Consider the following 206,345-nt stretch of genomic DNA (forward strand, 5'->3'; position numbering starts at 1 on the left):
ACCGAATCGATGCAGGACGGTTCCGATGCCGTGTCCGACTGGCCACTGCTCAACGCCCTGCTCAACACCGCGAGCGGTGCGACCTGGGTCTCGCTGCACCACGGCGGCGGCGTCGGCATGGGCTTCTCCCAGCACTCGGGCATGGTGATCGTCTGCGACGGTACCGATGAAGCGGCCGAGCGTATCGCCCGCGTCCTGCACAACGACCCGGCCACTGGGGTCATGCGTCACGCCGATGCCGGTTATCAGATTGCCATCGACTGTGCCAAGGAACAGGGCCTGAACCTGCCGATGATTACCGGTAAATAAGCTGTTGCAGGAAACCCGTGTGGGAGCCGGCTTGCCGGCGATGCGGCCCGAGCGTCTTGCATCGACTGTTCGATCGCCATCGCCGGCAAGCCGGCTCCTACAAGGGGGGCTGGAGCAAGTTTCACAAACGCTGTGCACCTAACGAAAACAATCCACAGAGGTTGAACAATGTCTGCGTCAAATGATCGTGCAAGCTACAAACCGTTGATCGAAAGGCGTTCGATCGACTACATCCCGGAAGCGGAAAGACACGGTCGTCTACTCAGTCAGTTCACCCTGTGGTTGGGTGCCAACCTGCAAATCACCGCGATTGTCACCGGTGCCTTGGCGGTGGTGCTAGGCGGCGATGTCTATTGGTCGCTGATCGGTCTGCTGCTCGGGCAACTGATCGGCGGTGGGGTGATGGCGCTGCACGCCGCGCAAGGTCCGCAACTGGGCCTGCCGCAGATGATCTCCAGCCGCGTGCAGTTCGGCGTCTATGGCGCGGTGATCCCGCTGGTGCTGGTGTGCCTGATGTATATCGGTTTCTCGGCCAGCGGCTCGTTGCTGGCCGGGCAGGCGGTGGCGCAGCTGCTGCATGTGGAAGACTGGGTCGGCATCGTGCTGTTCGCCGCCAGCATCCTGGTCTGCACCATCTTCGGCTACCGGGTGATCCACGGCATCGGCCGGATCGCCAGCGTGCTGGGAGTGATCGCCTTCGTCTACCTGTTCTACAAACTGTTGGCCGGCAACGATATCTCGGCCTTGCTCGGCAACAAGCATTTCTCCCTGGCGAGTTTCCTGCTGGCAATGTCGCTCTCGGCGTCCTGGCAGATCGCGTTCGGGCCTTATGTGGCGGATTACTCGCGTTATTTGCCACGCCGCACTTCGCCGGTGAAAACCTTTTGGGCCGTGGGCCTGGGTTCGGTGATCGGCGCGCAGGCGTCCATGGTCTTCGGCGTGTTCGCCGCCGCCCTGGCCGGCTCGCAGTTCTCCCACCACGAAGTCTCGTTCATCGTCAGCCTCGGTGGTACCGGGGCGGTCGCGGCGGCGCTGTTCTTTGCCGTGGCCTTCGGCAAGGTGACGGTCACCACCTTGAACGCCTATGGCAGCTTTATGTCGATCGCCACCATCATCAGCGGTTTCCGTGGCAACCGACATATCTCCAGCGGTGTGCGCCTGCTGTATATCTTCATCATGGTCAGCGTGTCCGCGGCCCTGGCGCTGCTGGGCAAGGACTCGTTCCTCAAGGAGTTCTCCTCCTTCATTCTGTTCCTGCTGGCGTTCTTCACACCCTGGAGCGCGATCAACCTGGTGGATTTCTACTGCATCACCAAGGAACGCTATGACATTCCCGCGCTGTCCGATCCGAAGGCCCGCTACGGTGGTTGGAACCTGCTGGGTATCAGCATTTACGTGTTTGGCGTGCTGATCCAGATGCCGTTCATTGCCACCCAGTTCTATACCGGTTCCCTGGTGGCGAGCCTGGGCGATACCGATATCTCCTGGATCATCGGCCTGGTGGTGCCGGCGGCGTTGTACTACGTCGCGGCGAAGAAGTGGCATGGGGCTATTCCCGACCGTCTGATCCTGCCGGTAGAGCCGGGCGTGGAAGCGCTAGCCAAGACCAATGGGCGTGTGCAACCGGTGGCGAACTAGCCAGTGGGAGCGGTGCTGGGTCCGGGCGGTGTCCCGACGAAGCTTTGGGTGGTCTCAAGGGCCTCTTCGCGGCGTCCCGGAAAGTCCTGCTCCACAGGGCCTGCTGGCAGGCCAACCCGGGTCGGTGGTCTCTTGACCGGCGTTAACCCTTTGCAGATTAGGAGCGGCACAGAATGAAAATGACCAAGACCCTGCTGACCACGGCGCTGTCCCTGGGCCTGTGGGTAGCGGCCGGCGCCAGCCAGGCCGCCGGCTGGTGCGAATCCGGCAAACCGGTGAAGTTCGCGGGTCTGAATTGGGAAAGCGGCGCGTTCTTGACCGACGTGCTGCAGTTCGTTCTGGAAAAGGGTTACGACTGCAAGACCGACAGCCTGCCGGGCAACTCCATCACCATGGAAAACGCCCTGAGCAGCAACGATATCCAGGTGTTCGCCGAGGAGTGGGTTGGCCGCAGCGAAGTCTGGAACAAGGCTGAAAAAGCCGGCAAGGTCGTCGGTGTCGGCGCGCCGGTGGTGGGCGCCATCGAAGGCTGGTATGTGCCGCGCTATGTGATCGAAGGCGACGCCAAGCGCAACCTCAAGGCCCTGGCGCCGGACCTGAAGCACATCGCCGGCCTGGGTAAATACGCGGTGTTGTTCAAAGACCCGGAAGAGCCGAGCAAGGGCCGTTTCTACAACTGTCCGGCCGGCTGGACCTGTGAGCTGGAGAACAGCGAAATGCTGAAAAGCTACGGCCTGGAAAGATCCTATACCAACTTTCGCCCTGGCACCGGCCCAGCACTGGACGCCGCCGTGCTGTCGAGCTACAAGCGTGGTGAGCCGATCCTCTTTTACTACTGGTCGCCGACGCCGCTGATGGGTCAGGTCGACCTGGTCAAGCTGGAGGAAAAACCTGGTGTCGACAAGCGCGTGAGCATCAAGGTCGGTCTGTCCAAGGCCTTCCACGAGCAAGCCCCCGAGCTCGTCGCCGTACTGGAAAAGGCTAACCTGCCAATCGATCTGTTGAACCAGAACCTGGGGCGCATGACCAAAGAGCGGATCGAATCGCCGAAACTGGCGAAAATCTTCCTCAAGGAACACCCTGAGGTCTGGCAGGCTTGGGTCAGCGCTGACGCTGCCAAGAAAATCAACGCGGCTCTGTAGGTCGACTACCTCCCGGCTAACCGAGAGGCTGGCCGGGAAGTTCGCCACAACCACTTGATCGAGAGTTTCCAATGTTTCCCGAACGTTTCACATTTTCCATCGCCGACTGGGTCAACAGTTGGGTCGATGCACTGGTGACCCATTACGGTGATGTGTTCCGCCAGATCTCCGACACCCTGCTATGGGCCATCGTCAATCTGGAAGGCCTGCTGCGCCTGGCGCCCTGGTGGCTGATGCTGGCCATTGTCGGCGGTATCGCCTGGCACGCCACTCGCAAGTGGGTGACCGCCCTGGTGATCGTCGGCCTGTTGTTCCTGGTCGGCGCGGTCGGCCTGTGGGACAAGCTGATGCAGACCCTGGCGCTGATGCTGGTGGCGACCCTGATCTCGGTGCTGATCGGGATTCCGCTGGGCATTCTTTCGGCGCGCAGCAATCGCCTGCGTTCGGTGCTGATGCCGTTGCTGGACATCATGCAGACCATGCCCAGCTTCGTGTACCTGATTCCGGTGCTGATGCTGTTCGGCCTGGGCAAGGTCCCGGCGATCTTCGCCACGGTGATCTACGCGGCGCCGCCGCTGATCCGTCTGACCGACCTGGGCATTCGCCAGGTCGACGGCGAGGTGATGGAAGCGATCAACGCCTTTGGCGCCAACCGCTGGCAGCAACTGTTCGGCGTGCAACTGCCGCTGGCCCTGCCGAGCATCATGGCCGGGATCAACCAGACCACCATGATGGCGCTGTCGATGGTGGTGATTGCCTCGATGATCGGTGCCCGTGGCTTGGGCGAAGACGTGCTGGTTGGGATTCAAACCCTCAACGTCGGACGCGGCCTGGAAGCCGGCCTGGCCATCGTGATTCTCGCGGTGGTGATCGACCGCATCACCCAGGCCTATGGTCGGCCACGGCATGAGGTGAGCAAATGAGCGAGGCCAGCGTCAGCAAGATCGAAGTCAAGAACGTCTTCAAGATCTTCGGTTCGCGTGAGAAGGACGCGATGAGCCTGATCCTCCAGGGCAAGACCAAGGATCAGGTGCTGGCCGAGACCGGTTGCGTGATCGGGGTCAACGACCTGTCGCTGAGTGTCGGTACCGGCGAGATCTTCGTGATCATGGGCCTTTCCGGTTCCGGCAAGTCGACCCTGGTGCGGCATTTCAACCGCCTGATCGACCCGACCAGCGGCGCGATCCTGGTGGATGGCGTGGACATCCTCCAGTACGACATGGAGGCGTTGCGCGAGTTTCGTCGGCACAAGATCAGCATGGTGTTCCAGAGCTTTGGCCTGTTGCCCCACAAGAGCGTGCAGGAAAACGTCGCCTACGGTCTCAAGGTCCGTGGCGAAAGCAAGGAAGTCTGCGCCAAGCGCGCCTTGCACTGGATCAATACCGTGGGCCTGAAGGGTTACGAGGACAAGTACCCGCACCAGCTGTCGGGCGGTATGCGCCAGCGTGTTGGGTTGGCCCGGGCCTTGGCGGCGGACACCGACATCATCCTGATGGATGAAGCCTTCAGCGCCCTTGATCCGCTGATCCGCGCCGAGATGCAGGATCAGTTGCTGGAGCTGCAGAAGACGCTGCACAAGACCATCGTGTTTATCACCCATGACCTGGATGAAGCGGTACGGATCGGCAATCGCATCGCGATTCTCAAGGATGGCAAGTTGATCCAGGTCGGCACGCCGAAGGAGATTTTGCATGCGCCGGCGGATGAGTATGTGGATCGGTTTGTTCAGCGGCGTGCCGCGGCGGTGTAGGCGGGTGAGGGTGGTGGTGGCTGGGCTGGCCTCTTCGCGGGCAAGCTCCGCTCCCACACTAGATTTGAGTCGTGCCCGAGTCTTGCGTACGACTGAAAAACCTGTGGGAGCGGAGCTTGCCCGCGAAGAGGCCGGTAATGCTGCATCAATATCCAAGTTGTACTGATGAGGTTGAAGATGTCCCAGGCTGAAAAAATCGTTATCGCCGACGCCCCCTTGCGTTGGCAGGATGTGGTCGCGGTGGCCCGGCATGGCGCCCCGCTTGAACTGTCGCCCGAGGCTTGGGCGCGGATCGACAATGCCCAGGCCATCGTCCAGCGCATCGTCGTCAGCGGCGAGCGTGCCTATGGCGTGAACACCGGTCTCGGCGCGCTGTGCAACGTCTCGCTGTCCGGCGAACAGCTCAGCCAACTGTCGCGCAATACCCTGCTCAGCCATGCCTGCGGTGTCGGCGCGCCGCTGTCCGATGAACAGACCCGGGCCATCCTCTGCGCCGCCATCGTCAACTACAGCCATGGCAAATCCGGCCTGCAGCGCCAGGTGGTCGAAGCCCTGCTGGCGCTGCTCAACCGGGGCATCACCCCGCAAGTGCCGGCCCAGGGCTCGGTGGGTTACCTGACCCATATGGCCCATATCGGCATCGCCTTGCTCGGTGTCGGCCAGGTGAGCTATCGCGGGCAGATCGTCCCGGCGCAACAGGCGCTGGCCGCCGAAGGCCTGCAACCGGTGCAACTGGGGGCCAAGGACGGTCTCTGCCTGGTCAACGGTACGCCGTGCATGACCGGCTTGAGCTGCCTGGCCCTGGCCGACGCGACCCGCCTGGTGCAATGGGCCGATGTGGTCGGGGCCATGAGCTTCGAGGCCCAGCGTGGGCAAATCGCCGCGTTCGACGCGGAAATCATCGCGCTCAAACCGCATCCCGGCATGCAGCAGGTCGGCAACAACCTGCGTGGCTTGCTCGACGGTAGCGAAGTGATTGCCGTCAGCAAAGGCATTCGCACCCAGGACGCCCTGAGCTTGCGTTCGATCCCGCAAGTACACGGCGCCGCCCGCGACCAGTTGGCGCACGCCACCCGGCAGATCGAAATCGAACTCAACGGCTGCACCGACAACCCGCTGTTGCTGGGCACGCCGGACAACTACCGGGTGATGTCCCAGGCCAACCCCCATGGCCAGTCGGTGGCCCTGGCGGCGGACCTGCTGGCAATCGCCATGGCGGAAATCGGCTCGATTGCCGAACGCCGTCTCGACCGCCTGATCAACCCGCATGTCAGCGGCCTGCCGGCCTTCCTGGTGAGCAACCCGGGGGTCAACTCCGGGATGATGATCGTGCAGTACGTCGCCGCGTCCCTCTGTGCGGAAAACCGCCAGTTGGCGCAGCCGGCGGTGCTCGACAACTACGTCACCTCGGGCCTGCAGGAAGACCACCTGAGCCTGGGCACCAATGCCGCGCTGAAATTGCACCGGGCTCTGGAAAACTGCACGCAGATCCTCGCCATCGAGTACCTGCTGGCGGCCCAGGCCTTCGAATTCCTCAAGGAACAGCGCTTCGGTGTCGGCACCGAGCGCGCCTGGAAACTGCTGCGCGAGCGCGTCCCGGCCTACGACCAGGACCGCTGGCTGGCGCCGGACATCGCCAGCGCGGCGAGCCTGCTGAAGGACCCAGTATTGATCCAGTGCAGGTTCCCCGACCTGCACTGATTCCACGAATAACCAGCGTGCCAAGGCGCCATCGGCTCAAAAAGTCGGCGGCGACGGATAACGGAAGCTTCCGGAGCGTCTGGTAGTTAGTAAAAACTCTCAAAAGGAGCATGAATGTGACTGCGTTGAACCTGATTCCCGGCCAACTGAGCCTGGCCCAACTGCGTGCCATCTATCAACAGCCGGTGAAACTGACCCTGGATCACAGTGCCTCGGCACAGATCGAAGCCAGCGTCGCCTGCGTCGAGCAGATCCTCGCCGAGAACCGCACCGCCTACGGCATCAACACCGGTTTCGGCCTGCTGGCCTCGACCCGTATCGCCAGCGAAGACCTGGAAAACCTCCAGCGCTCCCTGGTGCTGTCCCATGCCGCCGGTGTCGGCGCGCCAATCAGCGACGCGCTGGTACGGCTGATCATGGTGCTCAAGGTCAACAGCCTGAGCCGTGGTTTCTCCGGGATTCGCCGCCAGGTGATCGACGCGCTGATCGCCCTGATCAATGCCGAGGTCTACCCGCACATTCCGCTGAAAGGTTCGGTCGGTGCTTCCGGTGACCTCGCGCCGCTGGCCCATATGTCCCTGGTGCTGCTAGGTGAAGGCAAGGCCCGCTACAAGGGCGAATGGCTGGACGCCCACACCGCGCTGAAACAGGCCGGTCTGCAACCGCTGACCCTGGCCGCGAAAGAAGGCCTGGCGCTGCTCAACGGCACCCAGGTGTCCACCGCCTTTGCCCTGCGTGGCCTGTTCGAAGGCGAAGACCTGTTCGCCGGCGCCCTGGTCAGCGGTTCGCTGACCGTCGAAGCGGTACTGGGTTCGCGTTCGCCGTTCGACCCGCGTATCCATGCGGCTCGTGGTCAACATGGCCAGATCGATGCGGCTGCCGCTTATCGCCACCTCTTGGGCGAGCGCAGCGAAGTGTCCGACTCCCACGAGAACTGCGAGAAGGTCCAGGACCCGTACTCCCTGCGTTGCCAGCCACAGGTCATGGGCGCCTGCTTGACCCAGTTCCGCCAGGCCGCCGAAGTGCTGGTGATCGAAGCCAACGCGGTGTCCGACAACCCGCTGGTGTTCGCCGCCGAAGGCGATGTGATCTCGGGCGGCAACTTCCACGCCGAACCGGTGGCCATGGCCGCTGACAACCTGGCCCTGGCGATTGCCGAAATCGGTTCGCTGAGCGAGCGCCGCATCTCCCTGATGATGGACAAGCACATGTCGCAGTTGCCACCGTTCCTGGTGGCCAATGGCGGCGTCAACTCCGGCTTCATGATCGCCCAGGTGACTGCCGCGGCCCTCGCCAGCGAGAACAAGGCCCTGGCGCACCCGCACAGCGTCGACAGCCTGCCGACTTCGGCCAACCAGGAAGACCATGTGTCGATGGCCCCGGCTGCGGGCAAACGTCTGTGGGAAATGGCTGAGAACACTCGTGGGATTTTGGCTGTGGAATGGCTGGCGGCTTGCCAGGGGCTGGATCTGCGCAATGGCCTGAAAACCTCGCCAACCCTGGAAAGCGCACGGGCGACGTTGCGCGAGGAAGTGGCGTATTACGAGAAGGACCGTTTCTTCGCCCCGGATATCGAGGCGGCCACCGAGTTGCTGGCTTCCCGTTGCCTGAATGCACTGGTTCCGGCGAAGTTGCTGCCAAGCCTGTAAGCGTTGCCCGAGACCAGACTGGGGCGTGAAGGACATGTAGGAGCGAGCTTGCTCGCGATGGTGGTTCAGGCACTGCGGGGCATCAGATACCCCGCGTTATCGTTGGCGTCCATCGCGAGCAAGCTCGCTCCTACAGTAGTCGCCACCCGGCAGATGGGTTTTGCCTGCATCTGCCGGGTTGGGTACTCTGCGACCCCTTTTGCGGTCAGGCGGCCGCGAGATACTCGCCAACAGTCTGATTCTCATCGAGTTTTACCGATAAGAATAATTAAGGACGAGCAATGCAACAGCAAGTCAAAGGTTTGAAACGCGGGCTCTCGGCTCGACATATTCGCTTCATGGCCCTGGGGTCCGCTATCGGCACCGGGCTGTTCTACGGTTCCGCCTCGGCCATCCAGATGGCCGGCCCGGCCGTGCTGCTGGCCTACCTGATCGGCGGCGCCGCGGTGTTCATGGTTATGCGCGCCCTCGGCGAAATGGCCGTGCACGATCCGGTGGCCGGTTCCTTCGGCCACTACGCCAGCACCTACATCGGTCCCCGTTCCGGTTTTATCCTCGGTTGGACCTATGCGTTCGAGATGGTCATCGTTGGCCTGGCCGACGTCACCGCCTTCGGCATCTATATGGGCTTCTGGTTTCCCGAGGTCGATCGCTGGGTCTGGGTACTCGGCGTTGTCTTCATCATTGGCGCGCTGAACCTGTGCACCGTGAAGGTCTTCGGCGAAATGGAGTTCTGGCTGTCGCTGCTCAAGGTCGGCGCCATTGTCGCGATGATCCTTGGAGGCTTCGGCATCCTGTTCTTCGGCATCAGCACGGCCACGCCGTCGACAGCCGTCGGCATCAGCAACCTTTGGAGCAACGGCGGCTTTATGCCCAACGGCGCGGCCGGGATGATCGCCTCGTTCGCGGTGGTCATGTTCGCCTTCGGCGGCATCGAGATCATCGGCGTCACCGCCGGTGAAGCCCAGGACCCACAGCGGGTGATCCCCAAGGCGATCAATGCGGTACCGCTACGCATCCTGCTGTTCTACGTGCTGACCCTGTTCGTGCTGATGTCCCTCTACCCGTGGCAGCAGATTGGCAACCAGGGCAGTCCCTTCGTGCAGATCTTCCAGAACCTGGGGATAGGCTCGGCGGCAAGCATTCTCAATATCGTGGTGATTTCGGCGGCGATCTCCGCCATCAACAGCGATATCTTCGGTGCCGGCCGTATGATGTACGGCCTGGCCGAGCAAGGCCATGCACCCCAGGCCTTCGCCAAGCTGTCCCGCGCCGGTGTGCCGTGGATGACCGTGCTGGTCATGGCCGCCGCGCTGCTGCTGGGCGTGCTGCTCAACTACCTGATTCCTGAAGACGTATTTTTGCTGATCGCCTCGATCGCCACCTTCGCCACGGTGTGGGTGTGGATCATGATCCTGGTCACCCAGGTGGCCATGCGCCGTTCCATGAGCCGTGAAGAGGCCGCGCAACTGAAGTTTCCGGTGCCGTTCTGGCCCTATGCGCCGCTGGCGGCGATTGCCTTCATGGTGTTTATCTTCGGCGTGCTGGGCTATTTCCCCGACACCCGGCCGGCGTTGATCGTCGGCGCGGTCTGGATCGGCCTGCTGGTGCTGGCCTACCAGGTCTGGGTCAAGCCGGCGGCGGCCCAGGATGCCCGCGTTCAGCCAGACCCTGCTTTGTCTCATCAATAACCTAACGGAGGCCCCGGATGAAAACGCTTTGGCAGAACTGTCACGTTGCAAGCATGGCGCAAGGCAGCTACTCGATCATCGAGGATGCCGCCATCGTGACCGTGGCGTCGACGATCGAGTGGATCGGCCCACGCGCCGAACTGCCGGCCGCGGATTATCCACAGGTCGAGGATCTGCGCGGGGCCTGGGTGACGCCGGGGCTGATCGATTGCCATACCCACACGGTGTTCGGCGGCAACCGCAGCGGTGAGTTCGAGCAACGCCTGCAAGGCGTGAGTTATGCCGAGATCGCCGCCGCTGGCGGCGGGATTGCCAGCACCGTGCGGGCGACCCGTGCCGCGAGCGAGGACGAACTGTTCGACAGCGCTCGGCAACGCCTGACCTGCCTGCTGCGCGATGGCGTGACCAGCGTCGAGATCAAGTCCGGCTACGGCCTGGACCTGGACAGCGAGCGCAAGATCCTCAAGGTGATTCGCCGCCTCGGCGCCGAATTGCCGGTCAGCGTGCGCAGCACCTGCCTGGCGGCCCATGCCTTGCCGCCGGAATACCTCGGGCGGGCCGACGACTATATCGAGCATATCTGCGCCGAGATGCTCCCGGCCCTGGCCGCCGAAGGTTTGGTCGACGCGGTGGATGCCTTCTGTGAATACCTGGCGTTTTCCCCGGCCCAGGTCGAGCGGGTGTTCAAGGTCGCGCAACAGCTGGGCTTGCCGGTGAAACTACATGCCGAGCAGCTGTCATCGCTGCACGGTTCGAGCCTGGCGGCGCGTTACCAGGCGCTGTCGGCGGACCACCTGGAATTTATGACCGAAGAGGACGCCATCGCCATGGCCGCCGCCGGTACCGTCGCGGTGCTGCTGCCCGGGGCGTTCTACTTTTTGCGCGAAACCCAGCTGCCGCCGATGGATGCCCTGCGCAAGCACGGCGTGAAGATGGCCATTGCCAGCGACCTCAACCCCGGCACCTCGCCAGCGCTGTCCCTGCGGCTGATGCTGAACATGGCCTGCACCCTGTTCCGCATGACCCCGGAAGAAGCCCTGGCCGGTGTCACCCAGCATGCCGCCACGGCGTTGGGCATGGGCGCTACCCACGGTTCGCTGGAGATTGGCAAGGTCGCGGATTTCGTCGCCTGGCAGATCGAGCGGCCGGCGGACCTGGCCTACTGGCTGGGCGGTGACCTGAGCAAGCGCGTGGTGCGCCATGGTGTCGAAGTACTGATCTAGGAGATTGTCCTGTGGATAACGTTCTGAGTTTCAAACAAGGTCGCGTGCCGCTGTTGATCAGCATGCCCCATGCCGGTGTGCAACTGACCCCGGCGGTCAAGGCCGGGTTGATCGCCGAGGCGCAAAGCCTGCCGGATACCGACTGGCACATCCCGCGGCTCTATGATTTCGCTGCCGAACTGGGCGCCAGCACCCTGGCGGCCGGTTACTCGCGGTTTGTCATCGACCTGAACCGGCCGTCCGACGACAAGCCGCTGTATGTCGGTGCCACCACCGGCCTGTACCCGGCCACCCTGTTCGATGGCGTGCCGCTGTTCGTCGAAGGGCAGGTGCCGTCGGCCGCGGAGCGGGCGAACTACCTGGAGCAGATCTGGACACCGTATCACCAGACTCTGCAACAGGAGCTGGCGCGGCTCAAGGCCGAGTTCGGCTATGCCTTGCTGTTCGACGCCCACTCGATCCGCTCGGTGATCCCGCACCTGTTCGACGGCAAGCTGCCGGATTTCAACCTGGGCACCTTCAACGGCGCCAGCTGCAACCCGCAACTGGCGGCGCGGCTGGAGGGCATCTGTGCCGGACATCCGGCCTACAGCCATGTGTTGAACGGACGCTTCAAGGGCGGGCATATCACCCGTCACTATGGCGACCCGGCGCAGAATATCCACGCCGTGCAGCTTGAGCTGGGGCAGTGCACCTATATGGAAGAGTTCGAGCCGTTCAACTACCGCAGCGACCTGGCGGAACCGACGCGGGTAGTGCTCAAGGAACTGCTGCAAGGCCTGCTGGTCTGGGGCCGCGAGCACTACGGTCGCTGAGGCGGGTTGCACCGTTTTCAAGATAATCGAACGAGTCCTGTCACGGCCATGGCTCATCCCGGGAGCACCTCGACGCCCGGGCTGAGGAAGTCGATGTGATAGCCACTGTTGCCGTCCCCCAGGCCCACATGCACGCCGCTGACACCTTCGTTCATCGGCGAGTTGTGGCTGTAGTTGATGTTCGGCCCGATGCTCTCGTTCACGCCGATGGCGAACTCGCTCAGGTACAGGCCCCTGTCACCTGCCGCGCGACTCAGCAGACCGACATATTCCTGCCCGGCAACCTTGAACGAGCGCACCTGGTTGTGTTCGATATGTAGCCAGGCCTGGTGCCTGGCGACACTCTGGGTCAGTTCCAGCACGCGTTCATCGACCCCTGTGGCGAGATGCGTGCGGTTGCTGCCCTGAGACGTCAGCAGGCCGCTGATGTGCAGGATGCCGTTCAGTTGAAAGAGATCGGGACTGTCCGGGCGCATGTGGGCGTAGTGCACTTCGAACAACTCCGAGACGGACAGCACGAACTGTTCGCTGATCTCGTCGCGGGTGGTGACATAAGGGGCCGAGTGGTTTTGCAACCAGACATCGGCCCGCGATCCCTCGCCGGCCAGGTGCAGGTGCGGGTGCTGACTCAAGAGCCTGAGGTGGTCGCGCTGGCGCCTCAGGCACTCGGCGAAGTCGCTGCGCAGGAGCAGCATCAGGCTGTACAGCGCGTTCTCCAGGCCCGGGTCGAAGGCGTGCAGCGGGCAGAGAATACTTTGTTTGCCCCGGGTTTTGGCCGCCCGCTCATAGAATTGCCGGGCGCCCTGGCGGGTGAAGGAAAACACCAGGCTTTGCGCCGGCAGTGGTTCGGTCGAATCGACAGCGGCGGCGTCCAGCCCCAGTTCCGCGAGGGCGCGGATAAACATTTCGTTGTCAGCGAGGATGATGGCCTTCTCCGGGTAGGAAAGCAGGCCCGGCAAATAGTCTTGCTGCATTGGAAACTCCCTTTCACTTTTGCGCGGATACCCCGGCAGAGCGGCTCCTGCCGTTCTACGTGACCTGACTATTGAAGCGTTTATTGGGCCGACTTGAACACTGACCAAATGGATAGGCATCGTCCGACGAGAGGAAAACATCGCCGAGCAGGCCCGCGTGCATCCGCTTTTGACAAGGGCATGCCGATTCGGCGATTCGGGTTTATGATGCCGAACGACAGAATAATATGAAGTCCCCATCAGGGATGACCTCGACCCCTACGGAGCGCGTGATGCAGACTTTGTACCCGCAGATCAAACCCTACGCCCGGCACGATCTGGCCGTGGATGAAACGCATGTGCTGTATGTCGACGAGAGTGGCTCGCCGGAAGGCTTGCCGGTGGTCTTTATTCATGGCGGTCCTGGAGCCGGCTGCGACGCCCAGAGCCGCTGCTATTTCGATCCCAACCTGTATCGCATCATCACCTTCGACCAGCGCGGTTGCGGTCGCTCGACCCCCCACGCAAGCCTGGAAAACAACACCACCTGGGACCTGGTGGCGGACCTTGAGCGGATTCGCCAGCACCTGGAAATCGACAAATGGGTGCTGTTCGGCGGCTCCTGGGGCTCGACGCTGGCCCTGGCCTACGCCCAGACCCATGCGGATCGGGTGCATGGCCTGATCCTGCGGGGGATCTTCCTCGCCCGCCAACAGGAGATCGAGTGGTTCTACCAGGCCGGCGCCAGCCGCCTGTTCCCGGACTACTGGCAGGACTACGTGGCGCCGATCCCGCTGGATGAGCGCGACGACCTGCTCAACGCTTTCCACAAGCGCCTGACCGGCAACGACCAGATCGCCCAGATGCACGCCGCCAAGGCCTGGTCCCTGTGGGAGGGGCGTACCGCGACCCTGCGCCCGAACCCGCTGGTGGTTGACCGTTTCTCCGAGCCGCAGCGCGCGCTGTCGATTGCCCGGATCGAATGCCACTACTTCACCAACGACGCTTTCCTCGAACCCAACCAACTGATCCGCGACATGGGCAAGATCGCCCACCTGCCGGGAGTGATCGTGCACGGTCGCTACGATGTGATCTGCCCGCTGGACAACGCCTGGGAGTTGCACCAGGCCTGGCCCAACAGCGAACTGCAGGTGATTCGGGATGCCGGTCATGCGGCCTCCGAGCCAGGAATCACCGACGCGCTGGTACGCGCTGCCGACCAGATGGCCCGGCGCCTGCTTGACCTGCCTCTCGAAGAAGCATGAAGGGCTTGTTGCAACGCGTCAGCGGCGCGCGGGTAGAAGTGGCTGGAGACGTGGTCGGGGCCATCGACCAGGGTTTGTTGGTGTTGCTGGCGGTGGAGCCCGGCGATACCCAGGCACAGGCCGACAAACTGCTGAAGAAGCTGCTTAACTATCGGGTGTTCAGCGATCCACAGGGCAAGATGAACCTGTCCCTGGCGGACACCGGCGGCGGTTTGCTGCTGGTGTCGCAGTTCACCCTGGCGGCCGATACCCAAAGCGGATTGCGTCCGAGCTTCTCCACGGCGGCACCTCCGGCGCTCGCCGAGGCGCTGTTCGACTATGTAGTGGCACAGGCGCAGCACTTGCATGGGCAGGTGGCGACCGGGCGTTTCGGGGCGGACATGCAGGTGCATCTGGTCAATGATGGCCCTGTGACCTTCCTGTTACAGACCTGAATGCACCAAAAACGACGTATTTGACTGAAAACAGGGGGTTTTCGCGATAAATACTTTGTTTCACCTGATGCGTTGTAACGCGGCCTACTAGATAATCGCGCGCTACGGGGATCGCTGTTCGTTGGTCCAATTTGACTTAGGTAGAGACTTGTCCGTGACCGTTTGGGGAATCATTTTCTCCCACGGGAGTCGGAACAATGCTCGCCAACCTGGCATATAGATAGCTGGCCGTTGGTTTTTGATCTGTTTTCGGCGAGGGTTGCTCGTGATTGTTAGTCCCTGTAATGCTCCAACACTGACTGCCAAAGGTTTGAGAAAAGCACTGGTGGCGGGCTCGGCACTGTTTTGCCTGCTCAGCGCCGGTCAACTCTTTGCGTTCAATCTGGATGATGTGTCGGCCAAGGCCAAGACGCTGGCCGGGCAGAAATACGAAGCTCCGCGCAGCAATCTGCCGAACGAGTTCCGTGACATGAAGTTCGCGGACTACCAGAAAATCCGCTTCCTGACCGACAAGGCTGAATGGGCGGGCGAGAAAACCCCCTTCAAGCTGTCGTTCTACCATCAGGGCATGCACTTCGATACGCCGGTGAAGATCAACGAAATCACCGCGGACGATGTGAAAGAGATCAAGTACGACCCGACCCGTTTCGACTTCGGTGACGTCAAGTTCGATCCGAAAGCCACCGAACAGCTGGGTTATGCCGGCTTCCGGGTGCTTTACCCGATCAACAAGGCTGACAAGCAAGACGAGATCATGACCATGCTCGGCGCGAGTTACTTCCGCGTCGTCGGCAAGGGCCAGACTTATGGCCTGTCGGCGCGTGGCATGGCCATCGACACCGCCTTGCCGTCCGGCGAAGAGTTCCCGCGCTTCACCGAGTTCTGGATCCAGCAGCCCAAGCCGACCGACAAGCACCTGGTGATTTACGCCCTGCTCGACTCGCCACGGGCTACCGGCGCCTACCGCCTGATCCTGCGTCCGGGCACCGACACCATCGTCGACGTGAAGGCGCAGATGTACCTGCGCGACAAGGTCGGCAAGCTCGGCGTGGCACCGCTGACCAGTATGTTCCTGTTCGGCGCCAACCAGCCGTCCAAGGTCCTCAACTACCGTCGCGAGCTGCATGACTCCAGCGGCCTGTCGATCCATGCCGGCAATGGCGAGTGGGTCTGGCGTCCGCTGAACAACCCGAAACACCTGGCGGTGAGCAATTTCTCCGTGGAAAACCCACGGGGCTTCGGCTTGCTCCAGCGTGGCCGTGACTTCAGTCACTACGAAGACCTTGACGACCGCTACGACCAGCGCCCAAGCGCCTGGATCGAGCCCAAGGGCGACTGGGGCAAGGGCACCGTCGACCTGGTGGAGATTCCGACCGCTGACGAAACCAACGACAACATCGTGGCTTTCTGGAACCCGGCGGAACGCGCCGATGCGGGCCAGCCGATGAACTTCGCCTACCGCCTGCACTGGACCACCGACGAAGCGGCCCTGCATTCGCCGGACGGCGCTTGGGTCAAGCAGACCCTGAAGTCCACCGGCGACGTCAAGCAATCCAACCTGATCCGTCAACCGGACGGCAGCGTGGCCTACCTGATCGACTTTGAAGGCCCGTCCCTCAAGGCCTTGCCTGAAGATGCGCCGGTGCGTAGCCAGGTCAGCGTCGGCGACAACGCCGAACTGGTGGAAAACAGCCTGCGCTACAATGCGGAAACCCAGGGCTGGCGCCTGACCCTGCGCCTTAAGGTCAAGGATCCGGGCAAGGCCACCGAGCTGCGCGCGAACCTGGTCAAGGACCTCACCACGGCGGATCCGGTCAAGGTTGCGGTCTCGTCCCAGGTGGTCAAGGCCGATAAGGTCGCGGCCAAGCAGCAGGAGAAAGAGAAAGCCCTGGAAAAGAAAGAGCAGGCTCAAGACAAGAAAGAGCCGGCTCAGGATAAGAAAGAGCCAGCCCCGGACAAGAAAGAGCATGACGCTGCGGCGCCGGCTGCCGAGGCTGCCCCTACCACCCCGGATCCGGTGCCGACTGAGCAAGTCCTGACCGAGACCTGGAGCTACCAGTTGCCTGCCGATGAGTAACCCAAACGTAAAGCCAGAGGCTCTTTTCGAGTACCTGGCGCACTTGCCGCTGAGCAATGAGCAGCGTGCGGAACTGGCGAACTGCGGCTCGTTCGCCGAGTTGCATGAGCGCTTGAGCGAGCAACCGGCGGTTGACCCCGCCGAGGCCGCGCAGGCTTCGGTGGGGCGGCGCCTGATCCTCGATTCGGCGGCCGAGCTGGAAGACGCCGAGATGCTTGCGCTGGATGCCTCCGGGCGCGTGCGCCTCAAGGCCACGCCGCCGATCCGTCGGACCAAGGTGGTCCCGGAGCCGTGGCGCACCAATATTCTGGTGCGCGGCTGGCGGCGTCTGACCGGGCGCAGCAACCCGCCGGCGCCCAAGGACGACAAACGCGACCTGCCCCATGCGCGCTGGCGCACCGTGGGTTCGATTCGCCGCTATATCCTGCTGGTGTTGATGCTCGGCCAGACCATCGTTGCCGGCTGGTATATGAAAGGCATCATGCCTTACCAGGGTTGGGCCTTCGTCGATCTCAACGAAGTGGTGCACCAACCGCTGTTGCAGACCGCCCAGCAAGTACTGCCTTATCTGCTGCAAACCAGCATCCTGGTGCTGTTCGGGATTCTGTTCTGCTGGGTCTCGGCGGGTTTCTGGACTGCCTTGATGGGCTTTCTCGAATTGCTCACCGGGCATGACAAGTACCGTATCTCCGGCGCCAGCGCCGGCAGCGAGCCGATCGCCAAGGACGCGCGTACGGCCATCGTCATGCCGATCTGCAACGAGGACGTGCCACGGGTCTTTGCCGGCCTGCGCGCGACCTTCGAGTCGGTCGCGGCCACCGGTGACCTGGATCGCTTCGATTTCTTCGTCCTGAGTGACAGTAACGACACCGATATCTGCGTCGCCGAGCAACAGGCCTGGCTGGATGTCTGCCGCGAAGCCTCGGGTTTCGGCAAGATCTTCTACCGCCGTCGCCGCCGTCGGGTGAAGCGCAAGAGCGGCAACCTCGACGACTTCTGTCGTCGTTGGGGCGGCGACTACAAGTACATGGTGGTGCTCGACGCCGACAGCGTCATGAGCGGCGAATGCCTGACCAGCCTGGTACGGCTGATGGAAGCCACGCCGGACGCCGGGATCATCCAGACCGCGCCACGGGCGTCGGGTATGGACACCCTGTATGCGCGCATGCAGCAGTTCGCAACCCGCGTCTACGGTCCGCTGTTCACCGCCGGCCTGCACTTCTGGCAGTTGGGCGAGTCGCACTACTGGGGCCATAACGCGATCATCCGCATGAAGCCGTTTATCGAGCACTGCGCCCTGGCGCCGTTGCCCGGTAAAGGGGCCTTCGCCGGTGCGATTCTCTCCCACGACTTCGTCGAAGCCGCGCTGATGCGTCGTGCCGGCTGGGGCGTGTGGATCGCCTACGACCTGCCGGGCAGCTACGAAGAACTGCCGCCGAACCTGCTTGACGAGCTCAAGCGCGACCGGCGCTGGTGCCACGGCAACCTGATGAACTTCCGCCTGTTCCTGGTCAAGGGCATGCACCCGGTGCACCGCGCGGTGTTCCTCACCGGCGTGATGTCTTACCTGTCGGCGCCGCTGTGGTTTTTCTTCCTGGTGCTGTCGACGGCCCTGTTGGCGGTCAACACGCTGATGGAGCCGCAGTACTTCATGGAGCCACGCCAGCTCTATCCGCTGTGGCCGCAATGGCATCCGGACAAGGCGGTGGCGTTGTTCTCCACCACCATCGTGCTGCTGTTCCTGCCCAAGCTGCTGAGCATCATTCTGATCTGGGCCAAGGGCGCGAAAGAGTTCGGCGGCAAGTTCAAGGTTACCCTGTCGATGCTGCTGGAGATGTTGTTCTCCATGCTGCTGGCGCCGGTGCGGATGATTTTCCACACCCGTTTCGTCCTGGCCGCGTTCCTCGGCTGGGCGGCGACCTGGAACTCTCCGCAGCGTGACGACGACTCCACGCCATGGAGCGAAGCGGTGCGCCGCCATGGCCCGCAAACCCTGCTGGGTGCGCTCTGGGCGCTGCTGGTGGTCTGGCTCAACCCGAGCTTCCTCTGGTGGCTGATTCCGATTGTCGGTTCGCTGATGCTGTCGATCCCGGTTTCGGTGATCTCCAGCCGGGTCAAGCTGGGCTTGCGTTCCAGGGATGAGAGCCTGTTTCTCATTCCCGAGGAATACAATCCGCCGCAGGCGTTGTTGGCAACGGATGAGTACACCCACGAAAACCGTTGGCATGCGCTCAATGACGGCTTTGTCCGGGCGGTGGTCGATCCACGGCAGAATGCCCTGGCCTGCGCCCTGGCGACTGCCCGTCATGGTCAGGCCGAGCCGATCGAATGGCTGCGGGTCGAGCGTGTGCGGCATGCGCTGAAGGTCGGTCCGGCCGGTCTGGACAATCAGTCGCGACTGCACCTGCTGAGCGATCCAGTGGCCCTGACCCGCTTGCATGAGCAGGTCTGGAACGAAGGCCATGCCGAGTGGCTGGGCGCTTGGCGCCAGTCGATCAAGGCTGATCCCCATGCCCCGTTGCTGCCTCTGCAACCCACCACAACGGCGGCCCAGCCCGCCTGATGTCCGAGGGGTCGCGGGGTGATAAACACCGCCGCCCCTTTGTCATTTGGTAACAAAAGACCCGTCTCCCCTCAGTGTTGCCCCGCACCTGAGTACGTTAGGATCGCCCCGCAAAATCGTGCCCGCCAGACCCTGGTGCCCGCGCTCTCGCGCGGGCGTTGCGGGGGGCGATGGCACGACCGGAAAAGCCGCCCTGGGGAGTTTCATGATGAAAAGGTTTCTGTCGATACTGCTGCTGGGCATCGCAGTGCTCACTCACACCTGCGCACTGCAAGCGGGCGCCATTGACGATGCGCTCAAGCGCGGCAGCCTGAAAGTGGGGACCAATCCCACGTATATCCCCTTCGAAATGACGAGCAAACGCGGCGAAATCATCGGTTTCGAGATTGATCTGCTGCGTGAAATGAGCCAGGCGCTGGGGGTCAAGCTGGAGCTGGTGTCCAGCCCTTACGCCGAGTTGCTCCCCGGTCTGCTGGCGAACAAGTTCGACCTGATCGCCAGCGGCATGACCCTGACCCAGGAGCGCAACCTGCGGCTGAACTTCAGCGATGCCTTTATCGTGGTCGGGCAGACTCTGCTGATTCCCCTGGCGCTGGGCGGCAAGGTGCAGAGTTTCGAGGACCTCAACCAAGCCGGCTATCGCATCGCCGCCAAGGCCGGGACCACGGGGGAAATCGTTGCGAAAAAGATGATGGGTGCAGCGCAACTGAGCACTTATGCCAATGAGGAGGACGGTGTGCAGGCCGTGCTCGAAGGTAAGGCCGACGCCTTTGTCCACGACGCGCCCTACAATCTGGTGGCGGTGAACAAGCTGGGCAACGGCAAGCTGTTGTGCCTGGATCAGCCGTTCACCTACGAACCGCTGGCCTTCGGGGTGAAGAAGGGCGACCACGATAGCCTCAACTGGATCAACCACTTTCTCCACCAGATCGCCGAAGATGGCACCTACGATCGCATCCACGACCAGTGGTTCAAGACGAGCGACTGGTTGGCCGAGATCGATTGAAACGCTACCCCCCTGTAGGAGCCGGCTTGCCGGCGATGAGGCCAGTGAACCTAGCGTTGAATGTGAGGACGTCATCGCCGGCAAGCCGGCTCCTACAGGGGGAATCGCTCAGACCTTGAAGCGTTCCACCAGACGCTGCAACTGAGCCCCCAGTTGGCTCAGTTGCAGGCTGGCGGCGGCGGTCTCGTCGCAGGCATTCGCGGTCTGCCGCGACATATCCCGCACATGCAGCACGCTGCGGCTGATCTGCTCGGCGACGACGCTCTGTTCTTCGCCAGCGGCGGCAATCTGTTCGTTCATTCCGAGGATCCGCGACACGCTGCGGCTGATGGCTTCCAACTTACCGCCGCTGTGGCGGCTCGACTCGACGCTGTGGCGAGTCAGCTTGCGGCTGTTGTCGAGCATGCCCGCGACCTCCTCGGTGCCGCCTTGCAGGGCCTCGATCAGGTCCTTGATCTCCTGGGCCGCGTCCTGGGTGCGTTGCGCCAGGCAGCGCACCTCATCGGCGACCACGGCGAAGCCGCTGCCGGCCTCGCCGGCCCTGGCCGCCTCGATGGCGGCATTCAGGGCCAGCAGGTTGGTTTGCTGGGACACCGACTTGATCACGTCGAGCACGCTGCCGATCCGTTCGCTTTCACGCTGGAGCCCGTCCATGGCCTGGGAGCAGCGCTGCATTTGCTGCTCGAGCTGTTCGATCTGGCCGATGGCATCGGCCACGGCGGTGTCGCCTTCGCGGGCCTGCTGGTCGGCTTGGGTGGCCGCCTGGGAGGCGTTTTCGGCGTGACGGGCGACTTCGAGCACGCTGGCGCTCATCTGTTTCATGGCGGCGGCCACTTGCTCGGCGGCGGCGTACTGGCTGCTGACGCTGGCGTCGGTCTGCTCGGTACTGGTCGACAGGTGTTCGGCGGCGCTGGCCACGCGCGAGGCGCTGGCACCGATGCCCCGGATCAGCTCCCGCAGGCCCAGGGTCATGCCGCGCATGGCCTGTTGCAACTGGCCGAGCTCGTCCTGGCGATCCACCGCGACATCGCGGCTCAGGTCGCCCGCGGCGATATGGCGGGCCAGCTTCAGGCTGCGTGAGAGCGGGATCAGCAACTGGCGACTGAGGACCCAGGCGGCCAGGGTGGCGATCAGCCAGGCCAGCAGGGCTATTTTCGCCAGCAGCCATTTCGCCGCCTGGGCCTGGCGATCACGGGCCTGGGTCTGGCTGCGGCTGAGTTCCTCGTTGCCGGCCAGCAGCCGGTTGCCCAGACCCTCCATGACATTATGGGCGGCTTCGGCAAGCAGTTGCGCGTCCTTGAAACCTTGCAGGGCCTCGCGGTAGTGGCGCAGCTCCAGGAGCATGCGCTTATGGTCGTCGGCCAGCGGCGCCGTCAGGGGGGGCACCTGGGTCTCAAGCTGTCCAAGCCGGTCGATGGCCTTCAATGCCTGCTCCGAATAGGCTTGCAGCGAATCGAACAGATAGGCGGGTGTCTGCACGCTAGCGTGGGTGTCGTTGAGCCGTTGACGGAGTTCTTCGACCCGCTTGAGCGGTGCCTGCCACTGCTGCTCATGGGGGTTTTTGCTCGCTTCGCGCAGTTGATGGGCGGCGAAGCGGGCCACTGCCTGTGTCGCCTGTATCAGGCCGGCGCTCATCCGCTTGTGGGCGCGGTCGCGGTCGCGAAGGCTTTCACCGAGATCGTCGAGGGTGGTCTGGAACGTTTGGGTCGCCTGCTGCTGGTCGGCGAGGATCTGTTGCTCGCCCGGGTCCGTCAGGCGCGGCAGGAGTGTCTCCAGCAGTTTCTCGATGCTTGCCAGTTGGCGGGTTATCCGGGTGCGACTCTGCGGATCGCTCAGCACCCGGAAGGCGATGCGATCGGCGCGCATGTCGCTGGTGAGGCGGCTGAGCCGGGCAATGTTCGAGAGCGTTTGCGAGCGTTCTATGCTGGTGCTCAGGGCGTGCCAGCCGGTGAGGGTGACTGCCAGGGTCAAGAGCAGTACGAGGCCAAAGCCCAGGGCCAGTTTGAAGCGGATACTGCGGTCGCGCAGTGCGCGGGTCAGCCAACGGAACATGGTGAATCTCCTTGCCAAACGGATGAGTCCATGGCCCTCACGCACAGGTGCATGGGGCATGTTCTGTCATCGGCTTGGACGCGGGAGATGCGACCTGAATGGGCTGTAGGGGGATTCCTTGAAAATTGAAGGTTTTTTCTGTCGGTCGGTCAGTTAAGGCCGAGCGCGGTCTTGTAGGAGCGAGCTTGCTCGCGATGGACGTTAACGATAACGCGGGGAACCTGATGCCCAGCGGTGCGCCGACCACCATTGCGAGCAAGCTCGCTCCTACAAGGATATTGCGGTGGCGATCAGAACAGGCGGGAGAGCAGGGCGGTCACGGCGGTCTCGACCCGCAGGATCCGCTCGCCAAGCTGCACCGGTTGTAGCCCGGCCTTGCCCAGCAGGTCGATCTCATAGGGAATCCAGCCGCCTTCCGGGCCAATGGCCAGGGTCACCGGCTCATCCAGGCCACGAGGGCAGGGTGGATAGTCGCCGGGGTGGCCGACCAGGCCGAGGGTGCCGGCGCTGATGGCCGGCAGGCGGTCTTCGACGAAGGGCTTGAAGCGCTTCTCGATGACGATCTCTGGCAGCACGGTGTCGCGGGTCTGCTCCAGGCCGAGGATCAGTTGTTCGCGAATCGCTCCGGCCTCGAGAAACGGCGTCTGCCAGAAACTCTTTTCCACCCGGTAGCTGTTTACCAGCACCACCTTGGGCACACCCAGGGTGGCGACGGTCTGGAACACCCGGCGAAGCATTTTTGGGCGCGGCAGGGCCAGGATCAGGGTCAGCGGCAGTTTCGCCGGTGGCGCTCGATCCAGGCTGACCCGCAGTTCGGCTTCCGTGGCGTCCAGGCGCAGCACCTCGGCGCTGCCCATCAGGCCGCCGATACGCCCGACCCGCAAGCTATCGCCCACCGCCAGGCGATGGACTTCCTGCATATGGGTCAGGCGTCGGTCGCGCAGCACCACGAGGTCGGCCGCGATAAAGTCGGCCTCCTCCAGGAGCAGCAGGTTCACGTCAGCGGGGCTGGCGGCTGGGCGTCGTCACTGTCGGCGGACTCTTCGTCGCTGCGTTTGCGGACCAGGCCGCCGAACAGGATGCCGATCTCGAACAGCAGCCACATCGGCACCGCCAGCAGGGTCTGCGAGAACACATCCGGCGGGGTCAGGATCATGCCGACCACGAAGCAGCCGATGACCACGTAGGGACGGATCTTCTTCAGGTACTTGACGTCGACCACGCCGATCCACACCAGCAGCACCACGGCCACGGGAATCTCGAAGGCCACGCCGAAGGCGAAGAACAGCGTCATCACGAAGTCGAGGTAGCTGGTGATATCGGTCATCATTTCCACGCCGGCCGGGGTAGCGGCGGCGAAGAATTTGAAGATCAGCGGGAACACCAGAAAATAGGCGAAGGCCATGCCGGTGTAGAACAGCAGGATGCTCGACACCAGCAGTGGCACGGCGATGCGTTTTTCATGTTTGTACAGGCCCGGGGCGATAAACCCCCAGATCTGGTGCAGGATCACCGGGATGGCCAGGAACAGCGAGACCATCATGGTCAGCTTGAGCGGCGTCAGGAACGGCGACGACACATCGGTGGCGATCATCGTCGCACCCGCTGGCAGGTAATGGCGCAGCGGGATGGAGACGAAGGTGTAGATCTGCTGGGTAAAGGCGAACAGCCCGGCGAAGATCAGGAAGATCGCCGCGACACAACGCAGCAGGCGGGTGCGCAACTCGGTGAGGTGCGAAACCAGCGGCATGTGCTGGTCGTTTTCCGGAATATCGCTCATGGGGCTCGCGGCGGCAATGTAGGGTCATGAGGCGCAGGCGTGCCGGTCGGCGTCGCGCTTGCGGGTTCTGTCGGGTGCGGCGCGGGCTCCGTGGCCGCGAGTAGCGCGCCCGGCTCGGCGGCGCTCACCGGCGTCAGCGGGACTTGCGCCGACATCGGTGGGGCGGCATGGATCGTCTGCTCCACCACCGGCTCGGCCGGCGTGCTCGTGGCGATCGGCGAGAGGATTTTGCGCGCCTCCTGCTCCAGCGAGAGGATGTGCTCGTTGTGCAGTTGCCGACGGATCTCGTCGGCACCGATCTCGCGTTCCACTTCCTGCTTGATCGCGTTGAAGCTGCGCTTCAACCGTCCGACCCACAGGCCTGCCGTGCGCGCAGCATGGGGCAGGCGCTCGGGGCCGAGCACCAGCAGGGCCACCAGGCCCACGAGCAGCAGTTCACTGAAGCTGATACCGAACATTAGTCAGTGCTCACGAGTGGTTGCGGGGCTCTTCGACTTTCTGCGCCTGCACGTCGATGGTGTGCGGCGTGTTCTGCTGGGCAGTGGCCTGCGGCTGCACTGGCTGGGCCGGTTGCACGACGGGCGGGGCTACAGGAGGGGTTCCTGGCTCGGCGGGTTTTTCTTCGTCGTTCATGGCCTTGCGAAAGCCCTTGATCGTTTCGCCGACGTCGGTGCCGAGGTTTTTCAGTTTCTTGGTGCCGAACACCAGCACGACGACAACCAGGATGACGATCCAGTGTTTCCAGTCAAAAATGCCCATGATGCTGCTCCTCTCGAAAGTTGTTAGGCGGACGGACGCGAGGCTTTCTCGACGTGTCCGGACAGGCCGAAGCGACGATCCAGTTCGTCCAGCACGGCCTGCGGATGCTGCCCCAGTTGGGCGAGCATGACCAGACTGTGGAACCACAAATCGGCGGTTTCGTAGATCACGTCGCTGCAGTCGCCACTGATCGCGGCATCCTTTGCAGCAATAATAGTCTCGACCGACTCCTCGCCGACTTTTTCCAGAATCTTGTTCAAGCCCTTGTGATACAGGCTGGCGACGTAGGAGCTGTCGGCGGCGGCGCCCTTGCGTTCTTCCAGCACCTGGGCCAGACGGGTCAGGGTGTCAGTCATGTTCAGTGTCCTGCCGAGTAGATGCTGTGCGGGTCCTTGAGGACCGGGTCGACAATCTTCCAGCCGCCGTTTTCATACACGCGGTAGAAGCAACTGTGGCGGCCGGTATGGCAGGCGATATCGCCGACCTGCTCGACCATCAGGATAATCACGTCGGCATCGCAGTCCAGGCGCATTTCGTGCAGATGCTGCACATGGCCCGACTCTTCGCCCTTGCGCCACAGCTTGCCACGGGAGCGTGACCAGTAAATGGCGCGGTTCTCGCTGGCGGTCAGTTGCAGCGCCTCGCGGTTCATCCAGGCCATCATCAGTATGCGCCCGGTCTTGTGATCCTGGGCAATGGCCGGTACCAGGCCGTCGCTGTCCCATTTGATCTCGTCCAGCCAGTCTTTCATCTTCGACTCCGACAACCGGACACCACCCGCGTGGTTGTGTCTCGGCGAATGAACAGTGTGCCAGCCCACGGCCCGACTGGCTATCGGCGCACGATCAGATACAAACCGATGGCGAACATGATCCCCGCCGGCCATTGGCCCAGCTCGTGCAGTGGCCCGCCGGCGGCGAGTACCGCGCCGCCGCTTAGGTGCAGGCTGCCGAGCAGGCGCAGGAGCCAGTCGTCCTTGCGGCGCTTTTCTTTCGGTTCCGGACTGGCGGTGTGGGGCTGGGCCAGGCGTTCGAGCAGATCGCGGGTCATGCTGGCCAGGTGCGGCAACTGCTCGATCTGGCCGTGCAGGTTGCCGAGCAGGGTTTTCGGGCTGACACGCTCGCGCATCCAGCGTTCGAGGAACGGCTGGGCGGTGCTCCACAGGTCGAGGTCCGGGTACAGCTGGCGACCCAGGCCTTCGATGTTGAGCAGGGTTTTCTGCAGCAGCACCAATTGTGGCTGGACTTCCATATTGAAGCGCCGCGCGGTCTGGAACAGGCGCATCAGCACTTGGCCGAAGGAGATGTCCTTGAGCGGTTTTTCGAAGATCGGTTCGCAGACGGTACGGATCGCCGCCTCGAACTCGTTGAGCTTGGTGTGCGCCGGTACCCAGCCCGAATCGATGTGCAACTGGGCAACCCGGCGGTAGTCACGCTTGAAGAAGGCGAACAGGTTGCGGGCCAGGTAATCCTGGTCTTCCGGGGTCAGGCTGCCGACGATGCCGCAGTCGATGGCGATGTACTTCGGGCTCCACGGGTTCACGGTGCTGACGAAGATGTTGCCGGGGTGCATGTCGGCGTGGAAGAAGCTGTCGCGGAACACCTGGGTGAAGAAGATCTCCACGCCGCGCTCGGCAAGCAGCTTCATGTCGGTGCGCTGGTCGGCCAGGGTCGCCAGGTCGGTGACCTGGATACCGTAGATGCGCTCCATCACCAGCACTTTCGGCCGGCACCAGTCCCAGTAGACCTGGGGCACGTACATCATCTCCGAGCCTTCGAAGTTGCGCCGCAGCTGGCTGGCGTTGGCCGCCTCGCGCAGCAGGTCGAGTTCGTCGTAGATGGTTTTTTCGTAGTCGCTGACCACGTCGACCGGGTGCAGCAGGCGGGCATCGGCCGAGACTCGCTCGGCGGCCCGGGCGAGCAGGAACAGCCAGGCCAGGTCCTGGGCGATGATCGGCTTGAGGCCGGGGCGGATGACCTTCACCACCACTTCTTCACCGCTCTTGAGCTGGGCGGCGTGGACCTGCGCCACCGAGGCCGAGGCCAGGGGCTCGATATCGAAGCGGCTGAAGACCTCGCCGATCTTCTTGCCCAACTGCGATTCGATCAGCTTGACCGCGGTCTGCGAGTCGAACGGCGGCACGCGGTCCTGCAACAGCATCAACTCGTCGGCGATGTCCTCGGGCAGCAGGTCGCGGCGGGTCGAGAGGATCTGGCCGAACTTGATGAAGATCGGTCCCAGGTCCTGCAAGGCCAGGCGCAGGCGCGCGCTGCGGCTCAGCTCCAGGGTCTTGCGCGGGAACCAGCGCCAGGGCAGGGCAAAGCGCAACGCCAGGAGGAACCAGGGCAGGGGCAATTCGAACAGCAGGTCATCGAGACGGTAACGGATCACGACGCGCTGGATGCGCAACAGACGGCGGACGGCAAGCAGCTTCATGCGTTATCGCTGGATTGGAGGGATCGGGAAAGGCGCTCGACACGCGCCTCGAGGCGTTCCAGGTCGAGTTTGACCCGGTCCAGTTCGGTGAAGCGTGCTTCGGCCTCGTGGGTGCCGACCAAGGCCCGGGACTCTTCACTGAGGTATTCGGCGAGGTTCCGTTGCAGGCTGACAAAGCCCTGCCGGTACAGGCCGGCGCGGCTGCGCAGGTGGCCGCTGAGCAGGGGCGTGGCGATCGGCCCGAGCCAGCGCGAGAGTTCGTACTCCCAGTCCAGCTCCAGGTCCTGAAGCACGGCGGCGAGCTCCAGGAGCACGGCGCTGTCGCCTTCCAGCTGCACCTCGGGGCCGTGGAGCACGGCGCTCTTGTCGCGGCTCAGGGCCAGGTTCAGCAGACTGGTGGCTGGGGCGCGGAGGCTGCAGTCGGCCTCGGCCGCCCAGTTGGCGGCCAGCAGCAGGCCTGCGTCGCTGGGCAGGATGAACAGCTTCAGGGCCGGGCTGGCGCAGTCGACTTCGATGACCTTGCCGGTCAGCTGGCCCAGGCGGCTCAAGGCCGTGCTGTCGAGGCGCAGCACGCGGTTGAGACCGTGCTCGACGCCGGCGAGAAGGCCGCTGAGGATCATCAGGGTTTGATGCCGCGATGCAGGGCGACGATGCCCGCGGTCATGTTGTGGTAGGTCACGCGGTCGAAACCGGCTTCCACCATCATCGATTTCAGGGTTTCCTGATTCGGGTGCATGCGGATCGATTCGGCCAGGTAGCGATAGCTTTCCGAGTCGTTGGTGATCAGCTTGCCGGCCAACGGCATGAAGGCGAACGAGTAGGCGTCGTAGACCTTGGACATCAGCGCGTTGGTTGGCTTGGAGAACTCCAGCACCAGCAGCCGGCCGCCGGGCTTGAGCACCCGCAGCATGGAGCGCAGGGCATCTTCCTTGTGGGTGACGTTGCGCAGGCCGAAGGCAATGGTCACGCAGTCGAAATGGTTGTCCGGGAACGGCAGCTTTTCCGCGTCGGCCTGGACGAACTCGACGTTGCCGGCCACGCCCAGGTCCAGCAGGCGATCACGGCCGACCTTGAGCATGGAGGCGTTGATGTCGGCCAACACCACCTGGCCGGTAGGGCCCACCAGGTGCGAGAACTTGCGCGCGAGATCGCCGGTGCCGCCAGCGATATCGAGCACCCGGTTGCCCGTGCGCACGCCGGACAGCTCGATGGTGAAGCGCTTCCAGAGGCGATGCATGCCACCGGACAGCACGTCGTTCATCAGGTCGTACTTGGCGGCCACGGAGTGGAACACCTCGGCGACCTTTTCCGCCTTTTGGCTTTCCGGTACGTTCTTGAAGCCGAAGTGCGTGGTGGGTTCGGCATCGCTGCCTTTGCGCTGATCAGTCATGTCGCTGTCACCAGAAGAGAATGCGGGCATTCTAATCCCGGTGGCCGGCTTTGTCTTGGCAAGGGTGCATGTAAGATAGGTAACCACCGGGACGTTTTGACGCATTCAGGGTCAGGATTCACCGGGCAAGTCCCGATAGAGCAGGAGTCATTCGATGGCCCGTATTAGTGTTGAACGCGCCCACGGCCTGGGCAAGGTCGGTGCACGCGAGAAGGCCGACCAGTTGGCGCAGAAGCTGGCCGGGCAGTACGGCCTGGAGCCGCAGTGGTCCGGCGATACCCTGAACCTCAAGCGTTCCGGGGTCAAAGGCGCAGTGCATGTGAGCGAAGCAACGATCCGCATCGAGGTCGAGCTGGGCCTGCTGATGTCGGCCATGAGCGGCACCATCAAGGCCGAAATCGAAAAGGCCCTGGACAAGGTGCTGGTCTGAACACGGGCACCGTTCCGACACCGAGCCGGCCTTTAGGGTGCCCATTCTAATTTTTGTCATTACTTTGTGCATAAGCCCCCATTCCGGTGGGCAGATCCTCCAACCCTTCTTCACGTGTGAGGTGCACCATGGCCAAAGTAAGTCTGAAGAAAAAATCCGACAGTCAGCCAACCGCCCTGGCGGAAGTGAAAGTGTATGCCCGCAAGATCTGGCTGGCGGGTCTGGGTGCTTATGCCAAGGTCGGTCGCGAAGGCAGCGAGTACTTCAAGGAACTCGTGGCAACCGGTCAAGACGTTGAAAAAGAAGGTAAAAAACTGATTGGCGTGCAACGTGACGCGGCCAACAGCCAGATCGATAACGTGAAGAGCGAAGTCACCAGCCTCAAGGGTAAGGTGGAAGTGCAACTGGACAAGGTCGAGAAGGCCTTCGACCACCGGGTCGCCAGTGCCTTGAATCGCATCGGGATTCCGTCTAAACATGATGTGGAGACACTCTCTGCTAAGCTCGATGAGCTGACGGCATTGCTCGAACGTGTCGCGCGTAAACATTAAGGAGAACGGGATGGCTGGCAAAAAGAATACCGAGAAAGAAAGCAGCTCGTGGATCGGGAAGGTTGAGGAGTACTCCCGCAAAATCTGGCTTGCTGGTTTAGGCGTGTACTCGAAGATTGATACCGACGGCAGCAAACTCTTCGAGACCCTGGTGAAAGACGGCGAGAAGGCCGAGAAACTCACCAAGACCGCGGTCGACAAGAAAGTCGATGCGGCCAAGGACTCCGCCAGTTCGGCCAAGTCGCGCATCGCTGGGGTCAAGGACCGTGCGCTGGGCAAGTGGGACGAGTTGGAAGGGGCTTTCGACAAGCGCCTGAACAGTGCCATTTCGCGCCTGGGCGTACCCAGCCGCAATGAAGTGAAGGCGCTGCACAGCAAGGTCGATACCTTGACCAAGCAGATCGAGAAGCTCACCGGTGAGTCGGTGCCTCGGGCTTCGACGAAAACGGCAGCGGCCAAACCGGCGGCGAAAGCGGCAGCCAAGCCCTTGGTGAAAGCGGCGGCTAAACCGGCTGCCAAGCCTGCGGCGAAAACTGCGGCAGCCAAGCCGGCAGCGAAAGCCGTCGCCAAGCCTGCAGCCAAACCGGCAGCAGCGGCCAAGCCGGCTGTGAAGCCAGCCGCCAAGCCTGTGGCCGCCAAACCCGCCGCGAAACCTGCGGCGAAACCGGCAGTGGCGAAAAAGCCCGCTGCCGCGAAGCCGGCTCCTGCTGCGGCTCCGGTATCGGCAGCCAACTCGGCTGCTCCGGCACCGGTATCCGCTCCAGCGGCTACGCCAACAGCACCGACTTCACCTTCTCAAGCCTGAGTCGTCGCGCGCTGAATGAAAACGCCCGGCCTGTGAAGGTCGGGCGTTTTTGTGGGGGGCAGGAAAAGGTGTGTTGCCTGTTACACCGTATTCGCGGGCAAGCTCCGCTCCCACAGGTTGGGTGCCGTACACAAAAGTTCGGCTCGACGCGGGCATTGTGGGAGCGGGGTTTGTCGGATCGCCGCAGCGCCGCGAAGAGGCCGGCCCTGGCGCCACAGAGCCAGCCGTTAATCGTGATCTTGCAGATATTGCAGCGCCATCTGCTCCGTCACCAACCGCGCCGGGGCCATCAGGTGCGGGGCCACCAGCATCATGATCTGGTACACCACCAGCCGTACCTCACCCTCGCGCCCAAGAATCCGCTGGTAATCCAGGGAAAACAGCAGCGTCAGGGTGATCTGCTCCACCAACTGCCCCAGGGCCTGGGTCTCACTCAGCAGCAGGCCTTGTGCTTTCAGGCGCGCCAGCAATGACGCCAAGGTCCGTTTGAGGGCGTTGAGTAGGTGGCGGATGCCCTTGGCCAGCTTGGGCAAGCGTCCGGACAGATTGGACAGGTCCTGGAACAGGAAGCGGTAATGGGCCAGCCGCTCGACGATCAGGTGCAGGAAGAACCAGTAGTCCTCGGGCGCCAGTCGGGCGTCGGCCGGTGGATTGAGCAAGGGCGCCAGTTCGCCCTGGAAACGCTCGAACAAGCCCAGCACCAGTGGCTCCTTGCCGTGGAAGTGGTAGTAGAGGTTGCCCGGGCTGATCCCCATTTCATTGGCCACTTCCATGGTCGAAACGTTGGGTTCGCCTTTCTGGTTGAACAGTTGCAGGGCGCATTCAAGGATTCGGTCGCGGGTTTTCATCCAGTCTTCTTAGGTCGTTCCGAGCGTTCGCCACGGCTGTGCGGCAGCCGTGGCCGGTAGTCATCAGCGCACCCGCACATAGGTGCCGGGTGCCGCTTCCATGGGTGGGTAATTGGCGTTGCCCAGGGTCATCTGGGTTTCATGCTGGGCTCCCGAGCGTTCCTGGATCCAGGTCAGCCACTGGATCCACCAACTGCCTTCGACCCGCTTGCCGTCGTAGTACCAGGCCCGCGGATCACTGCTCAGCTTGGGGTTGTTGATGTAGTTGGCCTTGGGGTTGCTCGGCGGGTTGAGGATGCTCTGGATATGGCCGCTGTTGGACAGCACGAACCGACGATCGCCCCCCAGCAGCAAGGTCGAGCGATACACCGCATCCCAGGGTGTGATGTGGTCGTTGATGCCGCCGACACTGAAGCTGTCGACCGTGACTTTTTGCAGGTCGATGGGCGTACCGCAGACCTCCAGGCCGCCTGGATGGCTCAGCGGGTTGTGCTTGAAGAAGTCCAGCAGGTCGCCATGAAAGGCCGCGGGCAAGCGGGTGTTGTCGTTGTTCCAGTAGAGAATGTCGAACGGCGGCGGCTCCTTGCCCAGCAGGTAGTTGTTGACCCAGTAGTTCCAGATCAGGTCGTTGGGCCGCATCCAGGCGAAGACCCGCGCCAGGTCGCGGCCATCGAGCACGCCTTGCTGGTAGGAGCGACGCTTGGCCGCTTCCAGGGTCTGTTCGTCGGCGAACAGGGTGGCCGGGCTGTCCAACTGGCTGTCGAGCAGGCTGACCAGGTAGGTGGCGCTGGACACCCGGCGGATCTGCCGCTTGGCCTGCAGGTGGCCTTGCAGGGCGGCAATGGTCAGGCCGCCGGCGCAGGCGCCCATCAGGTTGACCTCGCGGCTGGTGGTGATCGCCCGGCAGATGTTCATGGCTTCTTCCAGCGCTTCGACATAGCTGGACAGGCCCCATTCGCGGTGACGCACATCCGGGTTGCGCCAACTGACGACAAACACCTGCAGGCCGTTCTTGAGGGCGTACTGCACGAAGCTGTTGGCAGGGCTCAGGTCGAAGATGTAGTACTTGTTGATCTGTGGTGGCACGATCAACAGCGGCTTGGCGTACTGTTTTTCGCTCATGGGCTTGTACTGGATCAGCTCCAGCAGCTCATTGCGAAACACCACCGCGCCAGGGGTGGTGGCCACGGTCTTGCCGACTTCGAACGAATGCTTGGTGACCTGACTGGGCAGCCCGTTGTTGTGCAGCAAGTCGTCCACCAGATGGCTGATGCCACGCACAATGCTGTTGCCGCCGGAGTTGAACACTTCCTTGACCGCCAACGGGTTGAGCAGGGTATTGGACGGCGCCAGGGCATCGTTGAGCAGGGCGAAGACAAAGTGCGCCCGGGCGCGGTCGTCGTCGCTCATCCGGCTGTCGTCGATCCAGTGTTTTACCTGTTTCTGCCAGGCCAGATAGGCTTGCAGGCTGCGGCGGTAGAACGGGTTGAGGCTCCAGGCCGGGTCGGCGAAGCGCGGGTCCTGCGGGTTGGGCTTGTACAGCGTGTCGCCGAGCAGCACCTTGCCCAGTTGTCCGCCCAGGGCCAGGGCGTGCCGGGCGGTATGGATCGGATTGCGCAGGCTGTGGGCGGCCACGCTGCGCAGGGTGGAAAACAGATCCCGGCCGCGCAGACCGGTAATCGCACTCTGTGCATTGATGAACGCGGCGGGGGTGGGCATCGAGCCCGTCGCTGGTTTGTCTCGCATGAGTCAACACTCCTTCGTCATCAGGCTATCAACCAACACAGGGGGGTGCGACAGACGGGGTTGTCGGTCGCGGACCTTGCGCGCCACACGGACGTCCTGCCCGCGCGCGCTTACTGCCAGGGAAACGACTCCTAGGTACTCTTGAAAGGCGCCGGGTGCGGGTGCATCACCGCCCGCTGGCGTTCTTCCTGGAGGAACTTCATGATGATCGGCGCCACGGCCTCGGCCCGAGTGATCAGAAATAAATGACCGTCGTCGATTATGTGTAGCTGGGCATTGGGGATTCGCCAAGCCAGCAGACGCATATTGATCAGTGGAATCAGCGGATCGTCGTCGCCGGCCAGCACCAGGGTCGGCTGGCGGATCTTGTGCAGCCAGTGGATGCTGGTCCAGCCCAGGCCCGCGAACAGTTGCCAGTAGTAGCCGAGCTTGCCGGCCGAGCGAACCTTGGCGGCGTGTTCGGCGGCCAGGTGCGGATCGCGGCGAAAGGCCCCGCCATAGATCGTCGGGGCAATGCGGATAACATGGGAAGGCTGGATATAGCGCCGTGGACTGGCCATGTTCCACAGCACCCTGGGTTTGCCCGGAACCATCACCGTACCGGCGGCGGTGGCCGCGAGGATCAGCTTCTTGCAGCGCTCCGGGTAGTCGTGGGCGAATTGTTGTGCCAGGGCGCCACCCCAGGATACGCCCACCGCGTTGACCTGGCCGTAATCCAGGTAATCGAGCATGCGCGTGGTGAGCTTGGCCAGGCCCGGAAAACGATAAGGCCTTTTGGGCGTCGACGAGCCGCCGACGCCGGGGACGTCGAAGGCGATGACCTCCAGGTCCGGGTCCAGGGCCTGGACGAACGGAAACACCAGCTCCAGGTTGGCGCCGATGCCGTTGAAGATCAGCAAGGGCGTCATATGAGGCTTGCCGGGGCGAACCGCGGTGCGGATGGTCTGGCCATCCAGATCGATGGTTCGGAAGATGAACGGTTGCGGCATGCTCGAAGCCCTGTGGTTAAAACCTGTTTTCCTGATCTAACGTGGTCCCTGTCGGTTCAGGGGGGTCCTGATAGTGAAACTGAATGCGGCCCCTGCAGGCGCCGGGTTGTCATGATACCGAGGCTGAGCGCGGTCTTTGTAGGAGCCAGCTTGCCGGCGATGAGGCCCTTGAGCCGTGCAGCGATCTTCCGGACGCCATCGCCGACAAGTCGGCTCCTACAAGGTATTGCGGTGCTCTTGAGTCCCTAGCGCTCGTGCACGTAGGTGCCCGGTGCCGCCTCGCCTGCCGGGTAGGCCTTGTTGCCCAGACTGGTCGGTGATTTCTTCAGTTTGCCCGAGCGTTCGGTCTGCCACGCCTGCCAGTGCAGCCACCATGAGTCGGTGTGCTTGGTGGAGTTTTCCTGCCAGTCGTCGGCCTTGGCCGGCATCTCGGTGCTGGTCATGTAGCGCGATTTTGGATTGCCCGGCGGGTTCAGGATGCTCTGGATATGGCCGCTGCTGGACAGCACGAACTCGACCTTGCCGCCGAACAGTTGCGCCGACTTGTAGCAGGATTTCCAGGGCGTGATGTGATCGTTGGTGCCCGCCAGGGCAAAGATGTCGGCGTCGACTTTTTTCAGGTCGATCGGCGTGCCGCACACTTCCAGGGCATCGGCGCGTATCAGTGGATTGTTCTTGAACATCTCGATCAGGTCGCCGTGGAAGGCGGCCGGCAGGCGCGTGGTGTCGTTGTTCCAGAACAGGATGTCGAACACCGGCGGCTCGTTGCCCAGCAGGTAGTTGTTGACCCAGTAGTTCCAGATCAGGTCGTTGGGGCGCATCCAGGCGAACACCTTGGCCATGTCGCTGCCTTCCAGCACGCCGGCCTGGTAGGAGTGGCGCTTGGCCGCTTCGAGGGTCTGTTCGTCGACGAACAGCGCGACCTGGGTGTCGAGGGTGGTGTCGAGCACGCTGACCAGCAGGGTCAGGGCGTTGACCTTCTTCTCGCCGAGGGCGGCGTAGTGGCCGAGCAGGGCGGTGCAGGTGATGCCGCCGGAGCAGGCACCGAGCATGTTCACGTCCTTGCTGCCGGTGATGGCGGTGACCACGTCAACGGCTTCCTTCAGCGCCTCGATATAGGTCGACAGGCCCCACTCGCGCTGCGCCTTGGTCGGGTTACGCCAGCTGACGATAAAGGTCTGCACGTGGCTGCGCAGGCAGAAGCGCGCCAGGCTCTTGTCGGGGCTTAAGTCAAACACATAGAACTTGTTGATCTGCGGCGGCACCACCAGCAGCGGCCGCTCATGCACCTGCTCGGTGACGGGGCTGTACTGGATCAGCTCCAGCACATCGTTGCGAAACACCACCGCGCCTTCGGTGGTGCCCAGGCTCTTGCCGACCTCGAAGGCGCCCATGTTCACCTGGCTGGGCATGCCGCCGTTGTGCACCAGGTCCTTGGCCATGTTCGACAGACCGTCCAGCAGGCTCTTGCCGCCGGTCTCGAAGAAGCGCTTGACCGCCGCCGGGTTGGCGGCGGTGTTGGTCGGGGCCATGGCCTCGGTCATCAGGTTGATGACGAAGTGGCCGCGGCTGATGTCCTGTGGCGACAGCGAGCTCTCGCCGATCCAGGCATGGAGCTCCTTGCGCCAGGCCAGGTAGGTTTGCAGGTAACGCCGGTACAACGGATTCTGGCTCCAGGCCGGATCGTTGAAACGCCGGTCATCGCTTTCCGGCTGCAGGCCAGACGTGCCCAGCAGAACGTTCTTCAATTCGACGCCGAAATGCGCGACGTGCTTGACGCTGTGGATGGGTTGTTTGATGGCTTGGGTCAATACCATTCGTGCAGAAGTAAGAAGATCCTTTCTACGCAAGCCGACGACGGGGTTCAGGCCCAGGGTGTTTTCCGAGGCTTGCCGCTGCAGGTCATCGTTGTTCTTGTTACTCATCTACGACGCTCCATTGTCCTGAGACGAGTACCGGGTACAGCTGTGCAAATGGCACAGCGAATGCCAAGTACTACTGCTCGGGTGACCGTTGATTGCACTTCGTTAAATGCACGGAACTTGCCAGCTCCATTGGTTACCCGAGTTTGATTTTTTTCGCAAGCGGGCCAGTCAATAGCCACGCCGTGGGGGATTGAATCAGATGTGATTAGAAAATGCCCCCCAAAACGACCGGAGGTCCGGGCTAGAGCATCAGCTTGACGATGGACTCGGACGGGTCGCGGGATTTTCCGGCGGCTTTGAGTTCGGCAAGATAATCGGCCCACAAGTCATCCTGGCGACGAGCGAGCTCGTAGAGGTAGTCCCAGGTGAACAGTCCGCTGTCATGACCGTCGTCGAAGGTCAATTTCAGTGCATATTGGCCGGCGGGTTCGAGCTTGCTCAAACCGACGTTGAGCTTGCCGAACTGGAGGATGGGTTTACCGTGGCCCTGGACCTCGGCGGAAGGCGAGTGCACCCGCAGGAATTCGGCGGGCAGGTGGTACTCCTCGTCCTGGCCGTATTTGAGGGTCAGGGTTTTCGAGGCTTTGTGCAGGTTGATGGCGGTGGGGAGTCTGGTGGTCATGGGGCTGCCCGGCAATCGATCAGTGTAGGAGCGAGCTTGCTCGCGATGGTCGCCAACGATAACGCGGGGTATCTGATACCCCGCGGTGCCCGTGCCACCATCGCGAGCAAGCTCGCTCCTACAGGAGGGGTCTGCTTACAGGATATACCGCGACAAGTCTTCGTTCTTCGCCAATTCGCCCAAGTGGCTGTTGACGTAGTCGGCGTCGATGCGGATCGGCTCCTCGTTGTGGGCGCTGGCCAGGTCGCCGGCGCTGAACGAGACTTCCTCGAGCAGGCGCTCCAGCAGCGTGTGCAGGCGACGGGCACCGATGTTCTCGGTCTTCTCGTTGACCTGCCAGGCGATTTCCGCCAGGCGCTTGATGCCGTCCGGCAGGAACTCGATGGTCAGGCCTTCGGTTTTCAGCAGCTCGCGGTACTGCTCGGTCAGCGAGGCGTGCGGTTCGCTGAGGATGCGCTCGAAGTCTTCCGGGGTCAGCGCCTTGAGTTCGACACGGATCGGCAGACGGCCTTGCAGCTCGGGCACCAGGTCGCTCGGCTTGCTCAGGTGGAACGCGCCGGAAGCGATGAACAGGATATGGTCGGTCTTGACCATGCCCAGCTTGGTGTTCACCGTGCAGCCTTCGATCAGCGGCAGCAGGTCGCGCTGTACGCCTTCACGGGAGACATCGGCACCGCCGACGTTGCCGCGCCTGGCGACCTTGTCGATTTCGTCGATGAAGACGATACCGTGCTGCTCCACCGCCTCCAGGGCCTTGGCCTTCAACTCTTCGTCGTTGACCAGGCGCCCGGCTTCCTCGTCACGGACCAGCTTGAGCGCGTCCTTGACCTTGAGCTTGCGGCTCTTGCGCTTGCCCTTGCCCATGTTGGCGAACAGGTTCTGCAGCTGGTTGGTCATCTCTTCCATGCCCGGCGGCGTGGCGATCTCGACGCCGAACGACTCGGCCACTTCGACTTCGATCTCTTTGTCATCCAGCTGGCCTTCACGCAGGCGCTTGCGGAACAGCTGGCGGGTGTTGGAGTCCTGGGCTGGAGCTGCGTCTTCGTTGAAGCCCATGCGTGCCGGTGGCAGCAGGGCGTCGAGGATGCGTTCCTCGGCGGCGTCTTCGGCGCGATGGCGGACCTTGGCCAGCTCCTGCTCGCGCAACAGCTTGATCGCGGCGTCCGCCAGGTCACGGATGATCGATTCAACGTCGCGGCCGACATAGCCGACTTCGGTGAACTTGGTTGCTTCGACCTTGATGAACGGTGCGTTGGCCAGCTTGGCCAGGCGCCGGGCAATTTCGGTCTTGCCGACGCCGGTCGGGCCGATCATCAGGATGTTCTTGGGCGTCACTTCAACGCGCAGTTCTTCGGGGAGCTGCATCCGCCGCCAGCGGTTACGCAGCGCAATGGCGACGGCGCGTTTGGCATCGTCCTGGCCAATGATATGGCGATTGAGTTCGTGGACGATTTCGCGGGGGGTCATGGACATAATATGTGGGTCCTCAAGCGGGAACGGGCAGCCGGGCAGGCTGATTATTCCGCGAGGTCCTGCTCCTCGATGGTGACGTTATGATTGGTGAAGACGCAGATGTCAGCGGCGATACCCAGGGCGGCTTCGACGATTTCCCGGGCCGACAGGTCGGTTTTCTTCAGTAGTGCGCTGGCCGCGGCCTGGGCGTAGCCACCACCGGAGCCCATGGCGATCAGGCCGTTTTCCGGTTCGACGACGTCGCCGTTGCCGGTAATGATCAGTGAAGCATCTTTGTTGGCGACCGCCAGCATGGCTTCCAGGCGACTCAGGGAGCGGTCGGTACGCCACTCCTTGGCCAACTCGACAGCGGCGCGGACCAAATGACCTTGATGTTTTTCAAGCTGGCCTTCGAAACGCTCGAACAGGGTGAAAGCGTCGGCGGTGGCGCCAGCGAAACCGGCGAGGACTTCACCGTGGTAGAGGCGACGGACTTTTTTCGCGTTGCCCTTCATGACGGTGTTGCCGAGGGAAACCTGGCCGTCGCCGCCCATGACGACTTTGCCGTGGCGACGAACTGAAACGATGGTGGTCAAGGGAGAATCTCCACGCAGCGGGGCGAAAATGCCTGATGGAAACTCATATGGGGGTGGTGGTGGGTTTTTCAACCGTGGGCGGGATGAGGGGATGAGTGGTGTAGGCGGGCGAGGTTTGTTTTGTCTGAACGATTGCTATCGCCGGCAAGCCGGCTCCTACAGATTTGCGTCGTATACAGATATTGTGCACGACACCAACCTGTAGGAGCCGGCTTGCCGGCGATAGGGGCCGTGAGGCCGCTGAAAGCTCCACGGACAACCATCGCCCCGCCTGTCAGCGGCTCTGGCGTTGTTGCAGCAGCAGGTTGTTGAAGCCGCTGCCGGCTAGTTGTTTCTGCGCCTTGGTCAGTTGTTCGCGGTTGCTGAACGGTCCGACCAGGACCCGATACCAGGTCTCGTCCTTCACGGTCCCGGATTCCACGGAAACCGATTGCCCCAACAGGATGACCTGCGCGCGGACCTTGTCCGCGTCGGTTTCCTTGCGGAACGAGCCGGCCTGCAGGAAGAACTGCGTGACTGCCGCCGGCTTGGCCACGGCCACGGGCGGCGGCGGTGGCGGGGTCATACCGGACAGCGCGGCCTGGGCCCGCGCGGTATCGATCTTCGCCGCTTCGGCCGGGGTCACCGGGGTGGTCGGGGTCGGCACGGTCTGTGGTGTCGGCAGGGTTTTCTCCGGCACGGCTTCCGGTGGCACGATGACCTCGGATTCCGGCAGCAGGGTGTAGAAGTCGTACTTGGGCTTCACCGGCTGGGTCGGGCTCGGCGGAGTCTTGTTGGCTTCGGCGATCTTGCTGGCCTTCAACTGTTCCTGCTTGACCCGCTTGATGTCATCGCCCTTGCCCGGCTCCAGCTTCATCAGGAACACGATGAACGCGCCCACGCCGAGGCCGATTGCCAGCCACAACCAGCCGGGGATCGGTTTTTTCGCAGGAGCTTGGTAACGGCTGGCGCCACGTTTGGGTGCGGGGGTTTTCTTGGCAGCCAACTTACATACGCTCCAGGGTTTCCAGACCCAGCAGTTCCAGGCCTTGCTTGAGGGTGCGGCCGGTCAGCGCGGCGAGGCGCAGGCGGCTCTGTTTCTGTGCGGCGGTTTCGGCGGACAGGATCGGGCAATTCTCGTAGAAGCTGGAGAACAGGCCGGCGACATCGTACAGGTAGGTGCACAGCACATGTGGCGTGCCTTTCTCGGCGACGCTGCCGAGCACTTCGCCGAACTGCGCCAGTTTGGCGGCCAGTTCCTGTTCGTGGGGGGCTTCAAGGACGATCTGTCCTTCCACCTGGGTGAAGTCCTTGCCCAGTTTGCGGAACACACCGGCCACGCGGGTGTAGGCGTATAGCAGGTAGGGCGCGGTGTTGCCTTCGAAGTTGAGCATCAGCTCGAAGTTGAAGCTGTAGTCGCTGCTGCGGTGCTTGGACAGGTCGGCGTACTTGACCGCGCCGATGCCCACCACCCGGGCGATAGTGCGCAGTTCGTCTTCGGCCAGCGCCGGGTTCTTTTCCTTCACCAACAGATAGGCGCGGTCCATGGCCTCGGTCAGCAGGTCGATCAGCTTCACGGTGCCGCCGTCGCGGGTCTTGAACGGGCGGCCGTCGGCACCGTTCATGGTGCCGAAGCCCATGTGCTCCATTTCCATCGGGTGACCGACGAAACCGGCCTTGCGCGCCACCGCGAACACCTGCTGGAAATGCAGGGCCTGGCGCTGGTCGACGAAGTACAGGGCGCGATCGGCTTTCAGCACGTTGCTGCGGTAGCGCACGGCGGCCAGGTCGGTGGTGGCATAGAGATAACCGCCATCGGCCTTGACGATGATCACCGGCAGCGGCTCGCCGTCGGCATTCTTGAACTCGTCGAGGAACACGCACTGGGCGCCGTTGCTTTCGACCAGCATGCCCTTGGCCCTGAGGTCGTTGACCACGTTGATCAGGTCGTCGTTGTAGGCGCTTTCGCCCATCACGTCGGCCATGGTCAGTTTGACGTTCAGCAGCTCGTAGGTGCTTTGGCAGTGGGACAGGGAGATGTCGGTAAAGCTTCTCCAGGCCTTGATGCACGCCTCGTCGCCGGCTTGCAGGTCAACTACCAGCTTGCGGGCACGATCGGCAAACGCCGGGTCTTCGTCAAAGCGTTTCTTGGCCGCCCGGTAGAAGTCCTCGAGGTCCGACAGTGCGCTTTTGAGCATGTCCGGATTATCTTCGAGCATGGCCATCAGCATGCCGAACTGGGTACCCCAGTCGCCGACGTGGTTCTGCCGGATCACGTTGTCGCCGAGGAACTCGAGGACGCGCGCCACGCCGTCGCCGATGATGGTCGAGCGCAGGTGGCCGACGTGCATTTCCTTGGCCAGGTTGGGCGCCGACAGGTCGACCACCACGCGCTGCGCCGGGCCGGCCTTGCGCACGCCGACATGGGCGTCGGCCAGGGCGGCGTCGAGGCGCGCGGCCAGGGCCTGGGTGTTCTGGAAGAAGTTGATGAAGCCGGGGCCGGCGATCTCGGCCTTGCTCACGCTGTCGGCGGCGGGCAGGGCGGCGATGATTTTTTCCGCCAGGTCACGCGGCTTGAGGCCAGCTGGTTTGGCCAACATCATCGCGATATTGCTGGCGAAGTCGCCGTGGGTCTTGTCCCGGGTGTTTTCCACCTGGATCGCCGGCGTCAGCCCTTCAGGCAACACACCTTCGGCGACGAGTTGGGTGATGGCTTGTTGGATCAGCTGGCGAATGGTGTCTTTCATGGTCTTCTCTTTCGACCGCAAGCGCGGCGGCGCTTCGATGCGCAGGTGGAAAAACTGGGCATTATCCGTTGCCGGGGCGAGCTTGCCAACCGGTTATGGACTTGTGGTGCCTGGGTTGACCTCTTCGCGGGCAAGCTCCGCTCCCACAGGTTCTCGGTTGTACGCAAGGTTGCGGTATGGCTCGGACATTATGGGACTGATGCCACAAGTCCTGAGTCGTTTACAGTATTTGCATACAACTCGGACCTGTGGGAGCGGAGCTTGCCCGCGAAGAGGCCGCCAGGGTCAATACAAATCCACCGGATCGACATCCAACGACCAGCGTACCTGCCGCCCGCTGGGCATCTGCTCCAGGACCAGCAGCCAACTGCTCAACAATCGGTGCAGCGCGGCCCGGCCATTGGCCTGCAACAACAACTGCGCCCGATAACGCCCGGCCCGCCGTTCCATGGGCGCTGGCACCGGCCCCAGCAGCTCGATGCCGCCCAGGTTCATCTCGGCGAGCAAACGCTCCGCCTCGCTGCAGGCCTCATCGAGAAACCCCTCGGCCTGTCCCGGCTTGTGGGCTTCGGCCCGCAGCAGCGCCAGGTGCGCGAAGGGTGGTAATCCAGCAGCCCGGCGCTCGCTCAGGGCCTGCTCGGCAAAGGCGAAATAGCCCTGCTCGGTCAGTTGAATCAACAGCGGATGGTCCGCCAGGTGCGTCTGGATAATCACCTTGCCCGGCTCCTCTGCCCGCCCGGCCCGGCCCGCCACCTGGACGATCAACTGGGCCATGCGCTCGCTGGCGCGGAAGTCTCCGGAAAACAGGCCGCCGTCAGCATCGAGGATAGAGACCAGGGTCACCCGGGGGAAGTGATGGCCTTTGGCAAGCATCTGCGTACCCACCAGGATGCACGGCAGGCCTTTCTGGATGGTGGCGAACAGCTGGTTCATCGCGTCCTTGCGCGAGGTGCTGTCGCGGTCGACTCGCAGCACCGGGTAGTCGGGGAACAGGATGCCCAGGCGCTCCTCGGCGCGCTCGGTCCCGGCGCCCACCGGGCGCAGGTCGACCTTGCCGCACTGCGGGCAATTGCGCGGTACGCGTTCGACATAGCCGCAGTGATGGCAGCGCAGTTCGCCAGAACGCTGGTGCACGGTCATCCGTGCATCGCAGCGCGAGCATTCGGACATCCAGCCGCAGTCGTGGCACAACAGCGTCGGCGCGAAGCCGCGACGGTTGAGGAACACCAGCACTTGCTGACCGGCGGCGAGGGTCTGGCCGATGGCTTGCTGCATGGGACCGGAAATGCCGCTGTCCAGTGGCCGACTTTTCACATCCAGGCGCAGGAAGCGCGGTTGCTTGGCGCCGCCGGCGCGTTCGTTCAGGCGCAACAGGGCGTAGCGACCGGTGTAGGCGTTGTGCAGGCTTTCCAGGGACGGCGTGGCCGACCCCAACACGATCGGGATGTTTTCCTGGCGGGCCCGCACCAGCGCCAGGTCGCGGGCGTGATAACGCAGGCCTTCCTGCTGTTTATAGGAGCCGTCGTGCTCTTCGTCGATGATGATCAGCCCGGGGTTTTTCATCGGGGTGAACAGCGCCGAACGGGTGCCGATAATGATGTCGGCCTCGCCGTCGCGGGCGGCGAGCCAGGCGTCCAGGCGCTCGCGGTCATTCACCGCCGAGTGCAGCAGGGCGATGCGGGCGTTGAAGCGTTGTTCGAAACGCGCCAGGGTCTGCGGTCCCAGGTTGATTTCCGGGATCAGCACCAGCGCCTGCTTGCCAGCTTCCAGGGTCTCGCGGATCAGTTGCAGATAGACCTCGGTCTTGCCGCTGCCGGTGACCCCGGCCAGCAGGAATGCGTGAAAACTGTCGAGCCCGGCACGGATCGCTTCGCAGGCGGCGCGTTGTTCGCTGTTGAGCGGCAGTTCCGGTTGCGCCAGCCAGTGTTCGTGGCGCTCGCTGGGGGCGTGACGGCGAACTTCCACCTGCACCAGGTCCTTGGCCAGCAGCAGGTCGAGGCTGTCCTTGCTCAGCATCAGTTTGCTCAGCAGTTGATGGGCCACGCCGTGAGGGTGCTGGGCCAGGGTCGCCAGGGCGTCGCGTTGGCGCGGGGCCCTGACGATGCGTGGGTCGTCGAGGCGGGCGCCGGGGACAATCGACCAGAACCGTTCCTGGCGCGCCTCGGCCGGCTCGCCCTGGCGCAGCAGCACCGGCAGCGCCCAGCTCAGGGTGTCGCCGAGGCTGTGCTGATAATACTGGGCGGTCCACAGGCACAGCTTGAACAGCGCCGGCGGCAGCGGCACCGTGGCGTCGAGCAGGGCCGTGGCGCGCCTGAGCTTGTCCGCCGGGACTTCGCTGTGCTCGGCGATCTCCACCAGGATGCCGATCATCTCCCGGCGGCCGAACGGTACTCGCAGGCGCATGCCGGGCTGCAACGCGCCGCGCGGCACGCCTTCCGGTGCCCGATAATCGAACAGGCGACGCAGTGGCGACGGCAGGGCAAGGCGCAGGATGGCGTCGGGCACGCGGTTCTCTCAGGGCGGGTTTCATGGAGGGCGCGAGCCTAGCAGACGGCTCGGGAAGTGTCTTCCCGACGGAGGGCATGCTGGCCACTTGCGTCAGAGAAAAGCTCTGGTATGATCGCCGGCTAAATTACGTGCGGTGTTCAACAATCGTGTTGAGCGGCGGCACGCCAGCCTGAGGAAGTCCCCATGAAAGCCGATATCCATCCAGTATACGTAGACATCGACGTTACCTGCAGCTGCGGTAACAAGTTCGTGACCCGTTCGACCCATGGCAAAGCACTGCCAATCGACGTGTGCAACGAATGCCACCCGTTCTACACCGGTAAGCAGAAGACCCTGGACACCGGCGGCCGCGTACAGAAGTTCGCCGACCGTTTCGGCATGTTCGGCGCTGTCAAAAAGGCCTGAGGCTGATCGCTCTGGGGAAAACCGCTGGTTTTTCCCGGTCGATAAAAAAGGCGTCCCGCGTGGACGCCTTTTTTGTGGGCGTCGTTTTTATCCGCGGCTGCCGCATAAAAACTGTAGACATTTTTTTGCTTGATTGTACACAGTCGCACCTTGTATTTCCTGGCTTTTGGGCCAAAGTCGTAGGGGCAGGCGCTTGACAGCAGTGACTGGTCAGTCTTGTGAGGACTTGGCGACACGAGTATCCTCGGCGGTCCGTCTGTCCCACAGTAAAAAGCGGAATGCCCACATGTCAGATTTGAAAACTGCCGCTCTCGAATATCATGCCAAGCCCCGTCCGGGGAAGCTGAGCGTCGAGCTCACCAAAGCCACCGCCACTGCCCGTGACCTGTCGCTGGCCTATAGCCCAGGCGTAGCCGAACCAGTACGCGAAATCGCCCGCGATCCTGAGCTGGCCTACAAGTACACCGGCAAGGGCAACCTGGTTGCAGTCATTTCCGATGGCACCGCGATTCTCGGTCTGGGTAACCTCGGCCCATTGGCCTCCAAGCCTGTCATGGAAGGCAAGGGCGTGCTGTTCAAGCGCTTCGCCGGTATCGACGTGTTCGACATCGAAGTCGACTCGGAAAGCCCGCAGGCCTTTATCGACACCGTCAAGCGTATCTCCATCACCTTCGGTGGCATCAACCTGGAAGACATCAAGGCACCTGAGTGCTTTGAGATCGAACGTGCTCTGATCGAGCAGTGCGATATTCCGGTGTTCCACGATGACCAGCACGGCACCGCGATCGTCACCGCGGCCGGCATGATCAATGCCCTGGAAATCGCCGGCAAGACCCTGCCGGAAGCCAAGATCGTCTGCCTGGGTGCCGGCGCTGCCGCGATCTCCTGCATGAAGTTGCTGGTAAGCATGGGCGCGAAGATCGAAAACATCTTCATGGTTGACCGTACTGGCGTGATCCACGCTGGCCGTGACGACCTGAACCAGTACAAGGCGGTGTTCGCCCACGCGACCGAGAAACGCACCCTGGCTGACGCGCTGCAAGGCGCTGACGTGTTCGTCGGCCTGTCCGGTCCGAACCTGCTGGACGCTGCGGGCCTGCTGGCCATGGCGCCCAACCCGATCGTGTTCGCCTGTTCGAACCCGGATCCGGAAATTGCCCCGGAGCTGGCTCACGCCACCCGTAACGACGTGATCATGGCCACCGGTCGTTCGGACTACCCGAACCAGGTCAACAACGTTCTGGGTTTCCCGTTCATCTTCCGTGGTGCCCTGGACGTTCGCGCCAAGCGCATCAACGAAGAGATGAAAGTGGCTGCCGCCAACGCCCTGCGCGAACTGGCCAAGCTGCCGGTGCCACAGGAAGTGTGCGACGCCTACGGCGGTATCAAGCTGGAGTTCGGTCGTGAGTACATCATTCCGAAACCAATGGATGCCCGTCTGATCACCCTGATCTCCGATGCCGTGGCCAAGGCCGCGATCGAGACCGGCGTGGCGACCCTGCCGTATCCGAAGCACTACCCGCTGAAAAGCGTGGATGACGTGTTCAACGGCTAAGCCGTTGTAGCGTCAAACAAAAAGCCCCGGCTCGGATGAGTCGGGGCTTTTTTGTGGGTGCCATTTGGGCGGTGCAGGTCATTCAGGCTGGGCGCGATCTCCTGTAGGAGCCGGCTTGCTGGCGATGGCGTCCGTTTGGGCGGTGCAGGTTATTCAGGCTGGGCGCGATCTCCTGTAGGAGCTGGCTTGCCGGCGATAGCGTCCGCATGAACGGCGCAGAGCAAGGGCCTCATCGCTGGCAAGCCAGCTCCTACAGGGGGCGGTGGTGCCCGATCAGAACAGGTCGATCGGCGCCGCCTCATCCGCTGGCAGCGGGCTGCCCGGGACGCTGCCGCCATTGCCGATTTCGTTGACCGATGGCGGCGTGTCTTCGCTCTTGAACAGTTCGAAGTAGGCGTTCGGCGTGCCCGGGGTTGCCGCGCGACCGCTGACTGGGTCCACCCGCAGGCTGAGGATGCCTTCCGGCTCCGCCTGGGTGTGAAGCGGCTTGCCCTTGAGGGCGGCACCCATGTAGTCCATCCAGATCGGCAGCGCCACGGTGCCGCCGAATTCGCGACGACCGAGGCTTTCAGGTTGGTCGAAACCGGTCCAGACGGTGGTGATGTAGTCGGCGTTGTAGCCGGTGAACCAGGCGTCCTTGGATTCGTTGGTGGTGCCGGTCTTGCCTGCCAGGTCGCCACGGCCCAGAGCCAGGGCGCGACGCCCGGTGCCGAGCTTGATCACGTCCTCGAGCATGCTGTTGAGGATAAAGGTGGTGCGCCCATCGATGATCCGTTCGGCCACCGCCGGTGCCTGGGCGGCCGGTGTCGGGGCTTCACTGGTGCTGTTGACGGTGAAGGACGGCTGGCTTGGCGCCGCAATGCCGCTGCTGGCCGCCGCGCCCGTCGGTACGCTCGGTGGGTTGGCGACGAACAGGGTGTCGCCATTGCGGCTTTCGATCTTGTCGATCAGGTATGGGGTGATCTTGTAGCCGCCGTTGGCGAAGGTGCTCCAGCCCGTGGCAATTTCCATTGGCGTGAGGGTCGCGGTGCCCAGGGCCAGGGACAGGTTGCGCGGCAGGTCCTGTTTGTTGAAACCGAACTTGGTGATGTAGTCGATGGTCTTGTCGACGCCCAGGCTTTGCAGCAGGCGAATCGAGACCAGGTTGCGCGACTTGTACAGTGCCTCGCGCATGCGGATCGGGCCAAGGAAGGTATTGGTGTCGTTTTTCGGTCGCCAGACCTTGTCCAGGTATTCGTCGACGAACACGATCGGCGCATCGTTCACCAGACTGGCCGGGGTGTAACCGTTATCCAGGGCGGCGCTGTAGATGAACGGCTTGAAGCTCGAACCCGGCTGGCGCTTGGCCTGGGTGGCACGGTTGTAGTTGCTCTGTTCGAAAGCGAAGCCGCCGACCAGGGAGCGAATCGCACCATTTTGCGGGTCAAGCGAGACCAGCGCGCTCTGGGCGGCCGGTACCTGGCTGAATTTCAGGCTGTTGTCGGCCTGGCGCTGGACGCGGATCAGATCGCCGACCTGGGCCACGTCGGCCGGTTGCTTGGGCACGGCGCCGAGGCTGTTGGTATTGAGGTACGGGCGAGCCCATTTCATGCTGTCCCAGTTGACGATTTCCGGACCGTTGCGGGTCAGTACGTGCAAGCTGGTCTTGTCCACCTGGGTGACGATGGCCGGATCGAGGCCGCTGATGGTGCGCTGCTTGCCCAGTTCGGCGATCCAGGCGTCGCGGGTCTTGCCCGGCAGGCGTGATTCCGGCCCGCGGTAGCCGTGGCGCTGGTCGTAGGCGATCAAGCCTTCCTCGACCGAGTGGTTGGCCAGTTCCTGCAGGTTGCTCGGTACGGTGGTGGTGACGCGGAAACCTTCGGTGTAGGCTTCGCTGCCATAACGACCGACCATTTCCGCGCGGGCCATTTCGGCGATGTACGGCGCGTTTACTTCTGGCGTCGGCACGTGATAGCTGGCGTTGATCGGCTCGACGATGGCGGCCTGGTAGGCGGCCTCATCGATTTTACCCAATTTGTACATGCGGCCGAGGATCCAGTCGCGGCGCTCTTTGGCGCGCACCGGGTTGGCCAGCGGGTTGAAACGCGACGGGGCCTTCGGCAAGCCGGCGATCATGGCCATCTGGGCCAGGGTGATGTCGCGGATCGACTTGCCGTAATAAACCTGAGAGGCCGCTTCGATACCGTAGGCGCGGTTGCCCAGGTAGATCTTGTTCACGTACAGCTCGAGGATCTCGTCCTTGGTCAGCTGGCGCTCGATTTGCAGGGCAAGAAGAATTTCGTTGGTCTTGCGCGAGAAGCTACGCTCGCTGGACAGGAAGAAGTTCTTCGCCACCTGCATGGTGATGGTGCTGCCGCCGGACTGGATATGCCCGCTCTTGACCAGCTGGGTCGCGGCGCGCATCAGGCTGCTGGGGTCGACGCCATAGTGGTTGGCGAAGTTGTCATCCTCGGCGCTGAGCAGGGCGTTGATGAAGTTTGGTGGGATATCGGCGAAATGCAGCGGCGAACGGCGCATCTCGCCGAATTCGGCGATCAGCTTGCCATCGCTGGTATAGACCCTGAGCGGAATCTGCAATTGTATGCTGCGCAAAGTCTCGACGGACGGCAGGCCCGGACTAAGATAAAGAAAAGCGCCGCTCAGGACGAGCAACAGCCCGCAGAACACGGCGACGAAAGACCACCCGAAAAACTTCAGCAGACGAATCAAGGCTTGTGGATTTCCAGATAAAAGAATGAGTTAGGCGTCAGGCTAAATTCACAGCAAGCGCTGGTTCGGCGATTCGGAAAAAAACGCTGGGCATTATAAGCATTTTTGGGCGTGAGCGTCATTTGCGCTTATGTCAAGACTGCTATTAAATGCCACTGATCATAAAGGGTCCGTAAGTCGCGGATAGTAAAAGGGAATCGGTAGTGCTTGGACTCTTTGGCAAAAAAGCGCATTCGCTCCTGGGGATCGACATCAGTTCCACCTCGGTAAAACTCCTCGAATTGAGCCGCTCAGGCAATCGATATCGAGTCGAGTCCTACGCCGTGGAACCGTTGCCGGCCAATGCCGTGGTGGAAAAAAACATCGCCGAGCTCGAAGGCGTCGGGCAGGCCCTTGCGCGGGTGCTGCTCAAGGCCAAGACCAATGTGCGCGGCGTGGCCGTCGCGGTGGCCGGCTCCGCGGTGATCACCAAGACCATCGAGATGGACGCCGGGCTTTCCGATGACGAAATGGAAAACCAGCTGAAAATCGAGGCCGACCAGTACATTCCCTATCCCCTGGAAGAAGTGGCCATCGACTTCGAGGTCCAGGGCTATTCGGCGCGCAATCCCGAGCGTGTCGAGGTATTGCTTGCCGCCTGTCGGAAAGAAAACGTCGAGGTCCGCGAGGCGGCCCTGGCCCTGGCCGGGCTCGAAGCCCAGGTGGTCGATGTCGAGGCCTACGCCCTGGAACGTTCCTTCGGCCTGCTCGCCGCGCAACTGGCCAGCGACCACGAGAAGCTGACGGTGGCGGTGGTGGATATCGGCGCGACCATGACCACCCTTAGCGTCCTGCATAACGGCCGGATCATCTACACCCGCGAACAGTTGTTCGGCGGCCGCCAGCTCACCGAAGAAATCCAGCGCCGCTACGGCCTGTCCAACGAAGAGGCGGGGCTGGCGAAGAAACAGGGCGGCCTGCCCGACGACTACGTCGCCGAGGTGCTGCAACCGTTCAAGGATGCCGTGGTCCAGCAGGTGTCTCGCTCCCTGCAGTTCTTCTTTGCCTCCGGGCAGTACAACGATGTCGACTACATCCTGCTCGCCGGTGGCACGGCGTCCATTGCCGGGCTCGATCACTTGATCCAGCAGCGGCTCGGCACGCCCACCCTGGTGGCCAACCCCTTCGCCGACATGGCCTTGAGCAGCAAGGTCAACGCCGGGGCCCTGGCCAGTGATGCGCCGGCCCTGATGATCGCCTGCGGTCTGGCCTTGAGGAGTTTCGACTGATATGGCGCGCATCAATCTTCTGCCCTGGCGCGAGCAACTGCGCGAAGAGCGACGCAAACGCTTCCTGACCGCCCTGGTCGGCGTGCTGGTGGCGGCGGTCGGCGTGGTTTTGCTGACCGACCAGTACTTCAGCGGCGCCGTTGACCGGCAGGTCGCGCGCAATGCCTACATGAACAAGGAAATCGCCCAGCTCGACGGGCGGATCAAGCAGATCAGCGAACTCAAGGCCCGTCGCCAGCAACTGATCGAGCGCATGAAAATCATCCAGGACCTGCAGGGCAACCGGTCCATCAGTGGGCGGATCTTCGATCAACTGGTGCGGACCCTGCCGGACGGCGTGTATTTCACAAACGTGAAGATGACGGACAAGATCATCGCGATCACTGGCGCAGCCGAGTCCAACAACCGGGTTTCAGACCTGATGCGCAATCTCGATGCCTCCGATTGGCTCACGGGGCCCACGCTGACCGAGGTCAAGGCGACCACCGCCGGTGCGGTGGACCAGGCCAATACGTTCCAGATGAGCGTGCGCCAGACCCAGCCAAAATCTGAGGGGGTGGCCAAATGAATGTCTCCGCCTGGGTGGAAAGCCTGCGCAAGATCGACCTTGCCGACCTGGACATGCAGAACATCGGCTCCTGGCCGGTGGTGGTCAAGGTGGCGAGCGGCCTACTGACGGCGATCCTGGTATTGGCCCTGGGGTACAACTTCTACATCAAGGACCTGATCGATCAACTGGACCAGCAACGCGCGACGGAAGTGACCCTCAAGGAGCAGTTCGCCACCAAGGCGCACCTGGCCGCGAACCTGGAGGCCTATACCCGGCAGATGCAGGATATGGAGGAGTCGTTCGGCGCCTTGCTCAAGCAGTTGCCGAGTGACACCGAGGTGCCGGGGCTGCTGGAAGACATCACCCGCACCGGGCTGGGCAGCGGACTGGAGTTCGAGGAGATCAAGCTCTTGCCGGAAGTCACCCAGCAGTTCTATATCGAGCTGCCGATCCAGATTACCGTGACCGGCGCCTATCACGACCTGGCCACCTTTGTCAGCGGTGTGGCTGCGCTGCCACGGATCGTGACTCTGCATGATTTCGAGATCAAGCCGATCGTGGCTACGCCGGTCGGTAGCAACAAGCTGCGCATGAGCATCCTGGCCAAGACCTATCGCTACAACGACAAGGGGCTGCAGAAATGAGCCGCTTGCAAGCGATCTGTGTGGCCATGTTGGCGCTGATGCTGGTTGGCTGTGGCCGCGGCAACGATTTCAGCGACCTGGATGCGTACATGAAAGAGGTGCGGGCGCGTCCGGCGGGCAATATCGAGCCGACGCCGAAGTTTCGCGCCTTCGAGATGTTCACCTACAGCGCCGCCGCGCTGCGCAGCCCGTTCCAGCCGCCGATGAAGATCGACTTGACCCATCGTGAGAAAGGCTCTCACGAGGTCAAGCCTGATCCGAACCGGACCAAGCAGTTCCTCGAGGGCTTCAACATCGAGCAGTTCGAGATGGTCGGTACGTTATCCAATGCCAGTGGCACCTTTGCTTTGTTACGTGGGGCGGGTGGTGTCCATCGATTGAAAGTGGGCGATTACCTGGGACGCAACGATGGCCGTATCGTGGCCATCACCGACGCTCAGGTCGAGGTGATAGAGCTCGTTCCGGACGGCGAAGGCGCCTGGCTGGAACGACCGCGCACCATCCCTTTGAAAGAGCACTCATAGTGGAATTCGATATGAACAGGATTATTTCATCCCTCGGCATTTCGCTATGGATAGCGCTGGTGTCGCCGATGGTGTTGGCGGCCAACCTGAAAACCCTGGATGTGGCGGCGTTGCCCGGCGATCGGGTCGAGCTGAAGCTGGGCTTCGACAGCCCGCCCGCCGCCCCCCACGGCTACACCACCGACCAGCCGGCGCGTATCGCCCTGGACTTGACCGGTGTCTCCAGCCAGTTGGCCAACAAGACTCGCGACCTGGGCGTGGGCAACGCCCACAGCGTGACCGTGGTCGAGGCCAAGGATCGCACGCGGCTGATTATCAGCCTGACCAAACTGGTGCCGTACAGCACGCGTATCGAGGGCAGCAATCTGTTCGTGGTGGTCGGCCTGGGTGCAGGGGCAGCCGGCACGGCCCAGGCCAGCGCGCCAAGGCCCGCGGCGGCGGTGCCGGTTCCCGCGCGAGCGACGCCCAAGCCCTATGTGGCGGCGGGGCGGGCGATCCGCAATGTCGACTTCCAGCGCGGCGAGCAGGGTGAGGGCAACGTGGTCATCGAGCTGTCCGATCCGTCCATCAGCCCGGATATCCAGGAGCGTGGTGGCAAGATCAGCGTGGACTTCGCCAAGACCCAGTTGCCCGATCCGCTGCGGGTGCGCCTGGATGTGAAGGATTTCGCCACGCCGGTGCAGTTCGTCAACGCCAGTGTCGTCGCCGACAAGGCGAGCATTTCCATCGAGCCCAGCGGTGCCTTCGATTACTCGACCTACCAGACCGACAACAAGCTGACCATCAGCGTACGCCCGCTTACCGTCGACGACCTGCAGCGGCGTAATGCCGAGCGCTTCGTCTACAGCGGCGATAAGCTCTCGCTGAACTTCCAGGACATCGATGTGCGTTCGGTGCTGCAACTGATCGCCGACTTCACCAACCTCAACCTGGTGGCCAGTGACACGGTGCAGGGCGGGATCACCCTGCGCCTGCAGAATGTGCCTTGGGACCAGGCGTTGGACCTGGTGCTGAAAACCAAGGGCCTGGACAAGCGCAAGATCGGCAACGTGCTGCTGGTGGCCCCGGCGGACGAGATCGCCGCTCGCGAGCGCCAGGAACTGGAGTCGCAGAAACAGATCGCCGAGCTGGCGCCATTGCGCCGTGAGTTGTTGCAGGTCAACTACGCGAAAGCGGCGGATATCGCCAAGCTGTTCCAGTCGGTGACCAGTGCCGAGTCCAAGGCCGACGAGCGTGGCTCGATCACCGTGGATGACCGCACCAACAACATCATTGCCTACCAGACCCAGGACCGCCTCGACGAATTGCGGCGCATCGTCGCCCAACTGGATATTCCGGTACGCCAGGTGATGATCGAAGCGCGGATTGTTGAAGCCAACGTCGGTTACGACAAACAGCTCGGCGCTCGCTGGGGTGGCAATATCAGCGGCGGCAACTGGAGCGGCTCGGGCGGTTCGAAGACCCTGTCCAGTCTGACTGGTCAAAGCGCCAGCAAACCGTTCGTCGATCTGGGGGCGACCTCAGCCACGTCCGGCATCGGCATCGGCTTCGTGACCAACAACACGACCCTGGACCTGGAACTCAGTGCGATGGAAAAAACCGGCAACGGCGAGGTGGTGTCGCAGCCCAAGGTGGTCACTTCCGACAAGGAAACCGCGAAGATCCTCAAGGGCACCGAGATTCCTTACCAGGAATCCAGCTCCAGCGGCGCGACTTCGGTGTCCTTCAAGGAGGCTTCGCTGTCCCTGGAAGTGACCCCGCAGATCACCCCGGACAACCGGATCATCATGGAGGTGAAGGTGACCAAGGATGAGCCGGACTACCAGAACGTGCTGAACAACGTTCCGCCGATCAAGAAAAACCAGGTCAACGCCAAGGTCCTGGTCAACGACGGCGAGACCGTGGTGATCGGCGGCGTATTTTCCAATACGCAAAGCAAAACCGAAGAGAAGGTGCCATTTCTCGGCGATGTGCCGTATGTTGGCCGCCTCTTCCGTCGAGACATTGTCTCGGAAGCAAAATCCGAGCTGCTGGTATTCCTGACTCCGCGTATCATGAATAACCAGGCGATTGCTGTGAGTCGTTGATTCTGTGCGAAATTTGATTCTTGTAGGGCCTATGGGGGCTGGAAAGAGCACCATAGGCCGGTTGCTGGCCAAAGAGCTGCGCCTGCCTTTCAAAGATTCCGACAAGGAAATTGAACTGCGTACCGGTGCGAATATTCCGTGGATCTTCGACAAGGAAGGCGAACCCGGCTTTCGCGACCGCGAGCAGGCGATGATTGCCGAGTTGTGCGCGGCCGACGGTGTGGTGTTGGCCACCGGCGGTGGTGCGGTCATGCGCGACGAAAACCGCCAGGCCCTGCACGCCGGTGGTCGGGTGGTCTACCTGCACGCTTCGGTGGAGCAGCAGGTCGGACGCACGGCCCGTGACCGCAACCGGCCATTGCTGCGCACCGCCGACCCGGCCAAGACCTTGCGCGACCTGTTGGCGATCCGTGATCCGCTGTATCGGGAAATCGCCGACCTGGTGGTGGAAACCGATGAGCGGCCGCCACGCATGGTGGTCCTGGACATCCTTGAACGCTTGCAGCAGCTGCCTCCCCGTTAAAGCGCGGGAGGAAATGCGCTATCCTCGACAACCGCCATGCTCGGTGTCGGTCATGGCTTAGAGCCATCGGGCCGCGTCCACACCAGACGCCGCCGACAATCGTTAATCCTGAGACTGGACGCCCGCGTCCATCTTCACTGTGGGGACACATGCAGACACTTAAGGTCGATCTTGGCGAGCGTAGCTACCCGATTCACATTGGCGAAGGGCTGCTGGACCAGCCCGGGCTGCTGACGCCGCACATTGCCGGTCGGCAGGTTGCGATCATCTCCAATGAAACCGTCGCTCCGCTCTACCTCGAGCGCCTGACCCGCAGTCTGTCGGCTTATTCCGTGGTTTCGGTGGTGTTGCCCGACGGCGAGGCCTTCAAGACCTGGGAAACCCTGCAGTTGATCTTCGACGGTCTGCTGACGGCCCGTCATGACCGCCGCACCACGGTGATCGCCCTGGGCGGCGGGGTGATCGGCGACATGGCTGGCTTCGCCGCGGCCTGCTACCAGCGCGGCGTGGACTTTATCCAGGTACCCACCACCTTGCTGTCCCAGGTCGATTCGTCGGTGGGCGGCAAGACCGGTATCAACCATCCGCTGGGCAAGAATATGGTCGGTGCCTTCTATCAGCCCAATGTGGTGCTGATCGATACCACGACCCTGAATACCCTGCCGCCGCGCGAGCTGTCGGCGGGCCTGGCGGAAGTGATCAAGTACGGCCTGATCTGCGACGAACCGTTCCTGACCTGGTTGGAAGAGCACGTCGACCAACTGCGCGCCCTGGACCAGAGTGCCCTGACCGTCGCCATCGAGCGTTCCTGCGCGGCCAAGGCCGCGGTGGTCGGTGCCGACGAGCGCGAGTCCGGCATACGCGCCACGCTCAACCTCGGGCACACCTTCGGCCACGCCATCGAGACGCACATGGGCTATGGTGTCTGGCTGCACGGCGAAGCCGTGGCGGCGGGCACCGTAATGGCACTGGAAATGTCCATGCGCCTGGGCTGGATCAGTGCCCAGGAGCGTGATCGCGGTATTCGTCTGTTTCTGCGTGCCGGCTTGCCGGTCATTCCGCCGGAGGAGATGACCGAGGCCGATTTTCTCGAACACATGGCAGTTGACAAGAAAGTGATCGACGGTCGCCTGCGCCTGGTGCTGTTGCGCCGAATGGGCGAAGCCGTGGTAACCGACGATTATCCGAAAGAAGTTCTACAGGCCACGCTGGGGGCGGACTACCGCACTCTGGCTCAGCTTAAAGGTTGATAGGATTCCGATGACCAGTTTGCATGCCGACGAGGCTTTCCTCGGCCATTACCAGTTAAGTCACGACCCTTTCGCTCCCCGGGTGCCTGGCTTCAAATTTTTCCCCGCCCAGCGCAAGCCAGTGCTCGGGCAATTGCATCACCTGGCCCGTTATAGCCAACTGCTGCTGGTGGTTACCGGCCCGCAAGGCAGTGGCAAGACGCTGTTGCGCCAAGCGCTGGTGGCGAGCACCAACAAGCAGTCGGTGCAAAGCGTGGTGGTCTCCGCGCGCGGTGCCGGCGATGCGGCGGGTGTGCTGCGGCAGATCGCCCAGGCGCTGAATGTCGCCCAGGCCGATATCCGCGAGATCCTCAACCAGGTGGTGCAACTGGCCCTGACCGGTCAGGAGGTCTACCTGCTGGTGGACGATGCCGAGTCGCTCGACGACTCCGCCATCGAGGCCCTGCTGGCCCTGGCGACCGGCGCGCCGGAGGGGCGACCGCATGTGTTCCTGTTCGGCGAATCGTCGCTGATCGCGGCGCTGGAGCAGCACGGCGCGGAGGAAGAACGCTTCCACGTGATCGAATTGCAGCCCTACACCGAAGAAGAAACACGTGAATACCTGGCCCAGCGTCTTGATGGCGCGGGCCAGGGAATCGAACTTTTTTCCGCTGAGCAGATCACTGAGATTCACGAAAGCGCCGAAGGTTGGCCTGGCAACATCAATCAGGTCGCCCGTGACGCCATGATCGAAGCGATGATCGCCAGCCGCTCCGCGGTGAAGCGTCCAAGTATGGGGTTCAAGATGCCTAAGAAGCAGGTATTGGCGTTGTCCGCCGTGGTGGTGGTTGCCGTCGCGGCGGCCTGGATGATTCCGGGTCGCAACAAGGCGCCGGCCAGCGCCGGCACAACCGCCAGCGAGCAGGCGCAACTGCCACTGGGACAGGTGCCCAAACCGAACGCCGCGGGTAATCCGACGGTGGAATTCGCCGGCAATTCGCAGCCGATGCCGCTACCGTTGGTCGGCCAGTCGCAGCCGGTGATGCGCGGTCCACTGGCCGAAGCGGCGGGTGGCAGTATTGAAGGCGATGATGGCATTGCGCCGCCAGTTGATGGCGGTCCGGCCAAGCCGCCGACCGTCACCACTATCGCGCCGCCTGTCGGCGTGCCAGCGGGCCCGACGCCGACTCCGGTGGCCAAGCCGGTACCGGCCCAGGTCGCCACCGCCAAACCGGCCCAGACCCCGGTTCCGGTGCCCAAGCCGGTCGCCAAGGCGCCAGAGAAAGCCGTTGAGAAACCGGCCGTGGTGGCCAAGGCCGCCGCGACGGGCCACAGCTGGTACACCGGCCAGGCGCCGGGCAACTATGTGGTCCAGATCCTCGGCACCAGCTCCGAGACCACCGCGCAGAATTTCGTCAAGGAGCAGGGCGGCGAGTACCGTTATTTCAAGAAAGTGCTTAACGGCAAGCCGCTTTACGTGATCACCTACGGCAGCTTCGGCAGCCGCGATGCGGCCGTCAGCGCCATCAAGGCCTTGCCAGCGAAGGTTCAGGCTGGTAAACCTTGGCCTCGTACTGTCGCCAGCGTCCAACAGGACCTGGCCACAACTCGCTGAAGAATCGGCGGCCTTATCCAGGCCGCCTTCCCGGCACCTCAAAATTTCCGCAAGCGCATGCTGCTTCCAAAGCCGCGTGCCTTGTGGTGTCTGCGTCACAGTGGTTTTGAGTCGTTACGGTCAAAATTCAAAAATGTTTTGACTAGCACGAGATATCGCTTTAAACCTTTCATAAATGCGACATGAATTTTCGACGATTCGTCGTTAAGTTTGTGGGCGTGAATGTCGGTGTGTACAATGACCTCCCTTTTGCCCCTGCAAAGCCGGCGTACGTTCGGCGTGGATGGTAAGTGGTTGAATTGAAAAGAAATTTGCCTCGATAAAGAGGCAGCCTGGTGAGAAAGTGTCTATGAAAGCAGGTCTGTACCAACCAGATGAATTCAAGGATAACTGTGGTTTCGGCCTGATTGCCCATATGCAGGGCGAGCCCAGTCATCACCTGTTGCAGACGGCCATTGAGGCCCTGACCTGCATGACCCATCGCGGTGGGATCAACGCCGACGGCAAGACCGGTGACGGTTGCGGCCTTCTGATCCAGAAGCCGGACCAGTTCCTGCGCGCTGTCGCCAAAGCGACATTCGGTAGCGATTTGCCCAAGCAATATGCGGTGGGCATGGTGTTCTTCAACCAGGACCCGGTCAAAGCCGAAGCCGCCCGCGAACACATGAATCGCGAAATCCTCGCGGCCGGCCTGCAACTGGTGGGCTGGCGCAAGGTGCCGATCGATACCAGCGTCCTCGGCCGCCTGGCCCTGGAGCGCCTGCCGCAGATCGAGCAAGTCTTCATCGGCGGCGAAGGCCTGAGTGACCAGGCGTTCGCCATCAAGTTGTTCAGTTCTCGTCGTCGCTCGTCGGTGGCCAATGCCGCCGACACCGATCACTACATCTGCAGCTTTTCCCACAAGACCATCATTTACAAAGGCCTGATGATGCCGGCGGACCTCACCGCCTTCTATCCGGACCTTAGCGACCCGAGCCTGAAAACCGCGATCTGCGTGTTCCACCAGCGCTTTTCCACCAACACCCTGCCGAAATGGCCGTTGGCGCAACCGTTCCGCTTCCTGGCGCACAACGGCGAGATCAACACCATCACCGGCAACCGCAACTGGGCCCAGGCCCGGCGCACCAAATTCGCCAACGACCTGATCCCCGATCTCGACGAGTTGGGCCCGCTGGTCAACCGCGTCGGTTCCGACTCCTCGAGCATGGACAACATGCTCGAGCTGATGGTGACCGGCGGCATCGACCTGTTCCGTGGCGTGCGCATGCTGATTCCGCCGGCGTGGCAGAACGTCGACACCATGGACGCCGACCTGCGCGCGTTCTATGAATTCAACTCCATGCACATGGAACCGTGGGACGGCCCGGCGGGCGTGGTGATGACCGAAGGTCGTCACGCGGTCTGCCTGCTCGACCGCAACGGCCTGCGTCCGGCCCGTTGGGTAACCACCAAGAACGGCTATATCACCCTGGCGTCGGAAATCGGCGTGTGGAACTACCAGCCGGAAGACGTGATCGCCAAAGGCCGTGTCGGCCCTGGGCAGATCTTTGCCGTGGACACCGAAACCGGCCAGATCCTCGACACCGATGCCATCGATAACCGCCTGAAGTCGCGTCACCCGTACAAGCAGTGGCTGCGCAAGAACGCCTTGCGCATCCAGGCGACCATGGAAGACAACGACCACGGTTCGGCGTTCTACAACGTCGAGCAGCTCAAGCAATACATGAAGATGTACCAGGTCACGTTCGAAGAGCGCGACCAGGTGCTGCGTCCGTTGGGCGAGCAGGGCTACGAGGCGGTCGGCTCGATGGGCGACGACACGCCGATGGCCGTGCTGTCCCAGCGCGTGCGCACGCCGTACGACTATTTCCGCCAGCAGTTCGCCCAGGTGACCAACCCGCCGATCGACCCGCTGCGTGAAGCCATCGTCATGTCGCTGGAGATCTGCCTCGGTGCCGAGCGCAACATCTTCGAAGAGTCGCCGGAGCACGCCTCGCGGGTGATCCTCAGCTCGCCGGTGATCTCCCCGGCCAAGTGGCGCTCGCTGATGAACCTGGAGCGTCCGGGCTTCGGTCGCCAGGTCATCGACCTGAACTACGACGAGAGCATCGGGCTGGAAGCGGCGGTGCGCAACATCGCCGACCAGGCTGAAGAAGCGGTACGCGCCGGTCGGACCCAGATCGTCCTCAGCGACCGCCATATCGCCCCGGGCAAGCTGCCGGTGCATGCGTCCCTGGCGACCGGTGCGGTGCACCATCGCCTGACCGAAAAAGGCCTGCGCTGCGACAGCAACATCCTCGTGGAAACCGCCACCGCGCGCGATCCGCACCACTTTGCCGTGCTGATCGGTTTCGGTGCCTCGGCGGTCTATCCGTTCCTGGCCTATGAAGTGCTGGGCGACCTGATCCGTACCGGCGAAGTGCTGGGCGATCTCTATGAAGTGTTCAAGAACTACCGCAAGGGCATCACCAAGGGCCTGCTGAAGATCCTCTCGAAAATGGGGATTTCCACCATCGCTTCGTACCGTGGTGCGCAGTTGTTCGAAGCCATTGGCCTGTCCGAGGAAGTGGTCAACCTGAGCTTCCGTGGCGTGCCGAGCCGGATCAAGGGCGCGCGTTTCGTCGACCTCGAAGCCGAACAGAAACTGCTGGCCAGCGAAGCCTGGAGCGCGCGCAAGCCGATCCAGCAAGGCGGCCTGCTGAAGTTCGTCTACGGCGGCGAATACCACGCCTACAACCCGGATGTGGTCAGCACCCTGCAAGCCGCCGTGCAGCAGGGCGACTACGCCAAGTTCAAGGAATACACCGCGCTGGTGGACAACCGTCCGGTGTCGATGATCCGCGACCTGTTCCAGGTGAAGACCCTGGAAACGCCGCTGTCGATCAGCGACATCGAACCGCTGGAGTCGATCCTCAAGCGCTTCGACTCGGCGGGTATTTCCCTGGGGGCCTTGTCGCCAGAAGCTCACGAAGCCCTGGCCGAAGCCATGAACCGCCTGGGTGCGCGTTCCAACTCCGGCGAAGGCGGCGAAGACCCGGCGCGCTACGGCACCATCAAGAGCTCGAAAATCAAGCAAGTGGCGACCGGCCGTTTCGGTGTGACCCCGGAGTATCTGGTCAACGCCGAAGTGCTGCAGATCAAGGTGGCCCAGGGTGCCAAGCCTGGTGAGGGTGGCCAGTTGCCTGGCGGCAAGGTCAACGGCCTGATCGCCAAGCTGCGTTATGCGGTACCGGGCGTGACCCTGATCTCGCCACCGCCGCACCACGACATCTACTCCATCGAAGACTTGTCGCAGCTGATCTTCGACCTGAAGCAGGTCAACCCGCTGGCGTTGGTCTCGGTGAAACTGGTGGCGGAAGCCGGCGTTGGTACCATCGCCGCCGGTGTGGCGAAAGCCTATGCCGACCTGATCACCATTTCCGGTTATGACGGCGGTACCGGTGCCTCACCGCTGACCTCGATCAAGTATGCCGGCGCGCCATGGGAACTCGGCCTGGCCGAAACCCACCAGACCCTGCGTGGCAACGACCTGCGCGGCAAGGTCCGGGTGCAGACCGACGGCGGCCTGAAAACCGGCCTCGACGTGATCAAGGCGGCCATCCTCGGCGCCGAGAGCTTCGGCTTCGGCACCGCGCCGATGATCGCCCTGGGCTGCAAGTACCTGCGCATCTGCCACCTGAACAACTGCGCCACTGGCGTCGCGACCCAGAACGAGAAGCTGCGCAAGGACCACTACATCGGCACCGTCGACATGGTGGTGAACTTCTTCACCTACGTCGCCGAGGAGACCCGTGAGTGGCTGGCCAAGCTTGGTGTGCGCACCCTTGAGGAGCTGATCGGGCGTACCGATCTGCTGGAAATCCTCAAAGGCGAAACCGCCAAGCAGAACCACTTGGACCTGACGCCGCTGTTGGGCAGCGATCACATCCCGGCGGACAAGCCGCAGTTTTGCCAGGTCGAGCGCAACCCGCCATTCGACAAGGGCCTGCTGGCCGAGAAGATGGTCGAGATGGCCCTGCCTGCGATCAACGATCTCAGCGGCGCCGAGTTCGCTTTGGATATCTGTAACTGCGACCGTTCCATCGGCGCGCGGATCTCCGGTGAAATCGCCCGTCGTCACGGCAACCAAGGCATGGCCAAGGCACCGATCACCTTCCGCTTCAAGGGCACCGCGGGTCAGAGCTTCGGCGTCTGGAACGCCGGCGGCCTGGACATGTACCTGGAAGGCGACGCCAACGACTACGTGGGCAAGGGCATGACCGGCGGCAAGCTGGTGATCGTTCCACCCAAGGGCAGCGCCTACAAGACCCAGGACAGCGCCATTATCGGCAACACCTGCCTGTACGGCGCCACGGGCGGCAAGCTGTTCGCCGCCGGCACTGCGGGCGAGCGTTTCGCCGTGCGTAACTCCGGGGCCCACACCGTGGTGGAAGGCACCGGCGATCACTGCTGCGAGTACATGACCGGCGGTTTCGTCTGTGTACTGGGCAAGACCGGGTACAACTTCGGTTCGGGCATGACCGGCGGTTTCGCCTACGTGCTCGACCAGGACAATACCTTTGTCGACAAGGTGAACCACGAGTTGGTGGAGATCCAGCGGATCAGCGGCGAAGCGATGGAAGCCTATCGCAGCCATCTGCAACGTGTGCTGGACGAGTATGTCGCGGAGACCGACAGCGAGTGGGGGCGTAACCTCGCCGAGAACCTGGATGACTATCTGCGGCGCTTCTGGCTGGTCAAGCCGAAGGCGGCCACCTTGAAGTCGTTGCTGTCCAGCACCCGTGCCAATCCGCAGTGATGCGCCTGAAGAGTTTGATGAGGTTTTTGTAATGGCTGAACGTCTGAGTAACGACTTCCAGTTCATCGATGTCGGGCGCAAGGATCCGAAGAAGAAACTGTTGCGTCAGCGCAAGAAAGAGTTCGTGGAGATCTACGAACCCTTCAAACCCCAGCAGTCGGCCGACCAGGCCCACCGCTGCCTGGGTTGCGGTAACCCGTATTGCGAGTGGAAGTGCCCGGTGCACAACTTCATTCCCAACTGGCTGAAGCTGGTGGCCGAGGGCAATATCCTCGCCGCCGCCGAGCTGTCCCACCAGACCAACACCCTGCCGGAAGTCTGTGGCCGGGTGTGTCCGCAGGATCGTCTGTGCGAGGGTGCCTGCACCCTCAACGACGGTTTCGGCGCGGTGACCATCGGTTCGGTGGAGAAGTACATCACCGACACCGCGTTCGCCATGGGCTGGCGTCCGGACATGTCCAAGGTCAAGCCGACCGGCAAGCGAGTCGCGATCATCGGTGCGGGCCCTGCGGGCCTGGGCTGTGCCGACGTGCTGGTGCGCGGCGGGGTGACTCCGGTGGTGTTCGACAAGAACCCGGAAATCGGTGGCCTGCTGACCTTCGGCATCCCCGAGTTCAAGCTGGAAAAGACTGTGCTGAGCAACCGTCGCGAAGTCTTCAGCGGTATGGGCATCGAGTTCCGCCTCAACACCGAGGTCGGCAAGGACGTGACCATGGAACAGTTGCTCGCCGAATACGATGCCGTGTTCATGGGCATGGGCACCTACACCTACATGAAGGGCGGCTTTGCCGGCGAGGATCTGCCGGGCGTTTACGATGCCCTGGATTTCCTTATCGCCAACGTCAACCGCAACCTGGGCTTTGAAAAGTCGCCGGAAGATTTCGTCGACATGAAGGGCAAGAAGGTCGTGGTGCTCGGTGGTGGCGATACGGCGATGGACTGCAACCGCACCTCGATCCGCCAGGGCGCCAAGTCGGTGACCTGTGCCTATCGGCGTGACGAGGCGAACATGCCCGGCTCGCGCAAAGAGGTGAAGAACGCTAAGGAAGAAGGGGTGAAATTCCTCTACAACCGCCAGCCGATTGCGATTGTCGGTGAAGACAAGGTCGAAGGCGTGAAGGTGGTCGAGACCCGTCTCGGCGAACCGGATGCCCGTGGCCGCCGCAGCCCCGAGCCGATCCCGGGCTCCGAGGAGATCATCCCGGCTGATGCCGTGGTCATCGCCTTCGGTTTCCGTCCGAGCCCGGCGCCGTGGTTCGAGCAGTTCAGCATCCAGACCGACAACCAGGGCCGCGTGGTGGCTCCGGAACAGGCTCAGTTCAAGCACCAGACCAGCAATCCGAAGATTTTTGCCGGTGGCGATATGGTGCGCGGTTCCGACCTGGTGGTGACCGCGATCTTCGAAGGGCGCAATGCTGCTGAAGGGATCCTGGACTACCTCGGTGTCTGATCTGCGCGCCCCTCTGTAGGAGCGAGCTTGCTCGCGATGGTGGTTCAGGCGCCGTGGGGTATCAGGTGCCCCGCGTCATCGTTGACGTCCATCGCGAGCAAGTTCGCTCCTACATGTCCGCGACAAATTGACCCGATAGACAAAAGGCACGGCTCTTGCCGTGCCTTTTGCGTCGCGCTCTGAGAAAATGCCCGCACTTTTTTTCCGGATGCCGACATGACTGCCCTGAAGAACGACCGTTTCCTTCGTGCCCTGCTCAAGCAACCCGTGGACGTCACCCCTGTGTGGATGATGCGCCAGGCCGGTCGCTACCTGCCGGAATACCGTGCCAGTCGCGCCAAGGCCGGCGACTTCATGAGCCTGTGCATGAACCCGTCGTTCGCCTGCGAAGTCACGATGCAGCCCCTGGACCGCTACCCGGGCCTGGACGCCGCGATCCTGTTCTCCGATATTCTGACCATCCCCGACGCCATGGGCCAGGGCCTGTATTTCGAAACCGGTGAAGGCCCGCGTTTCAGGAAAGTCATCAGCACCCTGGCCGACATCGAGGCGCTGCCGATCCCCGATCCGCAGAAGGACCTGGGTTATGTCATGGACGCGGTCAGCACCATTCGCCGTGAGCTCAATGGCCGTGTGCCGTTGATCGGCTTCTCCGGCAGCCCCTGGACCCTGGCCACCTACATGGTCGAAGGCGGTTCGTCGAAAGACTTCCGCAAGACCAAGGCGATGCTCTACGACAATCCCCAGGCCATGCACCTGCTGTTGGACAAACTGGCGCAATCGGTTACTTCCTACCTCAACGGGCAGATCCTCGCCGGTGCCCAGGCCGTGCAGATTTTCGACACCTGGGGTGGCAACCTCTCGGCGGCGGCCTACCAGGAGTTTTCCCTGGCCTATATGCGCAAGATCGTCAGCGGCCTGCTCCGCGAGCACGAGGGGCGCAAGGTTCCGGTGATCCTGTTCACCAAGAACGGCGGCCTGTGGCTGGAAAGCATCGCCGAGTCGGGAGCCGATGCCCTGGGCCTGGACTGGACCTGCGACCTGGGCGAAGCCCGTCGTCGGGTCGGCCATCAGGTCGCCTTGCAAGGCAACATGGATCCGACCGTGCTCTATGCCAAGCCCGAGGCCATCCGTACCGAAGTGGCGCGGATTCTCGCCAGCTACGGCGAAGGTTCCGGCCATGTGTTCAACCTTGGCCACGGCATCACGCCGGAAGTCGATCCGGAACATGCCGGTGCGTTTATCAACGCCGTGCACGAGTTTTCCGCGCAGTATCATCGCTGATCCTCCCTCCGCTTCCTCAATGACCCCGCCTCGGCGGGGTTTTTGCGTTTTAGCCCTTCGTAGTTTTCCTTTTCTTGATGCGACTGATTAATTCGTCGCCACATATTCGGATCGCCGTCCGGATAACCACCAGCTTGTCGAGGTGTCCGTACAGCCTTCCTCGCCGGGATGTCGGAGTATTCTTTTTCTGAACGTTAATACGGAGACATTTGCTCGATGTCTTGGGGATTGGTTGTGTCTCGTTACAAATTACTAGACAAAAATCCAGCGCTTGGATGAATAACTGAAGTGAAGAGCTGTCGCGCATCTTCACAGGACCTTTCCTACATATAAAAAAATGCAAGTTCGTACAATGTGTACTCCGAAACTCAATTGTTTTGTAAGAAGTGACGCCTTTGATGAGGCATGGAACTTTCGCGGTTGATCTTTGCGGTCAGGATGGCGGCGTAGATCGATTGAGCATCGATGGAAGTAAAAAGGGGCCGTTCATCTTGGAGGGATGTCGGGTAACCCGATAAATAGGATAAGTCTGGAGTTGAATCGAATGAAAAGAAAGATGTCGGCACTTGGCAAGGCGTCGGGGTGTGTTTCTTCCCTGGCGGTGATCGCGACGTTGGTCGCTTCGCCGCCTGTCGCCGCGCACGGTTACCTGAATGATCCGCCGTCGCGGGCCTTTGCTTGTCAGAAGGGCTTGAACAAGGATTGCGGTCAAGCGCAGTACGAGCCGCAAAGTGTCGGTGAAACCACCAAGGGTTTCCCCAATGGTGGGGTGGCTGACGGCAAGATTGCCAGTGGTGCGATAGCCAGCTTCGCCGCGATGGATGTGCAGTCGGCCAGTCGCTGGTACAAGACCGAAATCCGTGATCGGACGATCAACTTTGACTGGTACTACAGGGCTACCCATCCGGCGACCAAGTATGAGTACTTCATTACCAAAAACGGCTGGAACCCCAACCTGCCCCTGGCTCGCGCGTCCTTCGACCTGACCCCGTTCTGCTTCGTCGACGCCGGCGGCCGCCTGCCCACCGACCAACCCCAGGGCAGCGACGGCCCGGCCCGTGAGAAGCATGAGTGCCAGATTCCCGCCGACAAGAGCGGACACCACGTGATTCTGGGCATGTGGACCGTGCATGACACGGGGGGGGCGTTCCACAACGTGGTCGACGTGAATATCGTCGCCGAGGAACAGGCACCGGATGGCTGGAGAACCGTCGGTAACATCACCCCGAACCAGGCCCTGCTGGCCGGTGACAAGGTCAAGGCCCGCGCCATGACCAGCGAGGGTGAAAGCGCCGCCTACAGCACCGAAATCTCCATCGCCGATAACGAGGATGGCAAGCCTGAGAACTGGTCGTTCAAGCTGGCCGAGGCGGTCAATCGGACCCAGACACTGGTACGCGCCGGCGTCCGTGGCGAAGAGGGCGCCATCGCGCCGATCAAGGGCGTGAACAATCTGTTCGCCAAGGCCGAAAGCGCTGTGAATCGTTTCGAGCTCGATGTGCAGATGCAGGAAGACAGCGGCGCCGAGATGAAAATCTCCGCCATGGGTACCGATCTTGAACTCAAGGAAGGGCGCTTGACGATGCCGTTCCCGGTGCTTACCAACCGGAAAATGAATATCGAGGCCACGCTCTTCGATGCTGCCAACAAGCCGGTGGGTAGCATGACGCAACTCGTGGAAGCCGGTAGTACCTGGCTGAATGTGGATGTACGCAGCGAGCCGGGTGCTCATGAACTCAAGCTGGTCGGTGTGACCGTCGACGGTCGCACCACCCGTCAGGACCTGGCATCCGTGGAACTCGGCGGCGAGGGCGGCGCTCAGGAATACGATTTCGTCTATCCACAAGGCATCGCCAACTACCAGACCGGGACCAAGGTCCTGTCCAACGGTAACGTTTACGAATGCCTGCCGTTCCCCGCAGGTGCCTGGTGCAAGATCAACAGCCACCACTATGTGCCCGGTGTCGGAGCGAACTGGTCGGATGCCTGGATCGCTAAATAATTGACGTTGTGCGCCGGGCTGTTGGGCCGCCCGGCGTGTTCGGTTTATCGGCGATATTGTTGCCTGGTTTTGGGTGAGCGTAATTGTTTTACTCTAGAACACAAATTTTTCTTCACTGGTTATCGGCCGCCGTTATTTTATGGGCGTTGCTCAGTGGCTTCTATATGGCGTTCCTTGGCACGTCACCCGTGCTTAAAGAGGCCGTCAGTTTTTTCAATGTGTCGATGACGGCACTCTTTATTCCGTTTTTTGTTATTCGGGTTTTTCTTTCTTTTTTCTCAGGGAAACAGGCTGTCCGAACGCTCGCGCAGTGGACGGTTTTTTGGGTTCATAAAGTTATCTATCTGGTGACCGCCGTGGTCTTGGCGAGCGGGGTCATGATGATGGATCGGGCGATCAATGTATTTGGCGTTCTCCTTATATCCGCGCCGATTGAAAGTGCCGGGCTCGTTGCTGTTTTCAAAAAGACCCATGATGTTTCCTGCGTTGTTCTGGCCGTCCTGGTGATTTTGCATATTGGCGCGGTTATTCGTCATGAAGTTTCCGGTTACCGAATACTCAGGCGGATGCTCTGGTGAGTGCGCGAATCCTCAGGGACGGCATGGGTTTGCCGAGCCTTGCGTTGTGTGTGTTGCCGCTGGGTTATGCGGCACTGTCGTTGTGGGGCGAATGGGGCTTTCGTCAGGCATTGCCGGTGCCGCCCACGGTGCAGGCGATTAGCCGGTCGACGGCGGCCGAGCGCACGCCGCTCAACCACGCTGCGCTGGCCACGGTGATGGGCTTGGTGGCCCAGGGGCCGTTGGCCCGCAGCGCCGAACCCTTGAAGCTGCAGGCCAGCTTTGTCTCCAGCATGGGCGACTCCCGTGCGTTGTTGGCAGGGGCCAGTGGCCAGCGGATCTACCGGGTGGGGGAAAAGCTGCCGGGTGGCAGCGTCCTGCGCCGGGTCGAGAGCGGCCGGGTGGTGCTCTGGCGCAATGGCCGCGAGGAGCTGTTGGCGCTGGAGCCGCCGGCTCGTACCACCTTGCGGGCGCTCAACGGGCCCGGCCCTGAGAGCGCCGCCGCTTCCTCCCTTTATCTTCGACCGACGGCCAGGCAACGTCAGAGTGAGTAAATGAATAGATCCTTCAAATCCGGCCGGCGCAGCATGACGCTCTTGAGCCTGATCGCCAGCCTGATGCTGGCGTCGAGCCTGTGGGCCGATGAGCGGCAATGGCAGCTGGCGATGAACGATGCCGAGTTGCGTGATGTGGTGCGGGAAATGTCCTCGATTCTCGGCACCACCGTGGTGCTCGACCCCCGGGTGCAGGGACGGATCACCGTCCTCTCCGAGCAGGCCCTGGACCGCGAAGGGGTACGCCGGCTGTTCTATTCGGTGCTCGATGCGCATAACTTCACAGTGATCGACGAAGGCGACCGTATTCTCATCGCCCCCGTGGCCGATGCCCGTACCCGTGCCAGCAGTGCCGACAGCGCCAGCGCCCAGGGCGGCCAGTTCATCACCGAAGTGGTGGCGCTCGGCAGCAGCGTCGCCAGCGATATCGCCGGGCTCGTGCGGCCGCTGGTCTCGGTCAACGGCTATATCGGTCCGTCGGCGTCGGCCAATGCCCTGGTCATCACCGACAGCGCGGCCAATGTCCGGCGTATCGCGAAGATCGTCCGGCAGTTGGACCTGGGGCAGAAGAATGCCCATGACGTCATCCAGTTGCGCCACGGGCTGGCGAATGAGCTGGCGCGGATGATGGAGCAATCCCTGGGCCGGCAGGGGGCCGAGTCCGGCAGCCAGGTTATCGCCGATTCACGCAACAACCGCCTGGTGATCATCGGTACCCAGGACGTGCGCAAGCGCCTCGGCGAACTGGCTCGTTCCCTCGATACCCCGGCGGCGGCGGTGGCCGACAATGCCCGGGTGATCCACCTGCGTCACAGCGATGCCAAGCAGTTGGCCGAGGTGCTGGATGCCATGGGCCAGGGACTCGGCCAGGAAACCGCTGCCGCCGCCAGCCGGGACGCGGTTTCCAGCAAGGCGGTGGTCAAGGCCGATGAAAGCCAGAACGCCCTGGTGCTGATCGCCGAGCCGGCCCAGGTCCGCACCCTGGAAAACATTGTTCGGCAACTCGACCTGCCGCGTTCGCAGGTGTTGATCCATGCGGCCATTGTCGAGATCTCCGGGGATATCAACGAAGCCCTGGGCGTGCAGTGGGGCGGCGAGTCGGGCAGCGCCCAGGGCGGGGTGCTGTTTGCCGGCGCCGGTATTACCCTGCCCAAGCTCAGTGAGCCCAAGGCCACGCTTCCCGATGGTGCCGTGCTGCGCGTCGGTAACGATCGCTTCGGCATGCTGGTCTCCGCCCTGGCGAGCAACACCCACAACAACGTGCTGTCCACTCCCAGCCTGCTGACCCTGGACAACCAGGAGGCCGAGATCCTGGTGGGGCAGAACGTGCCGTTCCAGAGCGGCTCCTACCAGACCTCCGGCACAGGCACCGACCGGCCCTTCACCACGGTCACGCGCCATGATATCGGGATCAAGCTGAAGATCCGCCCGCATATCAACGAAGGCTCGACCCTGCGCCTGCAGGTCGAGCAGGAAAACTCCGAACTGGCCAAGAGTGCGGAGATTACCAATGACCTGATCACCAACAAGCGTTCCCTGAAGAGCACCATCCTCGCCGATGACGGCGAAATCATCGTGATTGGCGGGCTGATCAAGGACAGTGTCCGTGTTCAGGAAAGCGGCGTTCCGCTGCTGCGCGATATTCCGTACCTGGGGGCCTTGTTTCGCTGGAGCAGCGAAAAGCACGAAAAAACCAATTTGATGGTGTTCCTGCGTCCGACCATCGTCCGCTCCAGGGAGGATATCGCCGAGGTCAGCGAGAATCGCTACGACGCCCTGCGCAAGCTCAGCCAGCCCGCTGCCGGGAAGAGCAACTCACTGCTGTTGCCACGTGAGGCCCGGGAGCTGTTCGATGGTCACGACCGCGAGCCGGCGATAGACCTGCGACGGCAGAAGGCCGGGGCGCCATGAAGCCGCGCCTGCCGTTCGGCTTTGCCCGTCGCCATGGGGTCTTGCTGGAACAGCAGGGTGAGGCGGTATGCCTGTCGATTCGCGCAGACACGCCGTTGAGCGCCGTGTCCGAGGCCCGACGGCTGGTTTCCGGAGAACCGCCGTTGCAACTGCTCGACGAGCCGCTGTTCGCCGCGCGCCTCGCCGCCGCCTACAGCGATGGGCATAGCGCCGCGCAGCAGGTGGCCCAAGGCCTGGACGACGAACTCGACCTGATCAGCCTGGCCGAGCAATTGCCGCAGACCGCCGATCTGCTGGAGCAGGAAGGTGACGCGCCGATCATTCGGCTGATCAATGTGCTGCTCGGCGAGGCCGTGCGAGAGAAAGCCTCGGATGTCCATCTGGAGACCTTCGAGCACAGCCTCTCGGTGCGCATGCGCATCGACGGCCAGCTGCGTGAGGTACTCAAGCCCCGGCGGGAACTGGCGAACCTGTTGGTGTCGCGGATCAAGGTCATGGCCCGGCTGGATATCGCCGAGAAACGCGTGCCTCAGGACGGAAGGATCGCCTTGCGACTGGCCGGGCATGAAGTCGATGTGCGGGTCTCCACCTTGCCCTCGGCCCACGGTGAACGGGTGGTCCTGCGTCTGCTGGACAAGCAGGCCGGACGCCTGGATCTGCAACGCCTGGGCATGCCGGCGCAGACCCTGGAGCGCTTTCAGCGCATTCTCGGCAAACCCCATGGCATCTTCCTGGTCACCGGCCCCACCGGCTCGGGCAAGACCACCAGCCTGTACGCGGCGTTGAGCAGCCTCAACGACCAGACCCGCAATATCCTCACCGTCGAAGACCCTATCGAGTATCACCTGCCGGGCATCGGCCAGACGCCGGTCAATCCCAAGGTCGAGATGACCTTTGCCCGGGGTTTGCGGGCGATTTTACGACAGGACCCGGACGTGGTCATGGTCGGGGAGATCCGCGACCGCGAAACCGCCGAGATCGCCGTGCAGGCTTCGCTGACCGGGCACCTGGTGTTGTCGACCCTGCACACCAACAGTGCGGTGGGCGCAGTCACGCGGTTGTTGGACATGGGCGTGGATGCCTATCTGCTGGCGTCGTCCCTGGTCGGGGTGCTAGCCCAGCGTTTGCTGCGCACCCTGTGCCGTGAGTGCAAGAGCGCCTATGTGGCGGACGCGGCGGCCTGCCAGCGCCTGGGTGTCGAGCACGGCAACCCGCCCAGGCTGTTTCGGGCCATCGGTTGTGAACACTGCCAGCAAGGCTATCGCGGCCGTATCGGGCTCTACGAACTGATCGGCATCACCCCGGCCCTGGCGGTACTGATCCACAACGGCGCCAGCGAGCCCGAACTGGTCCGTGAAGCCCGGACGCTCTCGCCCAGCCTGTTCCAGGATGGTCAACGGCTGGTCCTCGAAGGCCACACCAGTCTCGACGAACTGCTGCGCGTCACCCAGGAGGATTGAGGATGCCGGCTTTCGATTACCAGGCCCAGGATGCCAGCGGTCGTCGCTGTCGCGGTCAGCAGGAGGCCGACAGCCCGCGTCACGCCCGCCAGTTGCTGCGTGAGCGCGGCCTGTTGCCCACGCAGCTGAAAAGCGCTCGCGGCCAGCCCGGCACAGGTCCGGGTGCCAACCGCTCCGCCCGCTTGAAGGCCAGCGAGCTGGCGTTGTTGACGCTGCAGCTCTCGACCCTGATCCAGGCCGGTTTGCCGTTGGAGGAGGCATTGCGGGCGGTGGCGGCGCAGAGTGAGAAACGCCGGGTCGGCAACCTGCTGGCGGCGCTGCGCAGCCGGGTCATGGAAGGTTATGACCTGGCCTCGGCACTGGCGAGCTATCCCAAGGCTTTTCCGGACATGTTCCGCGCGAGCATCGCCGCGGGTGAACGCTCCGGGCACCTGGGCCCGGTGCTTGAACAGCTTGCCGAGTACACCGAGGCCCGCCAGCAAGCCCGCCAGCAGATCCAGATGGCGTTGGTCTATCCGCTGATCCTGCTGTGCTCTTCGCTGGCTATCGTCGCCGGGCTGCTCGGCTATGTGGTGCCGGATGTGGTGAAAGTCTTTATCAACAATGGTCAGGCCTTGCCCCTGCTGACCCAGGGGCTGATCGGCCTGAGTAGTGGTCTGCAGCGTTACGGCTGGCTGCTGTTGCTCGGACTGGCGGGGCTGGCTTTGTTCGTGCGCTGGGCGCTGGCTCGTCCCGCCGTGCGCTGGCGCTGGCATGCCTGGCTGCTGCGCGCGCCTCTGATCGGCGGTGTGCTCAAGGCGATGGAAGCGTCCCGTTTCGCCAGCACCCTGGCGCTGCTCGGCAAGAGCGCGGTGCCCCTGGTGGATGCCCTGGAAATCGCCGCGGCGGTGATCGCCAACCTGCCGATACGCGCGCGGATGGGCGAGGTCGCGCGCTCGGTGCGCGAGGGCGGGACCCTGGCCCGTGGCCTGGAGCGCAGCGGCGATATCCCGCCGCTGATGCTGCACATGATCGCCAGCGGCGAACGCGCGGGCGAACTCGACAGCATGCTTGCCCGCGCCGCCGAGCAGCAGGAGAAAACCCTCGCGGCGCGTATCGCCCTGGTGGTGAGCTTGTTCGAGCCGGCGATGCTGGTGGTCATGGGCGCCATCGTGCTGCTGATTGTCATGGCGATTCTGTTACCGATTCTTAGCCTCAACCAACTGGTGAATTGATCTTATGAAAACCTCGGGAACACAGCGACAAGGTGGTTTCACCCTGATCGAAATCATGGTCGTGGTGGTGATTATCGGTGTGCTCGGCGCGATGGTGCTGCCGCAGTTCATGAGCCGCCCGGACCAGGCCAAGGTCACCGCGGCCCGGGCCGATATCAAGGCCATCGGCACCGCCCTGGAAATGTACCGGCTCGACAACTTCCAGTATCCCTCGACCCAGCAGGGCCTGGAGGCGTTGGTCAAGCGGCCGCTGGGGGTGCCGGAGCCGCGCAACTGGAACCCCCAGGGCTACTTGAAAAGCCTGCCGGTGGATCCCTGGGGCACGCCATACCAATACCTGAGCCCGGGTACCCGGACCAAGGGCTATGACCTGTATTCCTTTGGCTCCGACGGCGTGTCCGGTGGTGAAGAGTTTGCCGCCGATATCGGCAACTGGAGCGATTGATCCATGCCCGGACGTTCCCGTGGTTTCACCTTGCTGGAGTTGCTGGTGTCCATGGTGGTGATCGGCGTGCTGGCCGGCATGATCGCCGTGGGCATGAACCCCAGCCCGGTACGTCAGGCCCGCCAGGAAGCCGCTGCCCTGGTGCACCTGCTGCAGCAGTTGCGTGAATACGCGGTGGTCAACAGCCAGGAATATGGCCTGCGGATCGGTGCCGAGGGTTATCAGGTGATGGTCTTCGAACGCCCCGACTGGCGCCCGGCGGGGGCGGCCTATCGCTTGCCCGAGGGCCTGTATTTTCGCCTGGAGCTGGAAGGCCGTCCGCTGAAACTGGGTGACCGGGTGAACCAGCCGCAACTGCTGGTGCTGAGCAGCGATGAAATGAGTGCCTTCACCCTGCATTACGAATCCGCGCAGCGGCGCTGGTTGAGTGTGTCCGGTGACGGCCTCGGTGATCCGGCCATCGATGAAAGCTGAGTCGGGGTTTACCTTGCTGGAGGTGATGATCGCCCTGGCGATCTTCGCCGTGCTGGCGGCCACGGTGCTGTCCGCCAGCCAGTTCGTGGTGCGCCAGAGTGGCACGTTGCAGGAGCGTTTGTTCGCCACCTGGCTGGCGGACAATCAGTTGAATGAACTGCGCCTGCAGGTACCTCCGGCCCAGGGACGACAAACGCAACGTCGGCGTTTCGACCAGCGTGAATGGCGCCTGGAACAGGTGGTCACGCAGGCCGCCGACTCGCGCTTGCTCAAGGTCGAGATCGAGGTGCGGTTGGCTGACGGCGGGCCGCTGCTGCACCACGCCAGTGCCTGGCTACGAGCCCGGGATGAATAGACAGGTTGGCTTCACCCTGGTCGAACTGGTGATTGCCCTGGCGATTTTCAGTCTGATCGGCCTGGCCAGTTATCGTTTGTATGAAGGGGTGCTGATGACTCAGGCCCGGGTCAGCGCGCATGAACAGGGTTTGCGCAGCCTGCAGCGGGCGATAGCACTACTGGAACGCGATGTGATGCAGGCGACGATCCCGAAAGAGGGTACGGCCGTGACGCTGAGCGCGGGACAGTTGAACCTGCAACGGGGGAATGCGCGCAATCCACTGGATGAGCCCCGCAGCGAGCGCCAGGAGGTTGCCTATCGTCTCGAAGAGGGCACCTTGTGGCGCTATCACCGCAGCCTCGATCTGCCCGAGACCTACAAACAGCCGGTGCTCAAGGAGGTGCGTGCCTTGCAGTGGCGGCTGTATGTGGACAAGGTCGGTTGGCGCGGTGATGGGCCGTCGACTCCGGGGCGCTCCCCGGTACACCCGCGCGCGTTGGAAATTACCCTGTCCGCTGGCCGCTTCGCGCAGATTCGCCGTGTCATCCTGCTGCCGGAGGGGACATGAACCGCTCGGGTCAACGCGGTGTGGCGCTGATCAGCGTGCTGCTGATCATGACCCTGGCCCTGTTCGTGGTTGGCGGCTTGTTGCGCAGTCATACGCGAGCCTTGCAGAGTAGCGCGCAGCATATTCATCAGGTGCAACTGCGGCAGTGGGCGATTGCCGCGGAGAGCTGGGCGCGAGCGTTGTTGCTGTCGTCTGATCCGCTTGAGACGAAGACGATCAATCTGCTCCAGCCCTGGGCGCATCCATCGCTGCCGTTTGAGTTGTCGGGTGTCGAGGTGCGGATCGAGATCGAAGACCTCGCCGCGCGCTTCAACCTGACCCGCCTGCTCCTGCCTGGCAAGGCCGATGAAATCAGCCTGGAGCGCTGGAGCCGGCTGCTTGCGGCGCTGGAGATCCCGGCGTTCGACCTGGCGCCGCTACGTGGCACCGAGGTCACCGACACCAGCCAGTTGCGCCTGTTGCCGGGTGTCGACCAGGCCCTTTTACAACGCCTGCAACCCTTCGTCGCCTTGCTGCCGGCCGAGGCGATGCTGAACGTCAATACGGCGTCGGCCACGCTGCTGGCGACCCTGGAAGGTATGACGCCTGCCAGTGCCCGGGACGTTGTCGCCCAGCGTCCGCCAGCGGGTTATGCCGATGCCCATGAATTTACCCGTGCCCCGGGGCTGGATGGGCTGGGTATCGCCAGTCATGGCCTGGGTGTCGACAGTCGCTGGTTCCGGGTCACGGTCGAGGTCGGCGCGGGCTCGGCGCGACTGCGGCTGGTCAGCGATCTGGAGCGGCCTCGCGACAGCCGTCGGCTGCGCGTCCTGCAACGCCGCTTCCTGGCTCCGATTCAAGGTGAATCCCCGTTATGAACAACTGGCTTTATCTCACGGCCGCAGGCCTCGCGGCTTGCGACGCTACCTGGCCGGTCGGCTGCTGGCAGGCGGACGGCGAGTACCGCAACGTCACCCTGGCTGAGGCGGCGACGTTGCTCTCGGGACAATCGGTGCGGGTGATTCTGCCGGTGGAAATCTGTAGCGGTTTGCGCAGCGAGCCCTGGCCCGGTCGACGCAAGCCCACGGCCCAGGCACTGGCCTATACCGTCGAGGATCGCTTGGCCGAGGAGCTTGATGGGTTGCATATTGCGGTCGGCGCGGCGGCCAGGGATTCGCGCTATCCGCTGCTGGCGATTAACAAGGAACGCTTCGAGGCGATCCTGGCGTTGTTGCGGGACTCGGGGTTGCGGGTCGTCGGCGTCAAGGTGGATGCCGACTTGTTGCCGGATGATCAGGCTTATGGCGTCTGGTGGGCTGGAAGATGGTTGTTGGGTGGAGCCTGCGAGGCTCGGCTGGCACTGTCGCCCGAAGATCTGGAGGTGCTGCGACCGAGGTTGCCGGACGAGCTGTGCTGGATGGGCGCTGATCGACAGGGCGATACCGCGGCGTTGCTGATTGCCGGTCATTCGCGCGGGCTGGACTTGTTGCAGGGTGAGTTTCGTCAGGTGCGGGCGCGTTGGCCGTGGGGAATGTTGCTGTTGTCGGTGTTGGCGCTGTTCGCGCTGTCCTGGGGCTTTACCTTGGCGCGTGCCCACTATCTGGAAAGTGCCGCCGGGCAGTTGTACGAGCAGAGCGTGCGGCGCTTTCAGAGCCTTTATCCCGAACAGACCCGCATTGTCGACCTGGCGGCCCAGCTCAAGGCCTTGCAGGGGCGCACGGACCCGCCGGGGAGTCAGATGGGCCGTCTGCTGCAACTTGTCGAGCAGGTGATTGGCGGTAGCAACGTTGAAGTTCAGCGTATTGAATATCGCGTCGGCACGGGTTGGACGCTGTTGCTGACGGCCGGCAGCTTCAGCGAACTTGAGCGTTTGCGCGAGCGTGGTCAAGGCAGCGGCTTGCCGATCAGGTTGGGCAGTGCCAGCAAGGATCGTGAGCGGGTGCAGGCAGTACTGATGTTGGAGGAGAAAAACGGATGATCAGGTCATGGGCGTTACCGGCGGCGCTCACTCAAAGGTGGCAGGGCCTGGGGCTTCGGGAGCGACGGATGTTGGTCGGTCTGGGGATTTTCTTGTTGGTCGTGAGCTTGTTCAGCGGTGTCTGGCAACCTGTGCAACAACGTCTGGAAAAGGCCGAGCGCTTTTATCAGCAACGCTTGTTGCTGGCGGTTGAAGTCCAGCGCGCCCAGCCTGCGAGCCTGCGCTCAACCCCCTCGCAGCCCCTGTCGAGCCGGCTGAGTGAAACGGTGACGGCGGCGGGGTTGGAATTACAGCAACTGGACCAGGACGGTCAGTCGCTGCGGGTTACCCTCAGCGGCAATGCGTTGGCCTTGTTGCAGTGGCTGGACCAGACCGAGCAATCGGGCGCGGTGTTGCAGTCGTTGAGCCTGGAGAAACGCGATCAGCACTTGGGGGCACAGGTAGCGTGGCGTGCTGATTAATGGGCGAGCAACTGCTCCGCGTAGCGAGCGATCAGGCCGCGCTGGCCGTCGCTGAGGTCGTTGAAGGGGATGGTTTTCCCCGAATCAATATCAACCAATAGGCGTTGTAGTCTCAGGTCGTAACGCAAATTTTCCGACTGAGGCAGGGCTATTTGAATTGCTTGGTTCACCCAGGCCAGTTCGTCATCAAAAATTAGTGGTGCTGTCCCCGCATCCAGAAGGTTCTGCATGCGTTCTAGGGTTTTTCCGATCAGCCAGCTTTCAAAGTCCTGGAGGTCGGTAACAGCCTCTGACCAGTTTGTATAACCAGCTACGCGAGAGACCTTTTGTTGTGCTGCAAACTCGGCAGAAACTCCTGCGCCTTTCCAACGACGGTTCGCGCGATAGAAGGCAAGAACGGGAAGGTCTACATGGCTTTCCACATTCAAAATGCCGAAAGACTCCTCCGATGCTCTGCTGCCAGCCTTCAATAAATGAATCATCCATTGGCTTAATCCCAGCGCATCCCCTTTTGCAGCAAGGAAGATGGGGAGACGGCGTTCTGAGCGAATCCGGCCATCGTGGTTTTCGATAACAAAACGAGTATCGTCCTCAAGAATCGGCGAACTAAAGCTAGCCATAACATCATCGCCGCTGAGGCCGTTAAAAGACGCCGCCACCGCCTGCAACAACGAAGTCTTCCCGCTCCCATTGACCCCCACCACCAGATTGAATCCCGGCTGGAAATCAAAGTGGGCATCTTCGTAGCAACGAAAATTCTGAATATGCAGGTGGTCCAGGCGCATGCCGGCTTCCTTTTGCCAACCGAACGATGCGCCCTGTGTACCTTGGCCGGCGTCAACCGCCAGCCGCTCAATCGTGACTAGGCTTTTGCATTACCTGGCAACACCTGCAACCGCGCCAGCTTCAACGCCACCAGCAAGGCCACCACCAGCAGTGCGCCGATAAACAGGCCGATGCCGTTCCAGCCGCCGTAGTGCCAGAACACCCCGCCCAGAGTCCCGGCCACGCTGGAACCGACGTAGTAGCAGAACAGATAGAGCGACGAGGCTTGGCCCTTGGCCTTCAGCGCCCGACGGCCGATCCAGCTGCTGGCCACCGAGTGGGCGCCGAAGAAGCCGAAGGTGAACAGCAGGATGCCGAGCACCACCACCGGCAGCGGGGTCACCAGGGTCAGGGCGATGCCCACGAGCATCATCAGGATCATGCCCCAGAGCACTTTGCGCCGGCCCAGCTTGTCGGCCAGGGCGCCGATCTGCGCGGAGCTGTAGATGCCCGACAGGTAGACGATCGACAGCAAACCGACGAACGCCTGGCTCATGCCGTAGGGTTCGGCCAGCAGGCGGTAGCCGATGTAGTTGAACAGGGTGACGAAGCTGCCCATCAGCAGGAAGCCTTCGAGGAACAGCCACGGCAGGCCGGCGTCGCGAAAGTGCACGGTGAAACCGTCGATCAGGCTGCGAGTATTGAATTGGCTGGCGCGGAAGTTGCGCGATGGCGGCAGGATCTTCCAGAACACCGTCGCCGCGATCAGCGCCAGGACACCGATCACCAGCATCGCCGTGTGCCAGCTGACGAAGTCGATCAGCACGCCGGTGATCAGCCGCCCGCTCATCCCGCCGATGGCGTTGCCGCCGATATACAGGCCCATCGCCAGGCCAATATGACTGGGGTGGATTTCCTCGCTCAGGTAGGTCATGCCGACCGCCGCCAGGCCGCTGAGGGAGAGCCCCACCAGGGCCCGCATCAGCAGCACGCCCTGCCAGTTTGGCATCATGGCGCCAAGGAGGGTGAACAGGGCCGCGCCGAACAGTGCCACCACCATCACCGGCTTGCGCCCGAGGCTGTCGGAGATCGGTCCGGTAATCAGCAGGCCGATGGCGAGCAGGGCGGTGGCCACCGAGAGGATCAGGCTGCTCTGGGCGGCATTGATCCCATACTCCTTGGACAGCACCGGCATCATCGGCTGGACGCAGTACAACAGGGCAAAGGTCGCAAAGCCGCCGGAGAACAGCGCCAGCACCGTGCGCATAAACGCCGGGGTACCTTTTTCGATATAGGTGTCGTTGAGTGGGGCGACCCCATCGTCCAGCGCAGTGGGGGGAATCTCGTGGGCGAGGGAAGCGACAGCAGTTTTCACGGGGGACCTCGGGGGGAGCAGCCGGTCAGGCAATGGAAAAAGCATATAGCTGGCTAACGATTCTTTCCAATATATTATTCGACCTGTTTGATAGGTTTTACGACTTGATGAGGTGTTTATGGAATTGCGGCATTTGCGCTACTTCATCGCAGTGGCCGAAGAACTGCATTTTGGCCGCGCCGCCGAGGTGCTGGGGATTTCCCAGCCGCCGTTGAGCCAGCAGATCCAGGCGCTGGAGCAGGAGCTGGGCGCGCGGTTGTTCGACCGGACCAATCGGCGGGTCGAGTTGAGCGAGGCGGGTCGCCTGTTTCTGCAAGAGGCGCGGTTGGTGCTGGCGCAGGTGGACAAGGCGGCGGATGTGGCGCGGCGGGCGCAGTTGGGGGAACTGGGGGAATTGAAGATCGGCTTTACCTCCTCGGCACCGTTCAACTCGACCATTCCCCAGGCGATCTTTGCCTTTCGCCAGGCGTTCCCGGCGGTGCACTTGAGCCTGCGGGAGATGAGCAGCAAGACGGTTGCCGATGGTTTGATGGATGAGTCCATCGAGGTCGGTTTGATGCGGCCTTTGCCGTTGCCGGAGGCCTTGAGTGTCGTGGAGTTGATGCGTGAGCCGCTGGTGGCGGTGCTCAGTGCCAAGCATCCTCTGGCCAGTGGCAGTGAGGCCGGGATGTATTTGTCCGAGTTGGCGCTGGAGCCCTTTGTGTTTTTCCCGCGCAGTTACGGCAGTGGTTTGTATGCGCAGTTGCTGACCTTGGCGCGGCAGGCCGGGTTCAGTCCGCACTTTGCCCAGGAGGCGGGGGAGGCGATGACCATTATCGGTTTGGTTGCGGCGGGGTTGGGGGTGTCGGTGTTGCCTGCGTCTTATCAGCGGATTCGGATTGATGGTGTGGTCTATCGACCGTTGCTTGATCCGGATGCGGTGTCGGCGGTGTGGCTGGTTCAGCGCAAGGACCAGAAGTCGCCGATGGCCAAGGCGTTTATCGAGTTGTTGACACGTCGGACGGTGCCGCAGGTCTAAGGCGGTTTGAAGCTGAACGCGGGGTTGTTCCGATGCCGTTCAGCGAAGGACATGGGATATTGAGAACACCACTTAACCTGTGGGAGCGGAGCTTGTCGGATCGCCGCACCGCCGCGAAGCTTTTAGCGGCCTCAAGGGCCTCTTCGCGAGCAAGCTCTGCTCCCACAGGGACCGTGTTCGGCCTTAAGTGAACGGCATCAGGGCAAGCCCGTTCACCACAAGCGAGTGCACCGTCTAGTGCAGCGGCAGTTTATCCAGCGACTGATCCAGCTCGGCTTTCGCCATTTCCACCAGGTGCATGGCCGAGAACGCCAGCGCCCGTTTGGAGCCGCTGAGACCATCGCCGGATTCGTAAGCGGTGGCCGCCGCGCAGGTCAGCAGTTCGGAGAGGTGAACCAGGGATTCTTCCAGGCTTCGACCGGATTTGGGGTTGGGCAGATAGTGATCCAGAGCACGCTGGATGGCGGCCTGATCCTTGAATCGGTCAGCAGAAGGGAAAGCGTTGGGATCCTGGACAGGTGGTGCAGGGGGGGGCTCATGATTGAGTCCCTATATCAATAATTGGAACTGCAACCCATCGCTTGCACGCAGAAGGGTGGCAGCTGTGCGCAGGTGTGCAAGACCGAGGATATAGGACTCGGCAGACCCGAAGGTCTCCCACGCACAGCCACCATAGCAATCCAGCGTCGAACACCAGTCTACTGAACGACGCGAATATTGTGGGAGCGGAGCTTGCCCGCGAAGAGACCCCTGAGGCCGCTAAAAGCTTCGCGGGCAAGCACCGCTCCCACAGACTCTTGTGATGCAGGGACTAAGCGCCGTTACTGGGCCAGCGGCTGCGCCTCGCCAACCCCAATGGCACGTGCCGTCGGCTCTTCATGATGAGCACGCAGTTCGGCGAGGATGTCCTGGTCCAGCAGGGTTACCCAGCGGATGTAGTTCCGGTGGATCTTGCCGTCCTGGTAACCCATGCCGCTGCTGTCACGGTAGGCGATGGTGTAGCCGCCGGCACTGTAGTTGATGTCGATCTCGACATGGAATTTCTCACGCACGGTGATCTCGGCCTGGACCTGGGCCGGGTTGACGCGCTGCACGCTCCATTTACGCTTGGTCAGGGCAGTGACAATTGCTTGTTTCACCTCGTCCTGGCTGGCCTGGACCTGCGGGGCGAGGGTGCGGCTTGGGTTGACGATGGGCTTGCTGGTACAGCCCGCCATCGTCAGCAGGGCCAGGGTGACAAGTGCAACACGAAGCAGGGAAGACATTCCGTTTTCTCCAGGGGTTTTCAAAAGATCAGCGCCAGCGCCGGAACACCAGGGAGGTGTTGACGCCGCCAAAGGCAAAGTTGTTGTTCATCACATACTCGTTGCTCATCTGCCGGAACTCGCCGCGCAGGTAATCCAGCTCACCGCACTGCGGGTCGATCTGGTCGAGGTTCAAGGTGTGGATGTAGTGGTCACGGTTCAGCATCTCGATGCTGAACCAGGATTCCAGCGCCCCGCAGGCGCCCAGGGTGTGGCCGAGGAAACTCTTCTGCGAACTGATGGGCATGCGGCTGCCGAACAGGCTGCTGGTGGCCAGGGTTTCGGCGATATCGCCCTGCTCGGTGGCGGTGCCATGGCCGTTCACATAGCCGATGGCGTCCGCCGTCAGGCCGGCATCTTCCAGGGCCAGTTCCATGGCCCGGCGCATGGTGCTCTGCTCCGGACGGGTGGCGTGCTGGCCGTCGGCGTTGCTGCCGAAACCGACGATCTCCGCATGAATATGCGCACCCCGGGCCAGGGCATGTTCCAGCTCTTCGAGCACCAGCATGCCGCCGCCTTCACCGATCACCAGACCATCGCGGCCGCTGTCATAGGGCCGCGGGCTGCTCTGCGGCGCATCGTTTTTCAGGCTGGTGGCATAGAGCGCGTCGAACACCATGGCTTCAGTGGGACACAGCTCCTCGGCACCGCCGGCGAGCATCAGCGGCAGGCGCCCGAATTTGATCGCCTCGTAGGCATAGCCGATGCCCTGGCTGCCGCTGGTGCAGGCGCTGGAGGTGGGGATCAGGCGTCCGGTCAGGCCGAAGAAGATGCTGATATTCGCCGCCGTGGTGTGCGGCATCATGCGCACGTAGGAGTTGGCGTTGAGCCCCTCGGCCACCGAGTTGATCAGCATCATGCCGAAGGCCTTGATCTCGTCGGTGCTGCCGGTGGAGGAACCGCAGGCCACGCCCATGCGCCCGTCACGGATGATTTCGTTGCCCAGCAGGCCGGCATCGGCCAGGGCCATTTCCGCCGCGCCGACGGCGAAGCGCGAGACCCGGCCCATGCTGCGCAATTGCTTGCGGGTCCAGTGCGACGGCACCGCATAATCATCGATTGGCCCGGCCAGGCGGGTGTTCAACTCGGTGAAACGCTCCCACTCGGCCATGTAGCGGATGCCGCTGCGGTTGGCGCGGAAGTTGGCTTCGATGCTGGCCCAATCGTTGCCCAGGGAGGTGATACCGGCCATGCCGGTGACGACGACGCGCTTCATCAGCACAGGCCTCCGTTGACGGCCAGCACTTGCCGGGTGATATAGGACGCTTCCGCGGACATCAGGAAATTCACCGCGCTGGCGACTTCTTCCGGGGTGCCCATGCGTTGCGCCGGGATCATTTTCAGCAGTTCTTCCACGGGCACGTTTTCGTCGAGCATGGCGGTGTCGATCAGCCCCGGGGCGACGCAGTTGACGGTGATCCTGCGTTTGCCCAGCTCGATGGCCAGGGCCTTGGCGGCGCCGATCAGGCCAGCTTTCGAGGCACTGTAGTTGACCTGCCCGCGGTTGCCGATCAGCCCGGACACCGAGGTGATGCAGACGATCCGTCCGGGTGCGCGCCGACGGATCATCGACATCATCACCGGGTGCAGGACGTTGTAGAAACCGTCGAGGTTGGTGCGCAGGACCAGATCCCAGTCTTCCTCGGAGAGGGCCGGGAAAGCGCCGTCACGGGTCAGACCGGCGTTGAGCACCACGCCGTAGTAGGCGCCATGTTCCTCAACGTCGGCTTCCAGGCGGGTGCGACAGGCTTCACGGTCGGACACATCGAATTGCAGCACCCGGGCCTGGCGACCCAAGGCTTGGATTTCGACCCGCACGGCTTCGGCGTCGGCGCGACCGCTACGGCAATGCAGCACCAGATCAAAACCGGCGCGGGCCAGGCGCAGAGCGATTGCACGGCCGATACCGCGGCTGGAGCCGGTGACCAGGATGGATTCAGTCATGACGCGACTCCTGTGATTCGGATAAGTAAGCGGCGGCCTGGGGTGGCCGGAACACGTTCAGGCGCGCGCTGGCCTGGATGTCGGGACCGGTCAGGTGGCATTCGAACACGCCCATGCCATTGTCGTCTTCCAGCGAGCGCAGGGCGTGGATACGCAGTTCGCTACCAGCCGGAAAATGCTCCACGTTGCAGTTGAATTTGCGCGTGCCGAGCAGGAACCCCAGCTCCACCGGCCGGCCTTCGCCACGGGCGCGGCAACCGGCATAGGCGGCGACGCTCTGGGCCATCAGCTCGATACCGATCCAGGCCGGCAGGCTGCCGTCCTCGCGGTTGAACAGGCCCTCCGGGCGCACGGTGAGGCGGGTGTGGATCTGTTCTTCGTCGCAGGACAGGACCTGATCGATCAGGATCATGTCCCCGGCATGGGGCAGCAGTTCGGCGAGCGGCCAATCGATCATGGGGCGTCTCCGATAATCAGGCTGACGTTGTTGCCGCCGAAGGCAAAGGAGTTGCTCATCAGGCGGCGTGGTGGATGAGGGGGGAGGCGGTCGCCCGGCTTGACCCAGTTCAGGGGCGGCAGTGCCGGGTCGGCCTGGCCATCCCAGACGTGTGGTGGCAAGGCGGCGGATGGGTTGTCGGCACTCAGGCTCAACCAGCAGAACGCCGCTTCCAGTGCGCCGGCGGCGCCGAGGGTGTGGCCGGTCATGGGTTTGGTCGAAGAGCAGGGCAGGCTCGCCGGGAACAGCTTGGACACCGCCAGGCTTTCCATGGCGTCGTTGTGCTGGGTCGCGGTGCCATGCAGGTTCATATAGCCGATGTCTTGCGGTTGCAGGCCAGCCTGTTTCAGCGCTTTGCTCATAGCCAGCACAGCGCCCTGGCCGGTGGGGTCGGGGGCGGAAATATGGTGGGCGTCGCAACTGGCGCCCGCGCCGAGCAGGGCAATGGCCGGGCCGGCGTCGGCGCGTTTGCTCATCAGGAACAGCACTGCCGCTTCACCAATATTGATGCCGTTGCGATTCCGCGAAAATGGGTTGCAACGCTGCCCGGACACCGCTTCCAGCGAGCTGAACCCGCGGAGCGTCAGCTGGCACAGGCTGTCGACCCCGCCGCACAACACGGCGTCGCACAGGCCCAGGTCGAGCAGGCGCCGGGCACTCATCAGCGCCCGCGCACTGGAGGTGCAAGCGGTGGAGATCACGTAGGCCGGGCCGCGCAGTTGCAGCCAGTCGGCGAGGAAGGTCGCCGGGGCGCTCAGTTCCTGTTGCTGATAGTCATAGCCCTCGGGAAAGTGACCCTCGTGCAGGTAGCTGGTGATACCGTGGCAGGCCTCGTCGATGCCCGAGGTGCTGGTGCCCAGGACGATGCCGATGCGTTCGCGGCCATAGGTGTCGATGGCGCACTGGATCGGCTCGGCGATTTGCCGCGTGGCTTCCATCAGCAGTTGATTGTTGCGGCTGGCCTGGGCGCTCAGTTCGGCCGGGATCGCTACCAGTGCTCCGCGCACGGCGGCCACCGGCAGGCTGCGCTCCGGCACCCAGCCACTTGCTTCGCGCATGCCCGAGCAGTCGCCGGCAAACAGCTTGCGCGCCACGCTCCGCTTGTCGCGACCCAGCGCGCAGATCACACCGAGGGCGTTCAGGTAGGCGGTCATGGGGCGGTCTCGCTCAACGGACTGATTCGGTACTGCAGAGTGTCCGGCAGGCTCAGGGTGAATTCCAGCGGCTGGCGATAGCTGACTCGCCAGCGGGCGTCAAGGACACGTTCCCTGGCTTGGCGTTGCGCGCTCGGGTAGTTGCCCGCCAGTTCGGCATCCGGAGTCAGGGCGAACAGCAACGCCGCGAACAGTTCGCGAGCCTGGGGATTGGGAGGCAGCAGGCCGTCGGCCTGCCATTCACCGTCTTGCAGGCGCTGGCGGGCCAGGGGGATGCCCAGCGGGTCCATCAGCGACCAGCGCAGAGCGTTCGCTTCGCGCTGGATCACCAGCAGCCAGTCCTGGCGTTGTCCGGCCTGTTCACGCTCGATGTGCAATTGCAGCGGCAAAGCCAGGGTCGGTGCGTGCACGGGCAACGGCACGCGGCTGGCGCAGGCGCTCAGCAGCAGGAGGCAGCCCAGCAACAGGGCGCGAATCATTCGGCAGCCCCGCCGAATGGTTTGCGCGCGACCACGTTGACCAGGGTTTCCTCACGCTGGCCCGCTGGCGGCGGGTTCTTCAGGCGCAGGCGCTCCAGCAGCCCGAAGTCCTTGGCCCGGCTCCACCACAGATACGGGTAGGAGACGTTCCGCGGGGTGAACTCGAAGCCCTGGTCGCGAAGCATGTCCAGGTACTGCGCCGCGCTTTTCTGCACGTGCATCGGGTGACGGAACAGCCAACGAATCACCCAGGTGTCGATATAGGCTTCGGTGGACTCGGCGAACAGCAGGTAGCCGCCTGGCTTGAGTACCCGATAGAACTCGGCCAGGGCGCGGTCCTGCTGCACCAGGTGATGGAAGGTCTGGTGGCAGAAGAGGATATCGACGCTTTGCGAGGGTACGTCGAGGATCGCGCAGTCGCTGCCGATCAACTCGACTTCCAGGCCACGACGCTGCGCTTCTTCGCTACTCAGCTTGAGACTGTGGGGATCGGCGTCGAGGCCGATCAGGCGCGCCGGGGCGAAGACCTGCTGCAGATATTCGAAGGACTTGCCCTGGCCGCAACCGGCGTCGAGTATCACCGGGTTGGCTGGCGGGGCCTCGCTGAACAGGCCGCGCAGGTCGTTGATCGCCACTCGCAGCACATGGTGCTGCCAGGTGTGGCTGCGCAGGAACCAGAAGCCGAAACGGGTCTCCTCGACGTAGGTATCGCTCAGGTATGGATGGCTCATGTCGGGGTGCTCGCACAGATTTCCGACAGCATCCGCAGACGCCGTCGGGGTTCGCTGACAAAGGGGTTTCGCTCGTCCCAGGCATAGCCGGCGAGGATTGCACTGATCATGGCGCGGATTTCCGGCGAACTGCCGGGATGGAAGATCACATCCTGGAAGGTGCCGGCGTACCAGCCTTCGACATAGCAGCGGAAGGTGTCGACACCGCGTTTGAGCGGTTCGGCGAACTGGCTCTGCCAGTCGACGCTTTCGCCTTGCAACTGGCGATGCAGCAGTCCGGCGGCCATGCTCGCCGAACGCATGGCGATGGTCACGCCGGAGGAGAACACCGGGTCGAGGAATTCCGCCGCGTTGCCGAGCAAGGCGAAGCCCGGTCCGTGCAGGGTCTTCACATTGGCCGAGTAGCCGCCGATGGTCCGTGCCGGGGTGTCCCACACGGCGTTCTCCATCACGGCTTGCAGGCTCGGGGTTTCGGCGACGAAACCCTTGAGGCAGGCATCCAGGTCCTCGGTGCGCCCGGCAAAGTGCTCGGCAGCGGCGACCACGCCGATGGAGCAGCGGCCGTTGCTGAACGGGATGGTCCAGAACCAGATATCGCGCTGTTGCGGATGGGTGGTGATGAGGATCTTTTCCCGCTCGAAACCGGGATGTTCGATACGGTCTTCGACATGGGTGAAGACCGCCTGGCGCACCGGGAAATTCGACGCTGCTTCAAGGTCGAGCAGGCGCGGCAGCACCCGGCCGTAGCCGCTGGCATCGAGGACGAAGCGTGCTTCGATCAAGTACTCGCTGCCGTTTTCGCGCCGAGCCCGAAGCTGTGGTTGTGGAAGGTCGAAATCAACGCTGACGACTGCCTCGCCGTAGCGGATTTCCACGCCTTGCAGGGCTGCCTGGTCCGCCAGCAGTTTGTCGAAGTCGGCGCGCTGGACCTGGAAGGTAGTCGGCTTGCCATTGCTGAAGGTCTTGCCGAAATCGAAGGTGCTGTAGTGTTCGCCCCAAGCGAAGGCCGCGCCGTTTTTCAATTGGAACCCGGCGGCATTGACGGCGTCGAGCATGCCGGCTTCTTCGACGAAGTCCAGGCAGTGCGAGAGCAGGCTTTCACCGATGGAAAAGCGCGGGAAGTGCTGGCGCTCGACGATCAGCACGTCGTGGCCGTTGCGTTTGAGCAAGGCGGCGGCGATGGCGCCAGAAGGGCCCGCGCCAATCACCACGACTTCTCGATGTTCCATTTCAATCGCTGGCACACAGGCTCCTTGTGGGGGTCGACGGTTTCGAAGGGGTAGGATTCGGCTCGGTAGCCGTGACCGAGTGCTCGGCCTGCGGTGTCGCGGCCTTGTCGGTCGGACGGGCGGCCCAGGGCGCGAGGAGGAAGCTGAAGGCCAGCCCCAGGCTCACCGCCAGGCCGAAGTTGCTCACCGCCGGGGTACTGGAAATCGCCAGCAGGCCGAACGACAGCCAGGTGGTCAGGGCGGCCAGCAAGGTCCCCAGCAGGCTGACGGCGGCGCCGCCGATCTGCTCGCGCATCAGGATCGCGTAGTCGACGCTGATGGCGGTCACCAGCAGCAGGCCGAACAGGCTGAACAGCGTCAGCGGCTGGCCCAGCCAGCCGAGGCTGGCCAGGCTGCAGAGGGCCGCCAGCAGCGGCAGGGCGATGATCCGCAAGGCGCCGCGAAGGCCGAACGGCAGGATCAGCAACAGCACGATCAGCACGCAGGAAGCCAGTTTCAGTTCGGCGGCGCTGACCTGGGTGGCGGCAAAGACCTTGTTCAACTCGCCCAGCCGGTCCACCAGTTGGACCCCTGGCAGATCCACGGCTTGCGCCCGCAACAGCTCGGGGTCGTTCAGACCGCGCAGGCTGACCATGCCGGCCACGCCGTTGGTCTGCGGGCCCAGCCAGAGCAGACGCCAGGGTTCGGACAGCGGGCCCTTGAGGGCGCTGTCGATATCCTGGATCGGCAGGGCTTGCAGCTGGGTCAATTCGTTTTGCAGGGCCGCGGCCGGCACGCCGAGGTCGAGCAGGGGTTGCCAGAAGTCCGGCAGTTGCTTGAGCGAGTCATGCAGTTGCTGCTGTTCCCGGGGCAGGCTGACCACCTGGTCCAGCGACTGATAGCCCTGCAGTTTGCCCTGGCTCACCAGTTGCGCGAGGCGCTCGCCGAGTGCGGCCTGGCGCTCCAGCAGTTGTTGTTGATCGGCACCGCGCACCAGGAAGAATTGGCTGGTGGGCTGGTAGCCAGTGATCCGCGCGACCGCCTGGGCGTCGGCCAGCAGTTGCGGCGGCGCCCCGACCCATTGGCGGATATCGTTCTTGCTGGTCAGGTGCCACAGGCCACCGGCACAGAACAGCACCAGCAGCGCCAGCAGCAGCCGGCTGCCGACCTTGCGCAGTAGCGCTTCACGCACGTTCAGCAAAACTTCGCAGACCCGTAGCGGCCATTGCGCCGGACGCAGGTCGGTGCCCTTGAGCAGCGCCGGCAGCAGGCACACGGCGGTCAGGTAGGCCCCCAGCAGGCCGGCGGCGGAGAACACGGCGATCTGGGTCAGGGCCGGAAACGGTGTCCAGGCCAGGGCCAGGTAACCAATGCAACTGGTGGCCAGGCTCAGGCTCAGCCCGGGCAGGGTGATGCGCAGGGCCGGCCAGCTGTGCCAGGGTTTCAGGCTCCAGCTCTTGGACAGGTAATGCAGCGGGTAGTCCACGGCCACGCCGATCAGGCTGGCCCCCAGCACCAGGGTCATCACATGCAGATGGCCGAACAGCAGCACGCAGGCCACCGTACCGAACAGCATGCCCACCAGCACCGGGACGAAGGCCAGCAACACCCGCCAACGGCGGAAGGCCAGCAACAGCAGCAGGAGAATGCCGAAGGTGGCGCCACCGCCGACCCAGGTGATTTCCCGGGTCGCCCGTTGCTGGCCGGCGGCGGCATACAGCAGGCCGCTGGCCGCGAGCAGTTGCGCGTCGTCCTGCGCGGCTTCCTCGCGGCTGTGTTTGAGCAGTTCGGCGACCTGCACCGGCAACTTCATGTCGAAGGCGTTGCCGCGGGTCCGGGCGCGCAACAGCACCCAACTTTTGCCGTCGGCCTCGGCGATCAGCGCGCCGCTGCCGAGATCGAATTGCACCGCGCCAGGTTTTGGCCGGCTATCCTGGATGCGTCCGGTCAAGCCGAGCCAGTCGTCCTGGCTCGGCACCAGGCTGACTCCGGCAAAGGGATCGAACAGGGACTGGACCCGTTGCTGGATAAACGCCGCCGGGTGGTCGATCAGTTGTTGCCGGTCAGCGCGGGTGAGCATCGCTAAACGGCTGGCCAACAGTTGTTGGCGCAGGGCTGGCAGGTCGGCCTGCAAGCTCCATTGCACGGTTTCGAACAACCCGCTGGCCTGCCAACGCTCACCCAGGCGTTGCGCCAGGGCAATGGCTTTCTGGCGATCGGCCTGACCCACCAGCACCAGCATTTCCCGGTTCAAGGGTTCCTGCATGCGCTGTTCGGCCTTGAGTTCCAGGGCATTCGGCGCTGAACCCGGCACCAGTTCCATCAGGTCGGCCGACAGCGGCGCGCCATGGCGCCACTGCCAGCCGGCGAGTGTCAGCATCGCCAGCAGCAGGATCAGGAACAGGCGCGGGAGCAGGCGTTCACTCGGCAAAGTCGTGTTGCTCCGCATCGCTCAGGGGGAGGACAGCGCTGCTGTCCTGCATGCGCAGGACCGTGCTGTCACCCTGGGTTTCCAGCAGTTCGATGCGCTGCACCAGCTCGCCGCCGTCGATATTGATCCGGGTGAAGATCTGCTTGAGCAGCACCGAGCGTGGCACCAGGGTCAGTTGCCAGTGCTGGGCGTCGCCTTGCAGTTGCAGTTCGAAATCCCGTTGCAGGCCGCTGCTGTCGCCTTGCAGCACGGCGATGAACAGGCGGTTCTGTTCGGCCCCGGCGCTTTTGTTCGGGACCATTTGCCAGCCACTCGGGTCGCGGCGGGCGATACCCTTGGCGCTGATGCGGTAGTCCTGCTGCAACGGTGTCTTGAGCAGCCAGAGCAGGCCGTGGTCCTTGGCGAGGACGAAGCTGCCCTTGCTGGTCAGCGGTTGCGGCAGGGCGCGCAGGTGTTTTTCCTGGATAAAGCTGCCGTGGATTACCGTGGGCTTGGCCAGTTGCTCGCTCAGCTGTTGCAGGTCGAAGGCCGAAGCGTGGGCGGACAGGCCCAGGCCGAACAGAAGGCTTAGCCGGCGCACGAACCTTGTAGGAGCGAGCTTGCTCGCGATGAGGGCCGTGAGGTTTGCAACGATCTTGCGGACGCTATCGCGAGCAAGCTCGCTCCTACAGGGGTTGTGTCGTACCCGGGTCAGGAGGGTCATGCCAGCACCTTCTCGACAGCGGCGACGAAGACCTTGGGCGAAGCCAACAGCATTTCCCGGCTCTGCATATCCACCGCCACCTGCACGCTGCTGGCGCGGGTCAGGCGTTCGCCGCTGGCCAGGTCGGTGATCAGGTAGTTGACCTTCAAGCGGTTCTCCCACTCCACCAGGTTGGCCCGTACATTGATCTTCTGGCCGAACACCGCCCCGCGCACATAGCGCAGTTGCAGGTCGATCACCGGCCAGGAGTAGCCGGATTCGAGCATCTGCGTGTAATTGTGGCCGATATGGTCCAGCAACGCGCAGCGGGCGACTTCCAGGTACTTCACGTAATGGCCGTGCCAGACCACATGCATGGTGTCAACGTCGAAGAACGGCACCAGGATCTCGGTATCGACATGCAACACGCCGCGGCTACGCATGCAGCCTCCAGTGTTGCTCGGCGATACGTTTCAGGCACAGGCGCAGTTCGGCTTCGAGGGCGCGGTCTTCGATCACCGGGGCGAAATCCTCGGCCAGGGCTTTATGCATCGCCGCCAGGGCCGGCGGCAGCGGTCGTGCATCGCTGGCCTGGCTGCGCAGCCAGACGCCCTGGTTGGCGGCGAGCAAGGTGGCGGCGGCGACCTGTTCGGTCAGCTCCAGCACACGGATCGCGTCGCGGGCGGCGATGGTGCCCATGCTCACCTTGTCCTGGTTGTGGCATTCGGTGGAGCGCGAGAACACGCTGGCCGGCATGGTGTTTTTCAGGGCTTCGGCGGTCCAGGCGCTGGCGCCGATCTGCACGGCCTTGAAACCATGGTTGAGCATCGCGCGTTCGGCACTGGCCCCGGAGAGGTTGCTCGGCAGGCCGTGGTTGTAGCGTACGTCCACCAGCAGGGCGAGCTGGCGATCGAGCAGGTCGGCGACGTTGGCCACCAGGGTCTTGAGGCTGTCCATGGCAAAGGCGATATGCCCGCCGTAGAAGTGCCCGCCGTGAAGCACGCGCTCTTCTTCGGCGTCGATGATCGGGTTGTCGTTGGCGCTGTTCAGTTCGGTCTCGATAAACGCGCGCAACCAGCCCAGGCTGTCGGCCAGCACGCCGAGGACGTGCGGTGCGCAGCGCAGCGAGTAGCGATCCTGTAAACGGTGCAGCGGCGCGGTCGGCGCGTCGATGGCGAGGTCTTTGCGCAACCACGCGGCCACCTGCATCTGTCCCGGGTGCGGCTTGGCGGCGAACAGGCGCTCGTCGAAATGCTCCGGGTTGCCTTGCAGCGCCACCACATTGAGGGCGGTGATGCGGGTTGCCAGTTGCAGCAGGTAGTCGGCGCGAGCAAAAGCCAGGCAGGCCAGTCCAGTCATCACCGCGGTGCCATTCATCAGCGCCAGGGCTTCCTTGGGCCGCAGCACCAGCGGGTCCCAACCGAGTTCACGGTGCACATCGCAGGACTGGCGGCGTTCGCCGCGAAACAGCACTTCGCGTTCGCCGGAGAGGGTCGCGGCCACGTAGGACAGCGGCGTCAGGTCGCCGCTGGCGCCGACCGAGCCCTCTTCGGGAATCTGCGGCAGGATGTCCAGGTCGAGGAAGGCCTGCAGGCGTTCCAGTAATTCCACGCGCACGCCGGACACGCCATGGCACAGCGACTGCAAACGCGCCGCCAACACCGCCCGGGTCGCCTGCGGGTCGAGCAACTGGCCGAGGCCGCAGCCGTGGAAGGTGTAGAGGTGCCGCGGCAGCGCTTCGACATGTTGCAGCGGCACCGCCACCACGCAGGAATCGCCGTAGCCGGTGGTGACGCCGTAGATCACGCCTTCCTTGTCCAGCAGCGAATCAAGGAACTGCGCGCCCTTGGCAATGCGCCGGCGGAACGCCGGGTCGCCTTGCAGTTGCGTGGGCACCTGACGGTTGGCCAGGGCCAGCACGTCTTCGATGCGCAGCGGGAGTTCGCCGAAGGTGACCGGCTCAAGCGGATGCGTTGTCATCGGATTTCCAGAAAGGGTAGAAATTGAACCATTGGTGCGGTGCCAGCAGACAGTACTGGCCCAGGCGCTCGGCGTAACGGCTTGCCCACTGGGCAATCACCTGTTCGCGGTCGCTGCGTTTCCACTGCACCGCCTCGGTGAAGGGTTCGAGGGTGATGCGATAGCGGCCCTGGAGTTTCACGCAGAACAGCAGATTGACCGGGCATTTCAACAGTCCGGCCAGGAGCCATGGACCTTGCGGGAATGCGGCGGGCTGGCCGAGGAAATCCACTCGCACGTGGCGCCCACCATGCAGCGGCACGCGGTCGCCGGCAATCGCCAGCCACTCGCCACGGTCCAGGCGCTGGCTCAGTTGCAGCATGATCGCCGGGTCCAGCTCGCTGACCTGGATCAGCCGCAGGTTGCTCGCGCCGGCCTCGCCCAGCAGGCGGTTGAAACGCTCGGCGTGCTTGGTGTGCACCAGCACGTTCATGGTGACCTTTTCGCCCAACTCGGCGAGGGCGCGGCAGACTTCCAGGTTGCCCAGGTGCGCGCCCACCAGCATTTGCCCGCGTTCGCCGCGCAGTTGATCACGCAGCCGGGCCGGGTCGACGATCTCGAGCTGCTCGAGGCGCAGCTTGCCGTTCCACACGTCGAGTTTGTCCAGCAGCGAGTCGGCAAAGGCCATGAACTGTCGGAAGACCTTCATCCAGGTCGGCCGCAGGGCGCTCTGACCGCTCCAGTCGGCCAGGCGCTGCTGGTAGTGCCAGGCGCTCTGCCGGGCGCTGCGACCGAACAGGAAGAAGTACAGGACGATACCGTGCAGCACCGGGCTGAGGACTCGACGGCCGAGGAGCTTGACGCCGACGGCGGTGAGCTTCATCAGCCAGAAGCTGCCGCGCTCCTGATGGTCGGCCCAGTGCTTGGGGGTGTCGTTCATGCCCGCCACCGTCGCCAGAGGATGCTCGGCAAGCGCACCAGCATGCCGAAGAACAGCCGGGTATGCATGCTGGAAATCAGTGCGTTGTCGTGGAACATCCGAAAGTGCGAGAGGCCGTCCTGGGGGTAGTGGACCTTGGTCGGCAACCAGCGCATGGGCTGGTTGCGCCAGGACAGGCGCACGAGGATGTCCGAGTCGAAGTCCATGCGCTTGCCCACCTTCACCGAGTCGATCAGCGCCAGCACCGGTGGCAGCGGGTAGACCCGGAAGCCGCACATGGAGTCGCGGATCTGCAGCGACAGACTGTTGATCCAGACCCAGACGTGGGTCAGATAGCGGGCGTAGAGCCGGCCCTTGGGCACGCTCTCATCGTATTGCGGGTAGCCGCAGATCAGCGCTTCGGGATGGCTGCGCGAGAGCTCGAGAAAGACGGCGATGTCCCGCAGGTCGTGCTGGCCGTCGGCGTCCACCTGCAGGACATGGGTGAAGCCCTGCCGCGCGGCCTCCCGCATCCCGGTCATGACCGCGCCGCCCTTGCCCTGGTTGACGGGGAGCCTCACCAGGGAGACCCGTTCGTGCTCGGCGAGTTGTTTCAGTACCGTCGCGCAGGCCGGGCTGCTGCCATCGTCCACCAGCACACAGGGCAGGCCGGCGCCGAGCAAGGCTTCGAGGACCGCGGGCACGGCGGCTTCGTGGTTGTAGACCGGAATGACGGCGCAGGGCTTATGCATGAGCGGCCTCCAGCACAATGCGGCCGCTGGAGCAGGCAGCCTTGGTATTGCGAAAGGCGAAGTGCAGTTTGCTGCGTTCATGGTCGAAGCGCAGGCTCAGCTCGAGTTGATCGCCCGGACGCACCAGTTGCTGGAACTTCAGCACCTCCATGCCGGCGAACTTCGACGGCAGTTCGAGTCGCTCGCGGCCCAGCGCCAGAGCCCAATCCACTTGCACCACGCCCGGCAGAACCGGAGTGGCCGGGAAGTGGCCGCTGAAATAGGCCAGGTCCGGCGGTACGGCCAACTGCAACAGCCATTCGCCATCCGTTTCGTGTTGCGCCAGCACCTCCGGGCCTTTCGGGCGCGGGGCCCGCAACAGGGCCTGGATTTCGGCTTGTGGCAGTTTGCCTTGGGCGTTCAGCGGCAGTTGCCGCAGCAAACGCCAGCGGCGCGGCAGCGCCAGGGTTTCACAATGGCCGAGCAAATGTTTGCGCAGGGCCTCGGTCAGCGCGCGTCGCCCCTGGTTACGCAGGCTATACAGCCCTTGTTCGGAGAGCACCAGCAGCGCGCCAAGGTAGGCGCGGTTTTCCTGCACGACCCCGAGGCGCGCTTCGGCGACCCAGTCGTGTTCCATCAGGGCCTGTTCCAGCATCGGCAGGGAGATGCGTTTTTCTTCCAGCTTGACGATACGGTCCAGTCGGCCCAGCAGTTCGAAGCGGCCATCGGCGGCGAAGCGCACCGCGTCGGCGGTGTGTTCGACATGCCCGGCCGGCAGGTAAGGCGAGGCCACGCTCAGGGCGCCGTCGCTGTCCTGGCTCAAGTGCACATTGGCGAACGGCTGCCACAGCGGGTCACCCTGGCGCCAGGCGATGCCGCCGGTTTCCGAGCTGCCGAGGATTTCCGTCGGCCATTGCCGCAAGCGTTGTCGCAGGCTGGCCGCGGCTTCGGGGGGCAGTGCGCCACCTGAGGAAAATACCCGGCGCACCTGACTCAGGGCCGGCCAGTCGAGGTTGTCGCCCATGCGCTTGAGCAGGGCCGGACTCGCCACCCAGGCAAACTGCGGGTGTTCACGGCTGGCGCGCTGCAGGTCTTCCGGGAAGGCCAGTTGCTTGCGCACGAAGGTTCGACCGGCACATAACGGCCAGAGCACGCGGAACAGCAAACCATAGATATGTTGGGTGGCGACGCTGCCGATGATGCAGGCCTGGTCGAGGTCGGCGCCCCACAGGTGTTCCAGGGCCAGCACTTCATTGGCCAGTTGGCGCAGGCTTTTGTCGATGCGCTTGGGCTCGCCGCTGGAGCCGGAGGTGCACAGGCTCAGGCGGCAGTCATCGAGATCGAGCGCGGCCGGGCTCAGCGCTTCGCTGCCGAGGTCTTCGAGGGCGTGGCGGTCGGTCAGCCACAGGTCGACATCCGCCGCCCAGCGCTGGCGAGTCTGCTCTTGCAGGTCGGCGGGCAACAGTACCCGGACACCGGCTCGCCAGGCACCGAGCAGGGCGATGGCCAGTTCGCCGGCATCTTCCAGATGCACGGCGATGTGCTTCACGCCACGCGCCTGCAAGCCGGCCGCCAGGCTCAACGCCCGCTGCGACAGCCCGGCATGATCCAGCGGTGGGTCCAGGGTGATCGCACGCGGTCCATGCGACTTGAGCAACAACTGCTCAAGGTTTATCCAGTTCATGCGCGGCCTCTTACCCGTTGTCGTACCAGCCACTCAATGGCGAACAGCAAACCCATCAGCCCATAGGAGATCAGGCCGGTGTACAGCGTCCACCAGCTCAGCGGCGCCCAGAGAGTCAGGGCGGCGGCGATCAGACCGTTACAGAGAAAGAACAGGCTCCAGACGCGGGTCACCTGCCTCGTATAGTTAATGGCCACATCCGGCAGTTGCGGCTCGCGCAGGCGGGCCAGTCGCTCGACCATCGGTGGGCCGAATTTCAGGCTCAGGCCGAACAGGCCAAGCATGAACGCGCTGATCAGCACCGGGTACCAGCGCAGCAGCAGCGGGCTGTTGAGCAACGCCAGCAAGCCGCAGAACGCGATGGCGCAGAGGGCCATCCACAGGCTGCCGGGTCGCCGTTTGCTGGTCAGGGCCCGGGCCAGCCACAGGCCACCGAGCAACAGTCCGAACTGCCAGGGGGCGAAATGCTCCATGCCGAAATACACCGCAAACGGGTACAGCAGGCCCGCCAGCAGCAGGCCGAGGCCGATCAGGCGCTTCATGCGGCCGGTTGCACCAGGCGAAAGACCGCCTCGACCACATCGTTGACGGTACGCACCGACTTGAATTCATCGGCGGCGATTTTCTTGCCGGTTTGACGCTTGATATGGTCGATCAGGTCAACGGCATCGATGCTGTCGATTTCCAGGTCCTGGTACAGGTTGCTGTCCAGGGTGACGCGTTCGGGTTCCAGTTCAAAGAGTTCGACCAGGGCATCGCGCAGGGTGTTGAAGATGTCGTCACGGGTTTGCATGGTACGGCCTCACGCTGCCTGTTTTGCCGTGACGAAAGCCGCAAGGCTGGCCACGTTGGAGAAATGGTCGCGGGTGTCCTTGGCGTCTGCATCGATCTTGATGCCATAGCGCTTCTGGATCGCCAGGCCGAGTTCGAGGGCATCCACCGAATCCAGGCCCAGGCCTTCGCCGAACAGGGTTTGCTCGTTGCCGATGTCTTGCGCGCTGATGTCTTCCAGGCCCAGGGCCTCGATGATCAGCTCTTTGATCTCAAGGTGCAGGGCGGCGGTTGGATCGCTCATCTGAGGCGAGCTCCTTAATAAAGTAATGGTGCAGATAATCGTTGAGTTTGCGCGAGGCCTGAGGCGCGGGGCCCAGCGCGGCAAAGCTTTGTGGGTCTATATCGGCACCGACACGGAAACTGAAGTGCACCCGGCGGTGCGGAATGCGATACCAGGGTTCGGCCTTGGTCAGGGTGGTAGGGCTGACCTTGATCACGACCGGGGTGATGATTCTCGCACCCCGCAGGGCAATCGCGGCGGCGCCGCGATGAAAGGCGGGTGCCGTGCCCGGTGTGGTCCGGGTGCCTTCGGGGAAGACGATCAGGGTCTGGCCTTGTTGCAGGGCGCTGGCGGCGGCGTCGAGCATGTCCATGCTGCCGTCGTTGCTGATGTATTCGGTGGCGCGTAGCGGCCCGCGGGTGAAAGGGTTTTGCCAGAGGCTCTGCTTGACCACGCAGTTGGCATGGCGCACCAGGCCGATCAGGAACACCACGTCGATCAGCGACGGGTGGTTGGCAATGATCATCTGCCCGGGGCGCCCGAGCTTTTCCGCGCCATCGACTTCATAGGTCAGTACGCCGCTGCGGGCCATGAACCGGATGAACCGCCAGAGCAACCGGCTGACCGTTTGTCGCGCGCGCAGACGCTGACGCTCGGCATTGCCTGGCAGGCAGCCGAGCAGCGGGAAGACTGCCAGTCGCAGGCACAGGCCGCCCAGCCCGAACAGGGCGAAGCTCAAGGCGGTGGCCAGCAAGCGCCAGTAATAGGCGTCGCGGCGCTTGGTCATGGTCGGCGCTGCCAGTTCCATACCCGGGTCTTCCATTGGTGTCGGCAGGTGGCGTGTTGGCCCAGCAGGGTACGCAATAGATCGAGGGCATGGGGCCACTCGGTTGGGGACTGTTCGTCCGCGGCGCTTTCGAGGGACAGTTGCCATTCGTCGCCTGGGGTCAGCAGCAGGCCGAGGGCATAGGGGAAGGGGACGTCGTCGATCCAGTGGCGGTAGGCCTCGGGCGGTTGCTCCTCGGTGATCACCAGCAAGACCGCGGGGGCGCCTTCATCGAGCAGCGCGGCGGCTTCGAGCATGCCGTGCTCGAGACCGTCGCCATTGGCGGCCAACGCGGTCATTTCGCAGGTCGAGCCGCGCAGGATCGACCACAGGCCAATCACCGCGTTGTGCACCGACAGGCTGAACTGGGTGGGCGACAGCGGTTGGTCGGCGGCCAGGTCGCAGAGGATCTCGAAGGTGCGCGGGGTTTCGCCGTGCCGGGAGATGAACACCAGCGGCAACTGCGCGTGCCCCTCGGCCAGTGGCCAGCCGACGCTGAACGCCATGCGTGCCAGGCGGCTGAGGCGGCGGCGCTGCATGGCCGGCAGAAAGGATACATCCGGTGCCGCATCGCTGGGCTCGGGGACACTGGGCTGGCGGCTCCAGGCCTGCCAGTCGTCCGCACTTTCCAGGCCCGGAGCCCAGGCGCGCCATTGGGCGATGTTGAAGTTGATCACTGAATGTCTTCCCGCCCCTGCGGGCTTCCTTGAACGCTACGGTTGATCCCTGAACCTCTACCAACCCTGGCGTGGCACGATGGCCGAATGACTCGCATTATCCCGGTGCACAAGGCCTGTAGCAAATTTTTGGTCACATTTTGCACGATTAAATTTGCGAAATGCGAAGAGGTTGCTAGCAACTGGCTATTGTTCGTATTTTTTTTGATACGTATGCCGGACATTTCCCGGGTTAAAGGGAAATTACCTCGTGCCAGTGCAGTTATTGCGATATGAGAGGTAGTCCTAGTCCCGGCGAGGTGGCGCGGCAGCGGTCAAGCCCTCTACACTCGGTGATCCATTGATACACGGAGGTTTTGTCATGCGGCGTGTGGTGTTCAATCAGAAGGGCGGGGTCGGCAAGTCGAGCATTGCCTGTAACTTGGCGGCGGTCAGCGCCAGCGAGGGCTATCGGACCCTGTTGGTGGATCTCGATGCCCAGGCCAACTCCACGCAATACCTCACCGGGCTCACCGGCGAGGACATCCCCATGGGCATCGCTGATTTCTTCAAGCAGATCCTTTCGTCCGGGCCGTTCTCGAAGAAAAACCAGGTGGATATCTATGAGACGCCGTTCGACAACCTGCATCTGATCACCGCCACGGCCGAGCTGGCTGACCTGCAGCCCAAGCTCGAGGCCAAGCACAAGATCAACAAGCTGCGCAAACTGCTGGATGAGTTGTCGGAAGATTACGATCGCATCTATCTGGATACGCCGCCGGCGCTGAACTTCTACGCTGTGTCGGCGTTGATTGCCGCCGATCGCGTGTTGATTCCCTTCGATTGCGACAGTTTTTCCCGGCAGGCGCTGTATGGCCTGCTAGCCGAGATCGAGGAGTTGAAGGAAGACCACAATGAAGGCTTGCAAGTGGAAGGGATCGTGGTCAACCAGTTCCAGGCCCGGGCGAGTCTGCCGCAGCAGATGCTCGACAGCCTGATCGCCGAGGGTTTGCCGGTATTGCCGGTGTATCTGGCCAGTTCGGTGAAGATGCGCGAGTCCCATGAGGCGAGCCGGCCGCTGATCCACTTCGATCCGCGGCACAAGCTGACCCAGCAGTTCGTCGAGTTGCACGCCCTGCTGGAGAACAACGCTTAATTCGCTTTTTTGCCTGCTCCTGGCGGCTGAGCCCGCCTCAGATACCTTGGCTGCGCAGCCAGGCCATCAACTGCGGTAGGGGAAAGGCGCCGCTCTGGCGCGCCACTTCCTGGCCATTTCTGAACAGGATCAGGCTGGGAATCGAACGAATCCCCAGCTGTGCCGAGAGTTGCTGGTTGGCTTCGCTGTCGAGCTTGGCCAGGCGGCACTTACCGGCCAACTGGGCCGCCGCCTGTTCGAACACCGGAGCAAAGGATTTGCACGGCCCGCACCAGTCCGCCCACACGTCCACCAGCAATGGCAGATCGCCCTTGATCTGGCTGGCGTAGTCGCCCTGTTTCAATTCGAACGGTTTATCCAGCAAGACCGCGGCTTTGCAGCGTCCGCATTTCGGCTGGTCGCCCAGGCGCTCGGCGGGGATGCGGTTGAGGCCGTTGCAATGAGGGCAGGGGATCAACAGGGGATCGGACATGGAAGGGTTCCTGGGAAGTGGCCAATGAACTTGAACTGGAGTCTGGGGCGCACTTTATCAAGGGGGGCCAAAGGTGTGTTGCATGTCCTCACATGTTCAAGCGACGCGTTTTGCCTTCAGGATCTAGCCTCAAGGAACGAGCCGGCGGTCAGATTTTGGCAATAGCAAATTGCGATAATCTGGCTTGGCGGATAATCTTCATAGCAAGATGCGATAAGGATGTTGCATGCGTGTGATTACCGAGAAGCGGATTCGGGAAGCCAAGGCAAGATGGCCTGACACCGCCAGTGCGTTGGATGCCTGGTGCCGAAGGATCAAGGGGAGCAGTCCTGAAAGCTTTTCGGCGCTCAAGGCGATGTTCCCAGCGACAGACACGGTGGGTAGCTTGCATGTGTTTGATATTGGCGGGAACAAGCTGCGGCTGATTGCGGGTGTGCATTACGGTGCCCAGCAGTTATATATCAAGCATGTGCTGGATCATCGCGAATATGACAAGGGTAAATGGAAGGAGAGGTGTTGATGAATGCTGTCATCAAGCAGGCTTCCGAGCACTGGCCGTTCGTGGAGCCACTGCTGCGCAAACCAAAAAACGAGGCTGATTACGATGCCCTGGTGGGTATTCTCGACGAGTTGCTGGGCGTCATTGGTGAAGACGAATCGAATCCGCTCATGAGCCTGGTGAATATCATCAGTGATTACATAGAGGCCTATGACAAGGAGCACTGGCCGATGCCGGTGGCCAGTGGGGCCGATGTGCTGCGGGAGATGATGCGTGAACATGGCTTGACCCAGAGCGACCTGCCCGGGGTCGGGCCACAATCGGTGGTTTCCGAGATCCTCAGCGGCAAGCGCCAGCTCAACCTGCGCCAGATCCGCTGGCTGGCCGAGCGTTTTGGGGTCCGGGAGCAAACCTTTATCTGAGCCGGCTCACGACGAACAACTGATCTCCAGATGCTTGCCCCACTCCGGTGGTCGTTCGGCGTAGCGCTCCAGGCCTGGTTGTTCCTCGAATGGCTTGCTCAGTACCGTATGGAGTTGCCGCACCTCTGAGTAATCACCACTTTCCGCCGCATCGATGGCCTTCTGCGCCAGGTAGTTGCGCAGAATATACAGCGGGTTGACCGCGTGCATCCGCGCTTTGCGCCGGGACTCGTCCTGATCGGTTTCGCGGGCGACCCGTGCCTTGTAGCGATCGGCCCAGGCGTCGAAACCCTTGAGATCGATAAAGTCATCCCGCAGGCGCGCCGTGGCCAATGCCGCTGACTCATCCCCCAGGCGGCGGAAGAACAGGGTGTAGTCGACTCCTCCGGCCTGCATCAGTTGCAGCAGGTTTTCCACCAGCTTCTGGTCGTCGTCTTCGGCGCTGGTCAGGCCGAGGCGGCGACGCATCAGGTCGAGGTAGTGGGTCTGGTACAGCGGCAGGAACAAGGCCAGGGTTTCACGCAAGGCCTCGACACTGATGAACGGCGTCAGGGCCTGAGCCAGCGCACTGAGGTTCCACTGGCCGATGGGCACCTGGTTGCTGAACGAGTAGCGCCCTTGGTCATCGGAGTGGTTGCAGATGAAGTGCGCATCGAAATCATCGAGAAAGGCGAACGGGCCGAAGTCGAAGGTGATGCCCAGGATCGACATGTTGTCGGTGTTCATCACGCCATGGCAGAAACCGTAGGCTTGCCACTTGGCGATCAGTTCGGCATTGCGCTCGACGATCTCGCGGAACATCGCCAGGTAAGGTTCCGGCTGTTCCAGGCACTCGGGGAAATGCAGTGCCAGCACGTGCTCGCCGAGCTGCTTCTGCTGCTCTGGTTGCTTGGTGTAGTAGAAGTACTCGAAATGACCGAAGCGCACATGGCTGGGCGCCATGCGCAGGACCATGGCGCCGCGCTCCTGTTTCTCGCGCCAGACCGGCGTGTCGGAACCGATCACGCAGAGCGCGCGGCTACTGGGAATGCCCAGGGCATGCAGGGCTTCGGAGGCGAGGAACTCGCGGATCGAGGAGCGCAACACCGCGCGTCCGTCGCCCATGCGCGAGTAGGGCGTTTGCCCGGCGCCCTTGAGGTGCAAGTCCCAATGCTCGCCCGCGGCGTTGTAGACCTCGCCCAGCAACAGTCCGCGACCGTCACCCAGGCGCGGGTTGTAGGAGCCGAACTGATGCCCTGAATAGACCATCGCTCGAGGCTCTGCCTCGGCCCAGAGCTTGTGGCCGCCGAACAGCTCGGCGAACACCGGTTCCTCGGCAATGGCCGGGTCGAGGTCGAGCAGGGCCATGGCCGCCGGACTCACCGCCACCAGGTGCGGGTTGTCGAGGGGCTCGGGCAAGATATGGGTGGAAAACGCGTCGCCCAAACGGGCGAAGCGGTTATCGAAGGTCAGTTCGTCGAGGGCTTTCAACGGCCGGCTCCAGCAGAATGTCCGAGTATTCTGCTGGGATTAGCCGGCAGACACCAGCGGCGGCATGCAAACGGCATGATTGCCGCGGTTGTGCAGTCTCAGTCGAGCTTGCCCGGCGGCGGTAGCTGTTCTGGTTTGGCCGCTGCCATCGGCAACGGGCCGGGCGCTTGGCCTTCCACCGGCACCAGCTTGTATTCCTGGCCATGCAGGTTCTTGAGATAGACCTCCATCTGCCGGAACGAGATGTTGATGTGCTCTTTCTTGAACTCGCGGTTGATGAAGCGGTTGACCTCGTCGACCACCGGGTTGCGGTCGCCCAGGTCGCGCACGTGCATGCGCAGTTCGTGGTCCAGGGTACTTTCGCCGAAGTTCAGGAAGTACACGTGGGGCTCGGGCTCCTTCAGCACCCGCGGATTGTCCCGGGCGGCCTTGAGCAGCAGCTCCTTGACCCGGTCCAGGTCCGAACCGTAGTCGACGCCGAGCTTGAGGGTCACGCGGGTAACCGTGTCGGTCAGCGACCAGTTGATCAACTGCCCGGTGATAAAGGTCTTGTTCGGGACAATGATGTCCTTGCGGTCGAAGTCGGTGATGGTGGTGGCGCGGATGCGGATCTTGCTGACCGTGCCCGACAGGGTACCGATGGTGATGGTGTCGCCGATCCGCACCGGACGTTCGAACAGGATCATGATGCCGGAGATGAAGTTGGCGAAGATTTCCTGCATGCCGAAACCCAGGCCGACCGACAGCGCCGCCACCAGCCATTGCAACTTGTCCCAGCTCACACCGAGGGTCGAGAGGGTGGAGACGAAGCCGATGCCGGCGATCACGTAGGAGAGCAAGGTGGTGGTGGCGTAGGCGCTGCCCTGGGCCAGATCGAGCTTGGACAGCACCAGCACTTCCAGCAGGCCCGGCAGGTTGCGCGCCAGGGCGAAGGTGATGCCGATGATCGCCAGTGCGCCGATGACGTTGCCGATGCTGATCGGCACCATGCTCATGGTCGCGCCGGTGCCGCTGGTGTATTCGTAGAGGGTGATGTTGTCCAGGTAGGAGAACACGCTGATCAGGTCCGCCCAGACCCAGTACAGCGCCGCGACGAAGCCGCCGAGCAGGGCCAGGCGAATCAGGCGCATGGATTGTTCGTTGACCTGTTCGATGTCCAGGGTCGGCTCTTCGATCAGTGGTTCGCCATCGCCGGCTTCCTTGGCCGCCTGGCGTTTGCTCAGGGCGCGCTGGTAGGCCAGGCGGCGGGCCGCGACCCCGAGGCCGCGCGCGAAGGTCGCCTCGATCACCAGCCACAACATCAGCAGGTAAAGGGTCTCGATCAGCCGATCGCTGAGTTTCAGGGCGGTGTAGTAGTAGCCGAAGCACACGGCGATAAACAGCGCGATGGGCATGGCGGTGAAGAGCACGCCGATCAGTTTGCGGAACAGCGAGGCGCCGCCGTGGTTCGGCGTGCCCAGCAACAGGCGGCTGAGCAGCCAGGCCATCAGGCCGTAGCAGGTCAGGACCACGGCAATACCCAGTACGTCATCGGCCAGCGAGGCCGGCTGCAGCTCGGCGACGGAGACAATCGCCACCAGCGCCAGGACCACGAAGCCGAGCCGGCGAATCCAGCCCTGGAGAAACTCGACCTGGGGTTTTTCCCAGCGGAAATGCAGCTCGGCCACGCCGCCCGGCGCCAGAATCCGGTAGGCGGTGTAGAACACCAGCCAGGCCAGGGAGATTTGCAGCAGCGCGGCACCGAGGCTGGCGTTCTGGCCGCGGGCATCGATCTGCAGGGCATAGCCGCACAGCGCCAAGCCCAGGGTGATCGGCATCGCCAGGGCGACGTTGACCAGGATCGCCAGCGGCGTGTGCCATTGGCTGTCACGCTTGAAGTGGCCGATGTCCTTGTGGACCTTGCTCAGGCGCGCATACAGCGACTTGCGCCGCCACAGCAGGGCGCCGATCAACAGCAGCAAGGGCAGGAACAGCAGTGGATGTTGGGCCAGGCCATCGGTCAGTTCACTGAGGCTGGAGGCCCAGGGCAGGGTGGTCACCTGCTTTTGCAGGCGCGCGGGTACGCTTTCGATCCATTCCAGATCCAGGGGCTTGTTGCTCGGGATCCAGAACATCTGCTCGTCCAGGGTCGCGCGCAGGCTCTGGGCTGTGCTGAGCAGTTGCTTCTGGTTCAGTTGCAGGGTGATGGACTCGTTGAGCAGGGCGCTCAGTTCGCGGTTCAGGCGTTCCAGCAGGTCGCTGCGGGTTACCGCCAGGTCCAGCAGGGTCTTGCGCAACTGCGCGTTGACCTGGTCCGGCGGCTGGGTCGCCAGCAGGTTGTCGACATAGGTGGCCGGGCTGCTGATCAATTCCCGCTGTTGGTTGACTTCGAACTGGTAGAGGCGGATATCGGCGATTTCATCGGCCAGGTTCTTGTCCACCTGCAGGCGCGGCAGAGCCTGTTTCTGCTTGTAGAGAATCTTCGACAGCAACAGGCTGCCCTTGAGCACGCTGATCTGCTCGTCCAGGGCCTGGTCGCTCTGGGTCACGCTGTCGAGCTGCTGTTTGGTCTGCAGGTTCTGCTGGGTCAGCTCGTTGAGGCGGTCGGTGCTCTTGAGCAGGTAGTCGGAGAGCTTGAGGTTGGTGGCGCTTTCGGTCGCCAGCACGCTGCTGTCGCCGGCCTTCTGCACTTCGATGGATTGCTGGGTGACGGTCTGCTGGGACTGGGCCAGGCGCTTCTGGTTGATCAGCGACTGCATGTCCTGGATTTCCTGCTCCAGGCGCGCGGTTTTTTCCATCAGCAGGTCGTGCTGGCTGTTGCCCAGGTCCTGCAACTGGCTGTTGCCGGCCAGTTCCTGGCGGCGCAGCAGGATCAGCGCGTTGATCGAGGCCAATTCGGCGTTCAACTGGTTGCGCTGGTCGGCGTTGAGGGTCTTGCCGTTGTCCTTGCCCAGCTTGAGGATGCCGTTGATCTGCTGAATGCGGGTCTGGCTGCTGCTGATTTCCGACTGTGCGCGCTCGGGGCGGGTCTGGGCGGTAATGATCAGGCTGTTGGCATCGGCCAGGGCTTTTTGCAGGTCGCCCTGTTGGGCGGTGCGCTCGGTCAGCAATTGTTCCAGTTGCGGCACCGACTGGCTGGCATACCGCTGGGTCACCGGGATCACTTTGGTGACCTTCAACCGGGCCAGTTCACGCTGGTTTTCGACGGTCTGGCGCGGCGCATCGGCGACCTGCTGCTTGGTCGTGGCCAGGCGTTTTTCATAGTCGTCCTGGTTCGACATCCAGGTCAGCGTCTGTTGCAGCACCGCTTGCAGGGCCTTTTGATCGGCGTCGGCGAGCTTGCGGTCGGCGATCTTGTCCAGGCTTTGCTGGACAGATTCACGGGTGGGCGGTTCGGCCGCTTGCAACGCGCCGACGGAAAGACTCAGGCCCAGCAGGGCCATGGCAAGAAAAGTGCGCAAAGAAGACATAAGTACCGGTCAAGCAGCGTGAAGAAAGTGGGCAGTTTAGAGGAAGAGACCCGGACCCGGGCGACTTCCTTCGGGAAATCTGACGCCGACTTTGCCGATCTTGTTCCCGTCCATGACCGCGACAGTCCAGAGCGTGTTGTTCCACTCTACCTGGTCGCCGACGATAGGCGCGCCACCGACCTTGTGGGCGATGAAACTGCCCAGCGGGGTATTCGGGTCGACGCCTTCGAGTTTCAGGCCATAGAGCGCCGAGACCGCGCCCAGCTGGGCGTCGCCTTCGAGCACGAAGTCGCCGAAGAAGCGCAGATCGAGCCCGCGTTGCGGTGCCTGGCTGAAGAGTTTACCGAGGGCCGGGAGGTTGTGTTCGTGGCCGATCACGCAGAGCAGATCATCGACTTCCAGGGTGGTACTACCCGACGGATGGAGCAGTTGTTGGTGCCGGAACAGCGCGGCGATACGGGTGCCTTCGGGCATTTTCAGCTCGCGCAGGGCAGCGCCGATGCACCATTTTTCAGCGCCCAGGCGATAAACGAACAGCTCCCATTCGCTGGTGACATGCACTTCCAGGGCGGATCGGGAGATCGGTGCGGGTTCCGGCGGGACCGTGACTTTCAGCAGTTTGGCCACCCACGGCAGGCTGGTGCCTTGCACCAGCAGCGAGACCAGCACGATAAAGAACGCCAGGTTGAAGTACAGCTGCGCATGGGGCAGGCCGGCCATCAGCGGGAACACCGCGAGAATGATCGGCACCGCGCCGCGCAGGCCGACCCAGGAAATAAACGCCTTTTCCCGGCCATGGAAGGCCTTGAATGGCAGCAGGCCGATCAACACCGACAGCGGTCGGGCGAACAGGATCATCCACAGCGCCAGGCCCAGGGCCGGCAGGGCGATGGGCAGCAGGTCATGGGGCGTGACCAGCAGGCCCAGCACCAGGAACATGCCAATCTGCGCCAGCCAGGCCATGCCGTCGAGCATGTGCAGGATGCCGTGGCGACTGCGCACCGGACGGTTGCCGATCACCAGGCCGCACAGGTACACGGCGAGGAAGCCGCTGCTGTGCAGCGCGTTGGCCAGGGCGAAGACCACCAGGCCGCCGCTGATCACCAGGATCGGATACAGGCCGTTGGCCAGGTTGATCCGGTTGACCAGTTGCAGCATCAGCCAGCCGCCGGCCAGGCCGATGATGCCGCCGATGCCGAATTCGCGAAGCAGGTGGCCGAGCAGGCTCCAGTGCAGGCCGGTCTGGCCGCTGGCGAGCATGTCGATCAGGGTCACGGTGAGGAACACCGCCATCGGGTCGTTACTGCCGGACTCGATCTCCAGGCTGGCGGTGACCCGTTCGTTCAGGCCCTTGCCGCCCAACAACGAGAACACCGCGGCGGCGTCCGTGGAACCGACGATGGCGCCGATCAGCAGGCCCTGGATGATGTTCAGGTTGAACAGCCAGGCGGCGGCCATGCCGGTCAGGCCGGTGGTGATCAGCACCCCGACGGTGGCCAGCGACAGTGCCGGCCACAGTGCCACGCGGAAACTCGCGACCCGCGTGCGCAGACCGCCGTCGAGCAGGATCACGGCGAGGGCGAGGTTGCCCACCAGGTAGGCGGTGGGGTAGTTGTCGAAGATGATGCCGCCGCCGTCAACGCCGGCGGTCATGCCCACCGCGAGGATGATCACCAGGATCGGGATACCGAGACGCGAGGACAGCGAGCTCACCAGGATACTTGCGCCTACCAGCAACGCGCCGATCAAGAACAGGCTGTTGATGGTCGTCGCATTCAAAGGCAGTACTCCAGGAAAGCTTGCAAAGGCTGGGCGCAGACTGACCATGCAGTCTGCGTGCCAGCGATTCTAACCTGTTGAAATGTACCGCTGTCAAAAGCTTTAGAACCAGGCGTCCTGCATCGACAGGCAGGTATCGTCGCGTGCTTCGAGAATGGCCAGTTCATGATGGCAGCCGGGGACTTCCCAGGTCAGGAAGTAGCGTGCGGCTTGCAGCTTGCCTTTGTAGAAGGGCAGGTCCGCCGGATTGTCCCTGGCCAGACCTTCCTCGGCGCGCACCGCCTGTTCCAGCCAGCGCCAGCCGATGACCGTATGCCCGAAGGCCTTGAGGTACAGCGCCGAGTTGGCGAGGCTGCTGTTGACCTTGCCTTGGGCCAGGTCGGTCAGCAGGCCCAGGGTCACGCTTTGCAGGCGTGCGACCAGATCCTCCAGCGGTTGGCGCAGGGCATCCAGGGAGGCATAGGCGGCGGCGCGTGTTGCCGTGTCGGCGATCAGTCGGATCAGTTGCTTCAAGCCCGCTCCGTCGTTCTGCGCCAGCTTGCGCCCCAGCAGGTCGAGGGACTGAATGCCGTGGGTGCCTTCGTGAATCGGGTTCAGCCGGTTGTCGCGGTAGTACTGCTCCACCGGGTATTCGCGGGTGTAGCCGTGGCCGCCGAGAATCTGGATCGCCAGTTCGTTGGCCTTCAGGCAGAACTCCGAGGGCCAGGATTTGACGATGGGTGTCAGCAGGTCGAGCAGTTCATGGGCCTGTCGGCGTTCTGTCTCGGAGGTCAGTGTGTTGGTGTCATCGAACAGCCGCGCGGCGTACAGGCCGAGGTCGAAGGCGCCTTCGACATAGGCCTTCTGGGTCAGCAGCATGCGTTTGACGTCGGCGTGCTGGATGATCGAAACCGGCGCGGTAGTCGGGTCCTTGCTGTCGGGCAGGCGGCCCTGCGGGCGTTCCCGGGCGTATTCCAGGGAGTACAGGTAACCGGCATAGCCAAGCATCACCGCGCCCATGCCGACGCCGATCCGTGCTTCGTTCATCATCTGGAACATATAGCTCAGGCCCTGGTGCGGCTTGCCTACCAGATAGCCGACGCAGTTGCCGTTATCACCGAAGTTCAGCGCCGTGGAGGTGGTGCCACGCCAGCCCATCTTGTGGAACAGCCCGGCCAGCAGGACATCGTTGCGCGGGCCGAGGCTGCCGTCGTCGTTGACCAGGAACTTGGGCACGATAAACAGCGAAATGCCCTTCACCCCGGGTGGTGCGTCTGGCAGCTTGGCCAGGACCATGTGCACGATGTTTTCCGACAGTGGGTGGTCGCCGCCGGAAATGAAGATCTTGTTGCCCTTGAGTCGGTAGCTGCCGTCGGCGGCCGGTTCGGCGCGGGTGCGGATATCGGACAGTGAAGAGCCGGCGTGGGGCTCGGTCAGGGCCATGGTGCCGAAGAAGCGCCCGTCGATCATCGGTTGCAGGAAGCGGCGCTTTTGCTCGTCGCTGCCGAAGCTTTCGATCAGGTTCGCCGCGCCCATGGTCAGGAACGGGTAGGAGGTCGAGGCGGCGTTGGCCGATTGGAAATGGGCGAAACAGGCTTGCGACAGCAGGGTCGGCAGCTGCATGCCGCCATCCTCGAAGCTGCGTGCGGCGTTGAGAAAGCCGGCTTCGAGAAAGGCGTCGACGGCCGGTTTTACTTCCGGGATCAGGATGGCTTCGCCGTTTTCGTAGCGCGGTTCGTTTTCGTCGTTCTTGCGGTTGTGCGGGGCGAAGAACTTTTCGGCGATGCTGCGGGCGGTACCGATGGCTGCGTCGAAGGTTTCCCGGGAATGTTCGGCGAATCGCTCGCGCTGGGTCAGGCCCTCGGCATCGAGGACTTCGTACAGCTCGAAAGCCAGATTGCGGGAACTGAGCAGCATCTCGGACATGGCGGCCTACCTGTGGGGGAGTCGGCCGAGTCTAGGCGGCTGAATAAGCGCTGCCTAGCAAGATTGATGTGGGTGATGGAGGGGCAGAATTCAGGGAGGTGTGGTGTCTGGGCGGGCCTCTTCGCGGGCAAGCTCCGCTCCCACAGGATTTTTGTCGTGCCAGAGAAAGGAATGACTGATCACAAAATCCTGTGAGAGCAAGACTCTGTCGTACCACCGATGAGTGGTCGAGCACTGAACCTGTGGGAGCGGAGCTTACCCGCGAAGGCCGTTTTCCCGCCGACGAAATCGTCAGGCCTGGCGCCCATTGTGGGGGCCAGGCCTTCCGCTCGCCTTAACCGATGGTCATCAGGCTGGCGTTACCGCCCGCCGCTGCGGTGTTGACGCTCAACGCCCGCTCAATCACCAGACGCTCCAGCGCAATGCCGGTTTCGCCCTGGGACAGTCCATGCACGCCGACAATAGCGCCGCTACGTTGGGCGATTTGCTGGCAGACCCCACGCAACTGGTCGGAATGCCCGTGATGCAGCACTGCGTCGAACAGCACCTCGTCCTTGGTCCAGTCGGCCACACGCTGGATGCGCGCCTGCACCTCTTTTGGCAAGCGCCCGTAGAGCGCCTTGGCCGATTCGCCTTCCAGCCAGACCGCCGAGCCGCCCACGGCCAACACCGCCGCCAGTTGCGTCAACAGGTCGGCTTCGATCTCCGCGAGGCACAGCACATGCTCGCGGGGCAGGATGGCGTAGCTGTTGCGCTCGCCCGTCGGGCCGTTGAGCACCCGGGTAATGCCGCTTTGCGACTGCACCGCGAAGGTCGTGCACAGCGTCCCGAGGTCCGCCAGCTTCTGACCGTCGGCCCAGGCTTGCAGGGCGTTGAGCGGTTTGAGCAGGGCTTCGCGCAGGCGCAGATCCGGTGCGGCCAGGGCGTCGCCGCGAGCGAAGCATTGTTCGATGGCATCCGCCGGCCGGGTCGACAGCAGACGATACAGGTACAGCGGTCCACCGGCTTTCGGCCCGGTCCCCGACAAGCCTTCGCCACCGAACGGTTGCACGCCGACCACGGCGCCGACGATGTTGCGGTTCACATAGACGTTACCGGCGTGAACATTGTCGATCACTTTGGCAATGGTCTCGTCGATGCGGGTGTGCACGCCGAGGGTCAGGCCGTAGCCGGAGGCATTGATCTGCGCGATCAGCTGGTCGATGTCCTTGCGTTTGTAGCGCACCACGTGCAGCACTGGGCCGAAGATCTCCCGCTGCAGTTCGTCGAGGCTTTCCAGTTCGATCAGGGTCGGCATCACGAAGGTGCCGCGCTTGCATTCCTCGCCTTCGGCGATGGCCACCTGATAGACCGTGCGCCCTTTGTCGCGCAGGGCCTGGATATGTTTCTCGATGCCGGCCTTGGCTTCGGCATCGATCACCGGGCCGATATCCACCGACAGGCGTTCCGGGTTGCCCAGGCGGCATTCGGCCATGGCGCCCTTGAGCATTTCGATCACGCGGTCGGCGGAATCTTCCTGCAGGCACAGCACGCGCAGAGCCGAACAACGTTGGCCGGCGCTGTCGAAGGCCGAGGACACGACATCGATCACCACCTGTTCGGTCAGCGCCGAGGAGTCGACGATCATCGCGTTCTGCCCGCCGGTTTCGGCGATCAGCGGAATCGGCCGACCCTGGCTGTCCAGGCGACCGGCGACATTGCGTTGCAGCAGGCGCGCCACTTCGGTGGAGCCGGTGAACATCACGCCCTTGACCCGATCGTCGCCGACCAGGCGCGCGCCGACGGTTTCACCGCGTCCCGGCAGCAGTTGCACCACGCCTTCGGGAATCCCGGCTTCGAGCAGCAGGCGCACGGCCTGGGCGGCGATCAGCGGGGTCTGTTCGGCGGGCTTGGCGAGTACCGGGTTGCCGGCCGCCAGTGCCGCGGCGACCTGGCCGCTGAAGATTGCCAGTGGGAAGTTCCACGGGCTGATGCAGACCACCGGACCCAGCGGGCGGTGGGCGTCGTTGCTGAAATCGTTGCGCGCCTGCACCGCGTAGTAACGCAGGAAGTCCACGGCCTCACGCACTTCGGCAATGGCATTGGCGAAGGTCTTGCCGGCTTCGCGGACCAGCAGGCCCATCAGCGGCTGGATCTCGCCTTCCATCAGGTCGGCGGCGCGCTCCAGGATTGCCGCGCGTTCGCTCGGCGGAGTGGCCTGCCAGATCGGCGCGGCGTTCAGAGCGCACTGGATCGCGTTGTCGGCGTCTTCGGCGGTGGCTTCCTGGACATAGCCGACCAGGTCGCGATGGTCCGATGGGTTGAGCACCGGCACCGGGGCTTCGGTGCTGGCGACACAACCCAGCAGCGGCACGGCTTTCCAGTCATTGTGGGCGCTCGCCAGCAGGGCGCAGGAAAGCGATGCCAGACGGTGTTCGTTGGCCATGTCGATACCGGCGGAGTTGACCCGGTCACGACCGTAAAGGTCGCGTGGCAGCGGAATCCGTGGGTGTGGCAGACCGAAGCCGCCTTCCAGCGTCGCCATCTGCTCGATGCTGGCCACTGGATCGGCCACCAGCTCCTGGATCGAGATGGACTGGTCGGCAATGCGGTTGACGAAGGAGGTGTTGGCGCCGTTTTCCAGCAGGCGCCGGACCAGGTAGGCCAGCAGGGTTTCATGGGTGCCGACCGGGGCGTACACCCGGCACGGACGGTTCAGCTTGCCGTCGGAAACCTTGCCTACTACTTGTTCGTACAACGGTTCGCCCATGCCGTGGAGACACTGGAACTCGTACTGGCCCGGGTAATAGTTCTGCCCGGCGATATGGTAGATGGCCGACAGGGTGTGGGCATTGTGGGTGGCAAACTGTGGGTAGATGACTTCCGGCACCGACAGCAGCTTGCGTGCGCAGGCGATGTAGGAAACGTCGGTGTAGACCTTGCGGGTGTAGACCGGATAGCCCTCCAGGCCTTCGACCTGGGCGCGTTTGATTTCGCTGTCCCAGTACGCGCCCTTGACCAGACGGATCATCAGACGATGCCGGCTGCGGCGGGCCAGGTCGATGACGTAGTCGATGACATACGGGCAGCGTTTCTGGTAGGCCTGGATCACGAAGCCGATGCCGTTCCAGCCGCTCAGTTGGGGTTCGAAGCACAGGCGTTCGAGCAGGTCCAGGGATAGCTCGAGGCGGTCGGCCTCTTCGGCGTCGATGTTCAGGCCGATGTCGTATTGCTTGGCCAGCAGGGTCAGCGCCAGCAGGCGCGGATACAGTTCGTCCATCACCCGTTCGTACTGGGCACGGCTGTAGCGCGGGTGCAGGGCCGAGAGCTTGATGGAGATGCCCGGGCCTTCGTAGATGCCACGACCGTGGGAGGCCTTGCCGATGGCGTGGATGGCCTGCTCGTAGGACGCCAGGTATTTCTGTGCGTCGTGCTCGGTCAGTGCGGCTTCGCCGAGCATGTCGTAGGAATAGCGGAAACCCTTGGCTTCGAAGCGGCTGGCGTTGGCCAGGGCCTCGGCGATGGTTTCGCCGGTGACGAACTGTTCGCCCATCAGGCGCATGGCCATGTCGACGCCCTTGCGGATCATCGGCTCGCCGCTCTTGCCGATGATGCGGCTCAGGGACGAAGTCAGGCCGGTCTCGTTATGGGTGGCGACCAGCTTGCCAGTCAACAGCAGGCCCCAGGTGGCGGCATTGACGAACAGCGACGGGCTGTTGCCCAGGTGCGGTTGCCAGTTGCCGGTGCTGATCTTGTCGCGGATCAGGGCGTCGCGGGTGCCTTTGTCGGGGATGCGCAGCAGGGCTTCGGCCAGGCACATCAGCGCCACGCCTTCCTGGGACGATAGGGAGAATTCCTGTAGCAACCCCTGGACGATGCCCGCACGGCCGCCGGCGCTCTTCTGGTTGCGCAGCTTTTCGGCAATCGAGGCGGCCAGCTTGTGACTGGCTTCGGCCATGGCTGCCGGCAGGCGCGCCTGCTCCAGCAGCATCGGCACCACTTCCGGTTCCGGGCGGCGGTAGGCGGCGGTGATGGCGGCCCGCAGCACCGATTGCGGGAGGATGCTTTCGGCGAATTCGAGGAAGCACTGATGGGCGTGGTCGCTCGGGGCTTCGCCGCTGTCTTCGGCGTCGCTACGGGACGAGCCGTTGATTTCACCCAGGGTTGCACCGCTCTCGAGCTTTTCCAGGTAGTTGAAAATGGCCTGCTTGATCAGCCAATGGGGGGTGCGGTCAATCGAGTGGGCCGCGGCCTTCAGGCGCTCGCGGGTCGGGTCGTCGAGTTTGACCCCAAGGGTGGTCGTAGCCATTTTCTTATCCTCATGGTTACCACGATCGCGTGGCATCAGCTGGCGGAAAGAGTAGCGCTGGCTCCGCTTAGGTGCAACCGGGTGCAACCTATTTTTTGCAAGAAAAAACGGCGGTAGATCAGGAATTATTTTCCCGCTTGTGTTTATGGTCTCAAGCCTGGGGGTTTCAGAGTGTCACGAGCATTTCCCGCACTGAAAAGGGGCGGGAAAGCGTCGGAAAATACGCAAAATTCAATAGGTGCAACTTATTTGGGCGGAATGGGTTGCACCTTATTCGGTTTGTTGAATAGCATTCGCCGCTGAAGTGCAACCTCCTGCGCGCCGTAGATGGCGGCTGACGATTTCCTGAGGAAATATCGGTCATAAATGCCTGCTGCGCTTAATCGTCTGACAAACATCATTCTTTGCGTCGGTCGGACCGTCGCTCAATAAAAACAATGCCAGGGATTTTTCAATGAGTGTAAGCAATCCAACCCTGATCACGTTCGTGATCTATATCGCCGCCATGGTGCTGATTGGCCTGATGGCTTATCGCTCGACCAATAACCTCTCCGATTACATTCTCGGCGGCCGCAGCCTCGGCAGCGTGGTGACCGCGTTGTCGGCCGGTGCTTCCGATATGAGCGGCTGGTTGCTGATGGGCTTGCCCGGCGCGATCTACCTGTCGGGTCTGTCGGAAAGCTGGATCGCCATCGGCCTGATCGTCGGGGCTTACCTGAACTGGCTGTTCGTCGCCGGGCGCCTGCGGGTGCAGACCGAGCACAATGGCGATGCGCTGACCCTGCCGGACTATTTCTCCAGTCGCTTCGAGGACCACAGCGGCTTGTTACGGATCATTGCTGCGGTGGTAATCCTGGTGTTCTTCACCATCTACTGCGCGTCGGGCATTGTCGCCGGTGCACGGCTGTTCGAAAGCACCTTTGGCATGTCCTATGAGACGGCGCTGTGGGCCGGTGCGGCGGCGACCATTGCCTACACCTTTATCGGCGGCTTCCTGGCAGTCAGTTGGACCGACACGGTGCAAGCCACTCTGATGATCTTTGCGCTGCTTCTCACGCCGATCATCGTGCTGCTGGCCACTGGCGGGGTCGACACCACTTTCCTGGCTATCGAAGCCAAGGATCCGGCCAACTTCGATATGCTCAAGGGCACCACCTTCGTCGGTATTCTCTCGCTGATGGGCTGGGGTCTGGGTTACTTCGGCCAGCCGCATATTCTCGCGCGTTTCATGGCGGCGGACTCGGTCAAGTCGATCGCCAAGGCCCGGCGCATCTCCATGACCTGGATGATTCTGTGCCTGGGCGGCACGGTGGCGGTGGGCTTCTTCGGCATCGCCTACTTCTCGGCGCACCCCGAGGTGGCCGGCCCCGTCGGTGAGAACCACGAGCGGGTGTTTATCGAACTGGCGAAGATCCTGTTCAACCCATGGGTTGCCGGGGTGTTGCTGTCGGCGATCCTGGCGGCGGTAATGAGCACCTTGAGCTGCCAGTTGCTGGTCTGCTCCAGTGCCCTGACCGAAGACTTCTACAAGACCTTCCTGCGTAAATCGGCTTCCCAGTTGGAGCTGGTCTGGGTCGGTCGCGCCATGGTGTTGCTGGTGGCACTGGTGGCTATCGCCCTGGCGGCCAATCCGGAAAACCGTGTGTTGGGTCTGGTGAGCTATGCCTGGGCCGGGTTTGGTGCGGCGTTCGGTCCGGTGGTGCTGATCTCGGTGATCTGGAAGGACATGACCCGTAATGGCGCATTGGCCGGGATTCTGGTGGGTGCGATCACGGTGATTGTCTGGAAGCACTTCAGCCTGCTGGGGCTGTACGAAATCATCCCAGGCTTTATCTTTGCCAGCCTGGCGATCTATATCGTCAGTCGGCTGGGCACGCCCTCGGCGTTGATGTTGCAGCGTTTTGATGCGGCGGAGAAACAGTTCCGCCTGGAGCACTGATCGGCAAGGGCTGAGGCCCTGGCCCCGGTTGATCGGAAAGTGGCCCGCCTCCCTGGAGGCGGGCCGTTTTGCTTCAGGCGCGTAGTGCTTGTTGCAGGTCTTCGAGGATGTCCTCGATCGCCTCGATGCCGACGGACAGGCGGATCATTTCCGGCGTCACGCCGGCCTTGGCCTGTTCGGTTTCGTTCATTTGCCGGTGGGTGCCGGCATCGACAATCACTCCGCCCAGGGAGTTGCCGTGGCCGCCGGCGTACTTGGTCACCGAGTGCACGACGATGTCGGCGCCGAACTGGATCGGCTTGCACAGGATCGGCGTCGCCACGGTGTTGTCGACCATCAACGGTATGCCGCGGGCGTGGGCAACCTCGGCGAAGCGCTGGAGATCGACGATATTGCCCGCCGGATTGCCGATGCTTTCGCAATAGACCAGCTTGGTGTTCTCGTCGATCAGTTCGGCAATGGCTTGGGCTGAGTCATCGCGGGCGAAGCGCACGTCGACGCCGAAGCTCGGTAGATAAAGTCTCGACTCAGTGAAATTCCATTAATGAGCACTGCCAGGCAGGTGCGGTCGCTTAATGGTCTCGTGTGTCTGAGTCGCCAATGACCTTGGGGGCTGCGCCCGCAGTCGGAGCGCAAGCCGGCGCGCCAGTGTCCAATACTGGCGCGTAATCGGCAAGTGATCCCCACTTAAGCCCGCTCGTTGTCCGCCTGATTGACGAAGATCAGCACGCCGAGGAGCGCCATGTAGAACCTGAAGGCCGACTCCTGGCCATTCCAGATCTGCGATTGCCACATCAGGAACCATTCACCGCCCACGACCATGAAGCCGAAGAACCAGACCAGGAAACCCAGGGTTGCGCCACCGACGACCCATTTTTTCGCCTGGGCGAAGGCGGCGGCGTCGCGGTTGCGCGCTCGCCAGAGTGACCACGCGCCGCCGCTCAGCAGCAGTGTGGTCAGGCCTTCGCCGAAGATGATCAGCCAGTAGGCGGCGTGCCAGAGCGCGGGTGTGCTGATTGCGCGGTGCATCGCGGCATTGTCCGGGAAGGTGGTGTCCATGCTCAGCACGTGGCGGACAAAGGTGAAGTTGGAGCCGTAATCGATGACATTGTTGAACGTGACCATGAAGGCGAAAGCGGCGAGGGCCAGGGTGAGGACAATCTTGGCGTAGCGGGCGGTCATGGTTCGGATCCTTCTTTCCGATAGGCGGGAAAACGACCTTATCACTGCCTGGCCCCGAGTATATGTCAGACACTTCCGATGCCGCCGGTGCGCTGCGACCTGACGTACGTTCGGGCACAAGGTAAACTTCGCCTCCTTCGCAGGAGTTGCCATGAACTACCGTCACGCCTTCCACGCCGGCAACCACGCCGACGTCTTGAAACACCTGATCCTCACCCGCCTGATTGCCCTGATGGCGCGCAAGGAGCAGCCGTTCGCCTATCTCGACAGTCACGCCGGCATCGGCCTGTACGACCTCAAGGGCGACCAGGCCAGCCGCACCGGCGAATACCTGGAGGGGATCGCCCGCTTGTGGGGCGAGCAGGAGCTGCCCGCGGTGACCGCCGACTACATGCGGGTGCTGCACGAGATGAACCCGGATGGCGAATTGCGCTACTACCCGGGCTCGCCGGAGCTGGCGCGGCGTCTGACCCGTGAGCGCGAGCGCATTCTGCTCAACGAGAAGCACCCGGAAGACGGCAAGCTGCTCAAGGACAATATGAAGGGCGACCGGCGCGTGGCGGTGCACCTGGGCGAAGGCTGGCATGTGGCGCGGGCGTTGCTGCCGGTGGCGGAGAAGCGCGCGGTGCTGCTGATCGATCCGCCGTTCGAACAGTTGGATGAAATGCAGCGCTGTGCGGCATCGCTCAAGGAAGCCATCGGGCGTATGCGCCAGACGGTGGCGGCGATCTGGTATCCGATCAAGGATCAGCGTGCGCTGAAGCGTTTCTATCAGGACCTGGCTGGCAGCGGCGCGCCGAAGTTGCTGCGGGTGGAGTTGCTGGTGCATCCGCTGGACACGCCGGCGAGCCTGAACGGTTCGGGCCTGGCAATTGCCAATCCGCCATGGGGGCTGGAGGAGGAACTGCGGGAATTGTTGCCGTGGCTGGCGCAGAAGCTGGGTCAGACCCAGGGCGACTGGCGGATGGATTGGTTGATTGCCGAGTAACTCGGACTTTGGCTTTCTCCCGGTATCGTGGGCGAGTCCATACATAGGAGCAGGGCTTGTGTGGGAGCGGAGCTTGCCCGCGAAGAGGCCCGCGAGAGCGCTAAAAGCTTCGCGGGCAAGCTCCGCTCCCACAGGGGGAGGGCGGCGTTCAATCAGATCGGGCAGGTCACGCCGGTGCCACGAATCCCGCAATAGCCTTCGGGGTTCTTCGCCAGGTACTGCTGGTGATAGGCCTCGGCATAGAAGAAGGTCGGCTCTTCGTCGATTTCCGTGGTGATGGTGCCATGGCCGGCCTTGCTCAGTTCGGCCTGGAACAGCTGTTTGCTCTTCAGCGCGGCCTCCAGTTGGTCCGGTTTGGTGGCGTAGATCACCGAGCGGTACTGGCTGCCGATGTCGTTGCCCTGGCGCATGCCCTGGGTCGGATCATGCAGTTCCCAGAACAGCGCCAGCAGCTGTTCGTAGCTGACGATCTCCGGTTCATACACCACCAACACCACTTCGCTGTGGCCGGTCAGGCCCGAGCAGACTTCCTCGTAGGTCGGGTTCGGCGTGAAGCCACCGGCGTAACCTACCGAGGTGCTGTACACCCCTTCGCGTTGCCAGAAGCGCCGTTCCGCGCCCCAGAAACAGCCCAGGCCGAAGATCGCGAATTCCACGTTGCCGGGGAAGGGGCCCAGCAGCGGGTTGCCATTGACGAAATGTTTTTCCGGCACGCTCATTGGAGTTTCGCGGCCAGGCAGAGCTTGTTCTTTGGTTGGGAGCACGTTTTTGTTCACCAGTATTTCCGAGCGCAAGACCATGTCGCAGTCCTCTCAGTCAGGTTGGGATAAGCGATACAGGAAGATAGACCAACAGTGTGCCCGAGTGTTACAGCGCTGTCAGGCCAAAGGGCCGCGCGGGTAACGTTTGAGCTGCTGGATCAGTTCGATGCCGGGGATCGGCCGGTCGAACAGGTAGCCCTGGCCGACGTCGCAGCGATGGCGACGCAGGAAGGTCAGCTGTTCGTAGGTCTCGATGCCTTCGGCCACCACCTTGATCTTCAGGTTGTGGGCCATGGCGATCACCGCGGAGGTGATTTCCATGTCGTCCTGGTTATCCGGGATTTCATGGATGAAGCTGCGATCGATCTTGATGATGTCGATCGGGAATTTCTTCAGGTAGCTCAGGGACGAGTAGCCGGTGCCGAAGTCGTCCATGGCCAGGGTCAGGCCGAGCTTTTTCAACTGGTCGAGTTGCTGGTGGGTGTCTTCGGTGGCTTCCAGCAGCAAGCCTTCGGTCAGTTCCAGCTCCAGTAGGCTCGGCGGTAGCTGTTCTTCCTTGAGGATGCTGGCGATGGAGGCCACCAGGTCCGGGTCGGAGAACTGCTTGGGCGACAGGTTGATTGCCACCTGCAGCTTGCCCAGGCCGGAGGCGGTCAGTTGCTTGCTCATGCGGCAGGCCTGACGCGCGACCCATTTGCCGATCGGGATGATCAGGCCGGTTTCTTCGGCGACGCTGATGAACTGGTCCGGGCGGATCATGCCGCGCTCCGGGTGATTCCAGCGTAACAGCGCTTCCATGCCCAGCAGGCGACCGCTGCGCAGGCAGAGCTTGGGCTGGTAGAACACGTCCAGTTCGTTCTGGGTCAGGGCGCGCCGCAGGTTGTTCTCGACGAACAGCTTGTAGCTGGCCTCGGCGTTCAGCGCTTCGGTGAAGACCTGGACCTGGTGCTTGCCGTTGGCCTTGGCCTTGTGCAGGGCCAGGCCGGCGTTGCGCATCAGTGTCTGTGGGTCGCGGCCGTGCAACGGCGCGCAGGCCAGGCCCACGGAGCCGGTGACGCTGATCAACTGGTTGTCGACGAACATCGGTTTGTCGAGGGTGGTCAGCAACTGGCTGGCGATCTGTTGCCCGGTTTCCAGGTCGGTGTCGTCCAGCAGCACCGCGAATTCGTTACTGGCGAAGCGCGCCAGACTACCGCTCGGACTCAGGCTGTTGCGCAGGCGTCGGGCCAGGCTGATCAGCAGCTTGTCGCCGGTCTGGTGGCCGAGGCTGTCGTTGATCCGCTTGAAGTTGTCGATGTCCACCAGCAGCAGGCTGATGGGCGAATCGCTGTCGCGGGCGAAACGCTCGTCGAGGTTGCGGATAAAGGCCGGACGGTTGCCCAGGTTGGTCAGGTTGTCGGTGTAGGCCAGGCGTTCGATGCGCTGTTGCGCGAGCTTGGTCTGGGTGATGTCTTCGTAGATGCCGATGTAGTGGGTCAGCTCTCGGTTGTCGCCATAGACCTTGGAAATCGACAGCTGGCCCCAGTAGGGTTCGAGGTTCTTGCGCCGGCTCTTGAACTCGCCTTGCCAGCTGTTGCTCTTGGCCAGGCTCGAGGGCGCGTCGAACAGCAGCTCGCTGAGGTTCTCCAGGGCCGGCAGCTCGGAGAGCTTCTGGCCGTGGACTTCCTCGGTGCTGTACTGGGTGATGGCGGTGAAGCTGGGGTTGACGTATTCCACCACGCCTTCGCTGCTGACCAGCAGGAAGGCGTTGGCGCTCTGCTCGACGGCGCGCTGGAACAGGTGCAGGGCGCTGGTGGCGGTCCGTCGGTTGTGATTATTGATGACCTGGGCGAACTGGTCCGCCAGCTCGCCGGCAAAGGCGATTTCATCGGACTGCCAGGCGCGGCTCTTGCCGGTTTGTTCCAGGCACAGCACGCCGACCACCTGGCCGTCGATACGGATGCTGGCGTCGAGCATGGCATTGGTGTCGCGCGGGCGCAGGCTTTCGGCCATTTCCCGGGTGCGCGGGTCGCGGTTGGCGTTGTGGGCGTCGATGGCGCGGCTGGTGTGCAGGGCTTCGAGATAGTCGGGGAAACCACCGACATCGATGATATCCGGCAGCACGTACTGCTGGCGATCACGGTGATAGGAGCAGATCGGCACCAGGCGATTGCCTTCGAGGTTCCAGATGCTCGCACAGTCGATTTCGTAGATATCGCAGGCGCAACGGGTGATCAGTTCGGCGGCTTCGAGCAGGGACTTGCCGGCGCTGTAGCGCTGGCGCGCCAGGCGCAGGATCAGGTCCTGCTGGGCGCGCACCCGGTCCAGGTGGAGCAATTGCTCCTGCTGGGCGCGCTGGTTCAGTTCCAGGGCAATCTGCAGGCGGTTGTTCTGGGTTTCCAGGTCGGCGGCCGGCAAGGCCGGTTCCTGGCCGAGCAGGCCCTGGACCACCAGCAGGTAGCCACGCAGCAGGTGACGGTTGTGTTGTTTGTAGGCTTCACCGACTTCCAGCAGGCTCAATGGGCCCTGGGTGGTGTGCAGGGTGTAGCGGATCAGGTAATGCGGGCTATCGACCAGTTGCTGCTGGATGGTGTCGTGCAGCCGGTAACGGGCTTCGGGCTCCATCAGGCTGGCATAGGGCGAACCGACCAGGGCACACAGTTCGATGGCCGGTTGGCCGAACTGGCGCTCGCAATTGGGATCGAGAAACAGCAGTGCCCAGCTTGCTTCATTCAGCCGTTCGAAACGCAGCATGCCGAGCCGCGAGGGCACCGGCAATTGCGTGACTACCTCGGCCGCCAATCTATTGGCGACATCCGGTTGGCTTTTCATTAAGAGCTCGCTTCAAGAGTACGGGTCACGCTGGTTCAAGAGCGTTTTTCTGGCGTGTTGGGCAAGGTTGCATTAAGCGGGTCAGGCTGACAAGCACAACAGTGGCTCCGTGCCTTCAATGTATCGGCCGAAGGGGGAAATTCTTCAGTGAACGGGCCTCGCCAGCCGTCTATTTCGCGATAGTCACGGTGTTTGCTGAATCGTTTGTGGTGTTGCCCGGAAAACGGACAAAAAAAGCCCCGCCAAGTGGCGGGGTTGAGGTACGAGCGTGGCGCTCGGAAATCGGTGCGCGGCCCCGGTCTCCTCATGGGAAGAGACCGGGTTCGCGGTTACAGCAGGATAGTGCGGATGTCCGCCAGCAGGTCGCTCAGGCGCTTGGTGAAGCGCGCGGCGGCCGCGCCGTTGATCACGCGGTGATCGTAGGACAGCGACAGCGGCAGCATCAGCTTGGGCTGGAACGCTTTGCCATCCCAGACCGGCTGGATGGTGGCCTTGGAAACTCCGAGGATCGCCACTTCCGGCGCGTTGACGATCGGCGTGAAGCCGGTGCCGCCAATATGCCCGAGGCTGGAAATGGTGAAGCAGGCGCCCTGCATGTCGTCGGCGGAGAGCTTCTTGGTCCGGGCCTTTTCAGCCAGGGAAGCCGCTTCGGCGGCGAGTTGCAGCAGGTTCTTCTGGTCGACGTTCTTGATCACCGGGACCAGCAGGCCATCCGGGGTGTCGACGGCGAAGCCGATGTTGACGTACTTCTTGCGGATGATCGCCTTGCCGCTTGGGGCCAGCGAACTGTTGAAGTCCGGCAGCTCCTTGAGCAGGTGGGCGCAGGTCTTGAGCAGCAGCGGCAGAATGGTCAGCTTGACGCCAGCCTTCTCGGCCACGGCTTTCTGGGCCACGCGGAACGCTTCCAGCTCGGTGATATCCGCCGAGTCGAATTGGGTCACGTGCGGCACGTTCAGCCAGCTGCGGTGCAGGTTGGCGGCGCCAGCCTGCATCAGGCGGGTCATCGGTACTTCTTCGATTTCGCCGAAGCGGCTGAAGTCCACCACCGGAATCGGCGGGATGCCGGCTCCGCCGGTTGCGCCGGCAGCCGCGGCGGCCGGTGCTTCCTTGGCCTTCTGCATCATCGCCTTGACGTAGACCTGCACGTCTTCCTTGAGGATGCGACCGTGCGGACCGCTGGCGCTGACCGCGTTCAGTTCGACGCCGAACTCACGGGCCAGTTGGCGTACCGCTGGGCCGGCATGGACCTTGGCCCCCGAGTTGGCCGGGGCGGCTGCCGGAGCCGCTGCTGGAGCCGGTGCAGTGGCGGGTGCGGCTTCAGCCTTGGCCGGTGCGGCAGGTGCGGCCGCTGGAGCAGGAGCGGCTGCCGTGGCAACGCCCTTGACCTTCAGCTTGAGGATCAGGTCACCGGTACCGACTTCGTCGTCGAGCTTGATGGAAATGCTTTCCACCACGCCAGCGGCCGGCGATGGGATTTCCATGCTGGCTTTGTCGGATTCGAGGGTGATCAGCGATTGATCGACCTCGACGGTGTCGCCGGCCTTGACCGAGACTTCGATGATCTTGGCCTTGCCCGCCGAACCGATATCCGGGACGTGGATGTCCTGGACGCTGTCGGCAACCGGAGCGGCCGGTGCAGCCACTGGCGCCGGAGCGGCAGTCGGTGCGGCGGCGGCTTGGGCCGCTGCTGGAGCAGCAGCCGATGCAGCACCAGCGACTTTCAGAACCAGGATCAGGTCGCCGGTACCGACTTCGTCGTTGAGCTTGACGCTGATGCTTTCCACGACGCCGGCGACCGGCGATGGAATTTCCATGCTGGCCTTGTCGGATTCGAGGGTGATCAGCGATTGATCGGCTTCGATGCTGTCACCGACCTTGACCGAGATCTCGATGATCTGGGCTTTGCCCGACGAACCGATGTCCGGCACGTGCACTTGCTGGGCCGAGGTGGCGGCAGGCGCGGCGCTCGGAGCGGCAACCGGTGCCACGGCGGCAACCGGCGCAGCCGCCTGGGCGGCAGGCGCTGGTGCGGCCGCAGGCGCCGCCGCAGCGGCACCTTCGACTTCCAGTTCGAGCAGTTCGTCGCCTTCTTTCAGGCGGTCGCCCAGCTTCACTTTCAGGCTTTTGATGATGCCGGCTTTCGGCGCGGGCACTTCCATGCTCGCCTTGTCCGATTCCAGCGTCAGGATGCTCTGGTCGGCTTCGATACGGTCGCCGACCTTCACAAACAGTTCGATTACTTCACCTTCACCGCTGCCGATGTCAGGTACGCGAATGAGTTCGCTCACAGGGTGTCTCCTCAGCAGTCCAGTGGGTTGCGTTTTTCCGGGTTGATCCCGAACTTGACGATAGCGTCCGCCACCACCTTGGGTTCGATCTCACCACGGTCAGCCAAGGCTTCCAGGGCTGCCAACACCACGAAATGACGGTCGACTTCGAAGAAGTGACGCAGCTTCTTGCGGCTGTCACTACGGCCGAAACCGTCGGTACCCAAGGCTTTGAACTCCTTGGATGGGACCCACTGGCGAATCTGTTCAGCAAACAACTTCATGTAGTCGGTAGAGGCGATCACCGGACCTTTGCGGCCGTTGAGGCATTCTTCGACGTAGCTCAGCTTTGGCTTCTGGCCAGGGTGCAGGCGGTTGCTGCGCTCCACGGCCAGACCGTCGCGACGCAGTTCGTTGAAGCTGGTCACGCTCCACACGTCGGCGCCGATGTTGAATTGCTCACGCAGGATCTTCGCCGCTTCACGCACTTCGCGCAGGATGGTGCCGGAGCCCATCAGTTGCACGTGGTGAGCCGCTTCCTTGGTGTCTTCCTCGAGCAGGTACATACCCTTGATGATGCCTTCCTCGACACCGGCCGGCATGGCAGGTTGCTGGTAGGACTCGTTCATCACGGTGATGTAGTAGAAGACGTCCTGCTGCTCTTCGGTCATCTTCTTCATGCCGTCCTGGATGATCACCGCCAGCTCATAGCCGTAGGTTGGATCAAAGGTGCGGCAGTTCGGGATGGTGCCGGCCAGGATGTGGCTGTGACCGTCTTCGTGTTGCAGGCCTTCGCCGTTGAGCGTGGTCCGGCCGGCGGTGCCGCCGATCAGGAAGCCACGGGTGCGGCTGTCGCCAGCGGCCCAGGCGAGGTCGCCGATCCGCTGGAAGCCGAACATCGAGTAGAAGATGTAGAACGGCAGCATCGGCTGGTTGTGGCTGGAGTACGAAGTACCGGCAGCGATGAAGGAGCTCATGGCGCCCGCTTCGTTGATACCTTCTTCGAGAATCTGGCCCTTCTTGTCTTCCTTGTAGAACATCACCTGGTCTTTATCGACTGGCTCGTAGAGCTGGCCGACGGAGGAGTAGATGCCCAACTGACGGAACATGCCTTCCATACCGAAGGTACGGGCTTCGTCGGGGATGATCGGAACGATGCGCGAGCCGATTTCCTTGTCCTTGACCAGTTGCGCGAGGATCCGCACGAAGGCCATGGTGGTGGAGATTTCACGGTCGCCCGAGCCGTCCAGGATCGCCTTGAGGGTATCGAGTGGCGGAGTCGGGATGTTGACGCTCTTGGCGCGACGCTGTGGCACGAAACCGCCCAGTGCAGTGCGACGCTCGCTGAGGTAGCGGGCTTCGGCGCTGTTAGCTTCCGGCTTGAAGAACGGCAGGTTTTCCAGCTGGTCATCTTTGACCGGAATGTCGAAGCGATCGCGGAACAGCTTCAGGCTTTCAACATCAACCTTCTTGGTGTTGTGCGCGGTGTTCTTCGCTTCGCCGGCGCCGGTGCCATAACCTTTGATGGTCTTGGCCAGGATGACGGTCGGCTGTTCCTTGTGGTTGACCGCTTCGTGGTACGCCGCGTAGACCTTGTACGGGTCGTGGCCGCCACGGTTGAGCTTCCAGATCTCGTCGTCGGACAGATCAGCAACCATCGCCTTGAGTTCTGGCGAGTTGAAGAAGTGCTCACGGACGAACGCGCCGTCTTTGGCTTTGTAGTTCTGGTACTCGCCGTCGATGACTTCGTCCATCCGGCGTTGCAGGATGCCGTCGACGTCCTTGGCCAGCAGTGGGTCCCAGAAACGGCCCCAGATGACCTTGGTGACGTTCCACTGGGCGCCACGGAACACGCCTTCGAGTTCCTGGATGATCTTGCCATTGCCGCGAACCGGGCCGTCGAGGCGCTGCAGGTTGCAGTTGATGACGAAGATCAGGTTGTCCAGTTTCTCGCGGCCGGCCAGGGAAATCGCACCCAGGGATTCCGGCTCGTCGCACTCGCCGTCGCCGAGGAAACACCAGACTTTTTGCTTGCCTTCCGGGATGAAGCCACGGGCTTCCAGGTACTTCATGAAGCGAGCCTGGTAGATCGCCTGGATCGGACCCAGGCCCATGGAAACGGTCGGGAACTGCCAGAAGTCAGGCATCAGCCAAGGGTGTGGGTAGGACGACAGGCCCTGACCGTCGACTTCCTGGCGGAAGTTGTTCATTTGCTCTTCGCTGATGCGACCTTCCATGAACGCACGGGCGTAGACGCCTGGCGAGGTGTGGCCCTGGAAGTAGATCAGGTCGCCGCCGTGTTCGTCGGTCGGGGCCTGGAAGAAGTAGTTGAAACCGATGTCATACAGGGTGGCGCTGGAGGCGAAGCTGGAGATGTGACCGCCCAGGTCAGAATCTTTCAAGTTCGTGCGCATTACCATGGCCATGGCGTTCCAGCGCACCAGCGAGCGAATGCGGCGTTCCATGAACAGGTCGCCAGGCATGCGTGCTTCGTGGGTGACGGGAATCGTGTTGCGGTACGGCGTGGTGATGGCGTAGGGCAGTTGCGAGCCGCTGCGGGTCGCGAGTTCGCCCATACGGGTCATCAGGTAGTGAGCACGGTCTTCGCCTTCTTTGTCGAGAACCGATTCCAGGGCGTCCAGCCATTCCTGGGTTTCGACGGGATCGAGGTCTTGCATGGCTTGCTCCAGGGCGGAAAGGCTTCCAGAATCGGTTGCCTGAGTTTGCGACTGGCCTTGTGGGCAGACGACATAAATTCTTGGATGTCCGGAGGTTGTACCGGAGTCCTGTAGTTTTACTACAAATCGTCGGCCATTTCAGCCTTTCGAATGTATAGACGAGTAGTAAAACTACAGATCGACGAGTAAAAACTTCCTGCTATGTTGTGAGCGTAATCGATATTGTTGGTTGGAAATTAATCAAGGCGACCATTTTTTTGAAGCTGGCTGCCAAAAAATAACCATTATCAGCTATTTCTAACTTTTGTTCGACAGTCCTTTCCAGAGCGTGTTTCTCGCTATCACAGACTGCGGCTGATTGTTCGATCACCAAGGATAGACCATGAGCCTTCCAACGTTGGCCGACCTGCCGGCCATTCTCCTGCCTGCCGCCAGTCGTGCCGAGCAGTCGTTTCGTGCCGCCGTCGCCGTCCTGGAGGACGATCACGGGTTGGCGCAGTGGACCGCGCAGCGCTGGGCGCAGTTCGCCCGGGTCAGCGCGGCCAGCGACTTCTTTATTGAACAATCGGTGCGTGACCCTTTGATGTTGCTGGAGCTGGCGCAGTTCGGCGACCTGGATCGTGGCTTGGCACCAGGGGAGATGTGCGGGCAGATCGCCGCGGCGCTGCAGCCGGTCGAAACCGAGGATGAGCTGGGTCGCGCCCTGCGGCGTCAACGCACGCGCCAGCAGGTACGGATCATCTGGCGTGACCTGACTCGCCAGGCGGATCTGGTGCAGACCTGTCGTGATCTTTCCGATCTGGCCGACGCCTGCATCGACCAGGGTTATCGCTGGCTGTACCCGCGGCATTGCCAGCAGTTCGGCACGCCCACCGGGCGGCGCAGCGGCGAGGCGCAGCAGATGGTCATCCTCGGCATGGGCAAGCTCGGTGCGGTGGAGTTGAACCTGTCCTCCGACATCGACCTGATCTTTGCCTATCCGGAAGGCGGCGAGACGGTCGGGGTCAAGCGCCCGTTGGACAACCAGGAGTTTTTCATCCGCCTGGGCCAGCGCTTGATCAAGGCCCTGGACCCGATCACCGTCGACGGTTTCGTGTTCCGCGTCGACATGCGCTTGCGGCCCTATGGCTCGGCCGGTGCGTTGGTGCTGAGCTTCAACGCTCTGGAGCAGTACTACCAGGATCAGGGTCGCGACTGGGAACGCTACGCGATGATCAAGGCGCGGGTGGTGGCCGGTGACCAGGTGGCCGGCGCGCAATTGCTGGAGATGCTGCGGCCCTTCGTCTATCGGCGTTACCTGGATTTCTCGGCCATCGAAGCGCTGCGCACCATGAAGCAGCTGATTCAGCAGGAGGTCCGGCGCAAGGGCATGGCCGAGAATATCAAGCTGGGTTCCGGTGGTATTCGCGAGGTCGAGTTCATTGCCCAGGCCTTCCAGCTGATTCATGGCGGGCGTGACCTGAGCCTGCAGCAACGGCCGCTGTTGAAGGTGCTGAGCACCTTGGAAGGCCAGGGTTACCTGCCGCCGGCGGTGATCGGCGAATTGCGCAATGGCTATGAATTCCTGCGCTACACCGAGCATGCGATCCAGGCGATTGCCGACCGCCAGACCCAGATGTTGCCCGACGGTGAAAAGGACCGCGCGCGGATTGCCTTCATGATGGGCTTCGACAGTTGGGCGGCGTTTCATGGGCAACTGATGCACTGGCGCGGGCGGGTCGACTGGCATTTCCGCCAGGTGATCGCCGACCCGGACGAAGAGGACGGTGCCGCGAGCGAAGTGATGGTCGGCGGCGAATGGCTGCCACTGTGGGAAGAGTCCCAGGACGAGGAGGCGGCCTGCCGGCAGTTGCAGGAAGGCGGTTTCAAAGAGGCCGCCAAGGCCCTGAAACAGCTGGCGGCGCTGCGTACCAGCCCGCAGTTGCGCGCCATGCAGCGTCTCGGCCGGGAGCGGCTCGATGCCTTTATTCCGCGGCTGCTGGCCCAGGCGGTGGAGCATGCCGATCCGGACCTGGTGCTGGAGCGCGTGCTGCCCTTGGTGGAAGCCGTGGCCCGGCGGTCGGCCTACCTGGTGCTGCTTACGGAAAACCCCGGGGCCTTGCGCCGCTTGCTGACCTTGTGTGCCGCCAGCCCATGGATTGCCGAACAGATCACCCGCTTCCCCATGCTGCTCGACGAGTTGCTCAACGAAGGCCGGCTGTTCAAGCCGCCGCTGGCGCCGGAGTTGGCGGCGGAGCTGCGTGAGCGCCTGACGCGGATTCCGGAAGACGACCTCGAGCAGCAGATGGAAGCCTTGCGCCACTTCAAGTTGGCGCATCGCCTGCGGGTCGCGGCCTCGGAGATTTCCGGCAGCCTGCCGTTGATGAAGGTCAGCGACTACCTCACCTGGCTCGCCGAAGCGATCCTCGAACAGGTGCTGGCCCTGGCCTGGCGCCAGACCGTCGCCCGGCATGGTTCACCGCGCCGCGTCGACGGCAGCTTGTGCGACCCTGGCTTTATTATTGTCGGCTACGGCAAGGTCGGCGGCATCGAGCTGGGCCATGGCTCGGACCTGGACCTGGTGTTTATCCATGATGGCGACCCGAATGCCGAGACCGATGGCGCCAAGCCCATCGATACCGCGCAGTTCTTCACCCGCCTGGGCCAGCGGATCATTCACCTGCTGACCACCCAGACCAACTCCGGCCAGCTCTATGAAGTGGATATGCGCTTGCGCCCGTCCGGGGCTTCGGGCCTGCTGGTCAGTTCCCTGGGCGCCTTCGAGCGTTACCAGCAGAATGAAGCCTGGACCTGGGAACATCAGGCGCTGATCCGCGCCCGGGTGCTGGTGGGCTGCCAGGCGCTGGGTACGGCGTTCGAGAAGGTGCGGGCGGCGGTGCTGGGGCGTGAGCGGGATTTGCCGACCTTGCGTCAGGAAGTCAGCGAGATGCGCGCCAAGATGCGTGACAACCTGGGGAGCAAGGCCACTGCGGCGGGCACCGCGGCCAATGCCTTCGAGGCCACGGCACCCTTCGATATCAAGCAGGATGCCGGTGGTATCGTCGATATTGAATTTATGGTGCAATACGCGACATTGGCCTGGTCGAAAGCGCACCCGGCGTTACTCCGCTATACCGACAATATCCGCATTCTCGAAGGGCTGGAGCAGGCTGAGCTGATTCCCGCCACGGATGCCAACCTGCTGCGCGAGGTCTACAAGGCCTATCGCTCCGCCGCCCACCGCCAGGCGCTGCAGAATGAGGCGGGGGTGATCGCTGGCGATCAGTTCGCGGTCGAACGCCGCGATGTCATGCGGATATGGACCGAGCTGGGGCTAAGCTGATTGATATTTTAGAGGCGGGGAGGCTTAAGCCTCCCCGCATCGTTTGTGGAAGCCTATGAATATTCTGATCGTTGGGCCCAGCTGGGTCGGTGACATGGTGATGGCTCAGACACTGTTCCAGTGCCTGAAGCAGCGTCATCCGCAGTGTGAGATCGATGTACTGGCCCCGGAGTGGAGCCGCCCGATCCTCGAGCGCATGCCCGAGGTGCGGGCCGCCTTGAGCTTTCCGCTCGGCCACGGAGCCCTGGAACTGGCCACGCGGCGGCGCATCGGCAAGTCCCTGGCCGGTCAATACGACCAGGCGATCCTGCTGCCCAACTCGCTGAAGTCGGCGCTGGTGCCGTTTTTCGCCGGCGTGCCAAAGCGCACCGGTTGGCGCGGTGAGTTCCGCTACGGCCTGCTCAACGATGTACGCAAGCTGGATAAAGAACGTTATCCGCTGATGATCGAGCGTTTCATGGCCCTGGCCTATGAGCCGGGTGAAAGCCTGCCGACGCCATATCCGCGGCCGAGTTTGCAGATCGACCCGACCAGCCGCGAGGCCGCGTTGGCCAAGTTCGGACTGAGCCTGGATCGCCCGGTGCTGGCGTTGTGCCCGGGTGCCGAGTTCGGCGAATCCAAGCGCTGGCCGTCGGAGCATTACGCGAAAGTCGCCGAGACGTGGATTCGTGAGGGTTGGCAGGTCTGGGTGTTCGGCTCGAAGAACGATCACGGGGTCGGCGAAGACATTCGTCAGCGCTTGATCCCGGGGTTGCGGGAAGAGGCGGTGAACCTCTGTGGCGACACGTCCCTGGCCGAGGCCATCGACCTGATGTCCTGTGCCGATGCGGTGGTCTCCAACGACTCGGGGCTGATGCATGTCGCCGCCGCGTTGAACCGGCCGCTGGTGGCGGTCTACGGCTCGACTTCGCCGGTTTTCACTCCGCCGTTGGCGGACCAGGTGGAAATCGTCCGCCTGGGCCTGGAGTGCAGTCCCTGTTTTGACCGGACCTGCCGCTTCGGCCATTACAACTGCCTGCGTCAGCTTGAGCCGACCCCGGTGAACGAAGCCTTGCAGCGGTTGCACGGCACTGCGGTCGAGGTCCACTAATTGCGCGTATTGCTGGTCAAGACCTCCTCCCTGGGCGATGTGATCCATGCCTTGCCGGCGCTCACCGATGCCGCGCGAGCGATTCCCGGCATCCGTTTCGACTGGGTGGTCGAGGAAGGGTTCGCCGAAATCCCGAGCTGGCACCCGGCGGTGGACAAGGTAATTCCAGTGGCGATCCGCCGCTGGCGCAAGAATATCTGGCAGACGATCAAGAGTGGCGAGTGGCGGCGTTTCAAGCAGAGCTTGCGCGCCACCCCCTACGATCTGGTAATCGATGCCCAGGGCCTGGTGAAAAGCGCTTTGCTGACCCGTTATGCCAAGGCCCCGGTGGCCGGTCCGGACACGAACTCAGCCCGCGAACCCCTGGCCAGCCGCTTTTATTCGCGGCGCCTGGCAGTGGCGCGAAATCAGCATGCGGTCGAGCGCATGCGCCAGTTGTTTGCCTTGGCGCTGGGCTATGACTTGCCCAGGGGCATGGGCGACTACGGCCTGGATGTCGACAAGCTGGTCGAGTTGCCGCGCAAGGCGCCTTTCGTGCTGTTTCTGCACGGCACCACCTGGGACACCAAGCACTGGCCGGAAGCCTACTGGCGCGAGTTGGCCGTGCGTCTGGGTCAGTTGGGTGTGCCGGTGAAACTACCCTGGGGCAATGCCGAGGAAAAGGCCCGGGCCGAGCGGATTGCGCGCAACCTGAAGCATGTCGTGGTCCTGCCCAAGCTGAACCTGGCTGGGGTCGCGAAGGTACTGGCCGGCGCCACTGCCTGCGTCGCGGTGGATACTGGCCTCGGTCACCTGGCCGCGGCGCTGGATGTACCGACGCTGTCGCTGTTCGGTCCGACCAGCTCGAGCCTGACCGGTGCCTACGGCCGGTCGCAGATCCATCTGGCGAGCAATTTTCCCTGCGCGCCTTGTCTTCAAAAGAAATGCACCTACGTTCCGACAGCGGAGGACCAGCAGCGCTTCGATCTGAAACGCGAGTTGCCTCTGTGCTTCACACGCTTGAATCCCGAGCGTGTGGCGAGCCGATTGAGCGCGCTGTTAATGGCTGAGGAGCGGCACTGATGCAACTGGCTTTTGTTCTGTACAAGTACTTTCCGTTTGGCGGATTACAGCGTGACTTCATGCGCATTGCCCTGGAGTGCCAGCAGCGCGGGCACCAGATCCGCGTCTACAGCCTGTTCTGGGAGGGGGATATCCCGCCCGGCTTCGAGGTGGTGATGGTGCCGGTCAAGGCGTTGTTCAATCATCGGCGTTACGCCAGGTTCAGTGCCTGGGTCAAGGCCGACCTGGCCAAGCGCCCGGTGGCGCGGCTGATCGGTTTCAACAAGATGCCCGATCTGGACGTTTACTATGCCGCCGACGGTTGCTTCGAAGACAAGGCGCAGAATCAGCGTCATTCGCTCTATCGCCTCTGGGGCCGCTATCAGCATTTCGCCGAGTATGAGCGGGCAGTGTTCGCCAGGGAGGCAAAGACGGAAATCCTGATGATCTCGGAAGTTCAGCAGCCGCTTTTCGTCAAGTATTACGACACCCCGACGGAGCGCTTCCACGTGCTGCCGCCGGGGATTTCCCTGGATCGTCGGGCACCGGCGAATGCCGCCGAGATCCGCGCCGAGTTTCGCCGCGAGTTCAACCTGGCGGACGATGAGCTGCTGCTGGTGCAGATCGGTTCCGGGTTCAAGACCAAGGGGCTCGATCGCAGCCTCAAGGCCCTGGCCGCGTTACCGTCGGCCTTGAAAGAGCGCACCCGGCTGTTTGTCATCGGCCAGGACGATCCCAAGGCCTTCCAGGCGCAGAGTGCCTCGTTGGGTTTGGGCGAGCGAGTGCAGTTCCTTATGGGGCGCAGTGATGTCCCGCGTTTCCTGCTGGGTGCCGATCTGCTGATCCATCCGGCCTACAACGAAAATACCGGCACGGTACTGCTTGAGGCCCTGGTGGCCGGCCTGCCAGTGCTGGTGAGCGCGGTCTGCGGTTATGCCCGCTACATCGCCGATGCCGATTGCGGCCTGGTGCTGGACGAGCCGTTCGAGCAATCCCAGCTCAATCAATACCTGGAGCGGATGCTGTCCGATCAGGCCGCGCGCCTGGCGTGGAGCCAATATGGCCTGACCTATGCCGAGACGGCCGACCTCTACAGCATGCCGCAGCGCGCGGCGGACGTGATCCTGGGGGAACTAGCGCAATGAAGTTGATCCTGGCCGAGCCGTTCAAGCACCTGTGGGCCGGACGCGATGCGTTCGCCGAGGTCGAGCGCCTGGAGGGTGTGGTTTACCGTGAGCTGGAAGCGCGGCGTACCTTGCGTACGGAAGTCGCCGGCCGTGGTTATTTCGTCAAGATCCACCGTGGCATCGGCTGGCGGGAGATCTTCAAGAACCTGGTGACCGCCAAGCTGCCGGTTCTCGGTGCCGGTCAGGAGTGGCGGGCGATCCAGCGTCTGCAGGAGGTCGCGGTGCCGACCATGACCGCCGTGGCCTATGGCGAACGTGGTAGCAACCCGGCGGACCAGCATTCGTTTATCGTCACCGAAGAGCTGGCGCCGACCATCAGTCTCGAAGACTTCAGCATGGACTGGCCCAAGCAGCCGCCGGAGCCGCGGCTCAAGCGCGCGCTGATTGCCGAAGTGGCGCGGATGACCGGCATGATGCACCGCGCCGGGGTCAATCATCGTGACTGCTATATCTGCCACTTCCTGCTACACACCGACAAGCCGGTGACGGCCGAGGATCTCAAGCTCTCGGTCATCGACCTGCACCGTGCCCAGACCCGCGCGGCGATCCCCGCGCGCTGGCGCAACAAGGATCTGGCGGCGCTGTATTTCTCGGTGCTGGATATTGGCCTGACCCGACGCGACCTGTTGCGCTTCCTGAAAGGCTATTTTCTCAAGCCGCTGCGCCAGATCCTGCGGGATGAAGCGGCGCTGCTGACCTTGCTGGAGCGCAAGGCAGAGAAACTTTACCAGCGCAAACTGCGTTACGGCGGCGCGCTCTGATGTTGCCGCGCTTGCGTCGTTTGGCGAAGGAAGTGGTTGATGCGTTTATCTGAGTTGAAAACGGCCGGACGGGCTCCGGCAATACCCCTGGGCCTGGAGTTGGCGGACCCTGCCGGCAGCGCACAGCTGCAGTTGCTGAGCCTGTTGCGCGTGCTGCCGGGGCAGCGGTATGTCGGTGCCGGGGTCTGGCGTGGGCGGACGGTGCTGGCCAAATTACTGGTGGGCAGCAAGGCGGCACGGCACTTCCAGCGTGAACTGCAGGGCGTTCGGCTGTTGGCCGAGCAGGGCCTGAGCACGCCGCGGTTGCTGGTCGATGGCCTGAAAGAAGGCGAGGGCGGCTGGTTGCTGTTCGAGTTTCTCGAAGGCGCCGAGAGCCTGGGCGAGGCCTGGAGCAAGGTCGAGTCGTTGCCGCTGCTGGCCGACGAGCAGCAACAGGTGCTGGCCGAGGCGCTGGGCGTCATTGCGCAGATGCACGGCAAGGGCCTGTGGCAGGAAGACCTGCACCTGGACAATCTGCTGCGCCATGACGGCAAGCTGTATTTGATCGATGGCGCCGGGATCCGCGTCGAACAGGCGGGCCAGCCGCTGTCACGGCAGAAAGTGCTGGAAAACCTCGGGATGTTTTTTGCCCAGTTGCCCAAGGCATTCGAACCTTTTATCGAAGAGCTGCTGGTGCATTACCTGCTGAGCAATGGCGAGCATGCGTTGCCGCTGGAAGCGCTGCTCAAGCAGGTGGACAAGGTCCGTGGCTGGCGCTTGAAGGATTTTCTGCGCAAGGTCGCTCGCGAGTGTTCGCTGTTCAGTGTTCGCAGTGGGGCGTTCGGCCTGCGGGCGATTCGTCGCGAAGAAGAAGCGGCGCTGGGGCCGGTGCTGGAGCAAGCCGATGCGCTGCTCGCCCAGGGACCCTTGTACAAGAATGGCGGTACGGCCACGGTGGGACGGGTCGATGTCGGCGATCGTCCACTGGTGCTCAAGCGCTACAACATCAAGGGCTTCAGCCATTGGCTCAAGCGTTTCTGGCGACCGAGCCGGGCCTGGCATTCCTGGCGTGAGGGCAATCGCCTGGCGTTCCTCGGGATCGCCACGCCCAAGCCGCTCGCCGTGCTGGAACGGCGGTTTTTCTGGCTGCGCAGCCGTGCCTACCTGCTCACCGAGCACCTGGACGGGCCGGATGTGATCGAGCGCTTTGCACCGTACGTGGAATCGGGCGCAGTACCGCCGACCGAGCTCAAGGCGCTGGAGCAACTGTTTGTCGAGTTGATCCGCGAACGTATCAGCCACGGTGATTTCAAGGGGCATAACCTGTTCTGGCAGGATGGCCGTTGGGCCTTGATCGACCTGGACTCGATGCGCCAGCATAGGTCGGCGCACAGCTTCGCCAAGGCCTATGCTCGTGATCGGGCGCGCTTCATGCGCAACTGGCCGGCGAGCAGCGCCTTGTATCAGCTGATCGACCAGCGTTTGCCTCAATCGACGACAGCCCTCCAGGGCTGATATGCCTGCGGTCGGATACAGCGGGCAGATGAAACCAGAGTGATCGTCTGCCCGGTGTCAGCTCCCGCATTGATAATCCTTGCTATAATCCCGCCCTTTAGTTGTTTGCCACCCCCTTGGTGGGAACACATTTTTTTCAGGCGCCTTGTCGCCTGCATATGGACTTTGAGAGGCTAGACCCCTGTGGCATTGACGATTCTCGGCCTGTCCGGCGCCCTTAGTCATGATCCCTCCGCAGCGCTGTACATCGACGGCAAGCTGATTGCGGCGGCCGAAGAGGAACGCTTCGTACGCGACAAGCATGCAAAGAACCGCATGCCTTACGAGTCGGCGAAGTTCTGCCTGGAGCAGGCGGGTATCAAACCGTCCGACGTTGATGTGGTGGCGATTCCGTTCGCCCCCATCAGCCTGTTCGGCAAGGCTCGCTGGCACTATGCCAAACGTTACTGGTACGCCCCGGATCGCGCCCTTGACGCGCTCCTGATGGGCAACCGCCGCTACAAGCGCTATCGCAACAAGATCGTCTGGTGCCTGGAGCAACTGGGCTTCGATCCGAAGAAAGTCAAGATCGAGCCGGTCGAGCATCACCTGGCCCACGCTTCCAGTGCCTACCACTGTTCCGGTTTTAAAGAGAAAACCGCGATCCTCGGTATCGACGGCAAGGGCGAGTACGCCACGACTTTCTTCGGCTACGGCGAAAACGGCAAGATCCACAAGATCAAGGAGTTCTTCGACCCGGACTCCCTGGGTGGCCTGTACGGTGCGATCACCGAGTTCCTCGGTTTCGAAATGCTCGACGGCGAATTCAAGGTGATGGGCATGGCCCCTTACGGCGATGCCAGCCAGTACGACTTCTCGCGCCTGGCCTCGTTCGAAAACGGCGAGCTGGTGATCAACACCGACTACGCCAACGTCGTCGGCCTGCGTCGCTACAAGGAAAAGGGCAAAGGCTTCTACTTCTCGCCGAAGCTGATCGAATGGCTGGGCCCCAAGCGCGAAGGCGATATTGCCGACGAGCCCTACATTCACTACGCGGCCAGCATGCAAGCGCTGTTCGAGAAGATCTCGCTGCAGATGATCGATTACTACCTGGGCGATATTCTCAAGGACACCGGCAAGCTGGCCTTTGCCGGCGGTTGCGCGCTGAACGTCAAGTTGAACCAGAAGATCATTGCCCGCAACGACGTCAAGGAACTGTTCGTGCAACCGGCTTCCGGTGATGCCGGTACGGCGGTGGGCGCGGCGGCCTATGTGTCCCATGCCCGTGGTGTACCGGTGGAGAAGATGGAACATGTCTATCTCGGACCGTCCTACAGCAACGAAGACGTGATCGCCGCCTGCGCGCGTCACGAGAACGCGCCGAAGTGGCGCAAGCTCGACAACATGCCGGAGCAGATCGCCAGGATCATGGTCGACGGCAACCCGGTGGCCTGGTTCCAGGGTCGCATGGAGTTCGGTCCGCGGGCCCTGGGCGGGCGTTCGATCATCGGTTGCCCGAGCATCGCTGGCGTGGCGGATCGGATCAACCACCAGATCAAGTTCCGCGAGCGCTGGAGGCCGTTCTGCCCATCGATGCTCGACACCGTGGCGCCGCAGATGATCAAGATCGATCACCCGGCGCCGTTCATGACCTTCACCTTCGAAGTGTCCGAAGAGTGGAAGACCCGTGTGCCGGAAGTCGTGCATGAGGACGGCACTTCGCGAGCCCAGGTGCTCAAGCGCGAATACAACCCGCGCTACTACGACATGATGAAGGCGCTGGAGGTATTGACCGGCAACGGCGTATCCCTGAACACCTCGTTGAACCGTCGCGGCGAACCGATGATCTGCTCGCCGACCGATGCCCTGAACATGTTCTTTGGCTCGGACCTGCAGTACCTGATCATGGAAGACATCCTGGTGGTCAAGGATGGCGCCAATGGGTATGACCCCCTGGGTTGATATCGCCTGCTTTGGGTGGCTGCCGGGTGTTCAGCCGCTTGCACAGTAAGCTCGAGCAGGACTGCCAGCCCCGTGAGGCTGGCAGGTTGCAGTTGTTGATCCACTTCCCGGGCCGCTGAGCCACTACCATCGCAGCATGGAGAATTATGAAGCCTCGTTTCAAGGTTTTGCAGCTACAGCCGGATTACAACGTAAAGGAAAATGACTTCGCCGATCTGGCGGAGCAGATTATCAAATCGCTTCCGGCAGAGCGCTTCGAGGTGACTTCGGCGTTTCTGCGGGGGCATCCGGCTCCCGGGCAACCCTTGAGCGTGGCGGATCACTCCAAGTACTTCGAGTTTCCCTATAAGGCCGTCAAAGGGCTGCGCCTGGGGGCCATGTGGCAGATCTACAAGTACTGCCGTGAGCAACAATTCGATGTGGTGATTTGCAACCGATTCAAGTCATTGAACATGATGCTGGTGCTCAACCGCTGGCTGAAAATCCCATTGTGCATCGGGATTGCCCACGGTTTTGAAGAGTACGACCGCCTCTATCGTCGTCTTCATCATCAGCGTTGGGTCAGTCCGAACTGGCGATTTGTCGGGGTTTCGGCGGCGGTCAGAGACTATTTGGTGGAACTGAACTGTGGTTTTACACGGCAGAACACCACGTTTGTCACCAATGCCATCGATATCGAGCAGTCCGAGCGGTTGCAACTGCCTCGCGATCAGGCCCGCGAGGCGCTGGGCCTTGCGCTCGAGCCGCGGATCATCGGCGCGTTGGGTCGCCTGGTGCCGATCAAGGGGCACGACCATTTGCTACAGGCTTTTGCCTTGCTCAAGGACAAGTACCCGAACGCGCAGGTGGCGATTATCGGCTCCGGGCGTGCCGAAGCGGACTTGCGGGCCGAGATTGAACGTCTGGGGCTGACGGGCCGCGCGCATTTGACCGGTTTTCGTGAGGACGCCATGAAGTATGTGCGGGCGTTTGATATTTGGACCATGCCTTCGCTGACCGAGGGGTTGGGGTTGGCGTTGCTGGAAGGCATGAGTGGGCACTTGCCTGTCATTGCTTCCAACGTTCCGGCGATGTTGCCGCTGGTGCAGGGCGCCGGTGGCCTGTCCCACGATCCGGGCAATGTGGAGCAACTGGCCGCAGCGCTGGACACCTATCTGGCGATGAGTGATGAACAGCTGCGCGCCAAGGGTGAGCAGGTCTTTTGTTACCTGGAAGAGCATCACACCCTGACGGAGTTCCGGCAAAAGTACCAAGACTTGATTGAAACCAGTCTGCGCGAGGTGGGACGGGCATGAGTCAGCAGCCGCTGGTTTCGGTTGTCATCGCTTCCTATAACCATGGACCCTACATCGAGCAGAGCATTCTGAGCGTGCTGGGCCAGACATACCCGAATATTGAGCTGTTGGTGGTCGACGATGGTTCGACAGACGATAGCGTCGAGCGCATTACGCGGCTGCAGGCCGAGCATGGATTTGATTTCCGGACCCAGCAGAACCAGGGGCTGACGCGCACCCTCAATGGGGCCATTGCTCGAACCAAAGGTAGCCTGATTGTGTCCTTCGGTTCGGACGACATCATGTTTCCCGAGCGGATCGCCACGCAGGTTGCTTATATGGCCGATAAGCCTGAAGTGGGTATTTGCGCCGGTAATATGGAAATCATCGACAGTAATGGCGAACTGATGCCGGAAAAGCGCCAGCACCGTGACCTGCCGTTCCGGCGCCTGAACTTCGATGAAATGTTCATGGGGCTCAAACCGTTTCCGCCAGCACCGACGCTGATGCTGCGTCGTGAGGCCCTGGACAAGGTCGGCGGCTTCGATCCGGAGATCCCCCTGGAGGACCTGTACATCGAACTCAAGATCACCCATGCCGGTTATTACATCGATGTGCTGAATGTGGTCATGGCCCAATACCGCCAGCATGCGACCAACTCATACAAGAACCACCGGTTCATGATCAACAACATCCTCAAGACCTATGGGCTGTTCAGCGATCATCCCGGTTACGATATCGCCCGTTATAAATTCCTGAATTCGATGTTTGTCAAAACCGCCAATCGAGATAGGGCGTTGGCTCGCGAGTTGCTCAAGCAGCTTCCGTTCAAATACTTTGATCGCAAGACCTGGCGTGGTTTGGGTCGCTTGTTTTTCTCGCGACAACACAGGGGATAACGGCGTGGGCTGGCTTGAACGCTATCGGGAAAAACGCGCCAAGCGTGCGATTCGCAAACTGCCGAAAATCGAGCAGGGAGGCGCACGTTTTCGCCTTCAGTACCCTGACTATGATTATGGCTATGGCAGCTATGGCGTGCCGCTGGTCCATGATTGGTATGAAGGTACGACGTTGCGTATCGGGGCCTATTGTTCGGTCGCCGGTGGTGTACAGATTTTTCTCGGCGGCCATCATCGTGCTGATTGGGTGACTACTTTCCCGTTTCCCGCCATGTTGCCGCAGGTGTCGCAGATTGCCAACTATGGCGGTTCTCGCGGTGATGTCAGGGTCGGCAACGATGTGTGGCTTTGTTCCAATTGCACGCTGCTTTCCGGCGTCACCATCGGTGATGGCGCGATTGTCGCCGCTGGTGCGGTGGTGACTCGGGATGTTGAGCCTTATGCCGTGGTAGGCGGGAATCCAGCGCGCTTTCTGAAGTGGCGTTTTCCAGAGGACCAGCGCCTTGCATTATTGCAAAGTGCCTGGTGGAGTTGGCCTAAGGACGAAGTGCGGGGTTTGGCCGACAAGCTTTGCAGCGACGATATTACCGGGTTTCTCGCCTACGCCAGGCAGCGCACAGCCTCTTGAGTCGTGAGGAGGGTACGCAACCTGATGTCTTGTGCTCGTCCGTCGATCCAGCTCGCCTTCGGAGCGGATGGTAACGACGGCGTGGAGTGCAAGTGAGCAGGCCAACCATGACTCAAGGTTGAGCTGGGTTCGCCTTTGCCAGTTGTTGATTGCGGCGGTTGGCGATGCTGAGTGCCGCGATCAGCGCCAAGGGGATCCACAGCAGGAACCAGTGTTCGCGCGGTCGTGTGATGATCGCGCCACCTTCGGTCAGGCCTGCACCAATGCCATAGACCAGCAAAGTGGAGGCGAGGACGAACATTGGCTGGAGTCGCTGTCGGTAGCTGCTGAGCAGGCCCCACACCAATACGAAGACCCAGGGGATCAGGCCTATGATCCCGACGTAGTAGAGAACCCCTAGAGCAAAATTGTGCGGCTCCTCCAGCAGAAAACCTATGCCAACATCGATGCGCAGTTCGGAGTCGTATCCATGACCGATCCAGGGATGTTCGGCGATTCGCTGCAAGGCAATTTGCCAGATCTGCAGGCGATAGGAGCTGCCACGGTCGCCCAATATCTCCGGGAACAACAGCAGAATGGCGGCTGAACCCAGCAGCATGCCCGCGATCATTAGCAGGGCCCTGCGATTGCGGCTGACAATACTCAGCCACAGGATGGACAGGGTAAGGGCGACCAGAGGGGTTCGCGAACCCGTTGCCATGACCGCGACCAGCATGACGGCCATCGCCGGTACGCTGAGCCAAAGGGCCGACAGGCGCTGGCTGGTAATGCTGATGTACAACCAGTAAATGCAGAAAAAACCGAACAGGTGAGAGCTCAGCAGCGGGTTGGTGAAGGCTCCTGCGCCAACCATGCGATGGCCTGGCGCATAGTCTTTTATAAACGATGCAAGGTCGCTGATGGTCGCGACCAGGGCGATGATTGCCGCGCAGAACAGCAGGGGTTTCAGGGCCTCGCCACGGTACTGGAGCAGCATGGCGCAACCGGCGAAGAGCATGAGGGGTTGCAGGGTGATTTTCATCATCCCGAAATCCGGGTTCTGCGGAGGGCTCCACAGCAGGGTCAGGCACAGCCAGATACAGAGCGCGAGGAATCCGGCAATAATCGGCTCACCCAGCAGGGTCTTGATTTCCCTCGGGCGCAGACAGAGCATCAGCAGCGAGGGGATACCGAACAGCCCGAGGTAAAATGTAGCCAGCGAGCTACGACTCTTGAGATAGAACATCCCTGAAAGCAAGATCAGCAATCCCAGCGGCAGGATCCATTGACACAGGAAGTCGAAAATACGGTTTGAGGCAGAGGTAAGGCGATTGGATTGCATGCAGGCAAGTCATTCCACAAGAGTGATCACCGCCCATCATAAGTGGGTGGCATTTCAATGTCATTGGTCGAGGCCCAGGATTGTTGCTTGTGCCATGTGCAGGTACAGCTGGGAAGCTGTGCTAAAGTCAGCCTCCTTTTTCATAATCGCCGCGTGATATGACCGAATCCAGTCTCAGCGCAAGCCCCTCGAGCTTGAAAGTATACTTCCGCCTACTCGGCTACGTACGGCCTTATATTGGCATGTTCGCCCTGAGTATCGTGGGTTTCCTGATATTCGCTTCGACCCAGCCGATGCTCGGCTATATTCTGAAATATTTCGTCGACGGCCTGTCCGATCCGCAAGCCGCGCTGTTTCCCTCGGTACCTTACCTGCGCGACCTGCAGTTGCTGCAGGCGGTGCCGCTGTTGCTGGTGCTGATCGCTGCCTGGCAAGGGTTGGGCTCGTACCTGGGTAACTTCTTCCTGGCCAAGGTGTCCCTGGGGCTGGTCCACGATCTGCGGGTGGAGCTGTTCAATAACCTGCTGACCCTGCCCAATCGTTATTTCGACACCCACAACTCCGGGCACCTGATCTCGCGCATTACCTTCAACGTGACCATGGTCACCGGGGCGGTGACCGACGCGATCAAGGTGGTGATCCGCGAAGGCATGACCGTGGTCTTCCTGTTCCTCTCGCTGCTGTGGATGAACTGGCGCCTGACCCTGGTGATGGTTGCCATCCTGCCGTTGATCGCGGTGATGGTCAGCACCTCCAGCAAGAAGTTTCGCAAGCAGAGCAAGAAGATCCAGGTCGCCATGGGTGATGTCACCCATGTTGCCTCGGAAACTATCCAGGGCTATCGCGTAGTTCGCAGCTTCGGCGGTGAAACCTATGAGCAGAAGCGTTTTCTCAAGGCCAGCCTGAGCAACACCGACCGGCAGTTGCGCATGACCCGCACCGGTGCGATCTATACGCCGATGTTGCAAATGGTGATCTACAGCGCCATGGCGGTGCTGTTGTTCCTGGTGCTCTACCTGCGTGGCGATGCCTCGGCGGGCGACATGATCGCCTACATCACCCTGGCCGGTTTGCTGCCCAAGCCGATTCGCCAGTTGTCCGAGGTCAGCTCGACGGTCCAGAAGGGGGTAGCGGGTGCCGAAAGCATCTTCGAGCAACTCGACGTCACTCCGGAAGTGGACAACGGTACCGTGGAGCGCGAGTCGGTCAGTGGGCATCTGGAAGTGCGCAACCTGAGCTTTACCTATCCGGGAACCGAGCGGCAGGTCCTGGACAATGTCAGCTTCAGTGTCGCTCCTGGCCAGATGGTCGCCCTGGTCGGCCGCTCCGGCAGCGGCAAGTCGACCCTGGCAGCCTTGATCCCGCGCTTTTATCACCATGGCAGCGGGGAGATTCTGCTCGATGGCGTGGAGATCGAGAACTATCGACTGCTGAACCTGCGTCGACACATTGCCCAAGTGACCCAGCATGTCACGCTGTTCAGCGACACCGTGGCGAACAATATCGCCTACGGCGATCTGGCCGGCGCTCCCCGGGCCGATATCGAGTCCGCGGCGGCGGACGCCTATGCCAAGGATTTCGTCGAGCAACTGCCCCAGGGCTTTGACACCCTGGTGGGTGAAAACGGCGTGCTGCTTTCCGGTGGCCAGCGCCAGCGTCTGGCAATCGCCCGGGCGCTGCTCAAGAACGCCCCGCTGTTGATCCTCGACGAAGCGACCTCGGCCCTCGACACCGAGTCGGAGCGGCATATCCAGGCTGCCCTGGATCATGCCATGCAAGGGCGCACCACCCTGGTGATTGCCCACCGGTTGTCGACGATCGAGAAGGCCGATCTGATCCTGGTCATGGACCAGGGCCGTATCGTCGAGCGCGGCACCCATGCCGAGCTGTTGGTTCAGAACGGTTACTACGCTCGGCTCAATGCCATGGGCCTGGATGAACCGGCACACGTCGGGATCGTCTGATCCGTTGGCAGGGCGCGCGACGCTGGTCGTTGCGCCCTGTTTTGTCTAGGCAAGCCTTCGGCAACCCTGTGTTAATATCGCGCCCCTGTTCATTTTTTATGTGGGTTGCTCCATGAAGTTGTCCATGCCGCGATTCGATCAAGCCCCTGTCTTGGTGGTCGGCGATGTCATGCTCGACCGTTACTGGCATGGTGGTACCTCACGGATTTCTCCTGAGGCCCCGGTACCGGTGGTCAAGGTCGAGCACATTGAAGATCGCCCCGGCGGCGCCGCCAACGTTGCCCTGAACATCGCCGCCCTGGGTGCCCCGGCATCGCTGGTGGGGGTCACTGGTGACGACGAGGCGGCCGACAGCCTGGCCAACAGCCTCGAGGGCGCCGGGGTCCGGGCCCTGTTCCAGCGCATTGCGCACCAGCCGACCATCGTCAAGCTGCGGGTCATGAGCCGTCACCAGCAGTTGCTGCGGATCGACTTTGAAGAACCCTTCGCCACCGATGCCCTGGCCCTCGGGGCTGAAGTCGACGGTTTGCTCGAAGGGGTCAAGGTGTTGGTGCTGTCCGATTACGGCAAAGGCGCCTTGAAGAATCACCAAGCCCTGATCCAGGCCGCCCGGGCACGGGGTATCCCCGTGCTGGCCGACCCCAAGGGCAAGGACTTTTCGATCTACCGTGGCGCGAGCCTGATCACGCCGAACCTCAGCGAATTCGAAACCATTGTCGGCGGTTGCGCCGATGAGCATGAGCTGGTGACCAAGGGCGCCCAGTTGATGCAGGACCTGGACCTCGGTGCCTTGCTGGTGACCCGTGGCGAGCATGGCATGACCCTGCTGCGCCCCGATCATCCGGCGCTGCACCTGCCGGCCCGGGCCCGCGAAGTGTTCGATGTGACCGGTGCCGGCGATACGGTGATCTCGACCCTGGCAGCGGCCATTGCCGCGGGCGAAGAACTGCCCCACGCGGTGGCCTTGGCCAACCTCGCCGCCGGCATCGTCGTCGGCAAACTCGGTACGGCGGCCATCAGCGCGCCTGAACTGCGCCGGGCGATCCAGCGCGAGGAAGGTTCCGAGCGCGGTGTGCTGGGCCTTGAGCAATTGCTGCTGGCGGTCGACGATGCCCGGGCGCACAACGAAACGATCGTGTTCACCAATGGCTGCTTCGACATCCTCCATGCCGGTCACGTGACCTACCTGGAGCAGGCGCGGGCCCAGGGCGATCGTTTGATCGTCGCGGTCAACGACGACGCCTCGGTGAGCCGCCTCAAGGGTCCCGGCCGTCCGATCAACAGCGTTGATCGGCGCATGGCCGTACTGGCCGGCCTGGGTGCGGTGGACTGGGTTATCAGCTTCCCTGAGGGTACGCCGGAAAACCTGCTGGCCCAGGTCAAGCCGGATGTGTTGGTCAAGGGTGGGGATTACGGGATCGACCAAGTGGTCGGCGCCTCCATCGTGACGGCCTATGGCGGTACGGTGAAAGTGCTGGGGCTGGTGGAAAACAGCTCGACCACGGCGATTGTCGAGAAGATCCGGAGCAACTGATAAGCGCCAGGCCCGTGTGTGGGAGCCGGCTTGCCGGCGATGAGGCCCTTGAGCCTTGTGGTGACTATACGGTCGCCATCGCCGGCAAGCCGGCTCCCACAGGGATGGCGTACATTCCTCCCTGTCAGCGCCCGGTTTTCAGCGGCACGATCTTGCGCAGGATCTGCCGTGCCTTGCCGGTCAGGCGCTTGATCTTCGATTCTTTCTCAGGCTCGCCCAGCCCTTGCTGGCGGACCCAGTCCTTCCAGCGAATCCGCTCCTCGCGCACCACCCAGCCTTCCTGTCGGGCAAAGCTTTCCGCCAGGTACAGGCCACGGGTACTGGCCGGATGCAGTTGATCCTTTTTCAGCGTGTAAAGCTCGGCGCAGGGCTGCCCGTCCTTGAGCGGCATCAGGTACAGGTCGGGTCGGCCGCGGTCCAGGCGAGCCACCAGTTGATCGTTTTCCAGGCGCTCGTCGACATGGAACAGGCTCAGGGACTTGGCCTCGCGCGGGACGTCCAGGCGCAGGTCATAGATCAGTTGCAATGACGCCGTGGGCAGGTGCACGTAGGTCCGCGGTCGCTCCATCAGTTGCTGGGCACCGCAGCGTACCGGCCGCGCCGCTCCGGACAAGGGCGTCAAGCGAAAGGGCAGGGCCTCGCGGTAATGCAGGGCCGCCGAGTAGGGCGTCGGCAACCAGGTGTCGTTGAAGCGGCCACCGAGCCAGCCTTCCGGGGTTTCCAGCAGGCACTCCTCGGCGATTTCGGCAATCGCGGTGAGCAGCGGGATGGCCAGTTCATGGGCCGGGACATAGCCGGAAATCAGTTTGAGCACCACATCGCCGCGATCCTGGCGCCGCTGGCGGACCAGCACCCAGTAATCGCGATTGTGCCAGTGCAGGGTCAGCCGCACAGAGACGCCGAGATTGGCCAGTTCCAGGGCGAAGCGCTCGGGGTTGGCCACCGTGACCGGTTTGCGCTTGTGCAAGGTTTGCGCAAAGTTCAACGGCATCCCGACGCTCTGGTAGCACAAGCCTTCGGGTGTCGCCTCGACGAGTAACGGCAGGGTCTTGAAGTCGCTGGGGTTCTTGCGTATTAGCGTCCGCGGCATCTCGGCTCCTTCTTGCGTCGGGGTCGGCCGCCTGGGCGGCATCAGTTTTGGCGAATGACCCGGGCCACCGTCGCCACATTGTCGGCGAGGTGCCGCGGGTTGATGGTGCCGACAATAGCACTGGCAACGCCGGGCTGTGCAAATAGCAGTTCGAAGCTGGCCCGCACCGGGTCGATATCCGGGGCCAGGCAGGCGTGGCCGCTGGCCAGGGCCTTTTTCACCAGGATCGCCTTGCCGTGGCTGGCAGCATAGTCGATGACCGGCTTCTCGCCCTGTTCGTTCAGATTGTAGGTGATCATCGCGCAATCACCTTGTTCCAGAGCCTTCAGCCCACCTTCGACGGTTTTGCCGGAAAAACCGAAAGCACGGATCTTGCCTTCGCGTTTCAAGGCCGCAAGGGTCTGGTAGACATCGCTGTGTTCGAGGATTGCCAGATCGTTGCCGTCGGAGTGCACCAGCACCAGGTCGATAAAGTCGGTTTCCAGGCGTTGCAGGCTGCGCTCCACGGAAAAGCGCGTGTGGGCGGCACTGAAATCATGGCTCGATTGGCCGGCTTCGAACTCTTCGCCGACCTTGCTGACGATCACCCACTCCTGGCGTTGGCCGCGTAGCAGCGGGCCAAGGCGTTCTTCGCTGCGGCCATAGGCCGGCGCGGTGTCGATCAGGTTGATGCCCAGGTCGCGGGTCAGCTGGAGCAACTGGCGGGCTTGCTGATCGTCGGGAATCTGGAAGCCGTTGGGGTATTTGACCCCCTGGTCGCGGCCGAGCTTGACGGTGCCCAGGCCCAGGGGCGACACCCGCAGGCCGGTACCGCCCAGGGCCCGATGCAGGTCGTGCAGGGTCGGCTGGCTCATGGCAGCAGTTGCTCCCAAGGGGTTTGCCCCATGGTCGGTTTCGGCAGTTCGGGCAAGGTGGTTGCCGGGCCCGGGCGAATACCGTCGCGCTCCAGGCTCTTGAACACGCGATCGGCGAAGTCCGGCGCCAGGGCCAGCTTGGTCGGCCAGCCCACCAGCAGGCGATCCTGCTCGGCGAGGAAGGCATTGTCCGGACGGGTCAGGCCCGATTGCAGCGGCTCGGCGCGCTCCACCCGCAAGGTGGCCCATTGTGCCTGGCTGAGGTCGACCCAGGGCAGCAGGTTGCCCAGCTCCTTCTGTGCGCTGGCGATTTGCGCGGCAGGCTCGCGGGCGACGCCTTCGGCCTCGGCGATATCACCGCCGAGGTACCAGACCCATTGGCCATCGGCCGCCGGATGGGTGGTCACGGTAATGCGCGGCTTGGGCCCGCCGCCCAGGCAATGGGCGTACAGCGGCTTCAGGCTCGGGCCTTTGACCAGCACCATGTGCAAGGGTCGCGTCTGCATGGCCGGCTGACTCAGGCCCAGGGCCTTGAGCAACGCGGCGTTGCCGGCGCCGGCGCTGAGCACGATGCGCTGGGCATGGATATTCCGTCCGTCGACCCGCAGGCCGACCAATTGCTCGTTGTCCAGCAGCGGTTCGATAGTGTGGCCGGCGAGCAAGCCGTTACCGGCCAGTTCGGCCAGGCGGGTGATCAGGCTCGGCACATCGATCACCAGTTCGGCCAGGCGATAGACCTTGCCCTTGAAGCGCGGGTCTTGCAGGGCGGGCGGCAGTTGTTCGCCCTTGACCTGGTCGACCCGGCCGCGCACCGCCTTGCTGGCGAAGAAGCTGGTGAGGTTGCCGGCCAGGGTGCCGGGGGACCAGAGATAATGGGCTTCGGACAGCAGGCGCACGCCCGTCAGGTCGAGCTCGCCGTTGCCGGCCAGGGCTTCGCGCCAGCGCCGCGGCATATCGGCGATGGCTTCCGAGGCGCCGCTCAGGGCCCCGTGCAGGGCGTACTTGGCGCCGCCGTGGATGATGCCCTGGGACTTGACGCTCTGTCCGCCGCCGAGGCTGGCGCTTTCCACCAGGACCGTCGAAAAGCCCTGGCGGCGCAGGCGCGCGTTGAGCCAGAGACCGGCAACGCCGGCGCCGACAATCAGGACATCGGTGGAGAGAGCGGATGGCATGCGACAACCTCGGTGTTCAAGACAAGGCTCGCAGTATACAGGCTCATGACAGGGCGGTTGGCTGTCGATCGCGCTCTTGGGGGGTATTCCGGTGGTGCGCGGGTTTGTGTAGGAGCAGCCGGTCGACGCTCCTACAATGGGAATTTGCCCGCGCGTCACGGGGGCCCTAGTGCCCGGCGGTCTTCGAGAACAGCTGGATCACCACCACCCCGAGCACGATCAGGCCCATGCCGAGCATGGCCGGGATATCCAGCTTCTGGCCGTAGAGAAACAGCGCCGCGACGCTGACCATCACGATCCCCATCCCGGCCCAGACCGCGTAGGCGACGCCCACCGGCACCGTGCGCACCACCAGGGTCAGCATCCAGAACGCAATGGCATAACCGACGATGATCAGCAGCAGGGGGAGCGGCGTGCTCAGGCCCTTGACCGCTTTCATGGAAACGGTGGCGATGACTTCGGCGCAGATGGCAATGGCCAGGTAGTAGTAAGCGTGCATGGGGCAATCTCTCGTGTTGGGGCCTGCTGATAAGGTTGGCATTCTAGAGAGTCGACAGATGGGGTAAAGTCATTACCTATCTGAAAAGAAGATGGGTTGTTCATGAGTATTCAGTGGAACCTGGAGCAGATGCGCCTGTTTGTCGGTGTCGCCGAGCAGCGTTCGTTTTCCGCCGTGGCCCGTGAACAGCGCAAGGCGCAGTCGGCGGTCAGCAATGCGATCGCCCTGTTGGAAACCGACCTGGGGGTGACGCTGTTCGAGCGTAGCAGCGGTCGCCAGCCGAAGTTGACCGAGGCCGGCGCCGCCTTGCTGGAAGAGGCGCGGGAAGTGCTGCGCCAGTGCGATCGCCTCAATGGCCGGGCGTTGGCCTTGATGCGCGGGCAGGAGGCCTGTTTGCGCCTGGCCCAGGATGAGGCCATGCCCTACCAGCCGGTACTCGACAGCCTGGAGGCACTGTCTGAGCATTACCCCAGTGTCGAGGTGCAACTGGCCAGCGGCGCCCAGGGTGATGTCGCGCGCAAGCTGGTGGAGCGCCGTGCGGACCTGGGCCTGCTGTTCCACCACGAGCAGATGCCGCAGACCCTGGAGCGGCGCGTGCTGGGCAGTGTCGAAATGGTCACGGTGTGCGCAGTCAATCATCCGCTGGCGGCGCAGCGACAGGTCAACCGCCGGCAACTGGCCCAGCATCGGCAATTGCTCATCGCCCCGCAACAGAGCGGTTATCCCGGCGGCGAGCCGCTCAGCCCGCAAGTCTGGCGGGCGGACTCCTTCTACGTGATGGCCGAACTGCTGATGCGTGGTCTGGGTTGGGCCTGGTTGCCGCGTCATGTGGTGCAATACCCGGCGTACCAGAACCAGATGGTCGAGCTGCGTAGCGAATGGACGCCGCCGGCGCTGGTGGTGGAGCTGGTCTGGCGCCGTGACGAACCCCTGGGGCCGGCGGCGCGCTGGTTGGCCGAACGGTTTGCCGAGCACTTGCAGGCGATTGGTTGAAAAAGCCGATAAACTCCCTCGCCATGAATAGAACTCTCTACAGCTTTTTGTTTCATTTGGGGCTGCCGCTGGTGGCGTTGCGTCTATGGCTGCGGGCGCGCAAGGCCCCGGCTTATGCCCGGCGTGTCGGCGAGCGCTTTGCCAGTGGCCTGCCGACACTGCGCCCGGAGGGGATCTGGGTGCACGCGGTGTCGGTCGGCGAGAGCATTGCCGCCGCGCCGATGATCCGCGCGTTGCTGGCGAAGTATCCACAGTTGCCGATCACGGTGACCTGCATGACGCCCACCGGTTCCGAGCGGATCAAGGCGCTATTCGCCGACGAGCCGCGGATCCAGCATTGCTACCTGCCTTACGACTTGCCGTGGGCGGCGGCGCGGTTTCTCAATGTGGCCCGGCCGAAGCTGGCGGTGATCATGGAAACCGAGCTGTGGCCCAACCATATCCATCAGTGCGCCAAGCGCGGGATTCCGGTGGCGTTGGCCAATGCGCGGTTGTCGGCGCGTTCGGCCAGGGGGTATGGGCGCTTCGCTCGCTTGACCCGGCCGATGCTGGAAGAAATGAGCCTGATCGCGGTGCAGACCGAAGCCGAAGCCGAGCGTTTCCGGCAGTTGGGCGCGCGGCCTGAATGTGTCGAGGTGACGGGTTCGATCAAGTTCGACTTGAGCATCGACCCGCAACTGCTGGTGCGCGCCGCCGAGTTGCGTGGGCAATGGCAGGCACAGGAGCGGCCGGTGTGGATCGCCGCGAGTACCCATGAGGGGGAGGACGCGGTGGTGCTGGCGGCCCATCGGCAATTGCTGGACAGCTATCCGAACGCCCTGTTGATTCTGGTGCCGCGTCATCCGGAGCGTTTCGACAGTGTGTTCGCCCTGTGCCAGGAGCAGGGCTTTTCGACGGTACGGCGCTCCAGTGGCGAACCGGTCAGTGCGCAAACCGCGGTGCTGCTCGGTGACACCATGGGTGAACTGTTGTTTCTCTACGCCCTGGCCGACAGCGCGTTTGTCGGCGGCAGCCTGGTCCCCAACGGCGGGCATAACCTGCTGGAGCCGGCGGCGCTGTGCAAGCCGGTGTTGAGCGGGCCGCACCTGTTCAACTTCCTCGAGATCGCCGCGTTGATGCGCGAGGCGGGGGCGTTGCAGGAAGTCGAGGATGCCGAAGGGCTGGCCGTGGCGGTACAGCGTCTGTTCGAATTGCCGCGCGATGCGCAGAAGATGGGCGAGGCGGGGCTGAAGGTGATGAAGGCCAACCAGGGCGCATTGCAGCGCCTGCTGGATGGGTTGGGGCGCTTGCTGTCGCTGTCGCGTTAGTCCCGTCGACGCGATCCTTGTAGGAGCCGGCTTGCCGACGATGGCGTCGGTTTGGACGGCGTGGGGCTCAAGGCCCTCATCGCCAGCAAGCTGGCTCCTACAGGGTTTCGTGGCGTTCTCAAGGTCTCCATCAATACTTCGGACTGCCCTTGAGATTGGCCGCCGCGGCCTTCGCCAGATCCGGCGGGAGGAAGTCCTTGTCCGGGTTGTAGTCGGCCTTCAGATAGCGCTGCAGGTCGCTCAGGTCGCCCGGGTTCAAGGTGCCCGCTGCCTGCTTCAGGCGCAGGTTGTCGAGAATGTAGTCATAGCGGGTGTTGTTGTAGTCGCGCACCGAGGTGTACAGCTGGCGCTGGGCATCGAGCACATCGACGATATTGCGCGTGCCCACCTGATAACCGATTTCGGTCGCTTCCAACGCACTCTGGTTGGAGATGATCGACTGTTTGCGTGCCTGCACCTGTTCCACATCGGTGTTCACCGCGCGATGCAGGTTGCGGGTATTTTCCACCACCTGGCGGCGCAGGGCTTCACGCTGCTGTTCGGTCTGGCTCAGGCGCGAATAGGATTCACGCACCTGCGAGCTGGTCAGGCCACCGCTGTAGAGCGGGACAGTCAATTGCAGGCCGATCGTGGTCTGCTTCACGGGGCCGGCATAGTTCTGGTTCAGCGCGTTGGGGTTGCTCAGGCCGAAACCGTCGTTGTCGCCGGCCTCGTACTTGGCCACCGCATCAAGGGTCGGGGCATGGCCGGCCTTGCGCTGTTTGAGGGTTTCCTCGGCGGCGCTGACGGCATAGTTGCTCGCCAGCAGGTTGAGGTTCTGTCGGGCCGCGGTGTCGACCCAGGCCTTGGCATCATTCGGGGTCGGCGCCAGCACCGGCAAGGTGTGGACGATGCCCTGGATCGAGTTGTACTGACGGTTGGTCAGGGTGATCAGGGCTTCGAAGGCGTCCGCCACCGCGCGCTGGGCAACGATCCGGTTGGCCCGAGCGGTGTCATAGCTGGCCTGGGATTGCAGCACGTCGGTCTTGTCCGACAGGCCGACGTCGAAGCGCTCGTTGGACTGGTCGAGCTGGCGCTTGAACGCCGCTTCCTCGGCCTTGGTCGAAGCCAGGGTGTCCTGGGCGCGCAGCACCGCGAAGTAGCTTTCGGCGCTTTGCAGGATCAGGTTCTGCTCGGTCGCCGAGAGTTGCAGGGCGGCCTGTTCGTTGACGTCCTTGGCAGCCTGGTACTGGAACCAGCGGTCGGCACGGAACAGCGGCTGGGCCAGGGTCGCCTGGTAGGTGGTGGCGCTGCGGTTCAGGCTGGTCGACGGTTGGTCGATGGAGGTGTGGACGTTGTTCACATCGGCACCGGCCGACAGGTTCGGCAGCAGGCCGGCGCGGGCCTGGGGCACTATTTCCTTGCGTGCGTCGTAGTCGGCGCGGGCGGCGGCCAGGTCGGCGTTATTGCCCACGGCCTCCTGGTACACGCTGACCAGGTCGGTCTTGGCCGTCAGGGGCGTTTCAGCTGCCCAGACCCATCCGTTGGTCGCACAAGACACGGCCAGGGCCAGTGAAAATTTGCGCAGCATGAGACAGTTCCTAGAGTAAATATTACGGTGGTAATGCGATGACCGAGGCTACTGCCCGGCTTGCCCAGCGTCAAGACGTAGCGAGTGTAGTGCCGGGGCGGGGCGGCAACAATCCGGTATATCTGCCATTTATCCAGACGAATCAGGGGGAGATGGCATTATGTCGCAGTCTTCTCTACACTCGGCTGGTTCTTGTCGGGGTGCCTTGCTATGAGGCTGAGATCGGATAATTCCGGATCCCGTTGAACCTGATCAGGTTAGCGCCTGCGTAGGGAACAAGATTTCTCGTCCCCCGGCGAGTCCTCTTGTGCTCCGTCCGGGATGTTGTTCGACAATCGAACAGCGTTCTGCAGGACCGAGCACAGCACCCGTTCTGGTGCGTCCGTACCTTCAGGTTCGTCCCGACAATCCCCTGGATACCGTCTGGAGAGCCGTGATGAGTACAAAATCAAAAGATGCCGCCAACCTCAGCGATTCAGCCAAGGTCGATGAGCAATCGGTACAGCCTTTTACCCGTTCGCAGAAAATCTACGTGCAGGGCTCGCGCCCGGATATCCGCGTGCCGATGCGCGAAATCAGCCTGGATGTGACCCCGACCGATTTCGGCGGCGAGATCAACGCCCCGGTGCTGGTCTACGACACCTCCGGCCCCTACACCGACCCGAACGTGACCATCGATGTGCGCAAGGGCCTGGGCGATGTGCGCTCGGCGTGGATCGACAGCCGTGGCGACACCGAGCGCCTGACCGGGCTGAGCTCGAACTTCGGCCAGCAGCGCCTGGCCGACCCTGAACTGACCAAGCTGCGTTTCGCCCATGTGCACAACCCGCGTCGGGCCAAGGCCGGTGCCAACGTCAGCCAGATGCACTACGCGCGCCAGGGCATCATCACCGCCGAGATGGAATACGTCGCCATCCGCGAGAACCTCAAGCTGGAGGAGGCCCGTGCCGCCGGCCTGCTCAAGCAGCAGCACCCGGGCCACAGCTTTGGCGCGAGCATCCCGAAACAGATCACCGCCGAATTCGTCCGCGAGGAAATCGCCCGCGGTCGCGCGATCATTCCGGCCAACATCAACCACGTGGAGCTGGAGCCGATGATCATCGGCCGCAACTTCCTGGTGAAGATCAACGGCAATATCGGCAACAGCGCCCTGGGTTCTTCCATCGAGGAAGAAGTGGCCAAGCTGACCTGGGGCATCCGCTGGGGTTCGGACACGGTCATGGACCTGTCCACCGGCAAGCACATCCATGAAACCCGCGAGTGGATCATCCGCAACTCGCCGGTGCCGATCGGTACCGTGCCGATCTACCAAGCGCTGGAGAAGGTCAACGGCGTGGCCGAGGATCTGACCTGGGAGCTGTTCCGCGACACCCTGATCGAACAGGCCGAGCAGGGCGTCGACTACTTCACTATCCACGCCGGTGTGCTGCTGCGCTATGTACCGATGACCGCCAAGCGCGTTACCGGGATCGTTTCCCGTGGCGGCTCGATCATGGCCAAGTGGTGCCTGGCGCATCACAAGGAAAACTTCCTCTACACCCATTTCGACGAAATCTGCGAAATCATGAAGGCCTACGACGTCAGCTTCTCGCTGGGCGACGGCCTGCGTCCGGGCTCGATTGCCGACGCCAACGACGAAGCGCAGTTCGGTGAACTGGAGACCCTCGGCGAGTTGACCAAGATTGCCTGGAAGCACGACGTGCAGTGCATGATCGAAGGCCCGGGGCATGTGCCGATGCAGTTGATCAAGGAGAACATGGACAAGCAGCTGGAGTGCTGCGACGAGGCGCCGTTCTATACCCTCGGCCCGCTGACCACCGACATCGCACCGGGCTATGACCACATCACCTCCGGCATCGGCGCGGCGATGATCGGCTGGTTCGGTTGCGCCATGCTCTGCTACGTCACGCCCAAGGAGCACCTGGGCCTGCCGAACAAGGATGACGTGAAGACCGGGATCATCACCTACAAGATCGCCGCTCATGCCGCCGACCTTGCCAAGGGCCACCCGGGCGCGCAGATCCGTGACAACGCCTTGAGCAAGGCGCGTTTCGAGTTCCGCTGGGAAGACCAGTTCAACCTCGGCCTGGACCCGGATACCGCACGGGCCTATCACGACGAGACCCTGCCGAAGGATTCGGCCAAGGTCGCGCACTTCTGCTCGATGTGCGGGCCGAAGTTCTGTTCGATGAAGATCACCCAGGAAGTCCGTGAATACGCGGCCAACCAGCGTATCGAAGCGGTCGATGTGGAGGCCGCGCAGGGCATGGCGGAACAGGCCGAGCGCTTCAAGCGCGAAGGCAGCCAGTTGTACCAGAAGGTTTGACGCGATCTGAAGTAATAGGGTGCCTGTAAGGGCCCTTTCGCGGGCAAGCTCCGCTCCCACAGGACTTGAGTCGAGCCTGAGTTTGTGCACGACTGAGGACTTGTGGGAGCGGAGCTTGCCCGCGAAGAGGCCCTGGCAGGCGCCAGCGCATTCACGGCATAAACACTATCTTCGAGATCCCCCTCCCTTGAGCACACCTAGTAGCACCTATTCCCCGGATCTCGCGGTCCCCGCCGACAAGCGTGTGTTCGGCGCGCGCGATCTGTTTTCCCTGTGGTTCTCCCTCGGCATCGGCCTGATGGTCCTGCAAACCGGTGCCTTGCTGGCGCCGGGGCTGGGCCTGTCCGGCTCGTTGTTGGCGATCCTCCTCGGCACCGTGGTCGGCGTCCTGCTGCTGGCCGCGGTCGGCGTGATCGGCAGCGACACCGGCCTGTCCTCCATGGCCGCGCTCAAACTCAGTCTCGGCGAGTACGGCGCCAGCCTGCCGGCGCTGCTCAACCTGCTGCAACTGGTGGGTTGGGGCGCGTTCGAAATCATCGTCATGCGCGATGCGGCCAGCCTGTTGGGCGCCCAGGCGTTCAGCGCGGGCAGCCTGCTGGCCAACCCGCTGCTCTGGACCCTGGTGTTCGGCGCACTGGCGACCTTGCTGGCGGTCAGCGGTCCTTTGACCTTCGTACGCAAGATCCTGCGCAAATGGGGTATCTGGTTGCTGTTGGCGGCCTGCCTGTGGCTGACCTGGAACCTGTTTGCCAAGGCCGACCTGGCGGCACTCTGGGCGCAGGCCGGTGACGGTTCGATGCCGTTTGCCGTGGGCTTCGATATCGCCATTGCCATGCCGCTGTCCTGGCTGCCGCTGATCGCCGATTACTCACGCTTCGGCAAACGCGCGAAAAGCGTGTTCGGCGGTACGGCGCTGGGCTTTCTGATCGGCAACTTCTGGCTGATGAGCCTGGGCGTGGCCTACACCCTGGCGTTCGCCCCCAGCGGTGAAACCAATGCCTTGCTGCTGGCCCTGGCCGGTGCCGGGCTGGGCATTCCGCTGCTGCTGATTCTGCTCGACGAGTCGGAAAACGCTTTTGCCGACATCCACTCGGCGGCGGTCTCCAGCGGCATCCTGCTGCGTTGGAAGGTCGAACACCTGGCCCTGGCCATTGGCGTGCTCTGCACCCTGATCGCCTGCTTCGCACCGTTGGCGCAGTACCAGAACTTCCTGCTGCTGATCGGTTCGGTGTTCGCGCCGCTGTTCGGCGTGGTGCTGGTGGATCACTTCATCCTGCGTGGACGTAGCGCCGCGGGTGCCGCGTCGCTGTTGCGCTGGCCGGCGCTGTTGGCCTGGCTGGGTGGCGTGTCGACCTACCACCTGCTGGCCAACTTCCATCCGGAACTGGGCGCTACCCTGCCATCACTGCTGCTGGCGGGGTTGCTGCAAGGGCTGCTCGGTCGGGCGTTCAGCCTCGGGCGGGGAACCGCTCGGGCTTGAGCACGCCGTTGAGGCGCTGGTACGGAATGTTCAGCTCGATCAGGCCCATGGCGTAAGGGGCGATGGTCGTCACGTTGTACTTGAGGATCACGCCGTCGCTGGCCAGGGTGACGTTTGGGGTTTTCTGGAAGGGCCAGGATGTAACGAAGTCCTGGTCCAACCGGTTGTTGATCTGCCAGTTGTTATGGGCCACCTTGACCAGCTTCCAGAACGTCTCTTCCTGGCCCGGCAGCAGCATGTCCTGCAAGCTCAGGGCCTTCTGCTCCTGGCGTGACCAGGTGAGGAAACCGCGCCCCGGCATGCCGTGTTCGTCGCCGTCGTCCAGGTAGCTGGCGAGCTCGAGGATCACCAAGCCGTCATGCTGCTCGCGTACCTTGGCTTGCAAATAGCTGCTGTGGCGGCTTTCGGCAGTGGCGAGGAACTGTTCGCGATAGGCCTTGAGCGAGGTCGGCAATGGTCCGTTGGCCGAAGTGCGGCCCATTTGCAGCAATGTCCGCTCCACCGCGGCGTCCAGTTGCGGCTCATCGGGGAAATGCACGGTATCGATGTTCACCAGCGGGCAATCCGGATCGTTGCAGCCCGGCTTGATCTGTTCGGAGGTGTCGCTCTTGACGCTCAGCGGCGCCTTCAGGCTGGGCTGGAACAGGCTCTGGCAGGCGCCCAGGGTCAGGGCTATTACCGTCAGCGCGGCGATTTTAAAAAACGACATGGGTGTCCTTCGTCAGCGAAAGAAAGGTCAAGTGATCGTGCTTCGACTGTCAGCGGCGTACTCGGTTCGCCACTAAGCTAATTAGAGTAGGTTTCAGGGGCGCCCGTCTATCCCGGCGAGGGGAAAGGGCTGCATCATGGCACTTCGGCGCGTTAGGATGGTGCGAAGTCGAGGGAAAGCCTCGCCGCTATCGCAATGGGGAAGATGATGACGGACAGCACCAAGAGCAGCCCGACCACGGTCGAGATCATCCTGCGGGAGAACTGCTTCAAGGGTTTCTATCGACTCGATCGGCTGCACCTGCGCCATGAACTGTTTGATGGTGGCATGGGCAATACGATCAATCGTGAAGTCTTTGTCCGGCACGATGCGGTGTGTGTCCTGCCCTACGATGCTCGGCGCGATGAAGTGCTGTTGCTGGAACAATTCCGGGTGGGGGCCATGGGCAAGGCCGAGAATCCCTGGATGATCGAGCTGGTCGCCGGTCTGATCGACAAGGACGAAGAACCGGAAGAGGTTGCCCGCCGCGAGGCACAGGAGGAAGCTGATCTGAATCTGACGGCCCTGTGGCCGATCTCCCGGTACTTTCCGTCGCCGGGTGGCAGCAACGAGTTGGTGCATTTGTACCTGGGGCGCTGCGACACTCAAGGGGCTGGCGGCCTGTACGGGCTGGCAGAAGAAAATGAGGATATCCGTGCCACGGTCTGGGCTTTCGAAGAAGCCCTGCAAGCCGTGCGCGATGGGCGAATTGCCAACGCGGCGTCGATCATTGCCTTGCAATGGCTGGCATTGAACCGCGCTGAAGTGAGGGGGTTATGGTCGTAAGTCTGTTGCGCGAACGTTATCGGGTTGACCTGGTGGGGCTGCAAGCGGCCTGCGAGGCCAACTACGCACGCCTGATGCGGTTGCTGCCGCAGATGCGCGAGCAGCAGCGTGCACGGCGCATTGCCATGACCCAGGGCGAGCAGATGCTCGGCGTGCTGGCGCTGGAGGTGTTGCAGGATAATCCCTACACCACCACCTTGCTGGTGCGTCAGGAGCACAGCCTGCCGTGGTTGCCGGTGCCGCAGTTGCAGGTACAGGTCTACCACGACGCGCGCATGGCCGAGGTGATCAGTGCCGAGCATGCCCGGCGCTTTCGCAGTATCTATCCGTATCCTAACTCGGCCATGCACCAGCCGGACGAAAAAGCCCAGCTCAATGTCTTTCTCGGCGAGTGGTTGAGTCACTGCCTGGCCTGCGGCCATGAATTCGAGGCGGTTCGCTAGGTTGTATCCGGTTAAATGTGAAGTGTGTCCGTTTCGCCCATTTCCTCTTTACCGATTCCCCGACCATAATTGCCTGCGGCGCGCTTTCTTGACCGAAGCGTGCAGAACGACCCCTCAGTATTTTGCAGGAGAGCCTCTTGCCGAGCGTATCCACTCAGTCGACCCCCGCGGACGCCGTGCTGCTGGTGCAACTGTCCGACAGCCATCTGTTTGCCGAGGCGGACGCTACCTTGCTGGGCATGAATACCCGCGACAGCCTGCAACGGGTCATCGACTGCGTGTTGGCGGAACAGCCCGGCGTCGATCTGCTGCTGGCCACCGGCGACCTGTCCCAGGACGGAACAGTGGCGTCCTATCGGCAGTTCCGTGAGATGAGCGAGGTGATCGGCGCCCCGGCACGCTGGCTCCCGGGCAATCACGACGAGTTGCGGGAAATGGCCGAGGCCGCTCACCACAGCGACCTGCTCGAGCCGGTGGTGGATATCGGCAACTGGCGGATTACCCTGCTGGACTCCGCTGTGCCGGGCTCGGTACCGGGCTATCTGCAGGACGAACAGCTGCAGTTGCTCGCGCAATCGCTGAGCGAAGCACCGCAGCGTCATCATCTGGTGTGTTTCCATCACCATCCGATTTCCATCGATTGTGCCTGGATGGAGCCCATCGGCTTGCGTAACCCCGAGGCGCTGTTCGCCGTGCTGGACCGCTTTCCCCAGGTTCGCGCGCTGCTCTGGGGGCATATCCACCAGGAACTGGACCGCGAGCGCAACGGCGTGCGCTTGCTGGCGTCACCCTCTACCTGTGTGCAGTTCGCGCCGGGCAGCGAAGCGTTCAAGGTCGACGACAAGGCTCCAGGTTATCGCTGGCTGCGCCTGCATCCGGACGGACGGTTGGAGACCGCGGTTTCCCGGGTCCGTGGCTTCGATTTCGAGGTCGATTACGGCGGTACCGGCTACTGATCACTTCTGCTTAACAAGTAGGAAACGTCTCAAGGCGAGTCAGCGCGCCGGAGTCAGGCTAAACTGCGCGTCTTTGTCTGTGCGGTGCCTGGCGCTTGTGTGCGGGAGCCTGCCAATGGAGAGTGATCACATGTCCGGTTCGATCCTGTATATCCACGGCTTCAACAGCTCGCCGCTGTCGAAGAAGGCCACTCAGTTGATTCAACTGATGCAGCGCCTGGGCCTGGAAGCGCAGTTGCGGGTACCGGCCTTGCATCATCATCCACGCCAGGCGATGCTCCAACTGGAAACAGCGATTGCCGAACTCGGTCGTCCACTGCTGGTCGGCAGCTCGCTCGGCGGCTACTATGCGACGTGCCTGGCCGAGCGCCATGGCCTGAAGGCGTTGCTGGTCAACCCGGCGGTGGCGCCGCACCGGATGTTCGACGGCTACCTCGGTCCCCAACAGAACCTCTACAGCGGCGAGACCTGGGACCTGAGCGTCGATCATGTGACGGCCCTGGCCGAGCTGGAAGTCCCGGCCCCCCAGGACCCGCAACGTTTCCAGGTCTGGCTGCAGACCGCCGATGAAACCCTGGATTATCGTGCCGCCCAGCAGTATTACCGGGCCTGTGCCTTGCGTATCCAGGCCGGCGGCGATCATAGTTTCCAGGGCTTTGCCGAACAATTGCCGGCGTTGCTCAGCTTTGCCGGCATCGGTGCCGATAGATACCAGGCGATCGATTTTTCGCGGCTCTGATGCCCTGAGGCACGGTGCCTTGAGAATGACCCCTATTCATAGACGACTGACGACGAGACCCCATGGCCACTCCCAGCGCTAGCTCTTATAACGCAGACGCCATCGAAGTCCTCTCGGGCCTCGACCCGGTGCGCAAACGCCCGGGCATGTACACCGACACCAGTCGGCCGAACCACCTTGCCCAGGAAGTCATCGACAACAGCGTCGATGAAGCCTTGGCCGGGCATGCGAAATCGGTGCAGGTGATCCTGCACGCCGACCATTCCCTGGAAGTGTCCGACGACGGTCGCGGCATGCCGGTGGACATTCACCCGGAAGAGGGCGTGTCGGGCGTCGAACTGATCCTCACCAAGCTGCACGCCGGCGGCAAGTTCTCCAACAAGAACTACCAGTTCTCCGGCGGCCTGCACGGCGTCGGGATCTCCGTGGTCAACGCCTTGTCGACCCAGGTGCGGGTCCGGGTCAAGCGCGATGGCAACGAATACCAGATGACCTTCGCCGATGGCTACAAGGCTACCGAGCTGGAAGTGATCGGCACTGTCGGCAAGCGCAACACCGGCACCAGCGTGTACTTTGCGCCGGACCCGAAGTATTTCGATTCGCCGAAGTTCTCCGTCAGCCGCCTCAAGCACGTGCTCAAGGCCAAGGCGGTATTGTGCCCGGGGCTGCTGGTCAGCTTCGAGGACAAGGCCACCGGCGAGAAGGTCGAGTGGCATTACGAAGACGGCCTGCGTTCCTATCTGGTGGATGCGGTCAGTGAATTCGAGCGGCTGCCGGACGAGCCGTTCTGCGGCAGCCTCGCCGGTAATAAGGAAGCGGTGGACTGGGCTCTGCTGTGGTTGCCCGAAGGCGGCGACAGCGTCCAGGAAAGCTACGTCAACCTGATCCCCACCGCCCAGGGCGGGACCCACGTCAATGGCTTGCGCCAGGGCCTGCTCGATGCCATGCGTGAGTTCTGCGAATTCCGCAGCCTGCTGCCGCGTGGCGTGAAGCTGGCGCCGGAAGACGTCTGGGAGCGGATTGCCTTTGTTCTGTCGATGAAGATGCAGGAACCGCAGTTCTCCGGCCAGACCAAGGAGCGCCTGTCTTCCCGTGAAGCGGCCGCGTTCGTTTCCGGGGTGGTCAAGGACGCTTTCAGCCTGTGGCTCAATGCCAACCCCGAGCTGGGCATGCAACTGGCTGAGCTGGCGATCAACAACGCCGGCCGGCGCCTGAAGGCGAGCAAGAAGGTTGAGCGCAAGCGTATTACCCAAGGGCCGGCGCTACCGGGCAAGCTGGCCGACTGCGCCGGGCAGGACCCGATGCGGGCTGAGCTGTTCCTGGTGGAAGGTGATTCCGCCGGCGGTTCGGCCAAGCAGGCGCGGGACAAGGAGTTCCAGGCGATCCTGCCGTTGCGCGGGAAGATCCTCAATACCTGGGAAGTCGACGGCAGCGAAGTGCTCGCCAGCCAGGAAGTGCACAATATCGCCGTGGCCATTGGCGTCGATCCGGGCGCGGCGGACATCAGCCAGCTGCGCTACGGCAAGATCTGCATCCTCGCCGACGCCGACTCCGACGGCCTGCACATCGCAACCCTGCTCTGCGCCTTGTTCGTCCAGCATTTCCGCCCGCTGGTGGATGCCGGTCACGTCTACGTGGCGATGCCACCGCTGTATCGGATCGACCTGGGCAAGGAGATTTTCTACGCCCTCGACGAAGCCGAGCGCGACGGCATTCTCGATCGCCTGGTGGCCGAGAAGAAGCGCGGCAAACCCCAGGTCACCCGATTCAAGGGCCTGGGCGAGATGAACCCGCCGCAATTGCGGGAAACCACCATGGACCCGAACACCCGGCGCCTGGTGCAGTTGACCCTGGACGATTTCGAGGCCACCTCGGAAATGATGGACATGCTGCTGGCGAAGAAACGCGCCGGTGATCGCAAGACCTGGCTCGAATCCAAGGGCAACCTGGCCGAGGTCCTGACCTGATGCGCGGTTGCCCCGGCGGCGAACCACGGCTGCCGGGCCCGCGTGTTGAATACCCCCGAATTCACCTGCGCGGTGCTAACGCCGCCGCGCCAGACTACGAACTGATGAGGCCCGCATGAGCGACTCCCTTGATCTCAGCCTGGATGGCGTAGAACGCCGGTCATTGGCTGACTTCACCGAACAGGCCTACCTCAACTACTCCATGTACGTGATCATGGACCGTGCGCTGCCGCATATCGGCGACGGCCTGAAGCCGGTACAGCGGCGGATCGTCTACGCCATGAGTGAGCTGGGGCTGGATGCCGACGCCAAGCACAAGAAGTCCGCGCGTACCGTCGGCGACGTGCTCGGCAAATTCCACCCCCACGGCGATTCGGCCTGCTACGAAGCCATGGTGCTGATGGCCCAGCCGTTCAGCTACCGCTATACGCTGGTGGATGGCCAGGGCAACTGGGGGGCGCCGGACGATCCGAAGTCCTTCGCGGCCATGCGTTACACCGAGTCGCGGCTGTCGCGGTATTCCGAAGTGCTGCTCAGCGAGCTGGGCCAGGGCACTGCGGACTGGGTGCCGAACTTCGACGGCACCCTCGACGAACCGGCGGTCTTGCCGGCCCGTTTGCCGAATATCCTGCTCAACGGCACCACCGGTATCGCCGTGGGCATGGCCACCGACGTGCCGCCGCACAACCTGCGGGAAGTCGCCAGCGCCTGCGTGCATCTGCTGGATGATCCGAGTGCCAGCGTCGAGGACCTGTGCAAGTTCATTCCGGGCCCGGATTATCCGACCGAAGCGGAAATCATCACGCCGCAAGCCGACCTGCTGAAAATCTACGAAACCGGGCGTGGCTCGGTGCGCATGCGCGCGGTCTATCGCATCGAAGACGGCGATATCGTCGTGCATGCCCTGCCGCACCAGGTCTCCGGGGCCAAGGTGCTGGAGCAGATCGCCGCGCAGATGCAGGCCAAGAAGCTGCCGATGGTCGCCGACCTGCGCGATGAGTCCGACCACGAGCACCCGTGTCGGATCGTGATTATCCCGCGCTCCAACCGCATCGACCTCGATGAGCTGATGCAGCATCTGTTCGCTACCACTGACCTGGAGTCCAGCTACCGGGTCAACATCAATATCATCGGCCTCGACGGCAAGCCGCAGTTGAAGAACCTGCGCACCTTGCTGGTGGAGTGGTTGTCGTTCCGTGTCAACACCGTGCGCCGACGCCTGAAGTTCCGCCTGGACAAGGTCGAGAAGCGCCTGCACCTGTTGGACGGCTTGCTGATCGCCTACCTCAATCTGGATGAAGTGATTCATATCATCCGCACCGCGGAACACCCGCGGGCCGAGTTGATCGCGCGTTTCGACCTCAGCGAGATCCAGGCCGACCACATCCTCGATACCCGCCTGCGTCAGTTGGCGCGGCTGGAAGAGATGAAGTTGCGCAACGAGCAGGATGAGCTGCTCAAGGAACAGGCCAAGCTGCAAGCGCTGCTGGCTAGCGAAGCCAAGTTGAAGAAGCTGGTCCGCAACGAACTGCTGGCCGATGCGCAAACCTACGGCGATGACCGTCGCTCGCCGATTGTCGCCCGTAGCGAAGCCAAGGCCCTGTCGGAAAACGAACTGATGCCGACCGAGCCGGTGACGGTCGTTCTGTCGGAAAAAGGTTGGGTTCGCTGTGCAAAAGGCCATGATATTGATGCTACGGGCCTTTCCTACAAGGCCGGTGATGGCTTCAAGACCTCGGCCGCGGGGCGCTCCAACCAGTTCGCGGTGTTTATCGACTCCACCGGGCGCAGCTACTCGGTGGCGGCGCATACCTTGCCTTCGGCCCGTGGCCAGGGCGAGCCGCTGACTGGTCGTTTGACACCACCACCGGGAGCCAGCTTCGAGTGCGTGCTGCTGCCTGAAGACGAGGCCCTGTATGTCATCGCTTCCGACGCCGGGTATGGTTTTGTGGTCAAGGGTGAAGACCTGCAGGCCAAGAACAAGGCGGGCAAGACCCTGCTGAGCCTGCCTAACGGCTCCAAGGTGATGCCGCCCAAGCCGGTGGCCGACCGTGAGCAGAACTGGCTGGCGGCGGTGACCACCGAAGGCCGGTTGCTGATCTTCAAGGTCAGCGACCTGCCGCAACTGGGCAAGGGCAAGGGCAACAAGATCATCGGGATTCCCGGTGAACGCGTGGCCAGCCGCGAGGAATACGTCACTGACCTGGCGGTGATTCCGGACGGCGCGACCCTGGTGTTGCAGGCGGGCAAACGCACCTTGTCGCTCAAGGCCGATGACCTGGAGCACTACAAGGGCGAGCGTGGCCGGCGTGGCAACAAGCTGCCGCGAGGCTTCCAGCGGGTTGATGCCTTGTTGGTAGAAGGTCTCAGTTAAAGCGGTTTAGAGCGTTCGTTCAGCGTATTAGCAGGAAGATCGCTACTGTGGCACTGGAGTCAGGGCGCATATTCACGGATGATATGCGCCTCTTGCGGCACCCGCGTGGCGGCGTGCCCAAACGAATTTTTGGATCAGACTGTGGCAGGGCCTTGTGGCGGCCACCTGGATGGGATGATGACTGTTCTGCGCCTTCCTTTTATCGTGCTGCTGACGGGCCTGCTTGGCTTGGCCGGATGCAGCGTGCACCAGCCGGTTTCCCTGTATCAATTGGACAGCGGCACGCCCGGCCAGCCTCAGCAAAGCGCGGGGATGTCGGTGGTGCTCGGGCCGGTTTCCCTGGCCGATTACCTGCAACGCGAAAGCCTGCTGCAGCGCCAGCCCGATGGCAGCCTGACAGCGGCGACCGACGGTCGCTGGGCCGGCAGCCTGTCGTCCGACATCAATCAGCTGCTGGTCCGCCAGTTGGCCTGGCGTCTGGATAGCCAGCGCGTGGTGCTGGCACCGGCGATTGCCGGGAGCACGCCGGATGTGCAGGTACTGTTGTCGATTACCCGACTGGATTCCGGTGCCCATCAACCAGCGATTCTCGATGCGCAGTGGCGTTTGCTCGACCGCCGTGGGCAGGTGCGCGATAACCGTATCGTCCATCTGGAGCAGCAGCACAGCGGGACGTCGGCGGCACAGGTGCAGGCCCAGGGCGAGCTGTTGCAGCGCCTGGCCGAGCAACTGAGCATGGCACTCAAGCCACTGGCCAATCAGGCGCCGTTGGTGGAAAACCGCAAGGCAGCATCTCCGGCCCCGGCCAAGCAGGCCGAACCCGAGAAGCCGAAGATCCCGATGGCTTCGCCGATTCGTACGGATATGGAAGTGTTTCGCTTCTGAGGCCTGCTTCTGAAGTCAGTGCTCAGTCAACAAAAAGCCCGCATCGAATGCGGGCTTTTTGTTGGGCCAAGGATGGCTGTATGTTCACCTCAAACCATCGTCATGCACGGTCTGCTGGTGTAGGAGCCGGCTTGCTGGCGATGGCGTCCGCTGGAGCGCTACAAGACTCACGGGCCTCATCGCCGGCAAACCGGCTCCCACAGGGTTTGTGGTGTTTGGGCGATCGTCGATCAGCTCTTGGCCCGGGTCTCGTGCATCCGCGCCAGCTGGCGCTCCAGCATCGAGGGATACGGTTCCATCAAGCGCTCCACGCAGCAAGCCCCCTCGGGACTGGCAATCGGGCGGATACGCGCGCGCTGGCGAATCAGCGGGTCATCACTGATGCGTCGTTCCACCAGCAGCAGGTTGCGGCTGTGCTGCGACAATGCCAGGGCGTCCTGGGCGGTTTCCGTCAGCAGCAGGTCGATCTGGCTCAGGCCGAACAACGCGTTGCCCAACGTAAGGCCAAGCTGCAGTTGCAGTGTGATGCCGCTGTCGGCCACCTCGATCTGCAACTGGTGGCCCAACGCCCGGAGCAGTTCGCCACAGCAGATGGCGTTGGTCAGGTAGTCGTCACCGCTGTCTTCGCTATGGAAGAGCATCAGGGTGCTGCCATCGTTCAGGGTGTGCAGCTCGCTCTCATACAGCGAGGCAGCCTGGTCCAGGCAGTCGCGGTAACGGTCCAGCAGTTCTGTCAGGCGCGCGCGTGGCAGGCGCCGCAATTGGTCCTGGGCACCCAACTGCACCGCCAACACCGCGCTGTGCTGTGGCTGTCTCGGTGCTACCGGCTGCGGCTTCACGGCCGCGCCGCTCGCGGTACGCGGGTCTTCCCGCAGGTCGGCGAACGGATCTTCGTCGTCGTCCAGTTCATCTTCCACGTTGCTGACGACATGCCGGGGCGCCGGCTTGGGCAGCGGGGCCGCCGCCGTCTCGTCGAAGCTTGGATCGCGCAGGTTGCGGACCTGGAAGGCGGGTTCGGCCTGTTCTTCCTCGGCGTAGTCGTGTTCGTCGTAATCGATTTCCGGTTCCGGCTCGGGCTCCGGTTTGACCGGGGCAAAGCGCGAATGCAGCTGGCGCGCCAGGTCGCCGATTTCATCCTGGCGCTGGGTCGCCGGGGTGTGTTCGTCCATATCCCGCAACCAGACCCGCAATTGTAGCAGTGGCGTGGAGATATGCCGGCCCAGGCGCAGGCTCAAGGCCAGGGCCAGGGCCAGCAGGATCGCGCTGAGAATGCCCATGCTTTGCAGGCTGATGGTCATCGGCTGCTGGAATTGCGCCATGTCCAGGCTGATGCGCAGATGCCCGGCGGTCACGTCCTGGAAGGTGATCTTGGTCTGGTACAACCCTTCGGCTTCGCCCAGCAGGCCGTTTTTCGGGCGCTGGCCGGCCTCGGCGAGGATGCGGTTGTCGACGCTGTAGATCGCCGCATGGGCCACCAGCGGGTTCTTCGTCAGGTTGTTCAGCAGCACGTTGAGGCTGAGGATGTCGTTGGACACCAGCAGTTCCGTGGCGGAGGTGGCCGTCTGGGTGGTCAGGCTCTGGCCGAGGGCATCGGCCTGCTGGTGCATGGCTTCCTTGAACTGCAATCCCATCACGCAGGCATAGATCACCAGCGCCAGCGCGACGAGGATCACGTTGTGGCTGGCAATGCGCAAGGCGAGCGGTACACGGCGGTGACGCAAGGCCCGGAAGATCAGCAGGAAGAAATTATCGGTTTTGACTGGCGTGGGCCGGTTCACTGAGCGCGGCTCTTTTGTCCGTGAAGTTGACGCGCAGTATAACGAGAGGCCCTAGACCGGCAAAGCGCTGGCTGTGCCCGATGGTCAGTGAAAGTGGGTAGAATGCGTTTTTTTTAACGAGCGGGGGTGCGCTTTGCGCGAAATCGTCCTGATCAGCATCACCGGAGAGGACCGTCCGGGTCTGACCGCGGCCATGACTGGCGTGCTGGCACAAGCTGCGGTGAACATTCTCGATATCCGCCAGGCGGTTATCCATGGCAGCCTGGCGTTCGGCATTCTGGTCGAATTCGCCGACGCCGCGCAGTCTTCGTCGGCCCGCAAGGACATTGAAGCCAGTGCCCCGGGGCAGGCGCAGCAGGTGCGGTTCACCGCGGTTTCCGAGGCTGAACACCGGGACTGGATGGCCAGCGCCACGCACAAGCGTCATGTCGTGACCCTGATGAGCCGTCAGGTAAACGCCGAGCAGTTGCAGCGGGTGACGTCGATCACCGCGCGGCACGGCCTGGAGGTCGAGCGGATCGACCGTCTGTCGGCGCACGCAGCGTCTGACGTGCCGTCGGGCCTGAGCAAGAGCTGCTTCGAACTCTCCATGCGCGGCGAACTGACGGATCCGCAGGCCTTGCGCCGCGAATTCCTCAACGCGGCCCAGGAACTGAATGCCGATATCGCCCTCCAGGAAGACTCGCTGTTCCGGCGTCACCGGCGCCTGGCGGTGTTCGATATGGACTCGACCCTGATCGAGGCCGAAGTGATCGACGAACTGGCCAAGGCGGCAGGCGTCGGCGAGCTGGTCTCGGCCATCACCGAGCGGGCCATGGCTGGCGAACTGGATTTTCGCGCCAGCTTCAAGGAGCGCCTGGCGCTGCTCAAGGGGCTCGATGTCAGTGTGCTGGACGCCATCGGCGCCTCGCTGCGCCTGACCGAAGGGGCCGAGGTGCTGTTCGCCGAGTTGAAGCGCCTGGGCTACAAGACGGCGATCCTCTCGGGCGGTTTCACCTATTTCGCCAGGCAGTTGCAGGCGAAGCTGGGCATCGACTATGTCTTCGCCAACGAACTGGAAGTGGTGGACGGCCGGTGCACGGGGGTGGCTGTCGAGCCGATTGTCGACGCCCAGCGCAAGGCCGATCTGCTGCGTGAGTTGGCCGCGAAGGAAGGCCTGAGCCTGGAGCAGACCATTGCCGTCGGTGATGGCGCGAATGACCTGCCGATGCTGGCGATTGCCGGATTGGGCGTGGCGTTCCGCGCCAAGCCGTTGGTCAGGCACGCGGCCAAACAGGCGATTTCGACCCTGGGGCTGGATGGGGTGCTGTATTTGCTGGGTGTGCAAGATCGGGATGGACAGCGCTGAATTTCGGCGTCTGTCAGATCGCATCGCCGGCAAGCCGGCTCCTACAGGTCTGTGTCTCGTCGCAAAATATCGTACTGCCACAACCCTTGTGGGAGCCGGCTTGCCGGCGATGAGGCCCTTGAGGTTTGCATCGTCTTTCCGGGCGTCATCGCCAGCAAGCCGGCGCCTACAGGATCTTCCACAGCGAGCCGAAATCATCCTCGGCCACGCCCAGGCCGCCGGCACTCGGATCGGTCTTCGGCGTCACCGGCTGTTCGAGCAGCCGGTACTCGAACTGATTGAAACTGCCGGTGCTGGCCAGACGTTTGTTCAGCCCGGCGCGACGCTCCTCGCCGTTGCTGTTGATGACCACCTTGTGTCCTTCCTGGAATGGCAGGCGTGGCGTCAGCAGCGTGGCGGGTATGCCGATGGCGCTGATCTCCGGTAGCAGCAGGGCCCGCAGATACGGACTGTTACCTTCGCCGCCGCGCACCAGTTGCAGGCCACAAGGCTGGGCATGCGGGGCCACCAGTTCGATGCCCATCTGCGTGCCGCCGCTGCGCACCTGGCGTATCCAGCGCACCACGGCGACGCTCCAGCCCTGGCTTGAGGGATCCTGCACGCCGACCATTTCGCCGGCCTGCAATTGCGCGGGCACTTCCCTGGGCCAGGCCAGGCAGTAACCGCCAGGGCTGTGATTGATGATCAGCAGGCCATGGGTCGGGAAGTCTTCGATGCTATTGAGGGCCGCCTGACTGCTGTCGGCGTCACCGGTTTGATACTGGATTTCTTCGTAGGGCAGCAGTGTATCGGCGCCGCCAGAGCGCTGGGCGTCGAAGGCGTGGCTCCAGGCGTCCTTTTCGGCGCTGTTGGACAGCAGCGCGGCGAATTGCGCGGCCCGGCTGGCTGCGGGAATCTTGAGGATATCGCTGAAGGAACGCTGGCCGCTCAGGTAGAAGTGCAGTGCGCTCATGCCGACACACAAGGTCAGGCTGCCCTGTCCCGGCGTGCGCTGGAAGGTCCGTTCGGCGGCCTCGCCCCAGGCACCGCTCAAGTGCTGCAGGACGTCGAGGCTCAGGCCGTTGGGTACCTGCAACCGCGACTGACCGCGCAGCTCAACGGGCAGTTCGAGGTATTCCTTGATGGCCTCGACCAGGGGCAGGGTGTTGATCCCGATCAGGCTCGGCAGCTGTTCGACGGCGAACAAGGTCGTATAGCGTGGCGGGGCGTCACTCCCAGGCGCCACGGCGAACAGGCTGGAAGCTTGCTCGGCGCTTTGCAGCTTGACCTGGGCGCTCCAGGGTTCGAGGACTTCGGCCAGGCGGGCAATGTTGTTCTGGCGCATCTGGTTGCTGCGTGCGCAACCGAGCAGCAGGGCGACAATGTAAGTTTGCTCGACGCTCAGGGGCAGTGGCTGGCTGGCCTGCTCGTCGAACACCGGAATGTTGTGCACCTGATGGGCAAAGGCTACCTGATAGAGCTGGTGCACCTCGAACCAGAGGCTTTCCGGAACCGGGCAATAGAGTTGGCTGGCGCGCACCAGCGGCCCGTTGAGACAGTGCAGCGCGCGCTGGATGGCGGTGGTCAGCAGGGTGCGGTCCTTGCCACCCTTTGAGGCCACGCGCATGGCGATCTGCTTGTAACCGATGGCCAGGTGGTTTTGCAGGGCCTGGCAGAGGTTGGCGACTTTTCTCGGACGTTCGTCGAGGACGATGGACTGGTTGAGAAAGTGCCGTTCCAGGTGCTTGCAGACGTAGTACACCTCGGGGCGCAGCAGTTCCAGCAGTTGCAAGCGGTTTTCACTGGGGGTCAGCAGCAGGTTGAGTTCACCCAGGCCCTGATACAGCAGGCGAGCGGTTTCCCCGAGATTGGCTTTCGGCAGGCCGGCGATCCAGCGCTTGAGGTCGCGCGGTGTCGCATCGCAGAAAGACAAGCTCAACTGCGTAGGCGTCGGTGCGCGCAACAACAGATGGGGACTCGGATTGCTCATGTAGCGGTCCAGCTCCGGCAGCGAAACAACCTGGGCCAACGACAGGCCAGGATGACAAAAACGATGGCGAAATAATGCCATGACTCTAGCAGGGTTGCGGGGCCGCTGCAGCCTTGCCGGTCCAATCCGACGGCGACCCGTTGCCCGCACCCGGCGCCTTGCGGCTCGCGACAGAGCCCGCGAGCCGCAAGGCGCCGAGGTTCATCAAGCCTGGGCCGGAGCACCGAGGCCTTGGCCCATGCGCACGGACGAGCCCGCGACCAGCCCTTCAACCCATTGTACCTGCTGTGGCCCGAACAGCACGATGGCGGTGGAGCCCAGTTTGAAACGCCCCAGTTCCGCGCCCTTTTCCAGATGAATGGGCTGGCGCGCGGCTTCGTCGTAGCGCACGGTTTTCAGTTCGCGCTTGGGCGGGGTGACCAGACCGGCCCAGACCGTTTCGATCGAGGCGACGATCATCGCGCCGACCAGGACCACGGCCATCGGTCCGCGTTCGGTATCGAACAGGCAGACCACCCGCTCGTTGCGGGCGAACAGCTCCGGGACGTTTTCCGCGGTGGTCTGGTTGACCGAGAAGATCCGCCCAGGCACGTAGACCATTTCCCGCAGGGTTCCGGCCAGGGGCATATGGACCCGATGGTAGTCTTTGGGCGACAGGTAGATGGTAGCGAAGTCGCCGCCCATGAACGGTGCGGCGGCGGTCGCATCGCCGCCGAGCAGTTCCAGCACGCTATAGCTGTGGCCCTTGGCCTGGAACACCCGACCGTGTTCGATCGGCCCGAGCTGGCTGACCGCGCCGTCCGCCGGGCAGAGAATCGCCCCCGGGGTTTCATCCAGCGGGCGCGCACCGTCTTTCAAGGCGCGGGTGAAGAAGGCATTGAAGTGCTCGTAGGCGGTCAGGTCCTCGACCAGTGCCTGGGACATGTCCACCTGGTAGCGCTGGGCGAACCAGGCGGTAAAGGCGTTCTTGAACCAGCGCACGCGGCATTCGGCGATGCAGCCGGCCAGGCGCGACAGCAGGTGATGGGGCAGCAGGTACTGGCTGAGGATGAACAAACGCTTTTTCATCAAGGATCCTTGGAAATCTCAAATCTCTACGGGGGTGTCGGGGTGGTTGCCCCATTCGCCCCAGGAGCCGGCATAACCTTTGACGCGCGGGTAACCGAGCGACTTGGCGACCAGATAGGTAAAGCCAGAGCGATGATGGGTCTGGCAGTGGGTGATCACTTCCTTGTCCGGAGTGATGCCCAGTTCGGTGAGGATCTGCGGCATGTCGCGGCGGATGCGCAACTGGCGCTCCTTGTCCATGCCGGCGGTCCATTCGAAGTTCACCGCGCCGGGGATGTGTCCAGCCTTGGCGGCAAGGGCTTTCTCGCCGCTGTATTCCAACGGGCCGCGGGCGTCCCAGATGGCCAGGTCGGCGGCGCCGAGGCGGCTTTGCAGATAGTCGCGGGTCGCGGTGGGCTCGTCGTGCAGGGTCAGGGCCACGGGACCACCGACGGCCGCGGGGGTGTCGCTGTCGACGGGCCGGCCTTCGCCCAGCCAGGCGTGCAGGCCACCATCCAGATAGTGGTAACGCGCGTGGCCGATAACGTCCAGCAACCAGATGAAGCGTCCGGCCCAGCCGCCGCCTTCGTCGTCATAGACCACGTAGACCGCGTCCGGGTTGTGACCAAGTTCGCCGAACAGCGCTTCGAGCAGTTCCTTCGGCGGCAGCAGGCCGGGAGCCGGTGGCTGGCCCAGTTGGGTGCGCTTGGGATCGACGAAACGTGCGCCGGGAATATGCCCACTGGCGTAGCGGGCGCTGCTGGTCAGGTCCACCAGGATCAGTTCGGGTGTATCGAGGCGGGGCAGCAGGTCGCCGGGCTCGATCACCAGCGGCAAGCCAGAGAAGTCAGGCATGTGAGGTCTCCAGGGCGCAAAAAAGGGAGGATTGTAACGCAGCGTCAGGTGCCGCGGTGGGTAAAGGCATGTAATGCCTTCTCGATGCACTGTGCGGTTTTACCGAAGGCCTGCACGGTCATTTCCGAAAAGGGTCCGCCGCCCTGGTCGGCCAGCACCAGCATGACCACTCGGCCATTGTTGCTCAAGGAGCGCAGCAGCAGGTGTTCGCCGGGGAACTGCGCCCGCAGGTTGCCGGGCAGCAGGGCCGAGAACTGGGCGTTGTTGGCCGGGGTCAGGCGGATCTGCGCCGGCTGGCTCAGTAGCCGTTGCAGGATCGGACTCGCGCTGACCTGCAGGACCAGGCCGGCCGACTCCTTCGCCAGCCCGGTGATCTGGTGCACCCGCAAGCTGCTCTGGGTTCGGTCGGCCATCAGGATCATCACCCGGCGCAGGCCGCAGGTGCTCAGGGCATCGCGGGCGACCCCGGTCAGGTGCATGGCGTTGGTGAACCGGCTGGGGGTGGCGAGCAGTTCGGCGCAGTGTTTGCGCCAGAGCGCCAGGGCCTCGGGCGAAGGATCCGCCGCAGGTAGCAGGCCGCTGTGCACACGCCGCATGCTGCCGCGCCAGATCAGGGCCTCGGCCGGGTGCCAGAGGTCCGGCATGCTGTGCTGGTTGGCGCTCTGCGCCGCCTGCTGGTGCAGTTGCTGCTGCAACTCGTCCATGGGTTGTTGCAGGTACAGGCTGGTCAGGTATTGCCAACGCAGGTGGTGCGGACTGTCCCAGGCCTGTTGCGCCGAGAGGGCCAGGCCGTTGGCCAGCAGCACGGTGTTGGAGGGCTGGTTCAGCCAGCGGCGCAGCTCCGGATCGGCGTCGAGCCGCTGTTGCTGGTGCAAGCGGTGCTCGCTGTCACGGGCGATGTGCAGCGCCCTGGCCAGGGTGCGCAATTCGGTTTTCAGCAACTGATAACCCTGGGTGACCCAGTTCGGCAGGCGCCAGATATCAGCGAGTGCCTGGCACAGGTCGAGCAGACGCACGCCGAACAGCTCCTGCTCGACGGCCGCGGCCGACTCATTCTTGTGAATCACCCGCAGCTCCCAGTCTTCGAGCAGGTTCGGGTGTGTCAGCGCCAGCGGCCAGAGCGGCGAGAGAAACAGTAGGCTGCCCCAGTGGATATCCTGCCAGAGGCGCGCCAGGCGCGCGGCGAACAAACCGTTGGCCTGCTGGCTGGCGTGTTGGCTGATCAGCTGGAGCTGGCGCAAGGCGATTGGAATCTCTTCCGGTGCCTTGGCTGGCAGACGTGCGAGCAGTTCCTCGGTGCGTTTCAAACCCAGGCGATTGATCGCCACTTCAAGGTTTTCCGCCGGCTCGGTCATGCTGCCGTGGGTGTGCTGGTTGGCTTCGCAGATCACACTCAGCGCCAGGGCCGGGCTACCCTGCATGAGTTCGGCGATATCGCGCAGTGAGCTGCGGCTGTCGCGGATGGCGCGGCAGACCCGGTCGTGACTGTCCTGGGGGACGGGCAAACGCACGGCTTGCAGCAGCTTGATCCAGCCCTGCAGCGTGTTGGGTTTTTGCGTGGAGACAGTCGTTTCGTTAGCCATATTCGAGCGCGGTCATCATCACTGTTAACAGGCCCGTAGAGGGCTGGGCAGGCGCTGCGCAATCGACCGTGCAAGCTGGCACATGGCCGGTTTTCTGGCTTTTCGCCTGAACTGGCTATAGTCTGGCGCAGTTTTGCCGATAAGTAGAAGAAGAGATTTATTAACTTCCGAATATGACCTTGAACCCGACTCAGTAAGTGCTCTCTACCTATGGCTAAAATTATCGGCATCATTGTCGTATTCGCGAGCGTGCTCGGCGGGTACGTGCTTTCCCACGGTAAGATCGCCGCGCTGATTCAGCCCTTCGAGGTGATGATCATCGGCGGTGCGGCCTTCGGTGCGTTTCTGCAGGCCAACCCGGGCTACATGACGATGCACGTGGTCAAGAAGTCCTTGAGCATGTTCAGTTCGCGGTTTACCCACACCTTTTATCTTGAGGTCCTCGGGCTGATCTACGAGATCCTCAACAAGAGTCGCCGCGAAGGCATGATGGCGATCGAGGGCGATATCGAAGACGCCGCCGCCAGCCCGATCTTCGCCAAGTACCCGGCCGTGCTCAAGGATGAGCGCATGACCGCGTACATCTGCGACTACCTGCGCATCATGTCCTCCGGCAACATGGCGCCCCATGAGCTGGAAGGCTTGTTCGACATGGAGCTGTTCTCCATGAAGGAAGAGCTGGAACATCCGGCCCATGCCGTGACCGGCGTCGCCGACGCCATGCCCGGTTTCGGTATCGTCGCGGCGGTACTGGGGATCGTGGTGACCATGGCCTCCCTCGGTGAGGGCGACCAGAAATCCATCGGCCTGCACGTAGGTGCGGCGTTGGTGGGGACCTTCTTCGGTATTCTCGCTGCCTACGGTTTCTTCGGCCCCTTGGCGACGTCCCTGACCCACGATGCCAAGGAAGAGCTGAACATCTACGAAGCGATCAAGGCTTGCCTGGTGGCCTCGGCTTCCGGCATGCCGCCTTCGCTGGCGGTGGAGTTCGGGCGCAAGGTCCTGTATCCGAAGCACCGTCCCAGCTTCGCCGAGCTGGAACAAGCGGTTCGCGGTCGCTGAGTCATGGAAAACAATCAGCCGATCATAATCAAGCGCGTCAAGCGCTTTGCCGGCGGGCATCACGGCGGCGCCTGGAAAATCGCTTTCGCCGACTTCGCGACGGCGATGATGGCGTTCTTCCTGGTGCTGTGGCTGCTGTCCACCGCGACCCCGGAACAGAAAATCGCCATCGCCGGCTATTTCAAGGACCCGATCGGCTTCTCCGAGAGCGGTACGCCCTACATCATCGACCTGGGCGGTTCGCCGGTGCTGGCGCCGGACAAGACCCTCAATCCGGAAGTCAAATCCGAGCCACAGCCGGACAAGGTCAAGATCGACAGCGATCAGGTCGAGAGCATGGCCGAGCAGGTGGAGAAAGAGCGCCTGGAATTGCTGATGCAGGAGCTGCATAAAAAGGTCGACGAGAGCCCGGAACTGCAGAAGTTCAAGGACCAGATCAAGTTCGAGATCACCCCCGATGGCCTGCGCATCCAGATCATGGACGCGGAAAACCGGCCGATGTTCGACTCCGGCAGCGCGCGTCTGAAGCCTTATTTCGAAGACATCCTGCTGGCCATGGCCGACACCATCAAGGCGGTGCCGAACAAGATCAGCATCAGCGGTCACACCGATGCCAAGCAGTACGCCGGCACCGGCGGCTTCAGCAACTGGGAGTTGTCGGCCAATCGCGCCAACGCGGCCCGGCGTGCGCTGGTGGCCGGCAGTTATCCGGACACGCAAGTGGCGCGGGTGGTGGGTTACGCCTCCTCGTCGCTGTTCGACAAGGCCGACCCGTTCAATCCGGTCAACCGGCGCATCGATATCGTGGTGTTGACCAAGAAGGCACAGAAGGCCATTGAAGGCGAGCAGGGCGAGGATGGGGCCAAGCCGGCACCGACCGAAGGGCAAGGTGCTCCGGGCGAGGTGCCGAAGGACCCGAACGCGCTGCCGGCCGACAAGCAGCCGCTGCCGGCCCATGAGCTGCGGCAACGCCTGAACATCTTCGAGGATGGGGTGCTGAAGATGGACGAACCGGGCAAGCCCAAGACCGGTTCATAGTAGGAGCGAGCTTGCTCGCGATGGTAGTCCAGGCACTGCGGGGTATCAGGTTTCCCGCGTTATCGTTGGCGTCCATCGCGAGCAAGCTCGCTCCTACAATCAGCCAGCCTCAGTAGCTGTCTTGCGGCAGGCTGGCGATGATCGAACGGTAGCTGTTCATCCGCTGCTGCTGCACGCGGCCGTCTTCCAGGGCCTTGAGCAGGGCGCAGCCGGGCTCGCGGTCATGCTTGCAATCGCGGAAGCGGCAGGTGCCGATCAGATCGTTGAACTCGATAAAGCCAGCTTCGACATCGGCACGGCTGACATGGCCCAGGCCGAACTCGCGAATCCCCGGGGAGTCGATCAGTTCACCGCCGCCGGGGAAGTGGAACAGCCGCGCGGTGGTGGTGGTGTGGGTGCCCTGGCCGGACAGTTCGGAGAGCGGGCCGACACGGGTGTCCACCTCGGGCAGCAAGCTGTTGACCAACGAGGACTTGCCGACCCCGGATTGGCCGACGAACACGCTGATGTGCCCGTCCAGCTGCTGCTGCAACTGTTCCATGCCGTTGCCGTGATGGGCCGACACTTCCAGCAGCGGATAGCCCAACTGCCGGTAGACCGCCAGCAGTGCATTCAGCGCCGGGGCGTTCTGCTCATCGATCAGGTCGAACTTGTTCAGCAGCAGCAACGGGCGGATGCCGGCGTGTTCGGCGGCTACCAGGTAGCGGTCGATCAGGTTGGCATGGGGTTCGGGCAGCGGGGCGAAGACGATCACGATCATGTCGACGTTGGCGGCCACCGGTTTGAGCTGGCCGCGGCTGTCCGGGCGCTTCAGTTCGGTGGTGCGTGGCAGTTGCGCGACGATCACCCCGATGCCCTGGTTGCCGGCACGCCAGACCACCTGGTCACCGGTCACCAGCGCTGGCAGGTTAGCCCGCAGGTGGCAGCGGAATACCTGACCCTTGAGCTCACCCTCTAGCGCCTCGACTTCGACCTGCACGCCGAAGTGCGCGATCACCAGACCCGTCTGTTCGGCCCCCAGGTCGCCGCCTTCCAGCGCTTCCACGGCTTGGGACTCGCGTTTGGCGGCGCGCGCGGCGCGTTCGCCCTGGATCTTTTCGATGCGCCAGTTCTGGCGGCGGTTGAGCTGGCGTTTGGCCATGGGTGTTCCGTGTCGTTGAATCGGCGGGGAGGGTCAAGCGGTCGCGAGTTTAGCACGCCCGGCAAGCGCGGCCTGCGCTAAACTGTGCGGCTACGCCGAGGAGCCAACTCATGCAAAACCCGCAGAACCTGATCTGGATCGACCTGGAGATGACCGGCCTGAGCCCGGACACCGACGTTATTATCGAAATGGCGACTATAGTCACCGACAGCAACCTCAACACCCTGGCCGAAGGGCCGGTGATCGCGATCCATCACAGCGATGAAATCCTGGCCGGCATGGACGAGTGGAACACCCGTCAGCATGGCGGTTCGGGGCTGACCCAGCGCGTGCGCGACAGCCGCATCGACATGGCCGAGGCCGAGGCGCAGACCATCGCCTTCCTGGAACAGTGGGTGCCCAAGGGCAAGTCGCCAATCTGTGGCAACAGCATCTGTCAGGATCGGCGTTTTCTCGCCCGCCACATGAAGGCCCTGGAAAACTATTTCCACTACCGCAACCTGGACGTGTCGACCTTGAAAGAGTTGGCCGCACGCTGGGCGCCGGAAGTGCGCGACAGCTTCCAGAAGGGCAGCACGCACCTGGCGCTGGATGATATTCGCGAGTCGATTGCCGAGTTGCAGCACTACCGCAAGCACTTCATCAAGTTCTGATCGCTTGGTGGGCGTTGTTGTCTGTGGGCGCGGAGCTTGCCCGCGAAGCCTTGTAGCGGCCCCACTGGCCCCTTCGCGGGCAAGCTCCGCTCCCACAATGGCGGGCGTCCAGGCTTGATCGGCTAATATTGGAAAGGGTAGGTGCGCTCTTTTGGTGCGCGGCGCAAGCCAGTAGACTGCGCGCCTCCTCCTACCCGGATCGCCATCATGTTGCTGATGCTCTACCTCGTCGCCATTACCGCTGAAGCCATGACCGGTGCCCTCTCGGCGGGACGGCGTGGCATGGACTGGTTCGGCGTGGTGCTGATCGCCTGCGTTACCGCCCTCGGCGGCGGTTCAGTGCGTGACGTTCTGCTGGGGCATTACCCGCTGACCTGGGTCAAGCATCCGGAATACCTGGTGCTGACCTCGGTCGCGGCGTTGGTGACGATATTCATCGCGCCGTTGATGCGCCACTTGCGCTCGCTGTTCCTGGTGCTCGATGCCGTGGGCCTGGTGGCCTTTACCCTGATCGGCTGCATGACCGCCCTGGAAATGGGCCAGGGCCTGATGGTGGCTTCGGTCAGCGGGGTCATCACCGGGGTGTTTGGCGGGGTGTTGCGCGATATTTTCTGCAACGACATTCCGCTGGTGTTCCGTCGTGAACTCTATGCCAGCGTCTCCTTCGCGGCCGCCTGGTGTTTTCTCGGGTGCACCTATTGGCAGTTGCCCCATGAACAGGCGATTTTGATCACGCTGTTCGGTGGCTTTCTGCTGCGCCTGCTGGCGATTCGTTTTCACTGGGAAATGCCGAAGTTCGTTTATAACGACGAAGCCTGATGGGCGTATATATCTATTGTTTGAACCCTCATTGTCGATCTGTCCGGGTAGGATCTGATCGATAAATTCCGTTTTTCTTTTGAAAAGGACTGCGAGTAGCCTTGTGACTCATAAGGAGTAATAAGGATATTACGATGTCTGAGTCTTTTTTTCCGATAACTTCCCTTGGTGCGTTGCCCAACAGGACAGGGTTGTTATATGAATGAGTTATTGTTCGATTATGCTGCGCATCGATATGAGGTGTCGGGTGATGCGTTAAGTCAGGACGCTCTGGCCTACCTTGAGGAAATTCAACGTGTTCTGCAGAAGTATGAAGTCTCTTTCCCGGGTCTCTATCTGGATGGTAAGGAGATACGTGCTGCACAAGGTGGAAACATTTATACGCTGGGGACCGTATACACGCAGGGCACGAATGCGCAGCGCATTATTTATCCCTGCTTTCGAGATGAGTTCGTATTTGATTTCGCTCGGGAAATACCGTCCTTCTCCTTGTGGAAGGGCATGGATGCGGAGCGGGTAGAGTCCTATACAAAACTCAAGTCATATTTTATCAAGGACGCTGGGGCTGAGGCGCATCGGATAAGTTTCGCGCTGACCCAGGATTTTGTTGCCCTGTGCAAGTTGGATGACGATAATTTCAGGGCAAAAAGAGTCGAACTGGATTTTTTAAAAGGGCTACTTTCTCTTTATCAGGTGGGCCTCGCACAGGCGAGGATAAGAGCTTTTCATGGGGTAAGCCTGGCGAGTCTTGTCGAGTCGGGCACAACACGTCGTCGCAAGCGCGCCGTTGAACATGTATTGAATCTACTCGTGGGTGACGATGTCGCCGATGTCCGGCTTTACCGAGTGATTGCGGCGCAAAGTCCCGCGTCTATTGCCAGTATGCATTTGATCTACAAGTACAACATAGAATGGAAAGGGCGTATCAATACAAGAGAGGATTTTTCCAGTTTCCTGTTATCCACCAATCTCTGGTTGATGCCGCCCGCTCTGTTTGCGGGGCTCCCCTATCTGAACGAATTGAGAACGCAGAGCGTGCCACACATCCTGGGTTCTCTACCTCCCGTGGGCTCCGCTGAATGGAACGGGATGCTTGTCAGCCTGCATGGAGAGTTTGAGCTGTTCAGGCGTCGAGAGCTGGGCAGTCTACTTAGGCCTGGGGGGCGCCATTATCTTGAACTGGGAGCGGATTATTCAATCAGCAATAATGAGCTGGTCGTAAAATATTCTGCGCCGGCGGCGGAAGGTGTTTCTTTTGATGGGATTGTCAATGTTGTAGGGCATGGTCGGGATATTGAAAAACGTGTGTTCGGACATCCGGAAAAGGTAGCGGAATGGTTGTATAGCAATATACTCAATACCTACACCGCGTCTGGATTCAAGAAATTAAGGGTTGTCAATTTTCAATCCTGTCATGTTTCTCATGTGGCGGCTTCAAATATTACCTGTCTGCTTTTGGAGAGGGCCTTGGTACAGGCTCATCTTGACAAGAGTCAAATTCCCAATGTGCTGGTTGTATCCAGTCCCAGAGCGCCTCTTGTACTGACGTCGGATTGGGTGCTGGGTCCGTTGTCGAGCAAATGGCAAGATCATCATCTTGTTTTGCCCGGTCTTGTTCTCAAGGCCTTCAGGTACCTTATCGACGCCTCCCTGAGCCCACTGCGTCCGCGCAGGCCTGAGGACCCTCCGAATACCTGGAATATTCAGGTGGCGATCAGAGAAAATTTCGAGTGGTCCGACGGACCAGCAGACTTGAATAATCTTTCCTTTGTCGACTACTTAAAGCGCACGCATGTTTTAGAGGTCGGCAAACTGTCGGCGAATGAGCGCCATGTTTCGCACATGGATGAAATGGCGTTCGATGCTATCCGGAGGCCTGCACAAGCGGCGGCCAATCTCCGCAAAAGTGCCTTGGACGGGCTGGATCGATTGATCAATGATAAATTTTCCGACTCGGCTGAAACGGTCAGGGAAATGCTGGCGATTGCCTCCATAGAGGGCGGGGGAGGCGGTGGGTTATTGCCGATCGGCGAAGTTGAAACAATGAGGAAGGTGGTGGATTTTCTGCTGAGGTTGAAGGCGGCCACCGATCGAGGTGACTCAGTAGAGGGGCTGCTTGCTTATACCGGGACAAAAGTAAAATTCCTGATTGATCCTTATGATCCCCATGGGGCGCAAAGGATAAGAGCTATCTCCAATGCTATTTTAAAGTTCTGTGGCTCTACGGTGCCCAGCAGTGAAAGTAACTATAAAAGCGCCTATGAAAAATTCTTTCTGCTCAGTAAGCAGGAATATTGGGAGATGACCGGCATCAATATCGATTCTGCCACGCGTGAATTTTTCAAAAATATACCCTATGGCGAGTTCCCTCCGAGCTTGTTTCGGGAGTTTCAAACAGCAACCCCCAAAGTGGGCACCCTGATTGTAGACAATGCCATTCAGCGCAGCCTCCTGGGCAGTGAACAGCTCGGCGTATCAACGCGAGAGCTGCGGGGGTTGCTGGAGATTGGCGATGAAACAAAGATTCTTCCAGCCCTGGAGCAGTTGGAAAACCAACTGAACAGCAAGAAGGCGCTGCTCAAGGACTCGGCATCCCTGAAAGGTCTGCAAGACACCCAGGAACAGCTCGACCTGGCCAGGAACCGCCTCAAGAAACAGCAACTTTCTGCCCGGGTGCTGAAGACCAGCGCCCGTGTGGCCACCGGCACCAGTCGCTTGCTGGGCGCTTTCGGGGTCTTTGCCGATTTTCGAACCCAGCCCTTCCACCTGGATTTTTCGTCGGCCCGATCGGGCGTCTTTAGCGTCAGCGACTCGTTGGCGGTGGTCAAGGGGGTGTTCGATTTCACCACCGACGTTGGCCCCGCGGTTGCCTTGCGCCTGGCCTCCAGCGCTTCCCGAGCCCTCTGGCAGCCCCGGCTGGACCAGCTGTTCTTCAAGCTGAACAAGGTGCTGCTGCCCCTGGATGTGCTGTTCACCGCCGTCAGTCTCTATCGCAATATCGAAGGCGTCCAGTTGGCCAAGACCGCCGAGGAACAAGCGCTCTACATCACCATGACGGTGATCGACGGGGTGGCCTTCGGCGTCAACCTGGCAGCCTTTATCCTGATCGGCGTGCCGGGGGTAAATGTCGTGCTGATCCTGGTCGGTGCGGCCTTGACCGTCGTCAATATCATCCTGAATGCGATCGTCAGTCTCTCGCAACTGGATAACTACCGCTGGAATGAAAAGGTCAGCCTGTTCTTTCGCAATATGTTTGGTTCTTCGGCGCTGGAAGGGATCTTGACCCAGCAGCAGATGCGCCAGGTGGCGGACCAACTGTTCGACGGCCGCCAGGACCCGGGGACGGGGATTGTCACCGCTGGTTTACATGAGGATGGCATTGATCTGTTCCTGACACCGATGATCAACGATGCGGACGATGACGATCAGACCAACCCGCTCAAGGACATCGGCTCGGTCAGCCAGGAGGCGAGCCTTCGGCAGGAGCCCAGGGGTTATACGTTATCGCCTTTGGGGCTGGCTCCGAATGACTTGAGATCCTGGCCGGATGGCAAGGGCCAAGGGAAACACGCCCAGGTCTGCAAGGGCTGGTACCTGCGTCGTCGGGAGGCCCGCCGGGGACGCGAGCGAAAGCTGATGGTGACGATGCCTTCGACGCCGAACAAACGCTTGGAAGTACTGGATTTTGGCCCGATCCCGACGGTTCTGTTATTCGGTGCCACCCCGCATCTGCTCTTGAACGTCAATCCTTTTGGCTGGGCGGCCGGTGAGTCCCCGCAGGAGCAGGCCCTCAACAAGTACCAGGTCAGATTGCACCCCGAAACCAGCTACACCTTGCAGTTCAAGACCAGCTTGATGGCGTCAAAGGACCTTGACTCGAACTTTGGCAGTCGTACCGAGTTGCTTGTCCCGCAAGGGCCGTTCCAGACGCTGCCTCGGGTCAGCCTGGATCTATCCGGCCAGGAAGATGCTCGCGAGACGATTGCCGAGCTGGACTTGTCGCTGTCCTCCCTGGAAGTGACCAAGTTCAAGGGTAAAAGCACTTTCAAGCTCGAACTGGTGACGTCCGAAGGCCAAGCCTGCGCGCTGGAACAAGTGGTTCGAACCGTTCAACTGCCCGCCTATATCCGCTTCAAGAGCGGAGAAACGCACCCCGTGATGGCGGTGGTCGGGGAGGCCTCACGCATTACCTTGAGAAACTCGACAGGACGCTCCCTGCTGCTGCTGAGACGGGAAACGAGAAGTTGCGAGGTCGACATTCAGGCGGCGGTCAGCGGTTTTGCGGTCTCCATCTAGAGCTCAGGCGTTGGGCGCGGGCTCGCGTGGTACATAGAGCTGAAACACTTTAAGGGAATATAAGTGATGAGTAAGAAAAAAGTAGTAAAAATCACCGGTCACGGTGTGGCGAAGGACGCCAGGCTGGAGAGGGTCGAGCTGATGCTGACGGATACCTCACTTAAATACCATGATATCACCACCTGGCTGGATTCCCGAGTATCCCCGGTGAGCAAGCAGTCGTTTAAAATTGAGGACCGTGAGCAGTCCAAGCTGCAAGTATCTTTGGAGGGTAATTATTTCGTCAGCGAGGAAAAAGGCGGCGAGTTGGTGTTGAGAAAAAATATAGAAAATAATTTAAGACTGGTCCTGCAGAACCAGACCATTACCTTGAATCCCGATCTTTACTATGGGGAGCGCTTATATAATGTTTTGGAGATGGACCTGCCCGAGCTGCGGGTGCCAGGAAATAATCAAACGGTTTTCCTGGGCAGCGCGGCCAGTCGATCTTATGACTCGACAGCGCTCGTTTTCAATCCACAGCGGGAAGCGGATCTCGACCGCTATCTTCACGACGGTATCGTTAATTATGAAATTAAAATGACTCGCTATGACGGGCAGGCGACGCAGCCAACCGTCGGCTATCTGAGTTTTGATGAAATAAAGAAGAAGAAATCAAGAGGTTTTGTTCTGCTTCCGCGGGTAACGACGTCGGCCTTCAATTTGAGCTCCATCCAGTTTTCTTATCATATTACGCGCAGTGGGGGCCGTCGCATAGAGTTGCTCGAGGATGCTCAAAAAGACTTCTTGCAAGTCAAGGTCATGGCCTCGAGTCATCAGCTCATCGATATGAAGGCCATTAATAAGTCCCATACGTTGGGTTCTCTGTACCTGAAGTTTCCATTGGATGGCAAGGACCTGTTCAACTATTTGAATGTCACCTTTCCAAGGTTCAGGGTATTTTATGACTCTGCCACTGAGGTGACCTATAACAGTCGTCATCGACTGGATCTTTCGAGTGCGGTTAAAAAAAACGGGGCTGAGCTGCTGATCGATATGATGTCGTTGCGTTCGGTCGTCTATCTGGATAAAAGGTCCTTTTTACGGGTGAAAGGCCTGACCTACCTGGAGACGCCACCCTCGACGGAGACCGCCAGCTTTTTCTATGAAGTATTCGATGCCGACTACCAACCGCTGGGCGAGGGAAAATATATCGGTCGTTGCCACTTCCGGAAGGTCAACGAGGATGCCGCCGCGGCGCGATTATTGAACCTGGATGCTCAAGGGCAAACCTACTTCGTTGAAATGGACATTAAGGATTCATTAAAAGAGAACGACTCGGCTTGCTACTATCGAATGGATCTGTCGTCGTTATTTTCTTCGGCGGCCCTCCAGCAGATGTCTCTTTCGGAGGTGGATTTTTATTATGACCGAACGTTGACGTTTGCCGCGATTGAAAAGGACCTGGAGGTCCCCTACGAGGGATTGGATATAGCACCCACAATCGCGGACTCAAAGTTGCAGGATTTCCTTGAAGAGCATGTCCTGGCCTATACCAGCATCCCCTTTTCTTTTGAAAGAATGGCAGAAAATGTCTCCATGACCGGGGGCTTTCCGAAGGAGGTCACTCAGTCTGTTTCCATTCATGGGTATTCTAAAGTTGGGAGAAAAATATTCAGCACGAAATGGCGGGAGAAATCAGCGATAGAAGCGCAGCCGGCCTGGTGGCGCGGCGTCGATATACTGGTGCTTTGTATCTGGATGAAGAAAGACGCGCTTTCAGCAACACCGTCGCCTTACACCTACCGGGCAGAGCGGGAGTTTGACGGAGGTGCATACGATGCCGCTTATTTCCTGACGATTGAAGGCAAGTTCAATCCTTATACCTACATCCCTTGCCTGACAGGCACTCATCACTATGAGTTGGACCCAGGTTTTTCCAATACGCTGTATGTCGGGCAGGGGCGCAGTAAAATTCAAGGGCGTGGTTCGCCCAACACGCTGTACCTGCTGTGGAATTCACACACCACCTTTGATTTCGCCGCCGAGGAGGACTATCGCAAGGGGATGGCGCCTTCTCGGCTGAAACTGCTTGGGGTCGACCTGGAAAACATCAGGATAAAGGTGCCTGGGTCGGAGCACGAGCTTTGGGGCAGTATCGTTCTGGAATGGGCGCTTCTGCTCGATCCGAAGAAAGAGCTGGCGACGACTCAAGACTCAGCTGTCCTGGCGTTACTCGAGGGGAGCCAGGCGGCTATCAAAGAGGGCTCGCTGACGCTGGTCAACTTTTTGAAAGAGCCTTTCGCTGAGTTCCTGGAAATCGAGATAAGAGGCCGCCTCTATACATTGGAGGTGTCGCCGAATGACGGAAAAATCTATTGGCGGCGGCAAGTCGATTTAAGTCGTGAGACGCTCGGAGAAAAAACCGTCCTGCATCGATGGGCGGACAAAAACGTGTATGTCCTGCGCAACAGCATACTGGGCAAACCCAACACAGCGCTTTATCCCAGCGCTGATGGCCAGGATATTCTGATTGCCCGTGGAGAGGTGGCTTATCTGCATGGCGGTAAAAATGAAACCCAGCTTGTCGGAAATCTCCCGGAGAATTTTTTCTATCTCAACCAGGGCGGCACTGACAATGTGATTGCCAACGGCTATAGCAATACGATTGAAATTTCCAGCGCGCTGGGCGGCACTAAAGTTCTTTTTCTATCGACCAGGAAAAATGCAGTTAATGTCATAACGGCCCCCAGCGTCAGTTTCACAAGCGCACAGATAAAGGACGATGACCTGTTCTTGTTCCAGGAAACCGAAGCGCACCTGCTGACACTCTGTTTAAAAGGGCTTGTGGCGTGGCGCAAGTCCGGGCAAAACAGGGTCAGCCTGAGGCTTGCGGAAGGCACGTTCAGCGCCGACCAGTTAATTGAGTTCCTGAAGTTGGCGCAACGGCGCGATCGAGAAGAAGTTTATAAATATCAATCTGTCCTTGCCGAACCCGCGCTTCAGCAAGGGTTTACCCAATTGGCCGATACCGTCGTCCAGAAGGCAGGTTCACACGCTTACCTGAAAGATCAAATCCAGCAGTATGACGTGGTCGAAAAGGAATAAGGGAGGGACAGTGATGTCTGCGCAATTCAAGCTGTTAGAAATGAACGAAAATCGCTATACGGTGGACAGTCCTTTTTATGGAGAAAAGGATTATACGTTCACCTTTGAGTTTACTGCTGTCAATGCGGTCTGGCAGGCGCATGACGCCGACTCTGCCAGTCTTGTTGCCAAACCCAACATCTGGATGGGCGAAAAAAAGCACGACCACTATCGCACGGAGCCACGGGAGGGCGCGGCGAGTGAGAGGGTCTTTTCCTATCGAGAAGGCCGAAGCTTTACACTGGTCTGTTTGAACGATCAGTTGTATCTCATGCTTAGAATATGGGAGGAGGATGCAAGCGGCAAGGTGTCAGCCGCGAGCCGACAGGCTAAAAGTGCGGTGAAAGTGGCGACACGTCAGGTGTCGGGCAAGACCGAACCGCTTATTTTTTCTCACAAGGATCCCTGCGTTATCAAGTTGGAAACAAAAGACGGTGTCTCGGTCGTCAAAGTCTGGAATAGCGAAAAAGCCGGGGAACAGCCTTTTATCCTGGCTGACTTCGGCGAAGATTTTAAAGATTTTTTCTCGGGTTTCAGCGTGTTCCGCTTCAACACGATTCCCGCGCCGGTCAAAAGTGGCCGGCACTCTTTGCAACTGCACAGGGTGGCCGCCTGGGTAGGCAACCCTCAACCCGAAGGCGAGAATAATTTCAGGGATTATCTGAGCGAAAAAAAGCAGGTATTGAAGCGTTTTGGATACCGGCAATTACCGCTGGAGAGATTGTCAGCCCACTACCCCCTGCAAGGAAACCGCTGGAGCACGTTTGGCCAGAACGCTTTTGCCTCCGTGGAAAACCGGCATTTTGCAATCGGGGCTGCGAAGGGACTCTGTTTTGATGCATTCAAAAACAAGTGCTCCATTTTTTTGCGGCCCACGGGAGATCGCGGCGCGTCCAGTAGCGGTATGTTGAATATCGCCTTGAAAGAAGAAGGTTTATCTAAAATCACCACAGTGGTGACGCAAATCGGTGAGTGCAGCCAAGCAGAAGCGGTTTTTGCAAAGCGCAGGCAATGGTTGAATTTCAAGGCGGCTGTCGAGGAGATAGAGGCTTTCGACCCGAGCGAATCCTTCGTCCTTTCTCCTCACTATAAGGATGGATCGATTGCCGCCGTCATCAACACCGGCAAGTTGACGAATCGACTTCCACAGTTCATGAAACGTTTGGCCGCGGCCGATTTTGCCGACGCACGCCGGATCACGGAAACGATGAGCCAGCTTCAAACTGCTCTGCGTGACGACCAGAAAAAGCTGTATGTACGTCGAGAGAAGATGGGGCTACTCACGGTCAAAACCTCCGCGCCGGAGAACAGCCTCGCGTTCAGTCTACAGATACTCAGGCGCATGAATATTGATGCCAGCGGTCGCGCATTGAGTTACGAAGAGAAACTGGTTTTCAGCGATGCTCAGGGCAATGACCATGGACTGATGGATCTAAAGGATTTCCCCTGTTTCCTGTTGTTGTCGTTAAGCGCCGACCGAAAAGAGTTCAGCCTGTTTGCCGCACGTTTGGACAGTGAGCTGGCCACGCCATTGACGCCTGCCTTCCACTACAAAACCTCCGCTACAGCAGATAGCGGCTCGGCTCAGGCCAGTCGAACAATCACTGAAGTTGTTTTGGCGCTTGGCTTGGGAAACGCGTCCCTTGACGGCCCTGTGACGATCTCGATCAAGGATTTGAGCCTGTGGAACACTGCATTGTGGCAACGCCAGGGACTGCTCGGCGCGGCGGACAAAGTGGACGAAGACTATAACGTGAAAACATTGGCCCATCTGAGCTTTTCCGGTTCGTTCAATGCTCTGCTGGAACAATATAAAAAATCCCTGAACGTTTAGGCGGGGCCGTATGCAAAGGTTGTTGTTTGATTATAGTCTGAATCAATATGAAATATCCGGCAGTGGGCTAAACCAGGAGAGCTTGGCCTATTTTGAATCGATCATCACGCTGCTGAAACGTTACGCTATCGTTTTTCCCAGTCTCCAACTGGAAGATAAGGAAATCCGAGCTAGCCAAGGCGCAAGGACTTACCGCTTGGGTGAGATTCATAGTCAAATGCATGAGGGCCGTCGAGTCATTTATCCGTGCTTTCGAGACCAATGGGATTTTGATTTTACCAAGGAGATCTCATCATTTCGGCTCTGGAAGGACATGAACGAAAGTTTGCGAGGGGCTTACTCACAGCTTGAGTCGGATTTATTGACGGCGAGGGGCGAAGGCGCGCGCGCACTGATCCATTTGACCTTGCTGAAAGACTTCATCGCGATGGCTAAATTGCAGGGTGAAGACTTTATTGAAAAGAAAATCGAGTTGAATTTTCTGAAAGGCCTGGTCGCTCTGTATTATTTGGCGATCGTCCAGAAAAAGCTGAGGGTTTTTCACGGCGTCAACGTGTCGGCTACCCTCACACGATCGGCGGGGCGGGTGAAGCGCGCTGTAAAAGGGTCGCTGTATCTTCTGATTGGCGAAGATATCGCCAGTGCCAAGCTGTATCGGGAGTTTTCTTCTTTTGAAGACCCCATTTCCATGCATGTTATCAGTTTGTATTTTTCTTATAAAAGTAAAGGCGGGCTTAAAAATCCCGAGGATTTGCTTAGATTTTCTCTGGCGATAAAAGCCATGATCGCGGCGGATATCGATCGTGGCAGATGGCGGCTTGATGCGACCCTTTTTCCCATCATAGCCGATGTATTGGATCCCCATGGGACCGTACCCGGCGATCCAGAGGCGGTTCGACGTTACCTCGATAATCTGGATGGGGATTTTGTACGTTTCAGAAAGGCAAGACTGGATCAAGCCATTGGCCGTGAGCAGGCGGCTGGGGTTTACAGCATCAGTCACCACTATCGGGTGCAGTCACCTGCGGTCGGTGCGTTCTGGGACACAAAACCGCCAAGGTTCATTGATCTGCTACCGATTGATTACATCAGTCCGAGCCATGCGCAAAGCGGTTTTGATGGAACCATCAATATACTCGCTCATGCGGATGTTTTTGGTTTGGGCGGCGTCTCTAATCCTGAGAGAATCGCGAACTGGCTATATGATAATTTCTCAGGTTCGTTTGGCAAGGATCCGGTAAATTTCAGGGGAATAAAATTTATCAATTTTACCGCCTGTCACTTTCCCAAGGCCATGGCGGAGTATGTAACGGTTCTGTTTCTGGCGCGTTGCCTGGAGGAGGGACGCTTCAAGGTGGTCGGCGGTGATGGCCTGGAAAGGAACTGGCTGCCGAATATCACTGTTATTTGCAGTCCGCATGTTTCGTTGGTGTATCTGGGCGGGCGATTTTGGCCGATTCATTCCTCCTTTGTGGAATCGGGTGACAACATGTCTCCCCTGCCAGGGGTTGTGCTGAACGTCATGAATGCCATGCGGGCTCGTGAATTTTCCAGTTTTATATCCAGAGCCGGTGCTTTGGATCTTAATGAGCCCTATGTTCAACAGTTCCTAAAAGAGACCCATCTGTTTTCCATCGACGGTCTGAACGGAAGTGACTTTCGGGGCGGGGTCATTTCGCAGGATGAGTTCGATCAGGCAAAAAACAAGAAAGCGGCGGATTACAAAATTTATGAGCAAGGTGTCTTGGAGGAGAGAAACCGAAGGCGGGTTGAGCGAGACGTTCTTGTTCAATCGCTGTCGCCGCCATTCGGACCCTTGACGAGAGAACAGCACATTGCCAATACTGAACATTTGGCTTATGAAATGGTGTCTATCAAACCCAAGGGCGAGGGCGCATTTTTACGAGTCAATACATTTGAAACGATGCGGTTGTTGCATGGTTACTACGCAGAGATAAAAAATCGCTACCGCTCTCAGGCACCCGGTGGGAGGGGCGACAGTGAGGCCAATAGCCGAATATACAAGCGGGCCTTGGAGGATCTGAAACGGGAAAACAGAATAAAATTCCTTATTGATCCACTGGATCCGAATTATCATTATAAACGACACGCGATACTCAAATGGTTCAGGGAGCATTTGGGTGTCAACTATAGAGAGTTTCAGGACTTTTCATTTTATAGTCCGCACGAGTCGCGAATGATAGGGTGGGAACCGGAAAATTACGCGTGGACCTCCTATTATAATCAGCAACTGGCAGACATACTGTTTGTCACCACCGCCGGGGACGCGAGCGAAAGCTGATGGTGACGATGCCTTCGACGCCGAACAAACGCTTGGAAGTACTGGATTTTGGCCCGGTCCCGACGGTTCTGTTATTCGGTGCCACCCCGCATCTGCTCTTGAACGTCAATCCTTTTGGCTGGGCGGCCGGTGAGTCCCCGCAGGAGCAGGCCCTCAACAAGTACCAGGTCAGATTGCACCCCGAAACCAGCTACACCTTGCAGTTCAAGACCAGCTTGATGGCGTCAAAGGACCTTGACTCGAACTTTGGCAGTCGTACCGAGTTGCTTGTCCCGCAAGGGACGTTCCAGACGCTGCCTCAGGTCAGTCTGGATCTATCCGGCCAGGAGGATGCGCGCGAGACAATTCCAGAGTTGGACTTGTCGCGGTCTTCCCTGGAGATCGTCAAGTTCAAGGGCAAGAGCACCTTCAGGCTCGATCTGGTGATCGACAATAGTCAGACGGCTTGCGCAATGGAGCAGGTGGTTCGAACCGTGCAACTACCTGCCCATATCAAGTTCAAGAGCGGAGAGCAGCACCCGGTGATGGCGGTGGTCGGGGAAGGATCGCGGCTTACCCTGAGAAACGCCAATGGGCGGTCCCTGCTGCTGTTGAAACGGGAAGTCCGCTATTGTGAGATTGATATTCAGGCGTCGGTCAGCGGTTTTGCGGTCTCTATTTGAATCTCGAGGTCAAACGGCGTCGCGCTGCGTATGTTGCCGCAGTGCCCACTGCACATGTTCCTGGACCAGTTCCGACGGGTAGTCGCGACGGCTGTTGAGCGCTTCAAGCACCGGAATCGTCGAAGGCGCGTTTCCCAGCCCGACCGCCAGGTTGCGCAGCCAGCGTTCATAACCTGCCCGGCGCAGTGGCGAACCCTCGGTATTTTTCAGAAAGGTCTCTTCGTCCCACAGAAACAGCTCGGCCAGCCCGGCATTGTCCAGGCTGTGCCGGGGCTTGAAGTCGCCTTCATCCGACGGGCGGGCGAAACGGTTCCACGGGCAGACCATCTGGCAATCGTCGCAGCCGAACACCCGGTTGCCGATCAACGGGCGCAGCTCTTCCGGGATCGCGGTTTTCAGCTCGATGGTCAGGTACGAAATGCAGCGTCGCGCGTCCAGCACATAAGGCCCGACGAACGCAGCTGTTGGACAGATATCCATGCACGCCGTGCAGCGTCCGCAATGCTCCGTGGCATGGGGGGCATCTACCGGCAGCGGCAGGTCGACGAACAGCTCGCCGAGAAAGAAATAGCTACCGGCCTGGCGATTGAGCACCAGGGTGTTCTTGCCGATCCAGCCGAGCCCGGCCTGTTCGGCGATGGCCTTTTCCAGGACCGGGGCGCTGTCGACGAAGGCGCGGTAGCCGAACGGGCCGATAACCCGCTGGATACGCTCGGCGAGCTGCTGCAGGCGCTTGCGGATCAGCTTGTGATAGTCGCGGCCCAGGGCGTAGCGCGAGACATAGGCCTTTTCCGGTTGACCCAGGCGCTGGGCCATCTGGGTGTCGCCCGGCAGGTAGTCCATGCGCAGCGACACCACCCGCAATGTCCCGGGCACCAACTCGTCGGGATGCGAGCGCTTGCTGCCGTGGGCGCCCATATAGTCCATGTCGCCGTGATAGCCGGCGTCGAGCCAGCGTTGCAGGTGCTGTTCATGCTCGCCCAGCTCAAGGCCGGCGATGCCAACTTGTTGAAAGCCCAGTTCACGGCCCCATTCCTTGATGGATTGGGCGAGGGCGGGAAGGTCGACGCTATTTACAGGCATGAGACAGGAGAAACCTAGGCTTTGATGCGTATAATTCTGCCAGACATCAGAGCTCGACGACGCATGCCGCAGACCAAACCGCCTTTTTCCGATATTCAGTCATTGACCCTCGCCACGCTGCCGAGCCTTCCCGCACGACAATTGGATGCCCACAAGGGGCAGTTCGGCCATGCCCTGTTGATCGGCGGCGACCGGGGGTTTGGTGGCGCGATCCTGCTCGCTGGCGAAATGGCCTTGCGCGGCGGTGCCGGACTGGTATCCCTGGCGACCCGTTCCGGGCATGTGGCCGCCGCGTTGGCCCGGCTGCCGGAGGTCATGGCACTGGGTATCGAATCGGCCAATCAGTTGATGACCGTGTTGGCCCAGGCCAGCGTACTGGTGGTCGGCCCGGGACTCGGTCAATCCGCCTGGAGCCGCAGCCTGTTGTCGCTGGCGGCCAACGCCGGGGTGCCGCAAGTCTGGGATGCCGACGCCCTGAACCTACTGGCCACTGGCAGTTTCGCGCTGCCGGCGGACAGCGTGATTACCCCACACCCGGGGGAGGCGGCGCGCTTGCTGGGAATTTCCACGGCAGCCGTACAGGCGGATCGTCCCGCCGCCGCGCGCCAGTTGGCCCAGCGGTACCAGGCGGTCTGTGTGCTCAAGGGCGCGGGCAGCCTGATTGCCGCGCCGGACGGGCGTCTGTCGATCTGCGAGCGCGGCCATCCGGCCATGGCCACGGCGGGGCTCGGCGATGTCCTGTCCGGGCTGCTCGGTGCCCTGCGGGCTCAGGGCCTGCCGGCGTACGAAGCCGCCTGCCTGGCGGTATGGCTGCACGCCAGCGCCGGCGAACAGTTGGGAAAAAACGGCCGTGGACTGGCGGCCAGCGATCTGATTCCGGTCATTCGACAGTTGCTGGAGGAGCAATCACCGTGTCTGAACTAACCCTTCAACTGCCTGATGAAGAGGCCATGGTGGCGTTCGGCCGGAAAATCGCCGAGGTGAGCCGTGGCGTCGGAGTGATTTTCCTCGAAGGCGACCTCGGTGCCGGCAAGACCACCCTGTCCCGGGGCATCATTCGCGGCCTCGGCCATGCCGGCGCGGTGAAAAGCCCGACCTTTACCCTGGTTGAACCGTACGAAATCGGTGATATCCGTGCCTTCCATTTCGATCTGTATCGCCTGGTCGATCCGGAGGAGCTGGAATACATGGGCATTCGCGACTATTTCGACGGTGCGGCCCTGTGCCTGGTGGAGTGGCCGCGGCGCGGTGAGGGCTTTTTGCCAAAGCCTGACCTGACCATTACCATTAGCCCGCATAATGGCGGCCGTTCGCTGTATCTGTTGTCCCAGGGCGCGCGTGGCGACTCCTGGTGTGCCGATCTGGCATTGGAAATCAAATAAATGATGGGGTTTGGTATGCGCCTTCGCGCGTTGGTTGCTGTCGTGGGATTGTTGCTGGCGGCACTGGCCGTTGACGCCTTGGCGGCGACACAGGTCAAGAGTGTTCGCCTGTGGCGGGCCCCGGACAACACGCGGCTGGTATTCGACCTGTCCGGCCCGGTCCAGCACAGCGTATTCACCCTGACCTCTCCGGATCGGCTGGTGATCGATATCAATGGCGCGACCCTGGGCGGCCCGCTGAACGTGCCGACCGCCAACACCCCGATCAACAGCCTGCGGGCTGCCCAGCGCACGCCGACCGACCTGCGGGTGGTGGTCGACCTGAAAAAGGCGGTCACGCCGAAAAGCTTCGTCCTGGCGCCGAACGCGCAGTATGGCAATCGCCTGGTGGTCGATCTGTACGACAACCCCGCCGATGCCGCGCCCGCGCCGGCACCGACGCCTGCCGTGGCCACCGTGCCGGCGGTCCCGGTAACGCCGACGGAGCCGGCGATCAAGCTGCCGCCGGCTCCGGCGGGCAAGCGTGACATCATTGTGGTGATCGATGCCGGCCACGGCGGCGAAGACCCGGGGGCCTCCGGCTCCCGTGGCCAGCACGAGAAAGACGTGGTGCTGGCCATCGCCCGAGAGTTGCAACGCCAGGTCAGTGGTCAGAAGGGCTATCGTGCCGAGCTGACCCGCACCGGCGACTACTTTATCCCGCTGCGCGGTCGCACCGAGATCGCCCGCAAGAAAGGCGCCGACCTGTTCGTCTCGATTCACGCGGACGCCGCGCCGTCGGCAGCGGCCTTCGGTGCCTCGGTGTTCGCCCTGTCCGATCGTGGCGCCACCTCCGAGACCGCCCGTTGGCTGGCGGACAGTGAAAACCGCTCCGACCTGATCGGCGGCGCCGGCAACGTCAGCCTCGACGACAAGGACAAGATGCTCGCCGGCGTCTTGCTCGACCTGTCCATGACCGCCTCGCTGACCTCCAGCCTCAACGTCGGTCAGAAAGTCCTGAGCAATATCGGGCGGGTCACGCCGCTGCACAAGCAGCGGGTGGAGCAGGCCGGGTTCATGGTGCTGAAGTCGCCGGATATTCCGTCGATCCTGGTGGAGACCGGATTTATCTCCAACTCCAACGAGGCGTCCAAGCTGGCCTCCTCGAATCATCAGCAGGCACTGGCGCGCTCTATCAGCGCCGGTATCCGCCAGTTCTTCCAGCAGAACCCACCGCCGGGCACCTATATCGCCTGGCTGCGGGACTCCGGCAAGATCGCCGAGGGCCCGCGTGACCATCGCGTGGCGCCGGGCGAGACCCTGGCGATGCTTGCCGTGCGCTACCAGGTCTCGGCGGCGACCTTGCGCAGCGCCAACAACCTGAGCAGCGATGAACTGAAGGTCGGGCAGAACCTGACCATTCCCGGTGCTGAACTGGCGGCCAAACAATGAGCGAAGCCCTCAACAGCAACACCCGCATCGAACTGCTCAGCCCGCGACTGGCGAACCAGATTGCCGCCGGTGAGGTGGTCGAGCGTCCGGCCTCGGTGATCAAGGAACTGTTGGAAAACAGCCTGGACTCCGGCGCCAAGCGCATCGATGTGGATGTCGAGCAGGCCGGCGTCAAGCTGCTGCGGGTGCGCGACGACGGCAGCGGTATCTCCGCCGACGACCTGCCGTTGGCGCTGGCCCGTCACGCCACCAGCAAGATTCGCGACCTGGAAGACCTGGAACGGGTGATGAGCCTTGGCTTCCGTGGCGAGGCCCTGGCCTCCATCAGTTCCGTCGCCCGGCTGACCCTGACTTCCCGCACCCGCGATGCCGACCAGGCCTGGCAGGTGGAAACCGAAGGCCGCGACATGGATGCCCGGGTGCAGCCCGCGGCCCATCCGGTGGGCACCTCGGTGGAAGTCCGCGATCTGTTTTTCAACACCCCGGCGCGGCGCAAGTTCCTCAAGGCCGAGAAGACCGAGTTCGATCATCTGCAGGAAGTGATCAAGCGCCTGGCCCTGGCCCGTTTCGATGTCGCCTTTCATCTGCGCCACAACGGCAAGAGCATTCTCAGCCTGCACGAGGCCCATGACGATGCGGCCCGTGCCCGGCGTGTGGCGGCGGTCTGCGGTGCGGGCTTCCTCGAACAGGCGCTGCCCATCGAGGTGGAGCGCAACGGCCTGCACCTGTGGGGTTGGGTCGGCCTGCCGACCTTCTCCCGCAGCCAGGCGGACTTGCAGTATTTCTATGTGAACGGCCGCGCGGTGCGTGACAAGCTGGTGGCCCATGCGGTGCGCCAGGCCTATCGCGATGTGCTGTTCAACGGCCGGCACCCGACCTTCGTGCTGTTTTTCGAGGTCGATCCGGCGGTGGTCGACGTCAACGTGCACCCGACCAAGCACGAAGTGCGTTTCCGTGACGGGCGCATGGTCCACGATTTCCTCTACGGCACCCTGCACCGCGCCCTGGGCGACGTGCGCCCGGAAGATCACCTGGCCGCGCCCGCCGCTGTCGCCGGTATGGTCCGGCCGACGGGGATCGAGGCCGGCGAATTCGGTCCCCAAGGCGAGATGCGCCTGGCGGCCAATCTGCTGGAGCAGCCCCAGGCCCAGCCTTCATCCGCGTTTGCGCCGGCGGCCGGGTCGGGTTCCGGTGCCGGTTATCAATATCAGTACCGCCCGCCAGCCACCCAGATGCCGCCTGCCGCCGAGGCCCAGGGCGTCTATCGCGAGTTTTTTGCGCCGCTGCCGGATGCGCCGACCCTGCCCGACAGCCAGGGCGACGTCCCTCCGCTGGGTTATGCGCTGGCGCAGCTCAAGGGTATCTATATCCTCAGCGAAAACGCCCAGGGCCTGGTACTGGTGGACATGCACGCGGCCCATGAGCGGATCATGTACGAACGCCTGAAGATCGCCATGGCCAGTGAAGGTCTGAGTGGCCAGCCGTTGCTGGTGCCCGAATCCCTGGCGGTCAGCCAGCGCGAAGCCGATTGCGCCGAAGAGCATGTCAGCTGGTTCCAGCGCCTGGGCTTCGAATTGCAGCGCCTCGGCCCGGAAACCCTGGCGATCCGGCAGATCCCGGCCCTGCTCAAGCAGGCCGAGGCCAATCGCCTGGTCCAGGACGTACTGGCCGACCTCATGGAGTACGGCACCAGCGACCGGATTCAGGCGCACCTGAACGAATTGCTCGGGACCATGGCCTGCCATGGCGCGATTCGCGCCAATCGGCGCCTGGCCCTGGCGGAAATGAACGGCTTGCTGCGGGATATGGAAAACACCGAACGCAGCGGCCAGTGCAACCACGGTCGGCCCACCTGGACCCAGCTCGGGCTGGATGATCTGGACAAACTGTTCTTGCGCGGTCGCTGATGACGGGCTCCAAGGCATTACCACCGGCGATCTTCCTGATGGGCCCGACGGCGGCGGGCAAGACCGACCTGGCCATCGAGTTGACCAAGGTGCTGCCGTGCGAGCTGATCAGTGTCGACTCGGCCCTGGTCTACCGGGACATGGATATCGGCACGGCCAAGCCCTCGAAAGCCCTGCTGGCGGAGTTTCCGCACCGGCTGATCGATATTCTCGACCCGGCGCAAAGTTATTCCGCCGCCGAATTTCGCCGTGACGCCCTGACGGCGATGGCCGAGATCACCGCGCGCGGCAAGATTCCGCTGCTGGTGGGCGGTACCATGCTCTATTACAAGGCCTTGCTGGAGGGGCTGGCGGACATGCCGGCGGCCGATCCGCAGATCCGTGCCGAAATCGAAGAAGAGGCCGCACGCCTTGGCTGGCAGGCCCTGCACGACCAATTGGCGGTTATCGACCCGGAATCGGCGGCACGCATCCACCCCAATGACCCTCAACGCCTGAGTCGGGCGCTGGAAGTCTACCGGGTCAGCGGATCGAGCATGACCGCCCACCGTCAGCGACAATCTGCGCAAAGTACTGACGCAGCCGCTTCGGGACGGCCTCAATTACCCTATACTGTTGCCAACCTGGCCATCGCCCCGGCGAATCGTCAGGTCCTGCACGACCGAATTGCACAAAGATTCACACAAATGCTGGAACAGGGGTTCGTAGAGGAGGTCGTAGCTCTGCGTAGGAGGAATGACCTGCATGTCGGGTTGCCTTCTATACGTGCTGTAGGCTACAGGCAAGTCTGGGAGTACCTCGAGGGCAAGCTGACGTCAGCCGAAATGCAGGAGCGCGGCATCATTGCCACGCGCCAATTGGCGAAGCGCCAGTTCACCTGGTTGCGCAGCTGGACGGATCTGCACTGGCTGGACAGCCTGGATTGCGACAATCTGCCACGCGCCTTGAAATACCTTGGGACGATCTCCATATTGGGCTGAGTCCTTGCAATTGCCGTCTATCCTTGGGGGAAAGGCGGTATAAGCCATCCATTTACCTATTTTTTATTATTGATCCTTAAAGGAGTGCGGCACATGTCAAAAGGGCATTCGCTACAAGACCCTTACTTGAATACCTTGCGTAAAGAGAAGGTTGGGGTTTCCATCTATCTGGTCAACGGCATCAAGCTGCAAGGCACGATCGAGTCCTTCGACCAGTTCGTGATCCTGCTGAAGAACACCGTCAGCCAGATGGTCTACAAGCACGCGATCTCGACAGTGGTACCGGTTCGTCCAATTCGTCTGCCTAGCGCAACCGAAACCGAACAGGCTGATGCTGAGCCGGGTAACGCCTGATAGGAGTCTCCTTTGTTCTTTGAGCGCCACGGTGGTGGTGAACGGACCATTCTCGTTCACTTGGAAGGTCAGGACCCTGAGGCGCGCGAAGATCCGCAGGAGTTTCAGGAGTTGGCAGCATCGGCAGGCGCCGAGACCGTCGCGTTTTTCAACGTGCCGCGTCATCGGCCAACCGCCAAATATCTGATTGGCACTGGCAAGGTCGAGGAGCTTCGCGATCTGGTCAAGGCCGAACAGGTCGACATCGTGATTTTCAATCACATCCTCACGCCCAGCCAGGAACGTAACCTCGAACGCGTTTTCGAGTGTCGCGTGTTGGATCGCACGGGCCTGATTCTCGATATTTTCGCCCAGCGCGCCCGCACCCATGAAGGCAAGCTCCAGGTCGAACTGGCCCAGCTTGAGCACATGAGTACGCGGTTGGTCCGCGGCTGGACTCACCTTGAGCGACAGAAAGGCGGTATCGGCCTGCGCGGTCCGGGTGAAACCCAGCTGGAAACCGACCGGCGCCTGTTGCGGGTGCGCCTGCGGCAGATCAAGGGCCGCCTGGAAAAGGTTCGCAGCCAGCGCGAGCAGTCGCGCCGCGGGCGCAAGCGCGCCGATATCCCGACGGTGTCGCTGGTGGGTTACACCAACGCCGGCAAGTCGACCTTGTTCAATTCCGTCACTGAGTCCGACGTCTATGCGGCGGACCAGTTGTTCGCCACCCTCGATCCGACCCTGCGCCGTCTCGAGCTCGATGACCTCGGGCCGATCGTGCTGGCCGACACCGTAGGTTTTATCCGGCACCTGCCGCACAAACTGGTCGAGGCTTTCCGGGCTACGCTCGAAGAGTCGAGCAACTCCGACCTGTTGCTGCATGTGATCGACGCCGCGGAGCCGGACCGGATGCTGCAGATCGAGCAGGTCATGGTGGTGCTTGGCGAGATTGGCGCCCAGGATTTGCCGATCCTCGAGGTCTACAACAAACTCGATTTGCTCGAGGGTGTCGAACCGCAGATTCAGCGCGATGAAGACGGCAGGCCGCAGCGGGTCTGGCTCAGCGCCCGTGACGGGCAGGGCCTGGAACTGCTCGAACAGGCGATTGCCGAGTTGCTGGGCAACGATTTGTTCGTTGGCACCTTGCGCTTGCCGCAGCGTTTTGCTCGACTGCGTGCACAGTTCTTCGAGATGGGTGCGGTGCAGAAGGAAGAACACGACGACGAAGGCATTTGTCTGCTATCCGTTCGTTTGCCCAGGGCCGAGCTCAATCGAGTGGTCACGCGCGAAGGGATGAAGCCGCCGGAATTCATCGAACAACACACTTTGCAATAAAAGCCTGGGAAAGCGGTTGTGCCGCGTTGACAGGCATTCTGTAGCATTGGTCGGCGCGCCGCGGGCGCGTCTTTGCTTTATCAGATGGAGAGCGCTATGGCTTGGAATGAGCCGGGTGGCAACTCGAACAATCAGGATCCTTGGGGTGGCAAGCGCCGTAACAACGGCGACCGCAAGGGGCCACCGGATCTCGACGAAGCCTTCCGCAAGCTGCAGGAGAGCCTGAACGGGTTGTTCGGTGGCGGTAAGAAACGCGGTGAGGATGGCGGTTCGGGCGGTGGCAAGGGCGGCGGTTTCGGTCTGCTCGGCATCGGCCTTGTCGTGCTCGCGGCCATATGGCTGTACAGCGCGGTCTACGTCGTCGATGAACAGGAGCAGGCGGTGGTCCTGCGCTTCGGCAAGTACTACGAAACCGTAGGGCCGGGCCTGAACATCTATTTCCCGCCGATCGACAAGAAGTTCCTGGAGAACGTCACCCGTGAGCGGGCGTACACCAAGCAGGGCCAGATGCTGACCGAAGACGAGAACATCGTCGAAGTGCCGCTGACCGTGCAGTACAAGATCAGCAACCTGCAGGACTTCGTGCTGAACGTCGACCAGCCGGAAATCAGTCTGCAACAGGCCACCGACAGTGCCCTGCGCCACGTGGTGGGTTCCACCGCGATGGACCAGGTGCTGACCGAAGGGCGGGTGCAGATGGCTGGCGAGATCAAGGAGCGCCTGCAACGCTTCCTCGACACCTATCGCACCGGCATCACGGTGACTCAGGTGAACGTCCAGAGCGCCGCCGCGCCGCGCGAAGTCCAGGAAGCCTTCGACGACGTGATCCGCGCTCGCGAAGACGAACAGCGTTCGCGCAACCAGGCCGAAGGTTACGCCAATGGCGTGGTGCCGGAAGCCCGTGGCCAGGCCCAGCGCATCCTCGAGGATGCCAACGGCTATCGCGACGAAGTGGTTTCCCGCGCCAAGGGTGAGGCCGACCGCTTCACCAAGCTGGTGGCCGAGTACCGCAAGGCACCGGAAGTTACCCGTCAGCGTCTGTACCTGGACACCCTGCAGGAAGTCTTCAGCAATACCAGCAAGGTGCTCGTGACCGGCAACAAGAACGGCCAGAGCAACCTGCTTTACCTGCCGCTGGACAAGATGATCCAGAGCGGTTCGGGCGGCAGTTCGCCGGCCAAGGGCGTGGGGCCGATGGCCAGTGGCAACACTGATGTCACGCCGCATATCACCGAGCCGCAACCCACACGCACCCGGGAGAGCCGCTGATGAGCAATAAATCACTGATCGCCCTGATCCTCGGGGTCATCGTGGCGGTGGCTGCCTGGAACTGCTTCTACATTGTGTTGCAGACCGAGCGGGCCGTCCTGCTGCAATTCGGCCGTGTGGTCGAGGCCGATGTCCAGCCGGGCCTGCATGTGAAGCTTCCTTACGTCAACCAGGTGCGCAAGTTCGACGCCCGCCTGATGACCCTGGATGCCCCGACACAGCGCTTCCTGACCCTGGAAAAGAAAGCCGTGATGGTCGATGCCTACGCCAAGTGGCGGGTCAAGGACGCCGAGCGCTTCTACACCGCGACTTCCGGCCTGAAGCAGATCGCCGACGAGCGTCTGTCCCGGCGTCTGGAGTCGGGCTTGCGTGACCAGTTCGGTAAACGCACCCTGCACGAAGTGGTGTCCGGCGAACGTGATGCGCTGATGGCTGACATTACTGCGTCGTTGAATGGCATGGCCGAGAAGGAACTGGGTATCGAAGTGGTCGATGTCCGGGTCAAGGCCATCGACCTGCCGAAGGAAGTCAATCGCAGCGTCTTCGAGCGCATGAGCACCGAGCGTGAGCGCGAGGCCCGTGAGCACCGCGCCAAGGGTAACGAACTGTCCGAAGGCATCCGTGCCGACGCTGATCGCCAGCGCCGAGTGTTGTTGGCTGAAGCTTATCGCCAGTCGGAAGAAGCCCGCGGTGACGGTGATGCCCAGGCCGCCGCGATCTACTCCAAGGCCTATGGCCAGGACCAGGAGTTCTACGCGTTCTACCGTAGCCTGCGCGCCTACCGTGAAAGCTTTGCGGACAAGAGCGACGTGTTGGTGCTGGACCCGAGCAGCGACTTCTTCCGTTACCTGGAAAAAGCCAAGCCCTGATCCAAGACGCATCATGCCCCCTCCGCCCGGCAGCTAAAACGCCGGGCGGGGTGATCCTTTCGGAAAACGGGTGTATGATGCGGCAGCCGGGAAATTCCCGGCTTTTTTGCGTCTGTATGTTTGATAGGCAGGCGGCGGGTTGATCGACCCGACAGGTTTTTCGAGGAAAGTGGTAGGCGAAGCCGATTTCAGGCTGTTCGTCGCGTCGTTCTTGCGCGCGCGTTAACCATTTTCTGCTTCACTCAAGGCTCGCCTGCGGGCTAGCTGCCCGGATCATAGGGGAAAGGCGTTAATGGCAACGGTAGATCGCTGGCTCCTGCCAGATGGCATCGAAGAAGTACTGCCGCCTGAAGCGGCGCGCATCGAAGTGGCGCGGCGCCAGGTGTTGGACCTGTTCCAGAGCTGGGGCTATGAGTTCGTTGTCACCCCGCATATCGAGTATCTGGAATCCTTGTTGACCGGCGCTGGCCAGGACCTGGACCTGCGCACCTTCAAGGTGATCGACCCGCAGTCGGGCCGGCAGATGGGGTTCCGCGCCGATATCACGCCGCAGGTGGCGCGTATCGACGCCCACACTCTGCGGCGCGAAGGCCCGAGTCGTCTGTGCTACGCCGGCAGCGTGCTGCATGCGCAGCCGCGGGCCTTGTCGTCCTCGCGCAGTCCGATCCAGTTGGGCGCCGAGTTGTACGGCGATGCCAGCCCGAGCAGCGACGTCGAGGTCATCAGCCTGATGCTGGCGATGTTGCAACTGGCCGATGTGCCGGATGTGCACATGGACCTTGGCCACGTCGGTATCTATCGTGGCCTGGCTCGCGCCGCCGGCTTGTCCGGTGAAGTGGAGCAACAGTTGTTCGATGCCCTGCAGCGCAAGGCGATCGATGAAGTGATCCAGTTGACCGAAGGTTTGCCGGCCGATCTGGCCGCCATGCTGCGGGCGCTGGTGGATCTGTGTGGTGGCCGCGAAGTGCTGGCGGCGGCGCGTGAGCGCCTGGCCGGTGCGCCGCCACAGGTCACGGCGGCGCTGGATGACCTGTTGGCGATTGCCGAGCGGCTGTCCGCGCGTTTCCCGCAGTTGCCGCTGTATTTCGACCTGGGCGAGTTGCGCGGTTACCACTACCACACCGGTGTGGTGTTCGCGGTGTTCGTACCGGGTGTCGGCCAGGCCATCGCCCAGGGCGGTCGTTATGACGACATCGGCGCGGATTTCGGGCGTGCGCGTCCGGCCACCGGTTTTTCCACCGATTTGAAAACCCTGGTGACCCTGGGGCGTGCCGAGATCGAGCTACCGTCTGGCGGTATCTGGATGCCTGACAGCACGGATGCGGCACTCTGGCAGTTGGTCTGCCAGTTGCGCGGCGAGGGTCAGCGTGTGGTCCAGGCCTTGCCCGGACAACCATTGGCCGCCGCCCGCGAAGCGGACTGCGACCGGCAATTGATTCAGCAGAACGGGCTTTGGCAAGTATTGCCGCTGGCTTCTTGAGTTTTCCCGCCGGCGGCTGCCGGCACCAAGTTTGCGCGAATGAGGACAAGTGTTATGGGTAAGAATGTCGTAGTCCTGGGCACCCAGTGGGGTGATGAGGGCAAAGGCAAGATCGTTGATCTGCTGACCGAACATGCTGCCGCCGTAGTGCGCTATCAAGGTGGCCACAACGCTGGACACACCCTGGTGATCGACGGAGAGAAAACCGTCCTGCACCTGATCCCGTCGGGTGTCTTGCGCGAAGGCGTACAGTGCCTGATCGGCAACGGCGTGGTGGTTGCACCGGACGCCCTGCTGCGGGAAATCACCAAGCTGGAAGAGAAAGGCGTACCGGTGCGTGAGCGCCTGCGTATCAGCCCGTCCTGCCCGCTGATCCTGTCCTATCACGTGGCCCTGGATCAGGCTCGCGAGAAGGCCCGTGGCGAGCTGAAGATCGGTACCACCGGTCGTGGCATCGGCCCGGCGTACGAAGACAAGGTCGCGCGTCGCGGCCTGCGTATCGGCGACCTGTTCCACCGCGAGCGTTTTGCCGCGAAGCTGGGCGAGTTGCTCGACTACCACAACTTCGTGCTGGTCAATTACTACAAAGAGCCGGCCATCGACTTCCAGAAGACTCTCGATGAGTGCATGGAATACGCCGAGCTGCTCAAGCCGATGATGCTCGACGTCACCGCCGAGCTGCACAACCTGCGTCGTGCCGGCAAGGACATCATGTTCGAAGGTGCCCAGGGTTCGCTGCTGGACATTGACCACGGTACCTACCCGTACGTCACCAGCTCCAACACCACCGCCGGCGGCATCGCCACTGGTTCGGGCGTGGGGCCGATGTACCTGGATTACATCCTCGGCATCACCAAGGCCTACACCACCCGTGTCGGTTCGGGTCCGTTCCCGACTGAGCTGTTCGATGATGTCGGTGCCTTCCTGGCCAAGCGTGGCCACGAATTCGGTGCAACCACCGGTCGTGCCCGTCGTTGCGGCTGGTTCGACGCCGTGATCCTGCGTCGCGCCATCGACGTCAACAGCATCTCGGGCCTGTGCCTGACCAAGCTGGACGTGTTGGACGGTCTTGAAACCATCAATATCTGCGTGGGTTACAAGAACGAAAATGGTGCGGTCATCGACGCGCCGACCGATGCCGACAGCTACATCGGCCTGGAGCCGGTGTACGAGCAAATGCCGGGTTGGAGCGAGTCGACCCTGGGTGCCAAGACCCTGGAAGAGCTGCCGGCGGCGGCGCGTGCTTACATCAAACGTATCGAAGAGTTGGTCGGCGCGCCGATCGACATTATTTCGACAGGTCCGGATCGCAACGAAACCATCGTTCTGCGCCACCCGTTCGCCTGATAAGCCGTTGATGTAGATCACAAAGGGTCCCTTTTGGGGCCCTTTGTCGTTTCTACCTGTTGTTCGGCACGGGCCTTGCTGGGATTATCCTCTAAAAAAGGTGCCATCAAATTAATGGCGCCAAAGTCGAGGAATCTCCAGTGTCGGCCGTTCTCTCACTGTTACAAAGCCGTCTATTGCGGCCTGTGTTCGTTACCCTGGGTATCGCTCTTTTGGTGCAGGTGCTGGTGGCGGTCGCTCTGACTCGAAGCACGGTCACTGCGCTGGAGGCGGATCTGGGGACTCGTCTGGGTATCGACAGTCAGAAGCTGTCCGGTGAATTGGAGCAAGCCGGTAAAGAGGTGACGTCGAGTCTCGACAGCCTTTCGGTCAGTACGCGCCAGCGTCTGACCAGCGGCTTGTCCTCGCGGCTGAAGGATGAGCAGGCTCAGTTGCGCACGGCGTTGGAGAAGGATCTGAGGGATTCGGCCAACGACATGGCGCAGTTGCTGGCCTCCGTGGCCCCGCGGGCCATGTGGGACAACGACGTACCGACCCTTTCCGAATTCGCCCGCCGCGCTCAGCGCAATCCGAACGTGCTGTTCGTGGTGTATGACGATGCGACCGGTGAGCACCTGACCCGCTACCTGAATCGGGAAAACCCGATCAACAAGGCCCTTTTGGAAAAGGGCGAGGGTGAGCGAGCGCTGGACAAGGTGCTCAATGCGGCGAAGAACGATCCGTCGGTCTACTACCTCGAAGCGTCGATCAGCCCCAATGGCGTGGAAATCGGCAAGGTGCGGATGGGCGTTTCCACGGCCTCGGTCGAAACCGACCTGAAGGCGCTGGACCAGCGTTTCACGGCCTTGATCGCCAGCAGCGACAAACTGGTGGGCGACAGCCTGCAAGGCGCCTCGGCGGACAGTTCCAAGGCCATGCAGGCCCGTTTGCAATCGGCCCAGGCCACCGCTTCGCAAATGCAGGTCAATACCACTGCAACGGTGCAGGATGCGGCGCAGACCTTGCGCTGGCGGATCGGCATGGGCCTGGCCCTGGTCGGCCTCGGTGTACTGCTGTTGCTGGCGGTGGTACTCGGGCGGCGGGTGGTCAACAAGTTGCATCTGCTGATTGCGGCCTTGAATGACCTGGCGGCGGGGGAGGGTGATCTGACCAAGCGCGTTCAGCTCAACAGTAATGACGAGATCGGCGACATGGCCTCGGCGGTGAACCGCTTTGTCGACAAACTGCAGCCTATCGTGCGCGAAGCCGGTGATGTGGCCCAGCGTACCGGAGTGGAAATTGGCCAGATGACCTTGCGCAATGCCGGTGCCGATGCCGCCGCCGGCTTGCAGCGTGACGAAGTGGCGCAGAGTTTGCGCGAGCTGTCGAAGATGGCCGATGACGCGCAGGCCGAAAGCCATGCGATGCAGGCGGCGTTGAAGCAGGTGGTGGATATTCGCCAGGCGACGGATGAAAACACCCGGACCTCGGCCCAGGTCGGCAATCTGATCGAGGCCCTGGCCGGGCAGGTGGATACCGGTGCCAAGGTGATCGAGCGGTTGGCGCAGCAGAGTGAACAGATTGAAGTGGTGCTGACGGTGATTCACGGGATTGCCGAGCAGACCAACCTGCTGGCCCTGAACGCGGCCATCGAGGCGGCGCGGGCGGGTGAGACCGGTCGCGGGTTTGCCGTGGTGGCGGATGAGGTGCGGGCGTTGGCGAGTAAGACGCAAAGCTCCACCGGCGATATCCAGGCGCATATCGGTGCCTTGCAGCAGGGCGCGCGGGAAGCGGTGGCGGCCATCGGTCAGGCGGGGCGTCAGGCCAGTGAAGGCTTGGCGGTGTTGCGTAGCAGTGTGAAGTTGCAGCAGAGCGTGCAGTCTTCGGTAGAGCAGGTGCATGCGGCGATCGGTCTGGCGACTCAGGCGGCGGCGCATCAGGCCGAGGGCGCGCATGCGGTGCGTGGGCGGGTCGAGGTGATCCATGCCCAGGCCGAGCGGGCGGCGCAGGCGGTGGTGGAAACCACGGCCAGCGGCAAGGTGCTGGACAGCCTGGCGGGGCAGCTCAAGGCGAGCCTGGGGCAGTTCCGGGCCTGATTTGTGGTGTCAGTGGCGGCCCCTTCGCGGGCAAGCTCCGCTCCCACAGGTTTTGTGTCGCGCTGCTAACCTGTGGTTGAGCGTGGACACGGTGGGAGCGGAGCTTGCCCGCGAAGAGGGCCTCAGGGTCGACAAAGTACGGGCTGAGTACCTATCTGTGGCAAGCCCGCTCGCCACAGGTGTGTGGTGTGTCCAGGAAAATGATGGGATCAGAAACGCAAAAACCCGCTTTCGCGGGTTTTTGTGAGATTTCAGAGTGTTACTCTGAAACTTGAATTGGTGCCCAGAAGAAGACTCGAACTTCCACGACCTTGCGGTCACCAGCACCTGAAGCTGGCGTGTCTACCAATTTCACCATCTGGGCAGCATCAGCAGCGTTGCACGCCGTTGATGGGACGCACTATACGGAGAGCCTTTTGATCTGTAAACCCCTGTTTTGCTTTTAATAAATCAAATTTGGGGGCTTGCCGGCGATGGCGTCCGCAAGATCGCCACATGGCTCAAGGGTCTCATCGCTGGCAAGCCAGCTCCTACAGGGTTCGTGTCGTAACAAAATCTGTATTCGACGCTGCCTCCCATGTGGGAGCCAGCTTGCTGGCGATGGCGTCGGCAGGATCGATGCAAGGCTTGCTGGCCTCATCGCCGACAAGCCGGGTGTGGCGTATTCGGGAAAGTGTCGGGGCCAGAAACGCAAAAACCCGCTTTCGCGGGTTTTTGTGAGATTCCAGAGTGTTACTCTGAAACTTGAATTGGTGCCCAGAAGAAGACTCGAACTTCCACGACCTTGCGGTCACCAGCACCT

164 protein-coding genes, 1 tRNA gene, 3 pseudogenes and 1 riboswitch are annotated in these 206,345 nt (G+C 62.2%); of the genes and pseudogenes, 95 read left to right on the forward strand and 73 right to left on the reverse strand.

The genetic code is table 11. The features are described from left to right. The 10 genes and pseudogenes from AC07VG_RS13665 to hutG all read left to right on the forward strand — a co-directional run. Nucleotides 1–309, forward strand: a pseudogene (locus tag AC07VG_RS13665) (urocanate hydratase); the annotation flags it as partial. Between the two features lie 168 nt (nt 310–477). Beyond that, nucleotides 478–1,947, forward strand: coding sequence for a purine-cytosine permease family protein (locus tag AC07VG_RS13670; protein ID WP_495003239.1), 1,470 nt, complete (start codon nt 478–480; stop codon nt 1,945–1,947). Between the two features lie 173 nt (nt 1,948–2,120). After that, nucleotides 2,121–3,089: an ABC transporter substrate-binding protein gene (locus tag AC07VG_RS13675; RefSeq protein WP_495003240.1), complete on the forward strand. Its 969-nt coding sequence runs from the start codon at nt 2,121–2,123 to the stop codon at nt 3,087–3,089. Nucleotides 3,090–3,160: 71 nt separating this feature from the next. Beyond that, nucleotides 3,161–4,012, forward strand: coding sequence for an ABC transporter permease (locus tag AC07VG_RS13680; RefSeq protein ID WP_495003241.1), 852 nt, complete (start codon nt 3,161–3,163; stop codon nt 4,010–4,012). Beyond that, entirely contained in the window at nt 4,009–4,839 is an 831-nt protein-coding gene (locus AC07VG_RS13685) for a quaternary amine ABC transporter ATP-binding protein (protein WP_495003242.1), read from the forward strand. The genes AC07VG_RS13680 and AC07VG_RS13685 overlap by 4 nt, the downstream gene beginning before the upstream one ends. A 177-nt stretch (nt 4,840–5,016) precedes the next feature. Further along, on the forward strand, nt 5,017–6,540 hold the full coding sequence (hutH, locus tag AC07VG_RS13690) for a histidine ammonia-lyase (RefSeq protein ID WP_495003243.1): 1,524 nt from the start codon (nt 5,017–5,019) through the stop codon (nt 6,538–6,540). 110 nt (nt 6,541–6,650) lie between these two features. Continuing rightward, complete coding sequence (gene hutH, locus AC07VG_RS13695; protein ID WP_495003244.1) at nt 6,651–8,189, forward strand: histidine ammonia-lyase; 1,539 nt, start codon at nt 6,651–6,653, stop codon at nt 8,187–8,189. Nucleotides 8,190–8,470: 281 nt separating this feature from the next. Continuing rightward, nucleotides 8,471–9,880 (forward strand): amino acid permease, encoded by a 1,410-nt coding sequence (locus tag AC07VG_RS13700; protein ID WP_495003245.1) that lies wholly within the window; start codon nt 8,471–8,473, stop codon nt 9,878–9,880. A 17-nt stretch (nt 9,881–9,897) separates the two neighbouring features. Continuing rightward, nucleotides 9,898–11,103: an imidazolonepropionase gene (gene hutI, locus AC07VG_RS13705; protein WP_495003246.1), complete on the forward strand. Its 1,206-nt coding sequence runs from the start codon at nt 9,898–9,900 to the stop codon at nt 11,101–11,103. 11 nt (nt 11,104–11,114) lie between these two features. Then, a complete protein-coding gene (gene hutG, locus AC07VG_RS13710) occupies nt 11,115–11,918 on the forward strand; it encodes an N-formylglutamate deformylase (RefSeq protein WP_495003247.1) in 804 nt (267 codons plus the stop codon). A gap of 53 nt (nt 11,919–11,971) precedes the next feature. On the opposite strand, the gene AC07VG_RS13715 is transcribed toward hutG, so the two are convergent. Beyond that, nucleotides 11,972–12,892 carry a CgnE/CgnB domain-containing protein gene (locus AC07VG_RS13715; protein WP_495003248.1) on the reverse strand — a complete coding sequence of 307 codons (921 nt, stop codon included), beginning with the start codon at nt 12,890–12,892 and terminating at the stop codon, nt 11,972–11,974. 272 nt (nt 12,893–13,164) lie between these two features. On the opposite strand from AC07VG_RS13715, the gene pip reads away from it, so the two are divergent. The 5 genes from pip (at nt 13,165) to AC07VG_RS13740 (ending at nt 20,216) form a co-directional block, all read left to right on the forward strand. Continuing rightward, a complete protein-coding gene (gene pip, locus AC07VG_RS13720; protein ID WP_495003249.1) occupies nt 13,165–14,136 on the forward strand; it encodes a prolyl aminopeptidase in 972 nt (323 codons plus the stop codon). Next, nucleotides 14,133–14,570, forward strand: a complete 438-nt coding sequence (dtd, locus tag AC07VG_RS13725; RefSeq protein WP_495003250.1) for a D-aminoacyl-tRNA deacylase — start codon at nt 14,133–14,135, stop codon at nt 14,568–14,570. The genes pip and dtd overlap by 4 nt, the downstream gene beginning before the upstream one ends. A 265-nt stretch (nt 14,571–14,835) precedes the next feature. Next, on the forward strand, nt 14,836–16,647 hold the full coding sequence (locus AC07VG_RS13730) for a glucan biosynthesis protein G (protein ID WP_495003251.1): 1,812 nt from the start codon (nt 14,836–14,838) through the stop codon (nt 16,645–16,647). Then, nucleotides 16,640–19,210, forward strand: a complete 2,571-nt coding sequence (gene mdoH / locus AC07VG_RS13735) for a glucans biosynthesis glucosyltransferase MdoH (protein ID WP_495003252.1) — start codon at nt 16,640–16,642, stop codon at nt 19,208–19,210. The genes AC07VG_RS13730 and mdoH overlap by 8 nt, the downstream gene beginning before the upstream one ends. Before the next feature lie 205 nt (nt 19,211–19,415). Then, the gene (locus AC07VG_RS13740; protein ID WP_495003253.1) at nt 19,416–20,216 is read left to right on the forward strand and encodes a transporter substrate-binding domain-containing protein; all 801 of its coding nucleotides are present in this window, start codon (nt 19,416–19,418) and stop codon (nt 20,214–20,216) included. A 108-nt stretch (nt 20,217–20,324) separates the two neighbouring features. On the opposite strand, the gene AC07VG_RS13745 is transcribed toward AC07VG_RS13740, so the two are convergent. The 10 genes from AC07VG_RS13745 to ubiE all read right to left on the reverse strand — a co-directional run bounded on the left by AC07VG_RS13745 (nt 20,325) and on the right by ubiE (nt 28,633). Next, a complete protein-coding gene (locus tag AC07VG_RS13745; protein WP_495003254.1) occupies nt 20,325–22,268 on the reverse strand; it encodes a methyl-accepting chemotaxis protein in 1,944 nt (647 codons plus the stop codon). Nucleotides 22,269–22,558: 290 nt separating this feature from the next. Continuing rightward, complete coding sequence (locus AC07VG_RS13750) at nt 22,559–23,266, reverse strand: 16S rRNA (uracil(1498)-N(3))-methyltransferase (protein WP_495003255.1); 708 nt, start codon at nt 23,264–23,266, stop codon at nt 22,559–22,561. Continuing rightward, a complete protein-coding gene (tatC, locus tag AC07VG_RS13755; protein ID WP_495003256.1) occupies nt 23,263–24,048 on the reverse strand; it encodes a twin-arginine translocase subunit TatC in 786 nt (261 codons plus the stop codon). Before tatC ends, AC07VG_RS13750 begins: the two co-directional genes overlap by 4 nt. Next, on the reverse strand, nt 24,045–24,506 hold the full coding sequence (tatB, locus tag AC07VG_RS13760) for a Sec-independent protein translocase protein TatB (protein WP_495003257.1): 462 nt from the start codon (nt 24,504–24,506) through the stop codon (nt 24,045–24,047). The genes tatC and tatB overlap by 4 nt, the downstream gene beginning before the upstream one ends. A gap of 10 nt (nt 24,507–24,516) precedes the next feature. Then, nucleotides 24,517–24,807: a twin-arginine translocase TatA/TatE family subunit gene (locus tag AC07VG_RS13765; RefSeq protein ID WP_495003258.1), complete on the reverse strand. Its 291-nt coding sequence runs from the start codon at nt 24,805–24,807 to the stop codon at nt 24,517–24,519. 23 nt (nt 24,808–24,830) lie between these two features. Beyond that, complete coding sequence (locus AC07VG_RS13770) at nt 24,831–25,163, reverse strand: phosphoribosyl-ATP diphosphatase (RefSeq protein ID WP_017126935.1); 333 nt, start codon at nt 25,161–25,163, stop codon at nt 24,831–24,833. Nucleotides 25,164–25,165: 2 nt separating this feature from the next. Further along, on the reverse strand, nt 25,166–25,558 hold the full coding sequence (gene hisI, locus AC07VG_RS13775) for a phosphoribosyl-AMP cyclohydrolase (RefSeq protein ID WP_248795916.1): 393 nt from the start codon (nt 25,556–25,558) through the stop codon (nt 25,166–25,168). An 80-nt stretch (nt 25,559–25,638) separates the two neighbouring features. Beyond that, nucleotides 25,639–27,243: a ubiquinone biosynthesis regulatory protein kinase UbiB gene (gene ubiB, locus AC07VG_RS13780; protein ID WP_495003259.1), complete on the reverse strand. Its 1,605-nt coding sequence runs from the start codon at nt 27,241–27,243 to the stop codon at nt 25,639–25,641. Further along, complete coding sequence (locus AC07VG_RS13785) at nt 27,240–27,863, reverse strand: ubiquinone biosynthesis accessory factor UbiJ (RefSeq protein WP_495003260.1); 624 nt, start codon at nt 27,861–27,863, stop codon at nt 27,240–27,242. The genes ubiB and AC07VG_RS13785 overlap by 4 nt, the downstream gene beginning before the upstream one ends. Continuing rightward, nucleotides 27,863–28,633, reverse strand: coding sequence for a bifunctional demethylmenaquinone methyltransferase/2-methoxy-6-polyprenyl-1,4-benzoquinol methylase UbiE (gene ubiE / locus AC07VG_RS13790; RefSeq protein WP_103497711.1), 771 nt, complete (start codon nt 28,631–28,633; stop codon nt 27,863–27,865). Before ubiE ends, AC07VG_RS13785 begins: the two co-directional genes overlap by 1 nt. Before the next feature lie 154 nt (nt 28,634–28,787). Here ubiE and AC07VG_RS13795 point away from each other — a divergent pair, with 154 nt between their 5' ends. The 3 genes from AC07VG_RS13795 to AC07VG_RS13805 all read left to right on the forward strand — a co-directional run bounded on the left by AC07VG_RS13795 (nt 28,788) and on the right by AC07VG_RS13805 (nt 30,419). After that, nucleotides 28,788–29,063, forward strand: coding sequence for a polyhydroxyalkanoic acid system family protein (locus AC07VG_RS13795; RefSeq protein ID WP_495003261.1), 276 nt, complete (start codon nt 28,788–28,790; stop codon nt 29,061–29,063). A gap of 128 nt (nt 29,064–29,191) precedes the next feature. Beyond that, a complete protein-coding gene (locus AC07VG_RS13800; RefSeq protein WP_495003262.1) occupies nt 29,192–29,614 on the forward strand; it encodes a phasin family protein in 423 nt (140 codons plus the stop codon). A 10-nt stretch (nt 29,615–29,624) separates the two neighbouring features. Continuing rightward, nucleotides 29,625–30,419, forward strand: a complete 795-nt coding sequence (locus AC07VG_RS13805) for a phasin family protein (protein WP_495003263.1) — start codon at nt 29,625–29,627, stop codon at nt 30,417–30,419. Between the two features lie 227 nt (nt 30,420–30,646). Here the strand turns inward: AC07VG_RS13805 and AC07VG_RS13810 are convergent, their stop codons facing one another. The 10 genes from AC07VG_RS13810 to AC07VG_RS13855 all read right to left on the reverse strand — a co-directional run bounded on the left by AC07VG_RS13810 (nt 30,647) and on the right by AC07VG_RS13855 (nt 43,828). After that, a complete protein-coding gene (locus tag AC07VG_RS13810) occupies nt 30,647–31,267 on the reverse strand; it encodes a TetR/AcrR family transcriptional regulator (RefSeq protein WP_495003264.1) in 621 nt (206 codons plus the stop codon). 63 nt (nt 31,268–31,330) lie between these two features. Continuing rightward, nucleotides 31,331–33,013 (reverse strand): class II poly(R)-hydroxyalkanoic acid synthase, encoded by a 1,683-nt coding sequence (gene phaC / locus AC07VG_RS13815; protein ID WP_495003265.1) that lies wholly within the window; start codon nt 33,011–33,013, stop codon nt 31,331–31,333. A 131-nt stretch (nt 33,014–33,144) separates the two neighbouring features. Beyond that, a complete protein-coding gene (gene phaZ, locus AC07VG_RS13820) occupies nt 33,145–34,002 on the reverse strand; it encodes a poly(3-hydroxyalkanoate) depolymerase (RefSeq protein WP_495003266.1) in 858 nt (285 codons plus the stop codon). Nucleotides 34,003–34,247: 245 nt separating this feature from the next. After that, nucleotides 34,248–35,927, reverse strand: a complete 1,680-nt coding sequence (gene phaC, locus AC07VG_RS13825; RefSeq protein ID WP_495003267.1) for a class II poly(R)-hydroxyalkanoic acid synthase — start codon at nt 35,925–35,927, stop codon at nt 34,248–34,250. A 241-nt stretch (nt 35,928–36,168) separates the two neighbouring features. Continuing rightward, nucleotides 36,169–36,549 (reverse strand): gamma-butyrobetaine hydroxylase family protein, encoded by a 381-nt coding sequence (locus tag AC07VG_RS13830; protein WP_495003268.1) that lies wholly within the window; start codon nt 36,547–36,549, stop codon nt 36,169–36,171. Between the two features lie 135 nt (nt 36,550–36,684). Continuing rightward, nucleotides 36,685–38,022 (reverse strand): ATP-dependent protease ATPase subunit HslU, encoded by a 1,338-nt coding sequence (hslU, locus tag AC07VG_RS13835; protein ID WP_495003269.1) that lies wholly within the window; start codon nt 38,020–38,022, stop codon nt 36,685–36,687. 44 nt (nt 38,023–38,066) lie between these two features. Then, complete coding sequence (gene hslV / locus AC07VG_RS13840; RefSeq protein WP_495003270.1) at nt 38,067–38,597, reverse strand: ATP-dependent protease subunit HslV; 531 nt, start codon at nt 38,595–38,597, stop codon at nt 38,067–38,069. A gap of 274 nt (nt 38,598–38,871) precedes the next feature. After that, a complete protein-coding gene (locus tag AC07VG_RS13845) occupies nt 38,872–39,582 on the reverse strand; it encodes an SPOR domain-containing protein (RefSeq protein WP_495003271.1) in 711 nt (236 codons plus the stop codon). A 1-nt stretch (nt 39,583) separates the two neighbouring features. After that, entirely contained in the window at nt 39,584–41,323 is a 1,740-nt protein-coding gene (gene argS / locus AC07VG_RS13850; protein ID WP_495021355.1) for an arginine--tRNA ligase, read from the reverse strand. 285 nt (nt 41,324–41,608) lie between these two features. Further along, complete coding sequence (locus tag AC07VG_RS13855) at nt 41,609–43,828, reverse strand: primosomal protein N' (protein ID WP_495021356.1); 2,220 nt, start codon at nt 43,826–43,828, stop codon at nt 41,609–41,611. Between the two features lie 186 nt (nt 43,829–44,014). Between AC07VG_RS13855 and rpmE the strand changes: the two genes are divergently transcribed. Together rpmE and AC07VG_RS13865 are read left to right on the forward strand one after the other, a co-directional pair. Then, nucleotides 44,015–44,236, forward strand: a complete 222-nt coding sequence (gene rpmE / locus AC07VG_RS13860) for a 50S ribosomal protein L31 (RefSeq protein WP_495003274.1) — start codon at nt 44,015–44,017, stop codon at nt 44,234–44,236. A gap of 286 nt (nt 44,237–44,522) precedes the next feature. After that, the gene (locus tag AC07VG_RS13865; protein WP_495003275.1) at nt 44,523–45,791 is read left to right on the forward strand and encodes a malic enzyme-like NAD(P)-binding protein; all 1,269 of its coding nucleotides are present in this window, start codon (nt 44,523–44,525) and stop codon (nt 45,789–45,791) included. 273 nt (nt 45,792–46,064) lie between these two features. Here the strand turns inward: AC07VG_RS13865 and AC07VG_RS13870 are convergent, their stop codons facing one another. Further along, nucleotides 46,065–48,497 (reverse strand): penicillin-binding protein 1A, encoded by a 2,433-nt coding sequence (locus AC07VG_RS13870; RefSeq protein ID WP_495003332.1) that lies wholly within the window; start codon nt 48,495–48,497, stop codon nt 46,065–46,067. Between the two features lie 206 nt (nt 48,498–48,703). Here AC07VG_RS13870 and AC07VG_RS13875 point away from each other — a divergent pair, with 206 nt between their 5' ends. From AC07VG_RS13875 to AC07VG_RS13990, 24 genes are all read left to right on the forward strand, one after another. Further along, nucleotides 48,704–49,768: a pilus assembly protein PilM gene (locus AC07VG_RS13875; RefSeq protein ID WP_248795934.1), complete on the forward strand. Its 1,065-nt coding sequence runs from the start codon at nt 48,704–48,706 to the stop codon at nt 49,766–49,768. A 1-nt stretch (nt 49,769) separates the two neighbouring features. Next, nucleotides 49,770–50,336 (forward strand): PilN domain-containing protein, encoded by a 567-nt coding sequence (locus AC07VG_RS13880; RefSeq protein WP_495003276.1) that lies wholly within the window; start codon nt 49,770–49,772, stop codon nt 50,334–50,336. Next, entirely contained in the window at nt 50,333–50,962 is a 630-nt protein-coding gene (gene pilO / locus AC07VG_RS13885; RefSeq protein ID WP_495003277.1) for a type 4a pilus biogenesis protein PilO, read from the forward strand. Before AC07VG_RS13880 ends, pilO begins: the two co-directional genes overlap by 4 nt. Next, nucleotides 50,959–51,486, forward strand: coding sequence for a pilus assembly protein PilP (locus AC07VG_RS13890; RefSeq protein ID WP_495003278.1), 528 nt, complete (start codon nt 50,959–50,961; stop codon nt 51,484–51,486). Before pilO ends, AC07VG_RS13890 begins: the two co-directional genes overlap by 4 nt. Before the next feature lie 11 nt (nt 51,487–51,497). Next, entirely contained in the window at nt 51,498–53,573 is a 2,076-nt protein-coding gene (locus AC07VG_RS13895; protein ID WP_495021357.1) for a type IV pilus secretin PilQ, read from the forward strand. A gap of 4 nt (nt 53,574–53,577) precedes the next feature. Further along, nucleotides 53,578–54,096: a shikimate kinase AroK gene (aroK, locus tag AC07VG_RS13900; protein ID WP_042935610.1), complete on the forward strand. Its 519-nt coding sequence runs from the start codon at nt 53,578–53,580 to the stop codon at nt 54,094–54,096. 149 nt (nt 54,097–54,245) lie between these two features. Further along, the gene (gene aroB, locus AC07VG_RS13905; protein WP_495003280.1) at nt 54,246–55,346 is read left to right on the forward strand and encodes a 3-dehydroquinate synthase; all 1,101 of its coding nucleotides are present in this window, start codon (nt 54,246–54,248) and stop codon (nt 55,344–55,346) included. A 10-nt stretch (nt 55,347–55,356) separates the two neighbouring features. Next, nucleotides 55,357–56,940 (forward strand): AAA family ATPase, encoded by a 1,584-nt coding sequence (locus AC07VG_RS13910; RefSeq protein WP_495003281.1) that lies wholly within the window; start codon nt 55,357–55,359, stop codon nt 56,938–56,940. Nucleotides 56,941–57,289: 349 nt separating this feature from the next. Then, entirely contained in the window at nt 57,290–61,738 is a 4,449-nt protein-coding gene (gene gltB, locus AC07VG_RS13915) for a glutamate synthase large subunit (protein ID WP_495021358.1), read from the forward strand. 31 nt (nt 61,739–61,769) lie between these two features. Continuing rightward, entirely contained in the window at nt 61,770–63,188 is a 1,419-nt protein-coding gene (locus AC07VG_RS13920; protein WP_495003283.1) for an FAD-dependent oxidoreductase, read from the forward strand. Nucleotides 63,189–63,404: 216 nt separating this feature from the next. Further along, on the forward strand, nt 63,405–64,472 hold the full coding sequence (gene hemE, locus AC07VG_RS13925; protein WP_495021359.1) for a uroporphyrinogen decarboxylase: 1,068 nt from the start codon (nt 63,405–63,407) through the stop codon (nt 64,470–64,472). 544 nt (nt 64,473–65,016) lie between these two features. Further along, a complete protein-coding gene (locus AC07VG_RS13930) occupies nt 65,017–66,474 on the forward strand; it encodes a lytic polysaccharide monooxygenase (protein WP_495021360.1) in 1,458 nt (485 codons plus the stop codon). 83 nt (nt 66,475–66,557) lie between these two features. Further along, the gene (locus AC07VG_RS13935; RefSeq protein WP_495003286.1) at nt 66,558–67,052 is read left to right on the forward strand and encodes a cytochrome b; all 495 of its coding nucleotides are present in this window, start codon (nt 66,558–66,560) and stop codon (nt 67,050–67,052) included. After that, the gene (locus AC07VG_RS13940; protein ID WP_495003287.1) at nt 67,049–67,585 is read left to right on the forward strand and encodes a type II secretion system protein N; all 537 of its coding nucleotides are present in this window, start codon (nt 67,049–67,051) and stop codon (nt 67,583–67,585) included. Before AC07VG_RS13935 ends, AC07VG_RS13940 begins: the two co-directional genes overlap by 4 nt. Then, complete coding sequence (gene gspD / locus AC07VG_RS13945) at nt 67,586–69,496, forward strand: type II secretion system secretin GspD (RefSeq protein WP_495021361.1); 1,911 nt, start codon at nt 67,586–67,588, stop codon at nt 69,494–69,496. After that, a complete protein-coding gene (gene gspE, locus AC07VG_RS13950) occupies nt 69,493–70,956 on the forward strand; it encodes a type II secretion system ATPase GspE (protein WP_495021362.1) in 1,464 nt (487 codons plus the stop codon). Before gspD ends, gspE begins: the two co-directional genes overlap by 4 nt. 2 nt (nt 70,957–70,958) lie before the next feature. Further along, nucleotides 70,959–72,170 (forward strand): type II secretion system inner membrane protein GspF, encoded by a 1,212-nt coding sequence (gspF, locus tag AC07VG_RS13955; protein WP_495021363.1) that lies wholly within the window; start codon nt 70,959–70,961, stop codon nt 72,168–72,170. Between the two features lie 4 nt (nt 72,171–72,174). Beyond that, on the forward strand, nt 72,175–72,615 hold the full coding sequence (gene gspG / locus AC07VG_RS13960; RefSeq protein ID WP_152737747.1) for a type II secretion system major pseudopilin GspG: 441 nt from the start codon (nt 72,175–72,177) through the stop codon (nt 72,613–72,615). Between the two features lie 3 nt (nt 72,616–72,618). Beyond that, on the forward strand, nt 72,619–73,089 hold the full coding sequence (gspH, locus tag AC07VG_RS13965; protein ID WP_495021364.1) for a type II secretion system minor pseudopilin GspH: 471 nt from the start codon (nt 72,619–72,621) through the stop codon (nt 73,087–73,089). Then, nucleotides 73,079–73,444 (forward strand): type II secretion system minor pseudopilin GspI, encoded by a 366-nt coding sequence (gene gspI, locus AC07VG_RS13970; RefSeq protein WP_495003292.1) that lies wholly within the window; start codon nt 73,079–73,081, stop codon nt 73,442–73,444. The genes gspH and gspI overlap by 11 nt, the downstream gene beginning before the upstream one ends. After that, on the forward strand, nt 73,437–73,994 hold the full coding sequence (gene gspJ / locus AC07VG_RS13975; RefSeq protein ID WP_495021365.1) for a type II secretion system minor pseudopilin GspJ: 558 nt from the start codon (nt 73,437–73,439) through the stop codon (nt 73,992–73,994). Before gspI ends, gspJ begins: the two co-directional genes overlap by 8 nt. Beyond that, the gene (locus tag AC07VG_RS13980) at nt 73,991–74,851 is read left to right on the forward strand and encodes a type II secretion system protein GspK (RefSeq protein WP_495003294.1); all 861 of its coding nucleotides are present in this window, start codon (nt 73,991–73,993) and stop codon (nt 74,849–74,851) included. The genes gspJ and AC07VG_RS13980 overlap by 4 nt, the downstream gene beginning before the upstream one ends. Further along, on the forward strand, nt 74,848–75,951 hold the full coding sequence (gene gspL / locus AC07VG_RS13985; protein ID WP_495021366.1) for a type II secretion system protein GspL: 1,104 nt from the start codon (nt 74,848–74,850) through the stop codon (nt 75,949–75,951). The genes AC07VG_RS13980 and gspL overlap by 4 nt, the downstream gene beginning before the upstream one ends. Next, nucleotides 75,948–76,412: a type II secretion system protein M gene (locus AC07VG_RS13990; RefSeq protein ID WP_495021367.1), complete on the forward strand. Its 465-nt coding sequence runs from the start codon at nt 75,948–75,950 to the stop codon at nt 76,410–76,412. Before gspL ends, AC07VG_RS13990 begins: the two co-directional genes overlap by 4 nt. Here the strand turns inward: AC07VG_RS13990 and AC07VG_RS13995 are convergent. Further along, nucleotides 76,409–77,197, reverse strand: a complete 789-nt coding sequence (locus tag AC07VG_RS13995; protein ID WP_495021368.1) for an AAA family ATPase — start codon at nt 77,195–77,197, stop codon at nt 76,409–76,411. The genes AC07VG_RS13990 and AC07VG_RS13995 overlap by 4 nt on opposite strands. 77 nt (nt 77,198–77,274) lie before the next feature. Beyond that, nucleotides 77,275–78,552 (reverse strand): MFS transporter, encoded by a 1,278-nt coding sequence (locus tag AC07VG_RS14000; RefSeq protein ID WP_495003298.1) that lies wholly within the window; start codon nt 78,550–78,552, stop codon nt 77,275–77,277. A 118-nt stretch (nt 78,553–78,670) separates the two neighbouring features. On the opposite strand from AC07VG_RS14000, the gene AC07VG_RS14005 reads away from it, so the two are divergent. Then, entirely contained in the window at nt 78,671–79,570 is a 900-nt protein-coding gene (locus AC07VG_RS14005) for a LysR family transcriptional regulator (protein ID WP_495003299.1), read from the forward strand. Nucleotides 79,571–79,804: 234 nt separating this feature from the next. Here AC07VG_RS14005 and AC07VG_RS14010 read toward each other — a convergent pair whose 3' ends face one another. The 21 genes from AC07VG_RS14010 to AC07VG_RS14110 all read right to left on the reverse strand — a co-directional run bounded on the left by AC07VG_RS14010 (nt 79,805) and on the right by AC07VG_RS14110 (nt 97,849). Then, on the reverse strand, nt 79,805–80,032 hold the full coding sequence (locus AC07VG_RS14010; RefSeq protein WP_495021442.1) for a DUF6124 family protein: 228 nt from the start codon (nt 80,030–80,032) through the stop codon (nt 79,805–79,807). 359 nt (nt 80,033–80,391) lie between these two features. Continuing rightward, entirely contained in the window at nt 80,392–80,835 is a 444-nt protein-coding gene (locus AC07VG_RS14015) for a hypothetical protein (protein ID WP_495003301.1), read from the reverse strand. A 28-nt stretch (nt 80,836–80,863) separates the two neighbouring features. Beyond that, complete coding sequence (locus tag AC07VG_RS14020; protein WP_495003302.1) at nt 80,864–82,090, reverse strand: beta-ketoacyl-ACP synthase; 1,227 nt, start codon at nt 82,088–82,090, stop codon at nt 80,864–80,866. Then, nucleotides 82,090–82,818, reverse strand: coding sequence for a 3-ketoacyl-ACP reductase FabG2 (locus tag AC07VG_RS14025; protein ID WP_495003303.1), 729 nt, complete (start codon nt 82,816–82,818; stop codon nt 82,090–82,092). Before AC07VG_RS14025 ends, AC07VG_RS14020 begins: the two co-directional genes overlap by 1 nt. After that, entirely contained in the window at nt 82,811–83,275 is a 465-nt protein-coding gene (locus AC07VG_RS14030) for a hotdog family protein (RefSeq protein WP_495003304.1), read from the reverse strand. The genes AC07VG_RS14025 and AC07VG_RS14030 overlap by 8 nt, the downstream gene beginning before the upstream one ends. After that, on the reverse strand, nt 83,272–84,468 hold the full coding sequence (locus tag AC07VG_RS14035; RefSeq protein ID WP_495003305.1) for a beta-ketoacyl-[acyl-carrier-protein] synthase family protein: 1,197 nt from the start codon (nt 84,466–84,468) through the stop codon (nt 83,272–83,274). The genes AC07VG_RS14030 and AC07VG_RS14035 overlap by 4 nt, the downstream gene beginning before the upstream one ends. Next, entirely contained in the window at nt 84,465–84,947 is a 483-nt protein-coding gene (locus AC07VG_RS14040) for a DUF3261 domain-containing protein (protein ID WP_495003306.1), read from the reverse strand. Before AC07VG_RS14040 ends, AC07VG_RS14035 begins: the two co-directional genes overlap by 4 nt. Next, nucleotides 84,944–85,678: a class I SAM-dependent methyltransferase gene (locus tag AC07VG_RS14045; protein WP_495021369.1), complete on the reverse strand. Its 735-nt coding sequence runs from the start codon at nt 85,676–85,678 to the stop codon at nt 84,944–84,946. The genes AC07VG_RS14040 and AC07VG_RS14045 overlap by 4 nt, the downstream gene beginning before the upstream one ends. Further along, on the reverse strand, nt 85,675–86,922 hold the full coding sequence (locus tag AC07VG_RS14050) for an NAD(P)/FAD-dependent oxidoreductase (protein WP_495021370.1): 1,248 nt from the start codon (nt 86,920–86,922) through the stop codon (nt 85,675–85,677). Before AC07VG_RS14050 ends, AC07VG_RS14045 begins: the two co-directional genes overlap by 4 nt. Next, entirely contained in the window at nt 86,909–89,317 is a 2,409-nt protein-coding gene (locus tag AC07VG_RS14055; protein ID WP_495021371.1) for an MMPL family transporter, read from the reverse strand. Before AC07VG_RS14055 ends, AC07VG_RS14050 begins: the two co-directional genes overlap by 14 nt. After that, a complete protein-coding gene (locus AC07VG_RS14060; protein WP_495003310.1) occupies nt 89,307–90,020 on the reverse strand; it encodes an outer membrane lipoprotein carrier protein LolA in 714 nt (237 codons plus the stop codon). The genes AC07VG_RS14055 and AC07VG_RS14060 overlap by 11 nt, the downstream gene beginning before the upstream one ends. Next, complete coding sequence (locus AC07VG_RS14065; protein ID WP_495003311.1) at nt 90,017–90,442, reverse strand: acyl-CoA thioesterase; 426 nt, start codon at nt 90,440–90,442, stop codon at nt 90,017–90,019. Before AC07VG_RS14065 ends, AC07VG_RS14060 begins: the two co-directional genes overlap by 4 nt. Continuing rightward, entirely contained in the window at nt 90,435–91,979 is a 1,545-nt protein-coding gene (locus tag AC07VG_RS14070; protein WP_495021372.1) for an HAL/PAL/TAL family ammonia-lyase, read from the reverse strand. The genes AC07VG_RS14065 and AC07VG_RS14070 overlap by 8 nt, the downstream gene beginning before the upstream one ends. After that, entirely contained in the window at nt 91,960–92,898 is a 939-nt protein-coding gene (locus tag AC07VG_RS14075) for a lysophospholipid acyltransferase family protein (RefSeq protein ID WP_495003313.1), read from the reverse strand. Before AC07VG_RS14075 ends, AC07VG_RS14070 begins: the two co-directional genes overlap by 20 nt. Next, nucleotides 92,895–93,629, reverse strand: a complete 735-nt coding sequence (locus AC07VG_RS14080; RefSeq protein ID WP_495021373.1) for a glycosyltransferase family 2 protein — start codon at nt 93,627–93,629, stop codon at nt 92,895–92,897. Before AC07VG_RS14080 ends, AC07VG_RS14075 begins: the two co-directional genes overlap by 4 nt. Beyond that, complete coding sequence (locus AC07VG_RS14085) at nt 93,622–95,292, reverse strand: ApeI family dehydratase (protein ID WP_495003315.1); 1,671 nt, start codon at nt 95,290–95,292, stop codon at nt 93,622–93,624. The genes AC07VG_RS14080 and AC07VG_RS14085 overlap by 8 nt, the downstream gene beginning before the upstream one ends. Beyond that, nucleotides 95,289–95,834 carry a COG4648 family protein gene (locus AC07VG_RS14090; RefSeq protein ID WP_495003316.1) on the reverse strand — a complete coding sequence of 182 codons (546 nt, stop codon included), beginning with the start codon at nt 95,832–95,834 and terminating at the stop codon, nt 95,289–95,291. Before AC07VG_RS14090 ends, AC07VG_RS14085 begins: the two co-directional genes overlap by 4 nt. Further along, on the reverse strand, nt 95,831–96,085 hold the full coding sequence (locus tag AC07VG_RS14095) for an acyl carrier protein (RefSeq protein ID WP_121136121.1): 255 nt from the start codon (nt 96,083–96,085) through the stop codon (nt 95,831–95,833). Before AC07VG_RS14095 ends, AC07VG_RS14090 begins: the two co-directional genes overlap by 4 nt. 9 nt (nt 96,086–96,094) lie before the next feature. Next, complete coding sequence (locus tag AC07VG_RS14100) at nt 96,095–96,367, reverse strand: phosphopantetheine-binding protein (RefSeq protein WP_495003317.1); 273 nt, start codon at nt 96,365–96,367, stop codon at nt 96,095–96,097. After that, nucleotides 96,336–97,154: a lysophospholipid acyltransferase family protein gene (locus AC07VG_RS14105; protein ID WP_495003318.1), complete on the reverse strand. Its 819-nt coding sequence runs from the start codon at nt 97,152–97,154 to the stop codon at nt 96,336–96,338. Before AC07VG_RS14105 ends, AC07VG_RS14100 begins: the two co-directional genes overlap by 32 nt. Continuing rightward, nucleotides 97,130–97,849, reverse strand: a complete 720-nt coding sequence (locus tag AC07VG_RS14110; protein ID WP_495021374.1) for a beta-ketoacyl synthase chain length factor — start codon at nt 97,847–97,849, stop codon at nt 97,130–97,132. The genes AC07VG_RS14105 and AC07VG_RS14110 overlap by 25 nt, the downstream gene beginning before the upstream one ends. Before the next feature lie 361 nt (nt 97,850–98,210). On the opposite strand from AC07VG_RS14110, the gene AC07VG_RS14115 reads away from it, so the two are divergent. Next, a complete protein-coding gene (locus AC07VG_RS14115; protein ID WP_495003320.1) occupies nt 98,211–98,984 on the forward strand; it encodes a ParA family protein in 774 nt (257 codons plus the stop codon). Nucleotides 98,985–99,021: 37 nt separating this feature from the next. Here AC07VG_RS14115 and trxC read toward each other — a convergent pair whose 3' ends face one another. Then, nucleotides 99,022–99,456, reverse strand: a complete 435-nt coding sequence (trxC, locus tag AC07VG_RS14120) for a thioredoxin TrxC (RefSeq protein ID WP_495003321.1) — start codon at nt 99,454–99,456, stop codon at nt 99,022–99,024. 226 nt (nt 99,457–99,682) lie between these two features. On the opposite strand from trxC, the gene AC07VG_RS14125 reads away from it, so the two are divergent. Both AC07VG_RS14125 and AC07VG_RS14130 read left to right on the forward strand, forming a co-directional pair. Next, entirely contained in the window at nt 99,683–99,976 is a 294-nt protein-coding gene (locus AC07VG_RS14125) for a type II toxin-antitoxin system HigB family toxin (RefSeq protein WP_495003322.1), read from the forward strand. Beyond that, a complete protein-coding gene (locus tag AC07VG_RS14130; protein ID WP_495003323.1) occupies nt 99,976–100,377 on the forward strand; it encodes a helix-turn-helix domain-containing protein in 402 nt (133 codons plus the stop codon). The genes AC07VG_RS14125 and AC07VG_RS14130 overlap by 1 nt, the downstream gene beginning before the upstream one ends. A 6-nt stretch (nt 100,378–100,383) precedes the next feature. Here AC07VG_RS14130 and selO read toward each other — a convergent pair whose 3' ends face one another. The 5 genes from selO to putA all read right to left on the reverse strand — a co-directional run bounded on the left by selO (nt 100,384) and on the right by putA (nt 113,268). Then, nucleotides 100,384–101,847 (reverse strand): protein adenylyltransferase SelO, encoded by a 1,464-nt coding sequence (selO, locus tag AC07VG_RS14135; protein ID WP_495021375.1) that lies wholly within the window; start codon nt 101,845–101,847, stop codon nt 100,384–100,386. Nucleotides 101,848–101,945: 98 nt separating this feature from the next. Further along, nucleotides 101,946–105,296, reverse strand: a complete 3,351-nt coding sequence (gene mscK, locus AC07VG_RS14140) for a mechanosensitive channel MscK (RefSeq protein ID WP_495003325.1) — start codon at nt 105,294–105,296, stop codon at nt 101,946–101,948. A gap of 36 nt (nt 105,297–105,332) precedes the next feature. Further along, the gene (locus AC07VG_RS14145) at nt 105,333–107,075 is read right to left on the reverse strand and encodes a potassium/proton antiporter (protein WP_495003326.1); all 1,743 of its coding nucleotides are present in this window, start codon (nt 107,073–107,075) and stop codon (nt 105,333–105,335) included. A 102-nt stretch (nt 107,076–107,177) separates the two neighbouring features. Beyond that, the gene (locus AC07VG_RS14150; RefSeq protein WP_495021376.1) at nt 107,178–108,980 is read right to left on the reverse strand and encodes an acyl-CoA dehydrogenase; all 1,803 of its coding nucleotides are present in this window, start codon (nt 108,978–108,980) and stop codon (nt 107,178–107,180) included. A 334-nt stretch (nt 108,981–109,314) separates the two neighbouring features. Then, nucleotides 109,315–113,268 (reverse strand): trifunctional transcriptional regulator/proline dehydrogenase/L-glutamate gamma-semialdehyde dehydrogenase, encoded by a 3,954-nt coding sequence (putA, locus tag AC07VG_RS14155; protein WP_495003328.1) that lies wholly within the window; start codon nt 113,266–113,268, stop codon nt 109,315–109,317. A gap of 454 nt (nt 113,269–113,722) precedes the next feature. Here putA and putP point away from each other — a divergent pair, with 454 nt between their 5' ends. Further along, nucleotides 113,723–115,207 (forward strand): sodium/proline symporter PutP, encoded by a 1,485-nt coding sequence (gene putP / locus AC07VG_RS14160; protein WP_495003329.1) that lies wholly within the window; start codon nt 113,723–113,725, stop codon nt 115,205–115,207. Nucleotides 115,208–115,280: 73 nt separating this feature from the next. Here the strand turns inward: putP and AC07VG_RS14165 are convergent. Then, nucleotides 115,281–115,721, reverse strand: a pseudogene (locus AC07VG_RS14165) (aminotransferase class V-fold PLP-dependent enzyme); the annotation flags it as partial. A 173-nt stretch (nt 115,722–115,894) separates the two neighbouring features. Continuing rightward, a complete protein-coding gene (locus AC07VG_RS14170; protein ID WP_495003330.1) occupies nt 115,895–116,389 on the reverse strand; it encodes a DUF2165 family protein in 495 nt (164 codons plus the stop codon). A gap of 151 nt (nt 116,390–116,540) precedes the next feature. Between AC07VG_RS14170 and AC07VG_RS14175 the strand changes: the two genes are divergently transcribed. Beyond that, on the forward strand, nt 116,541–117,377 hold the full coding sequence (locus AC07VG_RS14175) for a 23S rRNA (adenine(2030)-N(6))-methyltransferase RlmJ (protein WP_191489846.1): 837 nt from the start codon (nt 116,541–116,543) through the stop codon (nt 117,375–117,377). A 152-nt stretch (nt 117,378–117,529) separates the two neighbouring features. Here the strand turns inward: AC07VG_RS14175 and msrA are convergent, their stop codons facing one another. From msrA to aceE, 4 genes are all read right to left on the reverse strand, one after another. Continuing rightward, nucleotides 117,530–118,177 (reverse strand): peptide-methionine (S)-S-oxide reductase MsrA, encoded by a 648-nt coding sequence (gene msrA, locus AC07VG_RS14180; RefSeq protein ID WP_495021377.1) that lies wholly within the window; start codon nt 118,175–118,177, stop codon nt 117,530–117,532. 78 nt (nt 118,178–118,255) lie between these two features. Beyond that, a complete protein-coding gene (locus AC07VG_RS14185; protein ID WP_495001246.1) occupies nt 118,256–120,949 on the reverse strand; it encodes a putative bifunctional diguanylate cyclase/phosphodiesterase in 2,694 nt (897 codons plus the stop codon). A 329-nt stretch (nt 120,950–121,278) separates the two neighbouring features. Further along, the gene (gene aceF, locus AC07VG_RS14190; protein ID WP_495021378.1) at nt 121,279–123,237 is read right to left on the reverse strand and encodes a dihydrolipoyllysine-residue acetyltransferase; all 1,959 of its coding nucleotides are present in this window, start codon (nt 123,235–123,237) and stop codon (nt 121,279–121,281) included. Nucleotides 123,238–123,248: 11 nt separating this feature from the next. Then, nucleotides 123,249–125,894: a pyruvate dehydrogenase (acetyl-transferring), homodimeric type gene (aceE, locus tag AC07VG_RS14195; protein WP_495021379.1), complete on the reverse strand. Its 2,646-nt coding sequence runs from the start codon at nt 125,892–125,894 to the stop codon at nt 123,249–123,251. A gap of 382 nt (nt 125,895–126,276) precedes the next feature. On the opposite strand from aceE, the gene glnE reads away from it, so the two are divergent. The 10 genes from glnE to AC07VG_RS14245 all read left to right on the forward strand — a co-directional run bounded on the left by glnE (nt 126,277) and on the right by AC07VG_RS14245 (nt 139,531). Further along, on the forward strand, nt 126,277–129,216 hold the full coding sequence (gene glnE, locus AC07VG_RS14200) for a bifunctional [glutamate--ammonia ligase]-adenylyl-L-tyrosine phosphorylase/[glutamate--ammonia-ligase] adenylyltransferase (RefSeq protein WP_495021380.1): 2,940 nt from the start codon (nt 126,277–126,279) through the stop codon (nt 129,214–129,216). Nucleotides 129,217–129,271: 55 nt separating this feature from the next. After that, nucleotides 129,272–130,306, forward strand: a complete 1,035-nt coding sequence (gene waaF / locus AC07VG_RS14205) for a lipopolysaccharide heptosyltransferase II (protein ID WP_495001250.1) — start codon at nt 129,272–129,274, stop codon at nt 130,304–130,306. Further along, the gene (gene waaC, locus AC07VG_RS14210) at nt 130,307–131,368 is read left to right on the forward strand and encodes a lipopolysaccharide heptosyltransferase I (protein WP_495001251.1); all 1,062 of its coding nucleotides are present in this window, start codon (nt 130,307–130,309) and stop codon (nt 131,366–131,368) included. It abuts the gene before it with no gap. Then, a complete protein-coding gene (locus AC07VG_RS14215; protein ID WP_495001252.1) occupies nt 131,368–132,492 on the forward strand; it encodes a glycosyltransferase family 4 protein in 1,125 nt (374 codons plus the stop codon). Before waaC ends, AC07VG_RS14215 begins: the two co-directional genes overlap by 1 nt. Next, nucleotides 132,489–133,295, forward strand: a complete 807-nt coding sequence (gene rfaP / locus AC07VG_RS14220) for a lipopolysaccharide core heptose(I) kinase RfaP (protein ID WP_495001253.1) — start codon at nt 132,489–132,491, stop codon at nt 133,293–133,295. The genes AC07VG_RS14215 and rfaP overlap by 4 nt, the downstream gene beginning before the upstream one ends. A gap of 39 nt (nt 133,296–133,334) precedes the next feature. Continuing rightward, a complete protein-coding gene (locus AC07VG_RS14225; RefSeq protein WP_495001254.1) occupies nt 133,335–134,789 on the forward strand; it encodes a lipopolysaccharide kinase InaA family protein in 1,455 nt (484 codons plus the stop codon). A gap of 183 nt (nt 134,790–134,972) precedes the next feature. Next, nucleotides 134,973–136,730: a carbamoyltransferase family protein gene (locus tag AC07VG_RS14230; RefSeq protein ID WP_495001255.1), complete on the forward strand. Its 1,758-nt coding sequence runs from the start codon at nt 134,973–134,975 to the stop codon at nt 136,728–136,730. Between the two features lie 146 nt (nt 136,731–136,876). After that, nucleotides 136,877–138,025 (forward strand): glycosyltransferase family 4 protein, encoded by a 1,149-nt coding sequence (locus AC07VG_RS14235; RefSeq protein ID WP_495001256.1) that lies wholly within the window; start codon nt 136,877–136,879, stop codon nt 138,023–138,025. Then, nucleotides 138,022–138,903, forward strand: a complete 882-nt coding sequence (locus AC07VG_RS14240; protein WP_495001257.1) for a glycosyltransferase — start codon at nt 138,022–138,024, stop codon at nt 138,901–138,903. The genes AC07VG_RS14235 and AC07VG_RS14240 overlap by 4 nt, the downstream gene beginning before the upstream one ends. 4 nt (nt 138,904–138,907) lie before the next feature. Next, nucleotides 138,908–139,531: a CatB-related O-acetyltransferase gene (locus AC07VG_RS14245; RefSeq protein WP_495001258.1), complete on the forward strand. Its 624-nt coding sequence runs from the start codon at nt 138,908–138,910 to the stop codon at nt 139,529–139,531. 112 nt (nt 139,532–139,643) lie between these two features. Here AC07VG_RS14245 and AC07VG_RS14250 read toward each other — a convergent pair whose 3' ends face one another. Continuing rightward, nucleotides 139,644–140,852, reverse strand: coding sequence for an O-antigen ligase family protein (locus AC07VG_RS14250; RefSeq protein ID WP_495001259.1), 1,209 nt, complete (start codon nt 140,850–140,852; stop codon nt 139,644–139,646). A gap of 158 nt (nt 140,853–141,010) precedes the next feature. Between AC07VG_RS14250 and msbA the strand changes: the two genes are divergently transcribed. After that, nucleotides 141,011–142,816 (forward strand): lipid A export permease/ATP-binding protein MsbA, encoded by a 1,806-nt coding sequence (gene msbA / locus AC07VG_RS14255; protein WP_495001260.1) that lies wholly within the window; start codon nt 141,011–141,013, stop codon nt 142,814–142,816. Nucleotides 142,817–142,928: 112 nt separating this feature from the next. Beyond that, the gene (gene hldE, locus AC07VG_RS14260) at nt 142,929–144,350 is read left to right on the forward strand and encodes a bifunctional D-glycero-beta-D-manno-heptose-7-phosphate kinase/D-glycero-beta-D-manno-heptose 1-phosphate adenylyltransferase HldE (protein ID WP_495001261.1); all 1,422 of its coding nucleotides are present in this window, start codon (nt 142,929–142,931) and stop codon (nt 144,348–144,350) included. Between the two features lie 124 nt (nt 144,351–144,474). On the opposite strand, the gene AC07VG_RS14265 is transcribed toward hldE, so the two are convergent. The 4 genes from AC07VG_RS14265 to AC07VG_RS14280 all read right to left on the reverse strand — a co-directional run bounded on the left by AC07VG_RS14265 (nt 144,475) and on the right by AC07VG_RS14280 (nt 147,965). Beyond that, on the reverse strand, nt 144,475–145,440 hold the full coding sequence (locus tag AC07VG_RS14265) for a metal ABC transporter ATPase (RefSeq protein WP_495001262.1): 966 nt from the start codon (nt 145,438–145,440) through the stop codon (nt 144,475–144,477). Nucleotides 145,441–145,481: 41 nt separating this feature from the next. Beyond that, on the reverse strand, nt 145,482–146,294 hold the full coding sequence (locus tag AC07VG_RS14270) for an aldo/keto reductase (protein ID WP_495001263.1): 813 nt from the start codon (nt 146,292–146,294) through the stop codon (nt 145,482–145,484). Further along, nucleotides 146,291–147,466 (reverse strand): NAD(P)/FAD-dependent oxidoreductase, encoded by a 1,176-nt coding sequence (locus tag AC07VG_RS14275; RefSeq protein ID WP_495021381.1) that lies wholly within the window; start codon nt 147,464–147,466, stop codon nt 146,291–146,293. The genes AC07VG_RS14270 and AC07VG_RS14275 overlap by 4 nt, the downstream gene beginning before the upstream one ends. A 166-nt stretch (nt 147,467–147,632) precedes the next feature. Beyond that, entirely contained in the window at nt 147,633–147,965 is a 333-nt protein-coding gene (locus AC07VG_RS14280; RefSeq protein ID WP_100940484.1) for a DMT family transporter, read from the reverse strand. A 108-nt stretch (nt 147,966–148,073) separates the two neighbouring features. Here AC07VG_RS14280 and AC07VG_RS14285 point away from each other — a divergent pair, with 108 nt between their 5' ends. Then, nucleotides 148,074–148,958 carry a LysR family transcriptional regulator gene (locus AC07VG_RS14285; protein ID WP_495021443.1) on the forward strand — a complete coding sequence of 295 codons (885 nt, stop codon included), beginning with the start codon at nt 148,074–148,076 and terminating at the stop codon, nt 148,956–148,958. A gap of 23 nt (nt 148,959–148,981) precedes the next feature. Continuing rightward, the gene (waaA, locus tag AC07VG_RS14290) at nt 148,982–150,265 is read left to right on the forward strand and encodes a lipid IV(A) 3-deoxy-D-manno-octulosonic acid transferase (RefSeq protein ID WP_495001265.1); all 1,284 of its coding nucleotides are present in this window, start codon (nt 148,982–148,984) and stop codon (nt 150,263–150,265) included. Between the two features lie 130 nt (nt 150,266–150,395). On the opposite strand, the gene AC07VG_RS14295 is transcribed toward waaA, so the two are convergent. After that, complete coding sequence (locus AC07VG_RS14295) at nt 150,396–151,835, reverse strand: TolC family outer membrane protein (protein WP_495001266.1); 1,440 nt, start codon at nt 151,833–151,835, stop codon at nt 150,396–150,398. 186 nt (nt 151,836–152,021) lie between these two features. Next, a riboswitch (TPP riboswitch) is annotated at nt 152,022–152,127 on the forward strand. 144 nt (nt 152,128–152,271) lie between these two features. On the opposite strand from AC07VG_RS14295, the gene thiC reads away from it, so the two are divergent. Continuing rightward, nucleotides 152,272–154,161 (forward strand): phosphomethylpyrimidine synthase ThiC, encoded by a 1,890-nt coding sequence (gene thiC / locus AC07VG_RS14300; RefSeq protein WP_495001267.1) that lies wholly within the window; start codon nt 152,272–152,274, stop codon nt 154,159–154,161. A 187-nt stretch (nt 154,162–154,348) separates the two neighbouring features. Next, nucleotides 154,349–155,641: a putative hydroxymethylpyrimidine transporter CytX gene (cytX, locus tag AC07VG_RS14305; protein ID WP_495001268.1), complete on the forward strand. Its 1,293-nt coding sequence runs from the start codon at nt 154,349–154,351 to the stop codon at nt 155,639–155,641. On the opposite strand, the gene AC07VG_RS14310 is transcribed toward cytX, so the two are convergent. Beyond that, nucleotides 155,610–156,350 (reverse strand): RsiV family protein, encoded by a 741-nt coding sequence (locus AC07VG_RS14310; RefSeq protein WP_495021382.1) that lies wholly within the window; start codon nt 156,348–156,350, stop codon nt 155,610–155,612. The genes cytX and AC07VG_RS14310 overlap by 32 nt on opposite strands. A 207-nt stretch (nt 156,351–156,557) precedes the next feature. Here AC07VG_RS14310 and AC07VG_RS14315 point away from each other — a divergent pair, with 207 nt between their 5' ends. From AC07VG_RS14315 to AC07VG_RS14345, 7 genes are all read left to right on the forward strand, one after another. Then, nucleotides 156,558–157,175 carry an NUDIX domain-containing protein gene (locus AC07VG_RS14315; RefSeq protein ID WP_495001270.1) on the forward strand — a complete coding sequence of 206 codons (618 nt, stop codon included), beginning with the start codon at nt 156,558–156,560 and terminating at the stop codon, nt 157,173–157,175. Continuing rightward, on the forward strand, nt 157,166–157,618 hold the full coding sequence (locus AC07VG_RS14320; RefSeq protein WP_248745306.1) for a DUF1249 domain-containing protein: 453 nt from the start codon (nt 157,166–157,168) through the stop codon (nt 157,616–157,618). The genes AC07VG_RS14315 and AC07VG_RS14320 overlap by 10 nt, the downstream gene beginning before the upstream one ends. 137 nt (nt 157,619–157,755) lie before the next feature. After that, nucleotides 157,756–158,574, forward strand: coding sequence for a 3',5'-cyclic-AMP phosphodiesterase (gene cpdA, locus AC07VG_RS14325; RefSeq protein WP_495001271.1), 819 nt, complete (start codon nt 157,756–157,758; stop codon nt 158,572–158,574). Between the two features lie 130 nt (nt 158,575–158,704). Beyond that, complete coding sequence (locus AC07VG_RS14330; protein ID WP_495001272.1) at nt 158,705–159,313, forward strand: YqiA/YcfP family alpha/beta fold hydrolase; 609 nt, start codon at nt 158,705–158,707, stop codon at nt 159,311–159,313. Nucleotides 159,314–159,375: 62 nt separating this feature from the next. Beyond that, nucleotides 159,376–161,280: a DNA topoisomerase IV subunit B gene (gene parE, locus AC07VG_RS14335; protein WP_495021383.1), complete on the forward strand. Its 1,905-nt coding sequence runs from the start codon at nt 159,376–159,378 to the stop codon at nt 161,278–161,280. A 115-nt stretch (nt 161,281–161,395) separates the two neighbouring features. Beyond that, complete coding sequence (gene parC, locus AC07VG_RS14340) at nt 161,396–163,654, forward strand: DNA topoisomerase IV subunit A (RefSeq protein WP_495021384.1); 2,259 nt, start codon at nt 161,396–161,398, stop codon at nt 163,652–163,654. A 177-nt stretch (nt 163,655–163,831) separates the two neighbouring features. After that, nucleotides 163,832–164,539, forward strand: coding sequence for a PqiC family protein (locus tag AC07VG_RS14345; protein WP_495001275.1), 708 nt, complete (start codon nt 163,832–163,834; stop codon nt 164,537–164,539). Between the two features lie 230 nt (nt 164,540–164,769). Here the strand turns inward: AC07VG_RS14345 and AC07VG_RS14350 are convergent, their stop codons facing one another. Next, a complete protein-coding gene (locus AC07VG_RS14350; RefSeq protein ID WP_495021385.1) occupies nt 164,770–166,317 on the reverse strand; it encodes an AhpA/YtjB family protein in 1,548 nt (515 codons plus the stop codon). Between the two features lie 133 nt (nt 166,318–166,450). Here AC07VG_RS14350 and serB point away from each other — a divergent pair, with 133 nt between their 5' ends. Then, the gene (gene serB / locus AC07VG_RS14355) at nt 166,451–167,665 is read left to right on the forward strand and encodes a phosphoserine phosphatase SerB (protein WP_495001277.1); all 1,215 of its coding nucleotides are present in this window, start codon (nt 166,451–166,453) and stop codon (nt 167,663–167,665) included. 166 nt (nt 167,666–167,831) lie between these two features. Here serB and AC07VG_RS14360 read toward each other — a convergent pair whose 3' ends face one another. The 4 genes from AC07VG_RS14360 to AC07VG_RS14375 all read right to left on the reverse strand — a co-directional run bounded on the left by AC07VG_RS14360 (nt 167,832) and on the right by AC07VG_RS14375 (nt 173,119). Further along, on the reverse strand, nt 167,832–169,634 hold the full coding sequence (locus AC07VG_RS14360; RefSeq protein WP_495021386.1) for a cyclic-di-GMP receptor FimW-related protein: 1,803 nt from the start codon (nt 169,632–169,634) through the stop codon (nt 167,832–167,834). Nucleotides 169,635–169,838: 204 nt separating this feature from the next. After that, the gene (asd, locus tag AC07VG_RS14365; RefSeq protein WP_495001279.1) at nt 169,839–170,702 is read right to left on the reverse strand and encodes an archaetidylserine decarboxylase; all 864 of its coding nucleotides are present in this window, start codon (nt 170,700–170,702) and stop codon (nt 169,839–169,841) included. An 18-nt stretch (nt 170,703–170,720) separates the two neighbouring features. After that, nucleotides 170,721–171,536, reverse strand: coding sequence for a rhodanese-like domain-containing protein (locus tag AC07VG_RS14370; RefSeq protein WP_495021387.1), 816 nt, complete (start codon nt 171,534–171,536; stop codon nt 170,721–170,723). 44 nt (nt 171,537–171,580) lie between these two features. Further along, nucleotides 171,581–173,119 carry an HDOD domain-containing protein gene (locus tag AC07VG_RS14375; RefSeq protein WP_495001281.1) on the reverse strand — a complete coding sequence of 513 codons (1,539 nt, stop codon included), beginning with the start codon at nt 173,117–173,119 and terminating at the stop codon, nt 171,581–171,583. A gap of 210 nt (nt 173,120–173,329) precedes the next feature. Here AC07VG_RS14375 and motA point away from each other — a divergent pair, with 210 nt between their 5' ends. Continuing rightward, nucleotides 173,330–174,181 (forward strand): flagellar motor stator protein MotA, encoded by an 852-nt coding sequence (gene motA, locus AC07VG_RS14380; protein WP_495001282.1) that lies wholly within the window; start codon nt 173,330–173,332, stop codon nt 174,179–174,181. 3 nt (nt 174,182–174,184) lie between these two features. Further along, a complete protein-coding gene (motB, locus tag AC07VG_RS14385; protein ID WP_495001283.1) occupies nt 174,185–175,219 on the forward strand; it encodes a flagellar motor protein MotB in 1,035 nt (344 codons plus the stop codon). 109 nt (nt 175,220–175,328) lie between these two features. Here the strand turns inward: motB and rsgA are convergent, their stop codons facing one another. Next, complete coding sequence (rsgA, locus tag AC07VG_RS14390) at nt 175,329–176,360, reverse strand: small ribosomal subunit biogenesis GTPase RsgA (RefSeq protein ID WP_495001284.1); 1,032 nt, start codon at nt 176,358–176,360, stop codon at nt 175,329–175,331. Between the two features lie 110 nt (nt 176,361–176,470). Here rsgA and orn point away from each other — a divergent pair, with 110 nt between their 5' ends. The 7 genes from orn (at nt 176,471) to AC07VG_RS14425 (ending at nt 190,052) form a co-directional block, all read left to right on the forward strand. After that, the gene (orn, locus tag AC07VG_RS14395) at nt 176,471–177,013 is read left to right on the forward strand and encodes an oligoribonuclease (RefSeq protein WP_177090531.1); all 543 of its coding nucleotides are present in this window, start codon (nt 176,471–176,473) and stop codon (nt 177,011–177,013) included. A 204-nt stretch (nt 177,014–177,217) separates the two neighbouring features. Then, a complete protein-coding gene (locus AC07VG_RS14400; RefSeq protein WP_495001436.1) occupies nt 177,218–177,832 on the forward strand; it encodes a trimeric intracellular cation channel family protein in 615 nt (204 codons plus the stop codon). 198 nt (nt 177,833–178,030) lie between these two features. Beyond that, a complete protein-coding gene (locus AC07VG_RS14405; protein WP_495021388.1) occupies nt 178,031–182,128 on the forward strand; it encodes a hypothetical protein in 4,098 nt (1,365 codons plus the stop codon). 66 nt (nt 182,129–182,194) lie between these two features. Further along, the gene (locus AC07VG_RS14410; protein WP_495021389.1) at nt 182,195–185,215 is read left to right on the forward strand and encodes a hypothetical protein; all 3,021 of its coding nucleotides are present in this window, start codon (nt 182,195–182,197) and stop codon (nt 185,213–185,215) included. A gap of 13 nt (nt 185,216–185,228) precedes the next feature. Further along, nucleotides 185,229–187,088 (forward strand): hypothetical protein, encoded by a 1,860-nt coding sequence (locus tag AC07VG_RS14415; RefSeq protein WP_495021390.1) that lies wholly within the window; start codon nt 185,229–185,231, stop codon nt 187,086–187,088. Between the two features lie 10 nt (nt 187,089–187,098). Further along, complete coding sequence (locus tag AC07VG_RS14420) at nt 187,099–189,390, forward strand: hypothetical protein (RefSeq protein ID WP_495001288.1); 2,292 nt, start codon at nt 187,099–187,101, stop codon at nt 189,388–189,390. After that, a complete protein-coding gene (locus AC07VG_RS14425) occupies nt 189,390–190,052 on the forward strand; it encodes a hypothetical protein (protein WP_495021391.1) in 663 nt (220 codons plus the stop codon). The genes AC07VG_RS14420 and AC07VG_RS14425 overlap by 1 nt, the downstream gene beginning before the upstream one ends. Before the next feature lie 9 nt (nt 190,053–190,061). On the opposite strand, the gene queG is transcribed toward AC07VG_RS14425, so the two are convergent. Next, on the reverse strand, nt 190,062–191,135 hold the full coding sequence (gene queG / locus AC07VG_RS14430) for a tRNA epoxyqueuosine(34) reductase QueG (RefSeq protein WP_495001290.1): 1,074 nt from the start codon (nt 191,133–191,135) through the stop codon (nt 190,062–190,064). A gap of 63 nt (nt 191,136–191,198) precedes the next feature. Here queG and AC07VG_RS14435 point away from each other — a divergent pair, with 63 nt between their 5' ends. The 12 genes from AC07VG_RS14435 to AC07VG_RS14490 all read left to right on the forward strand — a co-directional run bounded on the left by AC07VG_RS14435 (nt 191,199) and on the right by AC07VG_RS14490 (nt 205,543). Then, nucleotides 191,199–192,059: an NAD(P)H-hydrate dehydratase gene (locus AC07VG_RS14435; RefSeq protein WP_495021392.1), complete on the forward strand. Its 861-nt coding sequence runs from the start codon at nt 191,199–191,201 to the stop codon at nt 192,057–192,059. Continuing rightward, the gene (gene tsaE / locus AC07VG_RS14440) at nt 192,047–192,517 is read left to right on the forward strand and encodes a tRNA (adenosine(37)-N6)-threonylcarbamoyltransferase complex ATPase subunit type 1 TsaE (protein ID WP_495021393.1); all 471 of its coding nucleotides are present in this window, start codon (nt 192,047–192,049) and stop codon (nt 192,515–192,517) included. Before AC07VG_RS14435 ends, tsaE begins: the two co-directional genes overlap by 13 nt. Nucleotides 192,518–192,520: 3 nt before the next feature. Then, a complete protein-coding gene (locus AC07VG_RS14445; protein WP_495001437.1) occupies nt 192,521–193,948 on the forward strand; it encodes an N-acetylmuramoyl-L-alanine amidase in 1,428 nt (475 codons plus the stop codon). Further along, nucleotides 193,945–195,855, forward strand: a complete 1,911-nt coding sequence (gene mutL / locus AC07VG_RS14450) for a DNA mismatch repair endonuclease MutL (protein WP_495021394.1) — start codon at nt 193,945–193,947, stop codon at nt 195,853–195,855. Before AC07VG_RS14445 ends, mutL begins: the two co-directional genes overlap by 4 nt. Then, the gene (miaA, locus tag AC07VG_RS14455) at nt 195,855–196,835 is read left to right on the forward strand and encodes a tRNA (adenosine(37)-N6)-dimethylallyltransferase MiaA (protein ID WP_495001294.1); all 981 of its coding nucleotides are present in this window, start codon (nt 195,855–195,857) and stop codon (nt 196,833–196,835) included. Before mutL ends, miaA begins: the two co-directional genes overlap by 1 nt. A 93-nt stretch (nt 196,836–196,928) precedes the next feature. Beyond that, on the forward strand, nt 196,929–197,189 hold the full coding sequence (gene hfq, locus AC07VG_RS14460; protein WP_123423785.1) for an RNA chaperone Hfq: 261 nt from the start codon (nt 196,929–196,931) through the stop codon (nt 197,187–197,189). A 12-nt stretch (nt 197,190–197,201) separates the two neighbouring features. Continuing rightward, the gene (gene hflX, locus AC07VG_RS14465; protein WP_495001295.1) at nt 197,202–198,503 is read left to right on the forward strand and encodes a ribosome rescue GTPase HflX; all 1,302 of its coding nucleotides are present in this window, start codon (nt 197,202–197,204) and stop codon (nt 198,501–198,503) included. A gap of 96 nt (nt 198,504–198,599) precedes the next feature. Continuing rightward, nucleotides 198,600–199,772: an FtsH protease activity modulator HflK gene (hflK, locus tag AC07VG_RS14470; protein WP_495021395.1), complete on the forward strand. Its 1,173-nt coding sequence runs from the start codon at nt 198,600–198,602 to the stop codon at nt 199,770–199,772. Then, nucleotides 199,772–200,641 carry a protease modulator HflC gene (gene hflC, locus AC07VG_RS14475; protein ID WP_495001297.1) on the forward strand — a complete coding sequence of 290 codons (870 nt, stop codon included), beginning with the start codon at nt 199,772–199,774 and terminating at the stop codon, nt 200,639–200,641. The genes hflK and hflC overlap by 1 nt, the downstream gene beginning before the upstream one ends. Before the next feature lie 292 nt (nt 200,642–200,933). Next, nucleotides 200,934–202,121, forward strand: coding sequence for an ATP phosphoribosyltransferase regulatory subunit (locus AC07VG_RS14480; RefSeq protein WP_495001298.1), 1,188 nt, complete (start codon nt 200,934–200,936; stop codon nt 202,119–202,121). A 54-nt stretch (nt 202,122–202,175) separates the two neighbouring features. Next, nucleotides 202,176–203,468, forward strand: a complete 1,293-nt coding sequence (locus AC07VG_RS14485; RefSeq protein ID WP_017125065.1) for an adenylosuccinate synthase — start codon at nt 202,176–202,178, stop codon at nt 203,466–203,468. Between the two features lie 140 nt (nt 203,469–203,608). Next, entirely contained in the window at nt 203,609–205,543 is a 1,935-nt protein-coding gene (locus tag AC07VG_RS14490; RefSeq protein ID WP_495001299.1) for a methyl-accepting chemotaxis protein, read from the forward strand. Between the two features lie 277 nt (nt 205,544–205,820). Here AC07VG_RS14490 and AC07VG_RS14495 read toward each other — a convergent pair. Together AC07VG_RS14495 and AC07VG_RS14500 are read right to left on the reverse strand one after the other, a co-directional pair. Next, nucleotides 205,821–205,907: transfer RNA gene (locus AC07VG_RS14495), tRNA-Leu, on the reverse strand. A gap of 166 nt (nt 205,908–206,073) precedes the next feature. Further along, nucleotides 206,074–206,345 (reverse strand): annotated as a pseudogene (locus AC07VG_RS14500) (hypothetical protein); the annotation flags it as partial.

It is taken from the genome of Pseudomonas sp. GW821-FHT03C07, assembly GCF_059420925.1.

What these genes read in the sequence shown, in the direction of transcription:
- rpmE (WP_495003274.1), top strand. Translation starts at nt 44,015, where the DNA reads ATGAAAGCCGATATCCATCCAGTATACGTAGACATCGACGTTACCTGC.
- AC07VG_RS13795 (WP_495003261.1), top strand. Translation starts at nt 28,788, where the DNA reads ATGGCCCGTATTAGTGTTGAACGCGCCCACGGCCTGGGCAAGGTCGGT.
- AC07VG_RS14125 (WP_495003322.1), top strand. Translation starts at nt 99,683, where the DNA reads ATGCGTGTGATTACCGAGAAGCGGATTCGGGAAGCCAAGGCAAGATGG.
- trxC (WP_495003321.1), bottom strand. Translation starts at nt 99,456, where the DNA reads ATGTCCGATCCCCTGTTGATCCCCTGCCCTCATTGCAACGGCCTCAAC.
- AC07VG_RS14075 (WP_495003313.1), bottom strand. Translation starts at nt 92,898, where the DNA reads ATGAACGACACCCCCAAGCACTGGGCCGACCATCAGGAGCGCGGCAGC.
- AC07VG_RS14130 (WP_495003323.1), top strand. Translation starts at nt 99,976, where the DNA reads ATGAATGCTGTCATCAAGCAGGCTTCCGAGCACTGGCCGTTCGTGGAG.
- AC07VG_RS14150 (WP_495021376.1), bottom strand. Translation starts at nt 108,980, where the DNA reads ATGTCCGAGATGCTGCTCAGTTCCCGCAATCTGGCTTTCGAGCTGTAC.
- dtd (WP_495003250.1), top strand. Translation starts at nt 14,133, where the DNA reads ATGAAGGGCTTGTTGCAACGCGTCAGCGGCGCGCGGGTAGAAGTGGCT.
- AC07VG_RS14045 (WP_495021369.1), bottom strand. Translation starts at nt 85,678, where the DNA reads ATGAGCCATCCATACCTGAGCGATACCTACGTCGAGGAGACCCGTTTC.
- mutL (WP_495021394.1), top strand. Translation starts at nt 193,945, where the DNA reads ATGAGCGAAGCCCTCAACAGCAACACCCGCATCGAACTGCTCAGCCCG.
- queG (WP_495001290.1), bottom strand. Translation starts at nt 191,135, where the DNA reads ATGCCTGTAAATAGCGTCGACCTTCCCGCCCTCGCCCAATCCATCAAG.
- AC07VG_RS14095 (WP_121136121.1), bottom strand. Translation starts at nt 96,085, where the DNA reads ATGCAAACCCGTGACGACATCTTCAACACCCTGCGCGATGCCCTGGTC.
- putA (WP_495003328.1), bottom strand. Translation starts at nt 113,268, where the DNA reads ATGGCTACGACCACCCTTGGGGTCAAACTCGACGACCCGACCCGCGAG.
- gspI (WP_495003292.1), top strand. Translation starts at nt 73,079, where the DNA reads ATGAAAGCTGAGTCGGGGTTTACCTTGCTGGAGGTGATGATCGCCCTG.
- AC07VG_RS13995 (WP_495021368.1), bottom strand. Translation starts at nt 77,197, where the DNA reads ATGCGCCTGGACCACCTGCATATTCAGAATTTTCGTTGCTACGAAGAT.
- AC07VG_RS14240 (WP_495001257.1), top strand. Translation starts at nt 138,022, where the DNA reads ATGAGTCAGCAGCCGCTGGTTTCGGTTGTCATCGCTTCCTATAACCAT.
- AC07VG_RS13740 (WP_495003253.1), top strand. Translation starts at nt 19,416, where the DNA reads ATGATGAAAAGGTTTCTGTCGATACTGCTGCTGGGCATCGCAGTGCTC.
- AC07VG_RS14345 (WP_495001275.1), top strand. Translation starts at nt 163,832, where the DNA reads ATGACTGTTCTGCGCCTTCCTTTTATCGTGCTGCTGACGGGCCTGCTT.
- AC07VG_RS14410 (WP_495021389.1), top strand. Translation starts at nt 182,195, where the DNA reads ATGAGTAAGAAAAAAGTAGTAAAAATCACCGGTCACGGTGTGGCGAAG.
- AC07VG_RS14040 (WP_495003306.1), bottom strand. Translation starts at nt 84,947, where the DNA reads ATGATTCGCGCCCTGTTGCTGGGCTGCCTCCTGCTGCTGAGCGCCTGC.
- AC07VG_RS13895 (WP_495021357.1), top strand. Translation starts at nt 51,498, where the DNA reads ATGAACAGGATTATTTCATCCCTCGGCATTTCGCTATGGATAGCGCTG.
- AC07VG_RS14115 (WP_495003320.1), top strand. Translation starts at nt 98,211, where the DNA reads ATGCGGCGTGTGGTGTTCAATCAGAAGGGCGGGGTCGGCAAGTCGAGC.
- AC07VG_RS14185 (WP_495001246.1), bottom strand. Translation starts at nt 120,949, where the DNA reads ATGAAAAGCCAACCGGATGTCGCCAATAGATTGGCGGCCGAGGTAGTC.
- AC07VG_RS14310 (WP_495021382.1), bottom strand. Translation starts at nt 156,350, where the DNA reads ATGTCGTTTTTTAAAATCGCCGCGCTGACGGTAATAGCCCTGACCCTG.
- gspD (WP_495021361.1), top strand. Translation starts at nt 67,586, where the DNA reads ATGAATAGATCCTTCAAATCCGGCCGGCGCAGCATGACGCTCTTGAGC.
- rfaP (WP_495001253.1), top strand. Translation starts at nt 132,489, where the DNA reads ATGAAGTTGATCCTGGCCGAGCCGTTCAAGCACCTGTGGGCCGGACGC.
- AC07VG_RS13865 (WP_495003275.1), top strand. Translation starts at nt 44,523, where the DNA reads ATGTCAGATTTGAAAACTGCCGCTCTCGAATATCATGCCAAGCCCCGT.
- AC07VG_RS14035 (WP_495003305.1), bottom strand. Translation starts at nt 84,468, where the DNA reads ATGACCGCCTACCTGAACGCCCTCGGTGTGATCTGCGCGCTGGGTCGC.
- AC07VG_RS14215 (WP_495001252.1), top strand. Translation starts at nt 131,368, where the DNA reads ATGCAACTGGCTTTTGTTCTGTACAAGTACTTTCCGTTTGGCGGATTA.
- AC07VG_RS14065 (WP_495003311.1), bottom strand. Translation starts at nt 90,442, where the DNA reads ATGCGTAGCCGCGGCGTGTTGCATGTCGATACCGAGATCCTGGTGCCG.
- AC07VG_RS14235 (WP_495001256.1), top strand. Translation starts at nt 136,877, where the DNA reads ATGAAGCCTCGTTTCAAGGTTTTGCAGCTACAGCCGGATTACAACGTA.
- AC07VG_RS14360 (WP_495021386.1), bottom strand. Translation starts at nt 169,634, where the DNA reads ATGAGCAATCCGAGTCCCCATCTGTTGTTGCGCGCACCGACGCCTACG.
- hutH (WP_495003243.1), top strand. Translation starts at nt 5,017, where the DNA reads ATGTCCCAGGCTGAAAAAATCGTTATCGCCGACGCCCCCTTGCGTTGG.
- gspG (WP_152737747.1), top strand. Translation starts at nt 72,175, where the DNA reads ATGAAAACCTCGGGAACACAGCGACAAGGTGGTTTCACCCTGATCGAA.
- AC07VG_RS13830 (WP_495003268.1), bottom strand. Translation starts at nt 36,549, where the DNA reads ATGACCACCAGACTCCCCACCGCCATCAACCTGCACAAAGCCTCGAAA.
- AC07VG_RS14485 (WP_017125065.1), top strand. Translation starts at nt 202,176, where the DNA reads ATGGGTAAGAATGTCGTAGTCCTGGGCACCCAGTGGGGTGATGAGGGC.
- AC07VG_RS14445 (WP_495001437.1), top strand. Translation starts at nt 192,521, where the DNA reads ATGGGGTTTGGTATGCGCCTTCGCGCGTTGGTTGCTGTCGTGGGATTG.
- tatC (WP_495003256.1), bottom strand. Translation starts at nt 24,048, where the DNA reads ATGAGCGATATTCCGGAAAACGACCAGCACATGCCGCTGGTTTCGCAC.
- gspF (WP_495021363.1), top strand. Translation starts at nt 70,959, where the DNA reads ATGCCGGCTTTCGATTACCAGGCCCAGGATGCCAGCGGTCGTCGCTGT.
- AC07VG_RS13785 (WP_495003260.1), bottom strand. Translation starts at nt 27,863, where the DNA reads ATGATCCTCAGCGGCCTTCTCGCCGGCGTCGAGCACGGTCTCAACCGC.
- AC07VG_RS14275 (WP_495021381.1), bottom strand. Translation starts at nt 147,466, where the DNA reads ATGCCATCCGCTCTCTCCACCGATGTCCTGATTGTCGGCGCCGGCGTT.
- AC07VG_RS13675 (WP_495003240.1), top strand. Translation starts at nt 2,121, where the DNA reads ATGAAAATGACCAAGACCCTGCTGACCACGGCGCTGTCCCTGGGCCTG.
- AC07VG_RS13920 (WP_495003283.1), top strand. Translation starts at nt 61,770, where the DNA reads ATGGCTGAACGTCTGAGTAACGACTTCCAGTTCATCGATGTCGGGCGC.
- AC07VG_RS14100 (WP_495003317.1), bottom strand. Translation starts at nt 96,367, where the DNA reads ATGAGCGATCCAACCGCCGCCCTGCACCTTGAGATCAAAGAGCTGATC.
- AC07VG_RS14280 (WP_100940484.1), bottom strand. Translation starts at nt 147,965, where the DNA reads ATGCACGCTTACTACTACCTGGCCATTGCCATCTGCGCCGAAGTCATC.
- AC07VG_RS13745 (WP_495003254.1), bottom strand. Translation starts at nt 22,268, where the DNA reads ATGTTCCGTTGGCTGACCCGCGCACTGCGCGACCGCAGTATCCGCTTC.
- AC07VG_RS14225 (WP_495001254.1), top strand. Translation starts at nt 133,335, where the DNA reads ATGCGTTTATCTGAGTTGAAAACGGCCGGACGGGCTCCGGCAATACCC.
- AC07VG_RS14315 (WP_495001270.1), top strand. Translation starts at nt 156,558, where the DNA reads ATGACGGACAGCACCAAGAGCAGCCCGACCACGGTCGAGATCATCCTG.
- rsgA (WP_495001284.1), bottom strand. Translation starts at nt 176,360, where the DNA reads ATGGCCAAACGCCAGCTCAACCGCCGCCAGAACTGGCGCATCGAAAAG.
- hfq (WP_123423785.1), top strand. Translation starts at nt 196,929, where the DNA reads ATGTCAAAAGGGCATTCGCTACAAGACCCTTACTTGAATACCTTGCGT.
- AC07VG_RS14425 (WP_495021391.1), top strand. Translation starts at nt 189,390, where the DNA reads ATGGTGACGATGCCTTCGACGCCGAACAAACGCTTGGAAGTACTGGAT.
- msbA (WP_495001260.1), top strand. Translation starts at nt 141,011, where the DNA reads ATGACCGAATCCAGTCTCAGCGCAAGCCCCTCGAGCTTGAAAGTATAC.
- putP (WP_495003329.1), top strand. Translation starts at nt 113,723, where the DNA reads ATGAGTGTAAGCAATCCAACCCTGATCACGTTCGTGATCTATATCGCC.
- msrA (WP_495021377.1), bottom strand. Translation starts at nt 118,177, where the DNA reads ATGGTCTTGCGCTCGGAAATACTGGTGAACAAAAACGTGCTCCCAACC.
- aroB (WP_495003280.1), top strand. Translation starts at nt 54,246, where the DNA reads ATGCAGACACTTAAGGTCGATCTTGGCGAGCGTAGCTACCCGATTCAC.
- AC07VG_RS14270 (WP_495001263.1), bottom strand. Translation starts at nt 146,294, where the DNA reads ATGAGCCAGCCGACCCTGCACGACCTGCATCGGGCCCTGGGCGGTACC.
- AC07VG_RS13810 (WP_495003264.1), bottom strand. Translation starts at nt 31,267, where the DNA reads ATGAAAACCCGCGACCGAATCCTTGAATGCGCCCTGCAACTGTTCAAC.
- AC07VG_RS13685 (WP_495003242.1), top strand. Translation starts at nt 4,009, where the DNA reads ATGAGCGAGGCCAGCGTCAGCAAGATCGAAGTCAAGAACGTCTTCAAG.
- AC07VG_RS13880 (WP_495003276.1), top strand. Translation starts at nt 49,770, where the DNA reads ATGGCGCGCATCAATCTTCTGCCCTGGCGCGAGCAACTGCGCGAAGAG.
- gltB (WP_495021358.1), top strand. Translation starts at nt 57,290, where the DNA reads ATGAAAGCAGGTCTGTACCAACCAGATGAATTCAAGGATAACTGTGGT.
- phaC (WP_495003265.1), bottom strand. Translation starts at nt 33,013, where the DNA reads ATGCGAGACAAACCAGCGACGGGCTCGATGCCCACCCCCGCCGCGTTC.
- gspH (WP_495021364.1), top strand. Translation starts at nt 72,619, where the DNA reads ATGCCCGGACGTTCCCGTGGTTTCACCTTGCTGGAGTTGCTGGTGTCC.
- asd (WP_495001279.1), bottom strand. Translation starts at nt 170,702, where the DNA reads ATGAAAAAGCGTTTGTTCATCCTCAGCCAGTACCTGCTGCCCCATCAC.
- hemE (WP_495021359.1), top strand. Translation starts at nt 63,405, where the DNA reads ATGACTGCCCTGAAGAACGACCGTTTCCTTCGTGCCCTGCTCAAGCAA.
- miaA (WP_495001294.1), top strand. Translation starts at nt 195,855, where the DNA reads ATGACGGGCTCCAAGGCATTACCACCGGCGATCTTCCTGATGGGCCCG.
- mdoH (WP_495003252.1), top strand. Translation starts at nt 16,640, where the DNA reads ATGAGTAACCCAAACGTAAAGCCAGAGGCTCTTTTCGAGTACCTGGCG.
- AC07VG_RS14480 (WP_495001298.1), top strand. Translation starts at nt 200,934, where the DNA reads ATGGCAACGGTAGATCGCTGGCTCCTGCCAGATGGCATCGAAGAAGTA.
- gspL (WP_495021366.1), top strand. Translation starts at nt 74,848, where the DNA reads ATGAACAACTGGCTTTATCTCACGGCCGCAGGCCTCGCGGCTTGCGAC.
- hutI (WP_495003246.1), top strand. Translation starts at nt 9,898, where the DNA reads ATGAAAACGCTTTGGCAGAACTGTCACGTTGCAAGCATGGCGCAAGGC.
- waaF (WP_495001250.1), top strand. Translation starts at nt 129,272, where the DNA reads ATGAATATTCTGATCGTTGGGCCCAGCTGGGTCGGTGACATGGTGATG.
- ubiB (WP_495003259.1), bottom strand. Translation starts at nt 27,243, where the DNA reads ATGAAGCTGCTTGCCGTCCGCCGTCTGTTGCGCATCCAGCGCGTCGTG.
- hslU (WP_495003269.1), bottom strand. Translation starts at nt 38,022, where the DNA reads ATGTCCATGACCCCCCGCGAAATCGTCCACGAACTCAATCGCCATATC.
- AC07VG_RS14435 (WP_495021392.1), top strand. Translation starts at nt 191,199, where the DNA reads ATGCCGCAGACCAAACCGCCTTTTTCCGATATTCAGTCATTGACCCTC.
- thiC (WP_495001267.1), top strand. Translation starts at nt 152,272, where the DNA reads ATGAGTACAAAATCAAAAGATGCCGCCAACCTCAGCGATTCAGCCAAG.
- gspE (WP_495021362.1), top strand. Translation starts at nt 69,493, where the DNA reads ATGAAGCCGCGCCTGCCGTTCGGCTTTGCCCGTCGCCATGGGGTCTTG.
- AC07VG_RS14015 (WP_495003301.1), bottom strand. Translation starts at nt 80,835, where the DNA reads ATGTCTTCCCTGCTTCGTGTTGCACTTGTCACCCTGGCCCTGCTGACG.
- argS (WP_495021355.1), bottom strand. Translation starts at nt 41,323, where the DNA reads ATGAAAGACACCATTCGCCAGCTGATCCAACAAGCCATCACCCAACTC.
- hflK (WP_495021395.1), top strand. Translation starts at nt 198,600, where the DNA reads ATGGCTTGGAATGAGCCGGGTGGCAACTCGAACAATCAGGATCCTTGG.
- AC07VG_RS14080 (WP_495021373.1), bottom strand. Translation starts at nt 93,629, where the DNA reads ATGCATAAGCCCTGCGCCGTCATTCCGGTCTACAACCACGAAGCCGCC.
- AC07VG_RS14265 (WP_495001262.1), bottom strand. Translation starts at nt 145,440, where the DNA reads ATGCCGCGGACGCTAATACGCAAGAACCCCAGCGACTTCAAGACCCTG.
- parE (WP_495021383.1), top strand. Translation starts at nt 159,376, where the DNA reads ATGGCCACTCCCAGCGCTAGCTCTTATAACGCAGACGCCATCGAAGTC.
- AC07VG_RS13805 (WP_495003263.1), top strand. Translation starts at nt 29,625, where the DNA reads ATGGCTGGCAAAAAGAATACCGAGAAAGAAAGCAGCTCGTGGATCGGG.
- AC07VG_RS14370 (WP_495021387.1), bottom strand. Translation starts at nt 171,536, where the DNA reads ATGCCTGACTTCTCTGGCTTGCCGCTGGTGATCGAGCCCGGCGACCTG.
- AC07VG_RS13715 (WP_495003248.1), bottom strand. Translation starts at nt 12,892, where the DNA reads ATGCAGCAAGACTATTTGCCGGGCCTGCTTTCCTACCCGGAGAAGGCC.
- AC07VG_RS13990 (WP_495021367.1), top strand. Translation starts at nt 75,948, where the DNA reads ATGATCAGGTCATGGGCGTTACCGGCGGCGCTCACTCAAAGGTGGCAG.
- AC07VG_RS14005 (WP_495003299.1), top strand. Translation starts at nt 78,671, where the DNA reads ATGGAATTGCGGCATTTGCGCTACTTCATCGCAGTGGCCGAAGAACTG.
- AC07VG_RS14330 (WP_495001272.1), top strand. Translation starts at nt 158,705, where the DNA reads ATGTCCGGTTCGATCCTGTATATCCACGGCTTCAACAGCTCGCCGCTG.
- AC07VG_RS13800 (WP_495003262.1), top strand. Translation starts at nt 29,192, where the DNA reads ATGGCCAAAGTAAGTCTGAAGAAAAAATCCGACAGTCAGCCAACCGCC.
- AC07VG_RS14090 (WP_495003316.1), bottom strand. Translation starts at nt 95,834, where the DNA reads ATGAAGCGCCTGATCGGCCTCGGCCTGCTGCTGGCGGGCCTGCTGTAC.
- AC07VG_RS14085 (WP_495003315.1), bottom strand. Translation starts at nt 95,292, where the DNA reads ATGAACTGGATAAACCTTGAGCAGTTGTTGCTCAAGTCGCATGGACCG.
- AC07VG_RS13670 (WP_495003239.1), top strand. Translation starts at nt 478, where the DNA reads ATGTCTGCGTCAAATGATCGTGCAAGCTACAAACCGTTGATCGAAAGG.
- hldE (WP_495001261.1), top strand. Translation starts at nt 142,929, where the DNA reads ATGAAGTTGTCCATGCCGCGATTCGATCAAGCCCCTGTCTTGGTGGTC.
- AC07VG_RS14375 (WP_495001281.1), bottom strand. Translation starts at nt 173,119, where the DNA reads ATGGCTAACGAAACGACTGTCTCCACGCAAAAACCCAACACGCTGCAG.
- aceE (WP_495021379.1), bottom strand. Translation starts at nt 125,894, where the DNA reads ATGCAAGACCTCGATCCCGTCGAAACCCAGGAATGGCTGGACGCCCTG.
- AC07VG_RS13680 (WP_495003241.1), top strand. Translation starts at nt 3,161, where the DNA reads ATGTTTCCCGAACGTTTCACATTTTCCATCGCCGACTGGGTCAACAGT.
- gspJ (WP_495021365.1), top strand. Translation starts at nt 73,437, where the DNA reads ATGAATAGACAGGTTGGCTTCACCCTGGTCGAACTGGTGATTGCCCTG.
- AC07VG_RS14170 (WP_495003330.1), bottom strand. Translation starts at nt 116,389, where the DNA reads ATGACCGCCCGCTACGCCAAGATTGTCCTCACCCTGGCCCTCGCCGCT.
- parC (WP_495021384.1), top strand. Translation starts at nt 161,396, where the DNA reads ATGAGCGACTCCCTTGATCTCAGCCTGGATGGCGTAGAACGCCGGTCA.
- pilO (WP_495003277.1), top strand. Translation starts at nt 50,333, where the DNA reads ATGAATGTCTCCGCCTGGGTGGAAAGCCTGCGCAAGATCGACCTTGCC.
- glnE (WP_495021380.1), top strand. Translation starts at nt 126,277, where the DNA reads ATGAGCCTTCCAACGTTGGCCGACCTGCCGGCCATTCTCCTGCCTGCC.
- AC07VG_RS14070 (WP_495021372.1), bottom strand. Translation starts at nt 91,979, where the DNA reads ATGACAACGCATCCGCTTGAGCCGGTCACCTTCGGCGAACTCCCGCTG.
- phaC (WP_495003267.1), bottom strand. Translation starts at nt 35,927, where the DNA reads ATGAGTAACAAGAACAACGATGACCTGCAGCGGCAAGCCTCGGAAAAC.
- motB (WP_495001283.1), top strand. Translation starts at nt 174,185, where the DNA reads ATGGAAAACAATCAGCCGATCATAATCAAGCGCGTCAAGCGCTTTGCC.
- AC07VG_RS13980 (WP_495003294.1), top strand. Translation starts at nt 73,991, where the DNA reads ATGAACCGCTCGGGTCAACGCGGTGTGGCGCTGATCAGCGTGCTGCTG.
- AC07VG_RS14105 (WP_495003318.1), bottom strand. Translation starts at nt 97,154, where the DNA reads ATGGAACTGGCAGCGCCGACCATGACCAAGCGCCGCGACGCCTATTAC.
- waaA (WP_495001265.1), top strand. Translation starts at nt 148,982, where the DNA reads ATGAATAGAACTCTCTACAGCTTTTTGTTTCATTTGGGGCTGCCGCTG.
- AC07VG_RS13910 (WP_495003281.1), top strand. Translation starts at nt 55,357, where the DNA reads ATGACCAGTTTGCATGCCGACGAGGCTTTCCTCGGCCATTACCAGTTA.
- AC07VG_RS14175 (WP_191489846.1), top strand. Translation starts at nt 116,541, where the DNA reads ATGAACTACCGTCACGCCTTCCACGCCGGCAACCACGCCGACGTCTTG.
- tatB (WP_495003257.1), bottom strand. Translation starts at nt 24,506, where the DNA reads ATGTTCGGTATCAGCTTCAGTGAACTGCTGCTCGTGGGCCTGGTGGCC.
- AC07VG_RS14415 (WP_495021390.1), top strand. Translation starts at nt 185,229, where the DNA reads ATGTCTGCGCAATTCAAGCTGTTAGAAATGAACGAAAATCGCTATACG.
- ubiE (WP_103497711.1), bottom strand. Translation starts at nt 28,633, where the DNA reads ATGACTGATCAGCGCAAAGGCAGCGATGCCGAACCCACCACGCACTTC.
- AC07VG_RS14020 (WP_495003302.1), bottom strand. Translation starts at nt 82,090, where the DNA reads ATGAAGCGCGTCGTCGTCACCGGCATGGCCGGTATCACCTCCCTGGGC.
- orn (WP_177090531.1), top strand. Translation starts at nt 176,471, where the DNA reads ATGCAAAACCCGCAGAACCTGATCTGGATCGACCTGGAGATGACCGGC.
- hisI (WP_248795916.1), bottom strand. Translation starts at nt 25,558, where the DNA reads ATGAAAGACTGGCTGGACGAGATCAAATGGGACAGCGACGGCCTGGTA.
- AC07VG_RS14030 (WP_495003304.1), bottom strand. Translation starts at nt 83,275, where the DNA reads ATGATCGATTGGCCGCTCGCCGAACTGCTGCCCCATGCCGGGGACATG.
- AC07VG_RS14025 (WP_495003303.1), bottom strand. Translation starts at nt 82,818, where the DNA reads ATGACTGAATCCATCCTGGTCACCGGCTCCAGCCGCGGTATCGGCCGT.
- mscK (WP_495003325.1), bottom strand. Translation starts at nt 105,296, where the DNA reads ATGTCTTCTTTGCGCACTTTTCTTGCCATGGCCCTGCTGGGCCTGAGT.
- AC07VG_RS14420 (WP_495001288.1), top strand. Translation starts at nt 187,099, where the DNA reads ATGCAAAGGTTGTTGTTTGATTATAGTCTGAATCAATATGAAATATCC.
- hflC (WP_495001297.1), top strand. Translation starts at nt 199,772, where the DNA reads ATGAGCAATAAATCACTGATCGCCCTGATCCTCGGGGTCATCGTGGCG.
- AC07VG_RS14405 (WP_495021388.1), top strand. Translation starts at nt 178,031, where the DNA reads ATGAATGAGTTATTGTTCGATTATGCTGCGCATCGATATGAGGTGTCG.
- phaZ (WP_495003266.1), bottom strand. Translation starts at nt 34,002, where the DNA reads ATGCCGCAACCGTTCATCTTCCGAACCATCGATCTGGATGGCCAGACC.
- AC07VG_RS13930 (WP_495021360.1), top strand. Translation starts at nt 65,017, where the DNA reads ATGAAAAGAAAGATGTCGGCACTTGGCAAGGCGTCGGGGTGTGTTTCT.
- AC07VG_RS13890 (WP_495003278.1), top strand. Translation starts at nt 50,959, where the DNA reads ATGAGCCGCTTGCAAGCGATCTGTGTGGCCATGTTGGCGCTGATGCTG.
- AC07VG_RS14295 (WP_495001266.1), bottom strand. Translation starts at nt 151,835, where the DNA reads ATGCTGCGCAAATTTTCACTGGCCCTGGCCGTGTCTTGTGCGACCAAC.
- AC07VG_RS13765 (WP_495003258.1), bottom strand. Translation starts at nt 24,807, where the DNA reads ATGGGCATTTTTGACTGGAAACACTGGATCGTCATCCTGGTTGTCGTC.
- pip (WP_495003249.1), top strand. Translation starts at nt 13,165, where the DNA reads ATGCAGACTTTGTACCCGCAGATCAAACCCTACGCCCGGCACGATCTG.
- AC07VG_RS14320 (WP_248745306.1), top strand. Translation starts at nt 157,166, where the DNA reads ATGGTCGTAAGTCTGTTGCGCGAACGTTATCGGGTTGACCTGGTGGGG.
- AC07VG_RS14250 (WP_495001259.1), bottom strand. Translation starts at nt 140,852, where the DNA reads ATGCAATCCAATCGCCTTACCTCTGCCTCAAACCGTATTTTCGACTTC.
- AC07VG_RS13700 (WP_495003245.1), top strand. Translation starts at nt 8,471, where the DNA reads ATGCAACAGCAAGTCAAAGGTTTGAAACGCGGGCTCTCGGCTCGACAT.
- AC07VG_RS14060 (WP_495003310.1), bottom strand. Translation starts at nt 90,020, where the DNA reads ATGACCCTCCTGACCCGGGTACGACACAACCCCTGTAGGAGCGAGCTT.
- AC07VG_RS13770 (WP_017126935.1), bottom strand. Translation starts at nt 25,163, where the DNA reads ATGACTGACACCCTGACCCGTCTGGCCCAGGTGCTGGAAGAACGCAAG.
- hutH (WP_495003244.1), top strand. Translation starts at nt 6,651, where the DNA reads ATGAATGTGACTGCGTTGAACCTGATTCCCGGCCAACTGAGCCTGGCC.
- motA (WP_495001282.1), top strand. Translation starts at nt 173,330, where the DNA reads ATGGCTAAAATTATCGGCATCATTGTCGTATTCGCGAGCGTGCTCGGC.